Origin of the sequence: Paraburkholderia gardini (assembly GCF_907164545.1) — a bacterium.
In the GTDB taxonomy this organism is placed as follows: domain Bacteria; phylum Pseudomonadota; class Gammaproteobacteria; order Burkholderiales; family Burkholderiaceae; genus Paraburkholderia; species Paraburkholderia gardini.
The window spans coordinates 115,343-346,028 of the sequence record NZ_CAJQZB010000001.1; the positions used below are offsets into that span (position 1 = coordinate 115,343).

The 230,686-nt window shown below is 62.9% G+C and carries 198 protein-coding genes, 7 tRNA genes, 1 pseudogene and 1 riboswitch (1 of these 207 only partly in view); of the genes and pseudogenes, 143 read left to right on the forward strand and 63 right to left on the reverse strand.

Annotated elements, in window-relative coordinates; translation table 11 throughout:
- The first annotated feature begins 656 nt into the window (after positions 1–656).
- The 4 genes from LPA37_RS00490 (at position 657) to LPA37_RS00505 (ending at position 4,723) form a co-directional block, all read left to right on the forward strand.
- The gene (locus tag LPA37_RS00490; protein WP_228975772.1) at positions 657–1,670 is read left to right on the forward strand and encodes a YVTN family beta-propeller repeat protein; all 1,014 of its coding nucleotides are present in this window, start codon (positions 657–659) and stop codon (positions 1,668–1,670) included.
- An 87-nt stretch (positions 1,671–1,757) separates the two neighbouring features.
- Positions 1,758–2,756 (forward strand): sterol desaturase family protein, encoded by a 999-nt coding sequence (locus tag LPA37_RS00495; RefSeq protein ID WP_228975770.1) that lies wholly within the window; start codon positions 1,758–1,760, stop codon positions 2,754–2,756.
- A 280-nt stretch (positions 2,757–3,036) separates the two neighbouring features.
- The gene (locus LPA37_RS00500; protein ID WP_228975768.1) at positions 3,037–3,867 is read left to right on the forward strand and encodes an EI24 domain-containing protein; all 831 of its coding nucleotides are present in this window, start codon (positions 3,037–3,039) and stop codon (positions 3,865–3,867) included.
- 25 nt (positions 3,868–3,892) lie between these two features.
- Positions 3,893–4,723 carry a competence/damage-inducible protein A gene (locus tag LPA37_RS00505; protein ID WP_228975766.1) on the forward strand — a complete coding sequence of 277 codons (831 nt, stop codon included), beginning with the start codon at positions 3,893–3,895 and terminating at the stop codon, positions 4,721–4,723.
- A 184-nt stretch (positions 4,724–4,907) separates the two neighbouring features.
- Here the strand turns inward: LPA37_RS00505 and LPA37_RS00510 are convergent, their stop codons facing one another.
- Positions 4,908–5,372, reverse strand: a complete 465-nt coding sequence (locus LPA37_RS00510; RefSeq protein WP_228975764.1) for a rhodanese-like domain-containing protein — start codon at positions 5,370–5,372, stop codon at positions 4,908–4,910.
- A 441-nt stretch (positions 5,373–5,813) separates the two neighbouring features.
- Between LPA37_RS00510 and glnA the strand changes: the two genes are divergently transcribed.
- The 4 genes from glnA to LPA37_RS00530 all read left to right on the forward strand — a co-directional run bounded on the left by glnA (position 5,814) and on the right by LPA37_RS00530 (position 12,422).
- The gene (gene glnA / locus LPA37_RS00515) at positions 5,814–7,229 is read left to right on the forward strand and encodes a type I glutamate--ammonia ligase (RefSeq protein ID WP_228975763.1); all 1,416 of its coding nucleotides are present in this window, start codon (positions 5,814–5,816) and stop codon (positions 7,227–7,229) included.
- 197 nt (positions 7,230–7,426) lie between these two features.
- Positions 7,427–8,566 (forward strand): nitrogen regulation protein NR(II), encoded by a 1,140-nt coding sequence (glnL, locus tag LPA37_RS00520; RefSeq protein WP_228975761.1) that lies wholly within the window; start codon positions 7,427–7,429, stop codon positions 8,564–8,566.
- An 81-nt stretch (positions 8,567–8,647) separates the two neighbouring features.
- Entirely contained in the window at positions 8,648–10,159 is a 1,512-nt protein-coding gene (gene ntrC / locus LPA37_RS00525) for a nitrogen regulation protein NR(I) (RefSeq protein ID WP_228975759.1), read from the forward strand.
- 184 nt (positions 10,160–10,343) lie between these two features.
- On the forward strand, positions 10,344–12,422 hold the full coding sequence (locus LPA37_RS00530; protein ID WP_228975757.1) for a prolyl oligopeptidase family serine peptidase: 2,079 nt from the start codon (positions 10,344–10,346) through the stop codon (positions 12,420–12,422).
- Positions 12,423–12,503: 81 nt separating this feature from the next.
- Here the strand turns inward: LPA37_RS00530 and xth are convergent, their stop codons facing one another.
- Positions 12,504–13,280, reverse strand: coding sequence for an exodeoxyribonuclease III (gene xth / locus LPA37_RS00535; RefSeq protein ID WP_228975755.1), 777 nt, complete (start codon positions 13,278–13,280; stop codon positions 12,504–12,506).
- Between the two features lie 195 nt (positions 13,281–13,475).
- On the opposite strand from xth, the gene LPA37_RS00540 reads away from it, so the two are divergent.
- The 3 genes from LPA37_RS00540 (at position 13,476) to LPA37_RS00550 (ending at position 15,616) form a co-directional block, all read left to right on the forward strand.
- The gene (locus LPA37_RS00540; protein ID WP_228975751.1) at positions 13,476–13,763 is read left to right on the forward strand and encodes a hypothetical protein; all 288 of its coding nucleotides are present in this window, start codon (positions 13,476–13,478) and stop codon (positions 13,761–13,763) included.
- Between the two features lie 68 nt (positions 13,764–13,831).
- A tRNA-Met gene (locus LPA37_RS00545) sits at positions 13,832–13,908 on the forward strand.
- Positions 13,909–14,329: 421 nt separating this feature from the next.
- Positions 14,330–15,616 (forward strand): amidohydrolase family protein, encoded by a 1,287-nt coding sequence (locus LPA37_RS00550; protein ID WP_228975749.1) that lies wholly within the window; start codon positions 14,330–14,332, stop codon positions 15,614–15,616.
- A gap of 198 nt (positions 15,617–15,814) precedes the next feature.
- On the opposite strand, the gene LPA37_RS00555 is transcribed toward LPA37_RS00550, so the two are convergent.
- The 6 genes from LPA37_RS00555 to fixL all read right to left on the reverse strand — a co-directional run bounded on the left by LPA37_RS00555 (position 15,815) and on the right by fixL (position 24,988).
- Positions 15,815–17,929, reverse strand: a complete 2,115-nt coding sequence (locus LPA37_RS00555; protein ID WP_229011013.1) for a M3 family metallopeptidase — start codon at positions 17,927–17,929, stop codon at positions 15,815–15,817.
- Between the two features lie 217 nt (positions 17,930–18,146).
- A complete protein-coding gene (folD, locus tag LPA37_RS00560; protein WP_229011015.1) occupies positions 18,147–19,010 on the reverse strand; it encodes a bifunctional methylenetetrahydrofolate dehydrogenase/methenyltetrahydrofolate cyclohydrolase FolD in 864 nt (287 codons plus the stop codon).
- A 186-nt stretch (positions 19,011–19,196) separates the two neighbouring features.
- Complete coding sequence (locus tag LPA37_RS00565; RefSeq protein ID WP_229011017.1) at positions 19,197–20,138, reverse strand: DUF2950 domain-containing protein; 942 nt, start codon at positions 20,136–20,138, stop codon at positions 19,197–19,199.
- 20 nt (positions 20,139–20,158) lie between these two features.
- Positions 20,159–21,517: a DUF3300 domain-containing protein gene (locus tag LPA37_RS00570; protein ID WP_228975739.1), complete on the reverse strand. Its 1,359-nt coding sequence runs from the start codon at positions 21,515–21,517 to the stop codon at positions 20,159–20,161.
- Positions 21,518–21,833: 316 nt separating this feature from the next.
- Positions 21,834–22,478, reverse strand: coding sequence for an oxygen response regulator transcription factor FixJ (gene fixJ / locus LPA37_RS00575; RefSeq protein WP_228975737.1), 645 nt, complete (start codon positions 22,476–22,478; stop codon positions 21,834–21,836).
- Positions 22,475–24,988, reverse strand: a complete 2,514-nt coding sequence (gene fixL / locus LPA37_RS00580; protein ID WP_228975735.1) for an oxygen sensor histidine kinase FixL — start codon at positions 24,986–24,988, stop codon at positions 22,475–22,477. Before fixL ends, fixJ begins: the two co-directional genes overlap by 4 nt.
- A 275-nt stretch (positions 24,989–25,263) precedes the next feature.
- On the opposite strand from fixL, the gene aceE reads away from it, so the two are divergent.
- The 3 genes from aceE to lpdA all read left to right on the forward strand — a co-directional run bounded on the left by aceE (position 25,264) and on the right by lpdA (position 31,674).
- Complete coding sequence (aceE, locus tag LPA37_RS00585) at positions 25,264–27,960, forward strand: pyruvate dehydrogenase (acetyl-transferring), homodimeric type (RefSeq protein ID WP_228975734.1); 2,697 nt, start codon at positions 25,264–25,266, stop codon at positions 27,958–27,960.
- A gap of 79 nt (positions 27,961–28,039) precedes the next feature.
- On the forward strand, positions 28,040–29,686 hold the full coding sequence (gene aceF, locus LPA37_RS00590) for a dihydrolipoyllysine-residue acetyltransferase (RefSeq protein ID WP_229011019.1): 1,647 nt from the start codon (positions 28,040–28,042) through the stop codon (positions 29,684–29,686).
- A 194-nt stretch (positions 29,687–29,880) separates the two neighbouring features.
- Complete coding sequence (gene lpdA / locus LPA37_RS00595; protein WP_228975729.1) at positions 29,881–31,674, forward strand: dihydrolipoyl dehydrogenase; 1,794 nt, start codon at positions 29,881–29,883, stop codon at positions 31,672–31,674.
- A 261-nt stretch (positions 31,675–31,935) separates the two neighbouring features.
- Here lpdA and LPA37_RS00600 read toward each other — a convergent pair whose 3' ends face one another.
- Positions 31,936–32,511, reverse strand: coding sequence for a phasin family protein (locus LPA37_RS00600; protein ID WP_228977857.1), 576 nt, complete (start codon positions 32,509–32,511; stop codon positions 31,936–31,938).
- A 367-nt stretch (positions 32,512–32,878) separates the two neighbouring features.
- A complete protein-coding gene (locus tag LPA37_RS00605) occupies positions 32,879–33,130 on the reverse strand; it encodes a hypothetical protein (protein ID WP_228977856.1) in 252 nt (83 codons plus the stop codon).
- 129 nt (positions 33,131–33,259) lie between these two features.
- Here LPA37_RS00605 and pbpG point away from each other — a divergent pair, with 129 nt between their 5' ends.
- Entirely contained in the window at positions 33,260–34,453 is a 1,194-nt protein-coding gene (gene pbpG, locus LPA37_RS00610; RefSeq protein WP_229011020.1) for a D-alanyl-D-alanine endopeptidase, read from the forward strand.
- Positions 34,454–34,572: 119 nt separating this feature from the next.
- Here the strand turns inward: pbpG and LPA37_RS00615 are convergent, their stop codons facing one another.
- Positions 34,573–35,379: an IclR family transcriptional regulator gene (locus tag LPA37_RS00615; protein WP_228977850.1), complete on the reverse strand. Its 807-nt coding sequence runs from the start codon at positions 35,377–35,379 to the stop codon at positions 34,573–34,575.
- A gap of 192 nt (positions 35,380–35,571) precedes the next feature.
- On the opposite strand from LPA37_RS00615, the gene LPA37_RS00620 reads away from it, so the two are divergent.
- Positions 35,572–36,294, forward strand: a complete 723-nt coding sequence (locus LPA37_RS00620) for a (Fe-S)-binding protein (RefSeq protein WP_228977847.1) — start codon at positions 35,572–35,574, stop codon at positions 36,292–36,294.
- 84 nt (positions 36,295–36,378) lie between these two features.
- Entirely contained in the window at positions 36,379–37,791 is a 1,413-nt protein-coding gene (locus LPA37_RS00625; RefSeq protein WP_228977845.1) for a lactate utilization protein B, read from the forward strand.
- A 95-nt stretch (positions 37,792–37,886) separates the two neighbouring features.
- On the opposite strand, the gene LPA37_RS00630 is transcribed toward LPA37_RS00625, so the two are convergent.
- Positions 37,887–38,408, reverse strand: a complete 522-nt coding sequence (locus LPA37_RS00630; protein ID WP_228977841.1) for a hypothetical protein — start codon at positions 38,406–38,408, stop codon at positions 37,887–37,889.
- 273 nt (positions 38,409–38,681) lie between these two features.
- On the opposite strand from LPA37_RS00630, the gene LPA37_RS00635 reads away from it, so the two are divergent.
- The 10 genes from LPA37_RS00635 (at position 38,682) to iscX (ending at position 45,747) form a co-directional block, all read left to right on the forward strand.
- A complete protein-coding gene (locus LPA37_RS00635) occupies positions 38,682–38,924 on the forward strand; it encodes a hypothetical protein (RefSeq protein WP_228977838.1) in 243 nt (80 codons plus the stop codon).
- 106 nt (positions 38,925–39,030) lie between these two features.
- Positions 39,031–39,513 (forward strand): low molecular weight protein-tyrosine-phosphatase, encoded by a 483-nt coding sequence (locus LPA37_RS00640; protein ID WP_228977835.1) that lies wholly within the window; start codon positions 39,031–39,033, stop codon positions 39,511–39,513.
- Positions 39,514–39,639: 126 nt separating this feature from the next.
- Complete coding sequence (gene iscR, locus LPA37_RS00645; protein ID WP_228977831.1) at positions 39,640–40,167, forward strand: Fe-S cluster assembly transcriptional regulator IscR; 528 nt, start codon at positions 39,640–39,642, stop codon at positions 40,165–40,167.
- An 86-nt stretch (positions 40,168–40,253) separates the two neighbouring features.
- Positions 40,254–41,477 (forward strand): IscS subfamily cysteine desulfurase, encoded by a 1,224-nt coding sequence (locus LPA37_RS00650; protein ID WP_228977828.1) that lies wholly within the window; start codon positions 40,254–40,256, stop codon positions 41,475–41,477.
- Positions 41,478–41,546: 69 nt separating this feature from the next.
- Positions 41,547–41,963 (forward strand): Fe-S cluster assembly scaffold IscU, encoded by a 417-nt coding sequence (iscU, locus tag LPA37_RS00655; protein ID WP_229011022.1) that lies wholly within the window; start codon positions 41,547–41,549, stop codon positions 41,961–41,963.
- Positions 41,964–42,165: 202 nt separating this feature from the next.
- A complete protein-coding gene (iscA, locus tag LPA37_RS00660) occupies positions 42,166–42,489 on the forward strand; it encodes an iron-sulfur cluster assembly protein IscA (RefSeq protein ID WP_228977824.1) in 324 nt (107 codons plus the stop codon).
- 113 nt (positions 42,490–42,602) lie between these two features.
- A complete protein-coding gene (gene hscB, locus LPA37_RS00665) occupies positions 42,603–43,130 on the forward strand; it encodes a Fe-S protein assembly co-chaperone HscB (RefSeq protein ID WP_228977822.1) in 528 nt (175 codons plus the stop codon).
- Between the two features lie 75 nt (positions 43,131–43,205).
- Positions 43,206–45,077, forward strand: a complete 1,872-nt coding sequence (gene hscA / locus LPA37_RS00670; protein WP_228977819.1) for a Fe-S protein assembly chaperone HscA — start codon at positions 43,206–43,208, stop codon at positions 45,075–45,077.
- Between the two features lie 115 nt (positions 45,078–45,192).
- Entirely contained in the window at positions 45,193–45,534 is a 342-nt protein-coding gene (gene fdx / locus LPA37_RS00675; RefSeq protein WP_228977817.1) for an ISC system 2Fe-2S type ferredoxin, read from the forward strand.
- A 15-nt stretch (positions 45,535–45,549) separates the two neighbouring features.
- Positions 45,550–45,747, forward strand: a complete 198-nt coding sequence (iscX, locus tag LPA37_RS00680; RefSeq protein ID WP_090530349.1) for a Fe-S cluster assembly protein IscX — start codon at positions 45,550–45,552, stop codon at positions 45,745–45,747.
- 108 nt (positions 45,748–45,855) lie between these two features.
- Here iscX and LPA37_RS00685 read toward each other — a convergent pair whose 3' ends face one another.
- The 5 genes from LPA37_RS00685 to LPA37_RS00705 form a co-directional block, all read right to left on the reverse strand.
- A complete protein-coding gene (locus LPA37_RS00685) occupies positions 45,856–46,557 on the reverse strand; it encodes a glycine zipper 2TM domain-containing protein (protein ID WP_228977813.1) in 702 nt (233 codons plus the stop codon).
- Between the two features lie 280 nt (positions 46,558–46,837).
- Positions 46,838–48,367, reverse strand: a complete 1,530-nt coding sequence (gene lysS, locus LPA37_RS00690) for a lysine--tRNA ligase (protein WP_229011024.1) — start codon at positions 48,365–48,367, stop codon at positions 46,838–46,840.
- 164 nt (positions 48,368–48,531) lie between these two features.
- Positions 48,532–49,636 (reverse strand): peptide chain release factor 2 gene (gene prfB / locus LPA37_RS00695; RefSeq protein ID WP_228977809.1). Its coding sequence is split into 2 segments (ribosomal slippage): positions 48,532–49,554 and positions 49,556–49,636, totalling 1,104 coding nucleotides; the frame shifts between segments, so codons are not numbered across the junction.
- A gap of 160 nt (positions 49,637–49,796) precedes the next feature.
- A complete protein-coding gene (gene recJ / locus LPA37_RS00700; RefSeq protein WP_229011026.1) occupies positions 49,797–51,494 on the reverse strand; it encodes a single-stranded-DNA-specific exonuclease RecJ in 1,698 nt (565 codons plus the stop codon).
- 28 nt (positions 51,495–51,522) lie between these two features.
- A complete protein-coding gene (locus tag LPA37_RS00705) occupies positions 51,523–52,614 on the reverse strand; it encodes a regulator (RefSeq protein ID WP_229011028.1) in 1,092 nt (363 codons plus the stop codon).
- 137 nt (positions 52,615–52,751) lie between these two features.
- On the opposite strand from LPA37_RS00705, the pseudogene LPA37_RS00710 reads away from it, so the two are divergent.
- The 11 genes and pseudogenes from LPA37_RS00710 (at position 52,752) to ftsB (ending at position 64,870) form a co-directional block, all read left to right on the forward strand.
- Positions 52,752–52,932 (forward strand): annotated as a pseudogene (locus tag LPA37_RS00710) (type II toxin-antitoxin system HicA family toxin).
- Between the two features lie 57 nt (positions 52,933–52,989).
- Positions 52,990–53,391, forward strand: a complete 402-nt coding sequence (locus LPA37_RS00715) for a type II toxin-antitoxin system HicB family antitoxin (RefSeq protein ID WP_229011030.1) — start codon at positions 52,990–52,992, stop codon at positions 53,389–53,391.
- A 411-nt stretch (positions 53,392–53,802) separates the two neighbouring features.
- Positions 53,803–55,056, forward strand: a complete 1,254-nt coding sequence (locus tag LPA37_RS00720; RefSeq protein WP_228977797.1) for a lipoprotein-releasing ABC transporter permease subunit — start codon at positions 53,803–53,805, stop codon at positions 55,054–55,056.
- Entirely contained in the window at positions 55,049–55,798 is a 750-nt protein-coding gene (gene lolD / locus LPA37_RS00725) for a lipoprotein-releasing ABC transporter ATP-binding protein LolD (RefSeq protein WP_228977794.1), read from the forward strand. Before LPA37_RS00720 ends, lolD begins: the two co-directional genes overlap by 8 nt.
- Before the next feature lie 66 nt (positions 55,799–55,864).
- Positions 55,865–56,653 (forward strand): TatD family hydrolase, encoded by a 789-nt coding sequence (locus tag LPA37_RS00730; protein WP_229011032.1) that lies wholly within the window; start codon positions 55,865–55,867, stop codon positions 56,651–56,653.
- An 87-nt stretch (positions 56,654–56,740) separates the two neighbouring features.
- Positions 56,741–59,266 (forward strand): DNA internalization-related competence protein ComEC/Rec2, encoded by a 2,526-nt coding sequence (locus tag LPA37_RS00735; protein ID WP_229011034.1) that lies wholly within the window; start codon positions 56,741–56,743, stop codon positions 59,264–59,266.
- Between the two features lie 121 nt (positions 59,267–59,387).
- Positions 59,388–60,191 (forward strand): alpha/beta fold hydrolase, encoded by an 804-nt coding sequence (locus LPA37_RS00740; RefSeq protein ID WP_229011036.1) that lies wholly within the window; start codon positions 59,388–59,390, stop codon positions 60,189–60,191.
- A gap of 177 nt (positions 60,192–60,368) precedes the next feature.
- A complete protein-coding gene (locus LPA37_RS00745; RefSeq protein ID WP_228977785.1) occupies positions 60,369–62,030 on the forward strand; it encodes a CTP synthase in 1,662 nt (553 codons plus the stop codon).
- Positions 62,027–62,881: a 3-deoxy-8-phosphooctulonate synthase gene (gene kdsA, locus LPA37_RS00750; protein ID WP_228977781.1), complete on the forward strand. Its 855-nt coding sequence runs from the start codon at positions 62,027–62,029 to the stop codon at positions 62,879–62,881. Before LPA37_RS00745 ends, kdsA begins: the two co-directional genes overlap by 4 nt.
- A gap of 141 nt (positions 62,882–63,022) precedes the next feature.
- Positions 63,023–64,306, forward strand: coding sequence for a phosphopyruvate hydratase (gene eno, locus LPA37_RS00755; protein ID WP_228977779.1), 1,284 nt, complete (start codon positions 63,023–63,025; stop codon positions 64,304–64,306).
- Between the two features lie 120 nt (positions 64,307–64,426).
- Positions 64,427–64,870, forward strand: a complete 444-nt coding sequence (gene ftsB, locus LPA37_RS00760; protein WP_228977777.1) for a cell division protein FtsB — start codon at positions 64,427–64,429, stop codon at positions 64,868–64,870.
- Positions 64,871–65,039: 169 nt separating this feature from the next.
- On the opposite strand, the gene LPA37_RS00765 is transcribed toward ftsB, so the two are convergent.
- The 3 genes from LPA37_RS00765 to LPA37_RS00775 form a co-directional block, all read right to left on the reverse strand.
- Positions 65,040–65,414 carry a hypothetical protein gene (locus LPA37_RS00765; protein WP_228977776.1) on the reverse strand — a complete coding sequence of 125 codons (375 nt, stop codon included), beginning with the start codon at positions 65,412–65,414 and terminating at the stop codon, positions 65,040–65,042.
- A gap of 173 nt (positions 65,415–65,587) precedes the next feature.
- Entirely contained in the window at positions 65,588–66,538 is a 951-nt protein-coding gene (gene hslO, locus LPA37_RS00770) for an Hsp33 family molecular chaperone HslO (RefSeq protein ID WP_228977772.1), read from the reverse strand.
- Positions 66,539–66,602: 64 nt separating this feature from the next.
- The gene (locus LPA37_RS00775; RefSeq protein WP_228977765.1) at positions 66,603–67,127 is read right to left on the reverse strand and encodes a gamma carbonic anhydrase family protein; all 525 of its coding nucleotides are present in this window, start codon (positions 67,125–67,127) and stop codon (positions 66,603–66,605) included.
- Between the two features lie 257 nt (positions 67,128–67,384).
- Between LPA37_RS00775 and LPA37_RS00780 the strand changes: the two genes are divergently transcribed.
- From LPA37_RS00780 to LPA37_RS00825, 10 genes are all read left to right on the forward strand, one after another.
- Positions 67,385–68,266, forward strand: coding sequence for a ferritin-like domain-containing protein (locus tag LPA37_RS00780; protein WP_407672463.1), 882 nt, complete (start codon positions 67,385–67,387; stop codon positions 68,264–68,266).
- A 212-nt stretch (positions 68,267–68,478) separates the two neighbouring features.
- The gene (locus LPA37_RS00785; protein WP_228977762.1) at positions 68,479–69,363 is read left to right on the forward strand and encodes an alpha/beta fold hydrolase; all 885 of its coding nucleotides are present in this window, start codon (positions 68,479–68,481) and stop codon (positions 69,361–69,363) included.
- Between the two features lie 90 nt (positions 69,364–69,453).
- Positions 69,454–70,284, forward strand: coding sequence for a 3',5'-nucleoside bisphosphate phosphatase (locus tag LPA37_RS00790; RefSeq protein ID WP_229011039.1), 831 nt, complete (start codon positions 69,454–69,456; stop codon positions 70,282–70,284).
- 80 nt (positions 70,285–70,364) lie between these two features.
- A complete protein-coding gene (locus LPA37_RS00795) occupies positions 70,365–71,000 on the forward strand; it encodes an L-threonylcarbamoyladenylate synthase (RefSeq protein WP_228977758.1) in 636 nt (211 codons plus the stop codon).
- Between the two features lie 53 nt (positions 71,001–71,053).
- Positions 71,054–71,716, forward strand: a complete 663-nt coding sequence (locus LPA37_RS00800; RefSeq protein ID WP_228977755.1) for a site-2 protease family protein — start codon at positions 71,054–71,056, stop codon at positions 71,714–71,716.
- Between the two features lie 7 nt (positions 71,717–71,723).
- Complete coding sequence (locus LPA37_RS00805; protein ID WP_228977754.1) at positions 71,724–72,926, forward strand: tryptophan--tRNA ligase; 1,203 nt, start codon at positions 71,724–71,726, stop codon at positions 72,924–72,926.
- Between the two features lie 20 nt (positions 72,927–72,946).
- On the forward strand, positions 72,947–73,558 hold the full coding sequence (locus LPA37_RS00810; protein ID WP_228977751.1) for a class I SAM-dependent methyltransferase: 612 nt from the start codon (positions 72,947–72,949) through the stop codon (positions 73,556–73,558).
- A gap of 42 nt (positions 73,559–73,600) precedes the next feature.
- Positions 73,601–74,506 (forward strand): 4-hydroxy-tetrahydrodipicolinate synthase, encoded by a 906-nt coding sequence (dapA, locus tag LPA37_RS00815; protein WP_228977749.1) that lies wholly within the window; start codon positions 73,601–73,603, stop codon positions 74,504–74,506.
- Between the two features lie 101 nt (positions 74,507–74,607).
- Entirely contained in the window at positions 74,608–75,747 is a 1,140-nt protein-coding gene (gene bamC, locus LPA37_RS00820) for an outer membrane protein assembly factor BamC (RefSeq protein ID WP_228977746.1), read from the forward strand.
- Between the two features lie 8 nt (positions 75,748–75,755).
- A complete protein-coding gene (locus LPA37_RS00825) occupies positions 75,756–76,529 on the forward strand; it encodes an MBL fold metallo-hydrolase (RefSeq protein WP_228977744.1) in 774 nt (257 codons plus the stop codon).
- Between the two features lie 182 nt (positions 76,530–76,711).
- On the opposite strand, the gene LPA37_RS00830 is transcribed toward LPA37_RS00825, so the two are convergent.
- Positions 76,712–77,407, reverse strand: coding sequence for a Bax inhibitor-1/YccA family protein (locus LPA37_RS00830; protein WP_228977742.1), 696 nt, complete (start codon positions 77,405–77,407; stop codon positions 76,712–76,714).
- A gap of 265 nt (positions 77,408–77,672) precedes the next feature.
- Here LPA37_RS00830 and ndk point away from each other — a divergent pair, with 265 nt between their 5' ends.
- The 17 genes from ndk (at position 77,673) to LPA37_RS00915 (ending at position 96,958) form a co-directional block, all read left to right on the forward strand.
- Complete coding sequence (gene ndk / locus LPA37_RS00835) at positions 77,673–78,098, forward strand: nucleoside-diphosphate kinase (RefSeq protein WP_228877242.1); 426 nt, start codon at positions 77,673–77,675, stop codon at positions 78,096–78,098.
- Positions 78,099–78,218: 120 nt separating this feature from the next.
- The gene (gene rlmN, locus LPA37_RS00840; protein ID WP_228977740.1) at positions 78,219–79,370 is read left to right on the forward strand and encodes a 23S rRNA (adenine(2503)-C(2))-methyltransferase RlmN; all 1,152 of its coding nucleotides are present in this window, start codon (positions 78,219–78,221) and stop codon (positions 79,368–79,370) included.
- 183 nt (positions 79,371–79,553) lie between these two features.
- A complete protein-coding gene (locus tag LPA37_RS00845) occupies positions 79,554–80,624 on the forward strand; it encodes a helix-turn-helix domain-containing protein (protein WP_228977738.1) in 1,071 nt (356 codons plus the stop codon).
- An 83-nt stretch (positions 80,625–80,707) separates the two neighbouring features.
- A complete protein-coding gene (gene ispG / locus LPA37_RS00850) occupies positions 80,708–82,024 on the forward strand; it encodes a flavodoxin-dependent (E)-4-hydroxy-3-methylbut-2-enyl-diphosphate synthase (protein WP_229011042.1) in 1,317 nt (438 codons plus the stop codon).
- A 33-nt stretch (positions 82,025–82,057) separates the two neighbouring features.
- Positions 82,058–83,407, forward strand: a complete 1,350-nt coding sequence (gene hisS / locus LPA37_RS00855; protein WP_228977734.1) for a histidine--tRNA ligase — start codon at positions 82,058–82,060, stop codon at positions 83,405–83,407.
- 72 nt (positions 83,408–83,479) lie between these two features.
- The gene (locus LPA37_RS00860; protein ID WP_228977732.1) at positions 83,480–84,109 is read left to right on the forward strand and encodes a tetratricopeptide repeat protein; all 630 of its coding nucleotides are present in this window, start codon (positions 83,480–83,482) and stop codon (positions 84,107–84,109) included.
- Positions 84,110–84,172: 63 nt separating this feature from the next.
- Entirely contained in the window at positions 84,173–85,318 is a 1,146-nt protein-coding gene (bamB, locus tag LPA37_RS00865; RefSeq protein WP_228977730.1) for an outer membrane protein assembly factor BamB, read from the forward strand.
- A 460-nt stretch (positions 85,319–85,778) separates the two neighbouring features.
- Positions 85,779–87,116, forward strand: a complete 1,338-nt coding sequence (der, locus tag LPA37_RS00870; RefSeq protein ID WP_090530456.1) for a ribosome biogenesis GTPase Der — start codon at positions 85,779–85,781, stop codon at positions 87,114–87,116.
- A gap of 150 nt (positions 87,117–87,266) precedes the next feature.
- On the forward strand, positions 87,267–87,503 hold the full coding sequence (gene hfq, locus LPA37_RS00875) for an RNA chaperone Hfq (RefSeq protein WP_006051315.1): 237 nt from the start codon (positions 87,267–87,269) through the stop codon (positions 87,501–87,503).
- A gap of 58 nt (positions 87,504–87,561) precedes the next feature.
- Positions 87,562–88,749 (forward strand): GTPase HflX, encoded by a 1,188-nt coding sequence (gene hflX / locus LPA37_RS00880; RefSeq protein ID WP_228977728.1) that lies wholly within the window; start codon positions 87,562–87,564, stop codon positions 88,747–88,749.
- A gap of 49 nt (positions 88,750–88,798) precedes the next feature.
- Positions 88,799–90,187 (forward strand): FtsH protease activity modulator HflK, encoded by a 1,389-nt coding sequence (hflK, locus tag LPA37_RS00885; RefSeq protein ID WP_229011045.1) that lies wholly within the window; start codon positions 88,799–88,801, stop codon positions 90,185–90,187.
- 11 nt (positions 90,188–90,198) lie between these two features.
- Entirely contained in the window at positions 90,199–91,107 is a 909-nt protein-coding gene (gene hflC, locus LPA37_RS00890; protein ID WP_228977724.1) for a protease modulator HflC, read from the forward strand.
- Positions 91,108–91,153: 46 nt separating this feature from the next.
- Positions 91,154–91,345, forward strand: a complete 192-nt coding sequence (locus tag LPA37_RS00895; RefSeq protein WP_228977878.1) for a DUF2065 domain-containing protein — start codon at positions 91,154–91,156, stop codon at positions 91,343–91,345.
- A 182-nt stretch (positions 91,346–91,527) separates the two neighbouring features.
- Entirely contained in the window at positions 91,528–92,679 is a 1,152-nt protein-coding gene (locus tag LPA37_RS00900; protein ID WP_229011048.1) for an ATP phosphoribosyltransferase regulatory subunit, read from the forward strand.
- Between the two features lie 146 nt (positions 92,680–92,825).
- A complete protein-coding gene (locus LPA37_RS00905) occupies positions 92,826–94,172 on the forward strand; it encodes an adenylosuccinate synthase (protein ID WP_229011050.1) in 1,347 nt (448 codons plus the stop codon).
- 3 nt (positions 94,173–94,175) lie between these two features.
- The gene (locus tag LPA37_RS00910) at positions 94,176–94,763 is read left to right on the forward strand and encodes a phosphoribosyltransferase (protein ID WP_228977720.1); all 588 of its coding nucleotides are present in this window, start codon (positions 94,176–94,178) and stop codon (positions 94,761–94,763) included.
- Positions 94,764–95,071: 308 nt separating this feature from the next.
- Complete coding sequence (locus LPA37_RS00915) at positions 95,072–96,958, forward strand: potassium transporter Kup (RefSeq protein WP_229011052.1); 1,887 nt, start codon at positions 95,072–95,074, stop codon at positions 96,956–96,958.
- 139 nt (positions 96,959–97,097) lie between these two features.
- On the opposite strand, the gene LPA37_RS00920 is transcribed toward LPA37_RS00915, so the two are convergent.
- Positions 97,098–99,446: a Tex family protein gene (locus tag LPA37_RS00920; RefSeq protein WP_229011054.1), complete on the reverse strand. Its 2,349-nt coding sequence runs from the start codon at positions 99,444–99,446 to the stop codon at positions 97,098–97,100.
- 267 nt (positions 99,447–99,713) lie between these two features.
- Between LPA37_RS00920 and LPA37_RS00925 the strand changes: the two genes are divergently transcribed.
- The 3 genes from LPA37_RS00925 (at position 99,714) to LPA37_RS00935 (ending at position 103,238) form a co-directional block, all read left to right on the forward strand.
- Positions 99,714–100,610 (forward strand): colicin transporter, encoded by an 897-nt coding sequence (locus LPA37_RS00925; protein WP_407672464.1) that lies wholly within the window; start codon positions 99,714–99,716, stop codon positions 100,608–100,610.
- Between the two features lie 81 nt (positions 100,611–100,691).
- On the forward strand, positions 100,692–100,910 hold the full coding sequence (locus LPA37_RS00930; RefSeq protein ID WP_228977715.1) for a DUF465 domain-containing protein: 219 nt from the start codon (positions 100,692–100,694) through the stop codon (positions 100,908–100,910).
- 63 nt (positions 100,911–100,973) lie between these two features.
- Entirely contained in the window at positions 100,974–103,238 is a 2,265-nt protein-coding gene (locus LPA37_RS00935) for an ATP-dependent DNA helicase (RefSeq protein ID WP_228977713.1), read from the forward strand.
- Positions 103,239–103,439: 201 nt separating this feature from the next.
- Here the strand turns inward: LPA37_RS00935 and LPA37_RS27855 are convergent, their stop codons facing one another.
- Together LPA37_RS27855 and LPA37_RS00940 are read right to left on the reverse strand one after the other, a co-directional pair.
- Positions 103,440–103,715, reverse strand: a complete 276-nt coding sequence (locus tag LPA37_RS27855) for a hypothetical protein (protein ID WP_407672465.1) — start codon at positions 103,713–103,715, stop codon at positions 103,440–103,442.
- 229 nt (positions 103,716–103,944) lie between these two features.
- Positions 103,945–105,174, reverse strand: a complete 1,230-nt coding sequence (locus LPA37_RS00940; protein ID WP_229011056.1) for a cupin domain-containing protein — start codon at positions 105,172–105,174, stop codon at positions 103,945–103,947.
- A gap of 32 nt (positions 105,175–105,206) precedes the next feature.
- On the opposite strand from LPA37_RS00940, the gene LPA37_RS00945 reads away from it, so the two are divergent.
- Positions 105,207–105,749, forward strand: a complete 543-nt coding sequence (locus LPA37_RS00945; RefSeq protein ID WP_228977708.1) for an FKBP-type peptidyl-prolyl cis-trans isomerase — start codon at positions 105,207–105,209, stop codon at positions 105,747–105,749.
- On the opposite strand, the gene LPA37_RS00950 is transcribed toward LPA37_RS00945, so the two are convergent.
- The 4 genes from LPA37_RS00950 to LPA37_RS00965 form a co-directional block, all read right to left on the reverse strand.
- Positions 105,729–107,012: a hypothetical protein gene (locus tag LPA37_RS00950; RefSeq protein WP_229011059.1), complete on the reverse strand. Its 1,284-nt coding sequence runs from the start codon at positions 107,010–107,012 to the stop codon at positions 105,729–105,731. The genes LPA37_RS00945 and LPA37_RS00950 overlap by 21 nt on opposite strands.
- Positions 106,999–109,668 (reverse strand): DNA mismatch repair protein MutS, encoded by a 2,670-nt coding sequence (gene mutS / locus LPA37_RS00955; protein ID WP_229011061.1) that lies wholly within the window; start codon positions 109,666–109,668, stop codon positions 106,999–107,001. The genes LPA37_RS00950 and mutS overlap by 14 nt, the downstream gene beginning before the upstream one ends.
- Positions 109,669–109,801: 133 nt before the next feature.
- A complete protein-coding gene (lplT, locus tag LPA37_RS00960) occupies positions 109,802–111,100 on the reverse strand; it encodes a lysophospholipid transporter LplT (RefSeq protein ID WP_229011063.1) in 1,299 nt (432 codons plus the stop codon).
- Between the two features lie 122 nt (positions 111,101–111,222).
- Complete coding sequence (locus LPA37_RS00965; RefSeq protein WP_229011064.1) at positions 111,223–112,026, reverse strand: inositol monophosphatase family protein; 804 nt, start codon at positions 112,024–112,026, stop codon at positions 111,223–111,225.
- A gap of 334 nt (positions 112,027–112,360) precedes the next feature.
- Here LPA37_RS00965 and LPA37_RS00970 point away from each other — a divergent pair, with 334 nt between their 5' ends.
- Both LPA37_RS00970 and cysE read left to right on the forward strand, forming a co-directional pair.
- The gene (locus tag LPA37_RS00970; protein WP_229011206.1) at positions 112,361–113,155 is read left to right on the forward strand and encodes an RNA methyltransferase; all 795 of its coding nucleotides are present in this window, start codon (positions 112,361–112,363) and stop codon (positions 113,153–113,155) included.
- A gap of 235 nt (positions 113,156–113,390) precedes the next feature.
- Positions 113,391–114,182 carry a serine O-acetyltransferase gene (gene cysE, locus LPA37_RS00975; protein ID WP_228977694.1) on the forward strand — a complete coding sequence of 264 codons (792 nt, stop codon included), beginning with the start codon at positions 113,391–113,393 and terminating at the stop codon, positions 114,180–114,182.
- Between the two features lie 63 nt (positions 114,183–114,245).
- On the opposite strand, the gene LPA37_RS00980 is transcribed toward cysE, so the two are convergent.
- The 4 genes from LPA37_RS00980 to LPA37_RS00995 form a co-directional block, all read right to left on the reverse strand.
- Entirely contained in the window at positions 114,246–115,055 is an 810-nt protein-coding gene (locus LPA37_RS00980) for a UDP-2,3-diacylglucosamine diphosphatase (protein WP_229011067.1), read from the reverse strand.
- 83 nt (positions 115,056–115,138) lie between these two features.
- The gene (locus tag LPA37_RS00985) at positions 115,139–115,633 is read right to left on the reverse strand and encodes a peptidylprolyl isomerase (protein WP_228977691.1); all 495 of its coding nucleotides are present in this window, start codon (positions 115,631–115,633) and stop codon (positions 115,139–115,141) included.
- A 117-nt stretch (positions 115,634–115,750) separates the two neighbouring features.
- Entirely contained in the window at positions 115,751–116,338 is a 588-nt protein-coding gene (locus tag LPA37_RS00990; RefSeq protein ID WP_228977689.1) for a peptidylprolyl isomerase, read from the reverse strand.
- Between the two features lie 43 nt (positions 116,339–116,381).
- A complete protein-coding gene (locus tag LPA37_RS00995; protein WP_229011069.1) occupies positions 116,382–117,092 on the reverse strand; it encodes a tetratricopeptide repeat protein in 711 nt (236 codons plus the stop codon).
- Positions 117,093–117,372: 280 nt separating this feature from the next.
- Between LPA37_RS00995 and cysS the strand changes: the two genes are divergently transcribed.
- The 8 genes from cysS (at position 117,373) to LPA37_RS01035 (ending at position 125,420) form a co-directional block, all read left to right on the forward strand.
- On the forward strand, positions 117,373–118,782 hold the full coding sequence (cysS, locus tag LPA37_RS01000) for a cysteine--tRNA ligase (RefSeq protein ID WP_229011071.1): 1,410 nt from the start codon (positions 117,373–117,375) through the stop codon (positions 118,780–118,782).
- A gap of 47 nt (positions 118,783–118,829) precedes the next feature.
- Positions 118,830–119,855 (forward strand): endonuclease III domain-containing protein, encoded by a 1,026-nt coding sequence (locus tag LPA37_RS01005; protein ID WP_229011074.1) that lies wholly within the window; start codon positions 118,830–118,832, stop codon positions 119,853–119,855.
- A gap of 112 nt (positions 119,856–119,967) precedes the next feature.
- Positions 119,968–120,939 carry an acetyl-CoA carboxylase carboxyltransferase subunit alpha gene (locus LPA37_RS01010; RefSeq protein ID WP_090530526.1) on the forward strand — a complete coding sequence of 324 codons (972 nt, stop codon included), beginning with the start codon at positions 119,968–119,970 and terminating at the stop codon, positions 120,937–120,939.
- A 40-nt stretch (positions 120,940–120,979) separates the two neighbouring features.
- Positions 120,980–122,407: a tRNA lysidine(34) synthetase TilS gene (gene tilS, locus LPA37_RS01015; protein WP_229011076.1), complete on the forward strand. Its 1,428-nt coding sequence runs from the start codon at positions 120,980–120,982 to the stop codon at positions 122,405–122,407.
- Between the two features lie 371 nt (positions 122,408–122,778).
- A complete protein-coding gene (locus LPA37_RS01020) occupies positions 122,779–124,029 on the forward strand; it encodes an aspartate kinase (protein ID WP_228977676.1) in 1,251 nt (416 codons plus the stop codon).
- A 216-nt stretch (positions 124,030–124,245) separates the two neighbouring features.
- Positions 124,246–124,339, forward strand: a tRNA-Ser gene (locus LPA37_RS01025).
- A 206-nt stretch (positions 124,340–124,545) separates the two neighbouring features.
- The gene (locus LPA37_RS01030) at positions 124,546–124,725 is read left to right on the forward strand and encodes a DUF2934 domain-containing protein (protein WP_228977673.1); all 180 of its coding nucleotides are present in this window, start codon (positions 124,546–124,548) and stop codon (positions 124,723–124,725) included.
- 341 nt (positions 124,726–125,066) lie between these two features.
- Positions 125,067–125,420: a hypothetical protein gene (locus tag LPA37_RS01035; RefSeq protein ID WP_228977672.1), complete on the forward strand. Its 354-nt coding sequence runs from the start codon at positions 125,067–125,069 to the stop codon at positions 125,418–125,420.
- Positions 125,421–125,549: 129 nt separating this feature from the next.
- Here the strand turns inward: LPA37_RS01035 and fabI are convergent, their stop codons facing one another.
- Complete coding sequence (gene fabI, locus LPA37_RS01040) at positions 125,550–126,341, reverse strand: enoyl-ACP reductase FabI (protein WP_228977669.1); 792 nt, start codon at positions 126,339–126,341, stop codon at positions 125,550–125,552.
- A 346-nt stretch (positions 126,342–126,687) separates the two neighbouring features.
- Here fabI and LPA37_RS01045 point away from each other — a divergent pair, with 346 nt between their 5' ends.
- The 5 genes from LPA37_RS01045 (at position 126,688) to LPA37_RS01065 (ending at position 133,121) form a co-directional block, all read left to right on the forward strand.
- A complete protein-coding gene (locus tag LPA37_RS01045; RefSeq protein WP_228977871.1) occupies positions 126,688–128,481 on the forward strand; it encodes an extracellular solute-binding protein in 1,794 nt (597 codons plus the stop codon).
- 84 nt (positions 128,482–128,565) lie between these two features.
- A complete protein-coding gene (locus LPA37_RS01050; RefSeq protein WP_228977667.1) occupies positions 128,566–129,603 on the forward strand; it encodes a microcin C ABC transporter permease YejB in 1,038 nt (345 codons plus the stop codon).
- 1 nt (position 129,604) lies between these two features.
- Complete coding sequence (locus tag LPA37_RS01055) at positions 129,605–130,699, forward strand: ABC transporter permease (protein WP_228977666.1); 1,095 nt, start codon at positions 129,605–129,607, stop codon at positions 130,697–130,699.
- A complete protein-coding gene (locus LPA37_RS01060; protein WP_228977663.1) occupies positions 130,696–132,327 on the forward strand; it encodes an ABC transporter ATP-binding protein in 1,632 nt (543 codons plus the stop codon). Before LPA37_RS01055 ends, LPA37_RS01060 begins: the two co-directional genes overlap by 4 nt.
- Before the next feature lie 125 nt (positions 132,328–132,452).
- Positions 132,453–133,121: a C40 family peptidase gene (locus tag LPA37_RS01065; RefSeq protein WP_228977662.1), complete on the forward strand. Its 669-nt coding sequence runs from the start codon at positions 132,453–132,455 to the stop codon at positions 133,119–133,121.
- A gap of 139 nt (positions 133,122–133,260) precedes the next feature.
- On the opposite strand, the gene LPA37_RS01070 is transcribed toward LPA37_RS01065, so the two are convergent.
- The gene (locus LPA37_RS01070) at positions 133,261–134,286 is read right to left on the reverse strand and encodes a patatin-like phospholipase family protein (protein WP_407672466.1); all 1,026 of its coding nucleotides are present in this window, start codon (positions 134,284–134,286) and stop codon (positions 133,261–133,263) included.
- A 421-nt stretch (positions 134,287–134,707) separates the two neighbouring features.
- Here LPA37_RS01070 and gltX point away from each other — a divergent pair, with 421 nt between their 5' ends.
- From gltX to LPA37_RS01105, 7 genes are all read left to right on the forward strand, one after another.
- Positions 134,708–136,117 carry a glutamate--tRNA ligase gene (gene gltX / locus LPA37_RS01075; RefSeq protein WP_229011081.1) on the forward strand — a complete coding sequence of 470 codons (1,410 nt, stop codon included), beginning with the start codon at positions 134,708–134,710 and terminating at the stop codon, positions 136,115–136,117.
- Between the two features lie 128 nt (positions 136,118–136,245).
- A tRNA-Ala gene (locus LPA37_RS01080) sits at positions 136,246–136,321 on the forward strand.
- A 141-nt stretch (positions 136,322–136,462) separates the two neighbouring features.
- A tRNA-Glu gene (locus tag LPA37_RS01085) sits at positions 136,463–136,538 on the forward strand.
- Positions 136,539–136,615: 77 nt separating this feature from the next.
- Positions 136,616–136,692: transfer RNA gene (locus LPA37_RS01090), tRNA-Asp, on the forward strand.
- A gap of 60 nt (positions 136,693–136,752) precedes the next feature.
- Positions 136,753–136,828 (forward strand) — tRNA-Glu (locus LPA37_RS01095).
- An 81-nt stretch (positions 136,829–136,909) separates the two neighbouring features.
- Positions 136,910–136,986: transfer RNA gene (locus LPA37_RS01100), tRNA-Asp, on the forward strand.
- A gap of 226 nt (positions 136,987–137,212) precedes the next feature.
- Positions 137,213–137,680 (forward strand): GNAT family N-acetyltransferase, encoded by a 468-nt coding sequence (locus tag LPA37_RS01105; RefSeq protein ID WP_229011083.1) that lies wholly within the window; start codon positions 137,213–137,215, stop codon positions 137,678–137,680.
- A 27-nt stretch (positions 137,681–137,707) separates the two neighbouring features.
- Here the strand turns inward: LPA37_RS01105 and LPA37_RS01110 are convergent, their stop codons facing one another.
- The gene (locus LPA37_RS01110) at positions 137,708–138,601 is read right to left on the reverse strand and encodes an AraC family transcriptional regulator (protein WP_228977653.1); all 894 of its coding nucleotides are present in this window, start codon (positions 138,599–138,601) and stop codon (positions 137,708–137,710) included.
- A 163-nt stretch (positions 138,602–138,764) separates the two neighbouring features.
- On the opposite strand from LPA37_RS01110, the gene rraA reads away from it, so the two are divergent.
- Both rraA and LPA37_RS01120 read left to right on the forward strand, forming a co-directional pair.
- Positions 138,765–139,259: a ribonuclease E activity regulator RraA gene (gene rraA / locus LPA37_RS01115; RefSeq protein WP_228977652.1), complete on the forward strand. Its 495-nt coding sequence runs from the start codon at positions 138,765–138,767 to the stop codon at positions 139,257–139,259.
- 16 nt (positions 139,260–139,275) lie between these two features.
- Positions 139,276–139,677: a gamma-glutamylcyclotransferase family protein gene (locus LPA37_RS01120; protein WP_229011085.1), complete on the forward strand. Its 402-nt coding sequence runs from the start codon at positions 139,276–139,278 to the stop codon at positions 139,675–139,677.
- Between the two features lie 265 nt (positions 139,678–139,942).
- On the opposite strand, the gene aceB is transcribed toward LPA37_RS01120, so the two are convergent.
- Both aceB and LPA37_RS01130 read right to left on the reverse strand, forming a co-directional pair.
- Complete coding sequence (aceB, locus tag LPA37_RS01125; RefSeq protein ID WP_229011087.1) at positions 139,943–141,547, reverse strand: malate synthase A; 1,605 nt, start codon at positions 141,545–141,547, stop codon at positions 139,943–139,945.
- Between the two features lie 70 nt (positions 141,548–141,617).
- Positions 141,618–142,415, reverse strand: a complete 798-nt coding sequence (locus LPA37_RS01130; RefSeq protein ID WP_228977646.1) for a haloacid dehalogenase type II — start codon at positions 142,413–142,415, stop codon at positions 141,618–141,620.
- Positions 142,416–142,566: 151 nt separating this feature from the next.
- Between LPA37_RS01130 and LPA37_RS01135 the strand changes: the two genes are divergently transcribed.
- Together LPA37_RS01135 and LPA37_RS01140 are read left to right on the forward strand one after the other, a co-directional pair.
- Positions 142,567–143,469, forward strand: coding sequence for a LysR family transcriptional regulator (locus LPA37_RS01135; RefSeq protein ID WP_228977644.1), 903 nt, complete (start codon positions 142,567–142,569; stop codon positions 143,467–143,469).
- 184 nt (positions 143,470–143,653) lie between these two features.
- On the forward strand, positions 143,654–144,088 hold the full coding sequence (locus tag LPA37_RS01140; RefSeq protein ID WP_228977643.1) for a universal stress protein: 435 nt from the start codon (positions 143,654–143,656) through the stop codon (positions 144,086–144,088).
- 224 nt (positions 144,089–144,312) lie between these two features.
- On the opposite strand, the gene aceA is transcribed toward LPA37_RS01140, so the two are convergent.
- From aceA to LPA37_RS01155, 3 genes are all read right to left on the reverse strand, one after another.
- Positions 144,313–145,617, reverse strand: coding sequence for an isocitrate lyase (gene aceA, locus LPA37_RS01145; protein WP_228977642.1), 1,305 nt, complete (start codon positions 145,615–145,617; stop codon positions 144,313–144,315).
- A 447-nt stretch (positions 145,618–146,064) separates the two neighbouring features.
- A complete protein-coding gene (locus tag LPA37_RS01150; protein ID WP_228977641.1) occupies positions 146,065–147,666 on the reverse strand; it encodes a DEAD/DEAH box helicase in 1,602 nt (533 codons plus the stop codon).
- Between the two features lie 590 nt (positions 147,667–148,256).
- Positions 148,257–148,526, reverse strand: coding sequence for an acyl-CoA-binding protein (locus LPA37_RS01155; RefSeq protein ID WP_228977869.1), 270 nt, complete (start codon positions 148,524–148,526; stop codon positions 148,257–148,259).
- 197 nt (positions 148,527–148,723) lie between these two features.
- Between LPA37_RS01155 and tsaB the strand changes: the two genes are divergently transcribed.
- The 4 genes from tsaB to LPA37_RS01175 are packed head-to-tail and all read left to right on the forward strand — an operon-like array spanning position 148,724 to position 151,914.
- A complete protein-coding gene (gene tsaB, locus LPA37_RS01160; protein WP_229011089.1) occupies positions 148,724–149,539 on the forward strand; it encodes a tRNA (adenosine(37)-N6)-threonylcarbamoyltransferase complex dimerization subunit type 1 TsaB in 816 nt (271 codons plus the stop codon).
- Entirely contained in the window at positions 149,536–150,030 is a 495-nt protein-coding gene (gene rimI / locus LPA37_RS01165; protein WP_228977639.1) for a ribosomal protein S18-alanine N-acetyltransferase, read from the forward strand. The genes tsaB and rimI overlap by 4 nt, the downstream gene beginning before the upstream one ends.
- Positions 150,017–150,916: a uracil-DNA glycosylase gene (locus LPA37_RS01170; protein ID WP_228977637.1), complete on the forward strand. Its 900-nt coding sequence runs from the start codon at positions 150,017–150,019 to the stop codon at positions 150,914–150,916. The genes rimI and LPA37_RS01170 overlap by 14 nt, the downstream gene beginning before the upstream one ends.
- Entirely contained in the window at positions 150,916–151,914 is a 999-nt protein-coding gene (locus tag LPA37_RS01175) for a DUF1853 family protein (RefSeq protein ID WP_229011209.1), read from the forward strand. Before LPA37_RS01170 ends, LPA37_RS01175 begins: the two co-directional genes overlap by 1 nt.
- A gap of 97 nt (positions 151,915–152,011) precedes the next feature.
- Here LPA37_RS01175 and thiD read toward each other — a convergent pair whose 3' ends face one another.
- Positions 152,012–152,818, reverse strand: a complete 807-nt coding sequence (thiD, locus tag LPA37_RS01180) for a bifunctional hydroxymethylpyrimidine kinase/phosphomethylpyrimidine kinase (protein WP_228977635.1) — start codon at positions 152,816–152,818, stop codon at positions 152,012–152,014.
- Positions 152,819–152,888: 70 nt separating this feature from the next.
- Positions 152,889–154,196: a lysophospholipid transporter LplT gene (gene lplT, locus LPA37_RS01185; protein WP_228977633.1), complete on the reverse strand. Its 1,308-nt coding sequence runs from the start codon at positions 154,194–154,196 to the stop codon at positions 152,889–152,891.
- Between the two features lie 218 nt (positions 154,197–154,414).
- On the opposite strand from lplT (LPA37_RS01185), the gene alr reads away from it, so the two are divergent.
- From alr to LPA37_RS01200, 3 genes are all read left to right on the forward strand, one after another.
- Positions 154,415–155,485, forward strand: a complete 1,071-nt coding sequence (gene alr, locus LPA37_RS01190; protein ID WP_229011091.1) for an alanine racemase — start codon at positions 154,415–154,417, stop codon at positions 155,483–155,485.
- Positions 155,486–155,530: 45 nt separating this feature from the next.
- Positions 155,531–156,907: a DNA repair protein RadA gene (radA, locus tag LPA37_RS01195; protein WP_228977629.1), complete on the forward strand. Its 1,377-nt coding sequence runs from the start codon at positions 155,531–155,533 to the stop codon at positions 156,905–156,907.
- Positions 156,908–157,059: 152 nt separating this feature from the next.
- Positions 157,060–157,326 carry a DUF2866 domain-containing protein gene (locus LPA37_RS01200; RefSeq protein WP_228977623.1) on the forward strand — a complete coding sequence of 89 codons (267 nt, stop codon included), beginning with the start codon at positions 157,060–157,062 and terminating at the stop codon, positions 157,324–157,326.
- 46 nt (positions 157,327–157,372) lie between these two features.
- Here the strand turns inward: LPA37_RS01200 and LPA37_RS01205 are convergent, their stop codons facing one another.
- Positions 157,373–158,428, reverse strand: a complete 1,056-nt coding sequence (locus tag LPA37_RS01205) for a CaiB/BaiF CoA transferase family protein (protein WP_228977621.1) — start codon at positions 158,426–158,428, stop codon at positions 157,373–157,375.
- Between the two features lie 45 nt (positions 158,429–158,473).
- Entirely contained in the window at positions 158,474–160,414 is a 1,941-nt protein-coding gene (locus tag LPA37_RS01210) for an ATP-binding cassette domain-containing protein (RefSeq protein ID WP_229011093.1), read from the reverse strand.
- Between the two features lie 122 nt (positions 160,415–160,536).
- On the opposite strand from LPA37_RS01210, the gene LPA37_RS01215 reads away from it, so the two are divergent.
- Positions 160,537–161,016, forward strand: a complete 480-nt coding sequence (locus LPA37_RS01215) for a glutathione peroxidase (protein ID WP_228977618.1) — start codon at positions 160,537–160,539, stop codon at positions 161,014–161,016.
- Between the two features lie 97 nt (positions 161,017–161,113).
- Here the strand turns inward: LPA37_RS01215 and cls are convergent, their stop codons facing one another.
- The 6 genes from cls to dapC all read right to left on the reverse strand — a co-directional run bounded on the left by cls (position 161,114) and on the right by dapC (position 167,343).
- The gene (gene cls / locus LPA37_RS01220; protein WP_228977616.1) at positions 161,114–162,562 is read right to left on the reverse strand and encodes a cardiolipin synthase; all 1,449 of its coding nucleotides are present in this window, start codon (positions 162,560–162,562) and stop codon (positions 161,114–161,116) included.
- 166 nt (positions 162,563–162,728) lie between these two features.
- Entirely contained in the window at positions 162,729–163,613 is an 885-nt protein-coding gene (gene prmB, locus LPA37_RS01225) for a 50S ribosomal protein L3 N(5)-glutamine methyltransferase (RefSeq protein ID WP_228977615.1), read from the reverse strand.
- 12 nt (positions 163,614–163,625) lie between these two features.
- Positions 163,626–164,765, reverse strand: coding sequence for a succinyl-diaminopimelate desuccinylase (gene dapE / locus LPA37_RS01230; protein ID WP_228977865.1), 1,140 nt, complete (start codon positions 164,763–164,765; stop codon positions 163,626–163,628).
- A 97-nt stretch (positions 164,766–164,862) separates the two neighbouring features.
- Positions 164,863–165,228 carry an ArsC family reductase gene (locus LPA37_RS01235; RefSeq protein ID WP_228877371.1) on the reverse strand — a complete coding sequence of 122 codons (366 nt, stop codon included), beginning with the start codon at positions 165,226–165,228 and terminating at the stop codon, positions 164,863–164,865.
- Positions 165,228–166,055 (reverse strand): 2,3,4,5-tetrahydropyridine-2,6-dicarboxylate N-succinyltransferase, encoded by an 828-nt coding sequence (dapD, locus tag LPA37_RS01240; RefSeq protein ID WP_228977612.1) that lies wholly within the window; start codon positions 166,053–166,055, stop codon positions 165,228–165,230. Before dapD ends, LPA37_RS01235 begins: the two co-directional genes overlap by 1 nt.
- 70 nt (positions 166,056–166,125) lie before the next feature.
- Positions 166,126–167,343: a succinyldiaminopimelate transaminase gene (gene dapC / locus LPA37_RS01245; RefSeq protein ID WP_229011095.1), complete on the reverse strand. Its 1,218-nt coding sequence runs from the start codon at positions 167,341–167,343 to the stop codon at positions 166,126–166,128.
- Between the two features lie 267 nt (positions 167,344–167,610).
- Between dapC and LPA37_RS01250 the strand changes: the two genes are divergently transcribed.
- The 3 genes from LPA37_RS01250 to LPA37_RS01260 all read left to right on the forward strand — a co-directional run bounded on the left by LPA37_RS01250 (position 167,611) and on the right by LPA37_RS01260 (position 173,614).
- The gene (locus tag LPA37_RS01250; RefSeq protein ID WP_228977610.1) at positions 167,611–168,576 is read left to right on the forward strand and encodes a DMT family transporter; all 966 of its coding nucleotides are present in this window, start codon (positions 167,611–167,613) and stop codon (positions 168,574–168,576) included.
- 148 nt (positions 168,577–168,724) lie between these two features.
- Complete coding sequence (smc, locus tag LPA37_RS01255) at positions 168,725–172,243, forward strand: chromosome segregation protein SMC (RefSeq protein ID WP_229011097.1); 3,519 nt, start codon at positions 168,725–168,727, stop codon at positions 172,241–172,243.
- A 117-nt stretch (positions 172,244–172,360) separates the two neighbouring features.
- Positions 172,361–173,614: a cell division protein ZipA C-terminal FtsZ-binding domain-containing protein gene (locus tag LPA37_RS01260; RefSeq protein ID WP_229011100.1), complete on the forward strand. Its 1,254-nt coding sequence runs from the start codon at positions 172,361–172,363 to the stop codon at positions 173,612–173,614.
- Between the two features lie 91 nt (positions 173,615–173,705).
- On the opposite strand, the gene LPA37_RS01265 is transcribed toward LPA37_RS01260, so the two are convergent.
- Positions 173,706–174,548 (reverse strand): hypothetical protein, encoded by an 843-nt coding sequence (locus tag LPA37_RS01265; protein WP_229011102.1) that lies wholly within the window; start codon positions 174,546–174,548, stop codon positions 173,706–173,708.
- 241 nt (positions 174,549–174,789) lie between these two features.
- On the opposite strand from LPA37_RS01265, the gene ligA reads away from it, so the two are divergent.
- Both ligA and def read left to right on the forward strand, forming a co-directional pair.
- A complete protein-coding gene (gene ligA / locus LPA37_RS01270; protein WP_229011104.1) occupies positions 174,790–176,841 on the forward strand; it encodes an NAD-dependent DNA ligase LigA in 2,052 nt (683 codons plus the stop codon).
- Positions 176,838–177,371, forward strand: coding sequence for a peptide deformylase (def, locus tag LPA37_RS01275; protein WP_228977598.1), 534 nt, complete (start codon positions 176,838–176,840; stop codon positions 177,369–177,371). The genes ligA and def overlap by 4 nt, the downstream gene beginning before the upstream one ends.
- Before the next feature lie 135 nt (positions 177,372–177,506).
- On the opposite strand, the gene LPA37_RS27780 is transcribed toward def, so the two are convergent.
- From LPA37_RS27780 to map, 4 genes are all read right to left on the reverse strand, one after another.
- A complete protein-coding gene (locus LPA37_RS27780; protein ID WP_324251866.1) occupies positions 177,507–178,256 on the reverse strand; it encodes a pseudouridine synthase in 750 nt (249 codons plus the stop codon).
- A gap of 146 nt (positions 178,257–178,402) precedes the next feature.
- Positions 178,403–179,014, reverse strand: coding sequence for a hypothetical protein (locus tag LPA37_RS27785; protein ID WP_324251867.1), 612 nt, complete (start codon positions 179,012–179,014; stop codon positions 178,403–178,405).
- A gap of 337 nt (positions 179,015–179,351) precedes the next feature.
- Entirely contained in the window at positions 179,352–181,928 is a 2,577-nt protein-coding gene (locus LPA37_RS01285; protein ID WP_229011108.1) for a [protein-PII] uridylyltransferase, read from the reverse strand.
- A gap of 31 nt (positions 181,929–181,959) precedes the next feature.
- On the reverse strand, positions 181,960–182,769 hold the full coding sequence (map, locus tag LPA37_RS01290) for a type I methionyl aminopeptidase (RefSeq protein WP_228977592.1): 810 nt from the start codon (positions 182,767–182,769) through the stop codon (positions 181,960–181,962).
- Positions 182,770–183,207: 438 nt separating this feature from the next.
- Between map and rpsB the strand changes: the two genes are divergently transcribed.
- The 16 genes from rpsB (at position 183,208) to LPA37_RS01370 (ending at position 199,246) form a co-directional block, all read left to right on the forward strand.
- Positions 183,208–183,960, forward strand: a complete 753-nt coding sequence (gene rpsB, locus LPA37_RS01295; protein WP_228977591.1) for a 30S ribosomal protein S2 — start codon at positions 183,208–183,210, stop codon at positions 183,958–183,960.
- A gap of 192 nt (positions 183,961–184,152) precedes the next feature.
- The gene (gene tsf / locus LPA37_RS01300; protein WP_228977862.1) at positions 184,153–185,034 is read left to right on the forward strand and encodes a translation elongation factor Ts; all 882 of its coding nucleotides are present in this window, start codon (positions 184,153–184,155) and stop codon (positions 185,032–185,034) included.
- Between the two features lie 222 nt (positions 185,035–185,256).
- Positions 185,257–185,970: a UMP kinase gene (pyrH, locus tag LPA37_RS01305; protein ID WP_090530669.1), complete on the forward strand. Its 714-nt coding sequence runs from the start codon at positions 185,257–185,259 to the stop codon at positions 185,968–185,970.
- 96 nt (positions 185,971–186,066) lie between these two features.
- A complete protein-coding gene (frr, locus tag LPA37_RS01310; protein WP_228977588.1) occupies positions 186,067–186,627 on the forward strand; it encodes a ribosome recycling factor in 561 nt (186 codons plus the stop codon).
- 62 nt (positions 186,628–186,689) lie between these two features.
- Entirely contained in the window at positions 186,690–187,472 is a 783-nt protein-coding gene (gene uppS / locus LPA37_RS01315; RefSeq protein ID WP_228977586.1) for a polyprenyl diphosphate synthase, read from the forward strand.
- The gene (locus tag LPA37_RS01320; protein ID WP_228977583.1) at positions 187,466–188,287 is read left to right on the forward strand and encodes a phosphatidate cytidylyltransferase; all 822 of its coding nucleotides are present in this window, start codon (positions 187,466–187,468) and stop codon (positions 188,285–188,287) included. The genes uppS and LPA37_RS01320 overlap by 7 nt, the downstream gene beginning before the upstream one ends.
- A 10-nt stretch (positions 188,288–188,297) precedes the next feature.
- Complete coding sequence (locus LPA37_RS01325) at positions 188,298–189,500, forward strand: 1-deoxy-D-xylulose-5-phosphate reductoisomerase (RefSeq protein WP_229011110.1); 1,203 nt, start codon at positions 188,298–188,300, stop codon at positions 189,498–189,500.
- Positions 189,501–189,507: 7 nt separating this feature from the next.
- On the forward strand, positions 189,508–190,896 hold the full coding sequence (rseP, locus tag LPA37_RS01330; protein ID WP_229011112.1) for an RIP metalloprotease RseP: 1,389 nt from the start codon (positions 189,508–189,510) through the stop codon (positions 190,894–190,896).
- A gap of 67 nt (positions 190,897–190,963) precedes the next feature.
- Positions 190,964–193,276, forward strand: a complete 2,313-nt coding sequence (bamA, locus tag LPA37_RS01335) for an outer membrane protein assembly factor BamA (RefSeq protein ID WP_228977578.1) — start codon at positions 190,964–190,966, stop codon at positions 193,274–193,276.
- A gap of 52 nt (positions 193,277–193,328) precedes the next feature.
- Positions 193,329–193,859 (forward strand): OmpH family outer membrane protein, encoded by a 531-nt coding sequence (locus LPA37_RS01340; protein ID WP_228977860.1) that lies wholly within the window; start codon positions 193,329–193,331, stop codon positions 193,857–193,859.
- Positions 193,860–193,879: 20 nt separating this feature from the next.
- Complete coding sequence (lpxD, locus tag LPA37_RS01345) at positions 193,880–194,956, forward strand: UDP-3-O-(3-hydroxymyristoyl)glucosamine N-acyltransferase (protein ID WP_228977576.1); 1,077 nt, start codon at positions 193,880–193,882, stop codon at positions 194,954–194,956.
- Between the two features lie 234 nt (positions 194,957–195,190).
- Positions 195,191–195,655: a 3-hydroxyacyl-ACP dehydratase FabZ gene (gene fabZ, locus LPA37_RS01350; RefSeq protein ID WP_228977574.1), complete on the forward strand. Its 465-nt coding sequence runs from the start codon at positions 195,191–195,193 to the stop codon at positions 195,653–195,655.
- Between the two features lie 48 nt (positions 195,656–195,703).
- Positions 195,704–196,492, forward strand: coding sequence for an acyl-ACP--UDP-N-acetylglucosamine O-acyltransferase (lpxA, locus tag LPA37_RS01355; RefSeq protein WP_228977571.1), 789 nt, complete (start codon positions 195,704–195,706; stop codon positions 196,490–196,492).
- A 3-nt stretch (positions 196,493–196,495) separates the two neighbouring features.
- On the forward strand, positions 196,496–197,665 hold the full coding sequence (gene lpxB, locus LPA37_RS01360; RefSeq protein ID WP_229011114.1) for a lipid-A-disaccharide synthase: 1,170 nt from the start codon (positions 196,496–196,498) through the stop codon (positions 197,663–197,665).
- On the forward strand, positions 197,662–198,408 hold the full coding sequence (gene rnhB / locus LPA37_RS01365; RefSeq protein WP_228977568.1) for a ribonuclease HII: 747 nt from the start codon (positions 197,662–197,664) through the stop codon (positions 198,406–198,408). The genes lpxB and rnhB overlap by 4 nt, the downstream gene beginning before the upstream one ends.
- A 55-nt stretch (positions 198,409–198,463) precedes the next feature.
- Positions 198,464–199,246 (forward strand): TrmH family RNA methyltransferase, encoded by a 783-nt coding sequence (locus LPA37_RS01370; protein ID WP_228977566.1) that lies wholly within the window; start codon positions 198,464–198,466, stop codon positions 199,244–199,246.
- A 42-nt stretch (positions 199,247–199,288) separates the two neighbouring features.
- Here LPA37_RS01370 and ppsR read toward each other — a convergent pair whose 3' ends face one another.
- The gene (gene ppsR, locus LPA37_RS01375) at positions 199,289–200,104 is read right to left on the reverse strand and encodes a posphoenolpyruvate synthetase regulatory kinase/phosphorylase PpsR (RefSeq protein ID WP_228977564.1); all 816 of its coding nucleotides are present in this window, start codon (positions 200,102–200,104) and stop codon (positions 199,289–199,291) included.
- Positions 200,105–200,587: 483 nt separating this feature from the next.
- On the opposite strand from ppsR, the gene ppsA reads away from it, so the two are divergent.
- The 3 genes from ppsA to LPA37_RS01390 all read left to right on the forward strand — a co-directional run bounded on the left by ppsA (position 200,588) and on the right by LPA37_RS01390 (position 204,505).
- The gene (gene ppsA, locus LPA37_RS01380) at positions 200,588–202,993 is read left to right on the forward strand and encodes a phosphoenolpyruvate synthase (protein ID WP_228977562.1); all 2,406 of its coding nucleotides are present in this window, start codon (positions 200,588–200,590) and stop codon (positions 202,991–202,993) included.
- A gap of 87 nt (positions 202,994–203,080) precedes the next feature.
- A complete protein-coding gene (locus LPA37_RS01385; protein ID WP_228977560.1) occupies positions 203,081–203,524 on the forward strand; it encodes an NfeD family protein in 444 nt (147 codons plus the stop codon).
- Positions 203,525–203,584: 60 nt separating this feature from the next.
- Positions 203,585–204,505 carry an SPFH domain-containing protein gene (locus LPA37_RS01390; protein WP_228977559.1) on the forward strand — a complete coding sequence of 307 codons (921 nt, stop codon included), beginning with the start codon at positions 203,585–203,587 and terminating at the stop codon, positions 204,503–204,505.
- Between the two features lie 137 nt (positions 204,506–204,642).
- On the opposite strand, the gene smpB is transcribed toward LPA37_RS01390, so the two are convergent.
- On the reverse strand, positions 204,643–205,089 hold the full coding sequence (gene smpB / locus LPA37_RS01395; RefSeq protein WP_228977557.1) for an SsrA-binding protein SmpB: 447 nt from the start codon (positions 205,087–205,089) through the stop codon (positions 204,643–204,645).
- 100 nt (positions 205,090–205,189) lie between these two features.
- Here smpB and LPA37_RS01400 point away from each other — a divergent pair, with 100 nt between their 5' ends.
- Positions 205,190–205,627, forward strand: a complete 438-nt coding sequence (locus tag LPA37_RS01400; protein ID WP_090530722.1) for a type II toxin-antitoxin system RatA family toxin — start codon at positions 205,190–205,192, stop codon at positions 205,625–205,627.
- Between the two features lie 5 nt (positions 205,628–205,632).
- On the forward strand, positions 205,633–205,956 hold the full coding sequence (locus LPA37_RS01405; protein WP_228977859.1) for an RnfH family protein: 324 nt from the start codon (positions 205,633–205,635) through the stop codon (positions 205,954–205,956).
- A 130-nt stretch (positions 205,957–206,086) separates the two neighbouring features.
- Here the strand turns inward: LPA37_RS01405 and LPA37_RS01410 are convergent, their stop codons facing one another.
- A complete protein-coding gene (locus tag LPA37_RS01410) occupies positions 206,087–207,061 on the reverse strand; it encodes a DMT family transporter (protein WP_228977556.1) in 975 nt (324 codons plus the stop codon).
- A 318-nt stretch (positions 207,062–207,379) separates the two neighbouring features.
- Between LPA37_RS01410 and guaB the strand changes: the two genes are divergently transcribed.
- From guaB to LPA37_RS01445, 7 genes are all read left to right on the forward strand, one after another.
- A complete protein-coding gene (guaB, locus tag LPA37_RS01415) occupies positions 207,380–208,840 on the forward strand; it encodes an IMP dehydrogenase (RefSeq protein WP_229011116.1) in 1,461 nt (486 codons plus the stop codon).
- A 14-nt stretch (positions 208,841–208,854) separates the two neighbouring features.
- Positions 208,855–209,601 (forward strand): hypothetical protein, encoded by a 747-nt coding sequence (locus LPA37_RS01420; RefSeq protein ID WP_229011117.1) that lies wholly within the window; start codon positions 208,855–208,857, stop codon positions 209,599–209,601.
- A 218-nt stretch (positions 209,602–209,819) separates the two neighbouring features.
- Positions 209,820–211,403 carry a glutamine-hydrolyzing GMP synthase gene (gene guaA, locus LPA37_RS01425; RefSeq protein ID WP_229011120.1) on the forward strand — a complete coding sequence of 528 codons (1,584 nt, stop codon included), beginning with the start codon at positions 209,820–209,822 and terminating at the stop codon, positions 211,401–211,403.
- 464 nt (positions 211,404–211,867) lie between these two features.
- Positions 211,868–213,322 (forward strand): DUF3375 domain-containing protein, encoded by a 1,455-nt coding sequence (locus tag LPA37_RS01430; protein WP_229011122.1) that lies wholly within the window; start codon positions 211,868–211,870, stop codon positions 213,320–213,322.
- A gap of 2 nt (positions 213,323–213,324) precedes the next feature.
- The gene (locus LPA37_RS01435) at positions 213,325–213,966 is read left to right on the forward strand and encodes a DUF4194 domain-containing protein (protein WP_229011124.1); all 642 of its coding nucleotides are present in this window, start codon (positions 213,325–213,327) and stop codon (positions 213,964–213,966) included.
- Positions 213,959–217,336 (forward strand): ATP-binding protein, encoded by a 3,378-nt coding sequence (locus LPA37_RS01440; RefSeq protein WP_229011125.1) that lies wholly within the window; start codon positions 213,959–213,961, stop codon positions 217,334–217,336. The genes LPA37_RS01435 and LPA37_RS01440 overlap by 8 nt, the downstream gene beginning before the upstream one ends.
- Positions 217,333–218,580: a Wadjet anti-phage system protein JetD domain-containing protein gene (locus tag LPA37_RS01445; protein ID WP_229011127.1), complete on the forward strand. Its 1,248-nt coding sequence runs from the start codon at positions 217,333–217,335 to the stop codon at positions 218,578–218,580. The genes LPA37_RS01440 and LPA37_RS01445 overlap by 4 nt, the downstream gene beginning before the upstream one ends.
- Positions 218,581–218,937: 357 nt before the next feature.
- On the opposite strand, the gene LPA37_RS01450 is transcribed toward LPA37_RS01445, so the two are convergent.
- The 4 genes from LPA37_RS01450 to LPA37_RS01465 all read right to left on the reverse strand — a co-directional run bounded on the left by LPA37_RS01450 (position 218,938) and on the right by LPA37_RS01465 (position 223,410).
- The gene (locus tag LPA37_RS01450; RefSeq protein ID WP_229011129.1) at positions 218,938–219,999 is read right to left on the reverse strand and encodes a HoxN/HupN/NixA family nickel/cobalt transporter; all 1,062 of its coding nucleotides are present in this window, start codon (positions 219,997–219,999) and stop codon (positions 218,938–218,940) included.
- 52 nt (positions 220,000–220,051) lie between these two features.
- A riboswitch (cobalamin riboswitch) is annotated at positions 220,052–220,238 on the reverse strand.
- A gap of 245 nt (positions 220,239–220,483) precedes the next feature.
- Positions 220,484–221,263 carry an ABC transporter ATP-binding protein gene (locus LPA37_RS01455; RefSeq protein WP_228976390.1) on the reverse strand — a complete coding sequence of 260 codons (780 nt, stop codon included), beginning with the start codon at positions 221,261–221,263 and terminating at the stop codon, positions 220,484–220,486.
- 10 nt (positions 221,264–221,273) lie between these two features.
- A complete protein-coding gene (locus LPA37_RS01460; RefSeq protein WP_228976388.1) occupies positions 221,274–222,272 on the reverse strand; it encodes an ABC transporter substrate-binding protein in 999 nt (332 codons plus the stop codon).
- Between the two features lie 109 nt (positions 222,273–222,381).
- On the reverse strand, positions 222,382–223,410 hold the full coding sequence (locus tag LPA37_RS01465; RefSeq protein ID WP_229011131.1) for an ABC transporter permease: 1,029 nt from the start codon (positions 223,408–223,410) through the stop codon (positions 222,382–222,384).
- 510 nt (positions 223,411–223,920) lie between these two features.
- Between LPA37_RS01465 and LPA37_RS01470 the strand changes: the two genes are divergently transcribed.
- On the forward strand, positions 223,921–224,745 hold the full coding sequence (locus LPA37_RS01470) for an isocitrate lyase/PEP mutase family protein (protein ID WP_228976384.1): 825 nt from the start codon (positions 223,921–223,923) through the stop codon (positions 224,743–224,745).
- A 283-nt stretch (positions 224,746–225,028) separates the two neighbouring features.
- Here the strand turns inward: LPA37_RS01470 and LPA37_RS01475 are convergent, their stop codons facing one another.
- Positions 225,029–225,187, reverse strand: a complete 159-nt coding sequence (locus LPA37_RS01475; RefSeq protein ID WP_228976382.1) for a hypothetical protein — start codon at positions 225,185–225,187, stop codon at positions 225,029–225,031.
- Positions 225,188–225,467: 280 nt separating this feature from the next.
- Between LPA37_RS01475 and LPA37_RS01480 the strand changes: the two genes are divergently transcribed.
- The 6 genes from LPA37_RS01480 to LPA37_RS01505 form a co-directional block, all read left to right on the forward strand.
- Positions 225,468–225,869: a DnaJ family domain-containing protein gene (locus tag LPA37_RS01480; protein WP_228976380.1), complete on the forward strand. Its 402-nt coding sequence runs from the start codon at positions 225,468–225,470 to the stop codon at positions 225,867–225,869.
- On the forward strand, positions 225,866–226,435 hold the full coding sequence (tadA, locus tag LPA37_RS01485) for a tRNA adenosine(34) deaminase TadA (RefSeq protein WP_267478025.1): 570 nt from the start codon (positions 225,866–225,868) through the stop codon (positions 226,433–226,435). The genes LPA37_RS01480 and tadA overlap by 4 nt, the downstream gene beginning before the upstream one ends.
- 39 nt (positions 226,436–226,474) lie before the next feature.
- Entirely contained in the window at positions 226,475–227,401 is a 927-nt protein-coding gene (gene ldcA / locus LPA37_RS01490) for a muramoyltetrapeptide carboxypeptidase (RefSeq protein ID WP_229011133.1), read from the forward strand.
- Positions 227,402–227,720: 319 nt separating this feature from the next.
- Positions 227,721–228,431 carry a GntR family transcriptional regulator gene (locus LPA37_RS01495; RefSeq protein WP_228976375.1) on the forward strand — a complete coding sequence of 237 codons (711 nt, stop codon included), beginning with the start codon at positions 227,721–227,723 and terminating at the stop codon, positions 228,429–228,431.
- A gap of 303 nt (positions 228,432–228,734) precedes the next feature.
- Entirely contained in the window at positions 228,735–230,219 is a 1,485-nt protein-coding gene (locus tag LPA37_RS01500) for an NCS1 family nucleobase:cation symporter-1 (RefSeq protein ID WP_228976374.1), read from the forward strand.
- 24 nt (positions 230,220–230,243) lie between these two features.
- A protein-coding gene (locus tag LPA37_RS01505) for an aspartate/glutamate racemase family protein (protein WP_229011135.1) crosses the window boundary here: on the forward strand, positions 230,244–230,686 show its 5' portion. Its footprint extends 385 nt past the window's final position; 443 of the gene's 828 nt are visible here — the first part of the coding sequence; its start codon is at positions 230,244–230,246; its stop codon lies off the right edge, out of view.

Genomic DNA, 230,686 nt, shown 5'->3' on the forward strand with positions numbered 1-230,686 from the left:
TCAGGTTTGACGTTGATGGATGGGTCGTAGGGTCGATGCATTCCTGAAATACTCTGCCATGTTAAGACCGTGAACTCATCAGTGAGTCTGCTTTCGGATCGATTGACCTGTGCAGGCTTTCTTCGACCGATAAGAATCCAGCTCAGGCCGCTACTGGCTATTACAGTGCGGATGAGATAGATGTGGAAAGTCCTGTGCGAAACGGGTCGCACAGTGTTTTCTCACTGAAATGATCAGGGATTTGTTGCGGGGAAAATGATTTGATCTGATTTTCCCGTATGGCAGATTTAGCAGGTATGAGTTAACTCTTAAATCCACAATGGCTATTTGGCTTAAGACGAATATAAATATATTCAGATAAAATTAATCGGAGTCTGATATTTTTATGGGAAAATTAAATGCGAGGCTGATTGATTAATCGGATTCTTATTTTTACGAGTGAAAATCAGAGCACATTGAGATCAAGAGCCGTTCGCGGAGGATTGCAGCTGAGTTTGCCTGCGACTGCGGGCCATCGTCGGCGGCAGTGGCTCAGAGCGCGGTCCGTAAGCGCAGTCCCGGTGGCGCGCGTTTTTTCCTGCGTGAGGCCGACCTGCGTCAACCGCGCGCGCGGGCAAACGTTCTACAATGATGGCTATTCTCCGACGTGAGTTTTCATGCGCAATTTTTTTCTTTCCCGCCTGACCAGTACGCTGGCAGCGGGCGCTGCCCTGGTTGTCGCAGCGGGCTTTTTTTCTCCAGTAGCGCAAGCGAACAACGTGATCGTCCTCAATTCCGGCGAGGCAACGCTCAGTCTGGTCGATGAGGCGACCCGCCAGGTCGTCGGCACCATTCCAACCGGCAAGGAACCGCATCATCTGATGGTGACGCCGGACAATTCGTCGCTGATCGTCGCCAACTCGGTCTCGAACAACCTGATGTTCGTCGATCCGAAAACGGGCAAGGTGCAGCGCTGGGTCGAAGGCATCGAAGATCCCTACCAGATCGGCTTTTCGCCGGATCACAAGTGGATGGTCACCACGGGCCTGCGGCTCGACCGGCTCGATATCTATCACTACGACGGCCACAACCTGGCGCTTGCGAGCCGTCTGCCGCTCGGCGTGATGCCGAGTCACATGGCGTTCACGACCGACAGCAAAACGGTGTTCGTCACGTTGCAGGTGTCGGGCGAACTCGCCGCGATCGATCTCAACACGCAGCAGGTCAAGTGGAAGATGAAGGTCGGCAAGGTGCCGGCTGGCCTCTGGATGACGCCGGGCGAGAAATATCTGCTGGTCGGCATGACGGGGGCGGATTATGTCGCGGTGGTCGACTGGAAGAACCAGAAGATCGTGAAAACGATTCCGACGGGCAAGGGCGCGCACAACTTCCGCTCGCTGGTTGACGGCAGGCACGTCGCGGTGTCGAATCGTGTCGCGAGTACCATCAGCATCATCGACGAAGACACGCTCACGAACGTAGGCGACATCACGGGCCTGATGCCGGGGCCGGACGATATGGAGCTTTCGGCCGACAGGCGCTATCTGTGGGTGACGTTCCGGTTTGCGAAGCACATCGGCATCATCGATCTGTCCACGCGTAAACTGATCCAGACGATCGCAGTTGGACGCTCGCCGCATGGCATCTATTTCTTCGATCGCGCGCCGGTTACGGCGCCGAACGGCGCATAGGTCGCCACCCGCACTGGCGACGCATGATGCAGAAGTAGCGGGTTGAAGTAACGCATTGACGTATCGGGTTAAAGCACGGCAGGCACCATGTTCCACACGATTTTTTCGACTCTCGATAGTTTCGTCTCCGCAGTGCAGACGCTGCTGTACGTCGACGTCGTGCAGCCGCTGCTGTTTCGTCTCGACCTGATGGACTACGACGAGGACACCTACGACAGCCTCTACTGGGTGATCGTCGGTGTGTTCGAGGTACTGGCCATGTATGCCGTGCTGCGACCGCTGGAGGCGTTGTGCCCTGTCGAGCGGTGGGAGAACCGCAACGCGGTGCGTGTCGACGTGCTCTACACGTGGATCGCGAAGCTCGGCATCCTGAACCTGTTTTTCTTCTTCGTGCTGCAACCGTTTTTCGACGGCATACAGGGCTGGCTGCGGCTGCATAACATCGCGAACATCGAGTTCGACAACCTGTGGCCCGGCGTCACCACGCAACCGCTCGTCACGTTCCTGATGTATCTGGTCGTGCTCGATTTCGCAGGGTACTGGTATCACCGTGGCGAACATCGCTTCGGGCTCTGGTGGGAACTGCATGCAGTGCATCACAGCCAGCGTCAGATGTCGCTGTGGTCCGACGACCGCAATCATCTGCTCGACGACGTGCTGCAGGCGTGCTTTTTCGCCGCGATCGCGCTGGTGATTGGCGTGCCGCCGTCGCAGTTCGTCGTACTCGTGGCCATTACGAATCTCGCGCAGAGCGTTCAGCACGCCAATATCCGGATGTATTTCGGCTGGCTGGGCGAGCGGCTGCTCGTCAGCCCGACGTTCCATCGCCGGCATCACGCAATGGGTTACGGCCATGAGGGCACGACCTACGGATGCAATTTCGGCGTGCTGTTTCCGTGGTGGGATCAGTTGTTCCGGACGGCTTCGTGGGTTCGCGAGATGGAGCCGACCGGTATTCGGGATCAGCTCGAGGGCCGTCAGTACGGCGACGGTTTCTGGGCGCAGCACTGGCTTGCGCTTGTGCGCATTGCCCGGCGGGTCGCACCGGGGCGCCGTGGGCAGGGTAGCGACGCCGCGCCCGTCTGAGCGAACTGCGCCCGTTTCTTCCGCTTCGTCTGGTTTTGCTTCGCCTGCAATCAGCGACCGCATCGTCGCTAACGCTTCTGTTCATATGCGCTGCCGCAGCGGGTTTTCCCGGTGGCGCGGTCCCTGGTTTATCCTGTCCACAGTTCGACCGGCGATGATCACGGTTGAGCGGGCGTGTGTGTCCGACGTTGTTCGTCGTTGACCTCCTGTTCGCCAACCGTTCCGTCCGTCGCCCTGTTTCTCGTCCATCCATCGCTTCATTCACCGGTATCTGGCTCGCATGAATGACCTGTTGCGCTCGTTTGGGCGCGCACTTTCCAGCGCGCTCCATCCGCGCATGCTCTGGCTGACGTTCATGCCGTTCGCGGCGGCGGCGATCGTATGGGGCGTCATCCTCTGGTTTTCCTGGCAGACGTGGACCGATGCCACGCGAGCGTGGCTCGAGAGCTGGGCGTTCACCACGTCGCTCTATGGCATGTTCGACTGGCTCGGGTTTTCGTCGCTGCATGCGGTGATCGCGCCGTTCATCGTGATTGCGCTCGCGATCCCGCTGATCGTCGTGACCGTGCTGCTGCTGATCGCGACACTTTCGATGCCGGCCGTCATCCGTCACCTGGCCGCGAGGCAGTTTGCCAGCCTGGAGATGCGTCGCGGCGGAACGTGGTACGGTAGTCTGATTCACGCGCTGTGGACGACGCTCATCTGTCTCGTGCTGCTCGTGGTGACGCTGCCGCTGTGGCTCGTGCCGCCATTCTTCGCGCTGATTCCGCCGCTGTTGTGGGGCTGGCTGACGTATCGCGTCATGACATACGATGCGCTCGCGTTACATGCCACCAGCGAGGAGCGTCGCGCGCTGGTGCGCCGGCACCGGTTGCCGTTGTTGCTGATCGGCGTCGCGAGCGGTCTGCTGGGTTCGCTGCCGACGCTGCTCTGGGCGTCGTCGGTCTGGCTGATCGTGCTGTTTCCGGTTGTGACGGCCGCGACCATCTGGATCTATGCGTTTATCCTGGTCTTTTCGGCGCTGTGGTTCGGTTATTACTGCCTGCGCGCGTTGCAGCGCATGCGTGCGGAAGAACACGGGACGCGCACCGCAGTGACGGTTCCGTACTGAAACCATTTTTCAGGAAGAGGCGGCAATGGCATTTGGCGTCATCATCATCGGCGACGAAATCCTGTCGGGCAGACGAACCGACAAGCATCTGCCGAAAGTCATCCAGCTTTTGACGGAGCGTGGCCTCGCGTTAGGCTGGGCAGAATACATCGGCGACGACCCGGAACGCATCACGACGACGTTGCGCCGCTCGTTCGCTTCGGGCGACATCGTGTTTTCGACGGGCGGTATCGGCGCGACGCCGGACGATCACACCCGTCAATGCGCCGCGGCTGCGCTCGGTGTCCCGCTCGAACTGCATGCCGAGGCCGCCCGGCTGATCCAGGAGCGGATCAGCGACATGCATGCGGATGCTTCCGGTGCACCGCCGGATCTCGATTCGCCGGAGAACCGCCATCGTCTGAACATGGGCACGTTCCCGCGCGGCGCGTCGATCATTCCGAATGGTTACAACAAGATTCCCGGCTTCTCGGTCGGCGACCATCACTTTGTGCCGGGCTTCCCCGTGATGGCGTGGCCGATGATCGAATGGGTGCTGGATACGAAGTACGCGCATCTGCACCACGCGATGCCGCACGCGGAAAAGTCACTTCTTGTATTCGAGTTGCCTGAATCGACGCTCACGCCGCTCATGGAAAAGATCGAGCACGACTTTCCAGGTGTGCGCGTATTCAGCTTGCCGAGCGTCGGCGATGCGGAGCGGGGCGGTATCTACGCCCGTCGCCACATCGACCTGGGGGTGAAAGGTGAGCCCGAAGCGGTTGCCGCGGCGTTTGTGAAGCTGCGCGCGGGCGTGCATCTGCTCGGTGGCGATATCGTCGAACTCGACGCGGCGCAGGCGAAACCGCGAGGTTGAACAGGTCCGGCGGTTTTTCTCGCTGCCAGCCGCGTTGCTATCGGCGAGGCCGCAGGCCTCGCGAGATCATCGTTGTGTCACATCCCGCGCTCAGGATGGACGGCCTGGTTGCCGTGAGCGGCGTGGCTTCGGCTGGCCCGGCGTTTTCCGTCGATCAGCCAGGAACAGAAAACGCGGGCACCCGTCACGCGCCGATCCACGGCAGACCGCGGAAACACCAGCCCGAGACCGTTTTCCGATGACCCTGGCCGTCCTTGTCGCCTTCGAAGCCTTCCAGCAGGTCAAACGCCTGCGTAAAGCCCACCTGGGTTGCAGCGATAGCAGCGAGCTTCGAGCGGGCTGCGCTGCGGCACAGAAACAGTACAGGTGTGTCCTGCGCGGCAACCTTGCCCAACTGGTCGAGAAACTCCGGGTTCGGTACGCCACCCGGATAACGTGTCCACTCGACGTGGGCGTATTGCCCATCACCGATGACCGGCCGGCCTACCCAGTCGAGCTCGGCGCGGGTGCGAACGTCAACAAGGCGTGTGCGCGGATCAAGTTGAAAAAGCTCGAATGCCTCCGCGGGCGAAAGCGCGCCTGCGTACGGCAACTGGTTCTCGACACGCCGTTTTTCGGCCTGCGCGTACAACTGTTCGAGCGTGCTCATGACGGCAAATCTCCTTCGTGCTGGAAACCAAAAGGTCATTCTAGCGCGCAGGCTACGTCACGCGTACCTGGCCGTTCGGCCGGTGCAAAATCCACCGGACGCCTGTTATGCTCCATCGAGGTGCAAACATGACTTTGTGCACCAAAACGGGATGGATGGATTGGTCTCGCTAACTGTGAGCACTGTTATGGTGCGTATTCATGTGGGCCGTCGTGGTCAATGCGCGGTTTTGCGTATCGGAATTCCCTGTAAGTGCGCGTAGTGGAAGGCTTTCGCGCCAGTCTGGAACATGTTGGCATGGAAGCTGCTTTATACGACCCGATCGATTCAATCGCCGTTTTTTTAGCCCGATCTGCCAGATCGGATAGACGTGCGGTGGCGGGTCAGCTAGATTTGGGCGGCGGCAGAATCCGCCGAATTCGTTAATCAGGAGAATAGGTTATGAGTAAATCCGTGGCCGACGTCATGCAACTCGTCAAGGACGAGGACGTCAAGTTTGTCGACTTTCGTTTCACCGACACGCGCGGCAAGGAGCAACATGTTTCGGTGCCGGTGTCGCACTTCGACGAAGACAAATTCGAAAGCGGCCATGCGTTCGACGGTTCTTCGATTGCCGGCTGGAAGGGCATTGAAGCTTCGGACATGCTGCTCGTTCCGGACGCCGACACGGCGTTCATCGACCCGTTCTACGAAGAGTCGACCCTCGTCATGACCTGTGACGTCGTCGAACCGGCGGACGGCAAGGGCTACGAACGCGACCCGCGTTCGCTGGCAAAGCGCGCTGAAGCGTACCTGAAGAGCACGGGCCTTGGCGACACGGCTTTCTTCGGCCCGGAACCCGAATTCTTCATTTTCGACTCGGTCCGCTGGAACACGGACATGTCGGGCTGCTTCGTGAAGATCGGCTCGGAAGAAGCACCGTGGTCGTCGGGCAAGGAATTCGAAGGCGGCAACACGGGTCACCGTCCGGGCACGAAGGGCGGCTACTTCCCGGTCGCGCCGGTCGACCAGTTCCAGGACATCCGCTCGGAAATGTGCCTGCTGCTCGAACAGATCGGCATTCCGGTCGAAGTGCACCACCACGAAGTGGCAGGTCAAGGCCAGAACGAAATCGGCACCAGATTCTCGACGCTCGTGCAGCGCGCGGACTGGACGCAGCAACTGAAGTACATCGTCCACAACGTCGCGCATACGTACGGCAAGACGGCTACGTTCATGCCGAAGCCGGTCGTGGGCGACAACGGTTCGGGCATGCACGTTCACCAGTCGATCTGGAAGGACGGCCAGAACCTGTTCGCAGGTAACGGCTATGCGGGCCTGTCGGAATTCGCGCTGTTCTACATCGGCGGCATCATCAAGCACGCCCGTGCCCTGAACGCGATCACGAACCCGACGACGAACTCGTACAAGCGTCTCGTGCCGCACTTCGAAGCACCGGTGAAGCTGGCCTACTCGGCACGCAACCGCTCGGCATCGATCCGCATTCCGCACGTGTCGAACCCGAAGGGTCGCCGTATCGAAACGCGCTTCCCGGATCCGATGGCCAATCCGTACCTGTGCTTCTCGGCGCTGATGATGGCGGGTCTCGACGGCGTGCAGAACAAGATCCATCCGGGCGAAGCAGCGGACAAGAACCTGTACGACCTGCCGCCGGAAGAGGATGCAAAGATCCCGACCGTGTGTGCCGGCCTCGACCAGGCGCTGGACGCATTGCACAACGACCGCGAGTTCCTCACGCGCGGCGGCGTGTTCACGGATTCGATGATCGACGCTTACCTGGAACTGAAGGAAGCGGAACTTCAACGTGTGCGTATGACCACGCACCCGGTCGAGTTCGAACTGTACTACTCGCTGTAAGTGGCGATGGCGCTTCGCCGGAGGAAGGCGAAGCGCGCGTCCGAACGTTCGCGACTGGTCACGAAGGGACGGCGGCGCCGTCCCTTTTTTGTTGAGCGCTCGCGCAGCGTTGCTGGACCGTTTTCAATGCTGTTGCCGTACCTCGAATTAGCCGTGTTCGCCTCATCACCGTTTCATACCGACCAGATTGATACAAGATGGATCTGAAGAATCTGATCAAGGCCAGGAAAGGGCACGCCGAACCGCTGTCGAGCGACGCCCAGCTCCTCGAATCCGGTCTGCTGCCTGGATTCGAAGCGTTGCCGACGGTTGTGCTGGTGCTGGAAAAGCGCACGTTGCGCGTCGCGTTCGCGAATCCTTCCGCCGAATCGATGCTTGATCTGTCGCGCCGGCAACTTACGCAGATGATGTGGCCGGATATTTTCTCGAGCGCGGACGAGTTGCTGCTCACAATCGCCTCGATCGCCGAACACCGTTTCCATGCGACCCATCTCGATGCGGTTCTCGAGCGGCCCGGCCACGAACCGCTGCATGTGCATGCGATCGTCGGTTTTCTCGAGAGCGCGCCTGACTACGTGCTACTCGAACTCTTCGAGAACGAACGACATCTGCGCACCGATCGCGAAGAGCGTATCCAGGATCTGACCGCAGTGAACAAGCAGTTGATCCGCAATCTGGCGCACGAAATCAAGAACCCGCTTGGCGGCATCCGGGGCGCCGCGCAACTGCTTGAATTCGAATTGAGTGCGCGTGAACGCGACGAGCTGCGCGAGTACACGCAGGTCGTCATCAAGGAATCCGACCGGCTGCAGACGCTCGTCGACCGGCTGCTTGAGCCGCACCGTCATCCGCATATCGTGGGCGACGTGAACATTCACGAGGTGTGCGAGCGCGTGCGCGCGGTGATTCTCGCGGAGTTTCCGCGCGGTCTCACAATCGAGCGCGACTACGATGTGAGCGTGCCCGACTTGCGTGGCGACAAGGAGCAGCTGATCCAGGCGCTCCTGAACATCGTGCGCAATGCGGCCGAAGCATTACGTGAACGTATTCTGCAAGGCGATGCGCGTATTGAATTGCGCACGCGCGTCGCGCGCAAGGTCACGATTGCGAAACGCCTTTGTAAGCTGGCATTGGACTTGCATATCATCGACAACGGTCCCGGTATTCCCGAGGATATCCGGGACCGCATCTTCTATCCGCTCGTTTCGGGGCGTGAGGATGGAAGCGGTCTTGGCCTGACGCTCGCGCAGACATTCGTACAACAGCACGACGGTCTGATCGAAGTGGAAAGCCGGCCGGGTCACACCGAATTTCAGATCCTGCTGCCCCTTGAGTAATCGCCCGTTCCGTTCATGACAGACAGGCATTCAAGGGTGCAGCACACTCGCTGACGCACCTCAAGACTTCCGAACGACCATATGAAGCCGATCTGGATAGTAGACGACGATCAATCGATCCGCTGGGTGCTCGAAAAAGCCCTCGCACGGGAAAATTTCGCGACACGCAGTTTCGCGAACGTGCGCGAGGCGGCGGGCGCGCTGGATCACGACAGCCCACAGGTGCTGGTGTCCGACATCCGGATGCCAGGCGGCTCCGGCCTCGATCTGTTGCAGACCGTCCGCGACCGCGTGCCGGGTCTGCCCGTCATCATCATGACGGCCTTCTCCGATCTGGATAGTGCCGTTGCGGCGTTCCAGGGCGGCGCGTTCGAGTATCTCGCCAAGCCGTTCGACGTCGACAAGGCGGTCGAACTGATTCGCCGCGCGGTCGACGAAAGCATGCGCGGCGAACAGACGTGGGACGATCGCGTCGCGGATGCACCGGAAATGCTCGGCCAGGCGCCGGCGATGCAGGACATGTTTCGCGCGATCGGGCGGCTGTCTCATTCCGCGGCAACCGTGCTCATCACCGGCGAATCAGGCACCGGTAAAGAGCTTGTTGCACGCGCGCTGCACCGTCATAGCCCGCGCGCGAACGGTCCGTTCATCGCGCTCAACACGGCGGCGATCCCGAAGGATCTGCTGGAATCCGAACTGTTCGGTCACGAACGCGGCGCGTTCACCGGCGCACAGGCGATGCGGCAAGGTCGCTTCGAGCAGGCCGAGAACGGCACGCTCTTCCTCGACGAGATCGGCGATATGCCATTCGATCTGCAGACGCGTCTGTTGCGCGTGCTGTCGGATGGCCAGTTTTATCGTGTCGGCGGGCACAATCCACTGCGTGCAAACGTGCGGGTCATCGCGGCGACTCACCAGAATCTCGAATCGCGCGTGCGCCAGGGTTTGTTCCGCGAGGATCTGTATCACCGTCTGAACGTGATCCGTCTGCGACTGCCGGCGTTGCGCGAACGCAGCGAGGATATTCCGCTGCTCACGCGTCATTTTCTGCAGAAGAGCGCACGCGATCTGGGCGTCGAGCCGAAGCGCGTGTCCGACGAAACGCTCGCGTATCTGGCGTCGCTCACGTTTGCCGGCAACGTGCGGCAGCTTGAGAACCTGGCTAACTGGCTGACGGTCATGGCGCCGGCGCAGACGATCGAGATCAAGGATCTGCCGCCGGATCTCGTGCCCCCGGCAGCGGGTAACGCGGATATTGTCGCGGGCGGGGGGCTCGCCGCCGACGCCGCCGGCAATGCAATGGCCGCGGCTGGAACGAACGGCGCGTCGTCGCCGTCACCGCTCTCCGCGACGCCTGGCGTGCCGGCAACCCCGCCGGTGAGTCTGTGGGAGAGTGGATTGCGAACTGAAGTGGCCCGTATGCTGCGCGAAAATTCGGCCGATGTGATGGACGAGCTGTCGCGCCGTTTCGAGGCCGCGGTGATTCGCGAAGCGCTCGATTTCACGCGTGGACGTAAAGTCGAAGCAGCGGAGCGTCTCGGTATCGGACGCAATACGATTACGCGCAAGATCCAGGAGTTAAACCTCGAATAGCCGTTCGGCGGGGTCAACCGCATCAAGGGCCGTTCCACGCGCGTTGTCGCGCATGGAACGGCCTTTCTGTTTCTGGTGGTGACGTTTCCGGGGGCGTTGCCGGTTTGATATGCCGAACGGCCAGGTCGCGGCGCGATCCGGCGGCAGGGCATAATCGGTGCTGTTCCTCTTTTGACAGCTCACCATGCCCGCAGCGCGTTCCTGGCCTCGCAGTACTGATCCGTTCATCCATCTCGAAGCGCTTCACGATTCCGCGTCCATGGCGTGGGTCGGCGAACAGAATGCACGCACGAGTGCCGCATGGCGCAACGGCGAGCGTTTCGACGCGCTGACGCAGCGCCTCGCAAGCGCGTATCTGCCGCGCGAGCGGCCGGTTATTCCGAGCCGCTGGAAAGACTGGGCATATGACTTCTGGCAGGACGATCGCAATCCAAAGGGTCTCTGGCGACGTACGTCCTGGGCAAGCTGGCGCAATGGTTCGCCGCAATGGCAAAACCTGCTCGACTTCGACGCGCTGGGCGACGCCGAAGCCACGCCGTGGGTCTGCGCCGATATCGACATCCTGTATCCGGACGGTGACCGCGCGCTGATCGCCCTGTCGCCGGGCGGATCCGACGCGACGATTGTGCGCGAGTTCGACATCGACAATCAGCGCTTCGTGTCAGACGGCTTCACGATTGCGGTGGCGGGCAAGCACACGGCATCGTGGATCGATCGGGATACGCTGTATGTCGGCTGGGACAATGGCGACACAACGCTCACGCGCTCGGGTTATCCGCGTGAGGTCCGCCGCTGGGTGCGAGGCACCGCGCTCGACAATGCACCGGTTGTCTTCGCCGGTGAATTCGACGACATCGGCGTGGAGGCGCATTACGACCCCGTCGAGCAGCGTCATTCCGCGGTGCGTGATGTCGATTTCTTCGATTCGCACACGTACTGGCCCGACGCGAAGGGCGTGTGGCAGCGCTACGACGTGCCGTCGCACGTTTCGGTGGGCGGCTGGCACGGCTGGCTGCTGCTCGAACCGCGTCTCGACTGGAAGTGTGATGGCGTCGTTCATGCAGGTGGCGCGTTGCTCGCGATCCGTGAGACTGCATTTCTCGCGGGGAACCGGCAATTCGTGCCGCTTTTCACGCCGACACCGCTCACGTCCGCCTGTGAGTGGACGCATTCGCTCAACATGCTGATCGTGTCGTACCTCGACGATGTCGAAAGCCGTACGCTGCTCTGGCAACCGCTGCAATCGGTCGACAGCGAGTGGCGTTGGGAATCGCGCACGTTTCCGTCGCGCGAAACATCGCAGGTGGATGTCTCGCCGATCGAGGCCACGCTCAACGATGAAGTTTACGTCGACGTCGACGATTATCTGCAACCTCCCGAATACTGTCTCGCCGATCTCGCACAGGAAGAGCTGACTGCATGGACCGTGCTGGATCGCTGGCCCACGCAGTTCGACGCCGCGCCGCTCACGGTGAAACGCGAATACGCGCAGTCGAAAGACGGCACGCGGGTGCCGTATACCGTCGTCGGCGCGCGGCGCATCCTGGATACGCCGACTTCGGTTGCGAGTCCGTGTCTGCTGACAGGCTATGGCGGCTTTGCTGTCCCGCTGACGCCGGACTATCTCGTGAGTCCGGGTATCGGCTGGCTGGAGCAGGGCGGCATCTATGTGGTTGCACATATCCGTGGCGGTGGCGAGTACGGGACGCAATGGCATCTGGCCGCGCAGCGCGAACATCGGCAACGCGCGTTCGACGACTTTATCGCCGTCGCTGAAGCGTTGATTTCCGACGGCGTGACAACCGCGGCGCAGCTCGGCATTCAGGGTGGCAGTAACGGCGGCCTGCTTGTCGCCGCGTGCATGACGCAACGTCCGGAACTCTTCGGTGCTGTCGTGTGCGAGGTGCCGCTGCTCGACATGCAGCGATATCACCTGTTGCACGCGGGTGCGTCGTGGATGGACGAATATGGCGACCCCGACGATCCGCACGAAGCGCGTGCGCTTGCGGCGTACTCGCCGTATCACCGTGTGTCGGCGAACGTGAAGTATCCGGCCGTGCTGTTCACGACATCGACGAGCGACGATCGTGTGCATCCTGGGCACGCACGCAAGATGGTGGCGCGCATGCAGGCGTGGGGTCACGCGGACGTCTGGTACTGGGAGAACACCGACGGCGGACACGGTTCAGGTTCCGATGCGCTGGAGCGTGCCGCTTACGATGCAATGGTGTTCGGGTTTCTGTCGTCGCGGCTGACGTCGTAACGCTCAGCGTTCGTTCCCAGCTGACGCGCGCCGCGAAGCGTTGAGCGCAGCACGCGTGCGCGTGCGGGTGTGCGTGCGTGTTCAGCCGATCTGCGCGACAACCGGCGCATGGTCGGACGGCTGATCCCATTTGCGCGGAACGCGATCGACATCGCATGACGTGCACGAACCGGCGAGCACGTTCGAGAGCAGGATATGGTCGATGCGAACGCCCGCGTTGCGACGGAATGCGAGCATCCGGTAGTCCCACCACGTGAAGGTCTTCTCCGGGTGTTCGAATTTCCGGAAGGCATCCACCAGACCCAGTTCGACGAGCCGTACGAACTGCGCGCGCTCTTCCGGCGAAACAAGATTCTGTCCTTCCCACGCCTTCGGATCGTGCACGTCGCGATCTTCAGGAGCGATGTTGTAGTCGCCGAGCAGGGCGAGCTTCGGGTGCTGCGTGAGTTCACCCGAGACCCAGTCGTGAAGCGCGTCGAGCCAGCGCAGTTTGTAGGCGAATTTGTCGGTGCCTGGCGCCTGGCCGTTCGGAAAATACGCCGAAATAATGCGCACGCCTTCGATGGTCGCGGCGATCACACGTTGCTGCGGGTCCTCGAAACCAGGGATGTTGCGCACGATCGAGGTCTCGTCGACGGCAAGTCCATCGCGCACGAGGATGCCGACGCCGTTGTAGGTTTTCTGACCGGCGAACCAGCTTCGATAACCTTTGGCCTCGAGTTCCGCACGCGGAAATTTTTCGTCGGGAAGCTTGAGTTCCTGCAGACACAGAACGTCGGCCTGGCTCGTTTCGAGCCAGTCGGTTACATGCTGCAGGCGAACCTTCAGCGAGTTCACATTCCAGGTGGCGATTTTCATTCGATGTCGAAGAGTGCGGGCGCGATGAGCAGGAGTTTACATGAAGGTGGCGCGTGGCTGGATTCCTTCCGGTGTGCATCAAGACGAACGTCGCACAGACCCGGCAAGGACGCGTCGTCATCAGGGTAAATAATTGTCGGGGCCTGGCATCGCGCAGCGTATAGTGGGGTGACACTCACGTTTCAGGGGCACATCATGGCCGAGCTCTATCCTGCCATTTACAAGGACTTCGAAGTGCATCCGCTTGTTTTCTCGCGGGAATTCAACAAGTTCGACGGCCACAAGAAACACGCGGAAGGTTATGACGTCGCAGTGCGCGTCTGCCGTCCGGGCGCGATCAGCGGCTCGAAGGCAAGCCGCGTATTTCGGCTCTCGCGTCAACTGACGTTTTCCGATTTCGGCGTGGCCAAACGCAGCGCAAGCCGGTATGGCGAAGACATCATCGACGGAAAAATCGAAGGCGCGACCGTAGCCGATCTGTGAGCATGCGAAATAATTTACATGACTGTTTGACGTTCCGTGGGTGCGCCAGTACAATTCGCTTCCTCTGACGCGGGGTGGAGCAGTCTGGCAGCTCGTCGGGCTCATAACCCGAAGGTCACAGGTTCAAATCCTGTCCCCGCAACCAAATATCGTCTTGTCGTTTTCACCGTCAAGGCAATGCATCAATCCGGCGACCCTGTCGTCAGCAAAACCCGCTTCGGCGGGTTTTTGTTTTGTGCGTCCAGCAGATATGTTGGCGCGATCTCTTCCATACGTTCAGTTTATCGATACCCGCTTGATACGGTAGAAGCGGAATGCCATATCAGTGAGCCATTCAGTAGCTCGCTCATTTCCTTGCTCCAGCTAAATCGCGCATTTCTAAAACAGGAATAGTGCCAGGCCAGCTTTCCACGGAGTGGTCGATCGACACACGCGTGCACAGGACCTGCGATCGCTGTTTCACCGGTCCACGTTCCGAAGCACGCCGTGACCTTGTCCAGATGGGTAAACGGGTTCCATGCGCCTTCTGACGTCGTTAGAATCGAGGCAATCAAAGGGAGCCGCTGATGGACCTGATCATTCGTCGTGCTGTCCTGCCGGGGCATCTCCCGGGTCGCAATGAACCTGTCGATATCGGCATCGAGGCGGGTCGCATTCATACCGTTGAGCCGCGCCTTGCCGCCATCGCACCGGAAGAAATCGACGCCGCGGGCGCGCTCGTCACGCCACCTTTCGTCGATCCGCATTTCCATATGGATGCGACGCTGTCGTATGGCCTGCCGCGCGTGAATGCTTCGGGCACATTGCTGGAAGGCATCGCGCTCTGGGGCGAGCTCAAGCCGCAGCTCACCCAGGAGGCGCTGATCGAGCGTGCGCTGCAGTATTGCGACTGGGCGGTCGCGCGCGGGCTGCTGGCCATTCGCACACACGTGGACATCTGCGATCCACGTCTCCTTGCCGTGGAAGCGCTACTCGAAGTGAAGCGCCGTGTCGCGCCGTATCTGGACATGCAGCTGGTCGCGTTCCCACAGGACGGCGTGCTGCGCAGCGCGGGCGCATTTGACAACCTCAGGCGCGCGGTATCGATGGGCGTCGATGTAGTCGGTGGTATTCCGCATTTCGAACGGACCATGGCCGATGGCGCGGAGTCGGTGCGTATTTTGTGTGAATACGCGGCGGAGCAGGGATTGCGCGTAGACATGCATTGTGATGAATCCGACGACCCCATGTCGCGTCACATCGAAACGCTCGCTGCGCAGTCGCATCGTCTCGGTTTGCATGGACGCGTCACGGGCTCGCATCTGACGTCGATGCATTCGATGGACAACTACTACGTCAGCAAACTGCTGCCGTTGATGCGTGAAGCGGGCGTTGCCGCGATCGCCAATCCGTTGATCAACATCACGTTGCAGGGTCGCAGCGACACGTATCCGAAGCGGCGTGGCATGACGCGCGTGCCGGAGATGCTTGCGGCCGGCATCAACGTCGCGTTTGGTCACGATTGCGTGATGGATCCCTGGTATGGCCTCGGTTCTGGCGACATGCTCGAAGTTGCGCACATGGGCCTGCACGTCGCGCAGATGACCAGTCAGGACGGTATCCGCGCGTGCTTCGATGCGGTGACGGTCAACGCAGCACGTATTCTCGGGCTGGAAGGCTACGGCATCGAGCCTGGCTGCGAGGCAAATCTGGTCGTCCTCGATGCGCGCGACCCCGCTGAGGCAATCCGTCTGCGTGCGGCGCGCCTCGCGGTGATCCGGCGTGGCAAGGTGGTCAGTCGTATGCCGGCCTCGACAGCGACGCTTACGCTCGAAAACCGGCCGTCGTCGGTCGATTTCAGGTTGCATCGTTGATGCGCCCGCGGATAGAGAAAAAGCCTGTGATTGCGTGAGCAATCGCAGGCTTTCCATAAAGCGCATGACGTGCCGCTCTGCACATGAGAAGCAATGCAGGACGCGTCCATGCCTGCTGCCGCACACCGGTATGCCGCACCTCCGCACGGCATCAGGGCAACCCCACGCCCGATGCCGCCGGTAGCGTCACGTCACCGGCTAATGCGCAGCGCCTGGCGTCATGCCGTTATGACGCAGCAACGCGTCGATATTCGGCTCGCGGCCGCGGAACGCCTTGAACGATTCCATTGCCGGCCGGCTGCCGCCAACCTCGAGGATTTCCTTGCGATATCGCGTGCCGGTGGCCACGTCGAGCACACTGCCGTTCTTCGCCTGCGCGGCTTCCTCAAACGCTGCGTACGCGTCGGCGGACAGCACTTCCGCCCACTTGTAGCTGTAGTAACCCGCCGCGTAACCACCGGCGAAGATATGACTGAACGTGTTCGGCCAGCGCGAGAACGAAGCTTGCGGAATCACGTGGAAGCGCTCGTTGATTTCGCGCGCAAGGTCGTTCGCGCTCTTCCCGCCGGACGGGTCGAAGTCAACGTGTAACGACATGTCGAACATCGAGAAGACGATCTGCCGCAGCGTGCCAAGGCCGCTCTGGAAATTCTTCGCGGCGAGCATCTTGTCGTACAGCGGACGCGGCAGCGGGGCCGCGCTCTCGACGTGCGAGGTCATGTCGCTCAGTACGTCCCACTCCCAGCAGAAGTTCTCCATGAACTGCGACGGCAGTTCGACGGCATCCCATTCGACGCCGTTGATGCCCGACACGCCCAGTTCATCGACGCGCGTCAGCATGTGATGCAGGCCGTGACCGAACTCGTGGAACAGCGTGATCACTTCGTCGTGCGTGAAGCACGCCGGCTTGCCGCCGACCGGCGCCGAGAAATTACACGTGAGATATGCCACAGGTGTCTGCACATCGCCTTCTGCGCGCCTGCGACGCGTGCGCGCGTCGTCCATCCAGGCACCGCCACGTTTGCCTTCGCGTGCGTACAGATCGAGATAGAACTGCGCGACAAGCCCGCCATCCTGATTCTCGACGCGGAAAAAACGCACGTCCGGGTGCCACGTCGTCGCTTCGTCACGGCGGATGCGCACGCCGAACAGCGTCTCCGTCACCTTGAACAGGCCCTTCAGCACCGCGTCTTCCGGGAAGTACTGTTTGACCTCGTTCTCGGAGAACGAGTAGCGCTTCTGACGCAGCCGTTCAGCGGCGAACGTCATGTCCCACGGTTGCATACCGGTCAGGCCAAGCTCGCTGGCAGCGAACTCGCGCAACGCCTTCCAGTCCTCTTCCGCGTGCGGGCGCGCGCGTGTCGCGAGGTCCTCGAGGAACGCCATCACCTGTTCGGGCGACTCTGCCATCTTGGGCGCCAGCGATACTTCCGCGAAATTCCTGAAGCCCAGCATCTTCGCTTCTTCGTCGCGCACTTTCAGTTCTTCGGCGAGGACGGCCGTGTTGTCCCACTCGGCCTTGCCGTTGCCGTACGCGGCGCCCAGTTCCGAGGCGCGCGTCGAATAGACTCGGTACATCGTCTCGCGCATCGCGCGGTTTTCCGAATACTGCATCACCGGAAAATACGACGGGAAATGCAGCGTGAATTTCCAGCCTTCCTTGCCGTCACGCTGGGCCGCTTCACGCGCGCCTTCGATGACGTCTTCCGGCAGTCCAGCGAGCTCCGTCGCGGTCGTCGCGATGTATGCGTATGCGTTGGTTGCGTCGAGCACGTGATCGGAGAACGATTTCGAGAGCCCGGCCTGACGTTCCTGCAATGCCGCGAAGCGTGGCTTCTGGTCTTCGGGCAACTCGGCGCCTGACAGACGGAAGTCGCGCAACGCGTTGCCGAGAATCTTCTTGCGCTCGCCGGTCAGCGACGCGAAATCGGCGCTGGCATTGAGTGCCTTGTATTTCTCGTAGAGCGCGAGATTCTGTCCGACGCTCGACCAGAACTCAGTCATGCGCGGCAGATTTTCACCATGGACCGCGCGCAGTTCCGGCGTATCGGCCACTGCGTTCAAATGGCCGATCACGCCCCAGGCACGCGAAAGCGGTTCGGTCGCGCGTTCGACGGGTTCGACGACGTCGGCCCACGAAGCCGGTGTGACCGGCGCGCTCGCGCGCTCGACGGCAGCGGTCGCGCTGGCGAGCAGCACATCGAGCGCGGGGGTGACGTGTTCAGGACGGATCTCGCCAAATCGCGGCAGATCGGTGAAATCGAGGAGCGGATTGTCCGCGTCCGGGCGGGTACTGGCTGACGAAGATGACATAAGGCTTCCTGTCTGTCGCGGATCAAAAAAGGGCTACGCGCGAGCGGTCGTGGCAACGCGTCCCGCGCCCGTCATGGAAGTTATTGGGGCAGGAGACGCCGTTTCCAACCGTCAGGAAGCAAATTATCAGAAGTTGATCTGCCCGGTGCGGTTCGGCGCGTTATCTGTATCCGGCACGATGCAGCGGTATCCAGTGCCGGAATGGCGCCGGGTGACTTCACGCGGCAGTCAGAGCTGCTGCGCGTTCGGCCGCTTCGATCGTGTTGACGAGCAGCATCGTGATCGTCATCGGCCCCACGCCGCCCGGCACTGGCGTGATGTGGCCGGCCACTTCCCTGACACCCGCGAAGTCGACATCGCCGCACAGCTTGCCGGCGTCGTCGCGATTCATGCCGACGTCGATGACCGTCGCACCCGGTTTCACCATGCCAGCCGTCAGGATGTTGCGCAGGCCTGTTGCCGCGACGACCACGTCGGCGTTACGTGTGTGCGCGGCGAGATCGCGGGTCTTGCTGTGGCAGATCGTGACGGTCGCGCCGGCTTCGAGCAGCAGCAGCGCCATCGGCTTGCCCACGATATTCGAACGGCCGATCACCACGGCTTCCGCGCCTTTCAGGTCGATGCCGTACGCTTCGAACATCTTCATCACGCCATACGGCGTGCACGGACGAAACAGCGGCTTGCCGGTCATCAGTGCACCGGCGTTGGCCACGTGAAAGCCGTCGACGTCCTTTTCAGGCGCGATCGCTTCGATGACCTTGTGGCTGTCGATATGCGACGGCAGCGGTAGCTGGACCAGAATGCCGTGAATTTTCGGATCGCGGTTCAGTTCGTCGATGCGGGCCAGCAGATCGGCTTCCGACAACGATGCCGGAAACCGGTCATACGAAGAGAAGAGGCCATTGTCCTGGCACGCCTTCACCTTGTTGCGGACATAGACTTCGCTCGCGGGATTGTCGCCGACGAGTACGACCGCAAGACCCGGCTGATGACCGCGGGCGGTGAGGGCAGCGGCGCGTATGGCGACGTCGGCGCGCAAGGTTCGGGAGAGGGCGTTGCCGTCGATGAGGGTGGCTGTCATGGTCGGTCGAGAATGGGCGGTTCGGAATACGGGAGCGCGATGGATGCGTGACAGGCGCATGAGCACATAGGTGCGTCGTGACGTCCGCCGGCACGCGATGCGACGTGAAGAAAAGCGCGCGGCGCAGAATCTGCGCCGCTGCGAAGCCTCACATTATACCGTCGCGTCCCGCAGGACCGGACACACTCAGGGCTGGGTTGCCTGCCAGGAAGAATCAGGATCGAACGACTTGATGGCCGCCGTGGCGCGCGGTGTCCGCGGCCCGAGGTTCTTCTGATAAAGCTGGCCGTCCTGATTGACGATGAAGCTCATCACTCCGGTCTTGCCGTATTCCGCCGGCCACGCGACGAGGCCGAAACCCTTGCTTAACTCGCCACCTTCCACATAGCTCTCTGCGCCGCCTTTCGCGTGCGAACCTTGCGCCGTGAGGATCCGGTAGTGATACCCGTGATACGCCTCGTCGGGGTTGATACCGTTGGGCATCGTGGCGGCGAGCGGTCCGAGCGGGCTTTCCGGTTCACCTGGCGCGCTGACCCAGTACAGGCCGTCGCGTTTGCCCGACGAACTGACGAACTTCTGCGCGTAGTGCTGCGTGACGTTGTGGTAATCGTTCTGCGCATCGATGTAGGCGAGCGACGTGAGCATGGCCGAACGCTCATTGCGGCCGATGCGTCGCGTCAATATCTCGTCCCGTGCGGCAGGGGGATCGAAACGCCAGCCTTTCGATGTTTGCTCGAGCGGAATCGGCAGCGTCCAGCCGTCGGTGCCGACGGCCAGATGGGCCGTCGTGTGGCCGTTCTGCGGCTCGGCCTCGGTGACGATTTGATGTTCCTTTGCCCACGCGCCCAGGAACGCGAGGATGTCATCCTGACCGATAGACTCGGTCGGGATGAAGCGGGGGTAGTCGTCGCCGAGAACGTGTCGCATCTCCGTGTGATCGTTGCGGGCGAGGGCGTCGACGAAGGCATTGGCCGCCGCGTCGGGCGTCGCGTAGATGGCCTGTGCATGAGCCGATGTCGTGCCGAGCAGCAGCGCCGGCGCCACCAGCATCGTGGACGTCGTGCCGAGCGCGAGGGCGGACGCGGTTGCATAGGCGCGCCATGTTTCGCGTGCAGGTAAGCGAATCATCAGAAACTCCTTTTGATCGTTCAACGATGCCGGCCGATATGGCCACCACCACCGCCGCCGCTTCGCATTCCACCACCGCCGCGCTGGCCGCCACCGTTGGCACCGAGACCGCCGCCGGCGCGTTGCTGACCACCGCCATTGGCGCCGGGACCGCCACCGCCGGAACGGTTCGCCAGTGCATCCCGGCTTGCCTGACCGCGCTGGGCGTCCTGACGTGCGCCGTTGCCGTCGCCCGCGCCGCGTAGCGCGCTGTCGCGGTTCGTGTTCTGCGCACGGTCGCGCAGGTCGTTGTTGCTTACGCCGCCGCCGTTCGCCCCCGGACGGCTGCCCGCATTGGCGCCGTTGCGGGCGCCTGCGTTGCCACCCTGATGGATATCCTGAACCCGCTGGCTTGCCGGACCGCTGACGTTCTGGCCCGTGCGCGCCTGCAAGGTCTGCCTTGCCTGATCGCGGGAATTGTCGCGGCCGCGGAACTGGTCGCGCTGCGCCTGGTTTGCGCCGCCGGGATTGTTCTGCGTCCGGTTCAGGTTGTTCGTGTTGCGATTGACGTTGTTGTTGCGGTTCCAGTTCGCCGTGCTGGAATTCGCGTTGATGCGGTTATTGACGTTGATGTTGTTGTAGCGATTGACGTTGATATTGACGTCGTGGTTGTTCCAGTTGAAACCGCCCCACAGCGAATTCGTGATCGCCACGCCCGCGCCGAACGCGAGCCCTGCTGCGAGCCCTGTCGCAATCGCATAACCGGGAGGCGGCGGCACATACACAGGCGGATATGCCGGATACGGCCATGCGCCATAGACGACGGTTGGATTGTAGGTCGGGACATAGACGACCTGTGGATTGGCTGGCTGGATCTGGATCGTGTTCTGTTCGACCACGACCTTCTGCTGCTCGCTCGATTTCAGGTTGCCGGCCTGCTGCGCCTGCTTGCGAAGCCGTTGCACCGAATCCATCACGTCACTGGATTGCGCGAGAAAGGCGTTGCCAAGCTGCGTCACCCAGTCTGGTTTGGACGCCATCGTGGCCAGCACCTGTGGAAACGCGACCAGCGACTGAACGCTCGGGTCCCATGGCTGCGAGGCGACGGCCGTCACGGCCGCATCGCCCTGCAGCTTCGAATTGGCCTTCGACCACGCGGCGGCGGCATTCACGTCTTGCGGATACGTGGACGCCATCAGTACCTGCGCGAGCAGCGCATCCGGGTAAAGGGCAATCGGCGCGGTCAGCGAGTCGAGCTGCTGGCTCGACAGCTTCGCCGCAGGGGGCGCCTGCGTCTGCGCGTGCGCCGCGGTGGGTGCGAGCCCCGTCAGCATGGGCGCGCCCGCCAGCGCGGCACACAGAACCAGCACACGTCGATGATGTGCTCCGGACAGTTTCACGATGGAGTCCTCCCGGCTTGATGACATGCGCATAGGCTTTCAGCGGCGAATGCCGCGTCGTCGGCGCGCGTCAGGTCTGACTAAATTAAGGGGGTAGCATGACACTGTCAATCACCATGATGAAATGTGACGTTTCGCGAGAACGAAACACTCACCCCTGAATGGCAGATCAACGGGATAACTAACAAAATGAAGGTCACCGACGCTCACGCGTGCGTAGCCCGCGGCGGGAGGCAAAGGGCAGCAAAGCGGAGGGGGCGGGCATGCGTGCCGGATATCCCGTCGAAGGGTTCTCCGGCACGTGCCAATGGTGGACTTACTGCGGTTGTTGCGGCTTGTTCGACAGCGCCAGTCGCAGCAGATCGGCGACGGTGTTGACGTTGAGCTTTTCCATGATGTTGGCGCGGTGCGCCTCGACGGTCTTGATGCTGATACCGAGATCGTCGGCGATCTGCTTGTTCAGACGCCCTGCGATGATCCGCTCGAGCACCTGATGTTCGCGCGCCGTCAGCTTGCCGAGACGCTCGGCCGCCGCGCGTTGCTGCTGCACGCTGCTGCTTTCGCTGCGCGCCTTGTCGAGCATACGCTCGACCAGTTTGCGCAGTTCGGCTTCGTCGAACGGCTTTTCGATGAAATCCATCGCGCCTTTTTTCATCGTCGACACGGCCATCGGCACGTCGCCATGACCCGTCACGAAGATGATCGGCAGCGACGCGTTGTCGGCGATCAGGCGTTCCTGCAATTCGAGGCCGCTCATGCCCTGCATCCGCACGTCGAGAATCAGGCACGCGATCTGGCCTGCGTGCTGGGCGGGCTGGTAGGCATCGATGAACTGCTCCGCGCTGGAGAAGCACTGCACGCGATAACCATTCGCCTCCAGCAGCCAGCGCAGTGAATCTCGCACGGCCTCGTCATCGTCGACGACAAAGACGGTTTCCTGTGTGGTGACTGGGGTGTTCATGTCTCTCCCGTAACGGTTTGTGGTGTCGGCGCCTCTGACCCGCCGTTGCTCGGGCCGTCGGGCTCTCCAATAGGCAGACTGCAATGGAACGTGGCGCCTGTGATGTGGCCGTCAGATTCGACGTTGTTCACCACCCACAGGCGGCCGCGATGGGATTCGATAATGGAACGGCAAATGTTGAGCCCCATTCCCATGCCATCGGACTTCGTACTGTAAAACGGTTCAAAGAGTCGCTCGGCCGTGCCTTCGTCGACGCCCGGCCCCTGGTCGACGACGTTGATGCTGACAAAGCCGTTCTCCGTTCGCACAACCACGCGGATCACCGGATCGACCGCATTCGGCCGCGCATCGTGCATTGCTTCGGCGGCGTTCTTCAGCAGGTTCACGAGCACCTGTTCGATCAGCACCGGATCGACGTAGATCACCGGCAGACGCGAACGCACGTCGGTAATGATGCGGATACGGCGCTTGCGAGCCTCGATTTCGGCCAGCCCCACGGCATCCGCGACGATATCGGATACGCGCGTGGCCTGCCGCTTCGGCTCGCTGCGCTTCACGAATTCGCGAATCCGCTTGATGATCATGCCGGCCCGCACCGCCTGTTGCGCGGTCTTTTCGAGAACGGGTAACAGGTTGTCCGGAGTCGTCCGGCCAGATTTAACCAGTGCAACCGTTCCTGAGCAATAGTTATTGATCGCGGCGAGCGGCTGGTTCAGCTCATGCGCAAGCGAGGAGGCCATTTCGCCCATCGTCATCAGGCGGCTCGTGAACTGCAGTTTTTCGTCCTGCTGGCGCGCGAGTTCCTGTGCCTGCTTGCGTGTCGTGATGTCGGTCGCGATCTGCATCTGCGCCAGATGGCCGTCCACCCACTGGATGTACTGGCGCCGTACCTCGAACCATTTCTGGATGCCTTGCACATAGACTTCCTGGGCGTCGGCGGCGCTTTCCGTCAGCGCGGCGGCAGGCAGCCCGGCGTACGCGTCGACCATGTCGATTGAATCGGACGAAGCCTGCGCACTGTCGAAGCCCGCGCCGGCCAGCTCCAGATGGCCGTCCGGGCGAATGCCGAACAGGTGCCGGTAATAACGGTTCGCGAACAGCAGTTCGGCTTCGTCGGCGGCGAGCACGGACACGGCGGCGTCGAGGCTTTCGAGCACGGTCGTGAAGCGCTCGTGCGCGGCGGCGAGTTCCTCGCGGGCGCGCTTCGGCTCGGTGATGTCCGTCATCGACGACATCCAGCCGGTCTGGCGTCCCGAGCTGTCGATCAGCGGCGATACATAAAGACGTGCATGGAAGAGCGAGCCGTCCTTGCGGCGCACGCGCAGCTCGAAGCCGGACGAAGGCGCCTTGCCGCGCAGCGTCATGTCGAGCTGACGCTGCATTTCCGGGTAGGCGTCGCGTGGCCAGTAAGGGAAGGGCGCGGTCTTGCCGTTCAGGTCGCTTTCGTCCCAGCCGGTCATGCGGCAGAACGCCGGGTTCACGTGCGTGATACGGCCGTGCATGTCGAGCACGCGCATGCCGATCAGCACCGAGTTTTCCATCGCGCGGCGAAAGAACGCTTCGGCGTACAGCGCCTGCTGCGCCTCGAAGCGCTGGCGCGTGTGCTTCCACAGGCTCCACAAACTCCACAGCACGAAACACGACAGCCCGGCGACGAGCCAGACGAGCGTGTTGTTCGTGAAGTTCGTCATCTGCGGATACGCGTACACGCGCACCGACACGCCCTGGCCGGGCGGATCGAGCGGCAGGTCGTAGAACGCGTCGCGCGGCAGGCGCGGACGCGTCGACGTCGTGGCCAGCTCGCGGTTGTTCACGTCGATGATCGAAATTTTGTACTTCGCCGAAAGCTCGGGCGGGATGTCGTGCTTGAGTATCCCCTCGACCGAAAACACCGCCGCAATCGTGCCGAGAAACTCGCGGTCGCGATACACGGGCGTCTGCAGCGTGATGTAGCCGTTGCCGACGTCGTCGTATATCAGCGGCGAATACACCTGGCGGCGTGTGTCGCGCGCTTCGGCGAACGCGGCTTTCACGGCCTCGTCCATCTGGTTGTCGCTTGGCCGGGCAAGACGCTGGCCGAACACGGGCAGCGCGGTATTGGGCCAGCGCGGCTGCTGCAGGCTCGTGTACCAGTTCATGTAGAGGATTTCGGGATGCCCCTGCATGATGTCCGTGGTGGACACCTGGAACGAATGCGGGTCGCCGTGGCCCGCGACGAGATCGCGCGACAGCGCCTGCACCTGTTCCTGCGCACCAGTCATCGAGAGGCGGATCTGCTGCTGCGCCCACGCGACGTTACGGTAGAGCGTGTCTTCCTGGGTCTGCTGCTCGCGCCGGTTCAGGCTCCAGAGAATCAGGCTCATGACGACCAGGAACACGAGAATCGACAGGAGCGGCGTGAGCAAATAGGAATTCGACCACCATGGTCCATGGTGCCAGCGGGACGGCGCCGTATCCGCCGGCGAGCCGGACGGTCGCGCCGAGCGTGCGAAAAGGCGTTCGGTCAACATGCGTGGCATTGTAGCGCAGCGGGTCCCGGCAAATTAACGCAAAAAACGCTCGAAAGTGGCTCTGATCGGCGCAAACTAGCCGACGTATTCGCGACTCCTCAGTGAATTCGGTGTGCGCCGCAACAATTTTCCGTATTATGAGAAATGATCTCGCAATTTGAAATTTTAGTTGCGAAGAGGTCTGGCGCCTCATTACAATCTCCGGAAAGCTGCCGCGGTTGGACCTCGCCCGCGTCGTCTGTTCAAAGAGCGTTCCTTATATCCAGGAGACGAGTATGTCCGCTGTACCCGACGAAGTGATGAAATATGTCGCCGCCGAAAACGACGACGATCCCCAGGAAACCGGCGAATGGCTGGAAGCGCTGGATGGCGTGATTTCTGCGGTCGGCCCGGATCGCGCTCACTATCTGATCGAAAAGCAGATTGAATTCGCCCGTGTGCACGGCGAGCATCTGGCGTTCTCCGCGAACACTCCGTACATCAACACGATTCCCGTCGCGAACCAGGTGCAGATTCCTGGCGACCAGGATCTCGAACACCGCATCCGTTCGTACACGCGCTGGAACGCCATCGCCATGGTGCTGCGCGCGGGCAAGGACACCAACGTCGGCGGCCACATCGCGTCGTTCGCCTCGGCGGCCACGCTGTATGACGTCGGTTACAACCATTTCTGGCACGCACCGTCGGACAAGCACGGCGGCGATCTCGTGTTCGTGCAGGGCCACTCGTCGCCGGGTGTGTACTCGCGCGCGTTCCTGCTCGGCCGCCTGAGCGAAAACCAGCTCGACAACTTCCGTCAGGAAGTGGGCGGCGAGGGCATTTCGTCCTATCCGCACCCGTGGCTGATGCCGGACTTCTGGCAGTTTCCGACCGTCTCGATGGGTCTCGGCCCGATCATGGCGATCTATCAGGCGCGTTTCATGAAGTACCTGCAGGCGCGCGGCGTGGCGAAGACCGACGGCCGCAAGGTGTGGGCGTTCCTCGGCGACGGCGAAACCGATGAACCGGAATCGCTTGGCGCGATCGGCATGGCCGGCCGCGAACGCCTCGACAACCTCGTGTTCGTGATCAACTGCAACCTGCAGCGTCTCGACGGCCCGGTGCGCGGTAACGGCAAGATCATCCAGGAACTCGAAAGCGAATTCCGCGGTGCTGGCTGGAATGTCATCAAGGTCGTCTGGGGCAGCCGATGGGATGCGCTGTTCCAGCGCGACAAGTCGGGCGCGCTGATGCGGCGGATGATGGACGTCGTCGACGGCGAGTACCAGACGTACAAGTCGGAGTCGGGCGCGTTCGTTCGCGAGCATTTCTTCAATACGCCGGAACTGAAGGCACTGGTCGCCGACTGGTCCGATGAAGACATCTGGAATCTGAATCGTGGTGGCCACGATCCGCACAAGATCTACGCGGCATTCCACCAGGCATCGAATTCGAAGGGCCATCCGACCGTGATCCTCGCGAAGACGATCAAGGGCTACGGGATGGGCGAAGCCGGCCAGGCGATGAACATCACCCACCAGCAGAAGAAAATGCAGGTGGACCAGCTGAAGAAATTCCGCGACCAGTTCCGTCTGCCGATTCCTGACGACCAGCTCGTCAACGTGCCGTACCTGAAGTTCGAAGAAGGCTCGAAGGAACTCGAGTACATGCGCAGCCGCCGCCAGGAGCTGGGCGGCTACCTGCCGGCGCGTCGCCAGAAGGCCGAATCGCTGCCGGTGCCGGAACTGGGCGTGTTCGAGCCGCTCCTGAAGGGTACGGGCGAAGGCCGCGAGATCTCCACGACGATGGCGTTCGTGCGGATCCTGAACATCCTGCTGAAGGACAAGGCGCTTGGCAAACGTATCGTGCCAATCGTGCCGGATGAATCGCGTACATTCGGCATGGAAGGTCTCTTCCGTCAGATCGGCATCTGGAATCAGGACGGCCAGAAGTACGTGCCGGAAGATTCCGACCAGCTGATGTTCTACCGTGAATCGGAAACCGGCCAGATCCTGCAGGAAGGGATCAACGAAGCCGGCGGCATGTGCGACTGGATCGCAGCCGCGACGTCGTACTCGACGCACGGCGAGATCATGATCCCGTTCTACATCTTCTATTCGATGTTCGGCTTCCAGCGTATCGGCGATCTGGCATGGGCGGCGGGCGATATGCGCGCACGCGGTTTCCTGCTGGGCGGCACGGCTGGCCGCACGACGCTGAACGGCGAAGGTCTGCAGCACGAGGACGGCCACTCGCTGATGTGGGCGGCTTCGGTGCCGAACTGCGTGAGCTATGACCCGACGTTCGGCTACGAACTCGCCGTCATCATGCAGGACGGCCTGCGCCGCATGGTGCAGGAGCAGGAAGACGTGTACTACTACGTCACCGTGATGAATGAAAACTACGAGCATCCTGCGATTCCGCAGGGTGAAGCTGTGGCGGCCGACATCATCAAGGGCATGTACGCGTTCCGTAAAGCGGAAGCCGACAAGAAGGCGCCGCGCGTCCAGCTGATGGGCGCGGGCACGATCTTCAACGAAGTCATTGCCGCTGCCGACTTGCTGAAGAACGACTGGGGCGTCGCGGCCGACCTGTGGAGCGTGCCGAGCTTTACCGAACTGGCACGCGAAGGTCACGAAGTGCAGCGCTGGAACCTGCTGCATCCGACTGAAGAAAAGAAGATCTCGCACGTCGAGAAGCTGCTGAAAGGTGCGCCGGGCCCGGTCATTGCTTCGACCGACTACATCCGCGCGTTGACCGAGCAGATCCGTGCGTTCGTGCCGCAACGTTTCGTCGTGCTCGGCACCGATGGGTTCGGCCGCTCGGATACGCGTGAGAAGCTGCGTCACTTCTTCGAAGTCGACCGTTACTGGGTCACCGTCGCTGCGCTGAATGCGCTGGCTGATGAGGGTACGATTGAGCGCAAGGTTGTGGCCGATGCGCTCAAGAAATACAACCTTGATCCCGCTAAACCCAACCCGATGACCGTCTAAGGCATCGCCCCCGAGCGCCATCGCGTGCTTTCCGGTCCGAAAGGACGGGAAGGCGCGCGCGGCCCAGGAGACACTAACAATGAGTCAAGCGATCGAAGTCAAGGTGCCGGACATCGGCGATTACAAGGACATTCCTGTGATCGAGGTGCTGGTGAAGGCGGGTGACACCGTCGAGAAAGAGCAGTCGCTCGTGACGCTCGAATCAGACAAGGCGACCATGGACGTGCCGAGTTCGGCAGCCGGTGTCGTCAAGGAAGTGAAGGTCAAGGTCGGCGACAACGTGTCGGAAGGCTCGCTGATCGTCGTGCTGGAAGGCGAGGCCGGCGGTGCGAAAGCCGCCGGTACCCCCGCGCCGGCGAAGGAAGCGGCACCGGCAGCAGCCCCCGCTGCCGCGCCTGCCCCGGTTGCCGCAGGCGGCGGCGTGCAGGAAGTGAAGGTTCCGGACATTGGCGATTACAAGGACATCCCTGTGATCGAAGTCGCGGTCAAGGTGGGCGATCGCGTCGAGAAGGAACAGTCGCTCGTCACGCTCGAATCCGACAAGGCGACGATGGATGTGCCGAGCCCGGCCGCCGGTGTCGTCAAGGAAGTGAAGGTCAAGGTCGGCGATAACGTGTCGGAAGGCTCGGTTATCGTGCTGCTCGAGACGGAAGGCGGCGCGGCTCCCGCGGCGGCTCCGGCTGCAGCGGCGCCGAAGCATGAAGTCGAAACGCCGTCCGATGCGCCGCAGGCGCCCGCGCCGGCACCGGCTTCGCCGTCCGCGCTTGCCCAGGCCCCGCTGATTCCGGCGGGTGTAGGCGGTGTCCGCCCCAGCCATGCGTCGCCGTCGGTACGCAAGTTCGCACGCGAACTCGGCGTCGATGTGTCGCGCGTGCCGGGTACGGGACCGAAAGGCCGTATTACGCAGGACGACATCACGGCGTTCGTGAAGGGCGTCATGAGCGGTCAGCGCGCTGCGCCAGCAGGTGCGCCGGCCGCCGCGGGCGGTGGCGAGCTGAACCTGCTGCCGTGGCCGAAGGTCGACTTCGCGAAGTTTGGTCCAATCGATCCGAAGCCGTTGTCGCGCATCAAGAAGATTTCGGGCGCGAACCTGCATCGCAACTGGGTCATGATTCCGCACGTCACGAACAACGACGAAGCGGATATCACTGAGCTGGAAGCGTTGCGCGTCCAGCTGAACAAGGAACACGAAAAGGCGGGCGTGAAGTTCACGATGCTCGCGTTCGTGATCAAGGCAGTCGTCTACGCGCTGAAGAAATTCCCGACGTTCAATGCGAGCCTCGATGGCGATAACCTCGTCTTCAAGCAGTATTACAACGTGGGTTTCGCCGCCGATACGCCGAATGGTCTCGTCGTGCCGGTCATCCGCGATGCGGACAGGAAGGGTCTCGTCGAAATCGCGAAGGAAATGGCCGATATGTCGAAGGCCGCGCGTGAAGGCAAGCTGAAGCCGGACCAGATGCAGGGTGGCTGCTTCTCGATCTCGTCGCTGGGCGGCATTGGCGGCACGCATTTCACGCCGATCATCAATGCGCCTGAAGTCGCGATTCTCGGCTTGTCGCGTGGTGCGATGAAGCCGGTGTGGGATGGAAAGCAGTTTGTTCCCCGCCTGACGTTGCCGCTGTCGCTGTCGTATGACCATCGGGTGATCGATGGCGCGGAAGCTGCACGGTTCAATGCTTATCTCGCTGCGGTGCTTGCCGATTTCCGGCGTGTGATTCTTTGATATTCGCGGGGCGTGGGTCATCTGATACAGGTGATCCACGTCTTCCGTCGAACCGGCTTTCGCGTCGGTCTGTCCGCATTGCCACCTGGCGGGCAGCAAAGGGTGTGTCACCTTTGCTTTCACACCTTCCACGCAGTTCGTTCGACGGATTTCGCTTTCCCGCATCACACGGTCAATAAGAGAAGGGGACACTAATGAGTCTCGTCGAAGTGAAGGTGCCGGACATCGGCGATTTCAAGGACGTCGATGTCATCGAAGTCAATATCAAGCCAGGCGACACCATCGAGGTCGAGCAGGCACTCATGACGCTCGAATCGGACAAGGCGTCCATCGAAGTGCCGAGCGATGCCGCCGGCACGGTCAAGGAAGTCAAGGTCAAGGCCGGTGACAAGGTCTCGCAGGGCACGGTCATCGCGATAGTCGAATCGGCAGGCGCCGGCACGGCCGATGCACCTAAGGCGGTCACGAAAGAACCTGAGAAAACGGGCGCGCCGGCTCCCGGGGCCGCCGCGCCCGCGGAGGCGGCAAAACAGCCTGCTGCCGCCGCGCCGCAGGCCGGCAGCTTCTCAGGTAGCGCCGATATCGAATGCGACATGCTCGTGCTCGGTTCGGGCCCCGGCGGTTATTCGGCCGCGTTCCGTTCGGCCGATCTCGGCATGAAGACCGTGCTCGTCGAGCGCTATGCGACGCTCGGCGGCGTGTGTCTGAACGTCGGCTGTATTCCGTCGAAGGCGCTGCTGCACACCGCGCTCGTCATCGACGAAGCCGAAGCGCTCGGCTCGCACGGCATCACGTTCGGCAAGCCGCAGATCGATCTCGACAAGCTGCGCGACTTCAAGTCGGGCGTCGTCAAGAAGCTGACGGGCGGTCTCGCCGGCATGGCGAAGATGCGCAAGGTCGAGGTCGTGACCGGCACCGGCGCGTTCGTCGGGCCGAATCACATGGAAGTGCAGACCGAAGGTGGCAAGAAGGTCGTCAAGTTCAAACAGGCGATCATCGCCGCGGGCTCGGAAGCGGTGAAGCTGCCGTTCATTCCCGAAGATCCGCGTGTCGTCGATTCGACCGGCGCGCTGGAGTTGCGCCAGATTCCGCAGCGCATGCTCGTGGTCGGCGGCGGCATCATCGGTCTCGAAATGGCGACGGTGTATGCCACGCTCGGCGCGCAGATCGACGTCGTCGAAATGCTCGACGGCCTGATGGCAGGCGCCGACCGCGATCTCGTCAAGGTCTGGGAGAAGTACAACAGCAAGCGTTTCGCGAACGTCATGCTGAAGACGAAAACGACGAAGGCCGAAGCGAAGGACGACGGCATTTACGTTTCGTTCGAAGGCGAGAAGGCGCCGGCCGAAGCGCAGCGCTACGACCTCGTGCTGGTCGCCGTGGGCCGTTCGCCCAACGGCAAGAAGATCGGCGCGGACAAGGCAGGCGTTGCGGTGACCGATCGCGGCTTCATCGACGTCGACAAACAGATGCGCACGAATGTGCCGCACATCTTCGCGATCGGCGATATCGTCGGTCAGCCGATGCTCGCGCACAAGGCTGTACACGAAGCGCACGTCGCCGCTGAAGTGGCGCATGGCGAGAAGGCGTACTTCGACGCGTTGCAGATTCCGTCGGTGGCCTATACCGATCCTGAAGTGGCGTGGGCGGGCAAGACGGAAGACCAGCTCAAGGCCGAAGGTATCAAGTACGGCAAGGCAGTCTTCCCGTGGGCCGCATCAGGCCGGGCGATTGCCAACGGCCGCGATGAAGGCTTCACGAAGCTGCTCTTCGACGAAGAAACGCATCGCGTGATCGGCGGCGGGATCGTCGGGCTGAATGCCGGCGACCTGATCAGCGAAGTGTGCCTCGCCGTCGAGATGGGCGCGGACGCGACGGATATCGGCAAGACAATCCATCCGCACCCGACGCTCGGCGAGTCGATCGGCATGGCGGCTGAATTGTATGAAGGTGTCTGTACTGATCTGCCGCCGCAGAAAAAGAAGTAACGCTCGCCGGTCGGGCGAAAGAAAAACGGCGCGCTCTTTGCAGGGCGCGCCGTTTTTGCTCTCCAGCACGGTTTGCTACAAAATCGGCGCCCAAAAAAATCCCGGCGGTGGCCGGGGAAACGATACGTACTGTTCGAACGTATCGGAGCGTCGGGCCCGACAGCTGCCGTGAAACACGGCGGGCTGCCCGGCGCTATTGCGTGCTGTACCAGCTTGATGTGCTCGCTTGCGGTACTACAGGCTGTTGACGTCCAGTAAAACTTAGACGGTCGCCTTCTTGGTCGAACGCGATGCCTGTGCTGCAGCTTGCGAGGCAGCCTTCGAGGCGGCCGAGGCGGCTGCGTTGAAGTTGCTTTCGGCGATTTCGACAGCCTGCTTTGCAGCCTTGTGAACCGTTTCGTACGTCGTGTTAGCGGCGGTAATGGCCGACTTCATCACGGCGACGGCGGTTTCCGAACCAGCCGGTGCGTTTTTCGCGACGTTTTCGACGAGCGATTGCACCTTGCGGTTCTGTTCTTCGTACTGGGCTTCTGCGACGCGGGCGAATTCAGCTTGCGTAGCCGAGGCGATTTCATACACGTGACGGCCATACGACAGCGCCTTTTCGGCGACCGGCTGGGCGAGGCTGGCTTGCAGTGCGAGGAGTTCCTGCGCATCCTTCACCGACAGCGCACGTTGTGCATTTTCCTGGCTTTCTGCGAGCGTCGACTTCACGACTTGCAGGTTCAGTTCGACGAGCTTTTCCACGCCTTCAAAAGCCTTGGCCGTCAGGCCGAACAGCGTTTCGAAGTTGGCTTTTTGTGCTGCGGCGAATTGCTCAGGGGTCAGCAGGGTCATGTTTACGCTCCTGTAAAACGGCCCGTCTGGATGCGGACCGCGTTGGGTTGATAAGCGGCAAAAACTGTCGACTCGCACTGGAAACAATCTTTTGTGCGTCGCAGCAATGGTTCCCATTTTAGGACAGCCATCTCGAAAGTCAAGCCTTTTTTGTGCGCTGCACAATATCGAGAAAATCTCGACAAAACAAAAGGTTATGAAGTGCCTATGACATTCGGATGATATGTCGGAAAAATCGGCTGCACTGACGCGGTGCGTCTTGAAATGACGCATTCAGACCTGTTACGACCGCCAGGCTGTCAGCAGAATCCCGCAAACGATGTCAAAATCCCTGACCTTGCGGTAAACCGAAAACTGTCACGGAACGTTAGACGACCATTGTGGTCGAACGCGGCAGCGGTTTTTGCAGCATGTGCTTAACAGCCATGCGGCGTTGCGTGGGAGGCCATTCCGGAATCCAGCCGGAGGGCTTGCGCTGCGGCGCCGCGCAGAGCGTGTTTCCCCTCATCAAGCTTGCTGTGCAATTGCCGTTAAGCGGGTAAGAGGGCACCGATCCCATGCGCTGCGCATCAACAGACTGTCTGGCGCGTCGATCGTTTTTATCGATCAGGCGCGTCATATTTATTGGCTTTCTACAATCGGACCTGACAAGGCGGTTTAAGGAGGGCCTTTAAGTGCTTAATATTGCTAATTTTTCGTGGTTTTACTACACTTGCGGTCAACTCTTGCCGCTCCATATAGAACACCAATGAAAACCGACATGTTTTCGTCGCTCAAAGTGATCCACGGCGTGGCTATCAGCACTGCTCTGTCGGTGGCCGCCTCCCTGGTCTTCACTGCGGCGCTCGCTGTACCGGTCGCCGCGTTCGCCGCGTCTGCCACTACCACCGCTCCCGCCAGGTCGGCGAAATCGGGCAAGTCCAGAAAATCCACTTCCACGGCGGCGAAGACTACGACGTCGTCGAAGGCTGCGAAGTCGTCCAAAGCTGCGAGGACCGTCGCGGCGAAGGGCGAGGATCACGACACGCCGCGCGTCACGCCGAAGAAGCATCGCGTTTCGTACTCGATGAACGGTCGCCGCCATTCGGCCGTGCGCAAGGTTGCTTTCGAACCGCGCCAGCCGAGCGTCGGCCAGGCGTTCGGCCTGCACGAAACGCCGGACGCGCTGATGCTGCGTTCGAGCGTCGCGTACGTGGTGGACCAGAATTCGTCCGAACCGCTGTTCGACAAGAACTCGCGCGCCGTCGTGCCGATCGCCTCGATTTCGAAGCTGATGACCGCGATGGTCGTGCTCGACTCCAAGGCGCCGATGACCGAGCAGATCGAAGTCACCGACGAAGATCGCGATTACGAGAAGAACACGGGCTCGCGTCTGAGCGTCGGCTCGGTGCTTTCGCGTGAAGACATGCTGCATATCGCGCTGATGGCGTCGGAAAACCGTGCGGCAGCGGCGCTCTCGCGTTACTACCCGGGTGGCCGTCCAGGCTTTATCGCGGCGATGAACGCCAAGGCGAAGGCGCTGGGCATGAGCGACACGCACTTCGAGAATTCGACTGGCCTCACGAGCCAGAACGTGTCGAGCGCGCGCGATCTCGTGAAGATGGTGAACGCGGCGTACCAGTATCCGATGATCCGCCGCTTTTCGACCGATCGCAGCTACGAGGTGTACACCGGCAAGCGGTCGCTCGCCTACAACAGCACGAACGCGCTGGTGCGCAACCCGACGTGGGATATCGGTCTGCAGAAAACGGGCTTCATCAACGAAGCGGGCGAGTGTCTCGTGATGCAGGCCACGATCGACGGCCGTCCGGTCATCATGGTGCTGCTCGATTCAGCGGGCAAGTACTCGCGTTTCGCGGACGCGGCGCGTCTGCGCACGTGGCTGGATAACGGTGGCGACGCGCATATCACCAGCGCGGACAACGGCGGTTCGGGTACCTGATCGCGTTGCTGGTGGCCAGGTTTGGCCAGTTTAAAAAAGCCCCAGTCCCACAGATGTGGAACTGGGGTTTTTTCATTGACGCGTTCCTTGTACGCTGAAGCGGCCCCTCAGGCGCGGAATCAGGCAGTCTGGGCCGGCGCGGCGCCCGACTTCGGCTGTGGCCGGTAGCCGAGCGACTCCGAGATCACAAGCGCAGTCTGGCTCAGCTGTCCGAGCCAGGAGTCCTGCAGGCGGTCGGCCGGAGCCGAGAGCGAAAGCCCGGCGACGAGATGTCCTGTGTCGTCGTAAATCCCCGCCGCGATACAGCGCACGCCGAGTTCGAGCTCTTCGTTGTCACGGGCGCAGGACTGCTGGCGCACGTTGATCAGTTCGCGCTCGAGCTTGGCCAGATCGGTGATGCTGTTCTGCGTATGGCCGGACAGGCCGGTGCGCGTCGCATAGGCGCGAACCCGGGTGGATTCGTCGGCGGCGAGGAACAGCTTGCCGACCGAAGTCAGATGCAACGGCGCCCGACCGCCAATTGCCCGCACCACCTGCATGCCCGAGCGTTCGGAATAGGCCCGTTCGATATAAACGATTTCATCGCCCTGGCGCACCGAGAGGTTCACGGTTTGCCCGGTCGAGCGGTGTAGTTCGCGCATCGGTGTCAGCGCGGCGTCGCGGACCGACAGGCGCGCCTTCACCAGATTGCCGAGTTCCAGCAGACGCATGCCGAGCCGGTACGTACCCGGGTCGGAGCGGTCGACGAGGCGACACGTCACCATGTCGTTCAGGATGCGGTGGGCAGTGGAAGGGTGGAGCTCGGTGCGTTGCGCGAGCTCTTTCAGGCTGACCGGGTCACTATGCGCAGCAAGGGCGTCCAGCAGGCGCATCATGCGCTCGATCACCTGGATCGAAGTCTTGTGATCCGGGTTCGTGTCGCTCATGGGAAGAAATCAGTTGACGCGTCAAACAGCGGAAAAACGATTGTATCTCGTATTGTGAAAGAAGCGAACGCCATTTGAGACGGACTGGAGACCGGATTCAAATTTCGGGCGGTTCTTGTCCGGATGGCTGGCAGCGTTGGATTTGCGCGTCAGACAAGGGATAATCGGGGACGTTTTCCCGAAGGAGCCCTTATGCGAGTCGGTTTGTTCGTCACGTGCCTGATCGACCTGATGCGTCCGGAGATCGGTTTTTCGGTTATCAAGCTGATCGGGCAGGCGGGTTTCGAGGTCGTGGTCCCACCGGCACAAACCTGCTGCGGGCAGCCCGCCTACAACTCGGGCGAGCGTCGCATTGCGCGCGATCTCGCCGAAAAGACGCTGCGTGAATTCGAGCAGTTCGATTACGTCGTCGTGCCGTCCGGCTCGTGCGGCGGCATGATCCGTGCTCATTACGGTGACCTGTTTCGCGACGATCCCGACCTGATGAACCGCTACGCGCGGCTGCAGCCCAAGGTGTTCGAACTAACGGAATTCCTTGTCAGCGTCGCGAACATCAAGCTGACGCCCGGTGAATTCGCAGGGCCCGTGACTTACCACGATTCCTGTTCGGGTCTGCGTGAACTCGGTGTCAAGGCGCAACCGCGGGCGCTCCTCGCCCAGGTCGGCGTGCCGGTCAATGAAATGAAGGATTGTGAACACTGCTGCGGCTTCGGTGGCACGTTCGCCGTCAAGTACGGCAACATCTCCACGGCGATCGTCGACGAGAAATGCGCGAATATCCAGGCAAGCGGCACGCAGGCCGTCGTGCTCGGCGATCTCGGCTGCATGCTCAATATTGAAGGGCGTTTGCGTCGCACGGGCGATACGACCACGCGCGTGCTGCATATCGCGCAGGTGCTGGCCGGCGACGCCTGATTGCCGCGTTCGCCGGGCCGCGATCCGCGGGGGCGACGTCACGATCAGTTACACAGTGGTTCATTTACCGGATTCAGGGGCGCCATGCAGGTTCAATCGATGCAGTTCAAGGCGCGTGCCGGCCAGAAGCTCGCCGACCAGCGTCTACAGCAGAATCTCACCAAACTCTCGACGAAATTCGTGTCGGCGCGGGCCGCCGCGATCACCGAGATCGATTTTCCCGCCACGCGTGAGGCACTGAAAGTGCGCCGCGATCGCGCGCTCGACAATCTCGACGTGTGGCTCGAGACGTTCGAGCGCGAGGCAACCCGTCGCGGCGTCACGGTGCTGTATGCCGAAACGACGCAGGCCGCCGCGCACCTGATCGCCGATATCGCCCTCGAGCACGGCGTGAAGAAAGTGATCAAGACGAAGTCGATGGTGACGGAGGAAATGCGTCTGAACGCCGTGCTTGGTGAAATGGGCGTGCAGTCGATCGAAACCGATCTCGGCGAATACATCCTGCAGATCAACGATCACGAGGCGCCGAGCCACATCATTGCGCCGGTCGTCCACAAGGACAAGGAAGAGATCGCCGACCTGTTTGCCCGTACACACCAGCGGCCGCGTCTGACCGAAATTCCCGACATGACACGCGAGGCCCGCGAGGTGCTGCGTCCGCATTTCATGACCGCGGACATGGGCGTGACCGGCGGCAACTTCCTGGTGGCCGAAACGGGCTCGGTCGCGCTGGTGACGAACGAGGGTAATGAAGGCATGTGCACGGTCATGCCGCGCGTGCACGTTGCGGTGACCGGCATCGAAAAAATCCTGCCGACGCTGGAAGACCTGGCGACGGCGATGCGTCTGTTGCCGCGCTCGGCGACCGGGCAGTCGACATCGAACTATTTTTCCGTGTTGACCGGCCCGCGTGGCGCTGGCGATCAGGACGGGCCGGAGCATATGTATGTGGTGCTGGTCGACGGCGGCCGCACCGGGCTCATCGGCGGTGACTTTCAGGAGATGCTGCGGTGTATCCGCTGCGGCGCCTGCATGAATCACTGCCCGGTCTATCAGAAGGTCGGCGGTCACGCGTATGGATGGGTGTATCCGGGGCCGATGGGCTCAGTGCTCACGCCGGCCTATGTCGGCATCGACAAGGCGCTCGACCTGCCGCAGGCCGCCACGCTGTGCGGCGAATGCAATAGCGTCTGTCCCGTCGGCATCCCGCTGTCCGACCTGTTGCGCAAGCTTCGTGAAAAACAGACGGAGCGCCACCTGCGGCCCTGGCAGGAGCGGGTCGGGCTTACCGTGTGGGGCTATTTCGCGCTTCATCCCGGTGCCTACGCGCTGTTCACGAAACTCGCGGTGCGCGTAATGGAAAAGATGGGCGGAAAGAAACGGATGATTGCCCGTCTGCCGCTCGGGTCCGGCTGGACCGATACGCGCGATATGCCTGCGCCGGTCGGGCGCACGTTCCGTGAGTTGTACGCGGCACAGCGTAGCCATATCGGCTGATCCAGCGCTTCGGTCGGCATCTGTGCAAAACAAACGGCGCGGCATAAGTCCGCGCCGTTTGCTTGCGAGCCGTCTGGCGTACGCCTGCGGCGCGTTTAACGGCGGTCTTGCCAGCTCATGGTGCCGCTGGGCCGATTACCGCCGCGTCCGGAGCCACGCGCGGTGTTATCGGCGTTCCCGCCGCTGTGCGCGCTGTTATTGCCGCCGGCTTGCGGAGGCGGATGTCCTCCGCCGTGATCCCCGCCCGGCCCGCCTGCCTGAGGCGGCGGACCACCGCCGCCACCCGGTCGGGTGCCGCCATCCGCAGACGGCGGCCCGCCTCCCCGCGGTCGTCCGGCCTGCGGCGGAGGCGGTCGTCCCTGTCCGTAGTAACCGTGGTTGTTGTAGTTGCCACGGTCGTAATACCCCGGGCCGGAGTAATTGCCGAAGCCGAGATACACGTTTGCCTGCGGCGCGGGCGCGCCGCCGTAGCCATATGCGGGGTAAGTCTGCTCGTAGCCGTCATAGCCTCCGCCGTAGACGGGCGTGCCATCCGGATAAACGGCGCAACCCGTGAGGACGGTTGCGGCCGCGAGACCAGCCATCAATGTAAAGCGTTTCACAGGAAGGTGATTCATAAGCCTTTCATACAAGCCTTTCATATCAGTAAGACAGCGTTTTACAGGGCTTGTCAGGTTTGCATTGTGTGATTTTGTAAGGATTTCTTTTGTCCGTTCGCGTGCACGGCGCATGTGAGGCTTGTCTGGATAGCGGCACGAAACCGTTCACTGTTTCCTGCGGGGCAACGCTGTTTCTTACGGGGGTGGGTTTTTCCCGATTGCGTCTCAATTTAAGATGCTCACTGGGCAAAGTGGGTCACGATCTCACCGCCCCTACTCAAGGAACGCATCATGAAAAAGACAATATCGATGTACTGGCCACTCGCCATCGTCCTGCCGCTTGCCGTCGCCGCGTATGTCCACATCTGCAGCGAAGCCGCTTCGCGCGCAACGCAACCGCCGCTTGCCGCCGGCCAGTTCACTGCTGAACTCGCGCGGGCCGTATCGTACGGCCTTGTCGGCGATGACACCAGCATGCCGGCGAAAAGCCTGCGGGAAGCCACGATGCTGCCGGCCGCGCGGACGGCGCTGTAAAACGGATGCTGGGGTCGTCCCCAGCATGATTTCACCGGCCTTTGTATAATCGCGACTTCGCTGCGGAACGCGGCTCCATGACCGTCTCCGCACGCAGAAACACCCGATGAAAACGATCTCCGTCTGCTTTGTCTGCCTTGGGAATATCTGTCGCTCGCCGACGGCCGAAGGCGTCATGCGGCATCAGGTCGAAGCAGCAAGGTTGTCCGATTTCATCCTGATCGACTCGGCGGGCACCGGCGACTGGCATATCGGTGCATCGCCCGACCGGCGCGCGCAGCAGGCGGCCGGCCAGCGTGGTTATGATCTGTCGGCGCTACGGGGTCGCCAGATTGCACCAGAGGATTTCGAGCGGTTCGATCTGCTGATCGCGATGGACGACGCGAACGTCGCCGCATTGAAGGCCATCTGTCCGCCGGCGCAGCGCGACAGGATCCGTCTGCTGATGGAATTTGCGCCCGCAACCGACACCCGCGAAGTGGCCGACCCGTATTTTGGCGGCGATGCAGGCTTCGAGCGTGTGCTGGACCAGTGTGAAGCAGCCTGCCGTGGCCTGATCGCGGCGCTGCGGCCCCAATTGACCACGTGACGGCGCCGCGAACCGCGCAGTCTTCTATCTTTTAGATAACCGGACAGGGATCAGGGATACTTGACTAATCTGGTCATGTATTTATACTTGACGAAAATTGTCGAGAATTGCGGTTCCCAATACATCATGAGACTCACCACGAAAGGCCGTTTCGCCGTCACGGCGATGATTGACCTGGCACTGCGCCAGGAGCAGGGCCCGGTGACGCTTGCGGGTATCAGCCAGCGCCAGCACATTTCCCTGTCCTACCTCGAGCAGCTGTTTGGCAAGCTGCGTCGCCATGAGATTGTCGAGTCCGTTCGCGGGCCGGGCGGCGGGTACAACCTTGCGCGTCGCGCCGAGGTTGTCACGGTCGCTGACATCATCATCGCGGTCGACGAGCCGCTCGACGCCACCCAGTGCGGCGGCAAGGGCACGTGCGAGGGCACCAAGCAGCACGACGGCCACTGCATGACTCATGAGCTTTGGTCGACGCTGAACCAGAAAATGGTCGAGTATCTCGATTCCGTCTCGCTGAAAGACCTCGTCGACCAGCAACGCGCGCGCGAAGGCTCGCCCGCGGTGCTGCGCGACCGGCGCAGCGAGGCACCGGCCGTGGAACCTGCCCGTGTAGCGCCGAAAGGTCCGAATTCCGTTTTCAATCTGGCCGGCTGACGCCAGCGGGCTCGGACGCGAAGGGCACGACAGAATGCCCTCGGGTCGAGAGCCAGAGCCAGTACATAGATTTCCCGGAGCGATTGATGAATAACGACATTCCCCACCTGCCCATTTACATGGATTACAGCGCGACGACGCCGGTCGATCCGCGTGTGGTGGACAAGATGATTCCGTATCTGCGTGAGCAGTTCGGTAACCCGGCATCGCGCAGCCACTCATATGGCTGGGATGCGGAGCGTGCAGTCGAGGAAGCGCGCGAGAACGTCGCGGCGCTGGTGAACGCCGATCCACGCGAAATCATCTGGACGTCGGGCGCCACCGAATCCGATAACCTCGCGATCAAGGGCGCTGCGCACTTCTACAAGAGCAAGGGCAAGCACATCATCACGGTGAAGACCGAGCACAAGGCTGTGCTCGACACCTGCCGCGAGCTCGAGCGCGAAGGCTTCGACGTCACCTATCTGAACGTGAAGGACGACGGCCTGATCGACCTCGACGTGTTCAAGGCCGCGTTGCGTCCGGACACGATCCTGGTGTCGGTGATGTCGGTGAACAACGAAATCGGCGTCGTGCAGGACATCGAGACGCTCGGCGAAATCTGCCGCGAAAAAGGTATTATTTTCCACGTTGACGCAGCCCAGGCCACCGGCAAGATCGAGATCGACCTGCAAAAGCTGAAGGTCGACCTGATGTCGTTCTCGGCGCACAAGACGTACGGTCCGAAGGGCATCGGCGCGCTGTACGTGCGTCGCAAGCCGCGTATCCGTATCGAAGCGCAGATGCACGGCGGCGGTCACGAGCGCGGCATGCGTTCGGGCACGCTGGCCACGCACCAGATCGTCGGCATGGGCGAAGCGTTTCGCATCGCGCGAGAGGAAATGGCGACGGAAAACGAACGCATCCGCATGCTGCGCGACCGTCTGTTGCACGGCCTGTCGGAAATCGAGGAAACGTATGTGAACGGCGACATGGAAAAGCGTGTCCCGCACAACCTGAACATCAGCTTCAATTTCGTCGAAGGCGAGTCGCTGATCATGGCGGTGAAGGACGTCGCGGTGTCGTCGGGTTCGGCGTGCACGTCGGCATCGCTCGAGCCGTCGTATGTGCTGCGCGCGCTCGGTCGCAACGACGAACTGGCACACAGCTCGATCCGCTTCACGGTCGGCCGTTTCACGACGGAGCAGGACGTCGAGTACGTAATCAACCTGTTGAAGAACAAGATTGCCAGGTTGCGCGATCTGTCGCCGCTGTGGGAAATGCATCAGGACGGTATCGATATCTCGACCATCCAGTGGGCCGCGCACTGACGCGCCTGCATTGACACCGGCGTCGACCCGAAATCGAACGCGGTTTGAAACGAATCAAGGAGTGACATCATGGCTTACAGCGACAAGGTTCTGGACCATTACGAAAACCCGCGCAACGTCGGTTCGTTCGCGAAAGACGACGACGCGGTCGGCACCGGTATGGTCGGCGCACCGGCCTGCGGCGACGTGATGAAGCTGCAGATCCGCGTGGGCGCGGACGGCATCATCGAAGACGCGAAGTTCAAGACGTACGGCTGCGGTTCGGCGATCGCGTCGAGCTCGCTCGTCACCGAATGGGTGAAGGGCAAGACACTCGATCAGGCGATGACGATCAAGAACACGCAGATCGCCGAAGAACTGGCGCTGCCGCCGGTCAAGATCCACTGCTCGATCCTCGCGGAAGACGCGATCAAGGCAGCGGTCGCCGACTACAAGCAGCGTCACGGCGAAACGGCGGAAGCGGGCGAAAAGCAGCACGCTGCCTGAGCGGACGCTTGAGCCGGATGAGCGGCGGGTTTGAAACGCTGTGGTTCGCACGCGAAAGAGCGCGGATTCACGGCGAAACAGCAGTCAGCGGGCGGTTTGACCACACGGTAGCGTGTCACGGATCGCCCGGCGTGAACGATACTGGATGCAGGCAGGGTAGTGGGGGCGCGGTCATACGCGTCACCGCGCAATGAGAAACGCTATGGCAATTACGTTGACCGAAAAGGCAGTACAGCACGTCCAGAAATACCTGACACGGCGCGGTAAAGGCGTCGGCTTGCGCGTGGGTGTGCGCACGACGGGATGCTCGGGTCTTGCCTACAAGCTGGAATATGTGGACGAACTCGCGCCGGAAGACGAAGTGTTCGAATGCAACGGCGTGAAGGTCATCGTCGACCCGAAAAGCCTCGCCTATATCGACGGCACGGAGCTCGACTTCGCGCGCGAAGGGTTGAATGAAGGCTTCAAGTTCAACAACCCGAACGTGAAGGACGAGTGCGGCTGCGGCGAATCGTTTCGCGTATAGCTCCGCGCGAAGCGGGAAAAAGGCGGCGCGGGCCGCCTTTTTAATTTCCGCCCCATGTTTCGCCACACGCTTCACGCGCCTCCCACGCCCTCATCAACGGACGATGTAATCCGATGGCCTCGCTGACCGACAGTCACTTCGACCTGTTCAACCTGCCGGCGCAATACGCGATCGAGAGCAGCACGCTCGATCACGCGTATCGCACGGTTCAGGCCCAGGTTCACCCCGACCGTTTCGCCGCCGCCGGTGACGCGCAGAAGCGCATCGCAATGCAGTGGGCGACGCGCACCAACGAGGCGTACCAGACGCTGCGTGATCCGCTCAAGCGCGCCACGTATCTGCTGTCGCTTCGCGGGATCGATGTCGGCGCGGAGAACAACACGGCGATGGAACCGGCGTTCCTGATGCAGCAGATGGAATGGCGTGAAGGTATCGAAGACGCAGCCGCCGCGAAAAACATCGACGCACTCGATGCGCTCCTCGTCGAGTTGCGCGACGAAGAGCGCGTGCGCTTCACGAAGCTGGGCGCGCTGCTCGACAGCGGCGCGAACCAGGCGGCCGGCGAGGCGGTACGTCAGTTGATGTTCATCGAGCGCGTCGCGTCGGAAATCGGCGTGCAGATCGAGAAGCTCGATAACTGACGCGCGGGTCGCAAACCAGACGATTCAATCGATTCAATCATTAACGGGTCGAACGACACCCGAAGAAGATCACAGATGGCTTTACTGCAAATCTCCGAACCCGGCATGGCGCCCGCGCCGCATCAGCGGCGTCTCGCTGTCGGCATCGATCTCGGCACCACGAACTCGCTCGTCGCGGCGGTGCGCAGCGGCGTGCCCGACGTGCTGCCCGACGAGGACGGCCACATGCTGCTGCCGTCCGTCGTGCGTTATCTGGAAAAGGGCGGCCGCCGGATCGGCCGCGCGGCGAAAGCCGAGGCGGCAAGCGATCCGCGCAACACGATCGTGTCGGTCAAGCGCTTCATGGGCCGTGGCAAAAGCGAAGTGGAAGGCGCCGAGAACGCGCCGTACGATTTCGTCGATGCACCCGGCATGGTGCAGATTCGTACGATCGATGGCGTGAAGAGTCCGGTAGAAGTATCGGCGGAGATTCTCGCGACGCTGCGTCAACGCGCCGAAGATTCGCTCGGCGACGAACTCGTCGGCGCGGTGATCACCGTGCCGGCGTATTTCGACGAAGCGCAACGCCAGGCGACGAAAGACGCCGCGCGTCTCGCCGGTCTGAACGTGCTGCGTCTGCTGAATGAGCCGACCGCCGCGGCGATCGCGTACGGGCTCGACAACGGTTCGGAGGGCCTGTATGCCGTGTACGACCTCGGCGGCGGCACGTTCGATCTGTCGATCCTGAAGCTCACGAAAGGCGTATTCGAAGTACTCGCCGCCGGCGGCGACTCGGCGCTCGGCGGTGACGATTTCGACCACGCGCTGTATCGCCATGTGCTCGCGCAGACGGGCATCGCGCCGCAGACGCTGACGCCGGAAGACGTCCGCCTGCTGCTCGATCACGTTCGCGTGACGAAGGAAGCGCTTTCAAACGCGGCCGATGCGAAACTCGACGTCGTGCTCTCGAACGGCACGAAGCTCAATCTGACGATCGACGAAGCCACCTTCGAAACCGTCACGCAGGCCCTCGTGCAGCGCACGCTCGGTCCCACGAAGAAGGCGCTGCGCGACGCCAAAGTCACGCCCGCCGACATCAAGGGCGTGGTGCTGGTGGGCGGCGCGACGCGCATGCCGGTCATCCGCCGCGCGGTCGAGGCGTTCTTCGGCCAGCCGCCGCTGATCAATCTCGATCCGGATCAGGTGGTCGCGCTGGGCGCGGCGATCCAGGCCGATCTGCTGGCGGGCAACCGCGGCGCCGACGGCGACGACTGGCTGCTGCTCGACGTGATTCCGCTGTCACTCGGCGTCGAAACGATGGGCGGTCTGACCGAAAAGATCATCCCGCGCAATTCGACGATTCCAGTCGCCCGCGCACAGGATTTCACGACGTTCAAGGACGGCCAGACCGCGATGGCGATCCACGTGGTGCAGGGCGAACGCGAACTCGTGAGCGATTGCCGCTCGCTCGCGCGTTTCGAGCTGCGCGGCATTCCGCCGATGGTGGCCGGCGCGGCACGGATTCGCGTGACGTATCAGGTCGACGCGGACGGGCTGCTGTCGGTGTTCGCGCGCGAACAGCATTCGGGCGTCGAGGCTTCGGTGGTGGTGAAGCCGTCCTACGGTCTTGCCGACGACGACGTCGCGCGGATGCTCGAGGACAGCTTCAAGACCGCGGAAGTCGACATGCGCGCCCGCGCGGTGCGCGAGGCGCAGGTCGAAGCGCAACGTCTCATCGAAGCGACCGATGCGGCGCTCGTCGCCGACGGCGAACTGCTCGACGACGACGAACGCGTGCAGCTCGATACGCTCCTCGCCGCATTGCGCGCTGTCGCCCGGAGTGACGACGGCGACGCCGTCGAGGCGGCGACCCAAGCCCTTGCCGAAGGCACGGACGAATTCGCCGCGCGCCGCATGAACAAGGGTATCCGGCGCGCGCTGGCGGGGCGCAAGCTCGACGAGATTTAAGCCGCTTCAACCCGGATCATGTGACGCGCGCTCATATCAAAAAAACGCGCGTCACCGGTAAAATGGCACCTGGCCTGACTGACGGCGGCGTGCCCAGCGAACAAACGGAAACTGTATGCCTCAAATCGTTGTGCTGCCTCACGTCGAACTGTGCCCGGAGGGCGCGGTGATCGAAGCTGTGCCGGGCAAGAGCATCTGTGACAATCTGCTGGATAACGGCATCGAAATCGAGCACGCGTGCGAGAAGTCGTGTGCCTGCACCACGTGTCACGTGCTCGTGCGCGAAGGCTTCAACGCACTCGTGCCGTCAGAAGAAGACGAAGACGATCTGCTGGACAAGGCATGGGGTCTCGAGCCGGAATCACGGCTGTCGTGCCAGGCGCTGGCGCCGGCCGACAAGGACCTCGTTGTTGAAATCCCGCGGTATTCGATCAACCACGCGAAGGAAAATCACTGAGAGGAGCGAGCAGCCATGAAATGGACCGACACGCAGGAAATCGCGATGGCACTGACGGACAAGCATCAGGCCGTCGATCCACAAACGGTGCGTTTCACCGATCTGCACCGCTGGGTGATGGAGCTGGACGGGTTCGATGACGATCCCAACCGCTCGAACGAAAAGATCCTCGAAGCGATCCAGGCGGCGTGGATCGAAGATGCGGATTATTGAACGCGTCTAATCGCGCTGTTTCTGTAAAAAAAGGCGATTCCACAGAATGGAATCGCCTTTTTTGCGTCTGGCGCCACCGGAGGCCAGCCGCGCCAGAAAAGAGCGGGTTTAACCCGCGACGAGTGTGCCGTTTTCGATCCGCACGCGCTGGCCCTGCTGGAACGGCGGGGCGTCGTGATAAGTGAAGTAGCGGGTCTTGCCGTTTTCCATATGCACGCGCACCGAATAGCTGGTGGTGCTGCGGATATGCTTTTCGACCGAATTGCCGGCGAAACCACCGCCGAGTGCGCCGAGTACCGTCATCGCAGTCCGGCCGGTGCCGCTGCCGAACTGGTTACCCACGACGCCACCGGCCACCGCGCCACCCACTGCGCCGATACCCGTGCCATGACCCTCGGTCTTGACTGCTGAGATCGTCTCGACCGTGCCGCAGCTCGGGCAATACGCCGGCTGCGCAGGCGCCTGCTGGGCGGGTTGCTGTGCGTACTGGGGCTGCTGGGTCGGGGCGGGTGCGGGAGGCGCCTGCGGGGTCGGCTGCTGCGCCTGAGTCTGCTGTTGCTGGGCGGGCTGTTGTTGCTGTGCGTAGTTGGCCGGATTCGCGGGTTGAGCGGAATCGACCACGGGCGGCTGGCTGCCGACCTGCGCGGCCTGCGTCTGGTCGTTCTCCGCGACGTTGCCACCGGCTTTCGGGAACACGCCCGTCACGGCGGCGGTGGCGGCGAGGGCGGCCACGATGACAGCGCCTGCCGCGGTCGCGACCAGCGGGTGAAGGCGTTTTTTTTGCGTGGATTGCGTGTTGGGATTGTCCATGTGTGACCTCCGTCTGGGCAGAGTCGACAGTTTTGTTGAACCAGAGTGTCCGACAACTCAAACGCGCCGGGGTTTCAAGTTGTAACCATGTGCATGGGGGCCCAGTCTGACGCGACGTGACCGCGCCTGACGGGAGAGCGGTGGTGTCGGTCTTCCACAAGGAAGCGGCCGGAATTGGCTGCGGATAGCGTCACGCAGGGGGCGCGCAGCTTTTACCGATAGTTACAAACCATCGGATGCGCCCGGCATTGCACCGGACGCATCAATGCGACAAAGCCTGTCAGTCTTCGCGACGCAGATGCGGGAAGAGAATGACGTCGCGGATGCTCGGGCTGTCGGTGAGCAGCATCACAAGGCGGTCGATGCCGATGCCGCAGCCGCCGGTCGGCGGCATGCCGTATTCCAGCGCGCGGATGTAGTCCGCATCGTAGAACATGGCTTCTTCGTCGCCGGCGTCTTTCTGTTCGACCTGTTTCTTGAAGCGCGCGGCCTGATCTTCAGGATCGTTCAGCTCCGAGAAGCCGTTGGCGATTTCGCGGCCCGTGATGAACAGTTCGAAGCGCTCGGTAATGCCTTCGATCTTGTCCGACGCGCGCGCGAGCGGCGACACTTCGATCGGGTAATCGATGATGAACGTCGGCTCCCATAGCTGCGACTCCGCCGTTTCCTCGAAAAGCGCGAGTTGCAGCGCGCCGACGCCCGCGTTCAGGAATTGCGGCTGCGAAGCATCGACGCCGAATTTCTTCAGTTCCGGGCGCAGGAACGCGCTGTCCGCGAGTTGGGCGTCGGTGTATTGCGGCGCGAACTTTTGGATGGCCTGCGTGATCGTCAGACGATGGAACGGCTTCGCGAGGTCGAGTTCGCGGCCCTGATACGTGATGGTCGCGGTGCCGAGCGAATCGATGGCGGTCTGGCGGATCAGCTGTTCGGTGAAATCCATCAGCCACGTGTAATCGGTGTACGCGGCGTAGAACTCCATCATCGTGAATTCCGGGTTGTGACGCGGCGAAACGCCTTCGTTCCGGAAATTGCGGTTGATCTCGAACACGCGCTCGAAGCCGCCGACGACCAGCCGCTTCAGGTACAGCTCGGGCGCGATACGCATGAACATCTGCATGTCGAGCGCGTTGTGATGCGTGATGAACGGCTTGGCCGCCGCGCCACCCGGAATCGGATGCAGCATCGGCGTTTCGACTTCCATGAAGTTCGCGTCCGACATGAAACGGCGGATCGACGACACCGCCTTCGTGCGCGCGACGAACGTCTGGCGCGCTTCCGGCGTGACGATCAGGTCGACGTAACGCTGGCGGTAACGCATTTCCTGGTCGGCGAGACCGTGGAACTTGTCCGGCAGCGGGCGCAGCGCCTTCGACAGCAGACGCAGTTCCGTGCAGCGCACCGACAGCTCGCCCTTGTTCGTGCGGAACAGCACGCCGCGTGTGGCGACGATATCGCCCAGGTCCCACTTCTTGAACGCGTCGTACGTTTGCTCGCCGACGTCGGCGGGCGTGATGAAGAACTGGATCTGGCCCGAGCCGTCCTGCACCGTCGCGAAGCTCGCCTTGCCCATTACTCGTTTGAGCATCATGCGGCCGGCGAGGGCGACCTGAAGCGGATTCGCTTCGAGCGCTTCCTTGTCGGTGTCGATGTATTCCGCTTGCAAGGCGGCGGCGTGATGCGTCGGACGGAAGTCGTTCGGATAGGCGATGCCCTGTTCGCGCAGCGCGCGCAGCTTTTCGCGGCGCTCGGCGATGATCTGGTTGTCGTCGATCTCAGGAACGGCGTTCGTCGTCTGGGTCGGTTCGGTCATGATGGTTCGTATTCGGGGTGGTCGGATGAAGCTGACGGTGTGACTGCAGGGACGTCGGACGCGCCAGCAGCAGGCACGCAAACAGGTACGGCGACTAATCGTGGCGACGAATCCGCCGTCGCCGGAAACGACGCGGCGCGCAGGTGTTGCCGCGCCGTCGATGCTTACACGCCCTGTTTCAGGCTCGCGCTGATGAACGGGTCGAGGTCGCCGTCGAGCACGCTCTTGGTATTGCTGATTTCGACGTTGGTGCGCAGATCCTTGATACGGCTGTTGTCCAGCACGTACGAACGGATCTGATGCCCCCAGCCCACATCGGTCTTGCCTGCTTCGAGCTTGTCCTGCTCGGCCTGGCGCTTGCGGATTTCCGCTTCGTACAGACGCGATTTCAGCATCGCCATGGCTTCGGCGCGATTGCGGTGCTGCGAGCGGTCGTTCTGGCACTGCACGACGATACCCGACGGCATGTGCGTGATCCGCACCGCGGAGTCGGTCTTGTTGATGTGCTGACCGCCCGCGCCGGACGCGCGGTACGTGTCGATCCGCAGATCGGCCGGATTGATGTCGACTTCGATCGAATCGTCGACTTCCGGGTACACGAACACCGACGTGAACGACGTGTGACGTCCGCCCGACGAATCGAACGGCGACTTGCGCACGAGACGGTGCACGCCGGTTTCAGTGCGCAGGAAGCCGTACGCGTATTCGCCTTCGATCTTGATCGTCGCGTTCTTGATGCCGGCGACGTCGCCTTCGGATTCTTCGAGCACTTCGGTCTTGAAGCCCTTGCGCTCGCAGTAGCGCAGGTACTGGCGCAGCAGCATCGCGGCCCAGTCGCACGCTTCCGTGCCGCCGGCGCCTGCCTGAATGTCGAGGAATGCGTTGTTCGGATCGGCCGGGTTCGAGAACATCCGGCGAAATTCCATGTCGGCGACGCGCTGTTCGATCGAGCTCGCGTCGGTTTCACAGGAGACGAGCGTTTCTTCGTCGTCTTCCTCGCGTGCCATGTCGAAGAGATCCTGCGTGTCGCGCAGGTCGGCGTCGAGCGACGTCAGTTTGCCGACGACGTCATCGAGCAGCTTCTTTTCCCGGCCGAGCGCCTGGGCGTGCTTCGAGTCGTTCCAGACGTCGGGATCTTCGAGTTCCCGGTTGACTTCGATCAGGCGACGTGACTTGTCGTCGTAGTCAAAGATACCCCCGTAGCTCGCCCGCGCGGTGGCGCAGGTCTGCCAGAGAGGCTTCGATCGCGTTGAGACGTTCCGCTTCCATGTCGATCTTGTGTGGCTTCGTAAAAAGGGGAAATTATAGCCGATCGGCGCCCCTCGCCGGGCGCCGATACGCGACCCGGCACGGGTTTTCGGGCGTTTTTTGCGTGGATCCGGCCGCTTTTCCGGTTTTCGACGTCAAGGCGTCGAAAACCGCCTGGTCTCTAGCTGACCGCGTGTTCCACAATCAGCTGGACGCGCGATACGCCGTTCCACGTGTCGCTCGCGAGGCGATAGGCGAGCGTCGTGCGGGCGGGCAGCGTGTCGGTATGGTTGAACCAGATCGCGTTGAAGCGCTGCCGGCCGCGCAGAAGCTGCAGCTTCAGATGCTTGTCCTTCACGAGCGCCTGCGAAGCCACGTCGAATTCGCCGGAGAAAACCGGCGCCGGGAATCCCTGACCCCAGACCGCGCCGTCGATCATCTCGACGAATTGGGGCGTGAAGTACGCGTCTTCCAGATCGCCGTCGGTTTCGACCACGCGCGCGAGCGCGTTTTCGTTCAGCCACTCGCGGCCGACGGCTTCGAACGCGGTGGTGAAGCGCGGCACGTCGGCGGTGGCGATCGTGAGGCCCGCGGCCATCGCGTGCCCGCCGAACTTGCTGATGAGCTCAGGCTCGCGCTTCGAGATCAGATCCAGGGCGTCGCGCAGATGAAAACCTGGAATCGAACGCCCCGAGCCTTTGACCGTCTTGCCGCTGTCGTCTGCGAGCGCGAACGTGAACGACGGCCGGTGGAATTTTTCCTTCAGCCGGCCCGCGACGATGCCGATCACGCCCTGATGCCACGTCTCGTTGAAGAGTGTGATCGTGGTCGAACCGGCTGGATCGATCGCGGACAGATCGGCGAGCGCCTGCTGCTGCATGCCGGCTTCGATTTCGCGCCGTTCGCGATTCATCGTGTCGAGTTGCTGCGCGAGTTCCCACGCCCGGCCGACGTCGTCGGTGGTCAGGCACTCGATGCCAAGCGACATGTCCGAAAGCCGGCCCGCCGCATTCAGGCGCGGGCCGAGCGCAAAGCCGAGATCGAAGCCGGACGCGGCACGCGCGTCGCGCGCGGCGGCGCGAAAGAGCGCCGCGATGCCCGGTTGCATGCGGCCTTTGCGGATGCGCTGCAGACCCTGCGCGACGAGCACGCGATTGTTGCCGTCGAGCTTCACGACATCGGCGACCGTGCCGAGCGCGACGAGATCGAGCAGGCCGTCGAGACGCGGCTCGGGACGCGCATCGCCGAACGCGCCGCGACGCCGCAGTTCGGCGCGCAGCGCGAGCAGCACGTAGAACATCACGCCGACGCCCGCGATGCATTTGCTCGGGAACGTGCAGCCCGGCTGGTTCGGATTGACGATGGCGCGCGCGGCCGGCAGCGCGTCGCCGGGCAGATGGTGGTCGGTGACGAGCACCTCGATGCCGAGCGCATTCGCGGCTTCCACGCCATCGACGCTCGCGATGCCGTTGTCGACCGTGATCAGCAGATCGGGCTTGCGCCCTGCGGCGAGCGCGACGATCTCTGGCGTCAGGCCGTAGCCATATTCGAAACGGTTCGGTACCAGATAGTCGATCTGCGCGCCGAACATCCGCAGGCCGCGCACGGCGACGGCGCAGGCGGTCGCGCCATCGCAGTCGTAGTCGGCGACGACGAGCATGCGGCGCTTGCCTTCGATCGAATCCGCGAGCAGGGCGGCGGCGTCTTCGCAACCTTTCAGCGCGACGGGCGGCACGAGCCGCGCGAGGCCGGTTTCGATCTCGTCGGGCATGCACACGCCGCGCGACGCGTAGAGGCGTGCGAGAACAGGGTGCAGACCGTGGCGGATCAGCGCTTCGGCATCGGCGGGAGAACAGGCGCGCGTAACGATTCGGGTCATGCAGTCAGGCCGGAAGAAGGTCGGTCAATCATTCGATGACGAGCGAGGCGAACACGCGCCTGCGCCAGAATTTGCGCAGATCGCCGCGGGTCACCGCAAGCGTCACCGAGCCGGTGTCGCCGCACAGCGTCAACCCGAGTTCGCCGAGTTCGCCCGATTGCAGCGCATCGAGCGCCGGTGCGAGCCAGTCGGCTTCGAGCGCGGCGAACGCGTGGTTCCAGCGTGCCCAGTCCTGCTCGATGTACGGCGCGGAAAACGGATCGATTTCGACCAGCATGTCGCCTTCGGGCGAGGCCGCGGCAAACGCCGCGTACGAGGCCGGCGGGGCATCGGCTTTCACGCCCGCGGACAGCGCCAGACCGCGCGTCGCGGCGGCGTTCGACATGACACGCGTGAACGGACTTGTCACCGGTTGCGCCACGCCCTGTGCATGGAACCAGATTGAGTTCACCGCCGGCAGACCGCGCGCTTCGCGCGCCTCGTTGACCGGATGCTCGAACCACGCCATCTGCACTTCGTTCTGCAGCTTCATCCACGCCCGTGAGCGCTCGCCCGTATGCGCCTCGTGCGGCAGCCAGATTTCGATGTTGCGGCCACTCGCGCGCAGCGGCGAAGCGCCCGCGAGCGAGCCGAAACCGTCGCTCGACAGATACCAGCGCGACGGCTTCGGTGCCTCGATGCGCACGCCCAGTTCCTCGATCAGCGGCCGCGCGACGGCGAGCAGCGTGGCGGCTTCGTCGTCCTGGAGGTCGAGCGCCTGGGGATCGATCAGCACCAGGTGGTCGTGCGCGATCCGCACATGCACCGGCTCGATGCAGGCCCACGTCGCCTCGCCAGGCTCGCCGCCGTCGGCGCGCAGCATGTAAGGCGCGAGCGGCGCCTCGTCGGCGGCCGGCTGCGTGGGCGACACGGCGCCGAACTGCCGCGCGACCCATCGTTCATGCGGGAGGGTGCGCTGGAAATCCTCGCCGATCACGCGCTCGACGAGCGTCGCGCGGGCGACGAGCCTCTCCAGCGCGGGAATGGCAAGCTTGTACAGCGCGGTGGAGGCGTCGGCGGCCGAGGGCAGCGCGAAGGGCAGGAGGAGCTGGAGGCGGGTGGCGTGCATGATGCCCGGCATTGTATGGCGAAAGTCCCGTGCTCTGTAGCGGGGTTGTGCAACATACGGCAGCGCCCCTGAAATACACACAAATACACAAATTTATTGATGCAATCTGGTAGGGTGTGTATATTTACACACAGGCATGCGGAGGCCGGATGAATTCATCGAAGCTGATCCGGATGCTCGAAAAAGATGGATGGTATGAAGTACGCGTCACAGGTAGCCATCATCACTTTAAACACGCCGGAAAGAAGGGTCTTGTGACGGTCCCCGCACCCGGGGAAGGATCTTCCGACTGACACCGTGAAGAGCATCCTGAAGGCCGCCGGCCTGTGATGGCGGGCGATTTTTCACCGGCCTGGATGCATTTGCAATTTGTGGAGAGGATCAAAAATGGATTTTCCCATTGCTGTCCATAAGGATGATGGGAGCGTCTACGGCGTGACCATTCCGGATATTCCGGGCGTCCACTGCTGGGGCGATACCATCGATGACGCGATCAGAAACGCAAAAGAGGCAATCATCGGTCATGTTTCGACCCTGGTCGAACTGGGTGAGGACGTCGGCTTCACCTGTTCGACCGTGGAGGATCTGGCTGGAAAGCCTGAGTATGCTGGAGCGATCTGGGCACTGGTTGATGTTGACCTGTCCCGGCTTGATTCAAAGCCCGAACGAATCAACGTGAGTCTTCCGCGCTTTGTTTTGCACAAGATCGATGCTTACGTCGAGGCGCGACACGAAACCCGGAGTGGTTTTCTGGCTCGTGCTGCCCTGGAGATGCTGGCACATGGCTGATCGGCCTTGGGGGAACTGCGATACCTGAAATATCGAAGGCCTGCCCTGTGGCAGGCTTTTTTCATTGTGGATGTTCAGTGACGCTGCAAACGTCTTCCTCCTGGTCCGTTCTGGACTTGCCTTCGCGGCGTTGCTGCGGAGTATGGCAAACTTCGCGGTTAACCGGCCAATGAGCGGCCAATGAGCGGCCAATGAGCGGCCAATGAGTGGCGGCGATGGGCGCCCGGACCGGCCAGCATGGCGAAAAACAGCCGGCGCGGAACACATGGCGGAACCAAACGGTGGCGGCCGGGACCCAATGTTCACGACATGGGCCGCATCGAAGCGTCGTCAGCGGCCGTATTGTCAGCAAACAGCCGTTTTGCCAGCACACGCTGAAAAGAAGTCAAGGCAACACAGATAAGGATTCGCTTGAAATTCCCCTACGAATGGCAGATTGGCTGGCGCTACACACGCGCCGGCAAGCGCACGACCGGTAACGGCTTCATTTCGTTCATCGCACTCGTATCGATGTCGGGCATCGCGCTCGGCGTCGCGGCGCTGATCGTCGTGCTGTCGGTCATGAACGGCTTCCAGAAGGAAGTGCGCGACCGCATGCTGTCGGTGCTCGCGCACGTTGAAATCTTTTCGCCGACCGGCTCGATGCCCGACTGGCAACTGACCGCGAAAGAAGCGCGGCTCAACAAGGAAGTGATCGGCGCCGCGCCCTATGTCGATGCGCAGGCGCTGCTGACGCGCCAGGACGCCGTGAGCGGCGTCGCGCTGCGCGGCGTGGAGCCGACGCTCGAGCCCGAAGTGTCGGACATCGGCAAGGAAATGCGCTCCGGCAAGCTGACCGACCTGGTGCCGGGCGACTTCGGCATCGTGCTGGGCGCGGATCTCGCGACCAATCTCGGCGTGCGTGCCGGCGACAAGATCACGCTCGTCGCGCCCGAAGGCACCATCACGCCGGCCGGCATGCTGCCGCGGCTGAAGCAGTTCACGGTCGTCGGCGTGTTCGAGTCAGGGCACTACGAATACGACAGCACGCTCGCGCTCATCAACATCCGCGATGCGCAGGTGCTGTTCCGGCTGCCCGCGCCGACGGGCGTGCGCCTGCGTCTGAAAGACATGCAGCGCGCGCCACAGGTGGCGCATGAACTCGCGCGCACGCTCTCCGGCGACCTGTATATCCGCGACTGGACGCAGCAGAACAAGACCTGGTTCTCCGCCGTGCAGATCGAAAAACGCATGATGTTCATCATCCTCACGCTGATCATCGCGGTGGCGGCGTTCAATCTGGTGTCGTCGCTGGTGATGACGGTGACCAACAAGCAGGCCGACATCGCGATTCTGCGCACGCTCGGCGCGCAGCCCGGCTCGATCATGAAAATCTTCGTCGTGCAGGGCGTGACGATCGGCTTCATCGGCACGGCGACGGGCGTCGCGCTCGGCTGCCTGATCGCGTGGAGCATTCCGTGGCTCGTGCCGATGATCGAGCATGCGTTCGGCGTGCAGTTCCTGCCGCCGTCGGTGTATTTCATCAGCGAGCTGCCGTCCGAACTGGTGCCCGGCGATGTGATCCGCATCGGCCTGATCGCGTTCGGGCTGTCGGCGCTGGCGACGCTCTATCCGAGCTGGCGCGGCGCGAAGGTCCGCCCGGCGGAGGCGCTGCGTTATGAATGATCGTCCCGTCTCCCAGGTAATGTCCGATATGTCCGGCGAAAGCGCGCCGTATCCCTACGTGCTGGAAGCGTCCGGCATTTCGAAGGCCTTCGTGCAGGGCGGCCTCAACGTTCAGGTGCTGAACAACACGCAGCTTTCGGTGCGCCGCGGCGAGAAGCTTGCGATCGTCGGCGCGTCCGGTTCGGGCAAGAGCACGCTCTTGCACGTGCTCGGCGGCCTCGACGATCCGACGGCCGGTCAGGTCTCCGTGATGGGCAAGCCGTTCACGAAGCTGTCCGAGCGCGAACGCAACGATCTGCGCAATCGCGCGCTGGGTTTCGTCTATCAGTTTCACCATCTGCTGCCGGAGTTTTCCGCGCTCGATAACGTCGCGATGCCGCTGCGCATCCGTCGGATGACGACCGAAGCCGCGCGGCACGAAGCGTTTGCGGTGCTGGAGCGCGTCGGCATGGCGCATCGGGCGAAGCATCGGCCGGGAGAGCTGTCGGGCGGCGAGCGCCAGCGTGTCGCGATCGCGCGTGCGCTCGTCACGAAACCGGCGTGCGTGCTGGCCGACGAGCCGACCGGCAATCTCGACGGCGGCACCGCGGATACCGTGTTCAACCTGATGCTCGAACTGTCGCAGACGATGGATACGAGTTTCGTGATCGTCACGCACGATCCCGATCTTGCTGCCCGCTGCGACCGGACGATGCGTCTGCGCGACGGCGTGCTGTACGAAGAGCCGTCGGTTCCAGTCTGACGCCGGGGCAATTGCCGCGGCGCCACTGAACCGCTGGATCATTGAGTCAAACATCGGGGCACGCGCATGTGGATCGACACGCACTGCCATCTCGACGCGTCGGAGTTCGACGCGGACCGCGACGCGGTCGCTTCGGCGGCGCATCGGGCGGGCGTGTCGCGCATCGTGATTCCGGGCGTCGCACGCGAGAACTTCGCGAGGGTGCGTGAACTCGCACATCGCGTCGAAGGTGGCGCGTACGCGCTTGGCATCCATCCGCTCTTCACGCCGGGTGCGCGGGAATCCGATCTCGACGCGCTGCGGATGGAAATCGAAGCGAGTCTCGACGATCCGCTGTTCGTCGGCCTCGGTGAAATCGGTCTGGATTATTTCGTGCCGGGCCTCGACGACGCGCGCCAGCAGTTTTTCTATAACGGTCAGCTGAAGCTCGCACGCGAATTCGACCTGCCGGTGATTTGCCACGTGCGCAAATCGCAGGACCAGGTGCTGAAGGGGCTGCGGCGGCATGCGGTGCATCGCGGCATCGCGCATGCGTTCAATGGCAGCTTCCAGCAGGCGCAGGCGTTTATCGATCACGGCATGCATCTGGGCTTTGGCGGCAACGTGACGTTCGAACGTGCGTTGCAGATCCGTCGGCTCGCGCAGCAACTGCCGCTCGATGCGATCGTTGTCGAAACCGATGCGCCCGATATATCTCCCTCCTGGCTGTACAGGGAACGCAACACGCCGGACCAGATTCCGCGTATCGGAAGAAGCCTGGCCGAACAGCGCGGCATCAGCGAAGCTGAGCTCGCACTTGGCACAACGGCTAACGCTCACGCCGCGCTGCCGCGGCTCGCGCTTTCCTCTGCATAATTAACGCCGATGGTTCCCGCCGGGCGGATCATGCGCCCGGCGCGAGTGCGTCTGCCGCATGCGTCCGGCGTCAGTCGGGGAGGGCGCATGCGGGCAGTGTGGTGTGGATTCGCGTTAGGTGTGGTGTGGCTGCAGCAACAGGCGGTATTGCCGGACTGGCGCGCGTGGTTGCTGCTTGTGCTGCTGGCGGGCAGTGCGGCTGCGTGCATCGTGCGCATGCTTTCGCATGGCGGATCGCTACGTTTGCAACCGGTGATCGTGTGGTGCGGAGTGTGGCTGCTGGCTGCATGCACCGGGTTCGGCTATGCAGCGTGGCGCGCCGAGATGCGGCTCGCCCGTGCGCTTCCCGTCAAGTGGGAGGGCCGCAATATCGTCGTGCAGGGATACATCAAGGGACTGCCGGTCACGGATGCGCATGGCGCACGTTTTCTCCTCGCCGTCGAATCGAACGACGCGAATATCGCGCACTTCCCACATACGATCGAACTGTCATGGATCGCGGAACGCACGCCGCTGCCCGCGCTTGAAGCAGGCACGCGCTGGCGGTTGACGGTGCGTCTGAAGCGTGCGCACGGCAACGCGAACTTCGGCGTTCGGGATGCCGAAGCGTCGCGGCTGGCGCGGGACGTCCGCGCGACGGGTTATGTCGCCGCCCCGATGACCGCTGAGCGACTGACAGGCTCGGCCGGCGGCGCGGGCGTGGCGATCGACCGCTGGCGCGCCGCGGTGCGCGCGCGAATCGACGCGGTGCTAGCGGAGGCGCCGCATCGCGGCATCGTTATCGCACTCGCGATCGGTGCGCAGGATGCCGTCAGTGCCGCCGACTGGCTTCTGATGCGCAACACCGGCACGAGTCACCTGGTTGCGATATCGGGACTGCATATCGGCTTCGTCGCGGGACTGGCGGCATGGTTCGCTGGCGGACTGTGGCGACGCTCGTGCTTCATCGGGCGCGACTGGCCGCTATGGATGCCGGCGCAGAAAGTCTCGCTTGCCGCGGGCGCGCTGTTCGCGGCGTGCCACGCAGCGCTGGCGGGATTCAACGTGCCGGCGCAACGGGCGCTCTGGATGCTGGCGGTGGTCGCGCTGGGCACGATCAGCGGGCGCAGCCTCGCCCCTTCGCTCGTGCTGGCCTGGGCGCTCGGGCTCGTGCTGCTGCTCGATCCGTGGGCTGTGGTGTCCGCCGGTTTCTGGCTCTCGTTCTGCGCGGTCGCGGCGATCCTGTTCGCGACGTCCGGACGGCTGCGCATGCACGACCACGAACGGCGCGATCCTGAGCCGGATGCAACGCGTTTTGCGCGGTCTCGTAGCGGTTGCCTGCGACGATTGTCGAGTCTCAGGGAACGACTTCTGAGCGGCGCGCACGTGCAGTTCGCCGTCACGATCGCGCTCGCGCCGCTCACGGTTTACTGGTTCGCTCAGATTCCGCTCGTCGGGCCCGTGGCCAATGCGTTTGCCATTCCATGGGTCAGCCTGTTCGTGACGCCGGCCGTGCTCGCGGGCGTCGCGTTGCCGGAACCGTTCGATGCGTGGGCGTTTCGCGGCGCGCATGCATTGCTCGATGTGCTCGTCGGCGGGATGCAGACGATGGCCGGTCTCCCCTGGGCGCTGCTGCGGCTCCCGCAGCCGGGCGCGTGGGCACTGGCCGCGGCGGCGGTCGGCGTCGCATGGTGTCTCGCGCCGCGCGGCTGGCCGTTGCGCTGGGCCGCGCCGTTGACATGGCTGCCGTTGCTGTTGCCGCCGCCATCGGGTCCTCCTTCCGGCACGTTCCGGCTCACCGCGCTCGATATCGGGCAGGGTTCGTCGGTCCTGATCGAAACCGCGCATCACACATTGCTCTTCGACGCCGGGCCCGGGCCGGAGTCGACGCACGCGGGCGAGCGGATCGTCGTGCCGTACCTGTATGCGAACGGCGTGAACGCGCTCGATACGCTGATGATCAGTCACGCAGATTCGGACCACTCCGGCGGAGCGCCAGCGGTACTGGCCGGCATCGAGGTGCGCCAGATGCTGGCCGCGCTGGCGCCGGCCAATGCGCTGTGGACGGCCGCCCGCGAGACCCACGCCGACGTCGTGCCCTGCGCGGCGGGCCAGCACTGGCGCTGGGACGGCGTCGATTTCGCCGTGCTCTGGCCGGATGCGGGGCCGTTGCAGGGCAAGCCGAATGCGCATTGCTGCGTCCTGCGCGTGAGCGCGACGGGCGCTGGCGCGGATGTCGGCGGCAACGATTTCGCCGGGCAGGTGCGCGAGCCGCATCCGTCGTTCACCGCTTTACTTGCCGCCGATATCGAGGCGCCCGTCGAGCGCGCCCTGCTTCAACGCGATCCCGAAGCGCTGCGCGCCGAGGTGCTGGTCGTGCCGCATCATGGCAGCAAGACGTCGTCGACCGAGCCGTTCCTCGATTCTGTCGACCCGCTTGTCGCGATATTTCAGGTAGGCTATCGCAACCGTTTTCACCACCCGCATCCGGGCGTCTTTTCGCGGTATCTGGCGCGCCACATCGAGCTGACGCGCAGCGATACCGACGGCGCGGTGCGCATCGAAACCGCGGGGCCGGCGCTGTCGCTCGAACGGTATCGCGAGACGCACCGGCGGTACTGGATGGATCGATGACCGGCGGCTCTTTCCCGGAACGCTGCAAACGCGCGGCACGGGCGGCACTATCAACACGGGGCAGCGACGGCGGCAAACCGCGGCGCTTTCCGGCAAAAGCAAAAACAGGAGACGACGGCGCTTGAAAGACATCATCCACTTCTCGCACGCAAACGGGTTTCCCGCATCGACGTACCGTACGATCTTCGCCGAACTCGCGGACGACTACGAACTGCGCTTTATCGAGCGCATCGGCCATGACGCGCGCTTTCCGGTGACGCAGGACTGGCCGCATCTCGTCGAGGAACTGCTCGCCGACATCGGCCGGTGCTATGAGCGGCCGGTGTGGCTGGTCGGCCATTCGCTCGGCGGTTATCTGTCGATGATGGCCGCGCTGAAAAAGCCGCAATGGGTGAAAGGCGTCGTGATGCTCGATTCGCCGGTGATCGCGGGGTGGCGCAGCAGCATGCTGCGCGTGTCGCAATGGACGGGGCTCGACGAGAAACTCTCGCCCGCCGCCGCGACGCGCACGCGCCGCACGCACTGGGCCAGCCGCGACGAAGCGTGGCGGCACTTTTATTCGAAGCCCGCGTTCGCGCGCTGGGACGAGCGCATGCTCTCCGATTACGTCGACTTCTGCATTCCGCAGACTGCCGTCGATGGCGGCCGCACGCTCGCGTTCGATCGTCGCACCGAATATCTGATCTACCGGACCTTGCCGCATACGCTCGGCGCGCGGCTCGCGCGCGGCGCGCCGGTGCCGGCCGGTTTCATCGCGGGTACACGTTCGAGGGAGATCCGCCAGGTCGGTCTCGATGCCACCCGCCGGGCGACCGGCGAGCATCTCGAATGGATCGAGGGCAGCCATCTTTACCCGATGGAAAAGCCGCTCGAAACCGCCCGCGCACTGCAGCGGATGCTGCGCGAACTGGCGCGCAGCGTGTGAGCGTCGCGTCACGCTGACGGCGGCGTTCGGGCGCCCTGCATCCCAACCTGTGAGAGCGGGGTGGGCGATGACGGGGCGCAACGGAAAACGGTACGGGATCGGTGCTGCGTCGGCGCATATTGCTGGGTTGAGGCCCTGCTTTACGGTATAATCCGTTTTTCCCGCGAGCATCCAGCGATGACCAAATATGTTTTCGTCACCGGCGGCGTAGTTTCTTCCCTCGGCAAGGGTATTGCCGCCGCTTCCCTCGCCGCGATCCTCGAATCGCGCGGTCTCAAAGTCACCCTCCTCAAGCTCGATCCCTACATCAACGTCGACCCCGGCACGATGAGCCCGTTTCAGCACGGCGAAGTGTTCGTGACGGAAGACGGAGCGGAGACGGACCTCGACCTCGGCCACTATGAGCGCTTCATCAGCACGAAGATGCGCAAGGCCAATAACTTCACGACCGGCCAGATCTACGAATCGGTGATCCGCAAGGAACGCCGCGGCGACTATCTCGGCAAGACCGTGCAGGTCATTCCGCACATCACGAATGAAATCCAGGCGTTCGTCGAACGCGGCGCGGCTTCCGCGACGTGCGGCGAGCCGGACGTCGCGATCGTCGAAGTGGGCGGCACCGTGGGTGACATCGAATCGCTGCCGTTCCTCGAAGCCGCGCGCCAGATGAGCCTGCGCCTCGGCCGCAACAGCGCGTGCTTCGTGCATCTGACGCTGGTGCCCTGGGTGGCCACGGCGGGTGAGCTGAAAACCAAGCCCACGCAGCACAGCGTGCAGAAGCTGCGCGAAATCGGCATCTCGCCGCACGTGCTGCTGTGCCGTGCCGACCGCCCCATCCCGGACGACGAACGCGCGAAGATTTCGATGTTCTCGAACGTGCCGGAAGACGCGGTGATCTCCGTGTGGGACGCCGACAGCATCTACAAGATTCCGCAGATGCTGCACGATCAGGGCATGGACGAGATCGTTTGCGACGAGCTGAAGCTCACGCCGAAGCCGGCCGATCTGTCGATGTGGTCGGATCTCGTCGAAAAGCTCGAACATCCGAAGCACGAAGTCACGATCGGCATGGTCGGCAAGTACGTCGATCTGACGGAATCGTACAAGTCGCTGATCGAAGCGCTGCGCCATGCGTCGATCCACACGTCGACCAAAGTCAACATCGAGTACATCGATTCGGAAGAAGTCGAGGCCGACGGTGTCGAGAGCCTCAAGCATCTCGACGCGGTGCTGGTGCCGGGCGGCTTCGGCCGCCGTGGTACGGAAGGCAAGATCAAGGCGATCCGCTACGCACGCGAAGCGAAAGTGCCGTACCTCGGCATCTGCCTCGGCATGCAGCTGGCCGTGATCGAATTCGCCCGCGACGTGGTCGGTCTGAAGGGTGCGAACAGCACCGAATTCGACCAGACGACGGAGAACCGCGTGGTCGCGCTGATCACCGAGTGGTACGACCGCGACGGCAAGGTCGAGAAGCGCGACGAAGAGTCGGATCTCGGAGGCACGATGCGTCTCGGTTCGCAACGTTGCCCGATCAAGCCGGGCACGATGGCAGCGGAGATCTACGGCAAGGACGTGAACGAACGTCACCGTCACCGTTATGAAGTCAATAACCGCTTCGTGCCCCAGCTCGAAGCCGGTGGTCTTGTCATCAGCGCTCGTACCCCGAGCGAGGATCTGCCGGAAATGATGGAACTGCCGCGCGACATGCATCCGTGGTTCGTCGGCGTCCAGTTCCATCCGGAATTCACGTCCACGCCGCGTGACGGTCATCCGCTCTTCAAGTCGTTTGTCGAAGCCGCGCTCGTGCATCATCTGGCGGGCGTCGAGGAGAAAGCATGAAACTGGGCGACTTCGAAATCGGCCTCGACAAGCCGTTTTTCCTGATCGCGGGCACTTGTGTCGTCGAATCCGAACAGATGACGATCGACACCGCCGGCCGCCTGAAGGAAATCTGCGCGAAGCTGAAGATTCCGTTCATCTACAAATCATCGTACGACAAGGCCAATCGCAGCAGCGGCAAGTCGTTTCGCGGTCTGGGCATGGACGAAGGCCTGCGCATCCTGTCGGAAGTGAAGAAGCAGCTCGGCCTGCCGGTACTGACCGACGTCCACAGCGAACACGAGATCGAGCAGGTCGCATCGGTCGTGGACGTGCTGCAGACGCCGGCGTTCCTGTGCCGTCAGACCGATTTCATCCACGCGTGCGCGCGCTCGGGCAAGCCGGTCAACATCAAGAAAGGCCAGTTTCTCGCGCCGCACGACATGAAAAACGTGATCGACAAGGCACGTGAAGCCGCACGCGAAGCGGGCCTGTCGGAAGACCGCTTCATGGCCTGCGAACGCGGCGTATCGTTTGGCTATAACAACCTCGTGTCCGACATGCGTTCGCTCGCGATCATGCGCGAAACCGGTGCGCCGGTCGTGTTCGACGCCACGCACTCGGTGCAGTTGCCGGGCGGGCAGGGCACGAGCTCGGGCGGTCAACGCGAATTCGTGCCGGTGCTCGCGCGTGCCGCCGTGGCGACGGGCGTGGCCGGTCTCTTCATGGAAACGCATCCGAATCCGGCAGAAGCGAAGTCGGACGGTCCGAACGCCGTACCGCTGCATCGCATGGCCGATCTGCTCGAGACGTTGCTCACGCTCGATCAGGCCGTCAAGCGTGCGCCGTTCCTCGAAAGCGATTTCAACTGATGCCGGCGTTCGCAGCGTGTCAGCCGGCGCGTTGCGGACACTCCGCGTGATGGTCGTCGAAAGCATCCGGGCGCAAGCGGCGCTACTGTGCAACGGATGCAGTTTCACCGTAAGAATCCAACGTCATTTCTTGAGGAAACCATGAGTGCTATCGTAGATATCATCGGTCGCGAGATTCTCGATTCGCGAGGCAACCCCACCGTCGAATGCGACGTGTTGCTCGAATCGGGCACGATGGGCCGTGCGGCTGTGCCGTCGGGTGCATCGACGGGTTCGCGCGAGGCCATCGAGCTGCGCGACGGCGAAACCGGCCGTTACGGCGGCAAGGGCGTGCTCAAGGCAGTCGAGCACATCAACACCGAAATCTCCGAGGCGATCATGGGTCTTGACGCGTCGGAACAGGCGTTCCTCGACAAGACGCTGCTCGAACTCGACGGTACGGATAACAAATCGCGCCTCGGTGCGAACGCGATGCTGGCCGTTTCGATGGCCGTCGCGAAGGCTGCAGCTGAAGAAGCCGGCCTGCCGCTTTACCGCTACTTCGGCGGCTCGGGCGCGATGCAACTGCCGGTGCCGATGATGAACATCGTCAACGGCGGCGCGCACGCCAACAACAGCCTGGACATCCAGGAATTCATGATCGTGCCGGTGAGCCAGCCGACGTTTCGCGAAGCCCTGCGTTGCGGCGCCGAAGTATTCCATGCGCTCAAGAAGATCCTGAGCGATCGCGGCATGAGCACGGCCGTGGGCGACGAAGGCGGCTTCGCGCCGAACTTCGGCAGCAACGACGAATGCCTGTCGACGATCCTGCAGGCCATTGAAAAGGCGGGTTATCGCGCGGGCGAAGACGTGCTTCTCGCGCTCGACTGCGCAGCGAGCGAGTTCTATCACGACGGCAAGTACCAGCTGGCCGGCGAAGGCCTGCAACTGTCGTCGACGGAATTCGCCGATTACCTCGCGACGCTCGCCGACAAGTTCCCGATCGTCTCGATCGAAGACGGCATGCACGAAAGCGACTGGGACGGCTGGAAGACGCTGACGGAAAAACTCGGCAAGAAAATCCAGCTGGTCGGCGACGATCTGTTCGTGACGAACACGCGCATCCTGAAGGAAGGTATCGAGAAGGGCATCGCGAACTCGATCCTGATCAAGATCAACCAGATCGGCACGCTGACGGAAACGTTCGCCGCGATCGAAATGGCGAAGCGCGCTGGTTACACGGCGGTGATTTCGCACCGTTCGGGTGAAACCGAAGACTCGACGATCGCCGATATCGCGGTCGGCCTGAACGCCGGCCAGATCAAGACGGGTTCGCTGTCGCGCTCGGATCGCATCTCGAAGTACAACCAGCTGCTGCGTATCGAAGAAGATCTCGGCGATATCGCCAGCTATCCTGGCAAGTCGGCGTTCTACAATCTGCGCTAACCGCGCGCCGATTCTGCATTGAGCGCGAATTCGACCTTTGAACCGGTCATACTTCGTTTCTGGATCGACCCGCCGCCCTGCGTATAGCGCAGGGCGGCGCGTATTATTTGTGCTCTCTTCATGCGGCTTGTCACTGTCGTTTTGATCGTCCTGCTGGCGCTGATCCAGTACCCGCTCTGGTGGGGGCATGGTGGCTGGTTACGCGTGCACGACCTGCAGGAGCAGCTTGCGCTCCAGCAAAAGAAGAACGCCGACGCGAAGTTGCGCAACGAGCGCATCGATGGCGAAGTGCACGATTTGCAGACCGGCACGGCAGCTGTCGAGGAGCGCGCACGTTACGAAATGGGTATGGTGAAGGACGGCGAAGTGTTCGTTCAGTTCGTCTCACCGAACGCACCGTTGCCGACGTCGAACCCGTCGTCGGTCACGACGTCGACGCGCGGTGAGGTGTCCGCCGCGCCGTTGCACGTGGTGCCGAATCCGGAGCCGCGCGCGAAGCCGGAAAAAAAGCATGGCACGAAGAAGGATTCAAAGCAGGATCAAAAGCGCAAGGGTGCGGGTTAGGTGCGCCTGGACATCCTTGCCACAGGCAACACCATTGAAGATGGATCGGCAAAAATGTTGCCAGGGCATTGAACCTGGAGAAAGCCGCCCAAGCCGCCCGATGGGCGGCTTTTTTACTCGTGAGCCGTGATCCGCGTGCAAAAGTGCATCAGTCACAGTCAGGCAAACATCACCAGCCCCAGCCCGTGCCGAAACCAACACCGGCACCTGTGCCCCAGCCCGATCCCCAGCCACCGCCGTAATAGCTGCCATAAACACTGACCGGTGGCGTGTAATACCGCGACCACGCCTGAGCGGCGGCTTCCGCGGCCATCGCCTGGTTTTGCTCCGCGAGCACCTGCCGGTCGATTGCGTCGTAACGTGCGCGCTCTTCAGGCGTCAATGGTTGCGCTTTCGCCGCGATGCCGGACTGGTCGGCCGGCAGACGGCTGTATATCGGCGAAGGGCCGGGCGGGTCCATGACGCAGCCCGTCAACGCAGCACTGCCTGCCACGACGGACAGCGCCAGAAGAACCGGTATGGAATGATGCAATGAGGTTTTCATGTCAGTTTCCACCAGCGAGACGCTCCGACCCGCTCGCGTGGGAGGGGAGTCGCCAATGTTCGATACCTGTTCGACGCAATGCCGGACATTCAGCGCACGCCGCCGGTATCGAGCGCAACGGGCGAAGGGCAAACGACAAAGGGCGCCAGCTCAAACAACCCGCGACGTAGCGTTCAATGGCGCTGACCTGCCGCAGGCGTCACTCCTTCTGAGAGCCCGCTCACGAGGAAAAGTTGCGCCACGTCGACCGGGTCGAACTCGTACCGCTGGTTGCAGAATTCGCAGTGAATTTCGACGTGTCCGCGTTCTTCGAGCACGCTGTCGACTTCCTCGCGACCGAGCATTTTCAGCATCGCGCCGACCTTGCCGCGCGAGCAGCTGCATTCGAAGCGCGCCGGCGTCGGTGCGAAGTGCTGGACGTTTTCCTGCCAGAAAAGGCGGCGAAACACCGTTTCCGGCTCTTCCTTCAGTAGTTCGTCGTTCGACAGCGTGCCGCCGAGCGTGCAGACACGCTCCCACGTATCCGCATCGAGTTCGCCTGGATGCGGCACGATGCCGCCGTCGCCCGGCAGTTTCTGCAACAGCATGCCGACGGCACGCTCCGAATCCGCCGCGAGCCACAGGCGCGTATCGAGCTGTTCGGAGTGGTGCATGTAATGTTCGAGCACTTCGGCCATCGAGTTCAACGGGCCGTCCACGCCGTTGAGCGGCACGATGCTCTGGTACGGCTGCTGGCCAGGCTGCTTTTCGCGCGGGTCGAGCGTGATCACGCAGCGGCCGTTGCCGTTGGCGTTCAGCAGTTCAGTGAGCGATGTGTCGTCGCTGATCGTGCTTGCGACGTCGCCGGAAAACTTGGCCGTGGCGCGCATCGACAGATCCGAGCTGCATTGCACAACCAGCATCTTGACCGGGCCGTCGCCGAAAATCTGCATGACGAGCGTGCCGTCGAATTTCAGGTTCGCCGACAGCAGCGCGCACGCCGCCATCATTTCGCCGAGCACGTTGCGCACCGGCGCCGGGTAATCGCGACGCGTCAACACTTCCCGCCACGTGTTTCGCAGCGAAACGATCTCGCCGCGTACCGGTGCCGCGCTGAACATGAATTTTTGCAACTGGTCGTTCACAACTCTTCCTCGGTCGAATGGCGCTCGTTCTGACAATGCGCCTGCGCGCCGCGCGCTCCGGCTGTCAGCCGACGCGTACGAGCTGCGCCTTGAAATAATCCCTGCGTTCCACGTAGCTTTGCGCGGCGCGTCGCAGGTTCGCGATGTCCGCTTCCGTCAGTTCGCGTACGACTTTCGCCGGCGCGCCCAGAATCAGCGAATTATCGGGAAATACCTTGCCCTCGGTCACGACGGCGCCGGCGCCAACCAGACAGTTGCGGCCGATGACCGCGCCATTCAAGACCACCGCCTGAATGCCGATCAACGCGCCTTCCTTGATCGTGCAGCCGTGCAGCATCACCTGGTGGCCGATCGTGACGTTGTTTTCGATCGTCATCGGAAAACCCGGATCGGTGTGGAGCACCGCGTTTTCCTGAATGTTGCTGCCTGCGCCGATCTCAATCCGGTCGTTGTCGCCGCGGATCGTGGCGCCGAACCAGACGCTTGCGTTTTCGTCGATGGCGACCTTGCCGATGATGGTCGCCGTATCGGCGACGAACACGCTTTCGTGGATGGTCGGTGCCGCATCGCCAAGTTTGTAGATTGCCACAGTGTTTCCTCTGCGTCGGGCGTCACGCCCAGACGCGGAGCGCGACGGCAGCGCGGCGGGCGCGCTTCATGGTCGAATCGCGTATTGTAAACGGTTGCGCACAGGACGCGCCTCGCCGCGTCCGGTTCCCGTCAGACGTTTTGCCGTGCGTTGCCATGCACCCGTGTATTTTTCCGCGTTTTATGTAGCGTTCGTTGCCCATGAATCCAGCCGTTTCTTCTTTGTCGTCAACACCGTCGCTGCCACTGGACGCCTGCATGCGCAGCGAAGCGCTCGGCGTACTGCGCGAGCGCGATGCGGTAACGAAGGCCGTGGCGACGCGTGATCTCCATGCACGCGCCTGCGAAGGTCTTCTGCCATGCAGGCCCGAGCGGTCGCTCGATGAACCGGCTGGTTTGCCCGGCCGCCCGGAGCGGCCCGAACTGGTGGACCCGCGCGGACTCGGGCGGCGCAGCATGCAGTCGCCGCAAGGGCGTGCGGTGTTGCTGCATGCGCTCGCGCATATCGAGTTCAATGCGATCAACCTCGCGCTCGATGCGGTCTGGCGCTTTGCCGCGATGCCGGCCGCGTTTTATCTCGACTGGTTGAAAGTGGCGTCGGAAGAAGCGCATCATTTCTCGTTGCTGACGGCGCGGCTGGCAGATTCTGGTCACGTCTACGGCGACTTTCCCGCGCACGACGGCCTGTGGGACATGTGCGAGCGAACCCGCGGTGACGTGCTTGCCCGTATGGCGCTGGTGCCGCGCACGCTGGAGGCACGCGGGCTGGACGCGTCGCCGCCGATTCGCGCGCGCCTCCAGCAGGCGGGCGACCATGAATCGGCCGCCATTCTCGACGTGATCCTGCGCGATGAAATCGGCCATGTCCTGATCGGCAACCGCTGGTTCCGGTATCTGTGCGATCGGGAGGCGCTTGATCCGCACGCAACATACGCGCGTCTCGCCACGCAATATCACGCGCCCCGGTTGCGCGGGCCGTTCAACTTCGAAGCGCGGCGCGACGCCGGTTTTGACGAAGCCGAACTCGCGGCGCTGGCCGGACTGGACGCCGGCCAGGCGGCGCCTGTGGCGGATCAGACGAAACCAGAAGGCACTCGTGAGCCGGATGTCACATCGACTGCATCGACTTCGACGAGATAACCGCCTGTTTCCGTGCATTGGCAGGCTGAAGTGCGATTGACTGCACGATTGGGCGTCGGCTTTATCTGTCCACGGTGATGAAAAGCGTCAAATTGACCTGCTGCCATCGTCCTGAAGCCCGCTTTTGTCGTCGCCTCCATGTACTGCCAGATTGCCGCGCCCACTCACTATCTCGTTATAATCGAACGATCATTCTTTTCTGGAAGTCGTCCATGAATACCTCCCGGTCCGAATTCGTCCCGGTGCGCGGCGTGCGCCTGCATGTGCGACGTTGGGGCAACCCGGACGCGCCCGCGCTTTTCATGCTGCATGGCTGGATGGACGTTGCCGCGTCGTTCCAGTTCGTCGTCGACGCGCTGGGCGGCGAGTGGCAGGTGATCGCGCCGGATGCGCGCGGCTTCGGCCTGTCGGACTGGCCAGTGGCGTCGCACGGCGGCGGAAACTACTGGTTTCAGGAATACGTGTCGGATCTCGACGCGCTGCTGGACCATTACGCGCCATCCGGCGAGGTCAATCTGATCGGGCACAGCATGGGCGCGAACGTCGTCTGTCTGTATGCCGGCGCCCGGCCGGAGCGTGTGCGCCGCGTGGTGGATCTCGAAGGCTTCGGGCTTGGCGCGTCGCGCGCGGAGCAATGGCCGCGCCGGCTGAAAACGTGGCTCGATGAGCTGAAAGAGCCGCCCACGCTGAAAAGCTACGCTTCGCTCGATGAGGTCGCTGCGCGGCTGATCCGCACGAACGCGCGTCTCGATCCGCAGCGGGCGAGTTTTCTCGCACGACACTGGTCGAAACAGGGGGAGGACGGCCGTTTCACGCTGCTCGCCGACCCGGCGCACAAGATGCGCGGCCCGCTGCAGTATCGCCTCGACGAAGTGATGGCCGTCTGGCGCAACGTGCGGGCGAAGGTGCTGCACGTCGAAGCGGCGGGCTCGCCGACGCTCGCGGCGATTGCCGGCGAAACCCCGCTCGGCGAGTTCAAGGCGCGTTTCCGGGCGTTTCCGGACTGGCGCGAGAAGATCATCGACGATGCCGGTCACATGGTGCATCACGATCAGCCGGAGCAGGTCGCCGCGCTGATCGAGGGATTTTGCGCATAAATTTTTGCGCATAACGTCGGCCGCCGGAGGATTGGTGCGGCGAACTACCGCATTGCAGTAAAATGGTTGCTGAATCTTTACAGGGCAACGATGAACGCCGATCTGCACTGCCATTCCACGGTTTCCGACGGCCAGTTCGCGCCGGCCGAGGTCGCGCGCCGCGCGCACGCGGGCGGCGTGACGCTGTGGGCGCTGACCGACCACGATGAAGTAGGCGGTCAGGCGGAAGCGCGTGCGGCCGCGACGGCGCTTGGCATGCGTTATCTGGGCGGCGTCGAAATATCGGTCACCTGGGCGTCGCGGACAGTCCATATCGTCGGTTTGAACGTCGATCCGCAAAACACGGCGCTCGTGGAAGGCCTCGCGCGCACGCGTAACGGCCGCGCGGCGCGTGCCGAAGCCATCGGGGAACAGCTTGCCACGCTCGGCATCCCGGACGCGTACGCGGGCGCGCTTCGTTACGTCTCGAATCCGGACATGATCTCGCGCACCCACTTCGCGCGATACATGGTGGAAAGCGGCTACGCGGAATCCACGCAGGACGTGTTCACGCGCTATCTGGGCGACGGCAAGCCAGGTTACGTGTCGCATCGCTGGTCGAAATTGTCCGATGCCGTGCAGTGGATCAAGACCGCCGGCGGCGAGGCTGTGATTGCCCATCCGGGGCGGTACGCGTACACGCCGGTCGAATTCGACGCGTTCTTTGGCGAATTCATCGATCTTGGCGGCAAGGCGATCGAAGTCGTCACCGGCAGTCATACGCCGGACCAGTATCGCGAATACGCCGACGTCGCGCGCCGTTTTGGTTTCGAGGCGTCGCGCGGTTCGGATTTTCATGCGGCCGGCGAAGGCCGCGTCGATCTCGGCAGTCTGCCGCCGCTTCCTTCCGATCTCACCCCCGTCTGGGAACGCTGGCTGTGACGTGCTGTTGTGGCGTCGCGCGGTGCGCGCAGCCTGTCGCGGGCTGAAAGCGCGACATCCAGTCATCCTGATCATTCACCATGTCTCAATTCTTTCGGCTTCATCCCGACAATCCGCAGCTGCGCCTCGTCAAGCAGGCCGTGCAGATCATCAACGACGGCGGCGTCGTCGCGTTGCCGACCGATTCGAGCTACGCACTCGCGTGCCGTCTCGACGACAAGGATGCCGTCGAGCGCATCCGCCGCATCCGCGGTCTCGACGAGAAGCAGCTTTTGTCGCTGCTGGTGCGCGACCTGTCGGAGCTCGCCAACTTCGCGATGGTCGATAACCGGCAATACCGGCTGATCAGGTCGGTGACGCCGGGCCCGTATGTTTTCGTGCTGCAGGCGACCAAAGAGGTGCCGCGCCGTCTGTCGCATCCGTCGCGCAAGACGATCGGTCTGCGTGTGCCCGATCACGCCATCACGCTCGCGATTCTCGAAGAACTCGGCCAGCCGTTGCTCGGTTCGACGCTGATCATGCCGGGCGAAACCCAGCCGCTGAACGATCCCGAGGAGATTCGCGCGCGCCTCGAAAAGCAGATCGAGCTGGTGATCGACGGCGGCGCGTGTGTGTGCGAGCCGTCGACGGTGATCGATCTGACCGGCGCTGAGCCCGTACTCGTTCGTCCAGGCCGCGGCAGCCTTCAGCCGTTCGGCCTGGAACAGCCCGCCTGACCGGTAACGAAAGCCGCCGGTCGCGGCTCCCTGCATTGATACAATAGCGAGCTATGGATTCCTCCCTGATACAGACCATTGTCGTGTACGCGTTGCCGGTGATTTTCGCCATCACGCTGCACGAGGCCGCACATGGCTACGTTGCGCGCCTGCTCGGCGACAACACGGCGTACGTGCTCGGCCGTGTTTCCTTCAATCCGATGCGCCACATCGATCCGCTCGGCACCATCGCGATTCCGCTGTTGCTGTACTTCGTGACGAGCGGTGCGTTCGTGTTCGGCTACGCGAAACCCGTGCCGGTCGCGTTCGGCAATCTGCGTAATCCGCGCTGGGGCAGCCTGTGGGTGGCGCTCGCCGGGCCGATGTGCAACTTCGTGCAGGCGCTGATATGGGGCGTGATCGGCGTGTCGCTCGCCGCCATGAACATCCAGGAACCGTTTTTCACGCGCATGGCGGGCGCGGGCGTCGGCATCAATCTCGTGCTCGGCGTGCTGAACCTGTTCCCGCTGCCGCCGCTCGACGGCGGTCGCGTGCTGACCGCGCTGCTGCCGGCGCGTCAGTCGATTGCGCTCTCGCGTATCGAGCCGTATGGTTTTTTCATTGTGATGGCGCTCGTGATGACGGGTACCCTGACGACATTCTGGCTGCGACCGCTCGTCAATCTCGGTTACGACGCTGTGACGGCTATCCTGACTCCACTCGTTTCGCTTCTCTAATATAACCATGTTCCCAGACCGTATCTTCTCCGGCATGCGGCCCACCGGGTCGCTGCACCTCGGCCACTATCACGGCGTACTGAAAAACTGGGTGCGGCTGCAGTCCGAATACCCGTGCTTCTTCTGCGTCGTCGACTGGCACGCGTTGACCACGCACTACGAAACGCCCGAGGTCATTGAAAAGAACGTCTGGGAAGTGCTGATCGACTGGCTCGCGTCAGGCATCGATCCGGCGCAGGCCACGCTCTTCATCCAGAGCAAGGTGCCCGAGCACGCCGAACTCGCGCTGCTGCTCGGCATGAGCACGCCGCTTGGCTGGCTCGAACGCGTGCCGACCTACAAGGAGCAGATGGAGAAGCTGAAGGACAAGGATCTGTCCACCTACGGCTTTCTCGGGTATCCGGTTCTGATGGCGGCCGACATCCTGCTGTATCGCGGCTCGCTCGTGCCGGTCGGCGAAGACCAGGTGCCGCACGTCGAAATGACGCGCGAAATCGCGCGCCGCTTCAACTATCTGTACGGTCGCGAGCCGGGCTTCGAGGAAAAGGCCAACGAAGCCGCGAAGAAACTCGGCGGCAAGCGCGCGAAGCTGTATCACCAGCTGCGCGTCGCGTATCAGCAGGAAGGCGACGACGAAGCGCTCGAACAGGCGCGTGCGATGCTGCAGGAATCGCAGAGCCTGTCGATGAACGATCGCGAGCGTCTTTTCGGTTACCTCGAAGGGTCGCGCAAGATCATTCTCACCGAACCGCAGGCCATGCTGACCGAAGCGTCGCGCATGCCGGGTCTCGATGGACAGAAAATGTCGAAGTCGTACGGCAACACGATCGGTCTGCGTGAAGACGCCGAGACGATCACGAAGAAAGTCCGTACCATGCCGACCGACCCCGCGCGCGTGCGCCGCACCGATCCGGGCGACCCGGACAAGTGCCCGGTATGGCAGCTGCATCAGGTCTACACCGACGAAACGACGCACGCATGGGTGCAGAAGGGCTGCCGTTCGGCTGGCATCGGCTGTCTCGAATGCAAGCAGCCGGTGATCGAAGGCATCCTGCGTGAACAGCAGCCGATGCTCGAGCGCGCGCAGAAGTACATGGACGATCCGTCGCTGTTGCGTGCAATCGTCGCCGATGGCTGCGACAAGGCGCGCCGTTTCGCGACCGAGACCATGCGCGATGTGCGCGAGGCCATGGGCCTGTCGTACAACTGATAGTCGATAGCGATTTGTATATGGACGACCACGGCTCCCCGGTGCTTTCCCGGCATGCCACGCTGGCCGAACCGTCACGCTGGGTGCGTCGCTGGACGCATCTCGTGACGCCCGGCGGCGCGGTGCTCGACGTCGCGTCGGGCGCCGGGCGGCACGCGCGCTGGTTTGCCGCGCGGGGCCATCCGGTCACCGCACTCGACCGCGACGCGGACGCGCTCGCGACGCTGCACGACGTGCCACAGGTGAGCACGCTCGCCGCCGACATCGAAGACGGCCCGTGGCCGCTTCCTGCGGGATCGAGGTTCGCCGCGGTCGTCGTCACGAACTACCTGCACCGGCCGCTCTTTCCGCGGCTTCTGGATGCGCTCGCGCCGGCAGGGGTGCTGATTTACGAGACGTTCGCGCAGGGCAACGAGACGGTCGGCAAGCCTTCGCGGTCGGCGTTTCTGCTGGCACCGGGCGAGTTGCTCGATGCCGTTCGCGGCCGTCTGCGGGTGATCGCTTATCAGGATGGTTTTCTCGCGCAGCCGCGTCCCGCTTACGTCCAGCGGATCTGCGCGATTCAGGAGGCGGATCGGTCCGTCGACGGGGGAGAGGCTCCACCCCCGCCGCGTTACGATCTGGCTGGCTAATCCGCTACAATCGCGGTTTACTGATCTAATTCATGGCATTTCATGACTAACGGCAATCAAGACGGCATTCAGATTCGCGGCAGCATTCCCGCAATCATCACCCCGATGCTCGAAGACGGCAGCCTCGATCTGCCCGCGTTTCGCAAACTGATCGACTGGCATATCGAAGAGGGCACGAACGGTCTCGTCGTCGTCGGTACGAGCGGCGAGTCGGCCACGCTGTCGGTCGAAGAGCACGTGCTGATGGTCAAGACCGCGGTCGAGCACGTTGCCGGACGCATTCCCGTGATTGCAGGCTCGGGCGGCAATTCGACCACCGAAGCGATCGAACTGACCGAGCAGGCGAAGAAAGTCGGGGCCGATGCCACGCTGCAGGTCGTGCCGTATTACAACAAGCCGACGCAGGAAGGGATCTATCGCCACTTCTCGAAAATCGCGGAAACCGTCGATCTGCCGGTGATCCTGTACAACGTGCCGGGTCGCACGGTGGCGGACATGTCGAACGAGACGATCCTGCGCCTCGCCCAGGTGCCGGGCATCGTGGGCGTGAAGGAAGCGACCGGCAGCATCGATCGCGCGGCGCATCTGATCAAGGCAGCGCCGGCGCATTTCGGCATTTACAGCGGCGACGATCCGACTGCGATCGGATTGATGCTGCTTGGCGGCCACGGCAACATTTCCGTGACGGCCAACGTGGCACCGCGTCTGATGGCTGAACTCTGCCGCGCCGCGCTCGCCGCCGACGCGAAAACCGCGCGTGAAATCCATCTGAAACTGCTTTCGCTGCACAAGAACCTCTTCATCGAATCGAATCCGATTCCAGCGAAGTGGGCGCTGCAGCAACTCGGCCGCGTTCAGGGCGGCATCCGTCTGCCGTTGACGCCGCTCGACGCGCGCTACCACGATATCGTGCGTGCCGCGCTGCGCGAGTCAGGTCTGCTGGGCTGATACCCATCCAGCGTCACCGGCCATTCCATTAACCGACGTCGAAATCGCCCACGTTCCCGGCACTGAACCAGGCAACGCGTTCCAGCATCACGAAGGACTTCATGAAACGTTCCGCACTTTCCCTCCACGCAACCCGCATGGCGGCGCTGGCGCTTGCCCTTGTTACGCTCGCCGGCTGCGACACGCTGAACGACTGGTTTTCGTCCGACAAGGTGAACTACAAGGTCGCAGGCAGCGCGCCGCCGCTCGCCGTGCCGAGCGATCTGTCGACCGCCCAGGTCGACCAGCGCTACGTGGCGCCGCCGGTCGATGCTGCGCTGGGCGGCGCGCCGGAACGCGCGGTAACGCCAGCAGGCAACCGGACGGAAGGCGTACCGAATGCACAGGATCCGCTCGGCATGCACATCGAGCGCGATGGCGACCGCCGCTGGCTCGTGGTCGATGGCCGCTCGCCCGACCAGCTCTGGCCGCAACTGCAGGAGTTCTGGCAGGAAAACGGCTTCTCGCTGACCACCGACGCACCCGCCACCGGCATCATGTCGACCGACTGGGCTGAGAACCGCGCGAACATTCCGGACGACTGGTTCCGTCGCACGATCGGCAAGGTGGTCGATTTCGCGTACTCGTCGGGCACGCGCGACCGTTTCCGCACGCTGGTTTCTCGCGGCGGTGCCGACACGACGGACATCTCGATCACGCACAGCCAGATGGAAGAAATGCTGACGGGCCAGGACAAGACGTCGTCGCGCTGGGAAGAGCGTCCGCGTAACCCGGCGCTCGAAGCGCTGTTCCTCGCGAAGCTGATGGAGAAGTTCGGTCTGACCGATGCACAGGCGAAACAACTGCTGACGGACGCACGTTCGTCGACGGCGCCGGTGAAGGTCGACGAGATCGCTGGCAGCGTAACGCTCGATCTGCCGGAATCGTTCGATCGCGCATGGCTGCGGGTGGGTCTCGCGCTCGATCGCACGAATTTCACCGTCGACAACCGCGACCGCGAGAAGGGCATTTATTACGTCCGCTACGCCGATTCGATGCAGGAACTGAAGAAGGAAGGTCTCTTCGGCAAACTGTTCTATAGCGGCAGCAGCACGAAGAAGCCCGCTCAGGAATTCCTCGTGAACGTGCGCTCGAAGGGAGATGCGCTGACGCAGGTCGCAGTGCTCAACTCAAACGGCCAGGTGGATACGTCGTCGGACGCGCAGCACATCGTGTCGCTGCTGCATGCACAGCTGAACTAGGCGGAACCGTGCGGTTCGCCAGTCTGGGAAGCGGCAGCGAGGGTAACGCGCTGCTCGTCGAAGCCCAATGCGGAACGACGACCACGCGTGTGCTGCTCGACTGCGGCTTTTCAGCGAAAGAAGTCGAACGGCGCCTCGCATGCCGCGGCTTCGGCATCGACAGCCTCGATGCGATCCTGATCACACACGAACATGGCGATCACATTGGCAGTGCGCTGACGCTGGCCCGTAAGGGATCGATTCCGTTGTACATGAGCTGGGGCACGGCCCGCGCGGTCGGCGCCGACGAAGCCGACGTCGACCTGCACGTGTTGTGGGGCGACGAAGCCGTTGCAATCGGCGATCTCAGTGCGTTGCCGTATACGGTGCCCCACGACGCGCGCGAACCGTTGCAGTTCGTTTTCTCCGATGGCGCAAGCCGGCTTGGCGTGTTGACCGACGTCGGCACTTCGACGCCGCACATCAGCGCCGTGCTGAGCGGCTGCGACGCACTCGTGCTGGAATGCAATCATGATGCGCGGATGCTGGCGGCGAGCCGCTATCCGCAGTCGCTGAAAGCGCGCATCGGTGGCGATCATGGGCACCTGAACAACGATGCCGCGGCCGAAATCCTGGCTTCCCTCGACCGGACGAAGTTACGGCATCTTGTTGCCGCACATTTGAGCCAGCAGAACAATTCGCCGGAACTGGCCCGGGCCGCGATGGCTGCGGTGCTCGACACCGCGACGATGGACGTGATCGTCGCCTCGCAGGATGATGGTTTCGACTGGCTGAGCCTTTGAGCTTCGTGCGTGTCGCTGGAGGTTGGCAGGACGCGCAGAAACAAAAACGCCCATGACATCCGTCATGGGCGTTTTTGTTTTACGTCGGGCGGCCAGCTACGGCTTTACTGCAAAACGACGCTGGTTGCCGTGGCAGGGATGCGTAATCAACCTGCCACCGCCGGCCGGGCTTCCGGCCGGACCTAGTTCCGGTTGCCGCCGAAGATGCCAAGCAGCGCAAGCAGGTTGACGAAGACGTTGTAGAGGTCCAGATAGATCGCGAGCGTGGCCGAGATGTAGTTCGTCTCGCCGCCATTCACGACGCGCTGAACGTCAAACAGCATGTAAGCCGAGAAAATCGCGATAGCGAGCACGGAGACCGTGAGCATCAGCGCAGGCAGGTGCAGAAACATGTTCGCAACCATTGCGAGCAGCAGCACGATTACGCCCACGAAGAGCCATTTGCCGAGACCCGAAAAGTCGCGCTTGCTGACGGTAGCCACCGTCGCCATTGTGGCGAAGATCACACCGGTGCCACCAAACGCGAGCATGATCAGCGACGGACCGTTCGAGAACCCGAGGATGAAGCTCAGGAGCCGCGACAGCATCAGGCCCATGAAGAACGTGAAGCCAAGCAGAACAAAGACGCCGGCGCTGCTGTTCTTGGTCTTTTCGATCGCGAACATGAAGCCAAAGGCGATGGCGAAGAATGCCAGCAGGCTCATGGCCGGACTGGTGGCGGCAAACAGCGAAAAACCGGTCGCGACACCCACCCACGCGCCGAGGACCGTCGGAATCATCGACAGCGCGAGCAGCCAGTAGGTGTTCCGGAGTACGCGGTTGCGGGTTTCGACCGTGCTGATCGTACCGGTGCGGCCGAAATTGTAGGGCGAATTCATGGTTTCTCCTTGCGTCAGACGCAGTGTTGCGCAGTGGTTGTACAGCCCGGCTGGCCGTGACCGCGCCCGCCGCTGGCCCGTACAACCTCAAGATTACCCCGGGACCGGCAAGTTTCAATACCTGGCCGGACGGAAAATAGTGAGGTGCCGGACACTTTATTAGAGCCTTACGGTGATGTAAGGGTTCAATCGCAATCATATAACGGAACATGCTACAATAGCGGATTCATTTGAATCTGTAACCTCTTAATTTTCTGGAGTTTTTATGGCGCTCGAACGCACCCTGTCGATTATCAAGCCGGACGCAGTGGCAAAGAATGTGATCGGTCAGATCTACAGCCGTTTCGAAAACGCTGGCCTCAAGATCATCGCTTCGCGCATGGTTCATCTGTCGCGCGCTGACGCCGAGAAGTTCTACGCTGTGCATGCGGCACGTCCGTTCTTCAAGGACCTCGTCGACTTCATGATCTCGGGTCCGGTGGTTGTTCAGGTTCTGGAAGGCGAGAACGCCATTCTGAAGCATCGCGACCTGATGGGCGCGACGGACCCGAAGAAGGCCGAAAAGGGCACGATCCGCGCTGATTTCGCGGACAGCATCGACGCGAACGCAGTCCACGGTTCGGACGCAGCCGAAACAGCCGCCGTCGAAATCGCATTCTTCTTCCCGGCAGTCAACGTTTACTCGCGTTAATCCGCGTAAGCGGCTGTCCAGGTAGTAAGGTAGGAGCAGCAGGAGCGGGCGCGAACGGTACAGGCGTTCATGTGGCTTGTTGCATGAACGCAGGTTTGCACTGATATGGCAGGATTCGATATGGCGAGCAGTTCAACCGTCAACCTTCTCGATCTCGACGCACAGGGGCTCGTCGCATATTGCGACAGCCTCGGCGAAAAGCCGTTTCGCGCCAAACAGTTGCAGCGCTGGATTCACCAGTACAACGCCGCGGATTTCGATGGCATGACCGATCTCGCAAAGTCCCTCCGCGAAAAGCTGAAGGGGCGCGCCGCGATTTCGATGCCCGACATCACAAGCGATCATATTTCCACCGACGGCACACGCAAGTGGCTGATCGATGTCGGTAACGGCAACGCAGTTGAAACGGTCTTCATCCCGGAAGAGACGCGCGGCACGCTCTGCGTATCGTCGCAGGCGGGATGTGCGGTCAACTGCCGTTTCTGTTCCACCGGCAAGCAGGGTTTTTCCCGCAATCTCACCACCGGCGAAATCATCGGCCAGCTGCGCATGGCTGAATTTGCGCTGCGTGCGTCGCTCGGCTCGGCCGGTGGACGGGCGGTGGGCGGTGAAGGCAAGGGCGAGCGTGTCGTCACGAATGTCGTGATGATGGGCATGGGCGAGCCGCTGCTCAATTACGATGCCGTCGTGCCGGCCATGCGCCTGATGCTCGACGACAACGCCTATGGCCTGTCGCGCCGCCGCGTCACATTGTCCACGTCGGGTGTGGTGCCTATGATGGACCGCCTCGGCGCGGATCTGCCCGTGGCACTCGCGGTTTCGCTGCACGCACCGAACGACGCGCTGCGCGACGAGCTGGTGCCGTTGAACAGAAAGTATCCGTTGCGTGAGTTGATGGCGGCCTGTCAGCGTTATCTGAAGGTTGCGCCGCGCGATTTCATTACATTTGAATACTGCATGCTCGATGGTGTGAACGACACCGAACAGCACGCACGCGAACTGCTGGCCGTCACGCGTGACGTGCCGTGCAAGTTCAACCTGATTCCGTTCAATCCGTTTCCGGAATCAGGGCTCCTGCGCTCGAAACAGGAGCAGATCAAGCGGTTTGCGCAGGTGCTGATGGATGCAGGTGTCGTCACTACAGTGCGCAAGACTCGTGGTGACGATATCGATGCTGCCTGCGGCCAGCTGGCAGGTGCGATCAAGGATCGCACCCGTCTTGCTGAACGCACCGGGAAGGCGGCGAAAATCATCGAAGTTCGAGCGATTTGAGCATGACAGGGTCCTTGTGACTTCGAGACGCCGGACGAACTGAAAAGAAAGTTTGCAAAATCGATCGGAAGCGGCGCAGAACGCCGCACATTTTGTTATAAACGGTCTGCGAATCTGAACCGATGCCTGAAAGATGGGGACGGATCGTAAGAGTGAAAAAGAATCGACGCGAAAGGATTTGGGATGAGTGAGCCGCAGCACCCGCAGCCGCATGACAATGAGACGAACGCAGGCCGTCCAGCACCGGCCGTCGCACCGGCGGTGGCGCAGCCCGCGCTGGAATCGCTTGCGGCAATCGGGGCGCGGCTGACCCAGCTGCGCGAGTCAAAGGGCTGGTCGATCGAGGACGTCTCCTCGCGCCTCAAGGTATCGCCGGCCAAGCTGCGCGCGCTCGAAAGCGGCGATGTCAGCCACCTGCCGGACACGACGTTCGCACTCGGCGTGGTGCGCAGCTACGCGAAAATGCTCGGCACCGATCCCGCGCCGTTCAGTCAGGCGTTGCGTCGCGTCAAGGGCGTGCCGGAACCGGATCTGTCGATGCCAGCTTCGTCGGGCCGCGATCTGCCGCGCGGCCGCGTATCGCTTTCGCTCGGCAACAACGCCCCGAAGTCGCGCTCGTGGCTGTGGGGCGTGGCCGCGGTGATCGTTGCAGTCATTGCGCTCGCGATGTGGCACACAAATGGCGGCGACTCGTCGGCGTGGCTCGCGCGGCTGAAGGCCGGCGCGAATGATGCTGCGGGCAGTGCGACCGGCGCGTCTGGCGCCGTCGCGCAGGATCAGGCTGCTGCTTCGGCAACGATGGCGGATGAAGAAGCGGCGCCCGCATCCGGCGCCCAGGTTGCAACCGACGATAGCGCATCTCAGGCGACGCCGATGCCGGCGCCGCTTGCAACAGGTGTTTCGCCGGCGGCCCCGGGCGCCCCGGCGGTAGTAGCCCAGGCGCTGAAGCCGGCTGCGAGTGCGCCGCAGCAGGCGTCCGCGGCGGAAGCGGCAGTGCCAGCGGAAGGCCAGGCGACGGTCGGTATCAAGGTAACACAGGACAGCTGGTTCAGCGTGCGGCAGAAGGACGGCAAGGAAGTCTTCTCGGGCCTCGTCCGCGCCGGTGAGTCGAAGGAAATTGCGGGCGAGCCGCCGTTCAAGGTTACGGTCGGCAACAAGGCAGGGCTGGATTCGATGTCGCTCGATGGCCAGGCGGTCGATCCGGGCAAGTACGCGTCAGCAAAGGGCAACGTGGCTCGCTTCGCGTTGCCTTGAAACAGGGTACGCGTCGCGGCAGGTTCGCCGCGACGCTTTTTCAATTCTGGCGGCGCGTTTTGCGCGCGGCGCCTGCGGTGTAAATGGGTCTTTCGATGCACTCCGAAGCTCAATCCCCTTCCAGCAGCAAGATTGTTTCAACCGATCCGGTTTTTGGCGGTCACGCGCCGCGCCGTTCCTCGCATGCTGTAGACGTGCGCTGGGGCGGCCAGATCGTCACGATCGGCGGCGATTCGCCGGTGCGCGTGCAGTCGATGACCAACACCGACACCGCGGATGCGATCGGCACAGCCATCCAGATCAAGGAGCTCGCGCAGGCGGGTTCCGAACTCGTGCGTATCACGGTGAACACGCCGGAAGCGGCCGCAGCCGTCCCGGCAGTGCGTGAGCAGCTCGACCGGATGGGCGTGACAGTGCCGCTCATCGGCGATTTTCACTACAACGGCCACCTGCTGTTGCGTGACTATCCGGCATGCGCCGAGGCGCTGTCCAAGTACCGGATCAATCCGGGCAACGTCGGTCATGGCGCGAAGCGTGACACGCAGTTCGCGCAGATGATCGAAGCCGCGATCCAGTACGACAAGCCGGTGCGTATCGGCGTCAACTGGGGCAGCCTCGATCAGGACCTGCTCGCGAAGATGATGGACGAAAACGCGGCGCGTTCCACGCCGTGGGAAGCACAGAGCGTCATGTACGAAGCGCTGATCCAGTCCGCGATCGGCTCGGCGGAACGCGCGGTCGAGCTCGGTCTGAGCCGTAACAAGATCATTCTGTCGTGCAAGGTCAGCGGCGTGCAGGATCTGATCGCCGTGTATCGCGAGCTCGCGCGACGTTGCGAATTCGCGCTGCACCTCGGTCTGACGGAAGCCGGCATGGGCTCGAAGGGCATCGTCGCTTCGACGGCCGCACTGTCCGTGCTGCTCCAGCAGGGTATCGGCGACACGATCCGCATTTCATTGACGCCGGAACCGGGTGCGTCGCGTACAGGTGAAGTGATCGTCGGCCAGGAAATCCTGCAGACGATGGGCTTGCGTTCGTTCACGCCGATGGTGATCGCGTGCCCGGGTTGCGGCCGTACCACCAGCACGCTGTTCCAGGAACTCGCATCGCAGATCCAGACATATTTGCGCACGCAGATGCCCGTGTGGCGCGATACGTATCCGGGTGTCGAGAAGATGCACGTTGCCGTGATGGGCTGCATCGTGAACGGTCCGGGCGAGTCAAAGCAGGCGAACATTGGCATCAGCCTGCCGGGTTCGGGCGAGAACCCCGCGGCACCGGTGTTCATCGACGGCGAAAAGGTCAAGACGCTGCGCGGCGAGCGCATCGCCGAAGAATTCCAGCAAATCGTGAGCGACTACGTCGAGCGTACTTACGGCCGTGCCGAAGTCGCCAACTAGACCGCTCAACCAGGATCGTCAGATAGAACACAGATGACTGAACAGAAGAAAAAGCTCGAGAAACTCGCAGGCGTGAAGGGCATGAACGACATCCTTCCGCAGGATGCCGGGCTGTGGGAATTTTTTGAATCGACCGTGAAGTCGATGTTGCGTTCGTACGGATACCAGAATATCCGTACGCCGATCATCGAGCACACGCAGCTGTTCACGCGCGGTATCGGTGAAGTCACCGACATCGTTGAAAAAGAGATGTACAGTTTCACCGACGCGTTGAACGGCGAAAACCTGACGATGCGTCCGGAAAACACGGCAGCAGTCGTGCGTGCGTCGATTGAGCACAACATGTTGTACGACGGCCCGAAGCGCCTGTGGTACATCGGCCCGATGTTCCGGCACGAGCGTCCCCAGCGCGGGCGTTATCGCCAGTTCCATCAGGTCGGCGTCGAGGCACTCGGTTTCGCCGGTCCGGATACGGACGCGGAAATCATCATGATGTGCCAGCGTCTCTGGGACGATCTCGGGTTGATAGGCATCAAGCTCGAAATCAACTCGCTGGGTCTCGCCGAAGAGCGTGCCGCACATCGCGTCGAACTCATCGCGTATCTCGAGAAGCACATGGACGTGCTCGACGAAGAGGCGAAGCGTCGTCTCTACACGAACCCGCTGCGTGTGCTCGACACGAAAAATCCGGCGCTGCAGGACATCGCGCAGAACGCGCCGAAGCTGATCGATTTTCTCGGCGATGAATCGCGTGCGCATTTCGAAGGGCTTCAGCGCATCCTGAAAGCGAACAACATCCCGTTCAAGATCAATCCGCGTCTTGTGCGCGGTCTCGATTACTACAATCTGACCGTGTTCGAGTGGGTGACCGACAAGCTTGGCGCACAGGGCACCGTGGCTGCCGGCGGTCGCTACGACCCGCTGATCGAGCAGCTGGGCGGCAAGCCGACGGCTGCGTGCGGCTGGGCAATGGGCATCGAGCGCATTCTCGAATTGCTGAAGGAAGAGAAGCTCGTACCCGAAGACGAAGGCTGCGACGTGTACCTCGTGCATCAGGGCGACGCGGCGCGCGAGCAGGCGTTTATCATCGGCGAGCGGTTGCGCGATACGGGTCTCGACGTGATCCTGCATTGCAGCCCGGATGGCCAGTCGGCCAGCTTCAAGTCGCAGATGAAACGTGCTGATGCAAGCGGCGCGGCCTTCGCGGTGATCCTGGGTGAAGACGAGATCGCGAACGGCACGGTCGGCGTGAAACCGCTGCGCAATACCGGCCCGGAAGGCGCAAAAAGCGAACAGCAGAACGTGCCGGCTGAAGACTTGACCGAATTTCTAATCAATGCGATGGTTGCATCCGCCGACGAAGGCGATGACGGCGACGACTGATCGCGCGGTGCGCTGAACACAGCGTGAAGTACGACAAAGACAAAGTATCAAGGAAGAAGGAATCGCCTCGCGATGAGTTACCACGACGAACAAGAATCGATTGAAAGCGTAAAGGCATGGTGGGCGCAGTGGGGTAATGCAACCACGTGGATCGTGCTGGTCGTACTCGTCGCCGCGGCGGCGTGGAACGGCTGGAATTTCTGGCAGCGTCGTCAGGCGGCTGAAGCGGCTGTACTGTACGACCAGGTCCAGCAGTCGCTCGCTTCGGGCGACAAGGCGAAGATCACCCGTGTCACGGCCGACATGGAAGACAAGTTCAGCGGCACCGCCTACGCGCAGATGACCGCACTCGGCGCGGCGAAGGCGTTCTATACCGCTGGCGACGAGCCGGCAGCGAAGGCCCAGTTGCAGTGGGCCGTCGATCACGCGAAGGACGACGAGTTCAAGCAGATCGCGAAATTGCGCCTCGCTTCGCTGCTGCTCGACGAGAAGGCCTATGATGCAGGGCTCGCGTTGCTGGCCGAGCCGCAGTCCGACGCATTCAAGGGCGTCGTGGCGGACGGTCGCGGCGATCTGCTCGCGGCCCAGGGCAAGCGCGACGATGCGCGCGCAGCCTACAAGCTCGCGCTCGACACGCTGTCGAAGAACGACACGTCGACGCGTCAGTTGATCCAGTTCAAGCTGGATGCACTCGGCGGCTGACCGGCGCGCCGCGTGATCAACTGGCTCCATTTGATAAATTCTCAATTAATGCTTCGTCCACCGATGAATCTGCTGAAACGTTACGCTGTGCCCGTTGCCTGTGCGATGACCGTTCTTACGATGGCGGCTTGCTCATCCACGAAAGACGAGCGCCGCGTGCCGACGCCGCTCACTGAGTTCAAACCCGTGCTCGACGTGCAGCAGACGTGGAAGTCGAGCGTCGGCAAGGCCGGTCGCTACCTGTTCGCGCCGGTTGCCGTCGGCAATGCGGTGTATGCGGCGGGTGAAAACGGCTCGGTCGCGAAGATCGACGCGCAAACCGGCAAGGACATCTGGCGTACGAAGGTCGACGACGATCTTTCCGCGGGTGTGGGCAGTGATGGCAACCTGACCGCCGTCGGTGCGCTGAAGGGCGGCGTCTTCGTGCTCGGCCCGGACGGCAAGCTGTTGTGGAAGGGCACGGCACCCGGCGAAATCATTTCGCCGCCGCTCGTTGGCAATGGTCTCGTTGTGGTTCGCACGGTAGATGGCCAGATCACGGCCTTCAACGCGCAGACAGGCGAGCAGAAATGGAATTACCGCAATCGCGCGGTGCCGCTCAACCTGCGTGTGTCGTCGGGTATGACGTTCGCGGGCGATCAGGCCGTGCTGGCCGGCTTCCCGGGTGGTGCGTTCGCTGCGATCAACCTGCACACGGGCGACGCGTTCTGGCAGACGCCGGTCTCGTATCCGAAGGGTGTGACGGAAGTCGAGCGTATTAACGACGTGACCGGTGCGCCGGCGCTCGTGGGCGCGCAAACCTGCGCGGTGACGTTCCAGGGGCAGATTGGCTGTTTCGATGCGAATTCGGGCCGCGCCGTGTGGGAGCGTAAATTCTCGAGCACGAGCGGTCTCGCGGAAGATGACACGGTTGTGGTCGCCGGTGACGACTGGGCGGTCATGCATGCATTCGACGCCGCGACGGGCCGTCCGCTGTGGACCAACGACAAGCTGAAGAGCCGCGACGTCGGCGTGCCGTTCCTGCTGGGGCACGCAGCCGTGGTGGGCGATTTCGAAGGCTACGTTCATTTCCTGTCGCGTGACGACGGTTCGTTCGTTGCCCGCATGAAGACCGATGGCAGCGCAATTACCGCTGCCCCGGTCCTCGCTGGCGACACGCTCGTCGTGCAGACGCATGACGGCGACCTGTACGGTTTCCGTCCGCGCTGATCGCGCGCACAGCTTCGTTCGATCCGATCGACGTGCTGGCCGGCTTTGCCGGCCGTACGTATTTCTGGCGTAGCATCAGCTGCGCCGCGCCCATGTGGGAAATGGAGATACAGGCTGCCAGCCCGGCTGGTCCGGCGGCCCGGTAAAAAGTGGTACCTGGGTGGCGTGGTGGGTGCGCGCCGGTCGCGAAATGCGACGCCCGGTTCAAGCGCCGTCCGCAACGCTGGATCTGCAGACGCTCAACGCCTCACGCATGTCGCACGCAGTTTCTGCGCATCGTATGAAGGTCGCGCCAGCCAGCCAGTTCCTCGTCGGCCGGGAGATGCAGCGATGGTTCGCATCCCGGGTGTGACCGATTTCGTGATAATTTTTGTCAAACGCAGCCAACAGGCAGTCATGTGGCATCGCCGCACGGCCCGTCGAGTCTCTCGACCTTGCGTTTCACTGTGAACAACATCTGATGAAACCCGTTATTGCCCTCGTTGGGCGCCCCAATGTGGGGAAATCCACGCTGTTCAACCGTCTCACGCGTTCGCGTGATGCGCTCGTCGCCGATTTGCCGGGGTTGACGCGTGACCGTCACTATGGCGAAGGACGGACGGGCGAACGGCCCTATCTGGTCGTCGACACGGGCGGTTTCGAGCCGGTCGCGAAAGACGGCATCCTGCACGAAATGGCGCGCCAGACGCGCCAGGCGGTGGAGGAGTCGGACGTCGTCGTGTTTATCGTCGACGGCCGCAATGGCCTCGCGCCGCAGGACAAATCGATCTCCGACTACCTGCGCAAGACCGGCCGGCCGGTTTTCCTCGTCGTCAACAAGGCTGAAGGCATGAAGTACAGCGCGGTGGCCGCCGACTTCTACGAACTCGGTCTCGGCGACCCGCGCGCGATTTCCGCGGCGCACGGCGACGGCGTGACGGAAATGATCAACGAGGCGCTCGGCGTCGCGTATGCCGGTCATCCGGAAGAGGAAGACGAAGACAAGGACGCGCGCGGCATCAAGATCGCGATCGTCGGACGCCCGAATGTGGGCAAGTCGACGCTCATCAATACGCTGGTCGGCGAAGATCGCGTGATCGCGTTCGACATGCCCGGCACCACACGCGATTCGATCTACGTCGACTTCGAGCGCCAGGGCAAAAACTACACGCTGATCGACACGGCAGGTCTGCGCCGGCGCGGCAAGGTGTTCGAGGCGATCGAGAAATTCTCGGTGGTGAAGACGTTGCAGTCGATCTCGGACGCGAACGTCGTGATCCTGCTGCTCGACGCGCGCCAGGATATTTCGGAGCAGGACGCGCACATCGCCGGTTTCGTCGTCGAGCAGGGGCGCGCGCTGGTGGTCGGCGTGAACAAATGGGATGGTCTCGATTCGCACGTGCGCGAGCGCACGAAAGCGGATCTGGAGCGCAAGCTAAAATTTCTCGACTTCGCCAAATTTCACTTTATTTCGGCGGCGGAAAAAACGGGTATCGGCCAGCTGATGCGATCGGTCGACGATGCCTACGCCGCCGCCATGGCAAAGCTGCCGACGCCGAAGCTGACCCGCGCGCTGATCGACGCGGTCGAGTTCCAGCAGCCGCGACGTCGTGGACCGGTGCGTCCGAAGTTGCGCTACGCGCACCAGGGTGGACAAAACCCGCCGATCATCGTGATTCATGGCAACGCGCTCGACGCGATTACCGAAACCTATAAGCGCTACCTCGAAAACCGCTTCCGGGAAACTTTTGGGCTGACCGGGACTCCATTGCGCATAGAGTTCCGTTCGTCGACGAACCCTTACGCGGACAAAGGCTGAAACGCTGAAACCCGCGTGTGTGCTGGGTTTGGCCGGATGGTCAGGCTACTCGCGCAAAAACAAAAATCGGCTATAGTGTAGCGGTTGACGGCGAATTTCTTTTTCTTCACCGTCAATTTAGTCAACCTGCAAAAAAATACGGAGTTTGCTATGAGCAACAAAGGGCAATTGTTACAAGACCCGTTTTTGAACGCACTGCGCAAAGAGCACGTGCCGGTCTCGATCTATCTGGTCAACGGCATCAAGCTTCAAGGGAACATCGAATCGTTCGACCAGTACGTCGTGTTGCTCCGAAATACGGTTACCCAGATGGTCTACAAGCACGCAATCTCGACAGTCGTGCCGGCCCGTCCGGTGAATTTCCACCCGGATTCTGAACAGTCCTAATCCCTCGTCGCGGCCGGCATGGCATCGCCCGTCGGCGATCTCTCCCGGCCGCTTCATTTTGATACCCTCCAATTTGACCAACGCAGCGCTTGTCGGTATCGACTTCGGAAAGATCGATTTCGAAGCCAGTCTCGAAGAACTCAGTCTGCTCGCGCAAAGCGCGGGTGCGAATCCTGTAGTCACCCTCACCGGACGCCGGTCCGCTCCTGACGCGAAGATGTTCGTCGGCAGCGGCAAGGCCGAGGAACTGCGTCTTGCGTGTGAGGCGAACGACATCGAAATCGTCATCTTCAATCACGCACTGGCCCCCGCGCAGCAGCGCAATCTGGAGCAGGCGCTTAACAGACGCGTGATCGACCGGACGAGCCTGATTCTCGACATCTTCGCGCAACGCGCCCGCAGCCACGAAGGCAAGCTGCAGGTCGAGCTCGCGCAGCTGCAGTATCTCGCCACGCGGCTGATCCGCGCATGGACCCATCTCGAACGCCAGAAGGGCGGTATCGGCCTGCGCGGTCCGGGTGAAACGCAGCTCGAAACCGACCGTCGCCTGATCGGCGAGCGCATCAAGGCGCTCAAGTCGCGGCTCGAGAAACTGCGCCGCCAGCATGGCACGCAGCGTCGGCAGCGCGAGCGCAATCGCACGATGTCGGTGTCGCTCGTGGGCTATACGAACGCGGGCAAGTCCACGCTCTTCAACGCACTGACCAAGGCGCAGGCCTACGCGGCCGACCAGCTGTTCGCCACACTCGATACCACGTCGCGCCGGGTGTATCTCGGTGACGAAGTCGGCCAGGTGGTGGTGTCCGATACGGTGGGTTTTATCCGCGAGCTGCCTCACCAGCTGGTGGCCGCTTTCCGCGCAACGCTCGAGGAAACCGTTCACGCCGATCTGCTGCTGCATGTCGTCGATGCATCGAGCGCCGTGCGGCTCGACCAGATCGACCAGGTGAACATCGTGCTGCACGAAATCGGCGCGGACGCGATCCGGCAGGTGCTGGTCTTCAACAAGATCGACGCCGTGCCTGAGCTGGCGGCCCGCGGCGACACGGTTGAGCGGGATGAGTATGGTAATATTTCGCGCGTCTTTTTGAGCGCGCGCACGGGGCAGGGGCTGGACACACTGCGCGCCGCTATCGCCGAAATCGCGACCGCCGAGTATCTTTCCGACCGAGTGCCTCCATTGCCGGAAGAAGACCGGCCGGCGGCACCAACCGACGACCGCAAGGTCCCAGAACTCGGGCACTGACCCGTTCCAATTGCATTGACCGGCTGTCTACTCTGGTGAACGAACACAGGTGAACGATTACAACGAGCGGAGTACATGGTTGCGCGTGCGCGCCATTTTCTCGATGAACGATCCGCGCTGGGGCCGGGGCGAAGGCAATGGCGACAAGCAGCGTCCGAACGATCCCAAGCGTCCGCAAAACGGCAAGAATGGCGAAAGCCCGCCTGATCTCGACGAGATGTGGCGTGATTTCAACCGGCGCCTGTCGCGCGTGTTCGGCCGCAAGGGCAACGGCTCAGGCAATGGCGAGCGCCGGCCCGACAATGGCCGCGGCACGCGCATTGGCGTGGGCATTGTCATCGGCGTGTTCATCGCGATCTGGCTGGGTAGCGGCGTGTTCGTCGTGCAGGATGGCCAGGTCGCCGTTGTGTCGCAGTTCGGTCAATACCGTTTGACGGCAGGTCAGGGCATCCACTGGCGTCTGCCGTATCCGTTCGAATCGCACCAGATGGTCAATGTCGGGCAGGTGCGCTCGGTCGAAATCGGCCGTAATAACGTCGTGCGCACGCCCAATGTGAAAGACGCATCGATGCTGACGCACGACGGCGATATCGTCGACGTGCATTTCTCGGTGCAATACCAGATCCGCAAACCGACCGATTACCTGTTCCGCAGCGTGGATCCCGATCAGACCGTGACGCAGACCGCGCAGGCCGCGATACGTGAAATCGTGGGTGCCCGCGGTACGGACAGCGTCCTCGATCAGGACCGCGAAGCAATCCGTCTGCAACTCGTCGATTCGATCCAGCGTTCGCTCGACGAATTCCACACGGGTCTTGCCGTCACCGGTGCGACGATTCAGGGTGTGACGCCGCCCGAGCAGGTCCAGTCCGCCTTCGACGATGCCGCGAAGGCACGGCAGGATAGCGAGCGTGCGAGGGCCGACGCACAGGCTTATGCGAACGGACTGTTGCCGCGTGCGCAGGCCGATGCCGCCCGCATGATCGACGATGCACATGCGTACAGCGACCGCGTCGTGGCTCAGGCGCAAGGCGATGCCGAACGCTTCAGCCAGGTCTATGCCCAATACTCGAAGGCGCCCGCCGTGATCCGCGAGCGCATGTACCTGGAAACCATGCAGCACATCTATTCGAATACGACGAAGGTGTTTGTCGACAGCAAGTCTTCGAACAACGTGCTGTACCTGCCGCTCGACAAGCTCGTCGAACAGACCCGTCAACGGGCTGTCGACACCGCGAGCGGCGCGCAGGCGGGTTCGGGTGTGCCCGCGGCAACGCCGCAGGGTGCGAGCACCGCCGCGGCTACAACCGCGTCGCAGCCTGCCTCGGGCGCGGCGGCTGTACCGGCCAGTGGCGCAAGCCAGGCGGCCGCTGCCAGCGACGCATTCCGTTCGCGCGATTCGTTCCGTAGTCGCGGTCGCGACGAAGAACTGCAATAAGGAGCGCGAACATGAACCGAATCATTGCGCTCGTCATTGCTGTTGTGATCGTGCTGTTTGCCGCGTCGTCGATGGTCTATGTGGTCGACCAGCGTCATATGGCTGTCGTGTCGGGCCGAGGCGACACGACGCCCACGCTCGTCGGCCCGGGCCTGCATGTGAAATTGCCGCCGCCGCTGCAGACCGCGACGCTCGTCGATACGCGCATCCAGTCCGTCGATGCGCCGGACGCTGATCGCTACGTCACGTCCGACAGGATCGATATCCTCGTGAACCCCGTGATCCACTATCGCGTGACCGATCCGCTGAAGCTCTTCGCGGATACGAAGGGTGATGCGCAGGCGTTGCCTGAACGTCTCGCGACGATGTCGCGCGACGCGCTCGGCGACGTCTTCGCAAAGATTACGCTCGCCGATGCGCTGGCAAAACAGCAGGACATCGCAAGCGAGGCGCGTGTGGCGATGCAGAAGGCCACGGCGCCGCTTGGCATCGAGGTGATCGACGTGCAACTGACGCGTATCGATTTCCCGGCAGCCATGACCGACTCCGTCTACAAGCGCATGGCTGCGGCGCGCGAGCAGGCCGCGAGCGATGTGCGCGCGCAGGGTGCGACCGAAGCCGACAAGATCCGGGCGGATGCGGGCTTGCAGCAACAGAGCATCGTCGCGGACGCTTACCGGGATGCGCAGAAGATCAAGGGCGAGGGTGATGGCAACGCGGCGTCGATCGCTGCTGAAGCCTTTGGCCGCGACCCGCAGTTCTATGAGTTTTACCAGAGCATGCAGGCGTACCGGAACAGCTTCAAGCCGAACGACGTGATCGTGGTCGATTCAGGCAGCGAGTTCTTCCGCTTCATGCGCAGCCCGACAGGCGGCACGTCGCCGGACGCCGCCGCTGCTGCGCCCGCCCGCAAACATTGATTATCGGAGCGTTGCGCGCCTTGTGCAGCGCGGCGCCGTCATTCGAATGGATATAGCCGGCTCGTTATTGCTCGCGATCGCCCTGATGCTGATCATCGAGGGGATGTTCCCCTTTGTGTTCCCGAGCGCCTGGCGTGACACGTTTCGTAGAATTGCGGAGCGGCCCGTGCATCAGGTGCGCATCGGTGGCCTGATCGTGATGGTGCTCGGGCTGGTTTTGCTGCTGATCGCGACATGAGCGCATCGTGAGCGAAGCCGGTTCGCCTGCCGGGCGCGGCGCGAACGCGAGCAGGGAACGAAACCCCGCGCCATGACCCGCCCGCCGCGGCGCTCACGCCGGACCGGACGTATTTTTCGCCATTCACCCGTCATATACCGGCGCGCCCGCGCGTCCGTGTTCAACGTCGTAGGACTGTATCGATGTCGACCTGGTTACTTCCCGAGAATATTGCCGACGTGCTGCCGTCGGAGGCCCGCAAGATCGAAGAGTTGCGTCGCCGGTTGCTGGACCGTTTCCGCGCCTATGGCTACGAAATGGTCATGCCGCCGATGCTCGAATATCTCGAGTCGCTGCTGACGAGCGGCGGCGGCGACCTGAACCTGCGCACGTTCAAGCTCGTCGACCAGATGTCGGGCCGCACGCTCGGCCTGCGCGCGGACATCACGCCGCAGGTCGCGCGTATCGATGCCCACCTGCTGAACCGTCAGGGCGTGACGCGCCTGTGTTATGCGGGCAATGTGCTACATACGCGTCCGCGCGGCCTCCACGCAACGCGTGAACAGATCCAGATCGGCGCCGAAATCTACGGGCATGCAGGCCTCGAAGCCGACCTCGAAATCCAGCAACTGATGCTCGACGCGCTGCGCCTTGCGGGTCTCGCCAAAGTGCGGCTCGACCTGTGCCATGCGGGTGTGCTCTCCGCGCTGATCGCGAATGAACCGAAAGCCGTCGCGCTGGGCGAAGCGCTCTACGACGCGCTCGCCGGCAAGGACGTGCCGCGTCTGGACGAACTGAGCGCGGACCTGACGCCCGCGACACGCGATGCGCTACGCGTCCTGCCGACGCTCTACGGCGACGCCTCGGTGCTCACCGAAGCCCGCGCGCGCCTGCCGGCCACACCGGAAATCGCGCGTGCGCTCGATGACCTCGCGTTCCTCGCGGCGCAGGTGGACGGCGCCGAAGTGATGATCGATCTGGCCGACCTGCGCGGCTATGCGTACCACAGCGGCGTGATGTTCTCGGCGTACGTCGACGGCGTACCGAACGCGGTGGCGCGCGGCGGACGTTACGACAAGGTCGGCGAAGCGTACGGTCGGGCGCGGCCCGCAACCGGCTTCTCGCTCGATCTGCGTGAAGTGGCGCGGATTTCGCCGGTCGAGGCGCGCAGCAGCGCGATCCTCGCGCCGTGGCAACACGACGACGCGCTGCGTGCGAGTGTCGCCGCACTGCGCGACGCCGGTGAAGTGGTGATCCAGGCATTGCCGGGCCACGATCACGATCTCGATGAATTCGCATGTGACCGCGTACTGGTCGAACGCAACGGCGCGTGGGTCGTGGAAGTACGCTCCTGAGCGCCGGAAAAGCCGGGCGCGGCGAGCCGCCGCGTCTACTTCAAAATACCCGGAATAACGGCCATGCCGTTGAGTGGAAACGGAAAAAATCCGGAACCTTCCGCGAATATCGGTAGAATACGTTTTTAACCAGCTTACGAAACAACATGTCTGCCAGCGCAGTGAATGTGAACCCCGGGCGCAACGTCGTCGTCGTGGGAACCCAGTGGGGTGATGAGGGCAAGGGCAAGATCGTCGACTGGCTGACGGACCACGCCCAGGGCGTCGTGCGCTTCCAGGGCGGTCACAATGCCGGCCACACGCTCATCATCGGCGGCAAGAAAACCATCTTGCGTCTGATTCCGTCGGGCATCATGCATCCCGGCGTTGCGTGCTACATCGGTAATGGCGTCGTGTTGTCGCCGGAAGCGCTGTTCAAGGAAATCGGCGAACTCGAAGCCGCAGGCGTGGATGTTCAAAAGCGTCTGTTCATTTCCGAAGCCACCACCCTGATCCTCCCGTATCACATCGCCATCGACCAGGCGCGCGAAGCGCATCGCGGCGCGGGCAAGATCGGTACAACGGGGCGCGGTATCGGCCCGGCCTACGAAGACAAGGTCGCACGCCGGGGCTTGCGCGTGCAGGATCTGTTCGAGCCGGAAGCGTTCGCTGAACGCCTGCGCGAAAACCTCGACTTCCACAACTTCGTGCTGACGCAGTACCTCGGCGCGCCGGCAGTCGACTTCCAGCAGACGCTCGACATGATGCTGGGCTATGCAGACCGTCTGAAGCCGATGGTCACCGACGTGTCCCGGCGTCTCTACGACGAAAATCACGCCGGCCACAACCTGCTGTTCGAAGGTGCGCAAGGCACGCTGCTCGACATCGATCACGGTACCTATCCGTTTGTCACGTCGAGCAACTGCGTGGCCGGTGCGGCCACGTCGGGCGCGGGCGTCGGTCCGCAAAAGCTGAACTACATCCTCGGCATCACGAAGGCGTATTGCACGCGCGTCGGTTCGGGCCCGTTCCCGAGCGAACTGTACGACGCCGATAACGCGAACCGTCAGGAGCAGATCGGCCTCACGCTCGCCACGGTCGGCAAGGAATTCGGTTCGGTCACGGGTCGTCCGCGCCGTACGGGCTGGCTCGATGCCGCCGCACTGCGTCGCTCGATCCAGATCAACGGCGTGTCGGGCCTGTGCATCACGAAGCTCGATGTCCTCGACGGTGTCGACGAAGTCAAGCTGTGCGTCGGCTACAAGCTCGACGGCAAGGACGCCGATATCCTGCCGCGCGGTGCGTCGGAAGTCGCCCGTTGTGAACCGGTGTACGAGACGTTTGACGGCTGGAAGGAAAGCACCATCGGCATCACCGACTGGAACAGGCTGCCCGCAAAGGCACGCGCGTACCTCACGCGTGTGCAGGAAGTGGCCGGCGTGCCGATCGACATGGTTTCCACCGGTCCGGATCGCGACGAAACCATTCTTCTTCGTCATCCGTTCGAGGCTTAAGTCATGACGCAGGGTGTGCCCATGATTGCGATGAAAGATCCTCGCAACGATGAAAAGAATCTTTGGGTCGGCTGGGACGAGTATCACCGTCTGATCGAATTGCTGGCGCTCGCCGTACATGAGTCCGGCTGGAAGTTCGACAAGATCCTGTGCCTCGCGCGCGGCGGTCTGCGCGTCGGCGACCAGCTGTCGCGTATTTACGACCTGCCGCTGGCCATTCTCGCCACGAGTTCGTATCGCGAGGCAGCCGGTACCGAGCAGGGCGAACTCGACATCGCGCAGTACATCACGATGACGCGCGGCGAACTGTCGGGCAATGTGCTGCTCGTCGACGATCTGGTCGATTCCGGTGTGACGCTGGCGCGCGTGCAGCAGCATCTGAAGGAGCGTTATCCGGCCATCACGGCGGTGCGTTCGGCCGTGCTGTGGTACAAGGGCTGTTCGAAGGTGACACCCGATTATCACGTGCAGTATCTGCCGACGAATCCGTGGATCCATCAGCCGTTTGAGGAATGGGACACGGTTCGTCCGCATAATCTCGGCGCGTGGATCAAGCGCGGAACCGCACAGGACACCGTGTTGAAGGCGTGATGACAGTGCAGGCGATCACGACATGGTGTGTCGCATAGAAACGGAGCCTGCGAGGGCTCCGTTTTTTTTGACGCGCCCACTGAACGAGCGGCCAGGGGCTGCGGTTGCTCGGGGCGCTCCGATGGCGCAGCCGGTCGTTCACGGCACGCGCCGGAAAGTGTTTCAGCGAGGACAGACGCGCCTTTAGGGCGATGCTACACTGCGCGGACGGTCCTCGTGGTGTATCCGCAACATGCCGGCCGGTCGGTTACGACGGCCAGTTTAGAATAGCGCTCGCTTTTCCGATCAGGAACGGATTTTCCGCGTTTATGACAAATACCAACCACGGGCGCAGGCAGCCTCTGCCTTCTCTCGCTATCGCTGCGATCGGTGTGGTCTTCGGCGACATCGGCACGAGCCCGTTGTATTCGCTTAAGGAGGCGTTCTCCCCGTCGCACGGGATTCCGCTCACCGACGCATCCATTCTTGGCGTCATCTCACTGCTGTTCTGGGCGATCGTGATCGTCGTCGGCGTCAAATACGTGCTGTTCGTGATGCGCGCCGACAATAACGGCGAGGGCGGTGTGCTGGCCCTGATGGCGCTCTCGTTAAGATCGTTCGATCAATCGGGCAAGGCGGCCGGCATGCTGATGATGCTCGGCATTTTCGGCGCGTGCATGTTCTACGGCGACGCGGTGATCACGCCGGCCATTTCGGTGATGTCCGCGGTCGAAGGGTTGCAGATCGCGGCGCCGAAACTGTCGCATCTTGTGATGCCGCTCACCATCGTCATCCTGATTCTGCTGTTCTGGATCCAGCGGCACGGCACCGCGCTCGTCGGGCGCCTGTTCGGCCCGATCATGGTGCTGTGGTTCCTGACGATCGCCGCGCTCGGCCTGACGCACATCGTACAGTCGCCGGGCGTCATTGCCGCGCTCAATCCGTACTACGCGTTTTCGTTCATGTCGGCGCACGTGCTGCAGGCGTATGTCGTGCTCGGCTCGGTCGTGCTGGTGCTGACCGGTGCCGAAGCGCTCTACGCCGACATGGGCCACTTCGGCGCGAAGCCGATCCGGGTGGCCTGGTATGCGCTCGTGATGCCTTCGCTCGTGCTGAACTACTTCGGGCAGGGTGCGCTGCTGATGCACGACCCGAAAGCAATCGAGAATCCGTTCTTCCTGCTCGCACCCGACTGGGCGCTTCTGCCGCTCGTGATCCTGTCGACGGTCGCGACGGTGATCGCATCGCAGGCGGTGATTTCGGGCGCCTACTCGCTGACGAGCCAGGCGATCCAGCTCGGTTACGTGCCGCGCATGAAGATCCTGCACACGTCGGAACTGGCGATCGGGCAGATCTACGTGCCGGTCGTGAACTGGATGCTGCTCTTCATCATCCTGTGCATCGTGATCAGCTTCAAGAGTTCGGACAACCTCGCGGCGGCATACGGTATTGCCGTGACCGCGACGATGGTGATCACGACCGTGCTCGCGTGCGTCGTGATGGTGAAGGTGTGGAACTGGAACAAGTTGCTGGTCGCGCTCATCATCGCGGCCTTCATGACGGTCGATCTCGGGTTCTTCGGCGCGAATCTGCTGAAGGTCGAGGAGGGCGGCTGGCTGCCGCTCGGCATCGGCGCGCTGCTGTTCTTCCTGTTGATGACGTGGTTCAAGGGCCGCATGATCGTCAAGGAACGCACGGCCGCCGACGGTATTCCGCTGATGCCGTTCCTGCAGGGGCTGCTTGCGCATCCGCCGCATCGCGTATCGGGTACCGCGATCTACCTGACGGGCAGCGATACGCTCGTGCCGGTGAGCCTGCTACACAACCTGAAGCACAACAAGGTGCTGCACGAACGCACGATTTTCCTGACGTTCGTCACGCGTGACATTCCGTATGTGAACGACGAAGAGCGTGTGACCGTGAAGGATCTTGAAGGCGGGCTGTATCTTGTCAAGGCAGCCTACGGCTTCAACGAAACGCCGGACGTGAAGGCCGTGCTGCTCGATGTCGGCCGGACGCATGACATGACGTTTGAATTGATGGACACGTCGTTCTTCCTCGCCCGTGAAACGGTTGTGCCGACGCAGTTGCCTGGCATGTCGGTATGGCGCGAACGCGTGTTCGCGTGGATGCATCAGAACGCCGCGAAACCGACCGACTTCTTCAGCATTCCGGCGAATCGCGTTGTCGAACTGGGAACGAAGATCGAGATCTGAACGTCGCGCGGCGTTGGCCGCACGGTGAACGAGAAAAATCCCACGCGGATGTGGGCTTTTTTGTGTCTGATGCAGGTGCGGTTGAAATGACGCGAGCCACGAGTGACCCGCGTCAGCGCCGCACACCTGCCCGTCGGGCTTAACGCTTCAGCCTGGCGAACGCAGCAGCCATGGCGCCAGCGGGCTCCGCGTCGCGCGAGCGTTGCTGCTGCCCGCGCCCACCGCCCGCTCCACCGCCGCCCGGACGGCCTGTGCCGCGGTCCTGCTGGGCGCCGCTTCGTGGCACGGAGCTGGCCGCGAAGTCGTCGTCGAGACGCATCGTGAGCGAGATGCGCTGACGCTTCACGTCGACTTCCTGCACCTTCACCTTCACGACCTGACCGGCCTTGACGACCTCGTGCGGGTCCTTGATGAACTTCGTCGACATCGCCGACACGTGCACGAGGCCGTCCTGATGCACACCGATATCGATGAACGCGCCAAATGCCGCGACGTTCGTCACGACACCTTCGAGCACCATGCCCGGCACGAGATCGGAAACCTTCTCGACGCCTTCGCGGAACGTGGCCGTTTTGAACTCGGGGCGCGGATCACGGCCCGGCTTTTCGAGTTCGGAGAGAATATCGCGCACGGTCGGCAGACCAAAACGGTCGTCGACGAATTCCGTCGGCGACAGGCCCGAGAGCGCCTCGCGGTTGCCCAGCACGTCGCCGACGTGCTTGCTGATTTTCGCGAGCATGCGTTCGACGAGCGGATACGCTTCCGGGTGAACGGAAGAGCGGTCGAGCGGATTCTCGCCACCGTTGATGCGCAGGAAGCCGGCGGCCTGCTCGAACGTCTTGTCGCCGAGGCGCGGCACGCGGCGCAGATGTTCGCGCGACGGGAACGGACCGTTCGCATCGCGATAGTCGACGATATTGCGCGCAAGCGTCGCGTTCAATCCCGACACGCGCGCGAGCAGCGCAACCGATGCCGTATTCGCATCGACGCCCACCGCGTTCACGCAATCCTCGACCACGGCGTCGAGCGCGCGCGCGAGTTCGCGCTGGTTCACGTCGTGCTGATACTGGCCGACGCCGATCGCCTTCGGCTCGATCTTCACGAGTTCGGCGAGCGGATCCTGCAGACGTCGCGCGATCGATACCGCGCCACGCAGTGACACGTCCATCCCGGGGAATTCCTTCGCCGCGAGTTCGGACGCCGAATACACGGATGCGCCGGCTTCGGATACGACGATCTTCTGCAGATTGAATTCCGGATGACGGGAGATCAGTTCGCTCGCGAGCTTGTCCGTTTCACGCGACGCCGTGCCGTTGCCAATGCTGATCAGCTCGGCCTGCGTCTGCGCGCAGATGCGCGCGAGTTTCGCGAGCGAGCCGTCCCAGTCGCGACGCGGTTCGTGCGGGTAGATCGTGTCGGTGGCGAGCACCTTGCCGGTACGATCGACCACCGCGACCTTCACGCCGGTGCGCAGACCCGGATCGAGGCCGATCACAGCCTTCGGTCCCGCCGGTGCGGCCAGCAGCAGATCCTTCAGGTTGCGGGCGAATACGCGAATGGCTTCGTGCTCGGCTTCGTCGCGCAGGTTCGTCAGCAGCTCGTTTTCGATGTGCGGCTGCACCTTGACGCGCCAGCACCAGCGGCACACGTCGGAAAGCCACTTGTCGGCGCCGCGGTTCTGGTTCGCGATGCCGAAATGGCGCGCGATCATCGCTTCGCCCGGATGCGGCACCTGCGCGTCGAGTTCCTCGCCGAGACCGAGCTTGATCATCAGCACGCCCGCGTTGCGGCCGCGGAAGAGCGCGAGCGCGCGATGCGACGGCACCGTGCGGATCGTTTCAGAATAGTCGTAGTAGTCGCGGAATTTTTCTTCTTCCGCGCTCTCCTTGCCCTCGACGACCTTCGACGACACCACGCCCTGGTTGAACAGGTAATCGCGCAGCTTGCCGAGCACTTCCGCGGTTTCGCCGAATTGTTCGGAGAGAATGTCGCGCGCGCCGTCGAGCGCGGCCTTTACGTCCGCGACGCCCTTTTCGGCATCGACATAAGCCGCTGCTTCGGTTTGCGGATCGAGCGTGGGGTCGGCGAGGAGCGCGTCGGCGAGCGGCTGGAGGCCGGCTTCGCGGGCGATCTGCGCGCGCGTGCGGCGTTTCGGCTTGTAGGGGAGGTACAGGTCTTCAAGAACCTGCTTGCTGTCGGCGGCTTCGAGCGCGGTGCGCAGCTCGTCGGTGAGCTTGCCCTGTTCGTCGATGCTGGCGATGATGGTCGCGCGTCGCTCTTCGAGCTCGCGCAGGTACAGGAGTCGCTCTTCGAGGTTACGCAGCTGCGTATCGTCGAGATTGCCGGTCACTTCCTTCCGGTAACGAGCGATAAACGGAACAGTCGATCCTTCATCGAGGAGTTGCACCGCGGCCGCGACCTGGCGCGGCTGGACGGCGAGTTCGGTGGCGATGCGCTGTACGATCTTGAGTGCTACGGTTTCCGTCATAAGGTATGCGTGTTCCTGCGGGTTTCGATCAGGGCCGCCTGAGATGCCGCGTCGGGCGAACCCACGGCGACCGGTTGCTGACGCGGGGCATTTTGCCATAAATGCCGGAGCGCTCAGGCGCGGGATGTTAGAATTTCGGGCATGTTCCGTTGCCTATCTACGACGTTGCCGATCTCCTGTTTCCCGTTCGCTGTGCCTCGTGACCCGCGCGTTTTCGCGCCGGTCGGTCCGTTTTCCGGTTTGTCCGTGAAGGCGCGTCCGGGTTCAATGCTGGCCGCTCGTTTAACGGCCCTGTCGGCGGGAGCACTCGGTATGTGCGTCGCAGCAGTGTTGCTGGCTTTCGCCGTGCCGGCGCAGGCACAGAACGCGCCTGCATCGCCTGCTGCCATGGATGCCGCGTCTGCTGTCCCGGGCACGCAGGCTGGATCGCCAGACGCCAGCAGCAACGATTTCGACGTGCGCCAGAAAGCGCTCAACACGCGCACCGAAGAGAACAACTACAAGTATGCAGTCGCGCAGCACAACTGCTATAGCACGTTCTTCGTGAATCACTGTATCGGCAAGGCGCGCGACGCGATGCGCGAAGTCGCGGCGGACATCCGCAAGCAGCAGCTCGCGCTTGACGATGAACAGCGCGTCGAGCGCGCACGCAAGCGTGACGAAGAGGCCGCGATCAACCGCGCCCGCGACGAAGCGGAAGCCCCGCAGCGCGCCGCGGACGACGCCCGTAACGCCCAGGCGTTCGAGGACAAGCAGCGCCAGCACGAACTGGATCAGGCGCAGCGTAACGCCGAGGCGCCGCAACGTGCCGCGAACGAGAAGGCGTTCCAGGCGAAGCAGCAACAGCACGCAATCGATCAGGCGCAACGCAGCGTTAGCGCTTCGGATGCGGCGGCGAACCAGAAGGCTTACGATTCGAAGCAGTCCGACTATCAGCGCAAGCTCGACGAGGCGCGACAGCAGGGCGCCCAGAAGGCGCAGGAGCGGGTTGAAAAGACGCAGCGCTACGACCAGAAGCAGATCGACGCCGCGCAGCACAAGGCCGATGTCGAGGCACGCCAGAAGCAGGCCGCCGAGAAAGCGCAGCAAAAAGCCCAGCAGCAACAGCAGGACGAGTTGAAGCAGCAGCAGTTGCAACAACAACAGCAGCAACAGAATCAGTAACGCGTTTTTGGGCCGGACAGCAACCTCAGGCGAGAACGGCTGCACGAGGCAGCCCTCGCCACTTTGGAGGAGAAGGCGAGCATGCGCGATCATCAGCACGTCATTAACGCGAATACGCTTCGCGACCGCATTCTGCAACTGGAATCGGAACACAGTGGTCTTGATCGCCTGATCGACAAGGTGTCAGACGACCCCGGCATCGACGACCTCGAGATACAGCGCCTGAAAAAGCGCAAGCTCAAGGTCAAGGACACCATCATCTTGCTGCAGTTGCAGCTCGAACCGGACGCGCGCGCCTGAGTGCGTGACCTGGCAGGCGCCGGGTCGCCCCGCGCGCACCGGACTTTGCAGGAATCGCTTGCCTTGAATTCACCGTCTGTTCCATCTTCCCGTCAGCCGTCAGGCGACGACGCCGTCGCGCCGGGCGATAAACGCACCGCAACGGGTGCGCTCGCGGTCACGCTGAACCCGAAGCGCGTCACCCAGCTCGACGACATTTTCGCCGCCGACGGGCTGCTCGCGCGGCAGATCGATGGCTATCGTTCGCGCACTTCGCAGATCGAAATGGCGCGCGCCGTCGCGGCCGTGATGGAAGCCTCCGGCAAGGCGCTCCCCGAGCCGGCGATGTTCGAGGCGCAGCAGCGTCCCGCGCGGCGTCTGCAGGGTGCGGCGTCGACAGGCGGTACGGCTGGCGCAGCGGCGGGCGCGGACGGCGCGCAATCGCAGGATGCCGCGAGCGCGTCCGACAGCGGCGAGAACACGCTGATCGTCGAGGCGGGCACGGGTACCGGCAAGACCTATGCGTACCTCGTGCCGGCGATGCTGTGGGGCGGCAAGGTCATCGTATCGACCGGCACGAAGCATTTGCAGGACCAGCTGTTCCAGCGCGACATTCCGACCGTGCGCGACGCGCTCGCGGTGCCGGTGTCGGTCGCGATGCTGAAGGGCCGCGTGAACTATCTCTGCCACTACTATCTGCAGCGAACCGCCGACAGCGGCCGTCTGCCGTCGCGTCAGGAAACGTCGTATCTGCAGGACATCATCCGGTTCGCGAAGATCACGCGTACCGGCGACAAGGCCGAGCTCGCGAGCGTGCCGGAAACGGCGCAGGTGTGGTCGATGGTGACCTCGACGCGCGAAAACTGTCTCGGTCAGGAGTGTCCGCACTACAAGGACTGTTTCGTGATGCAGGCGCGTCGCGAGGCGCAGCAGGCCGATATCGTCGTCGTGAACCATCATCTGTTTTTCGCCGACATCATGTTGCGCGATACCGGCATGGCCGAACTGCTGCCGACAGCAAACACGATCGTCTTCGACGAAGCGCATCAGTTGCCTGAAACCGCGACGCTGTTCTTCGGTGAGACGTTGTCGACCGCGCAGTTCCTCGAGCTCGCCCGCGACTCGGTTGCCGAAGGCCTCGGACATGCGCGCGACGCCGTCGAATGGGTGAAGCTCGGCGGCGCGCTCGAACGCGCGGCGCGCGACGTGCGCCTCGCGTTCAGGGAAGACTCGGTACGCATGTCGATCGGCCAGTTGCCTGACGATCATCCGCTTTTTGCCGCGCTCGAAACGCTGGAGACCGAACTCGACGCGCTCGCGACCGCGCTCGCGGGTCATGCGGAACGGGCCGAATCGATCGGCGCCTGTCTGCGTCGCGCGCGCGAACTGCAAGGCATTCTCGCCGGCTGGACGACGCCGACGGCCGATGCCGGGCGCGAGCCGGCCAGCGAAGCCAGGCCGAAAGACGCAACCGATCCGGACGAGAAAGTACGCTGGATCGAAGTGTTCTCGCACACGGTTCAGCTGCACGAAACGCCGTTGTCGGTCGCGCCGATTTTCGCGAAGCAGCGCGCTGGTGTGCCGCGCGCGTGGATCTTCACGTCGGCGACGTTATCGGTTCGCGGCGACTTCACGCACTACGCCGCGCAGATGGGGCTGAACGCGCGTCGTTCGATGACGCTGTCGAGCCCGTTCGACTACGCCACGCAAGGTTTGCTGTACGTGCCGCGCAATCTGCCGCAGCCTTCTTCTCCGGCTTTCACCGATGCGGTTTTCGACGCGGCGTTGCCGGCCATCGAGGCGTCGGGCGGTGGTGTGTTCATGCTCTGCACGACGTTACGTGCGGTCGATCGCATCGCGACGAAGCTGCGTGACACGATCGAATCGCGTGGCTGGAATTATCCGTTGCTCGTGCAGGGCGACGCGAGCCGCACTGAATTGCTGGAGCGTTTTCGCACGTATGGCAATGCGATTCTCGTCGGCAGCCAGAGCTTCTGGGAAGGGGTGGACGTGCGGGGCGACGCGCTGTCGCTCGTGGTGATCGACAAGCTGCCGTTCGCGCCGCCGGACGATCCGGTGCTGTCGGCGCGGCTCGATGCGTTGACGAAGAAAGGATTGAGCCCGTTTGCGGTCCACCAGTTGCCACAGGCGGTCATCACGCTGAAGCAGGGTGCGGGGCGTCTGATCCGCGCGGAAACGGATCGCGGCGTGCTGATGATCTGCGACACGCGTCTCGTCGACAAACCGTATGGCCGGCGTATCTGGCAAAGCCTGCCGCCGTTCAAACGCACACGGGAAATCGAAGTGGTGCGTGAGTTTTTCTCGGAAGCGGTTTCGCCTTCTGACTGATGCTTGACGCATGAGAGAAAGCGCGCGTTCAGGTAATGCGGCTTTTGCTTTTTAACGTGTACACAACATCGGACTGCAAAAGCAGGTCCCCAAAGCAAAACGCCACGGATGTGAATCCGTGGCGTTTTGCTTTACCGCACCGGGAAGCCGGGTGGGCCTCCTGATACGGCATTCACCCAGAGGCGAACCCTTTGCTACAGCTTACTGGCTTGCGCCCGAAGCCGGCTCAGCAGCCGAAGCAGCAGCGTCCGAAGCGGCGGCGCCTGCATCCGATGCAGCCGTCGAAGCCGAAGCAGCAGCGTCGCTCGCAGCAGCAGTAGCGTCCGAAGCAGCAGCAGTAGCGTCCGAAGCTGCAGCAGCCGGAGCCGATGCAGCAGCAGCGTCGCTAGCCGGGGCTGCTGCCTGATCGCTGCTCTTGTTGCATGCAGCCAGTGCCATAGCTGCCAACAGGGATGCTACGAGGAGGGATTTCTTCATGATCACGTCCTTTTATGGTTAAAGGTAAGCAACAGCGCAAAATATTACCGGTAATGTGCTCCAACACCAACCTGGGCCGCTGGTGGAGACGCACTTCATGAGCGTGAATCTTCCCTACGGCTTGGGCGGAAATTATATGCACTTTCGTATCGACCGTCGATAAATCCGGGGTCAATACGTTGTCTTTCTCATACAAATTTTATCGGTACGGTATTACACGTAGACGGACCTAGGCAAGCTCGCCTACCTGTATCCAGCCCGCACAATACCACTCGTGTAGCAGTGCTGTCACCGAGGAATCGTCAGAGAGTGTTACAAAGCGTTTCGCACTCATGAAACGGCTATCGGCGAGTTCAATCAGCCACTTTTTTACACCTGCAAGTCTGTTTTCTTCTCCATTCAGGAAGTAAAAGCGGGCGTCATACAACAGGATCGACTTGCGATCGAGCCGGACGCCATTTTTCGATGCGCGCTCGATAAAACGCGTCTCTGTCAATGGCCGTACGGGTGGATCGAATACGACGCTCGGTTTCGGCTCACTCAGATAAGTGCCCAGAAACGTCGAGACGGCACGCGCATCCCAGGACACCTTCGCAAGTATCGAGCCAACCCGTTCGACGAGCGCCACGGGTAATTGCGCCGGATGATTCACCGCGGGTTGTTTCGGGTCGCGATAAAGTTCGCGGACGTCGCCGCCCGTGTCGCTGCGTTCGGCCAGATGGTAGAGAAACTGGCCCGTCAGTTCCTGTGTGGACGGCGCGCGAAAGCCGATCGAGCAGGTCATGCATTCGCCTTCCGCGACGCCGTCGTGCGCGATGTGCGGCGGCAGATACAGCATGTCGCCGGGCTCCAGCACCCATTCCTCTTCAGGTTCGAAATGCTGTAACACTTTCAGCGGCAAGTCTTCGCGAAGCGACAGGTCACGCTGCGCGCCGAATCGCCAGCGACGCTTGCCGTGCACCTGCAGCAGAAAGACGTCGTAGGAATCGAAATGCGCGCCGACGCCGCCGCCATCGGTTGCGTACGAGATCATCAGATCGTCCAGACGCGCGTCCGGCACGAAGCGAAACCGGTCGAGCAATGCCCGGGCGCGGTCGTCGTGCAGGTCGACGCCCTGAACCAGCAGCGTCCATGCGCGCTGTTTGACGGGCGGCAGTTCATCGGGTGCGAACGGGCCGTGCTCGAGTTGCCACCTGTTGCGAAAGTGCGTGATCAGGCGGGATTCGACATCGTCGTCGCCGGCGAGCTCGAAGAGCGCATCGCGCGAGAGCGGCGGCACGATATCCGGAATGGCCTTGCGGATCAGCAGCGGCTTTTTCTGCCAGTAACGGCGCATGAATTGCGCCGGCGTGAGGTTGCCGAGGAGCGCTATCGGCGTATCGGGCAGGGGCGGTCGAATGGGCGAAAGATTTCGGGCCGAAGCCGTGCCTGGCGGGTGTTCAAGGGGCCGCTTGGGCATCGTATAATGTGAGTTGTATTCTGGAGAATTGAATGAAAATCGCAAAGAACACCGTCGTGTCGGTCGCTTACAAGCTGTCGGATGCGCAGGGCAATCTGATTGAAGAAAGCGACGAGCCGATGGTCTATCTGCATGGCGGCTATGATGGCACGTTCCCCAAGATCGAGGAAGCGCTCGATAGCCAGGAAGCGGGCTATGAAACCCAGGTTCAACTGGAGCCGGCAGACGCGTTCGGCGAGTACGATCCCGATCTCGTGAAAATCGAACCGCGCGAGCGTTTCCCCGAGCCGCTCGAAGTCGGCATGCAGTTCGAAGGCACGCCGGATGAAGGCGACGAAGACCTCGATTCGCTGATCTACACCGTGACGGATGTCGCGGGAGACAAGGTCGTGCTCGACGGCAACCATCCGCTGGCCGGCATGGCGCTGCGCTTTGCGCTGACGGTCAAGGAAGTGCGCGAAGCGACCGAAGACGAAATCCAGCACGAGCACGCACACGGCGCCGACGGTCTCGAAGTCCTCGACGATGACGACGACGAAGAAGACGACAACAAATCAGGGCCCACGCTGCACTGAACTGGCAGGCGTGCTGGGGAAGATGGGCGGCATGTCCGGGGTAAGCGGAATGCCCGTCGGGTTGCCCCCGCCATTGCCCGTGTTTCCACCACTGCCGGGAGCCGGTATGGGGATGTCGGGCGGCAGGTCGGATGCGGGCGGCAGCGACGGAATCTCCGGCATCGACGGCACAGGTTCCTCATGCACGTTGCCCGGCGGCGGCGTGGGTGTCATCGGCACGTTCTTCGGCACGTCCCGCACGCTTACCCGGAACGGTGGTCTTCGCGCCGTATCCGCATCGATCTCGATCCACTGATTCAGCCGGTCTCGCGGCGCAAAGGCGATGCGGGTGAGATTCGTCACCAGCGCGCCCTTGTCATTGCGTAATGGCTGATCGATCTGGAATCCGGCAGGCACGTTCTGGTCATCGTGATGAACGACGAGAATCGGGCCGCGAAAAGTCTGCGCCAGTTTGACAAGGCTGCGTTTGAGTTCCAGGTAACCGTCGCGACGCCGGTTGCGCGCGAAGCGCAGCCACGCGAAGCGCTCAGGGCGCTCATAACGTTCCGGATCCGGGTCACCTTGAATGAACACGACGATCGCGCGCGCGTTGCGGCGCTTCGCGAATTCGGCCGCGTGTTCGAGCCAGAACGCGTTCGCCACCACACGATCTTCGAATTCGCCGTTCCGGCCGCCTGCATTCAGATAGTGATTGTTCGGCGACGGCACGTTCAACGCGAGAAACACCGTATCTCTCACCTGCCAGCGCACGTTTTCCCGATAGGGATGAAATCGCGACACTTCGCTTTCACGCGTGAGCGGAATCGGGTTCTGGCCCAGCGACGACGCATCGGCAAATATCGTCTGCCGCAGCAGATCCAGCCGTTCGACCGGATCGTAGCCGCCCGCCTGCGCGGCGCCGCAGTCGACCCAGTCGTGCTGGCCGGGCACGAAAATGAGCGCCGGGCGCGCCGCTTCGAGCAGCGTCTGGCGTCGCGCGTACAGCGCGTCGTTGCAGGTTTCTTTTGCGCCTTTCAGATTGCCGTCGTAGACAATGAACGAGACGTCGTTATCGCGGCCGATGGTATCGAGCAGACGCTGTGTCGGCGCCTCGTCAGCGGGGCTTTCGAGCGTGCCGCTGACGACCGCGAACGTGTAACGCGAACCGGCCGCGCGTGCCGCCGCCGGTTGCGCGCAGATCACGCTGCATGCCAGCGCAATGGCAAGTGCCGCGCGGAAATCGCACGGGCACGACAGAGACCGCGTACGGTCAATGGTCCGCATCTGGCGCGCCGGCCAGGTCTTGCAGTTCGTAGAGCAACTGCAGCGCGTCGCGCGCACTCAGGTCGTCCACGTCGATCGCACGCAGCTTTTCGATGAGCGGGTAATGTTGGGGCGCTTGTCCGGCCTCTGGTTCATCGTCCGCGTCATCGAGTTGCAGCGGTGCCGCGAAGAGGTCGAGTTGCGGCGTGTCCTGTGTCACCGATTGCTGCTCGAGATGCGCAAGGTGCCGGCGAGCCGCGCGAATCACGGCCGACGGTACGCCAGCCAGTTGCGCGACCTGCAAGCCGTAACTCTGGTTCGCGGGGCCTTCCTCGACGGCATGCAGGAACACGATGCCGTGCCCGTGTTCGACCGCCGAAAGATGGACGTTCGCCGCCTGCGGGAATTCGGCGGGCAGTTGCGTGAGCTCGAAGTAGTGCGTCGCGAACAGCGTATGGCAGCCATTGTGAGCGAGCAGATGCCTTGCGATCGCCCATGCGAGCGCAAGGCCGTCGAAGGTCGACGTGCCGCGGCCGATTTCATCCATCAGCACGAGGCTTTGTGGCGTCGCGTCGTTGAGGATCGCCGCGGCTTCGGTCATTTCGACCATGAACGTCGAACGGCCGCCTGCAAGGTCGTCGGCCGCGCCGATGCGCGTGAAGATGCGGTCGATCGGGCCGAACCGCGCGCTTCGTGCCGGCACATAACTGCCGGTGTACGCCATCAGCGCGATCAAGGCTGTTTGACGCATGAACGTCGATTTACCGCCCATATTCGGGCCGGTGATCAACAGCAGCTTGCGTTCGTGCGACAGCGTGCAGTCGTTCGCGATGAACTGCTCGACCTGCGCTTCCACAACCGGATGGCGGCCTTGCTCGATTTCGATGCCGGCGTTGCCGGAAAACGTTGGCGCGACCCAGTCGAGCGCTCGCGCGCGTTCCGCGAACGCCGCGAGCAGATCGAGTTCCGCGAGCGCTGAGGCCACGCGCTGGCAATCCGCGATGAACGGCAGCAGCGATTGCAGTAGCGCGTCATAGAGCGACTTCTCGCGGGCGAGCGCGCGTTCCTGCGCGGACAGCGCCTTGTCTTCGAACGTTTTCAGTTCCGGCGTGATGTAGCGTTCGGCGTTTTTCAGCGTCTGGCGGCGGCGGTAGTCGTCGGGTACCTTGTCCGTCTGGCCACGCGTGACCTCGATATAGAAGCCGTGAACCTTGTTGTACTCGACGCGCAGATTCGGGATGCCAGTGCGCGCGCGCTCGCGCGTTTCGAGATCGATCAGGAACTGGCCGCAGTTCTCCGAGATGTCGCGCAGTTCGTCCAGACCGGCATCGTAGCCGCGGGCAATCACGCCGCCGTCGCGCACCATCGCGGCCGGTTCGGGCGCGATCGCGCGCGTCAGCAGCTCGACGCAATCCATGGGCGGCGCGAGCGACAGGTCGATGTGCGCGAGCGAATCCGATGCGCCTGCGAGCGGCGCAATCTGCGTGCGTAGCGCGGGCAGGGCGATGAACGTATCGCGCAGGCTCGACAGATCGCGCGGACGCGCCGACAGCAGCGCGAGGCGGCCTGTAATCCGTTCGATATCGGAAATCTGCCGCAGTGCCGTACGCAGCGCGTCGAGACTCGCAGCGACAGGCGCGTCGAGCAGCGCACCGATGGCCTGCTGACGTGCTTCAGCAATCGCGGCGTCGCGCGGCGGATGATGCAGCCAGTGACGCAGCAGCCGGCTGCCCATCGTCGTGCAGCACGTGTCGAGCAGCGAACACAGCGTGGGCGATTCGGTACCGCGCAGTGTCTCGGTCAACTCCAGATTGCGCCGGGTTGCCGGATCGAGACCGATATATTCCGACTCGGATTCGACTTTCAGGCTGCGGACGTGACGCAGTTGCTGCCCTTGCGTTGCCGCCGCGTAAAGCAGCAGCGCGCCAGCCGCGCCGCAGGCGCTCGCGAGCGAATGTGCGCTGAAGCCGTCGAGACTCGCCACGTTCAGCTGGTCGCATAGACGCTGCGTGCCCGACGCCACATCGAAGTGCCACGCCGGCACGCGCGTGACAGCGCCGGCGCCCGTTGCGGGCGAATCGCTGCCCGTATCGGATGCCGTATCGGCGACCAGAATCTCAGCAGGGCGAATCCGCTCCAGCGCAGTGGCGACCTGACCGGGTGCCACTTCGGCGAGACGCAACGCGCCGCTCGCCAGATTCAGCCACGCGAGGCCGACCGTGGTTGCTACACCGCGCCGGTTGTGGCCGACGCACATCGCCAGCAGGTACACGTCGCTCTTGTCCGACAGCAACGCCGCATCGGTCAGTGTGCCGGGCGTGACGACGCGCATCACCTTGCGCTCGACCGGCCCCTTCGACGTAGCCGGATCGCCGGTCTGTTCGCAGATCGCCACCGATTCGCCGAGTTTCACCAGCTTCGCCAGATACTGTTCGACGGCATGATGCGGCACGCCCGCCATCCTGATCGGGTTGCCCGCGGATGCGCCGCGCTGCGTCAGCGTCAGATCGAGCAGGCGCGCGGCTTTCTCCGCATCTTCGAAAAAGAGCTCGTAGAAATCACCCATCCGGTAGAACACGAGCGTGCCCGGATGTTCGCTCTTGATGCGCAGATACTGCTGCATCATCGGCGTGTGCTGTGCGACGGTTTCGTTGGGTGTTGCGATTGGAGTGCCCATCCTGATGTCGTGCATTGGTGTTCAGGGCGTGAGTTTAACCCGCCTGCGTCGCCTGTGAACCTGGCCGGATGGGCAGCGCGTCCAGGCGGGATTCGCCCGGGGTTCGCTATCCGTGCGCCGGTTGTCACGTTTTTTACTCTTCGACCAGCGCCCGCATGTCGACCTTGCGTGCGTTCATCAGGCTGCGCCGTCTGGCAAGCCACATCATGAACGTGATGAACGTGCCGAACACGACGATGATCCACTGTACCGGCACCTTCGCCGTCAGCATCAATGCGTACGCGCCGAGCATCAGAAGAACGGCCAGGTTCTGGTTGAAGTTCTGCACGGCGATGGAGTGTCCCGCGCTCAGCAGCGTCGCACCACGATGCTGCAGGATAGCGTTCATCGGCACGATGAAAAACCCTGACAGTGTGCCGAGCAGAATCATCAGCGGATAGGCGAGCACGATATACGCCGGCGCGACCAGTGGGCCAATCTTGATGCCCGTGCCGGCCGGGAAGAGCCCCTTGCTGTAGAACGCCATCGCGATCGCCACCGCTCCCGTCACGATGCCGACCGGCAGCACGCGCAGCGAGCCGCGCAACGGGACCCACGCGGCCGCGGCCGCGGCGCCCAGCGCGATCCCGAGACCAGTGACGCCCTGCATGACCGCCGCTTTCGACAGCGACAGGCCAAGGTTCACGTCAGCCCACTTGAGCACGAGCAGCTGCAGCGTGACGGCGCCGCCCCACATCAGCGTCGTGACCCACAGCGCGATCTGCGCAAGCTTGTCGGCCCATAGCACGTTGAAGCTGTTCGCGAAGTCGCCGACCAGTTTCCCTGGTTCGACGAGGCGGTTCGGATAACGCGCGCCGGTGTCAGGTATGGCGATGTTGATCGCCGCGGCCGCCGCATAGGTGAGCATCACGGCGAGCATCGCGAGACCGGCGGCCGTATGGATCATCGGCAGATGCGCCCGCGCGACGAATTTCGTCGCGAGCGTGCTGATGAGTGCACCGCCCACCATCGTGCCGACGATCGTCGAGAGCACTGTCGCCGATTCCAGCCACGCGTTCGCGGCGACGAGTTTTTCGGCGGGGAGCAGTTCCGTCAGGATGCCGTATTTGGCCGGCGAATACGCCGCGGCGCCAAAGCCGACCACGCCATACGCGATCATCGGATGCACGCCGGCGATCATCATCAGGCAGCCGGCCGCCTTCAGCGCGTTCGAGACGAACATCACGTGGCGTTTTTGCAGCGCATCGGCGAACGCGCCGACGAAAGGCGCGAGCAGCACGTAGGAAATCGTGAAGAAGATCTGCAGCAGCGGCGTGATCCACGCCGGCGACTGGATCACGGTCAGAAGCGCGATCGCCGCGATGAGCAACGCGTTGTCCGCCAGCGACGACACAAACTGTGCCGCAATGATCGTATAGAAACCTTTTTTCATGAAGCGGACCGGAGCGCGCGACAGAGTACATCAAGGTGCATCGGGCGGGATCCGAAGCGGCCGTCCAACCCGCGCCGACGCCATAACGAAAAAGCGGCCGAAGCCGCTTTTTCGTTCGTGCATCAAGCCGCTTGCTGCTTCGTGCGGCTGTACTTGCTGAGAATCGGCACCATCTGCGCATACATCTTCGGGTTGCCCGCGACGATTTCGCCAACGTGCAGGAATTCCGAGTCGCCCGTGTAGTTGCCCACCAGACCGCCCGCTTCCGTGATCAGCAGGCTGCCCGCTGCCACGTCCCACGCGTTGATGCCCTGCTCGAAGAAGCCGTCGAGGCGGCCCGCGGCGACGTTCGCCAGATCGAGCGCGGCCGCGCCCGGCCGGCGCAGGCCCGCGCACGAATTCGTCATCTCGGTGAACAGACGGTTGTACGCTTCGAGGCCTTCCTTTTCGCGGAACGGGAAGCCGGTGCCGATCAGGCCGTCGGCCAGACGGTCGCGACGGCCGACGCGGATGCGGCGGTCGTTCAGGTACGCGCCACGGCCGCGCGAGGCGGTGAAGAGGTCGTTGCGGGTCGGGTCATAGACGACGGCCTGCGTCACGATACCCTTGTGCGCCAGCGCAATCGACACGCAGTAATACTGGAAACCGTGGATGAAATTCGTGGTGCCGTCGAGCGGATCGATGATCCACTGGAATTCCGACTCGTTGTCGGACTTGCCGGATTCTTCGGCGAGGATCGCGTGATCGGGGTAGGCGGTCTTCAGCGTATCGATGATCGCGGCTTCCGACGCCTTGTCGACCTCCGTGACGAAATCGTTGTGCTGCTTCTTGCTGACCTGGACAAGATCCAGATCGAGCGACGCGCGGTTGATGATCTGCCCGCCGCGACGGGCGGCCTTGACAGCGATGTTCAGCATGGGATGCATGAGCCGGGATCCTTGTGCCGGACGGCCGCGGCGGCAGTCCGGTAATAACGGTAAACAACTGGAACGTTCGCGTTGAAGTGATCGAACACACGTTCCGTCGACGGAGACGAATTGAAGAAGAGCGGGGCGTACGCCTCTGAAGCGTTCAGCGGCGACGCGAATTCCGTGATTTTACCCGAGTCTGGGTGCTTCCGGCAGCGCCGCACGCCCGAAGCGCCCGAAAGCCGGCTCGCACGAGGGTGGATGGCGCTACCATAGGAGTTCTCCAGTCAGTCGAAAGTCATCCGTGACCGAAATCCAGCACCCGTCGTCCCCTTCCCGTGAACCATCCGCTCTGCCGGGCGCGCCGGCCGACAGCGCCGGGCCCGTACGCGGCGGCTTTACGTCGACGCGCTTCGTGCTCGTCGAGCCGAGTCATCCCGGCAACGTCGGTGCGGCCGCGCGCGCGGTCAAGACGATGGGTTTTTCGCGGCTGGTGCTCGTCACGCCGCGCGTCGCGAACGTGCAGAACGACCCGGAAGCGATCGCGATGGCGAGCGGCGCCGACGACGTACTGGCGTGCGCTCATGTCGTACCGTCGCTGACCGACGCGCTGAACGGCGTCCAGTGGTCGATCGCGCTGACGGCGCGCGCGCGCGAATACGGTCCGCCGCAGCTCTCGCCGCGCGCCGCCGCGGCGCAGGCGCGCGGCCACGCGGCGCAGGGCGAGATCGCGCTGGTGTTCGGCAACGAACGCACGGGCCTCTCGAACGAGGACGTCGAGCGTTGCAGCGTGCTCGCGCATATTCCTGCCAATCCCGCATACAGCTCGCTTAATCTGGCGCAGGCAATCCAGGTGCTGTCGTACGAATTGCGCATGGCCTATCTGGAAGCCGCCGATAGCAGCGCCACGGACAGCGTCGATCCGGACGTGTCGCCGCGCGCGGCCAGCGACGAAATCGAGCGCATGTACGTGCATCTGGAAAACGCGCTGATCGCGCTGGACTTTCTCGATCCCGTCAATCCGAAGAAGCTGATGTCGCGCCTGCGACGGCTCTTCGCCCGTTCAGGCCTCGAGCGCGAAGAGGTCAACATCGTGCGCGGCATCGCCAAACACATTCTGCTGAAGGCCAAGCCGTCCGGAAAATAGTCCGGGCGTGGCCGTGGCGTGCCACGTGACCGGCCGCGGCGACGACCTTGTCGCCAGCGCGGGCTTCCAGCAGCGTTTGCGCAATCCCCCTACAATCGCTGAAAACGTCATAAGCAAAGCGGCGCGGCTGGATTTGCAGCCGTCCGTCCGGTGCCCGTTGCCGCCACGCCGTTATCCGTTGTCCGGCGAAGCCGCCAGCGGCAACGAAGCCTCACCCCACGTCAGCCTGATTGCCATGTTGAAAAGACTTCGCGAAGACATCGCCACGATCCGCGAGCGCGATCCCGCCGCCCGCGGCGCCTGGGAAGTTCTCACGTGTTATCCGGGCCTCCACGCGCTCGTGCTGCACCGCCTCGCGCATGCGTGCTGGCGTGCGAAACGCCGCTGGCTCGCGCGCTTTGTCTCGCAGCTCGCACGCTTTCTGACCGGTATCGAAATCCATCCGGGGGCGACTGTTGGCCGGCGCGTATTCATCGATCACGGCATGGGCGTCGTGATCGGCGAGACCGCCGAAATCGGTGACGACTGCACGATCTATCAGGGCGTGACGCTCGGCGGCACGTCGCTCGAGCGCGGCGCGAAGCGGCATCCGACGCTCGGACGCGGTGTGATTGTCGGCGCGGGTGCGAAGGTGCTCGGCGGCTTTACGGTCGGCGCGGATGCGAAGATCGGCTCGAACGCGGTCGTCGTGAAACCGGTGCCCGCGGGCGGCACGGCGGTCGGCAATCCGGCGCGCGTGATCGTGCCCGCCGCAGGCACGGCCGCGAAAGCAGGCGAAGCGAAACCGGTGCCGCTCCGAAGCGGCTTTTGCGCGTACGGCATCACGCCGAATGCGGACGATCCCGTGTCGCTCGCGATTCACGGCCTGATCGATCACGCGGCGACGCAGACGCAGCGCATCGACGAAATCGTCGCCGCGCTGGAGCGGCTCGGCACGACCCTCGAAGCGTTGAACGGCGCGGATGCGGCGTTGCTGGATCTGCGTCGGCTGTCGGCGGCCATCGAAGGAAAAGTCGAGCAGGGTTGATCTCGCTCGCATTGCGTGCGCGATCGTGCGTGCGTGGCGTCCGGGTCCGGTCGTGTCGGGCCGTCAGTCCAGCGGCAGGACCTTGAAGCCCTCGGCATCGATACGCAGATAGCCGCCGCGCCGTGTGCCGTGATCGAGTTCCCAGTCGGGCAGAACCCAGCGCGTGCCGCCGGGTTCGACGTGCGTCGCGGGGCGGTGCGTGTGGCCGTGAATGATCGTTTTCGTCCTGGATTTGCGAAACAGCGCCGCGATCGCTTTCGACGTCACGTCGTATTTCGGCGAGACGGGTCGCGAGCGGCCTTCTTCGCTCGCTGAGCGCATCCGTTCCGCGAGCTTCCTGCGCCACCTGAACGGCCACGCCAGAAACAGCGCCTGCACCGCCCGATTGCGCGCGAAGCGGCGAAACACCTGATAGCCGCGATCGGCTGTACAGAGCCCGTCTCCGTGCGCGAGCGCGATGCGCGTGCCGAACGCGGTGATGACAAACGGGTCCGGGAGCCAGATCGCGCCGGCCGCTTTCATGAAGCGCTTGCCGAGCAGGAAATCCCGGTTGCCATGCATGATGTAGAGCGCGATGCCGCGCTCGGTCAGCGTATGCATCAGCGCCGCCATGCGGGCGACGAACGGATCGCCATCGGGCGCGACGAGCATGTCGTCGCCAATCCAGTACTCGAACAGATCGCCGAGAATGAAGACCGAATCCGCCTGACCGGCCGTCACGCGGATGAAATGCTCGAACGCGGCGACTGTGCGCGGAATCGCCTCACTCAGATGAAGATCGGAGATGAGAAAAACCGGGCGTGCGGCGTGGGGGGGTTTGCCCGCGCCTGGCCCGCCCGCGGCGACGCTTCGCAGCGGCGTTTCTTGCAGCATTGAAGGTGCTCGTGATGTCCTGCGTTAAACCGGAAGAGGCGGCATGAAACGCCGCCTCTCCTGTCTCGTGCGCGATGCCGCGATTATTCGGCGATCACGGCTTTTTCGATGATCACGTCGTCGACCGGCACGTCCTGGTGAAAGCCCTTCGAACCGGTCTTTACCTTGCGGATGGCGTCGAGCACATCCAGGCCTTCGACGACCTTGCCGAACACGGCGTAGCCCCAGCCCTGCGGCGTCGGCGACGAGTGGTTCAGGAAGTCGTTGTCGTTCACGTTGATGAAGAACTGGGCCGTTGCCGAGTGCGGATCGTTCGTGCGCGCCATCGCCACCGAGCCCTTGACGTTCTTCAGGCCATTGTTCGCTTCGTTCGTGACCGGCGCTTCGGTCGGCTTTTGCTTCATGCCCGGCTCGAAACCGCCACCCTGGATCATGAAGCCGTCGATCACGCGGTGGAACACCGTGTTGTCGTAATGACCAGCCTTCACGTAGTTGAGAAAGTTTTCAACCGACTTCGGCGCTTTTTCGGCGTCCAGTTCGAGTTTGATGATGCCGTGGTTCGTGTGCAGTTCGACCATGATGGGATCCTTTGACTGACAGGTGAGTGAAGGGCGCGGACGGCGCCTGTCGCCAGTCCGCGCGGAGGTGTTTCCGCAGGTGCGCTCCGGATGCGTTCGAAGCGCGTTGTTACCTGCTTACTTGCTGATGATGGTTGCCGACTGGATCACGACCTGCTTTTGCGGCACGTCTGACATCGGGCCGCGCGTGGTGGTCGGTTCACTTTCGATCTTCTTCACGACGTCCATGCCCGACGTGACCTTGCCGAACACGGCGTAGCCGTTGCCGTCCGGATTCGGGTAATCGAGGCCGGCGTTATCCACCGTATTGATGAAGAACTGCGCCGTCGCCGAATCCGGATCGCTCGTGCGCGCCATCGCGAGCGTACCCGCTGCATTTTTCAGGCCGTTGCGGCTTTCGAGCGGAATCGGCGCGCGCGTGGGCTTTTCGGCGAAGCTCGTCGTGTAGCCGCCGCCCTGGATCATGAAGCCCGGAATCACACGATGGAAAATCGTGCCGCTGTACTGGCCGGACTTCACGTAATCGAGGAAATTCGCGACGGTCTTCGGCGCCTTCTCAGGGAACAGCTCGACGCGAATGTCGCCTTCCGATGTCTTGAGGAGGACGGACGGATGCGCGGCCTGCGCCGGTGAACCCGTTTGTGCAAAGACGGGCGCGTTCGTGATCAGGGCGGCGCTACCGAGCGCCAACATCAACCATTTCATGTAAATCCTCGGGGTGAAGAAATCGGGATGACGAAAAGCGGGCCTATTGCGACGGCGCGACGTAAGGCGGCACCGCGAGCGAGCCGGTCGGGCCGCCGAACTGGAAGGACGGGCTTTCAGTCACATTGTTCACGGCGCGCGCGGTGTAGTCGTCGACTGACGCGGCGTTCCTGCGCGGGGTCTTCTTGCCGCCGGGCGGCGGCGAGACGATCTTCTGGATGTCGGCGAGACGCTGCTGTGTCGTGCCGCTCGCGTGGCCGATGCCCTCCGCGCGTTTGTACGATTCAGCGGCAAGACGCAGATACAGGTCGCCGAGGTTCTCGTACGCGAGGCCGTAATCCGGATTGACGCGGGTCGCGGTTTCGAGTGCGGCGCGGGCTTCCGGATAGCGGCCTTCCTTCGCATACAGCGCGGCGAGGTTGTTATAGGGCTCGGGCAGTTCCGGATACATCTGCGTGAGTTCGGTGAAGGCAGCGATGGCGTCGTCGTCGCGGTTCAGGCGCGCGAGCACCGTGGCGCGCTTGAACTTCGCCTGTGCGTCACGCGGATTCGATGCGATGCGCGCGTCGAGCTGCTTCAGTGCGCCGGTCCAGTCTTTCTGTGCGATCGACGCGTCGATTTGCGGTGTGCCGTCCACGACAGCTTTCGACTGCGCGTGCGCGGCGGGACCCGCCAATACCATGAGGGCGACGCCGCAAAACGCAGTCGCGGCGAGGGTCGCAGCGCGTCGCGCGCGGCCGCTGGAAGGTTTCATAGGCTCAGGTCTGGGTGTTATACTCCGACCCATTCTAACAAAAGGTCTGCGCGTTCCGTCGAACCACAGACTGTCTTTTCGCCACTCGTGGTCGTCTCCGCCTTGAATGCAGCCTGACCGCAGCACGAAATGCCCCGGTTTGCTGTCAGCTTCGTTTGCCTGCTGTCCCTGTCGTACCCGTCCAGGTTGTGAAACCGGGTTGTGAAATCGGGTTGTGAAGCGCCGGGTGCAGCATGCACGTAACACAATGCGGATTTCTTTCGGCCCACGCATCGTCTCTATGGAATCTCTGCGCATCTACAACACGCTCGCGCGTGACAAGCAATCTTTCGTGCCGCGTGAAGCGGGCGTCGTGCGGATGTATGTCTGCGGGATGACCGTGTACGACTACTGCCACGTCGGTCATGCGCGCGTGATGGTGGTGTTCGATATCGTCCAGCGCTGGCTGCGTACACTGGGCTATCAGGTCACGTATGTACGCAACATCACCGATATCGATGACAAGATCATTCGACGCGCCGTCGAAAACGGCGAGACAATCAAGTCGCTGACCGACCGCTTTATCGCCGCGCTGCATGAAGACGCGGACGCGCTCGGCATCGCGCGGCCCGATATCGAGCCGCGTGCCACCGACTTCATTCCACAGATGCTCGGCATGATCGAGACGCTCGAGGCAAATGGCTACGCGTACCGGGCGACGGATGGCGACGTGAACTATGCCGTGCGCAAATTCGCGAACTACGGAAAGCTTTCTGGCAAGTCGATCGAGGATCTGCGCGCGGGCGAGCGCGTCGCGGCGAACGACGCGAAACAGGACCCGCTCGACTTCGTATTGTGGAAGAGGTCGAAGCCGGAAGAGCCCGCCGACACCGGCTGGGATTCGAAGTACGGCCGTGGCCGTCCCGGCTGGCACATTGAATGCTCGGCGATGAGCTGCAGTCTGCTCGGCGAGCACTTCGACATTCACGGCGGCGGTCAGGACCTGCAGTTTCCGCACCATGAGAACGAACTGGCACAGAGCGAAGGCGCGTCCGGGCAAACGTTTGTGAACTACTGGATGCACAACGGCTACGTGCAGATCGACAATGAAAAGATGTCGAAGTCGCTTGGCAACTTCTTTACGATTCGCGAAGTGCTTGCGCGATACGATGCCGAAGTCGTACGCTTTTTCATCGCGCGCGCGCATTACCGTTCGCCGCTGAACTACAGCGACACGCACATCGACGACGCGCGCAGTGCGCTCACACGTCTTTACACTGCGCTGAAGGATGTCGAACTCGACGAAGCAGCGGACGATGCCGCGCCCGACTGGAACGAAGCGCACGCGCAACGTTTCCAGGCCGCGATGAACGACGACTTCAATACGCCGGTTGCGGTGTCGGTGCTGTTCGAACTGGCGAGCGAAGTCAACCGTACGCGCGACGCAGCGCTCGCACGGCAATTGCGTGCGCTCGGACGTCTGCTGGGTCTCCTCGGTCGCGAGCCACGTGTCTTTTTGCAGCAGGCCGCGGGTAGCGCGAACGAGGGCGCACTCGATGCCGCCGCGATCGAAGCAAGAATCGCGGCACGCGTCGCCGCCAAGCAGGCGAAAGATTACGCTGAAGCAGACCGGATCCGGGCGGAGTTGCTCGAAGCCGGTATCGCACTTGAAGACAAACCGGGCGGGTTGACCGAGTGGCGCCGCGTGTGAGCGCGCCCCGAACATCCCTCTGATCGACTCGCCAGGCAGGAGGCAGGATGGCAACGGCCACGAAGACGCCGGCTAAACGCGCCGCGTCTCAAACAGGCGCGAGCGCCGCGGTGAAAACGGCGCGCGCACGCAGTAAGGCAAGCCCCTCGCTGAAGGCGGCTTCGACAGCGGGCAACGGCGCAACGGCAGCGGCGAAAGTGTCCGCTGGACTCGCGACGAAAGTGGCGGGCAAACGCGCGCTCAACGGCGCATCGCATACACCGCGCAAGCTGGCGAAGTCCGTGCACAAGCCGCACGTGAAAGGCAATGGCGCGTTGCCGGCGGAACACGCGGGCGACGTGCAGGAACTCGCACGCGACACGCTGCATGATGGCGAAGTCGTGCGCAAAACCCGTGCATCGACGTCGGCCGAAGTCGCCGTGCCGGTGCAGATCGGCGGGCTCACGCCCGAGGTGACGCGTCCGCCATACTGGGACCGCGCATGTGCCGATCTCGTCAAACGCGACCGTATTCTCAAGAAGCTGATCCCGAAGTTCGGCCCCGTGCATCTGCTGAGCCGCGGCGACCCGTTCGTGACCCTCGCGCGCTCGGTCGTCGGCCAGCAGATTTCCGTCGCGGCCGCGCAGGCCGTGTGGCAGCGCGTCGAAACAGCGTGCCCGAAGCTCGTGCCGCAGCAGTTCATCAGGCTGGGGCAGGAGAAGCTGATGGCATGCGGACTCTCGAAGCGCAAGTCGGAATACGTGCTCGATCTGGCGCAACACTTTGTGTCGGGCGCGCTGCACGTCGGCAAGTGGGAGTCGATGGAAGACGAGGCGGTGATCGCCGAGCTCACGCAGATTCGCGGCATCGGCCGGTGGACGGCGGAGATGTTCCTCATCTTCAACCTGTCGCGTCCGGACGTCCTGCCGCTCGACGATCTTGGCCTGATCCGCGCGATCAGCGTGAACTACTTCAGCGGCGAGCCCGTCACGCGCAGCGAGGCGCGCGAGGTCGCGGCGAACTGGGAGCCGTGGCGCACCGTTGCAACCTGGTATATGTGGCGTAGTCTCGACCCGTTGCCGGTCGACTATTAAGCGGCTCAACGCGTAGCTATCAATATCTAAAAATCGATAGTTTAGACGCGGTTTTGACATGGCTGGGCGCGGTTAGAATACGCGCTGCCGGTAAGTCCAAGGATTACAACCAATGAAGACCACGTTTCTGGATTTCGAACAGCCGATCGCTGAACTCGAAGCGAAGATCGAAGAATTGCGCTTCGTGCAGGACGATTCGGCCGTCGATATTTCGGAAGAGATCGAGCGGCTGTCGAAGAAGAGCCAGCAGCTCACCAAAGACCTCTACGCGAACCTGAGCCCATGGCAGGTTTCGCAGATCGCGCGTCATCCGCAGCGTCCGTACACGTTCGACTACGTGAGCGAACTGTTCACCGATTTCCACGAGCTTCACGGCGACCGCAACTATGCGGACGATCTGTCGATCGTCGGCGGTCTCGCGCGTTTCAACGGCCAGCCGTGCATGGTGATCGGTCACCAGAAGGGCCGCGACACGAAAGAGCGCGCACTGCGCAACTTCGGCATGCCGCGCCCGGAAGGCTATCGCAAGGCCGAGCGCTTCATGCGCCTCGCCGAGAAATTCGGCCTGCCCATTTTCACGTTCATCGATACGCCGGGCGCCTATCCGGGCATCGGCGCGGAAGAGCGCGGCCAGTCGGAAGCGATTGGCCGCAATCTGTACGTGATGGCCGAGCTGAAGACGCCGATCATTGCGACGATCATCGGCGAAGGCGGTTCGGGCGGCGCGCTCGCGATCGCCGTCGGCGACAGCGTGCTGATGCTGCAGTTCTCGACCTATTCGGTGATCTCGCCCGAAGGCTGCGCGTCGATCCTGTGGAAGAGCGCCGCGAAGGCACCGGAAGCCGCCGAGGCGCTGGGCCTGACCGCGCACCGTCTGAAGGCACTGGGCCTGATCGACAAGATCGTCAACGAGCCACTTGGTGGCGCGCATCGCGATCCGAAGGGCATGGCAGCCATGCTGCGCCGCGCGCTGGCCGATTCGCTGCGTCAGTTCCAGGGCATGAGCATTCAGGACCTGAAGCAACGCCGTTTCGAACGCCTGATGGCGTACGGCAAGTTCAAGGAAACGACGCCGGGCGCCTAAGCCGGCGTCCGTTCTCAAGGGCGCATTGCGCCTTTCCGCCGTGACTCTCCCCACTGAAAATCCCGCCGACCGCCTCGTTATCGATGCGGTCGGCGCGGCGTTTGCCGCGCTGCCTGCCGGTGCGCGTGTTGCCGTCGCGTTTAGCGGCGGCCTCGACTCGACATCGCTGCTCGACGCCGCAGTGCGCGTTGGCGGCGCATCGCGTTGTGTGGCGTTGCATATCCATCATGGGCTGAGCCCGCACGCCGACGAATGGCTCGCGCATTGCGATGCGTTCGCGCACGCACGGGGCGTCACGTTCGAGGCGCGGCATGTCGACGTATCGCGCGAAACCGGCGTGAGCATCGAGGCCGCGGCGCGCGATGCGCGCTACCGCGCGCTCGACGCGATGTGCGCCGGGCACGACGTATCGGCGCTGTGGCTCGCGCAGCATGCGGACGATCAGGCCGAAACGGTGCTGCTGCAATTGCTGCGCGGGGCAGGGCTTGCCGGCCTCGCCGCGATGGCGCCCGAGCGGCTCGCGCCGGGCGCGTGGATCGTGCGGGTAAGGCCTTTGCTGCATGTGCTGCGCGCGCAACTGGAACAATATGCGCATGCGCGCGACCTGAGCTGGATCGACGACGAATCGAACGCGGACACGCGTTACGCCCGCAACGCGCTGCGCCATGAAGTGTTGCCGGAACTGGCAGTCCATTTTCCGGGTTTTCGCGATGCGCTTTCGCGGACCGCGACGCACGCCGCCGCCGCCCAGCGTCTGCTCGACGAGCTTGCGCGCATCGATATGCAGGAGGCTGCCCGTCACGATGCGCGCGCATTGTCGCGTGACGCATTGCTCGCGCTCGACGACGAACGCGCGATCAATCTCCTGCGGTACTGGATGCGCTCGCTCGGTCTGCCGGCGGCGTCGACGGCGCGCCTCGCCGACGCACTGCGCCAGCTTCGGGATGTCACGCGCGATCACGGCATGCGTGTCGACCACGCGGGCCAGAGTCTGCGCAATTATCGCGACGAAATTTTCTGGGAAACGGGCGATAGCACCGAACCCGCCGACGAAACCGCGATCGACACACGACCTGTGAGCGAGCTGACGTGGCGCGGCGAGTCGATCTGGCGTTTGCCGCAGTGGCGCGGCACGTTCGTGTTCGCTGAAGTCGAAGCGGACGATCCCGACGCGATCGCCGAGCCGCTGCTCACCCGCACGCCGCTGTCGGCGCGCGCGCGCGCGGGCGGCGAGCGCATGCGGGTGGACGCGAACGGACCGGGCAGGACGCTGAAAAACCTGTTCCAGGAGCGAGGCGTGCCGTCGTGGAAGCGCGATGTGCCGCTCGTTTTCAGCGGCGACGCGCTGCTTTTCGTGCCGCTCATCGGCGTCAACCGCGAGACGGCCGCCATCGCCGCGGACGAAGCCGAGGCCGATGCGTCACGTTATTTCCGCCTCGACTGGCGTCCGGACGTGCTGATCGCCTGACAGCTCGCGCAGCAGCCGCGAAATGTTCCGAAAAAACGCGTAAGTCCTTTGTACACAAGCGTTTGACAGCCGTTTTTACGGCATTCCGGCTTGTCTTTTTTCTCCCGATCAGGTACGTTAACCTGTTTGCCCGGCGAGATTTTGCCGTGTTTTTATCGTAATCCCGGTCATGTCCGGACCGGTTGCCAGGCGCATCCCGCTCGCAACCTTCCTGTTACGGGCAAATGAAGCGCAAATAAAGGGCAAACCCCGCGCATGCTGCACGCGCGCTGCATTTACGCCGCCACACTCCATCGTCATTCCTGTCGTTGTCTGTTGTGCGGTCGTCTCCAGCGTGCCCAGCGCGGTCACCACTCCAGTTCAGAACGACAATGGCACTCATCGTACATAAATACGGCGGCACTTCGATGGGCTCGGTCGAGCGCATCAAGAATGTCGCGAAGCGCGTCGCCAAATGGCAAAAGGCCGGCCACAAGATGGTCGTCGTGCCGTCGGCGATGTCTGGCGAAACGAACCGTCTGATCGGTCTCGCGAAAGAAATTTCCGCCCAGCCGAACCCGCGTGAACTCGACATGATCGCGTCCACTGGCGAGCAGGTCAGTGTCGGCCTGCTGTCGATCGCCCTGCACGAAGCAGGCGTCGACGCGGTCAGCTACGCCGGCTGGCAAGTGCCGGTGAAAACCGATAGCGCGTTCACGAAAGCGCGCATCAGCGATATCGACGGCGAACGCGTGCTACGCGATCTCGACGCCGGCAAGGTCGTCGTGATCACGGGCTTCCAGGGTATCGATCCGGACGGCCACATCACGACGCTTGGCCGCGGTGGCTCGGATACGTCGGCGGTCGCGGTGGCCGCGGCGCTGAAAGCGGACGAGTGCCTGATCTACACCGACGTCGACGGCGTCTACACGACAGACCCGCGCGTGGTCGAAGAGGCACGACGCCTCGATCGCGTGACGTTCGAGGAGATGCTGGAAATGGCTAGCCTCGGCTCGAAGGTGCTGCAGATCCGCTCGGTTGAATTCGCCGGCAAATATCAGGTGAAGACGCGTGTGCTGTCGAGCCTGACGGATCCGATGATCCCCCTCGAAACGGAAATGAGCTCGGGCACCCTGATTACTTTTGAAGAAGACGACACCATGGAAAAAGCAGTCATCTCGGGAATCGCGTTCCAGCGCGACGAGGCCCGTATCGCCGTGATGGGTGTGCCCGACAAGCCGGGCATCGCATATCAGATCCTCGGCCCGGTGGCGGACGCGAATATCGACGTCGACATGATCATCCAGAACCAGAGCGTCGATGGCAAGACGGCGTTCACGTTCACGGTCGGCCGTGGCGACTATCAGCACGCGATGGACATTCTCACGGGCCAGGTGCAGGGCCACGTGAACGCCGGGCAGGTGCTGGGCGATCCGAAGGTATCGAAGATCTCGGTGGTCGGTGTCGGCATGCGTTCGCACGTTGGTATCGCGAGCACGATGTTCCGCACGCTGTCGGAAGAGGGCATCAACATCCAGATGATCTCGACGTCGGAAATCAAGATATCGGTGCTCATCGACGAGAAGTACATGGAGCTCGCCGTGCGCGCGCTACATAAGGCATTCGAACTCGATCAGGCGTAACGGGGTGCCGGTGTAACGATCTGCGGTGGACCGGTTCAGGGCGCGCTGCATCGCCTTCGATTGCATGGCGGGTTCCGAGCGTGAACGAGTTCGAATTGAATTCACGCTTCAACGACGAACTGGCACAAAAAATGTGTCGTGGAAATTGACCACGTTGCGTGAACCCGCTATTATCTTGGCTTCGTCGCGCTGACTCCCTGCGCGAGCGAAAGTTTGGGAGACGTGGCCGAGAGGTCGAAGGCACTCCCCTGCTAAGGGAGCATCTGGGCCAAAACCTGGATCGAGGGTTCGAATCCCTCCGTCTCCGCCAGTGATGGCGGCGAAACCCCGTAAGTTCCCGGACTTACGGGGTTTTGTTTTTGTGCCGTGCCGTTGTTCTTCCACCCGCATCGATACGTCGCGTATAACGCGGCACGCCGATTGCTCCATTGCCCTCATCGAAACGAAATGTTTGACGCACACTGAACGCATACCCATGCTGGCATGCGGCTCGCGCGAACTCACGGAGGTCACGTCATGGACAGCACTTCAATTGAGGAGCGGATTCGGACCCGCGCCTATCATCTCTGGGAGAATGCACCCGATCCCAAAGGCGTGCCTGACGAATACTGGGAGCAGGCCCGCATTGAAATTCTGAGAGAGGAAAGCGGTGGCAAGTCGCTGGAAAGCGGCGCTGATCCGGATGACAAGGCATGAATCCGCCGTCGCTGGTTTCGTGCAGCCTGGGCAGGCGGAATCGCGCGTGTCGAGACGACGACTGCATCGATGGTCTGCATTGTCTGTCTGACCATCGACGATATCCCTTCGTATCCGCGCTATCTCATGCGGTGTCTCCGCCAGGCGACGTGGCTGCATGAATCATGACCCCCATTCTTCGGGTGCGCGAAACCTTTTCAAATCTGCCAGCCGTGTAACCACTCGTTACGGAGCCGCCCAGGATGCGAGGTTGTGCATCAGTTATTACAAAGTTGAAATACACGGATCGTCACCTTCAGTTATATTCCGGCCAACAAAATCAACTCGCCAAAGGTGAATACATGAAGTCGGCTCGTGTTGTTTCGTTGTTGATCGGGGCACTGGCGGTTGGGGCGTCAGGCGTTGCGATGGCAGGCGTGAGCGTGGGTGTCAATATCGGCATTCCGGCTCCTGTCTACATTGCGCCGGCGCCGGTCTACGCACCGCCGCCGCCTCCGCCTGTCGTCTACCAGCCTGCGCCGGTATATGGGGCTCCGGTGTACGGCGCTCCGGCGATCGTGATCGGCTGGCACGGTGACCGTTATTACGATGGTCGCCGCTATTGGGCGCGCGATGACTGGTATCGTCATCATCCTCCGGGCCGTGACTATAACCATGGTCACCACGACAACGGTCACCACAACGGCTGGCACTAAGCGTGTCGTGATGCCGGATGTGGAACAAAAAGCCGCCCTGACGGGCGGCTTTTATCTTTGCTTCTTCGATCAACGCGATGACATCGGATGCGCTTCGCCTTGCGAGGCGACCGGTGAGCGCACGTCGCGTTATTCAGCTACACCTGCCATGCCGCCGACGACTTCGCTAAAGCCGCAGTCGACGTGGACGATCTCAGCGGTCACGCCGCCTGCGAGATCGGAGAGCAGGAACGCCGCGGTGTTGCCGACCTGTTCGATCGTCACATTGCGCTTGAGCGGTGCGTTGTTTTCGACGAATTCGAGAATCTTGCCGAAGCCCTTGATGCCGCTTGCCGCAAGTGTCTTGATCGGGCCGGCCGAAATGCCGTTCACGCGAATGCCCTTGCCGCCGAGCGAGACCGCCAGATAGCGCACGCTCGCTTCAAGCGACGCCTTCGCCAGACCCATCGTGTTGTAGTTCGGAATTGCCTTTTCAGCGCCGAGATAGCTGAGCGTCAGCAGCGCTGCGTCGTCCGACAGCATCGGCAGCGCGGCCTTCGCGAGCGCGGGGAAGCTGTACGCGGAGATGTCGTGCGCGATGCGGAAGTTCTCGCGCGTCATGCCGTCGAGGAAGTCGCCAGCGATCGCTTCGCGTGGTGCGAATCCGATCGAGTGGACGAGGCCGTCGAGACTGTCCCAGTGTTCCTTCAGCGAGACGAAGAGGGCATCGATCTGTGCGTCGTCCGCGACGTCGCACGGGAAGATCAGATTGCTGCCGAATTCGGCGGCGAATTCGGTGATGCGGTCCTTGAAGCGCTCGCCGACATACGTGAAGGCGAGTTCGGCGCCTTCGCGTTTGCACGCCTGCGCGATACCGTATGCAATGGAACGGTTCGACAGCAGGCCGGTTAGCAGGATTCGTTTACCAGCGAGAAAGCCCATGAAATCTCCAGATGAAGTCTGCGCGCCGTGGCGTTCGGCCCTGATCGGCGAGGTTGGGCCGGGCTTGATGTGCGTTGAAGCTGAATCGAACCGGGCCCCGCCCTGGCCGGATGGCCATGATGTGGCCAGACGTTCGGGTCGCGCGGGTTTATTGGGTAGAATTCTCTCACATTGCAACTGCCCCCTGACCAATAAGGCCCCTATGACGACTGGCTTGCCAACTGGCTCGCAATGGCCACATCCGTTTCGTGCTGGATGGCATGCCGTGTTTTACGCGTTGTCGCGCGTTGGCGTCATGGCGATTTCGCGTTCGGCGCTCGCCTGTTCGGTGGCCGTGGCGGTCGGCATGGTCGCGTTGCTGACCGCGCAGCCCGCGCAGGCGGTCTATGCGATCGCGCAGTACGGCGAGCCGAAATATCCAGCGGATTTCAAACACTTCGATTATGTGAATCCGTCGGCGCCGCGCGGCGGTACGCTGGTGCTCGCGAATCCGGACCGGCTCACGAGCTTCGACAAATTCAATCCGTTCACGTTGCGGGGCAACGCGGCGCCTGGTCTCGGCGTGATGTTCGAAAGCCTGACGACGGGCAGCTCCGACGAAGTCGCGTCCGCGTATGGCCTGCTCGCCGACGACATCCGCATTGCGCCCGACGGCCTGTCGACAACATTCCACATCAACCCGCGCGCGCACTTTTCGAACGGCGATCCGGTCACGGCCGACGACGTCAAATACTCGTTCGACACGTTGAAAAGCCCGAAGGCCGCGCCGCAGTTCGCTGCGTATTTCGCGGAGATCACGCGCGCGGTGGTGGTCGATCCGGGGACGATCCGCTTCGAGTTCCGTCAACGCAATCGCGAGTTGCCGCTGATCGCGGGCGGCGTGCCGGTCTTCTCGCGCAAGTGGGGGACGAAGCCGGACGGCAGCCACGTTGCGTTCGATCAGATTGCGTTCGAGAAGCCCGTCGGCAGCGGTCCGTATGTGATCGAGCACTACGACAACGGCCGCGATATCACCTATCGCCGCGATCCGAACTACTGGGGCGCGACGTTGCCGGTGCGCGTCGGCATGTTCAACTTCGAACGCATCACGTACAAGCTGTACTCCGACGAAACCGCGCGACGCGAAGCGTTCAAGGCCGGCGAATACGACGCGTTCGTCGAATACGTCGCGCGTAGCTGGGTGCGCCGCGACGTCGGCAAGAAGTTCGACAGTGGCGAGTTGATCAAGCGCGAATTCGTGCAGCACAACGGCACGGGTATGCAGGGTTTTATCCTCAATCAGCGCAGGCCGCTCTTTCAGGATGTCCGCGTGCGCAAGGCGCTCGATCTCGCGCTCGACTTTCAATGGCTCAACCGGCAGCTTTTTTACAATCAGTACAAGCGGATCGACAGCTTTTTCGTGAACACCGATCTGCAGGCGACGGGGCTTCCTTCCGCTGGCGAACTCGCGTTGCTGAACCCGTGGCGAACGAAACTCGATCCTGCGGTTTTCGGGCCGCCGCCGAAGCAGCCCGATACCGATCCGCCCGGCTCGCTGCGTGCCAACCTGTTGCAGGCGCGCGCGCTGTTGACCGAGGCGGGCTGGACCTATCGCGATGGCGCGTTGCGTAACGCAAAGGGCGAGCCATTCGAGTTCGAGATTCTCGACGATTCGGGCTCGGCCGCGGCGATGGAGCCGATCATAGCGACGTTCGTGCGCAATCTCGGCAAGCTTGGCATCGTCGTGCGTTTTCGGGTCGTCGATTTCGCGCTGTACCAGAAACGCCTGGACGCATTCGATTTCGACGCCACCACGATCCGCTATCCCGACGTGCAGGTGCCGGGCTCCGAGGAGATCGACCGCTTCGGCAGCAAGGCCGCGGATGACCCGGGTTCGGGCAACTATATCGGCCTGAAGTCGCCAGTCGTCGATTCGATCCTGAGCGCGCTGATCCAGGCGCAGACGCGCGAGCAGCTCGTCGACGCAACCCATGCGCTCGACCGCGTGCTGATGCATGGTTACTATGTGGTGCCGCACTGGTACAGCGCGACACACCGCGTAGCTTTCCGTCGCGGCATGGCATGGCCGAAGACGTTGCCGCTGTACTATTCGGCAAACGACTGGATTACGTCGATGTGGTGGTTCGAGCCGAAGCCTTGAGGTTGCCCATCGCACGTTCGCAGCTTTCTTCCGGTGTCGCCGTACGCCTTCCATTGCTCTCGACCACGCCCTGGACATTCGCCCATGTGGAGCTACATCCTCAAACGCCTGCTGTTGATGATCCCGACGCTGCTCGGCGTGTTGACGCTGACGTTCGTCGTGATCCAGTTCGTACCGGGCGGCCCGGTCGAGCAGGCGGTTCACGATCTGCGCAAGGGCGCGGAGCAGGGCCCGTCGTTCGGTCTGCGCGCACATTCGGGCGTCGACGCGCAGCAGATCGCGCAACTCAAGGCGCTCTACGGTTTCGACAAGCCCCCGCTCGAGCGCTACGTGCTGATGCTCAAACGCTTTGCACGCTTTGATCTCGGGCAAAGCTATTTTCACCATCAAAGCGTGTGGTCGCTGATCGTGTCGAAGCTGCCGGTGTCGATCAGCATCGGTCTGTGGACGTTCTTCCTGACCTATCTCATCTCCGTGCCGCTCGGTATCGCGAAAGCGGTGCGAAACGGTTCGCGCTTCGACGTCGCGACGAGCCTGCTGGTGCTGGTCGGCTACGCGATTCCAGGATTCGTGCTCGGTGTGCTGCTCCTCGTGCTGTTTGGCGGCGGCTCGTTCCTGCAGCTCTTTCCGCTGCGCAACCTCACGTCCGATAACTGGGACCAACTGAGTATCGGCGGCAAGATTCTCGATTACCTGTGGCACATCACGTTGCCGATTTTCGCTTCCGTGATCGGCAGCTTTGCCGTCGTCACGATGTTGACGAAGAACGCCTTTCTCGACGAAATCCGCAAGCAATACGTGCTGACGGCGCGCGCGAAGGGTCTCTCCGAGCGGCGCGTGTTGTGGAAGCACGTGTTTCGCAATGCACTGCTGCCGTTGATCGTCGGCTTTCCTGGCGCGTTCATCGGCGCGTTCTTCACGGGTAGCCTGCTGATCGAGACGCTGTTCTCACTCGACGGTCTCGGCCTGTTGTCGTACGAATCGGTGGTGCGCCGCGACTATCCGGTCGTGCTCGGCACGCTCTATCTGTTCACGCTGATCGGTCTTGCGACCAAGCTGATTTCCGACCTGTGCTACGTCTGGGTCGATCCCCGCATTCAATTCGAACAACTGGAGCGCTGACTTGAGCCAGGCCGTTCCAAATACCCGCAACGAGACGGTTCGCACGCTGGTATCGCCATCGCCGGCGCGACGCGTCTGGACACGTTTCAGGCAGCAGCGCTCCGGCTACTGGAGTCTGATCATCTTCGTCGTGGCGTTCGCGGCGAGTCTCGCCGGGCCGCTGTGGTCGAACGACAAGCCGCTCGTCGCACGTTACGAGGGCCACCTGTACTTTCCGCTCTTCGAAACCTATCCGGAAACCACGTTCGGCGGCGACTTCCCGACACCTGCGGACTATCTCGATCCGTACATCCGGCATCGCTTCGACGCACCCGGTAATTTCGCGATCTATCCGCCGAACCCGTACTACTACGACACGCTCAACTATTTCTCGAAGGTGCCCAATCCCGCGCCGCCTTCACGCGACAACTGGCTCGGCACCGACGACCGCGGCCGCGACCTGTTCGCGCGATTGCTGTACGGGTTTCGCGTGTCGGTGGAATTCGCGCTGGTGTTGACGTTCATCGGCACCGTGATCGGCATCTTCACGGGCGCGATACAGGGATATTTCGGCGGCAGGACGGATATCGTCGGGCAGCGGCTCATCGAGATCTGGAGTGCGATGCCCGAGCTCTATCTGCTGATCATTTTCGCGTCGATTTTCGAGCCGGGCTTCATCCTGCTGATCGTGCTGCTGTCGCTGTTCGGCTGGATCGGTTTGTCGGACTACGTGCGTGCGGAGTTTCTGCGCAATCGCCAGCAGGACTATGTGCGTGCGGCGCGGGCGATGGGTCTTTCGAACTGGCAGATCATCTGGCATCACGTGCTGCCGAACAGTCTTACGCCGGTCATCACGTTCCTGCCGTTCCGGATGAGCGGCTCGATTCTCGCGCTCACCAGCCTCGATTTTCTCGGCCTCGGTGTGCCGTCGCCGACGCCGAGTCTTGGCGAACTGCTCGCGCAGGGCAAGGCCAATCTCGACGCGTGGTGGATCTCGCTGTCGACGTTCAGCGTGCTCGTCGCCACGCTGTTGCTGCTGACATTCATGGGCGATGCGCTGCGCAACGCGCTCGACACCCGCATCTCCGACGCGATGCGTGCGGGAGGCAACCAGTGAGCGGCGCGAACGCATCCACCAAACCGCCGTTCGCGGGGCCGCTGCTCGCGCTCGATCGTCTGCATGTGACGTTCGGCGATACGGTCGCGGTCAACGACGTGACGCTGGCCATCGAGCGCGGCGAGCGGGTGGCGCTCGTCGGCGAATCGGGTTCGGGCAAGAGCGTGACCGCACTGTCGATCCTGCGGCTGTTGAGCGACGCGCAGGTGAGCGGCTCGATCCGCTTCAACGGCGAAGAACTTCTGACAAAGAGCGAGCGCGAAATGCGCGGCCTGCGCGGCTCCGACATCGCGATGATCTTCCAGGAGCCGATGACGGCGCTCAATCCGCTCTACACGATCGGCGACCAGATTGCCGAGACGATCGTGATCCACGACGGCGTGTCGTCCCTTGAAGCGCGCAAGCGTACTGTCGCGCTGCTCGCGCGTACGGGTATCGCCGAGCCGCAGAAGCGCGTCAACAGCTATCCGCATCAGCTGTCGGGTGGTCAGCGCCAGCGCGCGATGATCGCGATGGCGTTGTCATGCCGGCCGCGTCTGCTGCTTGCCGACGAGCCGACGACGGCGCTCGACGTCACGATCCGTGCGCAGATCGTCGAATTGCTGCTCGAACTCCAGCGCGACGAAGCGCAGAAGCGCGGCATGGCCGTGCTGCTGATCACGCACGACCTGAATCTCGTGCGGCATTTCGCGCAACGCGTGGCCGTGATGGAGAAGGGCGTGCTCGTCGAAAGCGGGCCGGTCGAGCAACTCTTCGCATCGCCGCAGCATCCGTACACGCAACGTCTGCTGCGGAGTCGTCCGGAGCGGACCGTGATGCCGGTGATGCCGATTGCGCCGGTCATCCTCGAGGCACGCAATGTCTCGGTCGATTTCCGCACGAAGCTGCCTGGCATGAGCGGGTGGTTCCGCTCGGGGCGCGTTCGCGCGGTGGCGGGCGCGGATGTGTCGGTGAGGCAAGGAGAGACGCTCGGTATCGTCGGCGAATCGGGATCGGGAAAATCTACCCTTGCGATGGCGCTACTCGGCCTGCAACGCACGGCCTCGGGCGAAATCGATTTCCAGGGCAGGGCGCTCAAGACCTGGCGGGGGCGTGAACAGACCGTGTTGCGCTCGAATATGCAGGTGGTCTTTCAAGATCCGTTCAGTTCACTTTCGCCGCGGCAGACGATCGAGCGGATCGTCGGCGAGGGACTTGCGCTGCATCGTCCTCAACTGGGGGCGCAGGGGCGACGCGAGAAAGTGATCTCGGTGCTGCGCGAAGTCGGCCTCGACCGGACCGTCTTGCAGCGCTATCCCCATGAATTCTCCGGCGGCCAGCGGCAGCGGATCGCTATCGCACGGGCGCTGGTGCTGGAACCACGGCTCCTCGTGCTCGACGAGCCGACCAGCGCGCTCGACGTCTCGATCCAGCAGCAGGTGCTCAAACTCCTGACCGGTTTGCAGCAAAAATACAACCTCGGTTTCGTCTTTATCAGTCACGACCTCGCGGTGATCGGTGCGATGGCGCATCGGGTTGCGGTGATGCAGAACGGTTCTATCGTCGAGTCGGGGGATGTGGAGAAGATTTTTGCTGCTCCAGGTCATCCTTACACACGAAAGCTGCTGAAAGCTTCGTTCGCTACCTGACATTCGCCAATTGGGTGCGTCGCTCGATTGTATTTTTCTATTTGTTTTGACAGATAAATACTTACTGGCTAGTATCGACAAAACTTTCCGTATCCCACTGATTTTTAGGCAAAAAATACCGACCGATGCAGCACCGATCTTTAACCCAGGCTTGCACGCGCGTCGTCGCCGGGATGTTTATCGGCGTCATGATGGCTGCAGCTCCCGGCGCGTTCGCCGACGAAGTAAGCAGTATTAACCAGAACGCCACACTTTCGATCCAGAATGGATCGGATATGCTGTCCCCCCCCAGTTCGCAAAACCAGAGCGCCTCATTGCCGGGCGATAGGGGTGCGCGGTCGTTTCTTTCCGGCATGGCCGGGAAGGCTGGCGATGTCGTGGTGGGCGCACTTAACATGATTGGCGTGCGCTACCGCTGGGGTGGCAACACACCGGATTCCGGTCTCGATTGCAGCGGGTTCGTGCGCTACGTGTTCCAGGACACGCTGGGCATGGCGCTTCCGCGCCGCGCCGAGGAAATGAGTCACGTCGGTGAAAAGGTTCGCATGAGCGAATTGAAGCCGGGCGATCTCGTGTTCTTCAACACGATGCGCCGTGCGGCTTCCCACGTCGGCATCTATATCGGTGACAACAAGTTCGTGCATTCGCCGTCCACGGGCAGCACGATCCGCGTCGACGATCTGGACGACGGTTATTGGGAAAAACGTTTCACTGGCGCACGTCGTATCGAGACGTCGTTTACGGAACAGCAGGATCTGCGTACGCGTGTGAACGCGACCATCGGCGGCAACTGAACTGACCGGCATTGCCGGTTTCGCGCGTTGCACGCATGAAAAAGCCCGCTTCGTTGAAGATGCGGGCTTTTTTTACGTCTGGCGCTGTCCGGCGAGCAGGGTGAGGGCGCACCCGGAGGTGCAACCAGCCGGATAACCGTCAGACAACGGGCCGTCCGGCTGCGAGTTTGCGCTGGAGTTCCGGCATGATCTTTGCGACGGCTTCCTCGCCGGCAAGGATCGCGGCGTTGCGCTGGCTGAAGTCGCTGCTGTTCATCGCGGCGAGATCCGGGCGGATCACGAAGTCGGCGTACTTGTCGAGCTCGTAGCCCTTGATCGTCTGGCTCATGATCGTGAACGTCTGCATCAGCACGTCGAACGAGCTTGCCGTGAGCCCTGTTTCCGGGCGCGCGGAGATGTCGACCGCGATCACGAAATCCGCACCCATCCGGCGCGCGAACGAGGCCGGCACCGGGCTTACGAGGCCGCCATCCACGTATTCGTGTCCAGCGATCTTCACCGGCTCGAACACCGACGGCACGCTGCACGACGCGCGCACCGCGATGCCGGTATTGCCGCGCTGAAACAGGATCGGTTGACCGGTCTTCAGATCGGTCGCGACGATGCCGAGCGGCTTCACCATCTTTTCGATCGGGCGATTGTTGAGCGTCGTGTTCAGGTAGTTCTGGAGCGCCACGCCCTGCAGGAAACCGCGTGTACGAAAGGGCATCGCCCAGTCGCTGATCGACGCTTCGTCCATCTTCAGGGCGAGCCGGTTCATGTCGATGCCGGTCATGCCCGAGGCGTACAGTGCGCTGACCACCGAGCCCGCGCTCGTGCCGCACACGAGGTCGATCTGGACGCTGCGTGCCTCGAGCGCCTTGATTATGCCGATGTGGGCGAAGCCGCGCGCCGCGCCGCCGCCGAGCGCAAGGGCGACACGCAGCGGCCGGGGCGGTTTGCTGACGGGCGGCGGCGTGATCGCGACGGGGTTATCCGTCGATGTGGTCGTGCACGCGGTAAGGACGGCGGACGCCGCGGCAAGCGAAAAATTGCGGCGGCTCAGACGGGGGGATGACGGCTTCAACGATTTCTCCAGCGGCGGCGTCCGTGCGACCCGGTTCCGGGTGTATCGCGCGACAGGATGCGGCATTCGTTCCCACGCGATCGCCCGCGGCGATCGCACCGCGCCGCAATCAGGACGGCGGCGCGCGCACATCATAAAGCAAAGCACCGTCGCCGCGCGGTAACGGCATGGGAAGACCGCCAGCGCGGAAGATGTCGCAAGGCGCGGCGCGAACCGTTTTGCGAATGCCCCGCGACAGGCGTCGTCAGGCCTGTCCTGAAGCGCGTCGTGAACGTCACCGTGAAGTGTCTTGTGAAATGGGCAAGTCGAAACGTCCCATGTCTGCTTCCGGCAGGGGTCTTCCAGAAGCGCCTGGCGCGGCACGGGCGACTGCAACCGGCGGGTATAATCGCGGTCTTGCATCTGTCATTCGAGTCCACGCGCCGCGTCGCACGCCGCATGCGTCGCATGGACGCGTTCCGCTTTCGCGCGTCATCGCGATGATGTCCGCGCGCCGGCGCCTGCCTTCGAGTAACCGCACATGACCACACCCGTTCGTACCCGTTTCGCACCGAGTCCCACTGGTTTCATCCATCTGGGGAACATCCGCTCAGCGCTGTATCCGTGGGCGTTCGCCCGCAACATGAAGGGCGCGTTCGTACTGCGGATCGAGGACACCGATCTCGAACGGTCGACGTCGGCATCCGTCGACGCGATCCTCGAAGGGATGAACTGGCTCGGCCTCGATTACGACGAAGGTCCGTTCTACCAGATGCAGCGCATGGACCGTTATCGCGAGGTCCTGAAGCAGATGGCCGGGAAGGATCTCGTGTACCCGTGCTACATGTCGACGGAAGAGCTCGACGCGCTGCGCGAGCGTCAGCGTGTCGCGGGCGAAAAGCCGCGTTATGACGGCACGTGGCGCCCTGAGCGCGGCAAGGTACTGCCGACGCCGCCAGCCGGCGTCGAACCGGTGCTGCGCTTTCGCAATCCGTTGACGGGCATCGTTGCCTGGGACGACGCCGTGAAGGGGCGTATTGAAATCTCGAACGAAGAACTGGACGATCTCGTGATCGCGCGTCCTGATGGCACGCCGACCTACAACTTCTGCGTGGTCGTCGACGATATCGACATGCGCATCACGCACGTGATTCGCGGCGACGATCACGTGAACAACACGCCGCGCCAGATCAACATCCTGCGCGCGCTCGGCGCGGAGCCGCCGGTCTACGCCCACCTGCCGACCGTGCTCAACGAGCAGGGCGAAAAAATGAGCAAGCGGCATGGCGCGATGAGCGTGATGGGCTATCGCGACGCCGGGTATTTGCCCGAGGCCGTGCTCAACTATCTCGCGCGTCTTGGCTGGTCGCACGGCGATGCGGAAATTTTTTCGCGGGACCAGTTCGTCGAATGGTTTGACCTCGAGCATCTCGGCAAGTCGCCGGCGCAATACGACCACGGCAAGCTCAGCTGGCTGAACGCGCATTACATCAAGGAAGCCGACAACGCGCGTCTCGCGGGCCTAGCGAAGCCGTTCTTCGGCGAACTCGGTATCGACGACGCAGCGCTTGCTGCAGGTGCCGATCTGACGGCCGTCGTGGGCTTGCTGAAGGACCGTGCCTCAACCGTGAAGGAGATCGCGGAGAACGCCGCGATGTTCTACCGCACGCCGGCTCCGGAACCCGAGGCGGTGGCGCAGCATGTCACCGATGTCGTGCGTCCCGCACTGGCGGATCTGGCTGCTGCACTGAAGGATGCCGAGTGGACGAAGGAAAGCATCGCTGCCACGTTGAAGGCGACGCTCGGCACGCACAAGCTGAAGATGCCGCAACTCGCGATGCCGGTGCGGCTGCTCGTGGCGGGCACGACGCATACGCCATCGATCGACAGTGTGCTGATGCTGTTCGGCCGTGACGTCGTCGTGAGTCGCATCGAACAGGCGCTCGCCTGAGCGATCGGTGCGATCAGGCGAGCGCGTGAATGCGTACGCATGCGGCTTTGAAAAAAGTCGCATGCGGCGACTCAAAGGGTATTTACAAAACGAGATTCGCTATCTACAATCTCGCTTCTGTTCTGCAAGGGGGTATAGCTCAGCTGGGAGAGCGCTTGCATGGCATGCAAGAGGTCAGCGGTTCGATCCCGCTTACCTCCACCATCAGAGCAGAATGAAGTCTTCCGCGAGTGCAGTCGTTGTAGCAAAAAAGACTTCACAAACGGTAGTACGGCAGTTAGAATATCGTTCTTTGCTGTTGGCGGTAATTAACAGCAAGAACAAGACAGAATCTGAAAAGATTATGTCCCCTTCGTCTAGAGGCCTAGGACATCACCCTTTCACGGTGAGTACAGGGGTTCGAATCCCCTAGGGGACGCCAGACATCAGCGTCGCTTGGTTATCGAAAGCGATGTCGCTTGCAGAGATTTAACTATCGCTCGCGGGCATGCAGTAAATGGAGTGGTAGTTCAGTTGGTTAGAATACCGGCCTGTCACGCCGGGGGTCGCGGGTTCGAGTCCCGTCCACTCCGCCAGATAAAGCCCGTTCAGGAGCGCTTGAGCGGGCTTTTTCATTAAAGGTGTAAGCGTACATTGTCCCCTTCGTCTAGAGGCCCAGGACATCACCCTTTCACGGTGAGTACAGGGGTTCGAATCCCCTAGGGGACGCCAGACATCAGCAGCGCCACAGCAAGCCGGCGATGCAGCTTGAGAGAGATAACCAACGCTCGCAAGCCATGGTGCAAACAAGCTGGAGCGGTAGTTCAGTTGGTTAGAATACCGGCCTGTCACGCCGGGGGTCGCGGGTTCGAGTCCCGTCCGCTCCGCCAGATCAAGAAAAAAGCCTGCTGGGTTTCAGCGGGCTTTTTTCTTTCCCGTCGTCGAATCCTGATGTGCTTCGGCCGTCACTATTGCCGTGGCCTGAGCCGTTCCCTTCGCGACCTTCACGTCCGCGTCGCCCGTACCCGGTCTTGCCCGCTGCCTCGGGCAAACCGCCCTTGCCAGCGCCCGCCGCCTGTCTTACCTTTGTGCCGTCATCATTCCGTCCGTTGCGCCATGCTCGACCCGACCGAAGTCCTGTCGCCCGCCTTCCTGTTGCGCAAAGCCAGCATGGATGACTTCGAGTTCGCCGAGGCACTTACGCGCCGCAACATGGGCGGTTATTACAAGCGCCATCATCTGGTGTGGCGCGGCGATCTGTTTCTTGCCAGCTGGCGGGAGTCGGAAAACTTCATCCTCGAAATGGACGGAAATGGAATCGGCGTGCTGCGTGTCACCGAAGAAGGCGACTCGCTGCATATCCGCGATGTGCAGATCGCCGAAGGACATCGCCGGCAAGGCGCCGGAACCTACATGCTGAACATGTCGCACCGGTGGGCGCGCGCGCGTGGGTTGCGGGAATTGCAACTGCGTGTTTTCGTCGATAACCCCGCAGCCCGTCTCTACCACCGCATGGGATATCGTCTCGCGGGGCCTCGCCTCGCGCAACTCGGGGCGATCCGTCACATGGCGCGGCGCGTCTGACACCGTTCTGGCTTTCACGCATTGCGGCTATTTCAGCTGGCCGCGATGGGCATCCAGCTCATCCACGAACAGGTTGCTTTCATCTTCATTTTCTTCATGCCGGCCGTCGCGATGCTCGACGCCGCGTTCGATGAACGCGCGCGGGCTTTCGCCGAATGCGCGCCGGAACATCGCCGAAAACGCACTCTGGCTTTGATAGCCCAGCTCCTGAGCGACGAGCGAAAGCGGCCGGCCCTGACTCAGCAGCGGGATCGCCCGAGCGAGAATCGCCTGCTGACGCCACTGCGAAAAACTGACCCCCAGTTCCTGGCGAAACAGACGCGCGATGGTCCGCGTACTGGCACCCACGCATGATGCCCAGCTCTCGAGCGAATCCGTGTTGGCCGGATCGGCGATAACGGCTTCGCACAGTGCGCGCAGGCGCTTCTCGGTAGGCATGGGCACGGAAAGCGGTAACGGCTCCGAGCGCGTCAGTTCGTCGAGCGCCAGTGCGCCAAGCAATTGCTCGCGTGCCGCCGAAAGACCGGGCGTATCGAGCGCGGCAATCACTTCGCGCAGCAATCCGGAGACTTCGACGACGCGACATGCGTCAAGCCCCGCGGGCACGATCGATTCGTTCACATACAGTGTCCTCAAAAACGCATCCTCGACGATGATGACTTCGTGCGTGACATGCGGCGGCACCCAGATTGCTCGCGATGGCGGAACCATCCATGTCGTGCCCGACGTCGCCATCCGCAATACACCTCTCGACGCATACGCGACCTGCGCCCATGCGTGTGTGTGACGCGCGATGCGCACGCCGGCCGGCATCGGCCGCGACCGGACGCGGATGGGGTGCGTCGGCGTCGGCGCGAATTCCGGCGGAATGTCGGCGAAATCGACGCGCGTCGATTCCGGCATGGCAATGGGCTGATTCATGACAAGGCAGGGCCGCAACCTGATGCGAAGGATGACGTCATTGTAGGGGCGTTGCAGGCAGTCGGGCGGCGAGTCGCGCGACGTTAGCCATCCGGCAGAGGGTGGCGGAAAATTCGCGCAAGGCATAATGCATGTCATCCCATTTATTTATCTGGAGGAAGCGATGACTTTTGCGACCGCGGACCTGTGCGATGCCAATGAGGACAAGCTGGCCGCAGGCACGCTTCGGGTGCTCGATCCCGTGTTCCGTTTGTGGGGCCGTGCGGGTTCGTTTGGCGGCGAGGCCGTGACGCTGAAGCTCTTCGAAGACAACACGCTGGTACGCGCCACGCTCGAGGAAAATGGGAATGGCCGTGTGCTGGTCGTCGACGGTGGCGGCAGCCGGCGTTGCGCGCTTGTCGGCGGCAATCTTGGCCAGATCGCGGAGAAGAACGGCTGGGCCGGTATTGTGGTGAACGGTTGCGTGCGCGATACGCTCGAGTTGAACGAATGCAATATCGGTATCGCCGCGCTGGCGACCCATCCACAGCGCAGCCAGAAACGCGGAGGCGGCGAGCGCGATATTCCGGTACGTATGCCGGGGTCGGTCGTGCGTCCGGGTGAATGGGTTTATGTCGATGTCGATGGCGTACTGGTCGCGTCCGCGCCGTTGAACTGAGCGGGAGGGGAAGGTAATGCAGAACGTGTTTGTCTACGGCACGCTTCGGGCGGGGGAAGTCAACGACATCAGCTCCGCGGCCGCGCGCCACGATATCGCGGCGCCAACGCTGCTTGGCACTGCGGCAGTGAAGGGCCGGCTATACGACTTCGGCACCTATCCCGGGCTCGTCGTGGATGAGCAGGGTGTGTCCGTCACAGGCGATGTCTATGCAATCGACGATGCACTTGTCGCGGTGCTCGACGAGATCGAGGAGGTGTATCCCGGCGTCGAGGGTTTATTTCAGGGGCGTGATGTCACGGTCGACGTCGACGGCACTGCGGTTGCGTGCCGTTTTTATCCCGTCGCGAAAGAGGCCGTGCCCGGGTTGAAGGAGATCGCCTCACGCGACTGGGTTGCGCATCGTCGCGGGAGATAGCGGCGCGCACGGGCTTCACGGTATGCATGCGCCATGTACGCGCATTCTTCCGCTAAAACCGAGGTGGGTGTTGATGCGCCACCCGCCGCTGTGAACGGTCACTGCGATCGGCGTGACCAACGTACCCACTGCCCGAAACGAAACGGCTCAACGGGCCGGGACCCATTGAGCCGTCATGTCACGATGATGCACGCGCTCCATACCCGAGCCACGTCGACACTCCAGCAAGCCGTTCAAACCGGCCCGGATTGACGCAAACGCGCTATCAGATCTCTTCGTACAGTGGCAAGGTCAGAAACTCGGTGAAGTTTTCCGATGTCGACATTTCTTCGAAGATTTCCGCGGCACGCTCATAGGGCTTTGTATCGCCGCCGACGGCAACCTTCACCTTGTCGAGTTCCTGCTTCGTCAGATCGCGCACCATCGCAGCGGTGACCTTGCGATCGTCGTCGAGCTTGCCCTTCGGCGAACGGATCCACTGCCACACCTGTGAGCGGGAGATCTCGGCGGTCGCCGCATCTTCCATCAGGTTGTGGATCGGCACGCAGCCATTGCCCGCAAGCCACGACCCCAGGTAATGGATGCCGACGTTGATGTTATTGCGCAGGCCCGCTTCCGTGATGGGGGCTTCCGGGCGGAAGTCGGTCAGGTCTTTCGCGGTGACCAGCACGTCATCGCGCTGCTTGCCGATCTGGTTGGGTTTGTCGCCGAGCACACGGACGAACTCTTCCATCGCGATCGGCACGAGGCCCGGGTGCGCGACCCAGCCGCCGTCGTAGCCGTCGCCGGCGTCACGCGCCTTGTCGGAGCGCACGCCGCCCATCGCCTTGTCGTTGGCTGCCGGGTCGTTCTTGATCGGAATCAGTGCGCTCATGCCGCCGATCGCCGGCGCGTTACGGCGATGACATGTCTTGAGCAGCTGCAGCGCATAGGCGCGCATGAACGGCACGGTCATTGTGATCTGCGAGCGGTCGGCAAGGCAGAAGTCCTTGTCATTCCTGAACTTCTTGATCGCCGAGAAAATGTAGTCCCAACGGCCTGCGTTGAGGCCCGAGCTGTGCTCGCGAAGCTCGTACAGGATTTCGTCCATTTCGAAGGCGGCGAGAATCGTCTCGATCAAAACGGTCGCGCGAATCGTGCCGCGCGCGATGCCCACTGCTTCCTGTGCCGCGACGAAAATGTCGTTCCACAGGCGGGCTTCGAGATGGCTTTCGAGCTTCGGCAGGTAGAAGTACGGGCCCGAGCCGCGCTTCACGAGTTCCTTCGCGTTGTGGAACAGGAAGAGCGCGAAATCGAAGATGCCGCCCGACACGCGCTGGCCATCGACCGTCACATGCTTTTCATCGAGATGCCAGCCACGCGGACGCACGATCAGCGTCGCGATTTTGTCGTTGAGGCGATACGACTTGCCGTTCTGTTCGAGCGAAATCTCACGGCGCACGGCGTCCTTCAGGTTCAGGTGCCCGGTGATCAGGTTGTCCCAGCTCGGCGCGTTCGAATCCTCGAAATCCGTCATGTACGAATCCGCGCCCGAATTCAGCGCGTTGATGATCATCTTGCGTTCCACCGGCCCGGTGATCTCGACGCGACGGCATTCGAGATCCTTCGGCAGCGGTGCGACCTTCCAGTCGCTATCGCGGATGTGCTTCGTTTCAGCAAGGAAGTCAGGGCGCTCGCCGGCGTCGAGACGCCTGGTGCGCTCGGCGCGTGCCTTCAGCAGTTGCTGGCGGCGCGGCTCGAACACGCGATGCAGGTTTGCGACGAGTTCGAGTGCGGCGGGCGTGAGAATCGATTCGAAGCCCGGCTTGATCTCAGCGGTGATACGCATGCCCTGCGGCAGTTGCAACGATAACGACGATTGATTCGTCATGGTTTCTCCCTTGGTCGGTCAGATTACGGAAATACGATGAGGTGCTTCATGCCCGTTCAAACTGTTCAGTTCACGTGGCGCCAGGACTGTGGCGCACGCGGCCTGAGCTTTTCTCGGGCGGCAGGCGGGTGCCCAGAAACGCGGGCAGATCGGCAAGGCTTGTGCCGGTGCCGGACGGGCTCACGCCGAGTTCCTCGGCGGGACTGCGTGTGCGGTTGATCCAGAACGTGGTGTAGCCGAACCACGTCGCGCCGGCGACGTCCCAGCCGTTCGACGACACGAACACGATCTCGCGCGGCGTTGCGCCGAAAGCGGCCGTGCCGAGCGCGTAAGCGGCCGGTGCCGGCTTGTAGGCGCGCACAGTGTCGACTGACAGCACGTGATCGAAAAGGCCGGCCATCCCGGCGCTCTTGACGGCGATATCGAGCATCTGCGGGTTGCCGTTGGACAGGATCGCAAGCCCGATGCGCCCGCCGGCCGCGACGTCGGCGGCAGCGCCCACGCCTGCCCGAGGCTCGCGTAGCTGGCGCAGCATGGGGACGGCGTCGGGGAATGCGGAGAGGCACGCGTACTCGTCCATCAGGCGCTTTTCCGCGACCGTATTCAGCGTGAGACCGAGTTTGCGGGCGGAAAAACGCAGCGCGTCGAGTGTGACGGTCCAGAACGGTTCATAGCGTGCGCCGCCCACATCCGACAGCGTGCGCAACTGCGTGTATTCGATCTGCTTCTGACGCCACAGGAGCGAAAGGGTATCGCCGTGGCCGGGAAACATCTGCTCCGCGGCAGCGACGACCGAATGCACGTCGAAAAGCGTGCCGTACGCGTCGAAAATCACTGCCTTGGGGAAGAGTGTCGTTGTGGCCGACATTGCCGTGCGCTCCAGTCAGAGGTCAAGACAGATTCTATTAGTGATGCCCGGTAGCTAGAAAGACCGTAAACATCACTTGATCTTTTACTTTCATATACCTAATCTGGCGCTCAACGCCATCATCCGCGTCCACACGACGCATCCATTTGCCATGGACCGCTTCAAGCAGATCGAAACGTTCGCCGCCGTCGCGGCACGCGGCAGCCTGTCCGCGGCCGCCCAGGCCGAGGGCGTCGCGCCTGCCATCATCGGGCGCCGGATCGATGCGCTCGAAGAACGGCTCGGCGTGAAACTGCTCGTGCGCACGACGCGGAAAATCACGCTGACGTTCGAAGGCTCCGCGTTTCTCGAGGACTGTCAGCGCATCATCCACGACATGCAGAACGCCGAATCGAGCGTGTCGGCGGGCGGGGTGAAGGCGAGCGGGCATCTGCGCGTGTCGGCGCCGGCCGGTTTCGGGCGGCGTCATGTCGCGCCGCTCGTGCCGGCGTTCACGGTCGCACATCCCGATGTGTCGATCACGCTCGATCTGTCGGACCGGATGGTCGATCTGGTCAACGAGGGGTTCGACTGCGCGGTGCGGCTCGGTGAACTGCCCGATTCGTCGCTGGTCTCGCTGCGCCTCGGCGACAACCGGCGCGTGGTGGTGGCTTCGCCCGCCTATCTCGCGCGGCGCGGCGCGCCGGAAACGCTCGCCGCGCTCGCCGGCCATAACTGCCTCGCGCTCGGCGCGAGCGCGAACCAGCAGCGCGGCTGGTCGTTCCAGCAGGGCGAAAAAGCCGTGACGATCAAGGTCTCCGGCACCATGGAGTGCTCCGACGGCGCGGTGCTGCACGAATGGTGTCTCGAAGGCTACGGCCTCGCGTGGCGCTCGTGGTGGGAAGTCGGCACGGATATCGCGGCCGGGCGTCTCGTTACGGTGCTCGACGAATTCGCGACCCCGCCCATCGGCATCCACGCGGTGTTTCCACAGCGTCGCCATTTGCCGTTGCGGGTACGGCTTTTTCTCGATTTCCTGAAACATACGTACAGTCATCCAGGCTACTGGGGTTAGCGCAAAGCCACGGCTCGCGTGGCCCGCCCGGGTTTCCGATATGCGGACAGACCCGCACACGGGCCGTGCGGCGGATTTCGGCGCACTACAATCGATTCGAGGCGCCGCGCATTGCCTGCTGTTCGCATACGCGCCTGCATCCAGCGGACCTGACGGAGCGCCGCGGCTGACGATGGAGGGCACGATGTTCAAGCACATCCTGGTTCCGACTGATGGTTCAGAGCTGTCCAGAATGGCCATCGACGGCGCAATCGATCTCGCGAAATCCGTCGGTGCGCGTGTGACGGCCTACGCGTGTCTGCCGCAATATCCGTACTCGCCGTTTTCCGAGGTGGTGATCGAGCCGCCGGTCGATTTTCAGGAGCGCAGCGAACGCGAAGCGCGCCTGCATCTGCAGGAGGTCGAGCAGGCAGCGCGCGATGCGGGCGTTGCGTTCTCGAGCGAGACGAGTGTTCATCCGTCGCCGTATCTCGGGATCATCGAGGCGGCGGAGCGGGGTGGTTGCGACGTCATCTTCATGGCGTCGCACGGGCGGCGCGGGCTCGGCAGTCTGCTGATCGGCAGCGAGACCCAGCGGGTCCTGACGCACACCAGAATTCCGGTGATCGTCTACCGATAAGCGTCGTCGTCGACGTTCCCACCCGGCGTCGAGGCGTGGCGCACCATGGATACACCTGAGGAAAAAACGCGCTGGCGGATAGCCAGCGCGCGTCCTGTCCGTTCTTCGCACGGTGATGCCGCGTCGAAACACCTTCCAGATGCCGGCTTCTGACCGGTGACCATGTCTTCTTCAGCAGTGGCCCTCTGCGGGGCCACTTCTCCCTGCGTTGCCTGTCGTGCCGCTCAGGCGACCTTCTTGTCGAAGAACTGCTCGTCTTCCGTCGAGCCATGCAGGGCGGTCGTCGATGCGTCGCGTTCGACCGTCTGCGTCACTGCATCGAAGTAGCCGGTGCCGACTTCACGCTGGTGCTTCACTGCGGTGAAGCCCTTTTCGGCTGCTGCGAATTCGGCCTGCTGCATTTCGACGAACGCGCTCATCTGAGTGCGGGCATAGCCGTGCGCGAGGTTGAACATCGAGTAGTTCAGCGCGTGGAAGCCGGCCAGCGTGATGAACTGGAACTTGTAGCCCATCGCACCGAGTTCCTTCTGGAACTTGGCGATCGTCGCATCGTCGAGGTTCTTTTTCCAGTTGAACGACGGCGAGCAGTTGTACGACAGCAGCTTGCCCGGGAACTGCTTGTGGATCGCCTCGGCGAATTTCTTCGCGAATTCGAGATCCGGCTTGCCGGTTTCGCACCAGATCATGTCGGCGTACGGCGCGTAGGCGAGGCCACGCGAGATCGCCTGTTCGATACCCGGCTTCGTACGGTAGAAGCCTTCGACGGTGCGCTCGCCAGTCAGGAACGGCTTGTCGTTGTCGTCGATGTCCGACGTCACGAGGTCGGCCGCTTCTGCGTCGGTGCGCGCCAGCAGGATCGTCGGCGTACCCGAGACGTCGGCGGCGAGACGCGCCGCCGTCAGTTTCGCGATGTTTTCGCGCGTCGGCACGAGCACCTTGCCGCCCATGTGACCGCACTTTTTCACCGAAGCCAGCTGGTCTTCGAAGTGGACGCCCGCGGCGCCGGCCTCGATCATCGACTTCATCAGTTCGAACGCGTTCAGCACGCCGCCGAAACCCGCTTCAGCGTCCGCCACGATCGGCGCGAAGTAGTCGATATAGCCTTCATCGCCCGGATTCCTGCCTTCGGACCACTGGATCTGGTCGGCGCGCGTGAGCGTGTTGTTGATGCGTTTCACGACGAGCGGCACCGAATTCGCCGGATACAGCGACTGGTCGGGATACATTTCGCCCGCGACGTTCGCATCGCCAGCCACCTGCCAGCCCGACAGATAGATCGCCTTCAGACCGGCCTTGACCTGTTGCATGGCCTGATTGCCGGTCAGCGCGCCGAGCGCGTTGACAAACGGCTCGTTATGGATCGATTCCCACAGCTTTTCAGCACCGCGCTTCGCGAGCGTGTGCTCGACCGGCACCGAGCCGCGCAGACGCACCACGTCTTCAGCGGAATATGACCGCTTGATGCCTTTCCAGCGCGGGTCGGTTTCCCATTGCTGTTGAAGTTGCTGACTCTGTTGTTGACGTGACATGGTGTGCTCCTCTAATTGCCCAAACAGGTGGATCGGTTGATTTGTGTCTCCAGCGAAGCGGGCTTTGCTGCTCTTTCCGGGTGCTTCGTTTCGTGAAGTCTTATATAAGAGTCTAGGCAAATCGAGGCAGGTGCAACAGACGTCTACGAGGCTTTGTTTGATATTTTTTATTTATAAAAATCAAATATTTATAACATTCATCTCACGATGAGAAACGTAATTTCCCATGTTGCAACAGCGATGGTTGTGCCACGCAGCATGATTTTTTACGACGCAAAAAATTTTTCCACATCGTGAAATTTCGCGGATGACGTTAGATGGACGAAAAAAAACCGGTGCCTGAGCACCGGTTTTTCTGAAACTTCGCACGGCGTGTAGCCGTTCAACGTCATATAGCGTCACTGTCGGGTCAGCTTTCAACGCTGACCCGACCGCATGCCAGAGGGCTTAGTCGCCGCGACGTGCGGTACGCGGACCGTCGCTGCGACGGGCGCCGTAGCCACCGTCACGCGAGCCGCCGTAGCCTTCGCGCGAACCGCCGGCCGACTTGCCTGCCCAGCCGCCGCCGCCCGTGCGGGCGCCGCCGCCGTTGCCAGCCGGCTTGCCGCTACCCGTGCCACCGCCGCTACCGAAGCGACGACCGCCGCCGTTGCCGCCACCCGGACGACCACGGCCGCCAAAGCCCGGACGACCACCATTGCCGGACGGTGCCGACTTGCGCGGCTCGAAGCCTTCGACGACGTTGACCGCGAGCGGCGTACGCACGAAACGTTCGATGCGCTTGAGTGCGCCCTGTTCGGCGTGATGCACGAGGCTCACGGCGATACCCGAGCGGCCAGCACGGCCGGTACGGCCGATACGGTGCACGTAGTCTTCCGCGAACTTCGGCAGATCGTAGTTGAACACGTGCGTGACGCCCGGGATGTCGATGCCGCGAGCCGCGACGTCGGTTGCCACGAGCACGCGCACACGGCGCTCACGCAGTGCCTTGATCGTGCGGTTACGCGCGCCTTGCGGCAGATCGCCGTGCAGGGCGGCCGATTCGAAACCAGCGTCGGCGAGACGGCCAGCGAGCTGGTCGGCTTCGTTTTTCGTTGCCGTGAACACGATGGCCTGGTCGAGACCGGAGTCACGCAGCAGATGGTCGAGCAGACGATCCTTGTGATCGCGGTCGTCGACGTAATGCACGGTCTGCGCGATGTTCGTGCGCTGTTCCATGCGCTGGACGATTTCGATGCGTTCAGGGTTCTTCAGCAGACGGCCCGTCAGCGCGCCGATCTTGCCGTCGAGCGTGGCCGAGAACAGCATCGTCTGACGCGTGGCCGGGGTGGACGCAACGATCGTTTCGATGTCTTCGATGAAGCCCATGTCGAGCATGCGGTCCGCTTCGTCGAGGACGAGGATCTGCAGTTGCGACAGGTCGATACGGCCGCGTTCCAGGTGATCGATCAGACGACCCGGCGTGGCGACGAGAATTTCAGGGTTTTTGGCCAGCAGCATCAGCTGTTGACCATAGGCGACGCCGCCGAGGATGCTGACGGTGCGCAGGCGCTTCAGATGCTTGCCGTACGTGGAGGCGGCGGTCGTGACCTGCATCGCGAGTTCACGCGTCGGCGTCAGAACCAGCATCGTCGGACGGGCGACGGGTTGCGGGCGGCGCGTGCGTGCGCCGTCGGCCGGGCGCGGTTCGCGCGGCTGGGCGGCCTGCGCCTTTTGCAGCTGCGAGAAACGCTCGATGGCGGGCAGCATGAACGCTGCGGTCTTGCCGGAACCGGTCGGGCTCGACACCATCAGGTCGCGGCCGGCGAGGCCGGCGGGAATCGCGCGCTGCTGAACCGGCGTCGGCGCCGAATAGCCGGCGGCCGTCAGGGCGGAGACGACATCCGCCGAAAGGCCGAGCGACGCGAACGTCGGGCCGGTCGGCGCTGCGGCGTCGGCCACCACGGCGGCGGTCGCGACATCTTGCGAGGCGACGGCGGCGGGGGTGTCGAGACCGAGGGCTTGATCGGCGATGGCGTTCAACGGGCTGGGGGTATTGCTCGAAGTCATGAGAATCCTTGAAACACGGGAAATGAAACGTCGGCGCCAATCGGCATACCCAGGTCGTCGGATTCAGCGAGCAAAGAAGCAGCGAGCAAATCGAAAAACGGGGGCAGCTCGCAACAATAAAGGCGAGCTTTTCGTTAGAAGCTGTATCGGATGCGACAAGCCGATATTGGCATTGTCGCCAGCCTGGTACTTGACGGCCCGAAAAGAGGGCCTGCTGGCAGGAGGGGACAGGTTCTAAACTGGATTGGAGCAAAACGCTACGAGGCGCTGCGCAGCCACGCGCCGGAAAGAAAGCCGGGCAAAGCAGTGAAGCGCAGCCGTATTGTATAGGGTTTTGCTGCACTGCGCCACCATCCCATAAATGGCCGGTGAAGCGGGGTGCGTTTGGGGCCCTGGAAGGCTGGCTGGCTCGAAGTGGCGAAGCTGTCCGGCCGAACGGGTCAGTGAAGCCGCGGCCGGGCTGACCTGAGCGGGCGGCGGTGAGAAGAAAACCACCGGCGACGGCGCTCGCATATTCATGTCCGCCCCGATGGGTTTTTAATGCCTTATTACTGCCAGCAGCTTTTCTGGCGTTGACGGTTTGCGTCAGGTCAGGCCGAAGCGCCGCTCTTCAGCGATTCGACCAGTTCGACATATTGCTGCTTCGCCGCGTCCTGCGGTGTGCCCTTGAGAGCGGTCCATGCGTCGTACTTGTATTTGCCGACGATGTCGGTGAAGCCGGGTTTGTCGCCGTGGACGTCGCCTTCGGTGGCCTGCTTGAACAGCGCGTACAGACGCAGCAGCGTCAGATTGCCCGGACGCTCCGGCAGTTGCTTCACATCTTCCTGGGCTTGCGCGAACAGCGCGCTAACGTTGCTCATGTCGCTCATCCTTGTTCTCCATGCGTGTCGAGGTCGGCCGGTGATCATAACAAGCTCAGCCGCGCATCCGGCTGGAGCGATTCCTCCAGACAGCGCGGCCCGGCCCGGGCGGCGATGGCGTCGCCGCTGGCAACGCCCAGAGATGTCCGGTGCGGTTCGCCTCCGGCAACGCGAGGCGTCGCATTACAATAGCGGTCATGACCCGAATCGTCCTGCTTGCCCTTGATACGTCGACCGAATTCTGCTCGGTCGCGCTTTTGTCCGCCGGTCCCGAGGTGGACACCGGTGCTTTGCCCGTCGATCCGGCCGCCGTTTCCTTGCGCGTCTGGGTGCGACATGAAGCGACGGGTCCCGTCTCCAGCACGCGCCTGTTGCCGGCGATTCGCGAACTCTTCGACGAAGCCGGTCTCGCGCTCGCCGACTGCGACGCCATCGCATTCGGCGCGGGCCCCGGTTCGTTCACGGGTCTGCGTACCGCGACGGGCGTCGCCCAGGGGCTCGCGTTCGGCCTCGATATTCCGGTCGTGCCGGTCGGCACGTTGCTCGCGTGCGCTGAAAGCGCGCGGCTGCGCGATCCGTCGGCGAACCGCGTGCTGGCCGCGCTCGACGCGCGCATGGACGAAGTCTACTGGGCGGATTACGCATGGGACGACGTGCAGCATGAGTGGCGCACGGTCCATCCGGCGTCGCTCGATGCGCCCGGCAACATGACGGTTCCCGGCGCGCCGTTTACGCTGGCAGGCAACGCGGCCGCGGCGTTCGGCGAGCGGCTCGTGGCGGCATCGCGCGCGCGCACGATCGATCGTGAAGCCGTGCCGCACGCGATGCCGGTCGCGATGGTCGCGCTGCGCGCGTTCCGCGCGGGCCGTACGGTGCCGGCGGATCAGGCCGCGCCCGAGTACATCCGCGACAAGGTTGCGCAGACCACTGCCGAGCGCATGGCCGCAAAGGCCGCGCAAGAGGCCGGAACCGCACCGGCCGCGCGGACCGTTCTGCGTGAGGGCCACCAATGAGCGGCGTGCTGCTCGCCGACCGCTACGTATCGCCGATGACAGAAGGCGATCTGGACGAGGTCGCCGCGATCGAGAAACTCGCGTATGAGTTTCCGTGGAGCCGCGGCAATTTCGCGGACTCGCTGCGCAACGGCTATTTCGGGATCTGCCTGCGTCACGTCACGGGCGCGCTGATCGGCTATTGCGTGCTGATGCCGGTGGTCGACGAAATGCATCTGCTGAATCTGTGCGTCGCACCTGCTTCGCAAGGCGCGGGTGCGGGTCTCACGCTGCTGCGAGAAGCGGTGCGCATCACGCGCGCCGGGAAACTCGATGGCCTGCTGCTGGAAGTCCGGCCTTCAAATCACCGCGCGATCCGTCTATATGAACAATTCGGATTTTCGTCGATTGGACGGCGCAAGAACTATTATCCGGCGCGACATCGCAGCCGGGAGGACGCCATCGTGATGCGTTTTTCGTTTGCAGGAGAGGGCGCAGATGACGTTCTCTGAATCCGCGCTGGAAGAACTCGGCCTCGCGCCGATGTGGGTGCGCCGCGGCATGCGGCCGTCCGTCGAAACGACCGCATCGGTCGAGGCAGTCAGTACAGCCAGCACAACCGAAGCCTCCGGTTCGGCCGGAACGACGCTTTCGCTACAGGACACGTCGCCGCGCGAAGCGGGCATGAGCACCCGCATTCAGCAACCGCCAGCAGGCGCGGACGAATCGGCATGGCTCGACGATGTATCCGCCGAACCCCCGGTCCTCACCCGGACAAACCGCATCGTCGTCGATGCGCAGGCAGACACCAGCACCAGCGTCGCCACGCTCGACTGGGATACGCTCAGTGCGCGCGTCGCTGCCTGCGAGCGTTGCCGTCTGTGTGAGAAGCGGACGAACACGGTCTTTGGCGTCGGCGATCGCAATGCCGACTGGATGCTGATCGGCGAAGCGCCCGGTGAAAACGAGGACCGTCTCGGTGAACCGTTTGTCGGCCAGGCGGGCAAGCTGCTCGACAACATGCTGCGTTCGCTGACGCTCGCGCGCGACACGAACGTGTACATCGCGAACGTGATCAAGTGCCGGCCGCCCGGCAACCGCAATCCCGAGCCCGACGAAGTCGCGCGCTGCGAGCCGTATCTTCAGCGCCAGGTATCGCTCGTGAAGCCGAAGGTCATCGTCGCGCTCGGCCGCTTTGCCGCGCAGAGCCTCTTGAAGACCCAGGCCAGCATCTCGTCGCTGCGCGGTCGCGTGCACGAATACGAAGGCGTGCCCGTCATCGTCACGTATCACCCCGCGTATCTGTTGCGCAGTCTGCCGGACAAGGCGAAAGCCTGGGCCGACCTGTGTCTCGCTCGCGATACGTGGCAGAAGACGGCCGGCGCGCCGCCCCGCTGATGAACGCCGCGCCCGGGCCGGTGGCGGATGCCGCAGCGCCGGGCGCGCGGTTCGACCTGTTGCGCGATGCTGTCGTACGTGATCTCGCGTGGCTGCTGTTCAGCCCGGATCTGTTGCGCGCGCAACCACCCGCTGGCATGCTCGCGCGCCTCTTTGAAACGCCGGCCGAAGAAGCGGCAACCGTCGCCTGGCTGCACGCGCTCGATGCCGATCCAGACAGTCTGCACCGGTATATCGCCGCGTCGCGGATCACGCGGTTAGGCCGTTACGCCGAGTGTCTGCTCAGCTGGTTTCTTCAACATGGGCCGGCCGCGCGGCTCGTCGCCGCGAACGTCGCGTTACGGCGTGCGGGTGTGACGCTCGGCGAGTGCGATTTTCTGGTGGAGACGGCCAGTGGCCGGCGTCTGCATTGGGAACTGGCCGTGAAGTGCTACCTGCATGCCGGCGACGGTCGCGCGCAACTCGCGGACTACGTCGGCCCGAATCTGCAGGACCGCTTCGATCTGAAACTGTCGCATCTTCTTGATCATCAATTGCCGCTCAGCGCGCGCGAAGAATTCGCGACGCTCGGGCATCGCGGCCCATGGGAGCCGGCGATGCTGATCAAGGGCTGGCTGTTCTACGGCGCGACCGGGAACGAAACGGGGGCGGGGCAGGAAGCGCCGCAGATCGATCCGGCCCACGCGCGCGGCTGGTGGGCGACCCGAGCGGACTGGCCGGCATTGGCGGCGACTCAGGCTGCTGCGGTGTGGAAGGTGCTGCCGCGTCTCGAATGGCTGGCACCCCGGCGTTACGAGGTGGGCGATGCAAGCGAGCCATCGCCGGAAACGATATTCGTGGATGCCGCCCCGCTACTCAATCAGATCGAACGGCAGACCGGTCCGACGATGGTGGCTTCGTTCGTACGCGATGAAGCTGGCCGGTGGATCGAACAGTCGCGCGGCTTCGTCGTGCCTGATGAGTGGCCGCGGCGCGGGCAGGCGTTCGCGCGTCAGTGACTGTGTTCGCCGGCGGCGCCACCGGCGTCCCGGAACTGGCGATGATCGACATCGCGTCTGACCGGCCCGGTCACGTGGGTACGATCAACAGCCGCCCTTACCACCAGCGATAAAAATGATGCACCGGCCCGACGCCACTACCGACGTCCAGCCGGTCGCTCTGTTCGAGCGCGCCGGTCAGGTACAGTTTCGCGTCCGCGACCGCGCTTGCCAGATCGCTTCGTTGTGGAATCAACGCCGCGATCGCCGACGACAGCGTGCAGCCCGTTCCGTGGGTATTTTTCACCGGCACGCGTGGGCCGCCGAGACGCAGCGTGCCGCTCTCCTGAATCAGCCAGTCGGGGCTGTCCGCAGAGGCGAGGTGGCCGCCTTTCATCAGCACCGCGCGCGCGCCGAGCGCGCGCAGCGCTTCGCCCTGACGGATCATCGCGGCTTCGTCGGTGGCGGCGGCTTCGCCCAGCAGCGCGGCTGCTTCCGGCAGGTTCGGCGTGAGCAGGGTGGCGAGCGGCAACAGTTCGTCGCGCACCGCCGCGACGGCGTCCGGGGCCAGCAACGCGTGATTGCTCTTCGAGATCATCACGGTGTCGAGCACGATGTGCTCCGGACGATAACGGCGCAACGCTTCGGCGACCGCATGCGCGATGCCGGCGTTGGCGAGCATGCCGATCTTGACCGCGTCGATCCGGATGTCGTCGAACACGGCGTCGAGTTGCGCCGTGATGAACGCCGGGTCCGGCGTATGGATCGCCGTCACGCCGCGCGTGTTCTGCGCGGTCAGCGCGGTGATGACGCTTGCGCCATATGCGCCGAGCGCGGAAAACGCCTTGAGGTCGGCCTGGATGCCCGCGCCGCCGCCCGAATCGGAGCCGGCGATCGTCAGGACGTGAGGAATTGCTTGAGTCATGGGAAGCGTGCGGAAAAGAAGAAGGACGCGTGTGGCCGGGGCAGGCGCGCGGCTGGCGTGCCGCGTGCCGTCAGTGCCTGACTTCGCCGATCAGCGCAACCGAGTCGAACGCGCGCTGGTTCGCCTGATGACGCCGCATCACGAACCACATCATCACGCAGACGAAGCTGCCGAACAGCACGATCACCGCCGACACCGGCACGTCGAGCCATACCAGCACAGCGTACAGGCACAGCATCACGAGCACCGACAGGTTCTCGTTGAAGTTCTGCACGGCGATCGAGTGGCCGGCCGAAAGCAGCACGTGTCCGCGATGCTGCAGGAGCGCGTTCATCGGCACGACGAAAAACCCCGAGAGCGCGCCCACGACCATCAGGAAGAGATACGCAATCAGCAGATAGCCCGGCACGTGCATCCGGCCGAAATAGATGCCCCAGTGCGCCGGGAACATCGACTTCGTATAGAACGCCATCAGCATCACGGCGATACCCATCATGATGCCGACCGGCAGCACCGAAAGCGACTTCTTGAGCGGCACCTTCCCGGCCGCGATCATCGCGCCCGCCGCCACGCCGACGGCCACGACGGCCTGCAGGATCGCACCTTCCGACAGCGACATGCCTAGCGACACCTCCGCCCACTTCAGCACGATGAACTGCAGCGTCGCGCCTGCGCCCCAGAAGAGCGTCGTGACCGCGAGCGAAATCTGGCCGAGCTTGTCGCGCCACAGCACCAGAAAGCAGTCGGCGAAATCGGTGACGAGCTTGATCGGGCCGCGCTCCTGTTTCGGATAGCGGGCGCCGGTGTCGGGAATGCGCAGATTGAAGAGCGCTGCGATCACGTAGAACACCATGATCACGAGCATCGCGGCTTCGGCGGGTGTATTTATCGTGGGAATGTGGTGCCTGAGGATCGGCGCGGCAATGTGCGGACTGATCAGCGCACCGCCCAGCACCGTGCCGAGGATGATCGACCCGACGGTCGTGCCTTCGATCCAGCCGTTCGCGGCGACGAGCCGGTCGGGCGGCAGCAGTTCGGTGAGGATGCCATACTTGGCCGGCGAGTAGGCTGCGGCGCCGAAGCCCACGATGCCGTAGGCAATCAGTGGGTGCGCGCCGGTCAGCATCGTGAAGCAGCCGAGCACCTTGATGGTGTTCGTGACGAACATCACGCGACCTTTGGGGCGCGAATCGGCGAAAGCGCCGACGAAGGCAGCAAGAACGACGTACGACAGCACAAAGAACAGCTTGAGCAGCGGCGTCATCCAGTTTGGGGCGTGAAGGTCTTTCAGCAGCGCAATAGCAGCAATCAGGAGCGCATTGTCAGCCAGCGACGAAAAAAACTGCGCGGCCATGATGGTGTAAAAACCTTTTTTCATCTGATGCGATGCTGTCCTCGCTGCGGTCCGTCCGCCCCGGCCGTGTGCAAAGTGTCCGGGCTTATGCCGTTCGAAATGGGTTGTGCGCACGGCTTTATATCATGAAAATAGGCGCATTCAGACTAGCAGAATCCTCGATCGCACCGTCCGGCGGCCTCCGGCGCGCTGAAAACGCCGTGTAAGCTCCTGATTCGCAAGCGTCTTTACGAAAATATCCCATGCCGCGTCCGCTCTCAGCCACCATTCATACCTCCGCTCTCGCCAACAATCTTGCCGTTGCCCGCCGTTATGCGCCGAAGTCCCGCATCTGGGCCGTCGTCAAGGCCAACGCATATGGACACGGGCTCGCGCGCGTGTTTCCGGGCCTGCGCGCCACCGATGGTTTCGGCCTGCTCGACCTCGAAGAGGCCGTGAAGTTGCGTGAACTGGGTTGGGCCGGTCCGATTCTCCTGCTCGAAGGCTTCTTCCGCCCAACGGATATTGACGTTATCGATCGCTACAGCCTGACCACGGCGGTGCATTCCGATGAACAGATGCGGATGCTGGAAATGGCGCGGCTGTCGAAGCCGGTCAATATCCAGCTCAAGATGAACAGCGGCATGAACCGGCTCGGGTACACGCCGGAACGCTACCGGGCTGCGTGGGAACGGGCGCGTGCCTGTCAGGGTGTCGGCCAGATCACGCTGATGACCCATTTTTCGGATGCGGACGGCGAGCGTGGCATCACGTATCAGATGGAAGCGTTCGAGCGCGGCGCGCAAGGCATTGCCGGCGCGCGCAGCCTCGCGAACTCCGCGGTCACCCTGTGGCATCCGGAAGCGCACTTCGACTGGGTGCGACCCGGCATCATCCTGTACGGCGCGTCGCCGTCGGGCGTTACCGCCGCGATCGAGGGCACGGGGCTGCAGCCCGCCATGACGCTTGCCTCCGAGCTGATCGCCACGCAGATGGTCTCGGAAGGCCAGACAATCGGCTATGGTTCGACGTTCGCCGCGCGTGGGCCGATGCGTGTCGGCGTGGTTGCCTGCGGTTACGCGGACGGCTATTCACGCACGGCGCCCGAAGGCACGCCGGTGATCGTCGACGGTGTGCTGACACGGCTTGTCGGACGTGTGTCGATGGACATGATTACCGTCGACCTCACGCCATGCCCGACAGCGAGTGTCGGCTCGCGCGTCGAACTGTGGGGGGCGGCACTCCCGATCGACGATGTCGCGCGGGCTTGCGGCACGATCGGTTATGAACTGATGTGCGCCGTCGCGCCGCGCGTGCCGGTGCGCGCCGAATGACTTTTCCGATATGGACAGGCAGAAAACGCAGTAACAGGAAGGCGCGTGGCTAAACAGAAAACGTTGTACACCTGCACCGAGTGCGGCGGGCAGGCGCCTAAATGGCAGGGGCAGTGTCCGGCGTGCGGCGCGTGGAACACGCTGGTGGAAACCATCGCGGAATCGGCTTCGGCAAACCGCTTCCAGTCGATTGCGAAAAATGCGCCGGTTCAGCGTCTCGCCGATATCGAAGCCTCCGATGTGCCGCGGTTTTCGACCGGCGTCAGCGAATTCGATCGCGTGCTGGGCGGCGGCCTCGTCGCGGGTGGCGTGGTGCTGATCGGTGGCGATCCGGGCATCGGCAAATCGACGCTGCTGTTGCAGTCGCTCGGCGAAATCGCCAGCGAACGACGCGCGCTCTATGTGAGCGGCGAAGAATCCGCGGCGCAGATCGCACTGCGCGCGCAGCGGCTTTCGCTGCTCGATCCGCAATCGAAGGCGGGCGAACTCAAGCTTCTCGCCGAAATCCAGCTGGAGAAAATCCAGGCGACGATCGAGGCCGAGCGGCCCGACGTGGCCGTCATCGATTCGATCCAGACGATCTATTCCGATGCACTGACTTCGGCGCCGGGCTCCGTCGCGCAGGTCCGCGAGTGCGCGGCGCAACTGACGCGTGTCGCCAAGCAGTCGGGCACGGCGATCATCATGGTCGGGCACGTGACGAAGGAAGGCAATCTGGCCGGCCCGCGCGTGCTCGAACACATTGTCGATACCGTGCTGTATTTCGAGGGCGACACGCATTCGTCGTTTCGCCTCGTGCGTGCGTTCAAGAACCGCTTCGGCGCGGTCAACGAGCTTGGCGTGTTCGCGATGACCGAGCGCGGCTTGCGCGGCGTGTCGAACCCTTCCGCGCTGTTTCTCTCGCAGCACGAGCAGACGGTGCCGGGTTCGTGTGTGCTCGTCACGCAGGAAGGCTCGCGGCCGTTGCTGGTCGAAATCCAGGCGCTGGTGGATACCGCACATGTGCCGAATCCGCGCCGGCTGGCGGTCGGACTCGAGCAAAACCGTCTGGCGCTGCTGCTGGCCGTGCTGCACAAGCACGCGGGCATCGCGTGTTTTGACCAGGACGTGTTTCTGAACGCGGTGGGCGGCGTGAAGATCACCGAGCCGGCCGCCGATCTCGCGGTGCTGCTCGCAATCCAGTCGTCGCTGCGCAACAAGCCGCTGCCAAAGGGCCTGTTCGTATTCGGCGAAGTCGGTCTGGCAGGCGAAATCCGGCCGTCGCCGCGCGGCCAGGACCGGCTGAAGGAAGCCGCCAAACTGGGGTTTTCGATCGCCGTGATTCCGAAAGCGAATGCGCCGAAACAGCCCATCGACGGCTTGCGCGTGATCGCCGTCGAACGGATCGAGCAGGCGATCGACCAGGTTCGTGAGCTTGACTGAATCATTTTTTGTCAAGGACGTGCCTTGTGATCAGGCACTTTTGCCGGGTAATCAGCGGTAAAGGTCTCTACACCGTCTGTAACCCGAAGGACACAGGTTTTCCTTATCCTGCCCCGGTTAGCAGTCCGTCATGGGCGGAAAAGGAACGCGTCTTGAAACAGTCTCATGAATCGTCGGCCGAGCCTCTCGTGAACCTGCGCGGCTGCCGCGTGTCGGAGCCGATCCGGCAACCCTGGGGTGGCCGCGGCTGCCGTATTGTCGAATGGGTCGATACGACCGGGCAGATTTCGCGGCGCGTCGTGGCGGAAGACGTTACCGTCGACGAAGTGCGCGCCACCATCGAGCATCACGTGGAAGGCCGCAAACACGTTCTGATCGACGACGAGCGTGAGCCACGGCAGACCTTGCCGCGTCGATAGGGCGCCAGCGTGCCAGCGTTAGCCGCGTGGTTTCCCGGTCTGGGCATCAAAGATCGTCGGCGCTGTCCTGCTGCATCGCAAAAGCCGGATTGAAAAGCGGATGGCGCGCCGCTTCCGCGGGCGTCAGCACGGGCGAAATGCAGCAGTCGAGCGGCTCCAGCAGGGCAATCCAGTCTTCCAGCGTCTGGCCGGCGATGATCGCGGCCAGTTCCTGCGTCAACGCGAGCGCATCCGGACCGCCGATCGCCTGGCCGAGGCTCCAGTGCCGCTCCGCCCACTCCCGGCGGTCGAGCGCCACACACAACGTTTCCCAGAATTTCAGTTCGAGCGCGCCAATGGCGAGCCAGCGGCCGTCGTGCGTGCGGTACAGGTTATAGCAGGGCACGCCGCCGTTCAGCAGTCCGCCGCCCGCGCGCGACCCTTCGCCTTCGTCGGCGAGCGCGACCTGCGCGATGATGTTATTGGCGTGCGACGCATGGGTCATCGATATGTCGATAAACCGGCCGTTGCCGCCGCGCGCGACGTGCCAGAGCGCCGCGAGCATTTGCGTGACGGCGGACAGCGCGCCGCCCAGCAGGTCGGCGATCTGGAAGTTCGGCACGATCGGCGTGCCGTCGCGGGCGGCAAGCTGGTCGAGTACACCCGCATACGCGATGTAATTCAGATCGTGTCCCGCGAAGGTCGAGAACGGGCCGTCGGAGCCGTAGCCTGTGATCGCACAGTAAACGAGCTTCGGATTTTCCACGCGCAACAGGTCGTAGCCGACGCCGAGCCGGTCCATGACGCCGGGCCGGAAGCTCTCGACGAGCACGTCCGCTTCATGCGCGAGCGCGCGCAGCACGTTGCGACCGGCTTCCGATTTCAGATCGAGACGCGTCTCGCGCTTGCCGCGATTGATGATGCGATAGAACGCACCGGGCCGGCCCGCGAGCCGGTCGGCGGTGCTTTGCATCATCGTGCGCGTGTAGTCGCCCGCGCCGGGCGCTTCGATCTTGAGAACGTCGGCGCCCAGTTCGGCAAGCCGCAACGTCGCCACGGGGCCGGGTAACAGGCGCGTCAGATCGAGTACGCGCAAGCCTTTCAATGCGGGGGGAGACGACAAGACCAACCTCTCATCGATGCCGGCGCGGTCCCGGTTCGAGCGCCGCTAGCCGATCTGTTCAAGTTCCTCGTGCTTTTCGAGCCATTCGGCTTCGAGTGTTTCGAGGCGTGTAGAGACTTCCGCCTGCCGACGGATGGCATCCGTCAGTTGCGCTTTGCGCTCAGGCTCATAGCTGGACGGATCGGCGACGAACGCGTCGAGCGTCGCTTTCTCCGTATTCAGCATATCCATTTCCTTTTCGATCTTCGTAATGCGCGACTGCAGCGGCTTTTTCAGATGCGAAAGCTTCTGCCGCGTTTCCGCTTCGAGCCGCCGCTGTTCCTTCCGGTTAACGGCCGCATCCGCGCCGGATTCAGTGCCGCCCGTGCCGTTACTGGCTTTGGCGGCGGCGCGCTGGTCGGCGGCGTGCTGCAGGAGCCAGTCGCGATAATCGTCCAGATCGCCGTCGAACGGCTGCAGGCGGTGTTTCGCAACGAGCATGAACTGGTCGGTCGTCGCGCGTAACAGGTGCCGGTCGTGCGAGACGAGGATCAGCGTGCCCTCGAACTGCGCGAGCGCCATGGTGAGCGCGTGACGGGTTTCGAGATCCAGGTGGTTGGTCGGTTCGTCGAGCAGCAGCAGATTGGGCTTTTGCCAGATGATCAGCGCGAGCGCGAGCCGCGCCTTCTCGCCGCCCGAAAACGGCGTGATGGCGGCGGTGGCCATGTCGCCGGAAAAATTGAAGCCGCCAAGAAAATCGCGCAGTTCCTGTTCGCGTGTATCGGGCGCGAGCCGGGCCAGATGTTGCAGCGGCGAATCGTCGGGCCGCAGCGTTTCCAGCTGGTGCTGCGCGAAGTAGCCGATGCGCAGTCCCTTGCCTTCGCGCACATGGCCGCCGAGCGCTTCAAGCGTGCCGGCGAGCGTCTTGATCAGCGTCGACTTGCCCTGGCCGTTCGCGCCCAGCAGGCCGATGCGCTGCCCGTTCTGGATCGACAGCGTCACGTGCTGGACGATCGGAATCTCGACGTGCTCTTCGGTGCGGTAACCGCAACGGACGTCTTCCATCACCATCATCGGATTCGGCGCCGAATCGGGCGTGCGAAACTCGAACGTGAACGGCGACGACGCATGCGCGGGCGCGATCAGTTCCATGCGTTCGAGCGCCTTGACCCGGCTTTGCGCCTGACGTGCCTTCGTGGCCTGCGCCTTGAAGCGGTTGATGTAGCTCTGCAGATGCTCGACCGTTTTCTGCTGCTTCTCGTACGCGCTTTGCTGCAGCGCGAGCTGCTGTGCCCGCAGGACTTCGAACTGCGAGTAATTGCCGCCGTAGCGTTTGATCTGCTGTTGCTCCAGATGCAGCGTGACGTTGCACACGGAATCCAGAAACTCGCGATCGTGCGAAATCACGATCAGTGTGCCAGGGTAACGGTGCAGCCAGTCTTCGAGCCAGACGATCGCGTCGAGGTCCAGGTGATTCGTGGGTTCGTCGAGGAGCAGCAGGTCGGAGCGGCACATCAATGCCTGCGCGAGGTTCAGCCGCATGCGCCAGCCGCCTGAGAAGCTGCCGACCTGCTCGCGCGTCTGTTCGAGCGTGAAGCCGAGGCCCAGCAGCAGTGCCTCCGCACGGGCGGGCGCGGTGTAACCGTCGGCGTCGGCGAACGCCGCGTGTGCTTCGCCCTCGGCGGCGCCGTCATGGGCGGCCGAAGCGGCCGCAATGCGCGCTTCGATGGCCCGCAGCGCCGCGTCGCCGTCGAGCGTCCAGGCGAGGGCGGTTTTGTCCGCGGCGGGCGTTTCCTGGGCGACGTGGGCGATCTGCCACGAGGGCGGCATCGCAAAGTCGCCGCCGTCCGCATGCAGTTCGCCGCGCAGCACGGCAAAGAGCGTGGATTTGCCCGCGCCGTTCGCACCCACGAGCCCGGCTTTCTCGCCGGGGTTGAGGGTGAACGAGGTCTGTTCGAAAAGCGGCTTGGTGCCGCGCGCGAGGGTGAACTGGTTGAAGCGAATCACAGGATGGCCGGCGGGGAAAAACCGCTATTCTAGACTGCGCGGGAAAATGGAGGCATCGGCCGTCTGGCCAGATGTCGCGTCAGGCTATTTAGCTTAGACTGAGCGCTTTCCGGGGAAAGTACATGACTTCGATCTACACGTTTTCCGCGCGCACGCTGGGTGGCGACACAATCGGGCTGGATCGCTATCAGGGCAAGGTGCTGCTGATCGTCAATACGGCCAGCCAGTGCGGGTTCACGCCGCAATACGCGGGGCTGCAGAAACTGCAGGACGACTACGCGTCGCGCGGGTTCGAGGTGCTTGGTTTTCCGTGCAACCAGTTCGGCAAACAGGAGCCGGGAGATGCCGCGCAGATCGGCAGCTTCTGCGAAACGAATTACGGCGTGTCGTTCCAGATGTTCGACAAGATCGACGTGAACGGCGCGGATGCGCATCCGCTCTACAAATATCTGACCGGCGAAGCGCCTGGCCTCCTGGGGCTCGAAGCCATCAAGTGGAATTTCACCAAATTCCTGATCGGGCGCGATGGTACGGTGCTGAAACGCTATGCGCCGCTGACGAAGCCCGAATCGATCACCGACGATATCGAGAAGGTGCTTTAGTTTCGCCGGCGGTTTTGCTGTCGTCTGAGGTGTCCGGCGTCGAGGGGCAAAGCGTTGAACCTTGACCATGCACGCGCCGGCCGGAAATCGCGCAAAGCTACAAAACCGGCGAGAACAGTCTCGCCACGTGCATCGCAACCCGTCGCCAGGCTGGGGCCTTCCAGAATTCGTCCCGGTTGATCTCGAATGCGTCCTGGAAATCGCGCATCAGCATCGCTTCGACTTCGGCGGCGAAGCCACGGTCGACGGTCAGCACCATGATCTCGAAGTTCAACCTGAACGAGCGGTTATCCAGGTTTGCGCTACCCACTGCCGCCGCGACGCTGTCGATCAGCACGACTTTCTGGTGCAGAAAACCCGGACGGTAGCGAAAGATGCGCACGCCGGCACGCACGGCGTCGTAGGCGTACAGCTTCGACGCTTCGAAGACCACGATATGGTCGCGCCGGCACGGAATCAGGATCCGCACATCCACGCCGCGCATGGCCGCGAGCCGCAACGCGGCGAACACGGCTTCGTCTGGAATCAGATAGGGCGTCGTGATCCAGATGCGCTCGTGCGCGGCGTTGATCGCTTCCACGAAAAAGAGCGAACAGGTTTCCTGTCGGTCGGCAGGCCCGCTTGGGATGACGATGCAATGCATGCCTTCACCGGCGGGAGTGACGGTATCGGCGGCGGGCACGTCGAATTCGGGAACCTGCTGCGTCGCCCAGTACCAGTCTTCGACAAACACGAACTGGATGCACGCGACCGCGGGGCCGCGCACTTCGATATGTGTGTCGCGCCAGGGTGACAGCGGTGGATGGCTGCCGAGATACTCCACGCCCACATTGTGGCCGCCGACAAACGCGCACTCGCCATCGACCACGACGATCTTCCGGTGATTGCGGAAATTGACCTGGAAGCGGTTGACGAATTTCCGGTTCGTGGCGAAAGGATGCACCTCGATGCCACCGGCTCGCAGTGCCGAGGTATACCGGTGCGGCAGATCGAAACTGCCGATGCTGTCGTAGAGAAAGTAGATGCGTACGCCTTGCGCCGCTTTCGCGAGCAGGGCGTCCTTCAGCATTTCACCCAGCGCGTCCGCGCGCACGATGAAGAACTGGACGATCACATATTTTTGCGCCGCCTCGATGGCGTCGAAAATCGCGGCGAACGTCGCTTCGCCGTTGACGAGCGTGCGCACCTGGTTGCCGGGCAGGAATGGCATGCCGCCAAGCCGGGTCAACGAACGGATGACGCGCTGGCCGAGTTCGTCGGTTGGGCGCCCACCGGACGAATCCAGCGCGTCCCATTCCTGCGGGTGCGCGAGCGTGCGAAGCGATTCGTTTTCCAGCCGGCGCGCGTCCGCGTAGCCGCGAAACTTGCTGCGCCCGAGAAACAGGTACGGCACAAGCGTGAAATACGGCATGGCCACGAGCGACACGGCCCAGGCGATCGCGCCTTGCGAGGTACGGGTATAGAGGATGGCGTGGCAGGCAGCGATCACGCCCAGCAGGTGAGCGAGCGCGATCAGACTGCCGACATGAAGCAGGTCGAATTGCATAAGTGTCCGGAATATTCCCGGGGCGCTCCGGGTGGGGCGCCGAGGGCAATTCCGCCATCTTACCGAACCCGGTTGGCGGCCGGTCGGGTTCGTTGCATTCGCATTGATTCAGGCCGGCCGCGCGCGACAAGTGGCGCGCGATCTTGCCACGATCTGCTGAAAAGCGTCAGGACGGAAGGTCGGAAGCCTGGATCAGGAACACGTTGTCGTCGCCGGCGCTTGTCGACAGCCAGACGAGGTCGAGACCGCCAAATGCCGCTTCGACGTTCGCCCGCTCGTTGCCGATTTCGACGACGAGCACGCCTTCGTCGGTGAGCCAGTTACGCGCTTCGGCGATGATGCGACGCACGATGTCCATGCCGTCGGTGCCGCCCGCAAGCGCCATTTCAGGTTCATGTTTGTACTCGGCCGGCAGCGATGTCATCGATTCCGCGTTCACATACGGCGGATTCGTGATGATCACGTCGTAACGGCGCTCGGGCAGCGGTGCGAACAGATCGCCTTCGAAAAGTGCGATACGGTCGTCAAGCTCATATTCCTGCACGTTCTTCGTCGCGACTTCGAGGGCCGGGGCCGACAGGTCGACCGCGTCGATGTCCGCGTTCGGGAACGCGTAAGCGGCAAGAATCGCGAGGCTCGCCGATCCGGTGCACAGTTCGAGGACCGCGCCGACCTGCTCGGGGTCCTCGACGTACGGTTGCAGGCCATCCTGCAGCAGTTCGCCGATAAACGAGCGCGGCACGATGACCCGTTCGTCGACGTGAAAGCGGAAGCCGTGCATCCACGCTTCCTGCGTGATGTACGCGGCGGGCACGCGCTCGACGGCGCGCCGCTCGATCACGCGCAGGATCGTTTCGATCTCCGGTGAGGTCAGCTTCGCGTCGAGGAACGGGTCGAGCAGATCGAGCGGCAGATGCAGCGAGTGCAGGATCAGATACGCGGCTTCGTCGTAGGCGTTTGCCGAGCCGTGTCCAAACGACAGCCCGGCCTGATTGAAGCGGCTGACGGCGAAACGCAGCAGGTCGCGCACGGTGGAGAACGGAAGGGTCATGGTGGTCTCGGGTCAGGCGATCAGTTGTTCGAGCACGCGGCGATACACGTTCTTGAGCGGTTCGACGAAGGCGACTTCGATGTGTTCGTCGATCTTGTGGATGCTGCCGTTCGGCGGCCCGAATTCGACGACCTGGTCGCAGATGCGCGCGATGAACCGGCCGTCGGACGTTCCGCCGGTGGTCGAGAGTTCGGCGGTGACGCCGGTTTCGTCCTTGATGGCACGGCCGAGCGCGTTCGACAGGTCGCCGCGCGGCGTGAGAAAGGGCAGGCCGCTGACGCTCCACTTCAGGTCGTATTCGAGCCCGTGCCGGTCGAGAATGGCGTGCACGCGGCGCTGCAATCCCTCCACTGTGCTCGCCGTCGAGAAACGGAAGTTGAACTGCACGTCGGCGTGGCCCGGAATCACGTTGCTCGCGCCCGTGCCGCCATGGATGTTCGACACCTGCCATGTGGTGGGCGGAAAGTATTCGTTGCCATCGTCCCAGCGTTCAGCGACCAGTTCGGCGAGCGCGGGCGCGAGCAGATGAACCGGATTCTTCGCGAGATGCGGATACGCGATGTGGCCCTGCACGCCCTTCACGACGAGCTTGCCGGACATCGAGCCGCGCCGGCCGTTCTTGACCATGTCGCCTAGCGTTTCGCTCGACGTCGGCTCGCCGACGATGCAGTAATCGAGCCGTTCGCCACGTGCCTGCAGGGCTTCGACGACCTTGATCGTGCCGTCGGTGGCCGGGCCTTCCTCGTCGCTCGTGATGAGGAAGGCGATCGATCCGCGATGTTCAGGATGCGCGGCGACGAATTCCTCGCTCGCCACCACGAAGCCGGCGATCGACGTCTTCATGTCGGCGGCGCCGCGGCCGTACAGCTTGCCGTCGCGATGCGTCGGCTCGAACGGCAGCGACGTCCATTGTTCCAGCGGACCGGTCGGCACCACATCGGTATGGCCGGCGAACGCGAGCAGCTTGCCCGCGGTGCCGTCGACACCGCGTTTCACGGCCCACAGGTTCGTGACGCCGTGCGATTCGATCGTCTCGCATTCAAAGCCGATTGCCGAAAGACGCTCGATGAGCAGGTTCTGGCAATGCTGGTCGTCGGGCGTGACGGATGCGCGCGCGATCAGTTGTTCAGTAAGGGCAAGCGTGCCGGACATGTTGGAACCAACCACCTGGGATGAAAAAATGCCGGCGCGCACGCCGGCAACAACCTGTTTCCATGCGATGGCGTCAAAGAGGCCATCGCGCGAACGTTCAGGCAAAGAGCGTTTCGTACTGCTCCGCGGAAAAGCCGAGCGTCTTGACCCGGCCGTTCACGACCACCACGGGCCGCTTGATCACCGACGGCTTGTGGATCATCAGCGCGATCGCACCCGCTTCGGTATCGGCGGCGGCCTTCATGCTGTCGGACAGCGCGCGCCACGTCGTGCCGCGCCGGTTCAGCAACGCATCGAGCGACACGTCCTTGAGCCAGTCCTGCACGAGCGGCGCGGTGACGCCCGCTTTCTTGAAGTCGTGGAATTCGAACTCGACGCCGTGCTCCTCGAGCCACACGCGGGCCTTCTTCACGGTGTCGCAGTTCGGGATGCCGTAGACGACAGTTTTGTTGGCGCGAGCCATCAATCGCCTCGCAGCAGCTCGTTGAGGCCGACCTTGGCGCGCGTCTTGGCATCGACCTTCTTGACGATGACCGCGCAGTACAGGCTGTGCGAACCGTCCTTCGAAGGCAGGTTGCCCGCGACGACCACCGAGCCCGCCGGAATGCGCCCATACGTGACTTCACCGGTTTCGCGGTCGTAAATCTTCGTGCTCTGGCCGAGGTACACGCCCATCGAGATCACCGAGTTTTCCTCGACGATCACGCCTTCGACGACTTCCGAGCGCGCGCCGATGAAGCAGTTGTCCTCGATGACGACCGGGTTGGCCTGCAGCGGCTCCAGCACGCCGCCGATGCCGACGCCACCCGAAAGGTGCACGTTCTTGCCGATCTGCGCGCACGAGCCGACGGTCGCCCACGTGTCGACCATCGTGCCTTCATCGACGTACGCGCCGATGTTCACGTACGACGGCATCAGCACGACGTTCTTCGCGATGAACGAGCCACGGCGCGCGATGGCGGGCGGCACGACGCGAAAGCCGCCGGCAGCGAAATCTTCAGCGGTGTAGTTCGCGAACTTCGACGGCACTTTGTCGTAGAACTGCGAGTAGCCGCCGGCCGGTTGCGGCACGTTGTCCTCGAGGCGGAACGACAGCAGCACGGCTTTTTTCAGCCACTGGTTGACGGTCCAGTCGCCATCCTTCTTTTCGGCGACGCGCAGCGCGCCTTTGTCGAGCTGCTCGATGGCATGCGTGACGGCATCACGCACTTCGGCGGGCGCGGCCTTCGGCGACAGCTCGGCGCGGTTTTCCCAGGCGTTATCGATGATCTGCTGAAGTTGTTGCGACATGTTCGTGATTTCTGAAGAGTGGAAAGCGGGTGAAGAGGCCGGCGGCCGGCTGAAAGCGGTTCGCGGCGCGTCAGCGCGCCAGCGAACGGCAAAAATCGACGATCCGCTGCGCGCCTTCGGTGCATTCGTCGACACCGGCGACGAGCGCGAGGCGCACGAAATCGCGACCGGGATTCGTGCCTTGCGCGGTGCGGGCGAGGAACGATCCGGGCAGAACCGTCACATTATAGTCGGCGTACAGGCGCCGGGCGAAGTCAGTATCCGAAAGGCCAGTGCGCGAAACGTCCACCCACAGGTAGAACGCGGCATCCGGCAGACGCACGTCGAGCACGCCGGCGAGCATCGGCGTCACGGTGGAGAACTTCTGCACGTACTTCGCGCGGTTCTCGCGCACGTGCGTCTCGTCGTTCCAGGCGGCGATGCTGGCACTCTGGTAGACGGTCGAGAGCGCGGCGCCGTGATACGTGCGGTACAGCAGGAACTGCTTCAGGATCGCCGCGTCGCCCGCGACGAAGCCCGAGCGCATGCCCGGCACATTCGAGCGCTTGGACAGGCTCGAGAGCATGACAAGCCGCTCGAAGCCGCGGCCGAGCCGGTGCGCGGCTTCGAGGCCGCCGAGCGGCGGCTTTGCTTCGTCGAAATAGATCTCGGAATAGCATTCGTCGGACGCAATCACGAAGCCGTACCGGTCCGACAGCGCGAACAGTTCTCGCCAGTCGTCGAGCGTGAGCACGGCGCCCGTCGGATTGCCCGGCGAGCACACGTACAGGAGCTGCGTGCGTGCCCAGATGTCTGCGGGAATGGCCGCGTAGTCGCAGGCGAAGTTACGCGCTGGATCGCTGTTCGCGAAGTATGGCTGGGCGCCGGCCAGGAGCGCCGCGCCCTCGTAAATCTGGTAGAACGGGTTTGGGCAGAGTACGATCGCGGGCTCGCCACCGATCTTTTTCGATGGATCGATCACCGTCTGCGCGAGCGCGAAAAGCGCCTCGCGTGAGCCTGCGACGGGCAACACCTGCGTCAGCGGGTCGACGGCCGGCAGGTCGTAACGCCGCGCGATCCAGCGGGCGATCGATTCGCGCAGCGCCGGCGCACCGAGCGTCGCCGGGTACGAAGCGAGACCGCCGAGCGATTCGACGACGGCGTCGCGGATCAGCGCGGGCGTGGGGTGTTTCGGCTCACCGATGCCAAAGCTGATGTGCGCGAGACCGGCGGGCGGCGTGACGTCCTGGAAAAGCGCGCGCAGCTTTTCGAACGGATAGGGCTGGAGAGAGTCGAGTAGCGGGTTCACTGGGCGGATCGAGCCTGGTCGAAGACGGACAAACACAGATGAAGGCGGCGCGCGGCGACATCCTGAAGACGGGATCGGACGACCGGCGGCGAGCACTGGATTATAGCGTGCCGAGGAGCCTCCGGGCCCGGCGCGCACGGCGATCGGCAGGGGGCGCATCCTCGCGGACACGCCAGACAGGAGGCGGGATGCAGGCAGTAACAGACGAAGGACGGAACCCGTGGCGGCAAGGCGCGCGGCAGCAGGCGCCCCAGCGGGGACCGCGCGATGAATAGCGGGCTCCGGAACAGCTGGTCGACCGGCTGGCCGACGCTCGCAATCATGCTGGGCGCGTCGGTCTGGGGTCTGATCTGGTATCCGCTGCGCATGCTCGCCGCGCTGGGCGTGTCCGGCACGGCGGCGAGCGCATTGACGAGCGGTGCCGGGTGCCTCTTCGTGCTGCTCCTGCGTCGTCGCGCGATCGCGACGGTCCGGTGGCACTGGCTGCTGCCGGCGCTGGCACTGGCCGCCGGCGTGACGAACCTCGGCTTCGTATGGGGGTCCATTCACGGCGAAGTAATGCGCGTGCTGCTGCTGTTCTATCTCACGCCCGCATGGACCGCGCTCTTCGCGCACTTCATCCTGCACGAACGGCTGACGTGGTCGGGCGCGGCGCTCGCCGCGCTGTCGCTGGCGGGCGCGATGATGATGCTGTGGTCTCCGCAACCCGGCATTCCGATGCCGGGCAACCTGGCCGAATGGGCGGGGCTGGCGGGCGGCATGGGCTTCGCGATGAGCAACGTGCTGATTCTGAAGGCAAGCCGCGTGCTGCCCGACATGAAGCCCGAAATGCGCACGGCGACGATCTTCGGCGGGGCGGCGATCTTCAGTTCATTCGCGTCGTTTTTCGAGGCGATGCCGGCGCCGCCGGCGGCCTCCCATCTCGCAACCGCTGCGTTGCTCGTATTGGGCCTTGGGTTCGTGCTGGGCTCCAACAACATGCTGGTGCAATACGGGCTCGCGCGCGTGCCGGCCAATCGCGCGTCGATCATCATGCTGTTCGAGATCGTGATCACGGCACTGTCCGCGTGGCTCTTCGCCGGCGAGACGCCCGGTCCGCGCGAATGGGCGGGCGGCGCGTGCATCGTGCTGGCGTCAGCGTTGTCGAGCTGGGTACATCGCACGAAAGCAAAACCGCCTGCTGGCACGCACTCCGACCCGGACCGTAAGGATCGGGAACGCGCGATGGTATGATTGCCCCTGCCTGTCGGGACGCGCTTGACTGCGTGTCGCCGGCCCGAGTACCGCGGTGGTTCCGCGTGCCGTCCGGCAAGGTTCGCCGACGGTGCCCGGGAACAGTGCGGTCCGATCCAATTTTCCCTTTTCAATCAGCGATATCGCCGTGCGTCTGACCTCGATCAAACTCGCTGGCTTCAAATCTTTCGTCGACCCCACGCATTTCCAGGTTCCAGGCCAGCTCGTCGGCGTGGTGGGTCCGAACGGTTGCGGCAAATCCAATATCATCGATGCCGTGCGCTGGGTGCTCGGCGAATCGCGCGCTTCCGAGCTGCGCGGTGAATCGATGCAGGACGTCATCTTCAATGGCTCGACGGCGCGCAAGCCGGGTAGCCGCGCCAGCGTCGAACTGATCTTCGACAATGCCGACGGCCGTGCGGCCGGCCAGTGGGGCCAGTATGCCGAGATCGCCGTCAAGCGCGTGCTGACGCGCGACGGCACGTCGAGCTACTACATCAACAACCTGCCGGCGCGCCGGCGCGACATCCAGGACATCTTCCTCGGTACCGGTCTCGGTCCGCGCGCGTACGCGATCATCGGGCAGGGCATGATCGCGCGGATCATCGAGGCGAAGCCGGAAGAGCTGCGCGTGTTCCTCGAAGAAGCCGCGGGTGTGTCGAAGTACAAGGAGCGGCGCCGCGAGACGGAAAGCCGTCTGCACGACACGCGCGAGAATCTGACGCGCGTCGAGGACATCGTGCGCGAACTCGGCGCGAACCTCGAAAAACTCGAGGCGCAGGCGGTGGTGGCCACGAAGTTCAAGGAACTGCAGGCCGACGGCGAAGAGAAACAGCGACTTCTCTGGCTCTTGCGCAAGAACGAGGCTGGCGGCGAGCAGGAACGCCAGCAGCGCGCCATCGAGCAGGCCCAGATCGATCTGGAAGCGCACACCGCGAAGCTGCGCGAAGTCGAGGCGCAACTGGAGACGCTGCGGGTTGCGCACTACTCGGCGAGCGACGCGATGCAGGGCGCCCAGGGCGCGCTCTACGAAGCGAATGCCGAGGTGAGCCGCCTCGAAGCGGAAATCCGCTTCATCGTCGAGTCGCGCAACCGCGTGCAGGCGCAGATCGCCGCGCTGACCGCGCAGCGTGAGCAGTGGCAGTCGCAGGCGCAGAAGGCGCAGGACGATCTCGAGGACGCGGAAGAACAGCTGGCCGTCGCGGAAGAAAAAGCCGCCGTGGCCGAAGACGAAGCGGCTGCAAAGCACGATGCGATGCCGGCGCTCGAAGCCCGCTGGCGCGATGCGCAGACGCAGCTGAACGAAGAGCGCGGCGGCATCGCGCAGACCGAACAGGCGCTCAAGCTCGAAGCCGCGCATCAACGTAACGCCGACCAGCAACTGCAGCAGTTGCAGCAGCGTCACGAGCGACTGAAGCAGGAATCGGGCGGCCTTGATGCGCCGGACGAAGCGCAGCTCGAAGAGCAGCGCATGCAGCTCGCCGAGCACGAGGAAATCCTCGCCGAAGCCCAGGCGCGTCACGCCGATGCGCAGGAAACGCTGCCGCGTCTGGATGGCGAACGTCGTGCCGCGCAGGAACGTGTGCAGGCGGAGAGCGCGCAGATTCACCAGCTCGAAGCGCGGCTTGCCGCGCTCAAGCAGCTTCAGGAAAACGTGCAGACCGAAGGCAAGATCCAGCCGTGGCTCGACAGGCACGAACTGGGCGCGCTGCCGCGTCTGTGGAAGAAGCTGCACGTCGAGGCGGGCTGGGAAACGGCGCTCGAATCGGTGCTGCGTGAGCGGCTTGCGGCGCTCGAAATCTCGAATCTCGACTGGGTCAAGGCATTCGCGACGGACGCGCCGCCCGCGAAGCTCGCGTTCTACGCACCGCCGGCTGCCGGACAGCCGGGCGACGCGCCGTCGACGCTGCGCCCGCTGCTCTCGCTCGTGCGTATCGACGACGCCGGTTTGCGCGCGGTGCTCACCGACTGGCTCGGTCAGGCGTTCGTCGCCGACGATCTCGCGCAGGCGCTCGCGATGCGCTCGCAACTGCCGGCTGGCGGTGCGTTTGTCGTGAAAGCCGGTCACGTCGTGACGCGGGTCGGCGTGCAGCTGTACGCGGCCGATTCCGAACAGGCCGGCATGCTGGCCCGTCAGCAGGAAATCGAGAACCTGACGCGCCAGGTGCGCGCCCAGGCGCTCCTCGCCGACGAAGCGAAGGCTGCCGCGATCCGCGCGGAAGCCGCGCACACACAGGCATCGCAGGCACTATCGGACGTGCGCTCGCAGGCTGAGCGCGCGACGCAGCGCGTGCATGCACTGCAGATGGACGTGCTCAAGCTCACACAGGCGCACGAGCGCTACACGCAGCGCAGCACGCAGATCCGCGAGGAACTGGAAGAGATCACCGCGCAGATCGAGGAACAGCGCGCGTTGCGTGGCGAATCGGAAGCGAATTTCGAACGTCACGACACGCAGCTCGCCGAACTCCAGGCACGGTTCGAAGACAACCAGCTCGCGTTCGAAGCACTCGATGAAGCGCTGACCGCGGCACGCGCACAGTCGCGCGATCTCGACCGCGCCGCCACCGACGCGCGCTTTGCCGCGCGCAACATGGCGAACCGGATCGACGAACTGAAGCGCAGCATCCAGGTGGCGCACGAGCAGAGCGAGCGCGTCGCCGCTTCGCTGGAAGATGCACGTGCCGAACTCGAAACGATCAACGAGCAGACCGCGCACACCGGCCTGCACGACGCGCTGGAGTTGCGTGCGGCGAAAGAAGAGTTGCTCCACGCCGCCCGTCTCGAACTCGACGACCTGACCGCTAAGCTGCGTTCCGCCGACGAAACCCGTCTCACCGCCGAACGTGCGCTGCAACCGCTGCGCGACCGCATTACCGAACTGCAGTTGAAGGAACAGGCGGCGCGCCTGAACGGCGAACAGTTCGTCGAACAGCTGGCCGCCGCGGGCGTGGACGAAGCCGAGTTGCAGGCCAAACTCACGCCGGACATGAAGCCGTCGTATCTGCAGGGCGAAGTCACGCGCCTGAACAACGCCATCGCGGCGCTCGGACCGGTGAACATGGCGGCGCTCGACGAACTGAAGACCGCGAGCGAGCGCAAGACGTTCCTCGATGCGCAGTCGGCCGATCTGAACAACGCCATCGAAACGCTCGAAGACGCAATCCGCAAGATCGACCAGGAAACCCGCACGTTGCTGCAGGGCACGTTCGACGAGGTCAACCGGCATTTTGGCGAACTGTTCCCGCGTCTTTTCGGCGGCGGCCAGGCGAAGCTCATCATGACTGGCGACGAAATTCTCGACGCCGGTGTGCAGGTGATGGCGCAACCGCCGGGCAAGAAGAATTCGACCATTCATCTGCTCTCGGGCGGTGAAAAGGCACTGACGGCGACGGCGCTCGTGTTCGCGATGTTCCAGCTGAATCCGGCCCCGTTCTGTCTGCTGGACGAAGTGGATGCACCGCTCGACGATGCGAACACCGAACGTTTCGCGAACCTCGTGCGCGCGATGTCCGTCAAGACGCAGTTCCTCTTCATCTCGCACAACAAGATTGCGATGGAAATGGCGCAACAGCTGATCGGCGTGACCATGCAGGAGCAGGGCGTGTCGCGGATCGTCGCGGTCGACATGGAAACGGCCGCGGGCTTCGCGCAGAATATCGTTTGACCCGAAGAACGAATCGAGCAGACGGCGCGCGCCTGCACGCCACGCAGCGGCGTCTGGCCGCGCGAGGCAGACGCGGCCGGCTGCATCGCAGACAAAAGAATTGCTGATGGAGCATGCATGGACGAGTTGACACTCGGTTTGATCGGCGCCGGCGCCGTGGTGGTCGGGGGCGTGGTGGTCTACAACGCGTGGCAGGGCGCGAAGGTACGCCGTCGTATGCCGCGCCCCATGCCGCCTGAAACCGCCGAAACGTCCGTACGCGACGACGAAAAAGAGCAGAGCCCGTTCATCGAACCCGCGCGACCGGCCACACGCCGCGAGCCCTCGCTTGGCGATCCGGCGGATGCCGCCTCGGCCTCGCGCGTCGAGCCGAGTTTCGGCGGAGCGGGCGTCGCGCCGCTCGATACGCCGGTCGACATCCAGGCCGAAACGACGACACCAAACGGTTATCCCGAACCGGACGAAACCGGTGCTTTTGCGCCTGCCGGCGCGGCTGGCCAGGAGCCGGTCGAGCCGATTCTGCCTGCGGCCACGACGATTTCCCCGGCGCCGCCGGCTATCGTGGATCGCCGTATCGATTGCATCGTGCCGATCCGGCCGGCCGGCCCCGTTGCGGGCGACAAGATTATTCCGCTGGCCCAGCGCCTGCGGCGCGCGGGCAGCAAGCCGGTTCACATCGAAGGCAAGCCGGAAGGTGGCGGCGCGTGGGAGTTGCTGCAGAACGGCGCCCGCTACGAAGAACTGCGCGCGGCGGCGCAACTCGCGAATCGCAGCGGCCCGCTCAACGAACTGGAGTTTTCCGAGTTCGTGACGGGCGTACAGCAGTTCGCGGACGCGATCGACGCCTCTCCCGAATTTCCCGACATGCTGGAAACGGTCGCGATGGCACGCGAACTCGACGGCTTCGCTGCACAATGCGACGCCCAGCTGTCGATCAACGTGATGTCCGACGGCGCGCCGTGGTCCGCGAACTACGTGCAGGCCGTGGCTTCGCAGGACGGTCTGCTGCTCTCTCGCGACGGCACACGCTTCGTCAAGCTTGATGCCAGGCAGAGCCCGGTGTTCATGCTCCAGTTCGGCGACACGAATTTCCTGCGCGACGACCTCACGTACAAGGGCGGCCAGATGATCACGCTGGTACTCGACGTGCCGGTCGCCGACGAGGATATCCTGCCGTTCCGCCTGATGTGCGATTACGCGAAGTCACTGTCCGAGCGCATTGGCGCGCGGGTCGTCGACGATCAACGCCGGCCGTTGCCGGAAAGCGCGCTGCTCGCCATCGAAAAGCAGTTGATGACGCTGTATGCTCGCCTCGAACAGGCCGGCATCCCGGCGGGCTCGCCGGCCACGCGCCGTCTTTTCAGTCAGTAAGCCTGTCGCTGTCGTCCGGCTCGCGTTTCATCGCCCTGCCGTGCAACACCCTCGACGTGTTGCACGGCAGCGGCCCGACGATCCATCCGTTTCAGTTCACCTCCTTTGGCCATTTCGCGCCGTCGATCCACATCTTGATCGCTGCAACGACGGATGCGTCCTGGCCGTTGAAGCCGTGATGCGCCATCGCCTTGCAGGGGTTGCCGCTCGCGTCGCCGCCGCTCACGGTGATGAGGTCGTGGCCGCGGGCAATGCGTTTTGCCGCGTCGAACGAGCAGAGAAAGCACGCGTCGTCGACGTGATGCACGAATAGCTGACGTGCGTGGATCGCGTTGTAGTCGAAACCGGCAAGCGGCAGCGCCTGGCCGCGCGAAGGGCTGCTGAGCGTCGACGTATGGACGACCGCTTGCCAGGTGTTGCTGAGAACCCGCCCGGCGAACGCCGTCGAAATCGTGCCCCGGCTCGTGCCGACGAGAACGAGGTTCGCATCCGGAAAGCGATGCTTCAGGTCAGCGGCGATCCGCGCGATATCCTGCGTGTGACGCGACGACGCCCGGAAACTGTCGGTATAACCGTCGGGTAGATCGGAGGGCGAGTCTACGATTGCCGTAGCGAAGCGATCATCGACGATCAGACCACGTGCGCGAACCAGAAAATTGTTCTTCTCCCGCATCGTGATCTCGCCGTCTGCTTTCTGTCTGAGATCCAGCCTGCCATCGCCGCCAGGCATCATGACGAGTACCCACGCGGGTTTGCTGCCATCTTTCTGGGTGAGCAGACAGGCGATCGACTGACCGCCCGAAAGGGGGACGCTCACGACCTGCTCGCGCGCGAGCACCGGCAAGACGTGCAGCGCCACGAACATCGCGCATAGCGTTCGCAACAGCCTGGCCATGTACGGCACGTGGCTGGTGCGCAAGTGAAAAGATGACATGACTTCTCCTGCAATCGATGCGCCAGGTGTGCGGCGCAAGAACGTGATAGGGCTGCAGCCGCCAGGTTCGCATCCGGTCGCGCCTGTGTCAACGCGTTGCAATGCACGTTGACCAACTAGCCAGGAGGAAGCGGGGGGCGACTGCTGCATCTGCACGAAGCTGGCCGTTCGGACGATGCCATGAGCGACGCTTCCTGCGATAATCTGGCGTCTGAGATTCTTCTGAGAACCCGTCCATAGCATGGCTCGAACTTCCGTCCCTGATCCAGCAGTCACGTCGCCGGCCGGGCAGGCCGCATGGTTGCGCGCCGAACTTGAACGCGCGAACCATGCGTACTACGTGCTCGACCAGCCGGACCTGCCGGACGCCGAATACGACCGGCTCTTCAAGGCGCTGCAGCAGATCGAATCCGAACATCCGGACCTGATCACGCCGGATTCACCGACGCAGCGCGTCGGTGGCGAGGTCGCACGTGGCTTTGAGCCGGTCGTGCATTCGATGCCGATGCTTTCGCTGAACAACGGCTTCGCTGACGAAGACATCGCCGCGTTCGACAAACGCGTGTCCGACATGCTCGGCGTGGCGCCGGTCGATTATGCATGCGAACTCAAGTTCGACGGGCTCGCCATTTCGCTGCGTTATGTCGACGGCCGCTTCGTGCAGGCGTCGACACGCGGCGACGGCGAAACGGGCGAGGATGTGACCGAGAACATCCGGACGGTTCGCTCGATTCCGCTTACGCTAAAGGGCAAACGCATACCCGGGGTGCTGGACGTTCGCGGCGAAGTGCTGATGTTTCGCCGCGACTTCGAGCGCCTGAACGCACGGCAGCGCGAAGCGGAACAGCGCGAATTCGCGAATCCGCGCAACGCCGCGGCCGGCAGCCTGCGCCAGCTCGATCCGAAAATCACCGCGCAGCGGCCGTTGTCGTTCTTCGCGTACGGCATCGGCGTGCTCGAAGATATGGAAATGCCGGCAACCCATAGTGCGCTGCTCGACTGGTATGGCGAACTGGGCCTGCCGGTGAATCCGGAACGGGCTGTGGTGAAGGGCGTGGAAGGGCTGCTGGCGTTCTTCCATGCTGTCGGCGAAAAGCGGGATGCGCTGCCGTACGACATCGATGGCGTCGTGTACAAGGTCAACAATCGCGAAGAGCAGGACCGGCTCGGTTTCGTGTCGCGCGCGCCGCGCTTCGCGCTTGCACACAAGTTCCCGGCGCAGGAAGCGCTCACGAAGCTTCTGGCGATCGATGTTCAGGTCGGGCGCACAGGCGCGATCACGCCGGTTGCCAGGCTGGAGCCCGTGTTCGTCGGCGGCGCGACCGTGACGAACGCGACGCTGCACAACGAAGACGAAGTGCGTCGCAAGGACATCCGCATCGGCGACACGGTCGTGGTGCGCCGTGCGGGCGACGTCATTCCCGAGGTGGTGAGCGCGTTGCTCGACCGGCGTCCGGCCGACGCGCGCGAGTTCGTGATGCCGACGCAGTGTCCGGTCTGCGGTTCCGCGATCGAGCGTCTGCCGGAAGAAGTGATCGCGCGGTGCAGTGGTGGGCTTTTTTGTCCCGCGCAGCGCAAGCAGGCGCTGTGGCACTTCGCGCAACGCCGCGCGCTCGATATCGACGGCCTGGGGGAAAAGATCATCGATCAGCTGGTCGAACAGAATCTGGTTCGCACGCCTGCCGATCTGTTCAACCTCGGATTCTCGACGCTCGCCGCGCTCGATCGTTTCGCGGACAAGTCCGCGCAAAACCTGCTGGATTCCCTGGAAAAAGCCAGGCACACTACGCTCGCCCGCTTCATCTATGCGCTGGGTATCCGGCATGTCGGTGAATCGACCGCGAAGGACCTGGCAAAGTATTTTGGCTCGCTCGATCCGGTCATGAACGCGTCGGTCGAAGAACTGCTTGAAGTCAACGACGTCGGGCCGGTTGTCGCCGAAGCGCTTCATCAGTTCTTCGCTGAAGAGCACAATCGCACGGTGATTGAACAGTTGCGGGCCCCGGGCCGCGTGACATGGCCGGAAGGGCCGCCGGCACCGAAGGCGCCGCAGGGCGTGCTGGCGGGCAAGACCGTCGTGCTGACGGGCACACTGCCCACACTCGCGCGTGACGACGCGAAAGAAATGCTGGAGGCGGCCGGCGCGAAAGTGGCCGGTTCGGTGTCGAAAAAAACCGACTACGTGGTCGCCGGCGCGGAAGCGGGCAGCAAGCTCGCGAAGGCCGAGGAACTCGGCATTCCCGTACTCGACGAAGAAGGTATGCGCAAGCTTCTGGAGGGGCACCTGACATGATTCGTGAAATCCTCAAGATGGGCGATCCGCGTCTTCTACGCATCGCCGCACCGGTCGATCGTTTCGATACGCCCGCTCTGCATGACCTCGTGAAGGATATGTTCGACACGATGCACGACGCGAACGGCGCAGGGCTCGCCGCGCCGCAGATTGGCGTCGACCTGCAGGTTGTGATCTTCGGATTCGGGCGTAACGAACGTTACCCGGACGCGCCCTCCGTGCCGGAAACGGTGCTCATCAATCCGACCATTTCGCCGGTATCGCAGGATATGGAGGAAGGCTGGGAAGGGTGCCTGTCCGTGCCGGGATTGCGCGGCGCCGTGAGCCGGTTCACGATGATCCGGTATCAGGGTTTCGACCAGTTCGGCAAACCGATCGATCGTGTCGCGGAGGGGTTTCACGCCCGAGTCGTTCAGCACGAATGCGATCACCTGATCGGCAAGCTCTATCCGATGCGGATCAACGATTTCTCGAAGTTTGGCTTCACTGAAGTACTGTTTCCTGGGCTTGATCCGAACAGCGACGATTGAGCCGTTAGCCGTGAAAGGTGCGACCGGTGTGACCGATCGCGCACCGCAATGGAAAACGCCCGCGGATGCGGGCGTCCCTGCCTTTCGGTCCGGCCTGAGCCGGACACTGGCACGTATTCCTGTGATGTCAGTACCTCAGAACGATTCTTCAGTGTCCAGATAGCGCCATTGTCCCTGGGGCAACGCGCCGAGTTGAACACGGCCCATTCGAACGCGCTTTAGTCCGACGACGTTCAGTCCAACCAGTTCGCACATACGACGGATCTGGCGTTTCTTGCCTTCGCGCAACACAAAGCGGAGTTGCTCGCCGTTTTGCCAGCTCACCATGGCGGGCTTGAGTGGCACGTCGTCGAGCGACAGGCCGTGTCGCAATGTTGCGAGGCTTTCTGGCGGGAAACTCTGATCAATATCGGTTGCCTGGTCGCCGTAAGTCACGCGGACCAGGTATTCCTTGTCGATATCCGAGTTTTCGCCGATCAATTGCCGCGCGACGCGACCATCCTGCGTCAGGACCAGCAGGCCGGTGGAGTCGATGTCGAGGCGTCCCGCAGGTGCCAGCGCACGCAGTTGCATACCCGAGAAGCGGATTCCCGAGCGGTCGCCTTCCCAGTGATTTTCGGGCGTGATGAGCGTGATGGCCGGCAGATAGCCGTCCTCGGCCTGGCCCGACACAAAACCAACCGGCTTGTGCAGCAGGATCGTGACCTGTTTTGCCTGCTCGGCCCGGGCTGCCGGGTCGATTTCGATCTGTTGCTCCGGAAGCACCTTCGTGCCGAGCGTGTCGATCCGGACGCCATCCACGATCACCCAGCCTTTTTCGATCCATTCGTCCGCTTCGCGTCGCGAGCACAGGCCGAGTTCCGACATCCGTTTCGACAGCCGCAGCGAGCCCGGTTGATCGTTGTGATGATCGTCAGACGCGGTCTCGCGAGCTTCGGCTGCGCGTGCCGGTTTGGCGTCGACGGTTGCCGGACGCCGCGCGGGTCGTTCTTCGCGCGCAGGGCGCCCGGCGCGGTCCGCATAGGTGCTTTTTACAGGTCTCGCGAAAGCCCGCTCGCCGCTTTCGCCCGCGCCGCGTTCTTTCGCGAATGCGGGGCGTTCGGTGCTGCCGCTGCGGGGAGGACGCCCGGCGTCACGTCGTGTGCCGGGGGCACCCCGATCGGCGCCAGGGTGGGGACGAGCAGCGTCGGTGCGTTCGCGCGCATCGTCGCGCTCACGTCGCGGTGGGCCGCCACGGGCGCCTGTATCCGCGGGACGTGCCGCTGCACCGTATGGCCGGCGTGTGCCTTCTTCACGCGGCGCGCGAGGTGCGCGCTCGCTGTCGAAACGTTGCGGCGCGCGTTCGCCGCCAGCACGTTCGCCTTCCGCGCGACGCGGCGGACGGTCGCTACGCTCGCGGTTACCTTCGAACGAACGTGGCGGCCGTTCGCCTTCAGCACGACGCGGTGGACGGTCGCTACGCTCGCGGTTGCCTTCGAACGAACGTGGCGGCCGTTCGCCTTCAGCACGACGCGGCGGGCGGTCACTACGATCGCGGTTACCTTCGAACGAACGAGCCGGGCGGTCACCTTCAGCCCGACGCGGCGCCGCGCCACCCGGACCATCGCGTCGCGGCGGCCGTTCGCCGCTGGCGCGACGGTCATTCCGCTCACCGCCGCCCGACCGTTCGCGCGTCGATGCGCCTTCCGGTCGAGCCGGCCGCGGTCCGGTCGACGGACGCCCGCCGGTGCCCGGCGCACGTTTGCCGCCGGCAGGGCCGGCCCCGGCAAAAGAGCGCTTTGCCGCGCCCCCGGAAGACGGTCCGCCGCGGCGCTCGCCTGCCCCCGCGTCGTCGCTGTTGCGTTTGCCCAGCATCGACGTCGGCTTGGGTCCAACCGGCTTGGATTTGCTACGCGCCGCGGCGCTGCCCGAACGAACGGGAGCCCGATCGGCACTTGCCGGCCGCGGGTGCCTGGCTGTCAGTTTGACTCGCATGAAATCTCACACTGCGATCGCGCGCAGCAGTTCGGTCTCGACCTGAATTTGCAGGCGGTTGTCCGAGAGGCCGTGGCCGTCCAGCAGGAACACGTCCTCGACACGTTCGCCGAGGGTGTTGATCCGCGCCGCATGGACGCCGACCCGATGTTCCGCCAGCACGCGCGCGATCGAATAAAGAAGGCCTGGCCGGTCGTTCGCGGACACGGACAGGATGTAGTACTGGCCGCGCTCGTCGGCCCGAAGATCGACACGCGGCGTAACCGGGAAGGTCCGCGACAGACGCGACAGGCGCCCCTTCGACGGTTCTGGCAGCAACGGACCTTCGCCCGACAGCCGGGCGCACAGTTGCTGTTCCACCAGATTGGCGATGTCCCGATAATGCACGTCTTCCTCGGTGTGCGCGACGAGGAAGTTGTCGAGTGCGTATCCGTGGCGCGTCGTACTGACCCGCGAATCCAGCACCGACAGTGCATTGCGGTCGAAATACGCGCAGATCGCCGCGAACAGGTCAGGGCGGTCCTTCACGTACACGAGCACCTGAAGCCCCGCACCGATCGGCGACGGCCGGGCCCGGACGATCGGTGTGGGCGTTTCGACGTGCCGGTACAGCACACGCGTTTGCCACGCGATGTCAGCCGCGTCGTGACGCAGGAAGTAACCCACATCGAGCTTGTCCCACAGCGCCCGCTGGGCGTTTTCCGGAACGGTTTCGAGACGCAGCAGCGAAAGCGCCTGCTCCTGCCGCGATTTCAGTTCGGAATGCGCATCGGGACGCGCCCCACCGAGCACGGCCAGCGTGGCCCGGTACAGGTCTTCGAGCAACTTGCCTTTCCATGCGTTCCATACTTTCGGGCTCGTGCCACGAATGTCGGAAACGGTCAGCAGGTAAAGCGCGGTCAGCCACCGTTCGGAACCGACGAGGGCGGCAAATGTCTTGATCACCTCTGGATCGCTCGTGTCCTGCTTCTGCGCGACCTGACTCATGGTCAGATGCTGCTGGACGAGCCACACAACCAGCTTGCCATCGTCACCGCCGATGCCGTGATCGCGGCAGAAGCGGCGTGCATCAGCCATGCCGAGCGTCGAATGGTCGCCGCCGCGCCCCTTGGCGATATCGTGGAACAGCGCGGCCACGTAAAGCACGTAGGGCCGCTCGAAGTTCGCGATCAGCTGGCTGCAGAACGGGTACTCGTGCGCGTGTTCGGCCACGGAGAAGCGGCGCAGATTGCGCAGTACCATCAGGATATGCTGGTCGACCGTATAGACGTGATACAGGTCGTGCTGCATCTGTCCGACGATGCGCCGGAAATTCAACAGGTAGCGCCCAAGCACGCTGGTCTGGTTCATCAGGCGCATTGCATGCGTCAAGCCTTCCGGCTGCTTCAGGATATCGAGGAAGAGTCGCCGGTTTTCGGGATCCCGCCGCCAGTGCTGGTCCATCATCTCGCGCGCATTGTAGAGCGCGCGCAGCGTGCGGGCGGACAGGCCCTTCACGCCAGGCGTTTTCTCGTACAGCAGAAAAGCCTCGAGGATTGCGTTCGGCTTACGCTCGAAAACGTCGTCCGTGGCAATTTCCAGCATGCCCTGTTTTTCGACGAAACGATCGGACAAGACCCGGGTGATGTTGCTTGTTTTCGGAAAAAGCTGCGCCTCGATGTTCTGGATCAGAATCGTCGCAAGCTGCGTGACAGCCTTGGCCGCCCAGTAATAGCGGCGCATCAGCTGTTCGCTGGCGCGCTTCGTGGCGGTCGCCTTGTAACCGAAGCTCTCCGCGACCGGATTCTGCAGGTCGAACACCAGGATGTCCTGGCGACGTCCGGCAATGATGTGCAAACGGGCCCGCAGTGTTTTCAGAAAACCTTCGTTACGGCGCAACTCGCGTGCTTCACGCCCGGTAATCAGGCCGCGCGCATCCAGCTCGCGCCAGCTGCTGCCCAATTGCGCTGCCTGCGTGACCCACAGGATCAGTTGCAGATCGCGCAGGCCGCCGGGGCTTTCCTTGATGTTCGGCTCGAGTGCGTACGGCGTGTCCTGGTACCGGGCGTGACGCTGACGCATCTCCAGCACCTTGGCCTGGAAAAACGCGCGTGGGTCGAGGGCGTCGCGGTAGCGCTGCGAGAAATCTTCGAAGAGCGCCGTGCTACCCGCGATCCGGCGTGCTTCGAGCAGTGCTGTGCGGACCGTGATGTCGTTGGCCGCTTCGTCGAGACATTGCGAAACAGTGCGCACGCTGCTGCCGAGTTCGAGGCCCAGGTCCCACGCAAGCCCGATGAAGCGCTCTATACGTGCTTCCAGATGCGGGACCGGTTCGTCCGGCAGGAGGACGAGGATGTCGATATCCGAATGAGGCGCCAGTTCGCCGCGACCGAAGCCGCCCACGGCGACCAGCGCCAGCGACCCGGGCAGCTCGCAGGCATTCCAGGCGCCTGTCAGCGCGCTGTCGGTGAGGCGCGCGAGCGAGCGCATCAGCGAGTCGACGTTGGCCGCTGACCGGAAACGCTCCAGTAACAAAGCTTTGGCCACCTTGTAGTCCGCCCGTAGCGACGAGGCATGGGTTAGCGCGACAGCTGGAACACTCATGGGCGACCGGGTCAGGAGATCGAGGGACCGTTCAGGCGGTGGCGGCGGCGAGAGCCGGGCGGGCAGGCGTGCCGACGGAGACCGTCAGCACTTCATAACCTGTTTCCGTGACCAGTATCGTGTGCTCCCATTGTGCCGACAGGCTGCGGTCTTTCGTTTTCACGGTCCACTGGTCAGGCATCGTGCGGATATCGCGACGACCGGCGTTGATCATCGGCTCGATCGTGAAAATCATGCCTTTTTGCAGCTCGATGCCGGTGCCGGGGCGCCCGTAATGCAGGATCTGCGGATCGTCGTGGAAAACCTGGCCGATGCCGTGACCGCAGTATTCCCGCACGACGCTATAACCCTGCGCCTCGGCGTGCCGCTGGATCGCATGGCCGATATCGCCGAGATGCGCGCCGGGCCGAACCTGCTCGATGCCGCGCCACATGCATTCGAACGTGGTCTGCACGAGCCGCTTCGCGAGAATCGAACCCTCGCCGACGATGAACATCCGGCTGGTGTCGCCGAAATAGCCGTTCTTGATGACGGTGATGTCGATATTGAGCGCGTCGCCGTTCTTGAGCGTTTTTTCGCCCGGAATGCCGTGGCAGATCACGTCGTTGACGGAAATGCACGTCGCTTTCGGGTAGGGCGGATAGCCGGGCGGCTGATAGTTGAGCGGCGCCGGAATCGTGCCCTGTACGTTCAGCATGTATTCGTGACACAGACGATCGAGTTCACCCGTCGTCACGCCGGCCTTGACATGCGGCGTGATGTAGTCGAGCACCTCGCTTGCGAGTTTGCCGGCAATGCGCATCTGCGCGATATCGTCTTCGTTTTTGAGCGTAATAGCCATGAGTCGGGCCTGAAATGCAGTTTATTAAAAGATTATCGCACCATATGGGGCCTGCCGCAGCCTTTTGAGACGGCGTTCTGGCCGTCCGGCTAGATGTTGAGGGAGCATCGGCGGGCGTGGCAGCCGGGTCGCTGGCGCCGGAAGGTGCAACCGCCGCGCGGTTCAGGGGCAACCGCGCGGGTTGAGTCGACCGATAGTCACGTGCTATAATCTTTGGCTAAGTCGTTCAGGGTTATTTTGCCGTGCCGCTACTGCGGGCCCGGGGCGGCGGATGTGGCAGCAAGGAAGAAGTAGTAAAAGGCAGTAAAAGCAGCACAAGGCAGCAGACTCGCAAGCCGGCGCACCCAGGGTGTTCGCGGCGTCAGGTTCCCGCAGAGGCGGGCGCGGCGCAGTGGATACGGCAGCCGGCTTAAGACCCCAACCCTCGCGGAGATTTTCATGGCAGTTACCATGCGTCAAATGCTGGAAGCCGGTGTCCACTTTGGTCACCAGACGCGCTTCTGGAACCCGAAGATGGCCCCCTTCATTTTCGGCCATCGCAACAAGATTCACATCATCAACCTCGAAAAGACGCTGCCGATGTACAACGACGCACTGAAGTACGTGCGTCAGCTGGCAGCGAATCGCGGCACGATCCTGTTTGTCGGCACGAAGCGTCAATCGCGCGACACGATCGCCGAAGAGGCGAAGCGCGCTGGTATGCCTTACGTCAACGCCCGCTGGCTTGGCGGCATGCTGACCAACTTCAAGACGCTGAAGGTATCGATCAAGCGCCTGAAGGACATGGAAGCCGCTGTTGAGTCGGGCGAAACCGAGCGCATGAGCAAGAAGGAAGCGCTCCTGTTCGAACGCGAAATCCAGAAGCTGCAAAAGTCGATCGGCGGCGTGAAGGACATGGGCGGTATTCCGGACGCGATTTTCGTCGTTGACGTCGGCTATCACAAGATTGCCGTCACTGAAGCGAACAAGCTTGGCGTGCCGGTCATTGCCGTGGTCGACACGAACCATTCGCCGGAAGGCATCGACTACGTGATTCCGGGTAACGACGACGCCAGCAAGGCTGTCATCCTGTACACGGCAGGCGTGGCTGACGCGATCCTCGAAGGCCGTGCGAACGCGGTCAACGAAGTGGTGCAGGCTGCCCGTGGCGGCGAAGGCGACGAGTTCGTCGAGGTCAACGGGGAAGCGTAAAACTGCCCCGTGTCCGGCAAAAAAGGGGGCTTTCTACAGGCCCCCTTTTTTTAAGCCGCGATAAAGAGTGCAGGCCGGGCAGGCAGCCCGGCACGCGGCGCGGCAAATTTTTCGCGCCGCAGCGGAAACGAATTCTTGCCGCCGGTATCGAAGTGCGGGCGGCGTGTGAAAGACAGACTCAAGGAGCGAATGATGGCGGCAATTACCGCAAGCATGGTTGCAGAACTGCGCGCGAAGACCGACGCGCCGATGATGGAATGCAAGAAGGCCCTGACGGAAGCCGAAGGCGACATGGCCCGTGCTGAAGAACTGCTGCGCGTGAAGCTCGGCAACAAGGCCAGCAAGGCAGCATCGCGTGTGACGGCTGAAGGCGTGATCGCTTCGTTCATCGGCGGCAACGCAGGCGCGATCGTCGAGCTGAACTGCGAAACCGACTTCGTTTCGAAGAACGACGACTTCCTCGCTTTCTCGAACACCGTTGCCCAGCTGGTCGCAACGCAGAACCCGGCTGACGTCGCCGCCCTGTCGGCGCTGCCGCTGGAAGGTTCGACGGTCGACGCAGTGCGCCTCGCGCTGGTCGGCAAGATCGGTGAAAACCTGTCGATCCGCCGTTTCGTGCGTTTCGAAACGCCCAACAAGCTGGCGGCGTACCTGCACGGCACGCGTATCGGCGTGCTGGTCGAGTACACGGGCGCGGAAGAGCAGGTCGGCAAGGACGTCGCGATGCACATCGCCGCGATGAAGCCGGTCTCGCTGTCGTCGGACGAAGTGCCGGCTGACCTGATCGCCAAGGAACGCAGCATTGCTGAACAGAAGGCCGCCGAATCGGGCAAGCCGGCTGAAATCGTCGCGAAGATGGTCGATGGCAGCGTCCAGAAGTATCTGAAGGAGGTGTCGCTGCTGAACCAGCCGTTCGTCAAGAACGACAAGCAGACGATCGAACAGATGCTGAAGGCCGCGAACACGAGCGTGCAGAAGTTCGCACTGTTCGTCGTCGGCGAAGGCATCGAGAAGAAACAGGACGACTTCGCTGCTGAAGTGGCCGCGCAGGTCGCTGCTGCAAAGCAGCAATAAGCGGTCTCGCAGTATCGTTTGACCCGCGGCGGGGCAAGATCCTGCTGCGGCCGGCAGTGCCACGCGGTCAGACGCGGGCTGTAACGCGGGTTGATTCCCGCGCTACAGCCGCCCGGGCCGGGCCTTCGGGTCCGATAATCTGGCGGCGCTTGCCCGAATCAGCATTTCACCCCTACAGTTCCATGTTGTCGTCGTCCTCTTCAGCGCGATCCGGATATCTCTATGCCCACTGCCTATAAACGCGTCCTCCTCAAACTCTCCGGCGAAGCTCTCATGGGCGACGATGCATTCGGCATCAACCGCCTGACGATCGAAAGAATGGTGGCGGACGTGGCCGAGGTCGTGCAGCTCGGCACGCAGCTGGCGGTAGTGATTGGCGGTGGCAATATTTTCCGGGGCGTCGCGGGCGGCGCGGCCGGCATGGACCGTGCGACGGCCGATTACATGGGGATGCTTGCCACGATGATGAACGCGCTGGCGCTGCAGGACGCAATGCGCCACGCCGGTATCGAGGCGCGCGTGCAGTCCGCGCTGCGCATGGACCAGGTCGTCGAGCCGTACATCCGCCCGCGCGCCATCCGGCAGCTGGAAGAGGGCAAGGTCGTGATTTTCGCGGCCGGCACGGGCAACCCGTTCTTCACGACGGATACAGCCGCCGCGCTGCGCGGCTCGGAAATTGGCGCGGAAGTCGTGCTGAAGGCCACGAAGGTCGATGGCGTCTACTCGGCCGATCCGAAAAAGGATGCGTCCGCGACGCGCTATACCACGATCAGCTTCGACGAGGCGATCGGCCGCAATCTGCAGGTCATGGACGCGACCGCGTTTGCGCTGTGCCGCGACCAGAAGCTGCCGATCCGCGTGTTTTCGATCGTCAAGCCGGGCGCGCTCAAGCGCATCGTACAGGGCGAGGACGAAGGCACGCTCGTCCACGTGTAAACTCCCTTCCACGTAAAGTGGGCTGAACGCGGGCCCAGGTCGCCGCTCATGCGTGCTGGCCGGCCTGCACCGATTTAAAGGTTCGGAGGTTTAATCATGTCTGTGGCTGACATCAAGAAGGGCGCTGACCAGAAAATGCAGCGTACGATCGAAGCGTTCAAGAACGATCTGTCGAAAATCCGCACGGGCCGCGCCCATACGGGGCTGCTGGACCACATTCAGGTCGATTACTACGGCTCGCCGGTGCCGATCTCGCAGGTCGCGAACCTGACGCTGATCGACGCACGCACGATTGGCGTGCAGCCGTGGGAAAAGAAGATGGTGCAGGTCGTCGAGAAGGCGATCCGCGAATCGGATCTTGGTCTGAACCCGGCGACGCAGGGCGACGTGATCCGCGTGCCGATGCCCGCGCTGACCGAAGAGCGTCGCCGCGAGCTGACGAAGGTCGTGAAGAGCGAGGCCGAAACGGCCAAAATCGCGGTGCGCAACCTGCGCCGCGACGCGAACGAGCAGCTGAAGAAGCTCGTGAAAGACAAGGAAATCTCCGAAGACGACGAGCGTCGTGCCGGTGACGACGTCCAGAAGCTGACGGACCGGTTCGTCGCGGAAATCGACAAGCTCGTGACGACCAAGGAAGCCGAAATCATGACGGTGTAAAACCGTCCGGCTCCAGCATCTTCACGGTTTCACTTTTTTTTGCAGTCTTTGTCCCGACGGCCATGACCTATACCAGCTCTACCGTTCGCGTGCCTGATGTCGCGGCGGTGCCGCGACATATCGCGATCATCATGGACGGCAATGGCCGTTGGGCGACGCAGCGCCGGCTGCCGCGCGTGGCGGGCCATACCCGTGGCGTCGACGCGGTGCGGGCTACCGTCGAGGCGTGTGCCCGCCGCGGCGTCGAATATCTGACACTGTTCGCGTTCAGCTCCGAAAACTGGCGTCGTCCGAACGACGAAGTGTCATTCCTGATGCGCCTTTTCGTGACCGCGCTGGAGCGCGAAATCGGCAAGCTGCACGCGAACGGCATCCGTCTGCGCGTGGTCGGCGACCTCACGATGTTCGATACGCGCATTCAGGACCTGATCCGTCGCGCGGAGACGAAAACCGCGCGCAATACCCGCCTTACGCTGACCATCGCCGCCAATTACGGCGGGCGCTGGGACATCATGCAGGCCACCCGCGCGCTGGTCGAGCAGTCGGTCGCGGCGGGTCGCCCCGTCGAGGTGACCGAAGAAGCCTTCGCCGAACATCTCGCGATGGCCTACGCGCCCGAACCGGATCTCTTCATCCGTACCGGCGGCGAGCAGCGCATCAGCAATTTCCTGCTGTGGCAGCTCGCGTACACCGAGTTCTATTTCACCGATACCTTCTGGCCGGATTTCGACGCCGACGCGCTCGGTCACGCCATCGAATCCTATACGGAGCGCGAGCGCCGCTTCGGCCGCACGAGCGCGCAGCTCGAACCGCAATCGCAGAACGTCGATTCGCTTCCATGCTAAAAACCCGTGTCATCACGGCGCTCGTCCTGCTGGCTGTCTTTCTGCCGGTCACCTTCTTTGCGCCGGTGGGCGCGTTTGGCGCGCTGATCGCGTTCGTCGTCGTTTTCGCCGCCTGGGAATGGGCGCGCCTCCTGAAGCTGGGCGGCGCCGGCCCGGTCGTTTATGCGCTGATCGCCGCCGTGGCGCTCGTTGCGAGCACGAAGCTCGGCACGGGCGTCGACGAGCCCCGGCCGCTCTTCCAGGCGGCGTCGGTTTTCTGGGTGCTCGTCGGGCCGTTCGTCCTGCTGCGCAAGCCGATGCTCGCACAGGGCGCCTGGCGGGGTTTCCTGCTGGTCGCGGGCCTGCTGGTGTTCGTCGCCTGCTGGCATGCGCTCGTGGCGGCCCGCATGGCCGGCGTGCCGTTCGTGCTCTCCCTGCTGCTAGTGGTATGGCTGGCCGATATCGGCGCATACTTCTCAGGCAAGGCATTCGGCAGGCATAAACTCGCACCTGCCATCAGCCCGGGCAAGACCTGGGAAGGCGCGCTGGGCGGCTGGGTTGCCGTACTGGCCGTGGCTATCGCGGCCGTCGCCGTCCATGCGTTCGAGCCGACCCTGTATTCGGCGCTGCTGGAGCGCCATGGCGCCCTGCGGGCGCTCATTGCGCTGACCGTGCTGGTGATATTCAGCGTCGTCGGCGACCTGTTCGAGTCGATGCTGAAGCGCCAGGCTGGCGTGAAGGATTCCAGTGGCCTGCTGCCGGGACACGGCGGCGTCCTCGACCGTATCGACGCGTTATTGCCGGTGCTGCCGCTTGCGATGCTGCTGCTCGGCTAGAGAAAGAGACATGCAAAAACGATTAACTCTGCTCGGTTCAACGGGCTCGATTGGAGACAGCACGCTCGACGTCGTTGCGCGTCATCCCGAGCGTTTCTCTGTCTACGCGCTGACCGCACACCGTAACGGCGACAAGCTCGTCGAGCAGTGTCTGCGATTTTCGCCCGAAGTGGCCGTCGTCGGCGATGCGGCAACGGCCGCGCAGGTCGCGACGAAGCTGCGCGAGGCCGGCTGCAAGACCGAAGTCACATACGGCCCGCAGGCGCTCGTCGACGTGTCGAAGAGCGAGGGCTGCGACACGGTGGTTGCCGCAATCGTCGGCGCGGCGGGTCTCGCGCCAGGTCTGGCCGCCGCGCGCGCCGGCAAGCGCATCCTGCTTGCCAACAAGGAAGCGCTGGTGATGTCGGGCGCGATCTTCATGGACGCGGTGCGCGACAACGGCGCGATCCTGCTGCCTGTCGACAGCGAACACAACGCGGTTTTCCAGTGCCTGCCGCGTGAAGCGGCGCTGCACGGCGGCGTGTCGAAGATCATCCTGACTGCGTCGGGCGGCCCGTTCCGCACACGCGAACCGTCGACGCTCGTCGACGTCACACCCGACGAAGCCTGCGCGCATCCGAACTGGGTGATGGGTCGAAAGATTTCAGTCGACTCGGCGACGATGATGAACAAGGGCCTCGAAGTCATCGAGGCGCACTGGCTCTTCAATCTGCCGGGCGAACGTATCGAAGTGCTGATTCACCCGCAAAGCGTGATCCATTCGATGGTGTCGTACGCGGACGGCTCGGTGCTCGCGCAACTCGGCAATCCCGATATGCGCACGCCGATCGCGCATGCGCTGGCGTTCCCGGATCGCGTCGATTCCGGCGTCGCGCAACTCGATCTCGCGCAGGTCGCGTCGCTGTCGTTCGAGCGGCCGGATTACACGCGCTTCCCGTGCCTCGCGCTTGCCACGAAGGCGCTGGCTGAAGGCGGCATCGCGAGTGCGGCGCTGAACGCCGCGAACGAGGTCGCGGTCGACGCGTTCCTGTCGCGACGGATCGGTTTCATGGCCATTGCGCAGGTGGTCGATGCCGTGCTGAACGGGTTGTCGAACCGCAGCGCCGCCGCCCTCGAAGACGTGATCGAAGCCGACGCCGCCGCGCGCCGCGCCGCCACGGCCTTTATCGACCGGCTGCCCGCGGGCGTCCATCCGGAACGCGCCGTCCAGTGAGGCGTTCATGAATGTGCTGATCGAACTGGTCGCTTTCGCCGTTGCGATTGGCGTGCTCGTTGTCGTGCACGAATACGGCCATTACAGCGTCGCGCGTCTGTGCGGCGTGAAGGTGCTGCGGTTTTCGATCGGCTTCGGCAAACCGCTTGTTCAGTGGGTCAGCAAAAAGACCGGCACCGAGTGGACGATCGCCGCGCTGCCGCTGGGCGGCTATGTGAAGATGCTCGACGAGCGTGAAGAAGGCACCACGATCCCGGCCGGGGAACTGCCGTACGCGTTCAACCGGCAGTCCGTCGCGAAACGGTTTGCGATTGTCGTGGCCGGTCCCGTCGCGAATTTCCTGCTGGCGATCGTGCTGTTCGCGGTGGTGTTTGCGAGCGGCGTGACTGAGCCCGCGGCGATCGTCGCGGCGCCCGCGGCGAACACGCTGGCCGCGCGTGCGGGTTTCGACGGCGGCGAAACGGTCGTATCGATTCGCGACGAAAACGGCGGCGAGACCGATCCGGTCCGCTCGTGGTCCGATTTGCGCTGGAAGCTGCTGGGTGCCGCGTTCGATCACCGGCGCGTCGTGCTGGGCGCGAAGGATGGGCGCGGCACGTTCGATTTCGCGCTGGATCTGCGGGACTTTGCCGATCGCGACGTCGACGACGATTTCATGACCCGTCTTGGCTTCGAGCCGGGCGGCGGCACGCTGACGGTGGCGAGTGTCGAACCGGGCAGCGCGGCGCAGAAAGCAGGTCTTGCGGCAGGCGACACGGTTCGCGCAGCCGACGGTCATCCGGTCGGCAGCGCGACAGCTTTCATCGCTTACGTCAAGGCCCATGCGGGCAAGTCGATCACGTTGCAGATCGAGCGCGGCGCGCAGGGCAGCCAGACGGGCGTGCAGCGCGATCTGAGCGTCGTGCCGGTACTGACTCGCGACGACGCCACCGGCCAGAACATCGGCCGCATTGGCGCGGCGCTCGCGACGCAGGTGCCGTCCGTCGATGTGCGTTACGGGCCGCTCGAGAGCGTTCAGATGGGCGCGCACCGCACGTGGGACATCGCGGTGTACTCGCTTCGCATGTTCGGAAGGATGATCACCGGCGAGGCGTCGCTGAAGAATCTGTCCGGTCCCGTGACGATCGCCGACTACGCGGGAAAGAGCGCACGCCTTGGTCCGTCTGCGTTTTTGTCGTTCCTCGCGCTCGTCAGTATCAGTCTCGGTGTGTTAAACCTCTTACCAATTCCGGTATTGGACGGGGGTCATCTGTTATATTATTTGGTTGAAGCTGTAACCGGCAAAGCCGTATCTGATCGCTGGCAGCTTGTTCTGCAGAGAGCGGGGCTGGTTTGCATCGTCGCACTGTCGGCGATCGCGCTCTTCAACGATCTTGCTCGTTTAATCCATTTTTAAAGTGTCTGGTGGCGTTCACGATGGCGACCGCCCGACCTGATGCAGCTATACATACTGGGGAAGCACGTTGTTTAAACCTCATCGCTTTGTTCCAAAGACAGTTGTAGCCGCGGCATTTGCCGCGCATGGGCTGGTGGCTCACGCGACGACACCTTTCGTGGTGCAGGACATTCGGATCGAGGGGTTGCAGCGCGTCGAACCCGGTACCGTGTTTTCGTATCTGCCGATCAAGCAGGGCGATACGTTCAATGACGACAAGGCGTCCGAAGCCATCCGGGCGCTCTACGCAACGGGCTTCTTCAACGACGTGAAGATCGCCACCGAAGGCAACGTCGTCATCGTGCAGGTAATCGAACGGCCGGCCATCGGCACGATCGATTTCTCCGGTATTCACGAATTCGAAAAAGACAACCTGGCGAAGGCGCTGCGTGCCGTCGGGCTGTCGCAAGGCCGTTACTACGACAAGGCGCTCGTCGACAAGGCCGAGCAGGAACTGAAGCGCCAGTACCTGACGCGCGGCTTCTACGCCGCCGAAGTCACCACGACCATCACGCCGATCGACCGCAACCGCGTCGCAGTGCTGTTCTCGGTCGTCGAAGGTCCGAGCGCCAAGATCCGCCAGATCAACTTCATCGGCAACAAGGCGTTCAGCACCGGCACGCTGCGCGATGAAATGCAGCTGTCCACGCCGAACTGGTTCTCGTGGTACACGAAGAACGACCTGTACGCGAAGGAAAAGCTCACGGGCGACCTCGAAAACGTCCGCTCGTATTACCTGAATCGCGGCTACCTCGAGTTCAGCATCGAGTCGACCCAGGTGTCGATCTCGCCGGACAAGAAGGACATGTACCTGACGGTCGCGCTGCACGAAGGCGAGCCGTACACGATCTCGAGCATCAAGCTCGCGGGCAATCTGCTGGATCGCGAAGCCGAGCTCAACAAGCTGATCAAGATCAAGGCCGGCGACCGTTTTTCGGCGGAAAAGCTGCAGGCCACAACAAAGGCGATCGTCGACAAGCTCGGCGAATACGGCTACGCGTTCGCCACAGTGAACGCGCTGCCGCAGATCGACCAGGAACATCACAAGGTCGACCTCACGCTGCAGGTCGATCCGAGCCGCCGCGTGTATGTGCGCCGGATCAACGTCGTGGGTAACACGCGTACGCGTGACGAAGTCGTGCGCCGCGAAATGCGCCAGCTCGAAAGCTCGTGGTTCGATTCGAACCGCCTCGCGCTGTCGAAAGACCGTATCAACCGTCTTGGCTACTTCACCGATGTGGACGTCACGACAACGCCGGTGGAAGGCACGCCCGACCAGGTGGACGTCGACGTCAAAGTGGCCGAAAAGCCGACCGGTGCGATCACGCTGGGCGCGGGTTTCTCGTCGACCGACAAGGTCGTGCTGTCGGCCGGTGTGTCGCAGGACAACGTGTTCGGTTCGGGTACGAGTCTCTCGGTCAACGTGAACACGGCAAAAACATACCGCACGTTGACGGTCACGCAGGTCGACCCGTACTTCACGGTCGATGGCATCAAGCGCATTACCGACGTCTACTACCGTACGTACGAGCCGCTGTATTACTCGACGGATTCAAGCTTCAAGATCGTCACGATGGGCGGCGACCTGAAGTTCGGTATCCCGTTCTCGGAACTGGATACGGTCTACTTCGGCGCGGGCCTCGAACAGAATACGCTCGACGTCGATGCGAACACGCCGGCGTCATATCAACAGTACGTTAACGATTTCGGTCGCGTATCGAACAACGTACCGCTCACTGTTGGCTGGTCACGCGATGCGCGCGATAGCGCGCTTGTCCCGAGCCGCGGCTACTTCACGCAGGCCAACGCCGAGTACGGCACGCCGGTCGGCGGCACGCAGTATTACAAGGCCGACCTCCAGGCGCAGTACTATTATTCGTTCTCGCGTGGCTTCGTGCTGGGCCTCAACTTCCAGGGCGGCTATGGTAACGGTCTCGGCGGCAAGCCATACCCGATTTTCAAGAACTACTACGCGGGCGGTATCGGCTCGGTGCGGGGTTATGAACCGAGTTCGCTGGGTCCGCGCGACAAGACGACGGGCGACCCGATCGGCGGTTCGAAGATGGTGGTCGGCAACATCGAGTTGACGTTCCCGCTGCCGGGCACCGGTTACGATCGTACGCTGCGCGTGTTCACGTTCCTCGACGGTGGTAACGTCTGGGCGGACGCGAGCAACGCGGCCAACTCGAATGGCGCGAACGGCCTGCGCTACGGCTACGGCGTGGGTCTCGCGTGGATCTCGCCGATCGGACCGCTCAAGCTGAGCCTGGGTTTCCCGCTGCAGAAGCATGAAGGCGACCAGTACCAGAAATTCCAGTTCCAGATCGGGACGGCGTTCTGATCGCGCGGGCGAGGCGCAGCTCCGGATTATCTACAGTATCGAGAGGATGACTTTGCTAACCGGTATGTTTTCGAAACGTGTGATGTGCGCCATGGCGCTGGTCATGACGCTGGGCGTGAGCGCCGTGGCGCACGCGCAGGAAGCAAGGATCGCGGCGGTCAATTCCGACCGTATCCTGCGCGAATCCACGGCTGCAAAGGCGGCGCAGGTCAAGCTCGAGGCCGAGTTCGCGAAGCGCGACAAGGACCTGCAGGATATGGCGGCACGTCTGAAGTCGATGTCCGATTCGCTCGACAAGAACGGTTCGTCGCTGTCGCCGGCGGATCGTGCGCAGAAGCAGCGTGACCTGTCGCAGCTCGACACGGATTTCCAGCGCAAGCAGCGCGAATTCCGTGAAGACCTGAACCAGCGTCGTAACGAGGAACTGGCGGCGGTGCTGGATCGCGCGAACAAGGTGATCAAACAGATCGCCGAGGCGCAACATTACGACCTGATCGTGCAGGAAGCGGTGTATGTGAGTCCGCGTATCGACATTACGGATCAGGTGCTGAAGGCGCTGGCCGCGTCCTCCAACGGAAACTGAACAGCAGGAGCAGTCCACGCATGGGATTTACGCTCGAGGATATCGCCCGGCAGTTCGGCGGCAAGGTAGTTGGCGACCCGGCGCATTGCGTCGGCAGCCTTGCGCCGCTCGATCAGGCTGGTCCGGAACAGCTGGCGTTCCTCGCGAACCCGAAGTATCTGTCGCAGGTCGAGACGACCCGCGCGGGCGCCGTGCTGATCAACGCCGAAGATCTCGCGAAACTCGCGCCCGGTTCGAGCCGTAACTTCATCGTCACGCCCAACCCGTACGCTTACTTCGCGCGCATCGCCCAGGCGTTCATCGACCTCGCCGCGCCGAAGCGCGCGCCGGGTGTCCACGCCAGCGCCACGATCGATCCTTCGGCGAAAGTCGCGGCGAGCGCCGTGATCGGCCCGAACGTGACGGTGGAAGCGGGGGCCGTCATCGGCGAAAACGTACAGATCGACGCCAATGTCGTGATTGGCCGCGGTACGCAGGTCGGCGACGGCGCTCATCTGTACCCGAACGTATCGGTCTACCATGGCTGCCGGATCGGCCCGCGCGTCATCATTCATGCCGGTGCCGTGATCGGCTCGGACGGTTTTGGCTTTGCCCCTGATTTCACCGGCGACGGCGACGCCCGCACGGGCAGCTGGGTGAAGATTCCGCAGGTCGGCGGTGTGTCGATCGGGTCGGACGTCGAGATTGGCGCGAACACGACGATCGATCGCGGCGCGATGGCCGATACGATCATCGAAGAATGCGTAAAGATCGACAATCTCGTCCAGATCGGCCATAACTGCAAGGTGGGCGCGTATACGGTCATCGCGGGCTGCGCCGGCATCGCGGGCAGCACGACGATCGGGCGCCATTGCATGATCGGTGGCGCGGTCGGTATTGCCGGCCATGTGACGCTGGTCGACCATGTCATCGTCACGGCGAAGTCGGGCGTATCGAAATCGTTGCTGAAGCCAGGCATGTACACGAGTGCGTTTCCGGCCGTCGATCATGCTTCGTGGAACAAGAGTGCCGCACTGCTGCGCAATATCGACAAGCTGCGCGAGCGCATCAAGGCGCTGGAAGCGGGCGCGGGCGCAGCGGCAGGCGAGAAGGCGTAACAGTATCCCGATTCGCTACAGGGACCGCATGACGCGGGGCACGGGTGGAAACGCCCGTGCAGCACGAAGCACACAAGCAACACAGAGCACGAGCACGGCGTAAGCGCTGTTGTCGTGACCGGCCGGCGGGAGACGCAGTCTGGTTACATGAAACGACAGCCGCACGCGTTATCAACCTGCCTGCGCAAGCATCCGCAGTCATCATCGCGCCATCCACGCGTGAGCAGAAACACCATGAACACCGAAAAAATCAATCTCGACATTCACAAGATTCTCACGCTGCTGCCGCATCGCTATCCGATCCTGCTCGTCGACCGGGTGCTCGAACTCGAGCCGCACAAGAGCATCAAGGCGCTGAAGAACGTGACGATCAACGAGCCGTATTTCACAGGCCACTTCCCGAAGCGCCCGGTCATGCCAGGCGTGCTGATCCTGGAAGCGCTCGCCCAGACGGCCGCGCTGCTGACGTTCGCGGAAGAGCCGCACGATCCGGACAACACGCTGTATCTGTTCGTCGGTATCGATAACGCGCGCTTCAAGCGTGTGGTCGAACCGGGCGACCAGTTGATCCTGAACGCCACGTTCGAGCGCCACATGCGCGGCATCTGGAAGTTCAAGGCGCGCGCCGAGGTGGATGGCCAGGTGGCGGCGGAAGCCGACCTGATGTGCGCGGTCCGCACCACGGACGACGGCCAGTAAGCGGTCGCGCAGCATCCAGACAACGCAACGAATCACAAGCGAGGGCGCATGAGCAGGATTCATCCTACTGCGATCATCGAGCCGGGCGCGCAGCTCGACGAGTCAGTCGAAATCGGGCCCTATGCGGTCGTCGGCGCGCACGTCACGATCGGCGCGCGGACCACGGTCGGGTCGCACAGTGTGATCGAGGGCTACACCACGATCGGTGAAGATAATCGCATCGGTCATTACGCATCGGTGGGTGGCCGTCCGCAGGACATGAAGTACAAGGACGAACCGACAAAGCTCGAGATCGGCAATCGCAACATGATCCGCGAGTTCACGACGATCCACACCGGCACGGTGCAGGACACGGGAACCACGTCGCTAGGCGACGACAACTGGATCATGGCGTACGTCCACATCGGCCACGATTGCCGCGTGGGCAGCAACGTCATCCTGTCGAGCAATGCACAGATGGCCGGCCACGTGACGATCGGCGACCACGCGATCATCGGCGGCATGTCGGGCGTGCATCAGTTCGTGCGCATCGGCGCGCATTCGATGCTCGGCGGCGCTTCGGCGCTCGTGCAGGACATTCCGCCGTTCGTGATCGCGGCCGGCAACAAGGCGGAGCCGCACGGCATCAACGTCGAAGGGCTGCGTCGTCGCGGCTTTTCCGCCGATGCGATCTCGGCGCTGCGTACAGCCTATCGCGTGCTGTACAAGAACGGTCTTTCGCTCGAAGAGGCGAAGGTCCAGTTGCGCGAACTCGCCATCGCCGGCGGCGACGGCGATGCTCCGGTGCAGGCGCTGGTGGCCTTCGTCGAAGCGTCGCAACGCGGCATCATCCGCTAGCCGATGGCGCTTCAACCCCGCCCGCTGCGGCTTGCAATGGTGACCGGCGAGCCGTCGGGCGATCTGCTCGCGGCATCGCTGCTCGACGGCCTGTCGGCACGCCTGCCCGAATCGACGCAGTATTACGGCATTGGCGGCCCGCGCATGATCGCGACGGGCTTCGACGCGCACTGGCCGATGGAAAAGCTGACAGTGCGCGGCTATGTCGAAGCGCTCCGGCATATTCCCGAGATTCTCGGCATTCGCAACGACCTGAAGCGCCAGTTGCTGGCCGATCCGCCCGATGCATTCATCGGTGTCGATGCACCCGATTTCAACTTTGGGCTCGAGCATCCGCTGCGTGACGCGGGCATTCCGACCATCCATTTCGTGTGCCCGTCGATCTGGGCGTGGCGTGGCGGCCGGATCAAAAAGATCGCGAAAGCGGTCGACCACATGCTGTGCGTGTTCCCGTTCGAGACGGCGCTGCTTGAAAAAGCGGGCGTGGCTGCGTCGTACGTGGGCCATCCGCTCGCGGACGAGATTCCGCTCGTGCCCGACACGCTGGGCGCGCGTCGCACGCTGGGTCTGGCGGAAAGCGGGCCGGTGATCGCCGTGCTGCCGGGCAGCCGGCGCTCGGAAATCGCCCTGATCGGGCCGACGTTCTTCGACGCGATGGAACTGATGCAGCAGCGCGAGCCCGGCGTGCGCTTCGTGATGCCGGCGGCGACGCCGGCGCTGCGCGAACTGCTGAAGCCGCTTGTCGACGCCCATCCGGGTCTTGCCTTGACGATCACCGACGGCCAGTCGCAGACTGCGATGACCGCCGCCGACGCGATTCTCGTCAAAAGCGGCACGGTGACACTGGAAGCCGCGCTGCTCAAGAAGCCGATGGTAATCTCATACAAGGTGCCCTGGCTGACGGGCCAGATCATGCGGCGGCAGGGTTATCTGCCGTACGTCGGCTTGCCGAACATTCTGGCGGGGCGTTTCGTGGTGCCGGAGATTCTCCAGCATTTCGCGACGCCTGAAGCGCTAGCCGACGCCACGCTGACGCAACTGAACGACGAAGCCAATCGCCGTACGCTCACGGAAATTTTCACGGGAATGCATCACGTGCTGAAGCAGAACACGGCCCGGCGCGCCGCGGAAGTGGTGACGGGCATCATCGAAACCCACAAGGAGCGGCGGTGACAGGCGCGCGCTCACCGCGCCGGAAGCCGGTTGCGGGCGGCTCCGCGGCGGCGTTCCAGACCGGGTTGAACTTCGATTCGGACGTCGAGATCATATGCGGCGTCGATGAAGCCGGCCGGGGTCCGCTGGCCGGCCCCGTGATGGCCGCGGCGGTGATTTTCGATCCGGCGAAGCCGATGATCCGCGGTCTCGACGATTCGAAAGCACTCACGGCAAAAAAGCGCGAGGAGCTGTACGACAGGATCGTCGATCGCGCGCTGGCGTTCTGCATCGCGTCGGCTTCGGTCGAGGAAATCGATTCGATCAACATCCTGCACGCCACCATGCTCGCGATGAAGCGCGCCGTCGAAGGGCTGGCTGTCACGCCGACGCTCGTCAAGATCGATGGCAATCGCTGTCCGGTACTGAGCGTGCGCAGCGAGGCGATCATCGGCGGCGACGCGCTGGTGAAGAGCATCTCGGCTGCGTCGATTCTGGCGAAAGTCAGCCGTGACCGCCTGTTGCTCGACTTGCATCAGGTCTATCCTGTGTACGGCTTCGACGCGCATTCGGGCTATGGCACGCCACAGCATCTGGCCGCGCTGCTCGAACACGGTCCGTGCGAACACCATCGGCGCTCGTTTGCGCCGGTGCGCGAGGCGTATGCCCGGCTGGGCCGGCCGGGCAAGGTGCCCGTCGTGTTGCCGTCGTTGCGCGACGACGTCTCCGGTAACGCTTTCGGCGACGGCGTCCCCGCGTTCTGAAAAGGCGCTTCGACTGAAGCGGCGCCCTGACTACCCGAACCCTTCGCGACCCCCTGTGAAAGCCATCACCTCGCGGGACAACCCGCTCTACAAACGCCTGAAAGCGCTGGCCGGTTCGACGCACCAGCAGCGGCGCAGCGCGCACGCGTTACTCGAAGGCTTTCACCTGGCGAGCGCGTATCTCGATGTCGCGGGCCAGCCGGAAACGTGCGTCGTCACCGAAGGCGCGTTGCGTCATGAAGAAGCGCAGGCGATCGTGTCGCGCATCGACGCGCAGCGCGTAGTCACGCTACCCGATGCGCTGTTCGGGCAGCTTTCGAACGTGGTGCATGGCGTCGGTATCCTGCTGCTCGTCGAGAAGATCGACGTGCCGCTGCCGGACAGGGTCACGCAGACCTGCGTCGTGCTCGACGGCGTTCAGGACGCGGGCAACGTCGGCTCGATTCTGCGCAGCGCGGCGGCCGCGGGCGTGTCGCACGTGTTCTGCGCGCCGGGAACGGCGTACGCGTGGTCGTCGAAGGTGTTGCGCTCGGGCATGGGTGCGCATTTTCTGCTGGAGATTCACGAGGACGTCGAAGCCGGTACGCTGATCGAACGACTCGACGCGCCGGTCACGATCACCGATTCGCACGGTGCCGAGGCCATCTACGATTGCGATCTGTCTGGCCCGCATGCGTGGGTGTTCGGCAATGAAGGCGCTGGCGTGTCGCAGCCGTGGCGCGACGCGGTCACGCATCGGGTAACGATCCCGCAGCCGGGCGGAATGGAATCGCTGAATGTGGCGGCGGCTGCTGCCGTATGTCTCTTCGAGCAGTGCCGCCAGCAGCGCGGCGCCTGATCCTGCTTGCGGGCAGCGCGCGTCGCGCGCTGGTATCCGCAATCAATACGACGAACGGTCGAGCCTGATTTCCTGCAGGATCGTTGTCGCGATTTCCTCGATCGACTTATGTGTCGACGACAGCCACTTGATCCCTTCACGTCGCATCATCGATTCCGCTTCGTTGATTTCGTAGCGGCAGTTCGCGAGCGCCGCGTACTTGCTGCCCGGACGCCGCTCGTTACGGATCTCCGAGAGCCGCTGCGGATCGATCGACAGCCCAAACATCTTCTGACGATGCTCAAGTAGCGGCGTAGGCAGTTTGCCGCGCTCGAAGTCTTCCGGGATCAACGGATAGTTCGCTGCCTTCACGCCGTATTGCATCGCGAGATAGAGGCTCGTTGGCGTCTTGCCGCTGCGCGATACGCCGACCAGGATCACGTCGGCGTCGGCGAGATTGCGGTTCGACTGACCGTCGTCGTGCGCGAGCGAGAAGTTGATGGCCTCGATCCGGTTCTTGTATTCCTCGGTGTCGGCGTTCTGGTGCCCGCGGCCCATCGCGTGGCTCGACTTCAGTTCCAGTTCCTGTTCGAGCGGCTCGACGAAGGTCTGGAACATGTCGAGCACGAGCGCATTGCAATCCTTGACGATATTGTTCGATGCGCTGTCGACGAGCGTCGAGAACACGATCGGCCGGCGGCCGTCGTGCTGGCCGGCCTCGTTGATTTTTTCGAGCGTGGCGTAGGCTTTTTCCGCCGAATCGACAAAAGGCACGCGGACCAGACGGAATTTCTGGTCGAACTGGGAAAGGATCGAATGCGCGAAGGTTTCGGCAGTGATCCCGGTACCGTCGGAGACGATGAATACGGTGGGCGGCATCGCAGGAAGAGGGAACGTGAGCGGAAAAGCACGCTCGAAAGAAACAGCGCTGCCTGATTCGCCGCGCGCGTTCCGGCTTCGCGCAGCGGCGTCGCAGCAGCGCGCCGTGTGGCCACAAAACGCATTCCGGCGACGGGTGCAGACCTCGCAAAGGCCAGTCCGACAGCGCGGGACGCGGTTCGAGGCGCTATTCTTTGCTGACTGCCACATTTCGGGAGTCAGCACGGTAGAATAGCGGCAACCTGTTGGATAAGCAATTGCAGCCAGTTCGTGTCGATGCTGGGCATTTCGCCCGCATTACACGTCGAATGGCATCAAGTTCGCGGAATTTTCTGCTTCCTCGTGCATCAGCGAATCTTCCTGCGACCCTTCGTGCGATTGCTTCTCCAACAGGTTGTGCAAGACGCGTCACCGCTTCTTACAGGCGGCCGCGTCCAGGCCCACTTGCACAGCCGTGAATTTCTTTCACACTTAGGGGCTTGTATGACTAACGCAGTTAATGTCGCAAAGGATCAGGCGTATGTAGTTCCGTTCGAGCAGTTGCGGATGACCGATGTGGAGATCGTGGGCGGCAAGAACGCCTCGCTCGGCGAGATGATCAGTCAGCTCGCCGAAGCAGGTGTGCGCGTACCGACCGGTTTCGCCACGACGGCACTCGCATTCCGCGATTTCCTGCATCACAACACCCTCACTGAACGCATTGCAAAGCGTCTGGAGACGCTCGACGTCGACGACGTGAAGGCACTCGCCGAAGCGGGCAAGGAGATCCGTCAATGGATCGTCGACGCTCCGTTGCAGCCGCGTCTCGAGGCGGAAATCCGCGCAGGCTTCGACACCCTCAAGAACAGCTCGCCCGAAGAGCTTTCATTCGCGGTCCGCTCGTCGGCGACGGCTGAGGATCTGCCGGATGCTTCGTTCGCCGGGCAGCAGGAAAGCTACCTCAACGTGGTCGGCATCGACGACGTGCTCGATCGCATGAAGCACGTGTTCGCGTCGCTGTATAACGATCGCGCGATTTCCTATCGTGTCCACAAGGGTTTCACGCACGCCGAAGTCGCGCTGTCGGCTGGCGTGCAGCGCATGGTGCGCTCGGACGTCGGCGCCGCGGGCGTGATGTTCACGCTAGACACCGAATCGGGTTTCAAGGACGCGGTGTTCATCACGTCGAGCTACGGTCTCGGTGAAACGGTCGTGCAGGGCGCCGTCAACCCGGATGAGTTCTACGTCTTCAAGACCACGCTCGCGCAGGGCAAGTACCCGATCATCCGTCGCTCGATTGGCTCGAAGCTGATCAAGATGGAATTCACGCAGGCCGGCGAAGCGGGCCGCGTGAAGACCGTCGACGTGTCGCACGAGCAGCGCAACCGCTTCTCGATCACCGACGAAGACGTGATCGAGCTCGCGAAATACGCCGTTATCATCGAAAAGCACTACCAGCGTCCGATGGACATCGAGTGGGGCAAGGACGGCCGCGACGGCAAGATCTTCATCCTGCAGGCGCGTCCGGAAACGGTGAAGAGCCAGGCGTCCGGCAAGGCCGAGCAGCGCTTCAAGCTGAAGGGCCAGTCGCAGGTCATCATCACGGGTCGCGCGATCGGGCAGAAGATCGGTGCGGGCCCGGTGCGCGTGATTCACGATCCGTCGGAAATGGAACGTGTACAGCCAGGCGACGTGCTCGTCGCGGACATGACCGACCCGAACTGGGAGCCGGTCATGAAGCGCGCGGCGGCGATCGTGACGAATCGCGGCGGGCGTACGTGCCACGCGGCGATCATCGCGCGTGAGCTTGGCGTGCCGGCGGTCGTGGGCTGCGGCGATGCAACCGATCTGCTGAAGGACGGCGCGCTTGTCACGGTGTCGTGCGCGGAAGGCGACGAAGGCAAGATCTACGATGGCCTGCTCGAAACCGAAGTGACCGAGATCCAGCGCGGGGAGCTGCCTGAAATTCCGGTCAAGATCATGATGAACGTCGGCAACCCGCAACTCGCGTTCGATTTCTCGCAGTTGCCGAACGCCGGTGTCGGTCTTGCGCGGCTGGAATTCATCATCAACAACAACATCGGCGTCCATCCGAAGGCGATCCTCGAGTATCCGAACATCGATGCGGATCTGAAGAAAGCCGTGGAAAGCGTCGCACGCGGTCACGCGTCGCCGCGCGCGTTCTACGTCGACAAGCTGACCGAAGGTATCGCGACGATCGCCGCGGCGTTCTACCCGAAGCCGGTCATCGTGCGTCTGTCGGACTTCAAGTCGAACGAGTACAAGAAGCTGATCGGCGGTTCACGCTATGAGCCGGACGAGGAGAACCCGATGCTCGGTTTCCGCGGCGCATCGCGTTACATCGCGGAAGATTTCGCCGAAGCGTTCCAGATGGAATGCATCGCGCTGAAGAAGGTGCGTGAGGAAATGGGCCTCGACAACGTCGAGATCATGGTGCCGTTCGTGCGTACGCTGAAGCAGGCGGAACGCGTGGTCGGGCTGCTGTCGAAGTTCGGTCTGAAGCGTGGTGAGAAGGACCTGCGTCTCATCATGATGTGCGAAGTGCCGTCGAACGCGATTCTTGCCGAAGAATTCCTGCAATTCTTCGACGGCTTCTCGATCGGCTCGAACGACCTGACGCAGCTCACACTCGGCCTCGACCGCGATTCCGGCATGGAACTGCTGGCTGTCGATTTCGACGAGCGCGACCCGGCAGTCAAGTTCATGCTGAAGCGTGCGATCGAAACCTGTCTGCGTCTGGGCAAGTACGTCGGTATCTGCGGTCAGGGTCCTTCGGATCATCCGGACTTCGCGCAATGGCTGACGGACGAAGGCATTGCGTCGATTTCGCTGAATCCGGATACGGTCATCGAAACGTGGCAGGCGCTGGCGAAGTCCTCGGCGAAGTAAACATGCTTCAAGGCACGGAATAACGCACCAGGTTCGTGCTATAAACACCCCGGTATATCCGGGGTGTTTTGCTTTCTGGAGGTCGACGTGGCAACAGGTGGGCTGTTCTGGTGGGTGGGTGCAGGGGTGCTCGTCGTGCTGGAGTTGTTCAGTGGCACCTTCTATATGCTGATGATCGCGCTGGGCTTTGTCGCGGCGGGTCTTGCGCACTGGGCGGGGCTCGGGCTCGATTCGCAGCTTGCGATCGCGGCGCTTGTCGCGGCGGCGGCGGTTTTTGCGCTGCGCCGCTCGCGCTTCGGCCGGAAAGTGCGCAAGGATGCGCTGCACAATCCTGACGTGAATCTGGACATTGGCGAGACCTTGAACGTGTCCGTCTGGCAGGACCGGCGGGCGCGCACGAATTATCGCGGCGCGCAGTGGGATGTCGAACTGGCGCCAGGCGAACCCGAGGACGCGCGGCTCTACGAGATCACCGCGCTGCGAGGAAGCTGCCTGATCGTGGCGGCAAAAAAGCAGTCCGTGCAGGCCTGAATTCGCCTGGGAACACAGGCACGGACGAACAACGCATCGAACCATAAAAGGGGTAACACGATGGACGTAACTATCGTCGGGGCAATTCTGCTGGTGATCGTGTTTGTGATCGCCGCGCAAACCATCAAGATCGTGCCGCAGCAGCACGCGTGGGTGCTGGAGCGGCTCGGCCGCTATCACGCGACGCTCACGCCTGGCATGACGATCGTGCTGCCGTTCGTCGACCGCATTGCGTACAAGCACATCCTCAAGGAAATTCCGCTCGAAGTGCCGAGCCAGGTCTGTATCACGCGCGATAACACGCAGTTGCAGGTAGACGGCGTGCTGTACTTCCAGGTGACCGATCCGATGAAGGCATCGTACGGATCGAGCAACTTCGTGTTCGCGATCACGCAGCTGTCGCAGACCACGCTGCGCTCCGTGATCGGCAAGCTCGAACTGGACAAGACGTTCGAGGAGCGTGACTTCATCAACCACAGCATCGTGTCCTCGCTCGATGAAGCCGCCGCCAACTGGGGCGTGAAAGTGCTGCGCTACGAAATCAAGGATCTGACGCCGCCCAAGGAAATTCTCCACGCGATGCAGGCGCAGATCACCGCCGAGCGCGAAAAGCGCGCGCTGATCGCGGCGTCGGAAGGGCGCAAGCAGGAGCAGATCAATATTGCATCGGGCGGGCGCGAGGCGTCGATCCAGAAGTCGGAAGGCGAGCGTCAGGCTGCGATCAATCAGGCACAGGGTCAGGCGTCCGCGATTCTGGCGGTAGCCGAGGCGAACGCGCAGGCGATCCAGAAGATCGCGGCGGCGATCCAGTCGACGGGCGGCATGGAAGCGGTGAACCTGAAGGTGGCCGAGCAGTACGTGAGCGCGTTTGGCAACCTGGCGAAGCAGGGCAACACGCTGATCGTGCCGGGTAACCTGGCGGATATGAGCACGATGATCGCATCGGCGCTGACGATCGTGAGTCGCGGCAAGGCCGGCTGACGTATCGCGATGGGGTGCGGTCTCGTCGAAAGAGCGGTGAGGTCGCAGACGTCGATCGCGGCTTGAGGTCGGCATCAACAAGAAGGCCCGCTGGATTTTCAGCGGGCCTTCTCCTTTCTGTGCCTGATCGAAGTGAATCAGGTCGGCGTGCGCATCAGGCGTGCTTTTTCGCGTTCCCAGTCGCGCTTTTTCTCGACGTCGCGTTTGTCGTGCATTTTCTTGCCCTTCGCGAGACCGATTTCACACTTCACGCGGCCGCCCTTGTAATGGAAATTCAGCGGCACGAGCGTGAAGCCGCGCTGCTCGACCTTGCCGATCAGTTTGCTGATCTCCTCGCTGTGCAGCAGCAGCTTGCGCGTGCGGACGGGATCCGGGTGGATATGGGTCGATGCTTCCGGCAGCGGGCTGATGTGCGCGCCGATCAGAAACAGCTCGCCGTCACGGATCACGACGTAGCCTTCCTTGATCTGGCCGCGGCCCGCGCGCAGGGCCTTGACCTCCCATCCTTCGAGCACGAGCCCCGCTTCGTAGCGTTCTTCGATGAAATAGTCGAAGAAGGCTTTTCTGTTGTCGATAATGCTCATGAATGGAAAGTGCCCAACTCGTTTAAAATCACGATTTTAGCAAAGCGGGGCAAGGAAAGCCCGCGGCGCTTGTCCACCGTTGCCACTTGTCGCGCAATTTATGGCAGATGTCCAGAAAACCGTGTTGATCCGCCATTCGGCGGAACAGATGTTCGACCTCGTCACCGACGTGGCCGATTACCCCAATTTCCTCCCGTGGTGCGGTGGTGTCGAAATCCGTCGTCAGGACGAAAACGGGATGGAGGCGAAAATCGACATCAATTTCAAGGGTATCAAGCAGCATTTTGCCACCCACAATACCCAGCAGCGGCCCACGCGCATCGATATGGAATTCGCGGACGGCCCGTTCAAAAAGTTCACCGGGTTCTGGCGCTTCACGCCACTGCGCGCGGACGCCTGCAAGATCGAATTCGCGCTGCACTACGAATTCTCGAACATCATCATCGAGAAAATCATCGGGCCGGTGTTCAGCCACATCGCGAACACGTTCGTCGAATCGTTCGTGAAGCGTGCCGACCAGCGCTACGGTAAGGCATGAGCGCGATGCTGTCGATCGAAGTCTGCTACGCGCTGCCCGATACGCAGACGCTGATCGCCGTCGAGTTGCCCGAAGGCTCGACGCTGCGTGAGGCTATCGAAGCAAGCGGCATCCGCGAACGCTACCCGGAAATCGATATCAGCACCATGAAAACGGGCGTATTCGGCAAGTTGAAGCCGCTCGACACCGTGCTCGCACAGCATGATCGCGTGGAAATCTACCGTCCGCTGATCGCCGACCCAAAGGAAGCGCGCCAGCGGCGCGTGCAGAAAACCCGCAAGGCAGGTTCGATCGAAGGGCGTCGGTGGCTCAACAAGGACTCGCGGTAACGTGCGGCCTGGGTTGCATTGCTGCTGCAGTGCCTCGCGAGCCGTTTTCCGCGTGGGGAGCGGCGAATAGCGACTCGAATAACGACTGATCTGCGCGGATCGGCCCTGTTTCCCTCCCAGGCCCGAGCCTTCAATGCGCCGATACCTGTGCCTTTTCCTCGATCGGCGTGTCATCCGGATCGTCGCTGGCATGCTGGCGCACCGACCAGCTCACACCCGCCACCAGCAGTGCAATGGCCGCCATCTCGAGCGGACGCGGCATGCGATGATCGTAAATAAAGCCGTAGAGCAGCGCGAAAAGCGTTTCGAACACGATCATCTGGCCCGATAGCGTGAGCGGCAGCCGCTTCGATGCAGCGTTCCACAGCCCGTTACCGAGCCACGACGCGCCGATCGCCAGCACCAGATTGATGCCCCAGAAGAGCTGCCAGCGGCTGTCGGCGACGGGAGCCGGCGCGACGCCCATGGGCAGCACGGCGATCACGGCCCACATGATCGCGGCGAGCGCGCCGGTCACCACCCCCCACAGCACGGACCATTCGTTGCCGCTGAAATGCGGATTGCGGCGCAGATAGCGGGTGTTTTCGACGGCAAACCAGGTCCAGCATCCGAGCGCGCCGGTCGCGCAGGCGAGGCCGGCGACTTTCGTCATCGTGCTGGCGGTGCCGCCGCCGTCGACGGTAAAGACGTCGACGTTGATGCACACGATGCCCGCGACGACCATCGCGAGCGGCAACACCAGCCGCGAAAGCCGCGCGGCGCCGTGATCGCCGCGTCCCAGCAGCGTGACGGTAACCGGCAGCACGCCGACGATCAGCGAAGACGGCGAAATGCCGACCAGATGCACGGCGCTTGCCAGCAGCACGTAATAGAGGATGTTGCCGACGAGCGCGAGCGTGACGAGCGCCCGCACGTCCTGGCGCGTCAGGCGGCGCAGCAGCGAGCGCGCGGAAGGCAGCGCCGCGAGCACGGAAACGACGCCGTACATCACATAGCGCCCGGCGCCGAGCAGGAGTGGGGAGAAATCCGCGAGAAGCCTCGGGGCGAGGAAAACCACGCCCCATAACGCCCCGGCCATCACGCCATATGCCACACCCCGCCGCATTGCTACCTCAAACGAAATACTGGGAAGGCGCGCAGGTTAACACGGCGAGGCGGGGCGCCGTCTTGTTCAATCCTGCATTCCGGGCGTATGAATGGCCCGGAACCGTCAACCGGGAAATCGGGACCAGGGCACGCATTGACGATCGGTGTAGCCGAACGAGCAAACGAAACCCGATCGAACCTGAGCCGAACGGCGAACCGAAATCCGCGGGCCGCCGAAGCCAGAAAAAGTCACGGAAAATCCGCTAAGCTGCTGTTCGCGCAGTGAAAACCAGGGAGGTATCGCGTATAATTCGCTTTTGCGCCCATAGGATTTGCCATGCGTCTGATCCAAAAAGCACTCACGTTCGATGACGTGCTCCTCGTCCCGGCTTTCTCTGACGTTCTGCCGCGTGACACCAGCCTCAAAACCCGGCTGACCCGCAACATCTCCCTGAATATGCCGCTCGTGTCTGCCGCCATGGACACCGTCACCGAAGCCCGCCTTGCCATCGCGATGGCGCAGATGGGTGGCGTCGGCATCATTCACAAGAATCTCACGCCGGCCGAACAGGCCCGCGAAGTCGCGAAGGTCAAGCGGTTCGAATCCGGCGTCGTGCGCGATCCGATCACCGTGCCGCCGCAGATGCCGGTGCGCGACGTGATCGCACTGTCGCAACAGCATGGTATTTCGGGCTTTCCGGTCGTCGAAGGTGCGCAGCTGATCGGTATCGTCACGAATCGCGACCTGCGTTTCGAAACCCGTCTCGACGAGCCGGTCCGCACGATCATGACGCCGCGTGAGCGTCTCGTCACGGTCAAGGAAGGCACGCCGCTCGCCGAAGCGAAAGCGCTGATGCACAGCCATCGGCTGGAACGCGTGCTGGTGATCAACGATTCGTTCGAACTGCGCGGCCTGATGACCGTCAAGGACATCACGAAGCAGACCGAACACCCGGACGCCTGCAAGGACGAACACGGCAAGCTGCGCGCGGGCGCGGCGGTCGGCGTCGGCGCGGATAACGAAGAGCGCGTCCAGTTGCTGGTGGCGGCGGGCGTCGACGTGATCGTCGTCGATACGGCGCACGGTCACAGCAAGGGCGTGCTGGAGCGCGTGCGCTGGGTCAAGAAGAACTTCCCGCACGTCGAGGTGATCGGCGGCAACATCGCCACCGCCGAAGCGGCGAAGGCGCTCGTCGAATACGGCGCGGACGGCGTCAAGGTCGGCATCGGCCCGGGCTCGATCTGCACGACGCGGATCGTCGCGGGGGTCGGCGTGCCGCAGATCTCGGCTGTTTCGAACGTATCGGAGGCATTGCGCGGCACGGGCGTGCCGGTCATCTCCGATGGCGGCGTGCGTTTCTCGGGCGACGTCAGCAAGGCGCTCGCCGCGGGCGCGGATGCGGTCATGATGGGCAGCATGCTCGCCGGCACCGAGGAATCGCCGGGCGACGTGTTCCTGTATCAGGGCCGCCAGTACAAGTCGTACCGTGGCATGGGCTCGGTCGGCGCGATGAAGGACGGTGCGGCGGACCGCTACTTCCAGGACAATTCCGCGAACATCGACAAGCTCGTGCCGGAAGGCATCGAGGGTCGCGTCGCGTACAAGGGTTCGGTCAACGCGATCCTGTTCCAGCTGATCGGCGGTGTGCGCGCCAGCATGGGTTACTGCGGCTGCACGACGATCGGCGATATGCATGATAAGGCCGAGTTCGTCCAGATCACGGCAGCGGGCATGCGTGAATCGCACGTGCACGATGTGCAGATCACGAAGGAAGCGCCCAACTACCACGTGGACTAAAGGAGCAGACGCCGATGAAGCCCTTGCTGCGCGCTGTACTCGTCATCGACGCGTTGTTGCTGCTGGCGTTCGGGCTGCTGTTTCTGCTCACGCCGTGGACATCGCTGTACAACGCGCTGCAACTGGTGCAGGTCGATCCTGCACTCGTCGGGCAGGCGTTCGGTCTGGCGCTTCTCGGCCTCGCGTGGCTAGCGTTTCATGCCGCGATCGATGGTGCGATGACGCGTGCGGTGGCGCGCGTCGTCGGGCACGTCAACTGGCTGACGGGCGTGCTGATGCTGGTCTGGCTGATTGGCCTGCACAAGCCTTCCCTGACGGCGTTTGGTCAACTGGTGTCGGCGGTTGTCGCGCTCGTGCTGGTGATCGTCGGTCTGGGCGGCGTGCGTCTTGCGCGCGTGGTGCGCCGGCGTGAGCGGGAGCGAGCGACCGAAGCCGCGGCTGCCGGGCGCGAGCAGAAGCGCGCCGGCAAGGATGCCGCGAACGCGGCACAAGCGGATCGCGAACTGAATCGCGGCGTGGATAGCGAGCCGCGCGTGTACGGGGCGGAGCCCGTGATGGCTGCGTCGCGTCCGGTCAGTCCCGCAACGGGCGCGCCTGTCGAGCCGGATTTCACGGCTGCGCATCAAGCCGGCGTCGTGACCGCTGAAACGCGCACGGTCGAAACCCGCACCACGGTGACCGGCCACGACGCTGCCCGCGACGAAGCCCGTGATGCCGCGGCCGATTCGCCTGGCGCACCGCGTCCGCCGTTTCATGGCTGACGTGCGAGCGCCTGCGTCTCTCGCGTCAGGGGTTCACGCTTACGAATTGCGTCTGGCTGTTCCGCTTGCCTTCACATCGGCTTCATCACGTCTTTTCGCCATGACCTGCGACGGTTTGCTTCGCGCAGTTCACTGGCTGGCATTGAATTCATCGCTGTGCCGGAAATCGTTCCGGTGCAGCGTTCCGTATCCGTTCACTTTTGATTCAGTCCGCTGCCATGCATGACAAGATTCTGATTCTCGACTTCGGTTCGCAAGTCACCCAACTGATCGCACGACGCATCCGCGAGGCGCACGTGCTGTCGGAAATCCATCCTTACGACGTCAGTGACGAATTCATCCGCGAATTCGCGCCGAAGGGCGTGATCCTGTCGGGCGGCCCGAACTCGGTCGTCGATGAGGACACCCCCCGCGCGCCGCAAGCCGTGTTCGATCTGGGCGTGCCGGTGCTCGGCATCTGCTACGGCATGCAGACGATGGCCGAACAGCTCGGCGGCAAGGTCGACAACGGCCATCTGCGCGAATTCGGTTATGCCGAAGTGCGGGCGCGCAATCACACGAGCTTTCTGGAAGGCATCGAGGATTTCCGCACGGCCGAAGGCCACGGCATGCTCAAGGTCTGGATGAGCCATGGCGACAAGGTGCTCGACATGCCGCCGGGATTCAAGCTGATGGCATCGACGGAATCGTGCCCGGTGGCCGCCATGGCCGACGAAGCGCGTCATTTCTATGGCCTGCAATGGCACCCGGAAGTCACGCACACCGTGCAGGGCCGCGCGATGCTCGAGCGTTTCGTGCTTGGCATCTGCGGCGCGAAGCCGGACTGGGAAATGGGTCACTACGTCGACGAAGCCGTCGAGAAGATCCGCGAGCAGGTCGGTAGCGAGCACGTGATCCTGGGGCTGTCGGGCGGCGTGGATTCGTCGGTGGCCGCGGCGCTGCTGCATCGCGCGATCGGTGACCAGCTGACCTGTGTGTTCGTCGATCACGGTCTGCTGCGTCTGAACGAAGCGGAACAGGTGATGGCGACGTTTGCCGATCACCTTGGTGTGAAAGTGATTCACGTCGACGCGAGCGAAGCGTTCCTGTCGAAGCTGGCCGGCGTGACCGATCCGGAAGCGAAGCGCAAGATCATCGGCGCGGAGTTCGTCGAGGTGTTCCAGGCCGAAGCCGGCAAGCTCACCGATGCGAAATGGCTCGCACAGGGCACGATCTATCCGGATGTGATCGAGTCGGCGGGCAAGGGCAAGAAGGGCGCCCATACGATCAAGAGCCACCACAACGTGGGCGGCCTGCCGGAAACGCTCAACCTGAAGCTGCTCGAGCCGTTGCGCGAACTCTTCAAGGATGAAGTGCGTGAACTGGGCGTGAAGCTCGGTCTGCCGCCTGCGATGGTGTATCGCCATCCGTTCCCGGGCCCGGGTCTGGGCGTGCGGATTCTCGGCGAAGTGCGCCGCGATTTCGCCGATCTGCTGCGCCGCGCGGATGCGATTTTCATCGAAACGCTGCGCACGTTCATCGACAAGGAAACCGGCAAGTCGTGGTACGACCTGACGAGCCAGGCGTTCGTGGTATTCCTGCCGGTGAAGAGCGTGGGCGTGATGGGCGACGGGCGCACGTATGAGTATGTGGTCGCGTTGCGCGCGGTGCAGACGCTCGATTTCATGACGGCGCACTGGGCGCATCTGCCGCATGAGCTGCTGGGACATGTGTCGAACCGGATCATCAATGAGGTTCGCGGGATCAATCGGGTTGTGTACGATATTTCCGGGAAGCCGCCGGCGACGATTGAGTGGGAATGAATTGACGTCCTTCGGGCGTAGCTGATGGAACTCGCCCGGGCGCGCTGCGATTCCGCTGGAGCGCAGAGGACGAATTCCACACGCCCGTGGACTCCAGGAAAATGCCGCGGAGTTTTCTGGCTTGTCGCTGAGACAGGCTCGGGCGACGACCCGGGAGGTGAGCCACGTCACCCGAACGTCGCACGTGGTTGCCGGGGAGGCTGGTTGCAGGCGGGCAGGGATCGCACGCATGGCGAGTGCCTTCGAGCACGACGATCTTCGCGCTGCATCGCGGTTGTGACCTGTATCGAGGACCGCGTTTCACACGCTTTGCCGCGCAAGGATATCGAAGACGGAAGCGGCAGAGGGTGTGCGACGACAGGTTTCAATGCGCGCGCAAACGGCATGCAGTTACAATCGTCGGGTTAACATGAGCGCGCGGGCGGCTCGTACTCAATGATCCGATCCGGCCCGAGAGCAAAGCCATGCCCCTCGACTACTTAACCCTCGACGCCCTTCGCACGCACCATCCAGCGTGGCGGCTATTACGTTCCGACCACGTCGCGCTGGTGGCGAGCTTCCTGCATCGCGTTTTCGTGGTGCCGAACGTGCGCGCGATGTCCGCCGCCGACCTGGCTGAAGCGCTGGAAGACGAACTTTATGCCCTGCGCGATCGCCTGGGTGAGGATGCTTATCCAAAACGCGCGCTCGACTACCTCAACGACTGGGCAAGCGCGGAAAAAGGCTGGTTGCGCAAGTTCTACCGCCAGGACTCGGACGAACCGCACTTCGACCTTACGCCAGCGACGGAAAAAGCGATCGTCTGGCTGGACGCACTCACGGAACGCAGTTTCGTCGGCACGGAATCACGCCTGCTGACGTTGTTCGAGTTACTGCGGCAGATGAGCGAAGGCAGCGAATCCGATCCGCAAAAGCGCGTGGCCGAATTACACAGCCGTCGAGACGAGATCGATGCCGAGATCGCACGGGTGAATGCCGGCGATCTTCCACTGCTGGACGACACGGCCCTCAAGGATCGCTTCCAGCAATTCATGCAGCTGGCGCGTGACCTGCTGACCGACTTTCGCGAGGTCGAGCAGAACTTTCGCATGCTCGATCGTCGCGTGCGCGAGCGCATCGCGCTATGGGAGGGATCGAAGGGCGCGCTACTGGGGGAGATCATGGGCGAGCGCGACGCGATCGGTGACTCCGACCAGGGCAAAAGCTTCCGCGCATTCTGGGATTTCCTGATGTCCAGCACGCGCCAGGAAGAGCTCACCGAACGGCTCGCGCGAGTACTCGCATTGCCCGCGGTGGCCAACCTGAAACCCGACGCGCGGACCGGTCGCGTGCACTACGACTGGCTGGAGGCGGGTGAACATACGCAGCGCACGGTCGCGCAGCTGTCGCAGCAACTGCGCCGGTTTCTCGATGACCAGGCGTGGCTCGAGAACCGCCGCATCATGGACATCCTGCGCGGCATCGAGGCGAGAGCGCTGGCCGTACGCGACACGCCGCCGGTCGGCGAGATAATGACTTTTGCCGGGTCGTCATCCGACGTCGAGCTTCCGATGGAACGTCCGCTGCACACGCCCGTGCAGAAGCCGGTTATCACGGATATCGCGCTGGAAACGGGCGACGTCGATCTCGACGCTGCGGCGCTGTATTCGCAGGTGGTGGTCGACCGGGCGCAGCTTGCGGGTCACATCCGCCAGGCGTTGCAGGACCGGTCGCAAGTGACGCTGCGCGAGCTGATCGAATCGCATCCGCTGCAGCAGGGTCTTGCGGAACTCGTCGCGTATCTGCAACTGGGCAGCGACGCATTCAAGACGGTGGTGGACGAAGACGCGCACGAAGTCATCGCGTGGCAAACAACCCGTCGCGACGAGATGCCGAAGGCACGGCGCGCCCGGCTGCCACGCGTGATCTTTGTGAGGTGAGGATGGAAGACGAACGGCAAGAGGTGGCGGCGAACACCGATCTGTCGACACTGGCGATCACGCTGCTCAAAGGCGTGATCTATCGTGAGGGTGATGAACGTCTGTGGGGCGCGTTGCTCGACCTGCAGGCGCGCGTGCGGGACTACGTGTCGGTACTGGGCCTGGAACTCGTGCTGGACGAGGCCGAAGGCTACGCGTTCCTGCGCAGCCGTCCCGAGCAGGCCGAAGATGGCGCGGCGCCAAAGCTGCCGCGTCTGATTGCACGCCGGCCGATCTCTTTTCCGGTCAGCCTGCTGCTGGCGTTGCTGCGCAAGAAGCTTGCCGAATTCGATGCCGGCGGTGGCGATACGCGCCTCGTACTATCGCGCGACGACATCGTCGAGCTTGTCAGGGTCTTCCTTCCGGACAGCAGCAATGAAGCGAAGCTGATCGATCAGATCGAGACGCACATCAACAAGATCGTTGAACTGGGCTTCCTGCGCCGGTTGAAGGTTGCGAGCGGCCCGGCCAGTTTCGAGGTGCGGCGCATCCTGAAGGCGTTCGTCGACGCGCAATGGCTGTCGGACTTCGACACCCGCCTCGCTGCGTACCAGGCGCAGCTGGCGGGCACGACGGCAGGGTCGGGAGGGGACGTCGATGAATGAGCCGAACGAGGCGATTCCACAACTGCTGGAGCTGGATTTTCTCGCCGACGACACGCTCTCCGGTTTTCGCCTGATCCGCCTGGAAGTTTTCAACTGGGGCACATTCGATGGGCGCGTATGGACGCTTCAGCTGGACGGCAAGAACGGTCTGCTGACGGGCGACATCGGTTCGGGCAAGTCGACGCTGGTCGACGCGATCACGACGCTCATGGTCCCCTCGCAGCGCATCGCCTACAACAAGGCGGCAGGCGCGGACAGCAAGGAACGGACGCTGCGCTCGTACGTACTCGGGCATTACAAGTCCGAGCGCAACGAGGTGACCGGTACAGCGAGGCCCGTGTCCTTGCGGGACCGCAACAGCTACTCGGTGATCCTCGGCGTGTTCCACAACGCCGGGTATGACCAGACGATCTCGCTCGCGCAGGTCTTCTGGATGAAAGAGGCGCAGAGCCAACCCGAGCGCTTTTACGTGGGCGCCGAGCGGAATTTGTCGATAGCGACGGATTTTGTCCACTTCGGCTCCGATATCGCGCAATTGCGCAAAAAGCTGCGCGGCCTCGGCGCGCAAATCGAGGACACCTTTCCGAAATACAGCGCGTGGTTTCGCCGGCGCTTCGGCATCGACAATGAGCAGGCGCTCGAGCTGTTTCATCAGACGGTGTCGATGAAGTCGGTCGGCAACCTGACCGATTTCGTGCGTAGCCACATGCTCGAGCCGTTCGACGTCGCGCCTCGTATTGCCGCGCTGATCTCGCACTTCGACGATCTGACCCGCGCGCACGAGGCAGTGCTCAAGGCGAAGCGCCAGGTGGAACTGCTCAGGCCGCTGGTGGCGGACTGCGACCAGCACGGCACGCTGGCGGCGGAACAGGAGGCGTCGCGCGCGTGCCGTGATGCGCTGAAGCCGTACTTCGCCGAATTGAAGCTGGGCCTGCTGGATCGGCGCTTGCAGTTGCTCGCCGAAGATCATGCACGCCTGGCCGCGCAGAGGGAGCGGCGCATCGAGCAGTGCGACCATGAGCGAACGCAGGCCGATCGCCTCAAGCGTGCGATTGCCGAGCAGGGCGGTGACCGGCTGGCGCAGCTTGCAGCCGCTATTCGCGACGAGGAACGTGAGCGCAATCGACGCCAGCAGCGCGCCGAACGTCACGCCCAATTGCTTGCTGCGATCGGTGAAACCGCTGCAGCCGACGAGCCTGCCTTCATGGCGCAGCGGCAGCAGGTGGCCGATCTGCGCGAGGGCGTGAGTCAGCGGGAAGCCGATCTGCAAAACCAGATCACCGAGTGGGGCGTGTCGCTGCGCGAGGGCAAGCGCGAACATGACGTGCTTGGCGAGGAAGTCGCGAGCCTGAAGGCGCGGCGCAGCAATATTCCCAGGGAGCAGGTCGCCATGCGTGCGGCGTTGTGCGCGGCACTCGGTCTCGACGAAGACAGCATGCCGTTCGCCGGCGAACTGATCCAGGTGCGCGAAGAGGCGCGCGAATGGGAAGGCGCGATCGAACGGGTGCTGCATAACTTTGGCCTCTCGCTTCTCGTGCCCGATGCGCACTATGCCGATGTCGCCGCGTGGGTGGATCGCACGCATCTCGCGGGACGGCTCGTCTATTTCCGCGTGCGGGCCATGCGCGACCAGGACATCGCCGGGCTGCATCGCGATTCGCTGGTGCACAACGTCGCGCTCAAACCGGATTCGCCGTTTTACGGCTGGCTTGAGCGGATGCTGGCACAGCGCTTCGATTACGCGTGCTGCGCGACGCAGGAGCAGTTTCGTCGCGAGTCCCGTGCGCTGACTCGCACAGGGCAGGTCAAGGCGCCCGGCGAACGCCATGAGAAAGACGACCGCCATCGTCTCGACGACCGCAGCCGCTACGTTCTCGGCTGGAGCAACGCCGCGAAGATCGCCGCGCTGGAAGGGCAGGTGCGTGCGCTCGAGGTGCGGCTCGGGGGCATCGCCAGTCAGATCGCCACAGCGCAGGGCGATCAGACGAAGCTGCGGCGGCAGCTGGAGGTGTTGGCGGCGCTCAACGAGTTCAACGATTTTCGTGAGCTGGACTGGCAGCACTGCTCTGCCATGATCGCTCGCCTGCAGGATGAGAAGGCGCGTCTGGAGGCGGCCAGCAATGCGCTGCTGGAACTGGCCGCGCAGCTCGAGTCGGTGCAGACGGCGCTGAAGGAGAGCGAGAAGGCATTGTCGGACGTCAACCGCGAGTTGGGTGGTATCGACGCCAGACGCGAAGCGGCCGATGCATTGCGGGAGCAAACCGCGGCATGGCTGGCCGCGATCGCCCCCGATATCCGCGCGCGGCTAGACGTGCTGCGCGCACAGATTCTGGGCGAGCATCAGCTTTCGGTCGAGTCATGCGATAACCGTGAACGCGAACTGCGTGACGCGTTGCAGGCCCATATGGACGCCGAGGCCAGGCGCCTGGATCGCCTCACCGAGCGCATCATCAAGAGCATGTCGACGTTCAAGGACACATACAAGCTCGATACGGCCGACTTCGACGCCAGCCTCGAAGCCGCGTTCGAGTATCGCCAGCTGCTGGCTCGCCTGAATACCGACGATCTTCCCCGCTTCGAGGCTCGCTTCAAGGAGCTGTTGAACATCAACACGATCAACGAGATTGCCAACTTCAACGGGCAACTGGCGCGGGAACGTGAAACGATCAAGGAGCGCATCGCCCGCATCAATGAATCGCTGGCGCAAATCGACTACGACCCAGGCCGTTATATCGTGCTGGAATCCCAGGCAAGCCCCGACGCGGACATCCGCGATTTCCAGGCGGAACTGCGAGCCTGCACGGAGGGTACGCTGACCGGTTCGGACGACACGCAGTATTCGGAAGCCAGGTTTTTGCAGGTCAAGGCGATCGTCGACCGGTTTCGCGGCCGCGAAGGCCTGTCGGATCAGGACCGCCGGTGGACGACGAAGGTCACCGACGTGCGCAACTGGTTTCTGTTCGCCGCAAGCGAACGCTGGCGTGAAGACGACACGGAATACGAGCACTATTCGGATTCGGGCGGTAAGTCGGGCGGGCAGAAGGAAAAGCTGGCCTACACGATCCTCGCGGCCAGTCTCGCGTATCAGTTCGGTCTGGAGTGGGGCGCGGTACGGTCACGCTCGTTCCGCTTCGTGGTCATCGACGAAGCGTTTGGACGCGGCTCGGACGAGTCCGCGCAATATGGGCTCAAGTTGTTCAGGCAGCTCAATCTGCAACTGCTGATCGTCACGCCGCTGCAGAAGATCCATATCATCGAGCCGTTCGTTTCCAGCGTCGGCTTCGTGCACAACGATGAGGGGCGCGCTTCGAAGCTGCGCAATCTGTCGATCGAGGAGCATCTTGCACGCAAGGCGGAGGGCTCGGCGTGAGCTGGACGACCGCCAGCGACCTGAAAGCGCAGGTGCGCCGCTTGTGGGAGCGAGGCGAGTTGTTGCGCAGCATGATGAGCGACGGTGCGGACGCGGCGCCGAATGCCGTGCCTGTCGCTCGCGAAGAAGCGAAGGTTGGCCCGCGCGCCGGCTGTGCGTTCCCCCTGCGACTCGTCCTGAAGGGACCGGCTTCGGCCGAACTCACCGAACGTTTCCAGGCCGTTCGTGAATGGATTGCCGGGCTTGTCGCGGTCGCGGAGATCCGGATCGAATGGCGCGAGTTCAGGCATCGTGTCCTGGGTGTTCAGCGCGTGCCGCAGGCGGTCTGGATCGGCGATCTGGACAGTGCGCTGGCGATGATCGGCAAGCGCGGCGACGCGGCACAGTTCGGCCGCCTGCTCGTCCTCGTGGGCTCGCGGCAGCCGGCGCTGCTGGCATGGTTTCGCCGGCGTCCGCTGCAGGCGCTCGAGCTGGCTGACGAATGTGAACGTTTACTGGCGGTGGTCGGCTGGATCGTACGGCATCCACGTCCCGGCATTTACCTGAGACAGGTGGACATTGCCGGTGTGCACAGCAAGTTCATCGAAAACTGGCGCGGTGTGCTGGCGGAATGGCTCGATCTCGTACTGCCGCTGGAGGCCGTCGCGATAGAAAGAAACGGTGGTGCGCACTTCGCGGCCCGCTACGGTTTTCTCGAGAAGCCTGTTCGTATCCGGTTTCGCGTGCTCGACGCACGGTTGCCCATGCTTCCCGGCTCCGCGCTTCCCGATATCGCAGTCGACGCAGACAGCTTTGCCGCGCTGGCCGTGCCGATCCGCCGGGTTTTCATCACCGAGAACGAGACAAACTTCCTCGCGTTCCCGCCTCTGGCCGATACGATCGTCGTCTTCGGCGCAGGCTACGGATGGGACGCGCTGTCAAAAGCGGCATGGCTTTCCCGCTGCAGCATCCACTACTGGGGAGATATCGACACTCACGGCTTCGCCATCCTCGATCAGTTGCGCAGCCGCTTCGACCACGTCGCGTCTTTCCTGATGGACCGGGCGACGCTGATCGCCCACGAAGCTCAATGGGGCGAGGAGCATGATCAGGTACTCCGCGACTTGCCACGGCTCGCCGATGCGGAGCAGGCGCTGTTCAACGACCTGCGCGATAACCGGATTCGCGGGAATCTGAGGCTTGAGCAGGAGCGTATTGGCTTCCAGTGGGTTGAAACCGCGCTCGCCGCGCTTGCAGGACAGTGAAATAGCCTCTTTGCCGTGCAGGGCGAATATACCGGGAATGTGCCGCCGCAATCCCGTCCGCCTGGGCCGTCTTCAACGGGCGATGATCCAGCCGTCGCGCCCGATCCAGCCGAACGCGTGGATCCGCGATACTGGCTGCGCGAGTGCCGCGTCGCCGTATTACCGCGCCGGGACCCGCGCTTATGCACACAAGGCGTGGTCGCGCTTTCCGTTCACACCGCAAGCGCTGGATGCTTCGCAGCCGCTGATGGAAACAGTGCTGACAGGATTGCGAAGCGGGGCTCACTGACGCGCTGTGCGGGTCGCGCGTGGCGGGTTCCATGAACGTGCCTCCCACCGCGACCGCTGGCTTTCCAGTCAGCCCAGGTTGACGGGCATGTCGTCGTAGCGCTTGAGCTTGTAGAACAACAGGGACACCAGCCAGCTGACGGCGAAGAGGCCGATCACCATGTAGCCGAGCAGGCCAAAGTTGTCCGATGCCGTGCCGATCAGATCCCAGAAGCCGCCTTTGAGCTCGAGCTTGTCCGCGATCAGCGCCAGCGCCTCGATGCCGCCGATCAGCACCGCCACCACCACCGACACGAACGTGATCGTGATGTTGTAGTACAGCTTGCGGACCGGCTTCATGAACGCCCAGCCATACGCGCCGAGCATCAGCACGCCATCGATGGTATCGACGAGGCACATGCCGGCGGTAAACAGCGCGGGGAAGATCAGAATGGTCGCGAGAGACATGCCGTCAGCGGCCTGAGCGGCGGAAATGCCGAACAGCGCCACCTCCGTCGCCGTATCGAAGCCCAGGCCGAACAGGAAGCCGATCGGGTACATGTGCCAGCTACGTGAAACAAGGCGGAACAGCGGACGGAAAATGCGCGACAGGAAACCGCGCCTGTTGAGCAGCATGTCGAGGTCTTCCTCGACGAGGCGCTCGCCACGCTGCACGCGCCGGAAAGTCTTCACCACCGACACCAGAATCATTACGTTGACGATGGCCAGCACGAGCAGAAAACCCGCCGACACCGAGGTGCTGATCACGCCGCCGATCGACCTCATGTCTTCGAAGCGCGCTTTCAGCGTGACGGCCGCGAACGCGACCGCAACCGAGAGCGCGATCACGATCGTCGAATGCCCCAGCGAAAAGAAAAAGCCCACTGCAACCGGGCGTTTGCCGCCTTGCATCAGCTTCCGTGTGGTGTTGTCGATTGCGGCGATGTGATCGGCATCGACCGCGTGGCGCAAGCCGAACGTGTAAGCGAGCAGTGCGGTGCCGATCAACGCGGGGTGTCCATGGAGGGCAGTGAGCGCCCAGATCCAGACGCCGACGTTGGCCACGATGAGCAATGAAAAAATGCCGATGATCTTGCCGCGCAGCGCCTGCGGGCCGTCGTCGAACAGATGGGAAAGGTAAGACTGTCGCATGAATGTCCTCGCATGCTGGTGAAGCGCCCGCATGGGCGGGTGTGCCGGACGCGATTGCGTCCGGGCGCGGCAGGTCTCCTGGCTTGCGCGTTAGCGCCCGACGCCGCCTTCCCGGTTGCCCAGTGGCCTGATGACATCGGACTTCGCGCTTACAGTTGCGGGCACAGCTATGGTCCTGGCGTTTGCCTCACCATATTCCCTATTAATGCCTTGCGGCAGCCGTCGCGAGGGCAATTATCGCGTACAAACCGTGCGGATGGCTTTCGATCTGGAAGTCCGGGAATCAGGCGCGTAATGGCGCGCATCGAGGCGCCTGCGGGGAAGGTCGCCGACGGTATCGGCAACGGCAGCGGCGATAAAAAGACTTCGCTGAACGCGGGTCTGGGGAACAGGGGGGGCCGTAGAGGCCGGGGCATGACCCATTGTCTTCAGAAGGGCGCGTGCGCCCGGCAGCCGCGGGTTGCGCCCGCCGGGCGACATCCCGTCAATTGCGAATATCGAACTGGAACTCCTGCAGCAACGATTCCCGCAAGCGAACGAACGCCGGACTGCCCCGATCCCGCGGACGCGGCAAATCCACCGGAACGATCCTGAACGGCGTATCCGCTCCGGCGCCCGACATCACCACGATCTTGTCCGCCAGGTAGACCGCTTCTTCGATATCGTGCGTCACCATCACCATGGTGACCTGTTCTTCCAGCCAGATGCGCTCCAGTTCCTGCTGCATGGCCATCTTCTTCATCGCATCCAGCGCGCCGAGCGGTTCGTCGAGCAGCAGAATGTCAGGGTTGATGGCGAGCGCCCGCGCGATGCCCACGCGCTGCGCCATGCCGCCGGATAACTGGCTCGGGTAAGCGGTACGGAAATTCTCCAGTCCCACGAGGTGCAGATATTCGCCAATCCTCTGGCGCAGTTCCTCACCGGTGTATTTCTGCAATTCCAGCCCGAAAGCGATATTCGCTTCGACCGTCAGCCACGGCAGCAGGCGCGGCTCCTGAAAGACCATCGCCCGCTCGCTGCTGACGCCGGTCACGATCTCGCCATCCACCTTCACGGTTCCGCGATCGCCTTTTTCCAGACCGGCGAGAATGCGCAACAGCGTTGTCTTGCCGGAACCGCTAGCGCCGACGATGACGACGAATTCACCCGCCGCGATATCGAGTTCGACGTCCTTGAGAACAGGCACGACGGATCCGTTGATCCTGAACGACTTGCTCAGCCGGTTGATCTGCAGCTTGTGCGGTGACCCGCTAACCGACACCATACCGGCTCTCCTATTGAGACGCGTAACTGTTAAACCGGTTCGTCTGCACGGCATTGACCGGCAGCTGTCCCTTGCGCAACTTTCCTTCCCGTTCAAAAACATCGAGCCAGAACTGCGCGTCGTGATCGGTGAAAAGCGCATGCTGCCTGAGTCCGAAACCAGGCCAATAGCCGGCGAGCGCCGGATTTTCACCGCGTTTCGCAAGCAGTTGCGCGATCAGTTTCCTCGCGTCGTCCGGATGTTCGGCGGCCCAGTCCGCCGCTCTCGCGGAATCGGTCACGAAGGCGCGCGCGGCGGCGGGGTGGGCTTCGAGAAACGTTTTACGCATGACGTCGTAGCCCAATGTGATGTCGCCGAGGACCTGATAGTCGTCGAACAGCACGCGCACTCCGCCATCGGCCTCGAGCTTGCCGGCAAATACTGCCTGCCACGCTCCGACAGCCGCCACGTCGACCTGACCCGATCGAAGCGTCTGTTCCAGTTGCGGCCCGGGGACCACGATGAGCCTCACCGCATTCTGCGGGATGTTGTGAATCCGCAGATACTCGCGCACCGTATAGTCGAGATGCGCGCCCAGCGTATTCACGGCGATGGTTTTGCCGATCAGGTCAGCCGGTTTGGTAATCGGGCTTTTGGAGAGTACGTAGAAGTTGCTCTTCACCGTCTTGCTGAGGCCGCCGCCCGGCTTGACCGCAATGATGTCGTTGCCGTTGGAGATCGCGTTGAGCACCGCCGCGGTCGCGGCACCCGCCACATCGACCGAACCCGACGCTATCGCGAAGAGACTCTCCGGGCCGCCTTGCGAAAAGCCTTTCGATTCCAGCACGACACCGTCGGCCTGCAACCACCCCTTCGCGGCGGCAATCTCGCTGGCATTGATCGAACCGGCATTGCTCAGATAGCGGATCACGGTGACTTTCTGCGTGCCCGCCGCGGGCGGTACCGATTCTGCAGCGTGAGCACTGGCGAGAAGGACGAGTCCCGCCGCCAGTAGTCCGAGCTTATTCAAAACCAGATTTCTGAACCCATGGACCATCGGTTTGCCACTCCAGTATTTTTTGTGCGGATGAAGTCAAGAGAAACGCGAGGGGACAACGGTGCGGCTGCTGGAGCCGGATTCATCCGATATCTCTCGGATCGACCCATTTGCATATTCTTCTTTGCAGGAAGATCAACGAGTAGTTACTGAGCAAACCGAGGCCGGCGAGAAGAACGATCGCGCCAAACATGAGCGGGATCTGAAAGTTGTACTGGGCCTGCATGACCTTGAAACCGAGCCCCTGATTGGCCCCGATCATTTCCGACGCCACCAGCATCAGCAAAGCCGTCCCGGCGCTCAGGCGCAGCCCGACGAAAATCGACGGAATCGCGCCGGGCAGGGTCACGCGGCGGAAAGTCTGCAGTTTCGACGCACCAAACATGCTCGCCATCTCGATCAGACGCCGGTCGACCTGCTTGACGCCCGTCATCGTATTCATCAGCAGCGGAAACACCGTTGCCCAGAAAATCACGAACACCTTCGACGTTTCCCCAAGACCCATCAGCAGAATGAAAATCGGGTAGACGGCGAGCGCGGACGTCTGGCGGAACATCTGCAAGATCGGATCAATCGCGTTCTCGAACCGCGAGAACGTACCCATGACGAGACCCAGTGGGATCGACACGACGACGGCTGCGCCGAACGCGATGCCAGCCCGCTGCAGGCTGATGAACAGGTCGCCGAGCAGCACGCCATTGACCAGCGCGGCAAACAGTGCGCGCACGATAGCGTCGACAGGCGGAATCACCGCTGGATTGAGCCATCCGCGAGAACTGCCAGTCTGCCATAGCGCGAAGAACAGGATCAGCACACCGTATCGATTGAGAAAGGCCCATATCTTCAGATGGCGGACCTTCTCGATTCCAGAATCAAACGCGTTGAAAGCGGGCCTCGTAGCAAAATGGCCTGTCTGCTCCAGCTGCCTTTCGGCCATGCGATCCTCCAGATGATCTAACGACGTGTACGTGGATGTGCCATCCGGCGTGCCCGTATCAGGCAATTCACGCCATGCAGCGATTCCGGTCGTATTGGGGTGCCCGGGATTGAACGTGCTGTTGCCGTCCATGCACTTGCCATGGATGCGCAGCACCGCAACTTTACCGAACAACCATCACGCCGTGATAGATTGAATTCTTGATAGAACAGGCCTAAAAGTGCTTAGCGCAATATGGTCTAAACACTTGCCGATATTCGAGGTAGTCCTCAAAGCGCATTCGGGCGTCGCGGCTATTGCGGGGAAGGCTGGCCACGCGCTGCCGGCCCGCAGGGCCCAGGTTGTTTGTTGGATACGCAGAAGCCGGGAAGGGCGCTGCGCGGCAGCATCGCGAACTTGCTGTTCGATCTGGTGTATCCGTTCCGGGTTCATCCGGGTTTGATGGAATTGCAGATAACCTCAGTAGTGCTTTGTATCCGGGGCGTCGGCGTCGATCCATCCTTTCGCTCAGACTCCGAAGGTTGGCGATGGCGCCGCCAGCTGCCACTTTGACTCACTTTGACTAACCGTCACGCCCGGCGTAATGTCGTTGCGCTTGCCCGTCGCTGAACCCCACGCCTGACGCACCGTCTACCCGCATAACACCCTCAGGAGCCTCCGGCTTCCCGATTCAGGAGATACGCCATGCCTCGCACCGCCGCCGAAAAACGCGCAATTTTTCGTGATCTGCACACATCGGGTTGCTTCGTGCTACCCAATCCGTGGGATATCGGAAGTGCCCGCTATCTGCAAAGCCTCGGCTTCAAGGCGCTGGCGACGACCAGTTCCGGATTCGCGTGGTCGATGGGCAAGGCGGACAACAGTTCGCCGCGCGAGGCGATCCTCGCTCATCTGCGCGCGCTCGTCGATGCGACCGACTTGCCCGTCAACGCCGACTTCGAGAACGGCTTCGGCATGAATGAGGAGGAGGTTGCGCAGAGCGTCGGGCTGGCGGTTGAAACAGGCGTCGCGGGCCTCTCGGTCGAAGACTCGACTGGCGACGCCGATGCGCCGCTATTCGCCATCGATGTCGCCGTGAAGCGGATCAAGGCCGCGCGTCGCGCCATCGACGCGCGTGGCGGCGATACGCTGCTCGTCGGCCGTGCGGAAAATTTCGTCGCGGGCGTGCCGGATCTCGACGACGCGATCGCGCGTCTCAAGGCATACGCGGCGGCCGGCGCGGACTGCCTCTACGCACCGGGCATTCAAACGCGGGAACAGATCGAAGCGGTGGTGGCGGCAGTCGCACCGAAGCCGGTGAACCTGTTGATTGGATCGACCTCGGATCTGACCGTGCAGGATGTCGCCCGCCTTGGCGTGCGACGCATCAGCGTGGGCGGTGGACTGGCCCGCGCCGCCTGGGGTGGACTCATGCATGCCGCGCAGCGGCTGGCCGAAGGGCGTTTTGATGGTTTTGCGAACGCTGCGCCGGGCGCGACGCTCAACGGGCTGTTTCGCGACGACGCGTGAGGACACTGAACGTCCTCAGGGCAGGCAAGCAGATGAAGATCGGAGAGGAGAGTGACGGCGCAGCCGACGCCGATGGAGTCATTCCATTAGGCCGCGGAAACGAACTGGCGTCGCCGGGAGCCATTGCGACCGGGCTTGTCGCGGCAGCCGCGAAATAGAGCGGCGGCGAGATGCGCACATCGCCGTCGCGAACTCAGACCGGTGAATGTCAGTCGTCCCGTTCAGTGCGTTACCCCGTCAGGAGAAAAGCACAAACGGTACCGGCGATATAACGTGAAGCGGATTAGTCTGTCAGACGAATGCCGAACAGCGTGGCCTGCGACTGGCGAATGCGCTCCGCTTCGCGGTGACGCGCGGCGTACGAGTAGTCCGAATCCAGGGGCAGATGGTGCGACGCAAAAAGATCGCTAACCTTTTGAAAGAGTGCGAAAAGATAGCTCATGACGATTCCTTTGTTGAATGCTGGTGAGAGGGTTTTCCCTTGGATGTAATTATAGGGTTTTCCCTAATCAAAGGCCAGAAGAAAATCGCGCGGCCGGCGTGGTCATCCGCCGCAGGTCGTTTGATGGTGGCCGGGGCGGCTATCATCAGCGTCGCGATCGGGGGTGACCGACCGTTGGAGTCGAATCGCCGCGAGCCGGTCTGGCGGTCGCCAGCGCGGCGCCAGAACTTCCTTTGAGCACCCTGATAGAATGCCAGAGCCTCAACGTGCTGGATTGCTGATGAGATTGCTTGATGCACTGGTCGAACAACGTATTGCCGCCGCGGCCGCGCGTGGCGAGTTCGACGACTTGCCCGACGCTGGCCTTCCGCCAACGCTCGATGACGACGCCCTCGTCCCCACGGAAGTGCGCATGGCGAACCGGATTCTGAAGAACGCGGGCTTCGCGCCGCCGGCTGTCGAACAGTTGCGGGCGCTGTGTGATCTCCGGAACGAACTGAATGCGGTCGGCGACGGCGCCATGCATGGCCGTCTCCAGGCAAAAATGCTCGCGCTCGACATGGCGCTGGAATCCCTGCGCGGCGGCCCTATGGTCGTGCCGCACGAATACTGCCGGCGTATCGCCGAAAGGTTGTCGGAACGTGTCCTGATCGACGAGTCCGGCGAAGTGGTTTCATCGTGAGCGACGATGCGCCGGCTTCGGATTGCGCGTCGAACGAACGTGACCGCCATTTCATGTCGCTCGCCCAGGCAGCGGCCGAAGCGGCTCGGGCGGCCGGTGAGGTGCCGGTCGGCGCGGTCCTCGTGCGGGGCGACGAAGTCATCGCGACGGGCTTCAATCATCCGATCGGCGGACACGATCCGTCCGCGCATGCCGAAATGGCCGCGCTGCGCGCGGCGGCGGCAGCGCTCCAGAACTACCGGCTGCCGGGCTGCGAGCTGTTTGTCACGCTTGAACCCTGCCTGATGTGCGCCGGCGCCATCATGCATGCGCGCATCGCGCGCGTCGTATTCGGTGCGCGCGATCCGAAAACAGGTGCATGCGGCAGCGTCGTCGATGCATTCGCGAATCCGCAGCTCAATCATCACACGACAGTCGTCGGCGGCGTGCTCGAGGACGCGTGTGGTGCGGCGCTCAAATCCTTCTTCGCGGACCGGCGGCGCGCGAGCCGTGAAGCCCGTTCGGCCCGCGCGACAGAATCCGCATCTGTAGCCAGCAACGCATCCACGCCGGCCGAAACGCGTTAATCTGAACCGTCCCCATCAGAGCGTTTACCCATTTCACCTATGATCGCGCCTCGCACCATCGAACTAATCGCGCCCTCGGGCTATCCACATGATCCGGCGGTCGTTCATCGCGCCCTCGGCCGGCTTCGTCATCAAGGGCATCACGTCGTGGGTGTGCAGGCAACCGAGCGTCGCTTTCAGCGGTTCGCGGGAACGGACGGCGAGCGCGCCGCGGAACTCAACCGCCTCGCGGATGCGTCGCGCAAGCTGCCCGACATCGTGCTGGCCGTGCGTGGCGGCTACGGCGCGGTGCGCATTCTGCACGGCCTCGACTATGGAGGCCTGCAGCGACGCCTCACGGATCAGCCCGTTGCATTCGTCGGTCACAGCGATTTCACGGCCATCCAGATGGCGCTGCTGGCGCGCGCCGGCCTGACGACCTTCGGCGGCCCGATGCTGATGAGCGATTTCGGGGCCGAGAAAGTCAGCAACTTCACGATGCAGCATTTCTGGGAAACGCTGTCGAAACCGTCCTTCACGGTCACGAGCCACGTTCCGCAGGTTCAGCCTGTCGAAGTCAGCGGCACGCTGTGGGGGGGCAATCTGGCGGTGCTGACGTCGCTCGTCGGCACGCCGTATATGCCGCCCGTCGAGCACGGCATTCTTTTTCTCGAAGACGTCAACGAGCAGCCGTTCCGGATCGAACGGATGATCTACCAGTTGCATCTATCGGGAATTCTTGCGCAGCAGCAGGCGCTCGTGCTCGGCGATTTTTCCGGCGGCCGGCCGTTCGATTATGACAATGGTTACGACCTGAATGCGATGGTCGGGCAGATCCGCTCAGTGATTGGTATTCCGGTGATTACGGGCCTTCAGTTTGGCCACGTCGAGGATATGTTGACGCTGCCTGTCGGTGCCGACGCGCAACTCAAGGCGGACACCCTTGGCTTTACGTTGACGGTCTCCGGATACCCCTATCTCACCTGAGGTTCGTTTTGCAGCAGGGGAAAGCGGGCGCTGCCCGCTTTATTTTCACGCAGAAACGCAACTAACTGTCAGTTATTCCAACGTTCCCACATGCACCGATGATGCCGGGAAAAGAAAGGTTTGTTGACAAAAAGTCAGCCAGAAAACGTTCGTCCGTTTCATCGTTAAATCGGCGTAGGCGCCTTGATACAGTGCATTTGCCCGCGCTGAGTAATCTGGCAGTGATTGTTTGACCCAGGGATTGTCGCTAATTTTATCTAAAAATTGTTGACAATCTTAATGTCCATCCTAAGATACCCAACATACCGAGACACACATCATGTCTGAAAACATATCCGCAGCTTCCGCAGGCACGAAACCCGAAGTGATCGCCGAGCGCATTCGCGCTGCGATCCTCGAGCATCGGCTTTCGCCAGGCGCCAAGCTGACCGAGGCGCAGCTCTGCGAAGTGTTTAACGTGAAGCGTGGACCGATCCGTCAGGCGCTTGCGCTCCTCGCGACCGACCACCTCGTCGATCTCGAACCGAATCGCGGTGCGTTCGTCGCAAGCCCTTCGCTGCAGGAGGTCCACGAGGTCTTCGAGATGCGTCGCATCGTCGAACTCGCGGTAGTCGAGAAAATTTGCACCGGGCACGGGGCGCGCCGGTTGAAAGGCATCGGCGGCATGATCGGCCGCGAACGCAAGGCGTTCGAAACGCGTGATTTTCCCGCGTGGATCCGTCTGTCCGGCGAGTTCCATACCGAGCTTGCGTCGCTGACAGGCAACACGGTGCTGTGTGACTGTCTGAACGGCCTCGTCGCGCGTTCGACACTGATCTCGGCACTGTACGAATCGCTGGGTCGCAGCCCGTGTTCGTTCGAAGATCACGAAGCGATTCTCGTCGCGCTCGACGCCGGCAATGCAACGGAAGCCGCGGCCCTGATGTCGCGCCATCTGCAGAGCGTGGAACTGAAGATGCTCGACCGCCCGGCGAACAGCGCGGCGGATCTGCACGAAATATTTGGCCCGCGCGCAGGCCGGCATCTGTAAGCCACTGGCATGACCACGGCGCGCCCGGGAGCGGCTGCGCTGCACTGAATGTGAACTGAAGCGAATCGAATAAATGCACGGTGACCGCGCTGCGCTGGTACGCAACGTGTGTCGTGCTCCAGGAGACGTTTGAGGACGGGTTCGCGGCCCGTTTCAAACCATAAAAACAAGTACGTTAGTACGGACACAACCGCGGCGCCCGCATGCAAACGCAACTTGCCGGAATGAAAAACGGCGCGCGACGCAGGCGGACGAGAGTGCCCCACGATCAGTGTTCAGCTGATCTCATTCCAAGGAGGAGTCATGGTTCAGTTCAGTGCAGCACCGGGTAATCCCGCCATTCCCACGTTCGAAGAGGGCGCCGGCGACGGCAATCCATCCATGCCTGCGGGCTACAGCGAACGTCTGTACAACGAAGATCTTGCGCCGCTGAAACATCAGACGTGGAGCGCATACAACATCTTCGCGTTCTGGATGTCGGACGTGCATAGCGTCGGCGGTTATGTGTTCGCGGGAAGTCTCTTCGCACTCGGTCTGACAAGCTGGCAGGTGCTGATCGCGCTGCTGGTCGGCATCGCGATCGTCAACCTGCTGTGCAACCTGATCGCGAAGCCAAGCCAGCTGAACGGTGTGCCGTATCCGGTCGCGTGTCGTTCGACGTTCGGCGTGCTCGGCGCGAACGTGCCGGCTGTGATTCGCGGCCTGATCGCGGTGGCGTGGTACGGCATCCAGACGTATCTCGCGTCGAGCGCGCTCGTGATCGTCGTGCTCAAGTTCTTCCCGCAAATGCTGCCTTATGCCGACGTGCACCATCACGGTTTCATGGGCCTGTCGACGGTGGGTTGGGCCGGCTTCATGGTGCTCTGGGTACTTCAGGCATTCGTGTTCTGGAACGGCATGGAAACGATCAAGAAGTTCATCGACTTCGCCGGCCCGGCCGTGTATATCGTGATGTTCATTCTGGCCGGCTACATGGTGTGGCGCGCGGGCTGGCAGAACATCGGCATCAACCTGGGCGGCGTGAAGTATCACGGCATGGAAGTCGTGCCGGTAATGATCACGGCAATCTCGCTGGTGGTGTCGTACTTCTCCGGACCGATGCTGAACTTCGGCGACTTCTCGCGCTACGGCAAGAGCTTTCGCAGCGTGAAACGCGGCAATTTCTGGGGCTTGCCGGTCAACTTCCTTGCGTTCTCGCTGGTCACGGTGATCACGACGGCCGCCACGCTGCCGGTGTTCGGCCAACTGATTACCGATCCGGTCGAAACGGTGGGCCGCATCGACTATCCGATGGCAGTCGTGCTGGGCGCGCTGACCTTCACGATCGCGACGATCGGCATCAACATCGTGGCGAATTTTGTCTCGCCGGCGTTCGACTTCTCGAACGTGGCGCCGCGTCTTATCAGCTGGCGCGCGGGTGGGATGCTGGCGGCGGTAGCGTCGATTTTCATCACGCCGTGGAATCTCTTCAACAACCCGACGGTAATCCACTACACGCTCGACGTCCTGGGCAGTTTTATTGGCCCTTTGTACGGCGTGCTGATCGTCGACTTCTATCTCGTGAAGCGTCAGAAGATCGAACTGCACGATCTGTACTCGATGTCGGAAAAGGGCGCGTACTGGTATCGCAACGGCGTGAACTACACCGCTGTCCTTGCGTTACTGCCGGCAGCTGCAATCGCGGTTGCCTGCGTGCTCGTACCGGGCATCAATGGCATGGCGAATTTCTCGTGGTTCATCGGGGCGCTGCTCGGCGCCGTGTTCTATCGCGCACTCGCGCGCAAGTAAGTGACGTTGCCGCAAGGAGTCGACATGCGTATCAAGCTCATCAATCCCAACACGACGCAACGGATGACGGACGCGATGGGCCGCTGTGCCCGTGATGTCGTCGCGCCCGGCACCGAGCTCGTTGCGGTCAGCCCGAAGATGGGGCCGCCGTCCATCGAAGGCTATTACGACGAAGCGCTGGCCACGCCGGGCCTGCTGGCCGAGATCGCGGCGGGCGAGCGGGAGGGCTTCGACGGCTACGTGATCGCGTGTTTCGGCGATCCGGGGTTGTACGCGGCACGCGAACTGGCGCGTGGACCGGTGATCGGCATTGCCGAAGCCGCGATGCACGCGGCGAGCGTGCTGGCACCGGGCTTCTCCGTCGTGACGACGCTGTCGCGCACCTGCGGCATGGCATGGCATCTCGCTGAGCGCTACGGCATGAAGCGTTTCTGCCGCAACGTGCGCGCGACAGACGTCGCCGTGCT

What these genes read in the sequence shown, in the direction of transcription:
- der (WP_090530456.1), top strand. Translation starts at nt 85,779, where the DNA reads ATGAAACCCGTTATTGCCCTCGTTGGGCGCCCCAATGTGGGGAAATCC.
- LPA37_RS01495 (WP_228976375.1), top strand. Translation starts at nt 227,721, where the DNA reads ATGTCTGAAAACATATCCGCAGCTTCCGCAGGCACGAAACCCGAAGTG.
- LPA37_RS00745 (WP_228977785.1), top strand. Translation starts at nt 60,369, where the DNA reads ATGACCAAATATGTTTTCGTCACCGGCGGCGTAGTTTCTTCCCTCGGC.
- LPA37_RS01410 (WP_228977556.1), bottom strand. Translation starts at nt 207,061, where the DNA reads ATGCGGCGGGGTGTGGCATATGGCGTGATGGCCGGGGCGTTATGGGGC.
- LPA37_RS00845 (WP_228977738.1), top strand. Translation starts at nt 79,554, where the DNA reads ATGAGTGAGCCGCAGCACCCGCAGCCGCATGACAATGAGACGAACGCA.
- LPA37_RS00830 (WP_228977742.1), bottom strand. Translation starts at nt 77,407, where the DNA reads ATGAATTCGCCCTACAATTTCGGCCGCACCGGTACGATCAGCACGGTC.
- bamC (WP_228977746.1), top strand. Translation starts at nt 74,608, where the DNA reads ATGAAACGTTCCGCACTTTCCCTCCACGCAACCCGCATGGCGGCGCTG.
- LPA37_RS00910 (WP_228977720.1), top strand. Translation starts at nt 94,176, where the DNA reads ATGACGCAGGGTGTGCCCATGATTGCGATGAAAGATCCTCGCAACGAT.
- LPA37_RS01265 (WP_229011102.1), bottom strand. Translation starts at nt 174,548, where the DNA reads ATGTCATCTTTTCACTTGCGCACCAGCCACGTGCCGTACATGGCCAGG.
- LPA37_RS27785 (WP_324251867.1), bottom strand. Translation starts at nt 179,014, where the DNA reads ATGACCGTCGCGCCAGCGGCGAACGGCCGCCGCGACGCGATGGTCCGG.
- rraA (WP_228977652.1), top strand. Translation starts at nt 138,765, where the DNA reads ATGACTTTTGCGACCGCGGACCTGTGCGATGCCAATGAGGACAAGCTG.
- LPA37_RS01285 (WP_229011108.1), bottom strand. Translation starts at nt 181,928, where the DNA reads ATGAGTGTTCCAGCTGTCGCGCTAACCCATGCCTCGTCGCTACGGGCG.
- dapA (WP_228977749.1), top strand. Translation starts at nt 73,601, where the DNA reads ATGACTAACGGCAATCAAGACGGCATTCAGATTCGCGGCAGCATTCCC.
- gltX (WP_229011081.1), top strand. Translation starts at nt 134,708, where the DNA reads ATGACCACACCCGTTCGTACCCGTTTCGCACCGAGTCCCACTGGTTTC.
- LPA37_RS01435 (WP_229011124.1), top strand. Translation starts at nt 213,325, where the DNA reads ATGGAAGACGAACGGCAAGAGGTGGCGGCGAACACCGATCTGTCGACA.
- LPA37_RS00990 (WP_228977689.1), bottom strand. Translation starts at nt 116,338, where the DNA reads ATGAAATGGTTGATGTTGGCGCTCGGTAGCGCCGCCCTGATCACGAAC.
- hisS (WP_228977734.1), top strand. Translation starts at nt 82,058, where the DNA reads ATGACTGAACAGAAGAAAAAGCTCGAGAAACTCGCAGGCGTGAAGGGC.
- LPA37_RS00965 (WP_229011064.1), bottom strand. Translation starts at nt 112,026, where the DNA reads ATGCATCCCATGCTGAACATCGCTGTCAAGGCCGCCCGTCGCGGCGGG.
- prmB (WP_228977615.1), bottom strand. Translation starts at nt 163,613, where the DNA reads ATGACCCTTCCGTTCTCCACCGTGCGCGACCTGCTGCGTTTCGCCGTC.
- LPA37_RS00630 (WP_228977841.1), bottom strand. Translation starts at nt 38,408, where the DNA reads ATGAATCACCTTCCTGTGAAACGCTTTACATTGATGGCTGGTCTCGCG.
- rlmN (WP_228977740.1), top strand. Translation starts at nt 78,219, where the DNA reads ATGGCGAGCAGTTCAACCGTCAACCTTCTCGATCTCGACGCACAGGGG.
- lpdA (WP_228975729.1), top strand. Translation starts at nt 29,881, where the DNA reads ATGAGTCTCGTCGAAGTGAAGGTGCCGGACATCGGCGATTTCAAGGAC.
- cls (WP_228977616.1), bottom strand. Translation starts at nt 162,562, where the DNA reads ATGCAATTCGACCTGCTTCATGTCGGCAGTCTGATCGCGCTCGCTCAC.
- LPA37_RS01035 (WP_228977672.1), top strand. Translation starts at nt 125,067, where the DNA reads ATGAAGTCGGCTCGTGTTGTTTCGTTGTTGATCGGGGCACTGGCGGTT.
- tsaB (WP_229011089.1), top strand. Translation starts at nt 148,724, where the DNA reads ATGACCCGAATCGTCCTGCTTGCCCTTGATACGTCGACCGAATTCTGC.
- smpB (WP_228977557.1), bottom strand. Translation starts at nt 205,089, where the DNA reads ATGAGCATTATCGACAACAGAAAAGCCTTCTTCGACTATTTCATCGAA.
- mutS (WP_229011061.1), bottom strand. Translation starts at nt 109,668, where the DNA reads ATGGGCACTCCAATCGCAACACCCAACGAAACCGTCGCACAGCACACG.
- LPA37_RS00980 (WP_229011067.1), bottom strand. Translation starts at nt 115,055, where the DNA reads ATGCTGCAAGAAACGCCGCTGCGAAGCGTCGCCGCGGGCGGGCCAGGC.
- LPA37_RS00985 (WP_228977691.1), bottom strand. Translation starts at nt 115,633, where the DNA reads ATGGTCGAACTGCACACGAACCACGGCATCATCAAACTCGAACTGGAC.
- LPA37_RS01470 (WP_228976384.1), top strand. Translation starts at nt 223,921, where the DNA reads ATGCCTCGCACCGCCGCCGAAAAACGCGCAATTTTTCGTGATCTGCAC.
- lpxB (WP_229011114.1), top strand. Translation starts at nt 196,496, where the DNA reads ATGGCGCTTCAACCCCGCCCGCTGCGGCTTGCAATGGTGACCGGCGAG.
- LPA37_RS01065 (WP_228977662.1), top strand. Translation starts at nt 132,453, where the DNA reads ATGCAGCACCGATCTTTAACCCAGGCTTGCACGCGCGTCGTCGCCGGG.
- LPA37_RS01420 (WP_229011117.1), top strand. Translation starts at nt 208,855, where the DNA reads ATGAAGCCCTTGCTGCGCGCTGTACTCGTCATCGACGCGTTGTTGCTG.
- fixJ (WP_228975737.1), bottom strand. Translation starts at nt 22,478, where the DNA reads ATGAACACCCCAGTCACCACACAGGAAACCGTCTTTGTCGTCGACGAT.
- LPA37_RS00860 (WP_228977732.1), top strand. Translation starts at nt 83,480, where the DNA reads ATGAGTTACCACGACGAACAAGAATCGATTGAAAGCGTAAAGGCATGG.
- LPA37_RS00785 (WP_228977762.1), top strand. Translation starts at nt 68,479, where the DNA reads ATGAATACCTCCCGGTCCGAATTCGTCCCGGTGCGCGGCGTGCGCCTG.
- LPA37_RS01010 (WP_090530526.1), top strand. Translation starts at nt 119,968, where the DNA reads ATGAAGACCACGTTTCTGGATTTCGAACAGCCGATCGCTGAACTCGAA.
- LPA37_RS27855 (WP_407672465.1), bottom strand. Translation starts at nt 103,715, where the DNA reads ATGAAGAAATCCCTCCTCGTAGCATCCCTGTTGGCAGCTATGGCACTG.
- LPA37_RS01325 (WP_229011110.1), top strand. Translation starts at nt 188,298, where the DNA reads ATGCAAAAACGATTAACTCTGCTCGGTTCAACGGGCTCGATTGGAGAC.
- LPA37_RS01030 (WP_228977673.1), top strand. Translation starts at nt 124,546, where the DNA reads ATGGACAGCACTTCAATTGAGGAGCGGATTCGGACCCGCGCCTATCAT.
- hfq (WP_006051315.1), top strand. Translation starts at nt 87,267, where the DNA reads ATGAGCAACAAAGGGCAATTGTTACAAGACCCGTTTTTGAACGCACTG.
- LPA37_RS01250 (WP_228977610.1), top strand. Translation starts at nt 167,611, where the DNA reads ATGAATAGCGGGCTCCGGAACAGCTGGTCGACCGGCTGGCCGACGCTC.
- aceF (WP_229011019.1), top strand. Translation starts at nt 28,040, where the DNA reads ATGAGTCAAGCGATCGAAGTCAAGGTGCCGGACATCGGCGATTACAAG.
- ftsB (WP_228977777.1), top strand. Translation starts at nt 64,427, where the DNA reads ATGCGGCTTGTCACTGTCGTTTTGATCGTCCTGCTGGCGCTGATCCAG.
- LPA37_RS01150 (WP_228977641.1), bottom strand. Translation starts at nt 147,666, where the DNA reads ATGACTTCGAGCAATACCCCCAGCCCGTTGAACGCCATCGCCGATCAA.
- recJ (WP_229011026.1), bottom strand. Translation starts at nt 51,494, where the DNA reads ATGACCCGAATCGTTACGCGCGCCTGTTCTCCCGCCGATGCCGAAGCG.
- LPA37_RS01155 (WP_228977869.1), bottom strand. Translation starts at nt 148,526, where the DNA reads ATGAGCAACGTTAGCGCGCTGTTCGCGCAAGCCCAGGAAGATGTGAAG.
- guaA (WP_229011120.1), top strand. Translation starts at nt 209,820, where the DNA reads ATGCATGACAAGATTCTGATTCTCGACTTCGGTTCGCAAGTCACCCAA.
- LPA37_RS01170 (WP_228977637.1), top strand. Translation starts at nt 150,017, where the DNA reads ATGACGTTCTCTGAATCCGCGCTGGAAGAACTCGGCCTCGCGCCGATG.
- LPA37_RS01400 (WP_090530722.1), top strand. Translation starts at nt 205,190, where the DNA reads ATGGCAGATGTCCAGAAAACCGTGTTGATCCGCCATTCGGCGGAACAG.
- LPA37_RS00905 (WP_229011050.1), top strand. Translation starts at nt 92,826, where the DNA reads ATGTCTGCCAGCGCAGTGAATGTGAACCCCGGGCGCAACGTCGTCGTC.
- frr (WP_228977588.1), top strand. Translation starts at nt 186,067, where the DNA reads ATGTCTGTGGCTGACATCAAGAAGGGCGCTGACCAGAAAATGCAGCGT.
- dapE (WP_228977865.1), bottom strand. Translation starts at nt 164,765, where the DNA reads ATGTCCGGCACGCTTGCCCTTACTGAACAACTGATCGCGCGCGCATCC.
- iscX (WP_090530349.1), top strand. Translation starts at nt 45,550, where the DNA reads ATGAAATGGACCGACACGCAGGAAATCGCGATGGCACTGACGGACAAG.
- ldcA (WP_229011133.1), top strand. Translation starts at nt 226,475, where the DNA reads ATGATCGCGCCTCGCACCATCGAACTAATCGCGCCCTCGGGCTATCCA.
- dapD (WP_228977612.1), bottom strand. Translation starts at nt 166,055, where the DNA reads ATGTCGCAACAACTTCAGCAGATCATCGATAACGCCTGGGAAAACCGC.
- cysE (WP_228977694.1), top strand. Translation starts at nt 113,391, where the DNA reads ATGTTGAAAAGACTTCGCGAAGACATCGCCACGATCCGCGAGCGCGAT.
- uppS (WP_228977586.1), top strand. Translation starts at nt 186,690, where the DNA reads ATGACCTATACCAGCTCTACCGTTCGCGTGCCTGATGTCGCGGCGGTG.
- def (WP_228977598.1), top strand. Translation starts at nt 176,838, where the DNA reads ATGATTCGTGAAATCCTCAAGATGGGCGATCCGCGTCTTCTACGCATC.
- lolD (WP_228977794.1), top strand. Translation starts at nt 55,049, where the DNA reads ATGAATGATCGTCCCGTCTCCCAGGTAATGTCCGATATGTCCGGCGAA.
- LPA37_RS01135 (WP_228977644.1), top strand. Translation starts at nt 142,567, where the DNA reads ATGGACCGCTTCAAGCAGATCGAAACGTTCGCCGCCGTCGCGGCACGC.
- ntrC (WP_228975759.1), top strand. Translation starts at nt 8,648, where the DNA reads ATGAAGCCGATCTGGATAGTAGACGACGATCAATCGATCCGCTGGGTG.
- LPA37_RS00650 (WP_228977828.1), top strand. Translation starts at nt 40,254, where the DNA reads ATGAATAACGACATTCCCCACCTGCCCATTTACATGGATTACAGCGCG.
- hscB (WP_228977822.1), top strand. Translation starts at nt 42,603, where the DNA reads ATGGCCTCGCTGACCGACAGTCACTTCGACCTGTTCAACCTGCCGGCG.
- LPA37_RS00900 (WP_229011048.1), top strand. Translation starts at nt 91,528, where the DNA reads ATGTCGACCTGGTTACTTCCCGAGAATATTGCCGACGTGCTGCCGTCG.
- LPA37_RS00605 (WP_228977856.1), bottom strand. Translation starts at nt 33,130, where the DNA reads ATGACGCGCCTGATCGATAAAAACGATCGACGCGCCAGACAGTCTGTT.
- LPA37_RS00995 (WP_229011069.1), bottom strand. Translation starts at nt 117,092, where the DNA reads ATGAAACCTTCCAGCGGCCGCGCGCGACGCGCTGCGACCCTCGCCGCG.
- LPA37_RS01215 (WP_228977618.1), top strand. Translation starts at nt 160,537, where the DNA reads ATGACTTCGATCTACACGTTTTCCGCGCGCACGCTGGGTGGCGACACA.
- LPA37_RS00925 (WP_407672464.1), top strand. Translation starts at nt 99,714, where the DNA reads ATGCTGGCCGCTCGTTTAACGGCCCTGTCGGCGGGAGCACTCGGTATG.
- hflC (WP_228977724.1), top strand. Translation starts at nt 90,199, where the DNA reads ATGAACCGAATCATTGCGCTCGTCATTGCTGTTGTGATCGTGCTGTTT.
- LPA37_RS00715 (WP_229011030.1), top strand. Translation starts at nt 52,990, where the DNA reads ATGGATTTTCCCATTGCTGTCCATAAGGATGATGGGAGCGTCTACGGC.
- LPA37_RS01260 (WP_229011100.1), top strand. Translation starts at nt 172,361, where the DNA reads ATGGACGAGTTGACACTCGGTTTGATCGGCGCCGGCGCCGTGGTGGTC.
- LPA37_RS01175 (WP_229011209.1), top strand. Translation starts at nt 150,916, where the DNA reads ATGAACGCCGCGCCCGGGCCGGTGGCGGATGCCGCAGCGCCGGGCGCG.
- LPA37_RS00600 (WP_228977857.1), bottom strand. Translation starts at nt 32,511, where the DNA reads ATGACCCTGCTGACCCCTGAGCAATTCGCCGCAGCACAAAAAGCCAAC.
- aceE (WP_228975734.1), top strand. Translation starts at nt 25,264, where the DNA reads ATGTCCGCTGTACCCGACGAAGTGATGAAATATGTCGCCGCCGAAAAC.
- pyrH (WP_090530669.1), top strand. Translation starts at nt 185,257, where the DNA reads ATGCCCACTGCCTATAAACGCGTCCTCCTCAAACTCTCCGGCGAAGCT.
- map (WP_228977592.1), bottom strand. Translation starts at nt 182,769, where the DNA reads ATGGCTATTACGCTCAAAAACGAAGACGATATCGCGCAGATGCGCATT.
- LPA37_RS01455 (WP_228976390.1), bottom strand. Translation starts at nt 221,263, where the DNA reads ATGGTGTCGGTTAGCGGGTCACCGCACAAGCTGCAGATCAACCGGCTG.
- LPA37_RS01120 (WP_229011085.1), top strand. Translation starts at nt 139,276, where the DNA reads ATGCAGAACGTGTTTGTCTACGGCACGCTTCGGGCGGGGGAAGTCAAC.
- LPA37_RS01130 (WP_228977646.1), bottom strand. Translation starts at nt 142,415, where the DNA reads ATGTCGGCCACAACGACACTCTTCCCCAAGGCAGTGATTTTCGACGCG.
- LPA37_RS01430 (WP_229011122.1), top strand. Translation starts at nt 211,868, where the DNA reads ATGCCCCTCGACTACTTAACCCTCGACGCCCTTCGCACGCACCATCCA.
- pbpG (WP_229011020.1), top strand. Translation starts at nt 33,260, where the DNA reads ATGAAAACCGACATGTTTTCGTCGCTCAAAGTGATCCACGGCGTGGCT.
- LPA37_RS00930 (WP_228977715.1), top strand. Translation starts at nt 100,692, where the DNA reads ATGCGCGATCATCAGCACGTCATTAACGCGAATACGCTTCGCGACCGC.
- LPA37_RS01480 (WP_228976380.1), top strand. Translation starts at nt 225,468, where the DNA reads ATGAGATTGCTTGATGCACTGGTCGAACAACGTATTGCCGCCGCGGCC.
- lysS (WP_229011024.1), bottom strand. Translation starts at nt 48,367, where the DNA reads ATGACCGAACCGACCCAGACGACGAACGCCGTTCCTGAGATCGACGAC.
- LPA37_RS00895 (WP_228977878.1), top strand. Translation starts at nt 91,154, where the DNA reads ATGGATATAGCCGGCTCGTTATTGCTCGCGATCGCCCTGATGCTGATC.
- LPA37_RS00635 (WP_228977838.1), top strand. Translation starts at nt 38,682, where the DNA reads ATGAAAAAGACAATATCGATGTACTGGCCACTCGCCATCGTCCTGCCG.
- LPA37_RS00705 (WP_229011028.1), bottom strand. Translation starts at nt 52,614, where the DNA reads ATGCCGGGCATCATGCACGCCACCCGCCTCCAGCTCCTCCTGCCCTTC.
- LPA37_RS01045 (WP_228977871.1), top strand. Translation starts at nt 126,688, where the DNA reads ATGGTCGCGTTGCTGACCGCGCAGCCCGCGCAGGCGGTCTATGCGATC.
- fdx (WP_228977817.1), top strand. Translation starts at nt 45,193, where the DNA reads ATGCCTCAAATCGTTGTGCTGCCTCACGTCGAACTGTGCCCGGAGGGC.
- ppsR (WP_228977564.1), bottom strand. Translation starts at nt 200,104, where the DNA reads ATGCCGCCCACCGTATTCATCGTCTCCGACGGTACCGGGATCACTGCC.
- LPA37_RS00735 (WP_229011034.1), top strand. Translation starts at nt 56,741, where the DNA reads ATGCGGGCAGTGTGGTGTGGATTCGCGTTAGGTGTGGTGTGGCTGCAG.
- ndk (WP_228877242.1), top strand. Translation starts at nt 77,673, where the DNA reads ATGGCGCTCGAACGCACCCTGTCGATTATCAAGCCGGACGCAGTGGCA.
- LPA37_RS01105 (WP_229011083.1), top strand. Translation starts at nt 137,213, where the DNA reads ATGCTCGACCCGACCGAAGTCCTGTCGCCCGCCTTCCTGTTGCGCAAA.
- cysS (WP_229011071.1), top strand. Translation starts at nt 117,373, where the DNA reads ATGGAATCTCTGCGCATCTACAACACGCTCGCGCGTGACAAGCAATCT.
- LPA37_RS01005 (WP_229011074.1), top strand. Translation starts at nt 118,830, where the DNA reads ATGGCAACGGCCACGAAGACGCCGGCTAAACGCGCCGCGTCTCAAACA.
- LPA37_RS00550 (WP_228975749.1), top strand. Translation starts at nt 14,330, where the DNA reads ATGGACCTGATCATTCGTCGTGCTGTCCTGCCGGGGCATCTCCCGGGT.
- LPA37_RS00555 (WP_229011013.1), bottom strand. Translation starts at nt 17,929, where the DNA reads ATGTCATCTTCGTCAGCCAGTACCCGCCCGGACGCGGACAATCCGCTC.
- LPA37_RS00510 (WP_228975764.1), bottom strand. Translation starts at nt 5,372, where the DNA reads ATGAGCACGCTCGAACAGTTGTACGCGCAGGCCGAAAAACGGCGTGTC.
- rseP (WP_229011112.1), top strand. Translation starts at nt 189,508, where the DNA reads ATGAATGTGCTGATCGAACTGGTCGCTTTCGCCGTTGCGATTGGCGTG.
- ligA (WP_229011104.1), top strand. Translation starts at nt 174,790, where the DNA reads ATGGCTCGAACTTCCGTCCCTGATCCAGCAGTCACGTCGCCGGCCGGG.
- LPA37_RS00620 (WP_228977847.1), top strand. Translation starts at nt 35,572, where the DNA reads ATGCGAGTCGGTTTGTTCGTCACGTGCCTGATCGACCTGATGCGTCCG.
- LPA37_RS00790 (WP_229011039.1), top strand. Translation starts at nt 69,454, where the DNA reads ATGAACGCCGATCTGCACTGCCATTCCACGGTTTCCGACGGCCAGTTC.
- LPA37_RS01140 (WP_228977643.1), top strand. Translation starts at nt 143,654, where the DNA reads ATGTTCAAGCACATCCTGGTTCCGACTGATGGTTCAGAGCTGTCCAGA.
- hscA (WP_228977819.1), top strand. Translation starts at nt 43,206, where the DNA reads ATGGCTTTACTGCAAATCTCCGAACCCGGCATGGCGCCCGCGCCGCAT.
- LPA37_RS01500 (WP_228976374.1), top strand. Translation starts at nt 228,735, where the DNA reads ATGGTTCAGTTCAGTGCAGCACCGGGTAATCCCGCCATTCCCACGTTC.
- LPA37_RS01050 (WP_228977667.1), top strand. Translation starts at nt 128,566, where the DNA reads ATGTGGAGCTACATCCTCAAACGCCTGCTGTTGATGATCCCGACGCTG.
- LPA37_RS00795 (WP_228977758.1), top strand. Translation starts at nt 70,365, where the DNA reads ATGTCTCAATTCTTTCGGCTTCATCCCGACAATCCGCAGCTGCGCCTC.
- LPA37_RS00730 (WP_229011032.1), top strand. Translation starts at nt 55,865, where the DNA reads ATGTGGATCGACACGCACTGCCATCTCGACGCGTCGGAGTTCGACGCG.
- LPA37_RS00565 (WP_229011017.1), bottom strand. Translation starts at nt 20,138, where the DNA reads ATGATTCGCTTACCTGCACGCGAAACATGGCGCGCCTATGCAACCGCG.
- LPA37_RS01440 (WP_229011125.1), top strand. Translation starts at nt 213,959, where the DNA reads ATGAATGAGCCGAACGAGGCGATTCCACAACTGCTGGAGCTGGATTTT.
- lplT (WP_229011063.1), bottom strand. Translation starts at nt 111,100, where the DNA reads ATGAAAAAAGGTTTCTATACGATCATTGCGGCACAGTTTGTGTCGTCG.
- LPA37_RS00805 (WP_228977754.1), top strand. Translation starts at nt 71,724, where the DNA reads ATGTTCCCAGACCGTATCTTCTCCGGCATGCGGCCCACCGGGTCGCTG.
- LPA37_RS00640 (WP_228977835.1), top strand. Translation starts at nt 39,031, where the DNA reads ATGAAAACGATCTCCGTCTGCTTTGTCTGCCTTGGGAATATCTGTCGC.
- xth (WP_228975755.1), bottom strand. Translation starts at nt 13,280, where the DNA reads ATGAAAATCGCCACCTGGAATGTGAACTCGCTGAAGGTTCGCCTGCAG.
- ispG (WP_229011042.1), top strand. Translation starts at nt 80,708, where the DNA reads ATGGGTCTTTCGATGCACTCCGAAGCTCAATCCCCTTCCAGCAGCAAG.
- LPA37_RS01450 (WP_229011129.1), bottom strand. Translation starts at nt 219,999, where the DNA reads ATGCGACAGTCTTACCTTTCCCATCTGTTCGACGACGGCCCGCAGGCG.
- LPA37_RS00505 (WP_228975766.1), top strand. Translation starts at nt 3,893, where the DNA reads ATGGCATTTGGCGTCATCATCATCGGCGACGAAATCCTGTCGGGCAGA.
- LPA37_RS00945 (WP_228977708.1), top strand. Translation starts at nt 105,207, where the DNA reads ATGAAAATCGCAAAGAACACCGTCGTGTCGGTCGCTTACAAGCTGTCG.
- iscR (WP_228977831.1), top strand. Translation starts at nt 39,640, where the DNA reads ATGAGACTCACCACGAAAGGCCGTTTCGCCGTCACGGCGATGATTGAC.
- lpxA (WP_228977571.1), top strand. Translation starts at nt 195,704, where the DNA reads ATGAGCAGGATTCATCCTACTGCGATCATCGAGCCGGGCGCGCAGCTC.
- LPA37_RS00920 (WP_229011054.1), bottom strand. Translation starts at nt 99,446, where the DNA reads ATGACGGAAACCGTAGCACTCAAGATCGTACAGCGCATCGCCACCGAA.
- rimI (WP_228977639.1), top strand. Translation starts at nt 149,536, where the DNA reads ATGAGCGGCGTGCTGCTCGCCGACCGCTACGTATCGCCGATGACAGAA.
- aceA (WP_228977642.1), bottom strand. Translation starts at nt 145,617, where the DNA reads ATGTCACGTCAACAACAGAGTCAGCAACTTCAACAGCAATGGGAAACC.
- rpsB (WP_228977591.1), top strand. Translation starts at nt 183,208, where the DNA reads ATGGCAGTTACCATGCGTCAAATGCTGGAAGCCGGTGTCCACTTTGGT.
- LPA37_RS00500 (WP_228975768.1), top strand. Translation starts at nt 3,037, where the DNA reads ATGAATGACCTGTTGCGCTCGTTTGGGCGCGCACTTTCCAGCGCGCTC.
- LPA37_RS01235 (WP_228877371.1), bottom strand. Translation starts at nt 165,228, where the DNA reads ATGGCTCGCGCCAACAAAACTGTCGTCTACGGCATCCCGAACTGCGAC.
- iscU (WP_229011022.1), top strand. Translation starts at nt 41,547, where the DNA reads ATGGCTTACAGCGACAAGGTTCTGGACCATTACGAAAACCCGCGCAAC.
- guaB (WP_229011116.1), top strand. Translation starts at nt 207,380, where the DNA reads ATGCGTCTGATCCAAAAAGCACTCACGTTCGATGACGTGCTCCTCGTC.
- folD (WP_229011015.1), bottom strand. Translation starts at nt 19,010, where the DNA reads ATGACAGCCACCCTCATCGACGGCAACGCCCTCTCCCGAACCTTGCGC.
- LPA37_RS00800 (WP_228977755.1), top strand. Translation starts at nt 71,054, where the DNA reads ATGGATTCCTCCCTGATACAGACCATTGTCGTGTACGCGTTGCCGGTG.
- iscA (WP_228977824.1), top strand. Translation starts at nt 42,166, where the DNA reads ATGGCAATTACGTTGACCGAAAAGGCAGTACAGCACGTCCAGAAATAC.
- LPA37_RS01390 (WP_228977559.1), top strand. Translation starts at nt 203,585, where the DNA reads ATGGACGTAACTATCGTCGGGGCAATTCTGCTGGTGATCGTGTTTGTG.
- LPA37_RS00615 (WP_228977850.1), bottom strand. Translation starts at nt 35,379, where the DNA reads ATGAGCGACACGAACCCGGATCACAAGACTTCGATCCAGGTGATCGAG.
- thiD (WP_228977635.1), bottom strand. Translation starts at nt 152,818, where the DNA reads ATGACTCAAGCAATTCCTCACGTCCTGACGATCGCCGGCTCCGATTCG.
- LPA37_RS00540 (WP_228975751.1), top strand. Translation starts at nt 13,476, where the DNA reads ATGGCCGAGCTCTATCCTGCCATTTACAAGGACTTCGAAGTGCATCCG.
- fabZ (WP_228977574.1), top strand. Translation starts at nt 195,191, where the DNA reads ATGAACACCGAAAAAATCAATCTCGACATTCACAAGATTCTCACGCTG.
- LPA37_RS01320 (WP_228977583.1), top strand. Translation starts at nt 187,466, where the DNA reads ATGCTAAAAACCCGTGTCATCACGGCGCTCGTCCTGCTGGCTGTCTTT.
- glnL (WP_228975761.1), top strand. Translation starts at nt 7,427, where the DNA reads ATGGATCTGAAGAATCTGATCAAGGCCAGGAAAGGGCACGCCGAACCG.
- LPA37_RS01020 (WP_228977676.1), top strand. Translation starts at nt 122,779, where the DNA reads ATGGCACTCATCGTACATAAATACGGCGGCACTTCGATGGGCTCGGTC.
- fixL (WP_228975735.1), bottom strand. Translation starts at nt 24,988, where the DNA reads ATGTTGACCGAACGCCTTTTCGCACGCTCGGCGCGACCGTCCGGCTCG.
- LPA37_RS00495 (WP_228975770.1), top strand. Translation starts at nt 1,758, where the DNA reads ATGTTCCACACGATTTTTTCGACTCTCGATAGTTTCGTCTCCGCAGTG.
- ppsA (WP_228977562.1), top strand. Translation starts at nt 200,588, where the DNA reads ATGACTAACGCAGTTAATGTCGCAAAGGATCAGGCGTATGTAGTTCCG.
- LPA37_RS00765 (WP_228977776.1), bottom strand. Translation starts at nt 65,414, where the DNA reads ATGAAAACCTCATTGCATCATTCCATACCGGTTCTTCTGGCGCTGTCC.
- kdsA (WP_228977781.1), top strand. Translation starts at nt 62,027, where the DNA reads ATGAAACTGGGCGACTTCGAAATCGGCCTCGACAAGCCGTTTTTCCTG.
- LPA37_RS01110 (WP_228977653.1), bottom strand. Translation starts at nt 138,601, where the DNA reads ATGAATCAGCCCATTGCCATGCCGGAATCGACGCGCGTCGATTTCGCC.
- fabI (WP_228977669.1), bottom strand. Translation starts at nt 126,341, where the DNA reads ATGGGCTTTCTCGCTGGTAAACGAATCCTGCTAACCGGCCTGCTGTCG.
- alr (WP_229011091.1), top strand. Translation starts at nt 154,415, where the DNA reads ATGCCGCGTCCGCTCTCAGCCACCATTCATACCTCCGCTCTCGCCAAC.
- tsf (WP_228977862.1), top strand. Translation starts at nt 184,153, where the DNA reads ATGGCGGCAATTACCGCAAGCATGGTTGCAGAACTGCGCGCGAAGACC.
- LPA37_RS00490 (WP_228975772.1), top strand. Translation starts at nt 657, where the DNA reads ATGCGCAATTTTTTTCTTTCCCGCCTGACCAGTACGCTGGCAGCGGGC.
- LPA37_RS00685 (WP_228977813.1), bottom strand. Translation starts at nt 46,557, where the DNA reads ATGGACAATCCCAACACGCAATCCACGCAAAAAAAACGCCTTCACCCG.
- eno (WP_228977779.1), top strand. Translation starts at nt 63,023, where the DNA reads ATGAGTGCTATCGTAGATATCATCGGTCGCGAGATTCTCGATTCGCGA.
- LPA37_RS00625 (WP_228977845.1), top strand. Translation starts at nt 36,379, where the DNA reads ATGCAGGTTCAATCGATGCAGTTCAAGGCGCGTGCCGGCCAGAAGCTC.
- aceB (WP_229011087.1), bottom strand. Translation starts at nt 141,547, where the DNA reads ATGACGAATCAATCGTCGTTATCGTTGCAACTGCCGCAGGGCATGCGT.
- LPA37_RS00940 (WP_229011056.1), bottom strand. Translation starts at nt 105,174, where the DNA reads ATGCCCAAGCGGCCCCTTGAACACCCGCCAGGCACGGCTTCGGCCCGA.
- LPA37_RS00950 (WP_229011059.1), bottom strand. Translation starts at nt 107,012, where the DNA reads ATGCGGACCATTGACCGTACGCGGTCTCTGTCGTGCCCGTGCGATTTC.
- lpxD (WP_228977576.1), top strand. Translation starts at nt 193,880, where the DNA reads ATGGGATTTACGCTCGAGGATATCGCCCGGCAGTTCGGCGGCAAGGTA.
- bamB (WP_228977730.1), top strand. Translation starts at nt 84,173, where the DNA reads ATGAATCTGCTGAAACGTTACGCTGTGCCCGTTGCCTGTGCGATGACC.
- glnA (WP_228975763.1), top strand. Translation starts at nt 5,814, where the DNA reads ATGAGTAAATCCGTGGCCGACGTCATGCAACTCGTCAAGGACGAGGAC.
- lplT (WP_228977633.1), bottom strand. Translation starts at nt 154,196, where the DNA reads ATGAAAAAAGGTTTTTACACCATCATGGCCGCGCAGTTTTTTTCGTCG.
- LPA37_RS00915 (WP_229011052.1), top strand. Translation starts at nt 95,072, where the DNA reads ATGACAAATACCAACCACGGGCGCAGGCAGCCTCTGCCTTCTCTCGCT.
- LPA37_RS00810 (WP_228977751.1), top strand. Translation starts at nt 72,947, where the DNA reads ATGGACGACCACGGCTCCCCGGTGCTTTCCCGGCATGCCACGCTGGCC.
- LPA37_RS01405 (WP_228977859.1), top strand. Translation starts at nt 205,633, where the DNA reads ATGCTGTCGATCGAAGTCTGCTACGCGCTGCCCGATACGCAGACGCTG.
- LPA37_RS00530 (WP_228975757.1), top strand. Translation starts at nt 10,344, where the DNA reads ATGCCCGCAGCGCGTTCCTGGCCTCGCAGTACTGATCCGTTCATCCAT.
- LPA37_RS01475 (WP_228976382.1), bottom strand. Translation starts at nt 225,187, where the DNA reads ATGAGCTATCTTTTCGCACTCTTTCAAAAGGTTAGCGATCTTTTTGCG.
- LPA37_RS00780 (WP_407672463.1), top strand. Translation starts at nt 67,385, where the DNA reads ATGCGCAGCGAAGCGCTCGGCGTACTGCGCGAGCGCGATGCGGTAACG.